The sequence below is a fragment of the Rhizobium sp. LjRoot258 genome (genome assembly GCF_964254185.1).
Classification (GTDB): domain Bacteria; phylum Pseudomonadota; class Alphaproteobacteria; order Rhizobiales; family Rhizobiaceae; genus Rhizobium.
The window spans coordinates 1,370,668-1,601,353 of record NZ_CAXUST020000002.1 but is presented as its reverse complement, the minus strand read 5'-3'; the positions used below and the strand labels follow the sequence as shown (position 1 = coordinate 1,601,353).

At 59.3% G+C, this 230,686-nt stretch carries 198 protein-coding genes, 16 pseudogenes and 1 riboswitch (1 of these 215 cut by a window edge); of the genes and pseudogenes, 93 read left to right on the top strand and 121 right to left on the bottom strand.

The window, feature by feature from the left end:
* Positions 1-1,745, bottom strand: partial view of a peptide antibiotic resistance protein gene (locus tag ACSQ9D_RS28335; protein ID WP_436285117.1) — the 5' portion only. 91 nt of this gene lie to the left of the window's left edge; only the first 1,745 of its 1,836 coding nucleotides appear in the window; it begins with the start codon at positions 1,743-1,745; the stop codon falls past the left edge of the window.
* Positions 1,746-1,748: 3 nt separating this feature from the next.
* Complete coding sequence (locus tag ACSQ9D_RS28330) at positions 1,749-2,192, bottom strand: helix-turn-helix domain-containing protein (RefSeq protein WP_436285116.1); 444 nt, start codon at positions 2,190-2,192, stop codon at positions 1,749-1,751.
* Between the two features lie 462 nt (positions 2,193-2,654).
* Here ACSQ9D_RS28330 and ACSQ9D_RS28325 point away from each other — a divergent pair, with 462 nt between their 5' ends.
* Positions 2,655-2,852 (top strand): hypothetical protein, encoded by a 198-nt coding sequence (locus ACSQ9D_RS28325; protein ID WP_037126369.1) that lies wholly within the window; start codon positions 2,655-2,657, stop codon positions 2,850-2,852.
* A 37-nt stretch (positions 2,853-2,889) separates the two neighbouring features.
* Here the strand turns inward: ACSQ9D_RS28325 and ACSQ9D_RS28320 are convergent, their stop codons facing one another.
* The 4 genes from ACSQ9D_RS28320 to ACSQ9D_RS28305 all read right to left on the bottom strand — a co-directional run bounded on the left by ACSQ9D_RS28320 (position 2,890) and on the right by ACSQ9D_RS28305 (position 6,295).
* Positions 2,890-3,651 (bottom strand): DUF4239 domain-containing protein, encoded by a 762-nt coding sequence (locus ACSQ9D_RS28320; protein WP_436285115.1) that lies wholly within the window; start codon positions 3,649-3,651, stop codon positions 2,890-2,892.
* Positions 3,652-3,898: 247 nt separating this feature from the next.
* Entirely contained in the window at positions 3,899-4,198 is a 300-nt protein-coding gene (locus ACSQ9D_RS28315; RefSeq protein ID WP_436285114.1) for a hypothetical protein, read from the bottom strand.
* Between the two features lie 145 nt (positions 4,199-4,343).
* Positions 4,344-5,531, bottom strand: a complete 1,188-nt coding sequence (gene uxuA / locus ACSQ9D_RS28310) for a mannonate dehydratase (protein ID WP_436285113.1) — start codon at positions 5,529-5,531, stop codon at positions 4,344-4,346.
* Positions 5,532-5,572: 41 nt separating this feature from the next.
* Positions 5,573-6,295, bottom strand: coding sequence for a GntR family transcriptional regulator (locus tag ACSQ9D_RS28305; RefSeq protein ID WP_436285192.1), 723 nt, complete (start codon positions 6,293-6,295; stop codon positions 5,573-5,575).
* 206 nt (positions 6,296-6,501) lie between these two features.
* On the opposite strand from ACSQ9D_RS28305, the gene ACSQ9D_RS28300 reads away from it, so the two are divergent.
* The 4 genes from ACSQ9D_RS28300 to ACSQ9D_RS28285 are packed head-to-tail and all read left to right on the top strand — an operon-like array spanning position 6,502 to position 10,554.
* Entirely contained in the window at positions 6,502-7,677 is a 1,176-nt protein-coding gene (locus tag ACSQ9D_RS28300) for an extracellular solute-binding protein (protein ID WP_436285112.1), read from the top strand.
* A gap of 56 nt (positions 7,678-7,733) precedes the next feature.
* Positions 7,734-8,834, top strand: coding sequence for an ABC transporter ATP-binding protein (locus ACSQ9D_RS28295; protein WP_436285111.1), 1,101 nt, complete (start codon positions 7,734-7,736; stop codon positions 8,832-8,834).
* Entirely contained in the window at positions 8,831-9,709 is an 879-nt protein-coding gene (locus ACSQ9D_RS28290) for an ABC transporter permease (protein ID WP_436285110.1), read from the top strand. The genes ACSQ9D_RS28295 and ACSQ9D_RS28290 overlap by 4 nt, the downstream gene beginning before the upstream one ends.
* A gap of 2 nt (positions 9,710-9,711) precedes the next feature.
* On the top strand, positions 9,712-10,554 hold the full coding sequence (locus ACSQ9D_RS28285) for an ABC transporter permease (RefSeq protein ID WP_072377729.1): 843 nt from the start codon (positions 9,712-9,714) through the stop codon (positions 10,552-10,554).
* A 59-nt stretch (positions 10,555-10,613) separates the two neighbouring features.
* Here the strand turns inward: ACSQ9D_RS28285 and ACSQ9D_RS28280 are convergent, their stop codons facing one another.
* Complete coding sequence (locus ACSQ9D_RS28280; RefSeq protein WP_047518940.1) at positions 10,614-10,868, bottom strand: YMGG-like glycine zipper-containing protein; 255 nt, start codon at positions 10,866-10,868, stop codon at positions 10,614-10,616.
* Positions 10,869-11,129: 261 nt separating this feature from the next.
* On the opposite strand from ACSQ9D_RS28280, the gene pepT reads away from it, so the two are divergent.
* The gene (pepT, locus tag ACSQ9D_RS28275; protein WP_436285109.1) at positions 11,130-12,362 is read left to right on the top strand and encodes a peptidase T; all 1,233 of its coding nucleotides are present in this window, start codon (positions 11,130-11,132) and stop codon (positions 12,360-12,362) included.
* A 110-nt stretch (positions 12,363-12,472) separates the two neighbouring features.
* On the opposite strand, the gene ACSQ9D_RS28270 is transcribed toward pepT, so the two are convergent.
* The 5 genes from ACSQ9D_RS28270 to ACSQ9D_RS28250 all read right to left on the bottom strand — a co-directional run bounded on the left by ACSQ9D_RS28270 (position 12,473) and on the right by ACSQ9D_RS28250 (position 16,995).
* Positions 12,473-12,643, bottom strand: coding sequence for a hypothetical protein (locus tag ACSQ9D_RS28270; protein ID WP_436285108.1), 171 nt, complete (start codon positions 12,641-12,643; stop codon positions 12,473-12,475).
* 38 nt (positions 12,644-12,681) lie between these two features.
* Positions 12,682-13,134, bottom strand: a complete 453-nt coding sequence (locus ACSQ9D_RS28265) for a helix-turn-helix domain-containing protein (protein ID WP_436285191.1) — start codon at positions 13,132-13,134, stop codon at positions 12,682-12,684.
* 239 nt (positions 13,135-13,373) lie between these two features.
* Entirely contained in the window at positions 13,374-13,646 is a 273-nt protein-coding gene (locus ACSQ9D_RS28260; RefSeq protein WP_436285107.1) for a hypothetical protein, read from the bottom strand.
* 115 nt (positions 13,647-13,761) lie between these two features.
* Complete coding sequence (locus tag ACSQ9D_RS28255; protein ID WP_436285106.1) at positions 13,762-14,922, bottom strand: fumarylacetoacetate hydrolase family protein; 1,161 nt, start codon at positions 14,920-14,922, stop codon at positions 13,762-13,764.
* A gap of 237 nt (positions 14,923-15,159) precedes the next feature.
* Positions 15,160-16,995 (bottom strand): IlvD/Edd family dehydratase, encoded by a 1,836-nt coding sequence (locus ACSQ9D_RS28250; protein WP_436285105.1) that lies wholly within the window; start codon positions 16,993-16,995, stop codon positions 15,160-15,162.
* Positions 16,996-17,112: 117 nt separating this feature from the next.
* Here ACSQ9D_RS28250 and ACSQ9D_RS28245 point away from each other — a divergent pair, with 117 nt between their 5' ends.
* On the top strand, positions 17,113-18,021 hold the full coding sequence (locus ACSQ9D_RS28245) for a LysR family transcriptional regulator (RefSeq protein WP_436285104.1): 909 nt from the start codon (positions 17,113-17,115) through the stop codon (positions 18,019-18,021).
* A 21-nt stretch (positions 18,022-18,042) separates the two neighbouring features.
* On the opposite strand, the gene ACSQ9D_RS28240 is transcribed toward ACSQ9D_RS28245, so the two are convergent.
* Positions 18,043-18,951, bottom strand: a complete 909-nt coding sequence (locus ACSQ9D_RS28240) for a helix-turn-helix domain-containing protein (RefSeq protein ID WP_436285103.1) — start codon at positions 18,949-18,951, stop codon at positions 18,043-18,045.
* 86 nt (positions 18,952-19,037) lie between these two features.
* Here ACSQ9D_RS28240 and ACSQ9D_RS28235 point away from each other — a divergent pair, with 86 nt between their 5' ends.
* The 6 genes from ACSQ9D_RS28235 to ACSQ9D_RS28210 all read left to right on the top strand — a co-directional run bounded on the left by ACSQ9D_RS28235 (position 19,038) and on the right by ACSQ9D_RS28210 (position 25,741).
* The gene (locus ACSQ9D_RS28235; RefSeq protein WP_436285102.1) at positions 19,038-20,315 is read left to right on the top strand and encodes an ABC transporter substrate-binding protein; all 1,278 of its coding nucleotides are present in this window, start codon (positions 19,038-19,040) and stop codon (positions 20,313-20,315) included.
* A gap of 75 nt (positions 20,316-20,390) precedes the next feature.
* Positions 20,391-21,251, top strand: a complete 861-nt coding sequence (locus ACSQ9D_RS28230; protein WP_436285101.1) for a carbohydrate ABC transporter permease — start codon at positions 20,391-20,393, stop codon at positions 21,249-21,251.
* A complete protein-coding gene (locus tag ACSQ9D_RS28225) occupies positions 21,248-22,084 on the top strand; it encodes a carbohydrate ABC transporter permease (RefSeq protein ID WP_024315189.1) in 837 nt (278 codons plus the stop codon). Before ACSQ9D_RS28230 ends, ACSQ9D_RS28225 begins: the two co-directional genes overlap by 4 nt.
* A gap of 14 nt (positions 22,085-22,098) precedes the next feature.
* Positions 22,099-23,184, top strand: coding sequence for an ABC transporter ATP-binding protein (locus ACSQ9D_RS28220; RefSeq protein ID WP_436285100.1), 1,086 nt, complete (start codon positions 22,099-22,101; stop codon positions 23,182-23,184).
* A 45-nt stretch (positions 23,185-23,229) separates the two neighbouring features.
* Entirely contained in the window at positions 23,230-25,233 is a 2,004-nt protein-coding gene (locus ACSQ9D_RS28215; RefSeq protein ID WP_436285099.1) for an aldo/keto reductase, read from the top strand.
* A gap of 169 nt (positions 25,234-25,402) precedes the next feature.
* On the top strand, positions 25,403-25,741 hold the full coding sequence (locus ACSQ9D_RS28210) for a DUF2147 domain-containing protein (protein WP_436285098.1): 339 nt from the start codon (positions 25,403-25,405) through the stop codon (positions 25,739-25,741).
* Positions 25,742-25,777: 36 nt separating this feature from the next.
* Here the strand turns inward: ACSQ9D_RS28210 and ACSQ9D_RS28205 are convergent, their stop codons facing one another.
* A complete protein-coding gene (locus tag ACSQ9D_RS28205) occupies positions 25,778-26,236 on the bottom strand; it encodes a hypothetical protein (protein ID WP_436285097.1) in 459 nt (152 codons plus the stop codon).
* 136 nt (positions 26,237-26,372) lie between these two features.
* Here ACSQ9D_RS28205 and ACSQ9D_RS28200 point away from each other — a divergent pair, with 136 nt between their 5' ends.
* Together ACSQ9D_RS28200 and ACSQ9D_RS28195 are read left to right on the top strand one after the other, a co-directional pair.
* Positions 26,373-27,032, top strand: coding sequence for a TetR/AcrR family transcriptional regulator (locus ACSQ9D_RS28200; RefSeq protein WP_436285096.1), 660 nt, complete (start codon positions 26,373-26,375; stop codon positions 27,030-27,032).
* Positions 27,013-27,381, top strand: coding sequence for a DoxX family protein (locus tag ACSQ9D_RS28195; protein ID WP_436285095.1), 369 nt, complete (start codon positions 27,013-27,015; stop codon positions 27,379-27,381). The genes ACSQ9D_RS28200 and ACSQ9D_RS28195 overlap by 20 nt, the downstream gene beginning before the upstream one ends.
* Before the next feature lie 137 nt (positions 27,382-27,518).
* Here the strand turns inward: ACSQ9D_RS28195 and ACSQ9D_RS28190 are convergent.
* The 3 genes and pseudogenes from ACSQ9D_RS28190 to ACSQ9D_RS28180 all read right to left on the bottom strand — a co-directional run bounded on the left by ACSQ9D_RS28190 (position 27,519) and on the right by ACSQ9D_RS28180 (position 29,134).
* Positions 27,519-28,096 (bottom strand): annotated as a pseudogene (locus ACSQ9D_RS28190) (chloramphenicol phosphotransferase).
* 218 nt (positions 28,097-28,314) lie between these two features.
* On the bottom strand, positions 28,315-28,803 hold the full coding sequence (locus ACSQ9D_RS28185; RefSeq protein WP_436285094.1) for an SRPBCC family protein: 489 nt from the start codon (positions 28,801-28,803) through the stop codon (positions 28,315-28,317).
* Positions 28,778-29,134, bottom strand: a complete 357-nt coding sequence (locus tag ACSQ9D_RS28180) for an ArsR/SmtB family transcription factor (protein WP_436285093.1) — start codon at positions 29,132-29,134, stop codon at positions 28,778-28,780. The genes ACSQ9D_RS28185 and ACSQ9D_RS28180 overlap by 26 nt, the downstream gene beginning before the upstream one ends.
* A gap of 112 nt (positions 29,135-29,246) precedes the next feature.
* Between ACSQ9D_RS28180 and ACSQ9D_RS28175 the strand changes: the two are divergent.
* A pseudogene (locus ACSQ9D_RS28175) lies at positions 29,247-29,881 on the top strand (dihydrofolate reductase family protein).
* A gap of 1,133 nt (positions 29,882-31,014) precedes the next feature.
* Here ACSQ9D_RS28175 and ACSQ9D_RS28170 read toward each other — a convergent pair.
* From ACSQ9D_RS28170 to ACSQ9D_RS28155, 4 genes and pseudogenes are all read right to left on the bottom strand, one after another.
* The gene (locus ACSQ9D_RS28170; protein WP_436285092.1) at positions 31,015-31,386 is read right to left on the bottom strand and encodes a response regulator; all 372 of its coding nucleotides are present in this window, start codon (positions 31,384-31,386) and stop codon (positions 31,015-31,017) included.
* A gap of 62 nt (positions 31,387-31,448) precedes the next feature.
* A complete protein-coding gene (locus tag ACSQ9D_RS28165) occupies positions 31,449-31,796 on the bottom strand; it encodes a hypothetical protein (RefSeq protein ID WP_436285091.1) in 348 nt (115 codons plus the stop codon).
* 69 nt (positions 31,797-31,865) lie between these two features.
* Positions 31,866-32,009 (bottom strand): annotated as a pseudogene (locus ACSQ9D_RS28160) (SOS response-associated peptidase); the annotation flags it as partial.
* Between the two features lie 408 nt (positions 32,010-32,417).
* Entirely contained in the window at positions 32,418-32,891 is a 474-nt protein-coding gene (locus ACSQ9D_RS28155) for a hypothetical protein (RefSeq protein WP_436285090.1), read from the bottom strand.
* A gap of 431 nt (positions 32,892-33,322) precedes the next feature.
* On the opposite strand from ACSQ9D_RS28155, the gene ACSQ9D_RS28150 reads away from it, so the two are divergent.
* The gene (locus ACSQ9D_RS28150) at positions 33,323-33,817 is read left to right on the top strand and encodes a histidine kinase (protein WP_436285089.1); all 495 of its coding nucleotides are present in this window, start codon (positions 33,323-33,325) and stop codon (positions 33,815-33,817) included.
* Between the two features lie 138 nt (positions 33,818-33,955).
* Here the strand turns inward: ACSQ9D_RS28150 and ACSQ9D_RS28145 are convergent, their stop codons facing one another.
* Positions 33,956-34,732 (bottom strand): SHOCT domain-containing protein, encoded by a 777-nt coding sequence (locus ACSQ9D_RS28145; protein WP_436285088.1) that lies wholly within the window; start codon positions 34,730-34,732, stop codon positions 33,956-33,958.
* Positions 34,733-35,084: 352 nt separating this feature from the next.
* Here ACSQ9D_RS28145 and ACSQ9D_RS28140 point away from each other — a divergent pair, with 352 nt between their 5' ends.
* The 10 genes and pseudogenes from ACSQ9D_RS28140 to ACSQ9D_RS28095 all read left to right on the top strand — a co-directional run bounded on the left by ACSQ9D_RS28140 (position 35,085) and on the right by ACSQ9D_RS28095 (position 46,339).
* Positions 35,085-35,837 carry a hypothetical protein gene (locus ACSQ9D_RS28140; RefSeq protein ID WP_436285087.1) on the top strand — a complete coding sequence of 251 codons (753 nt, stop codon included), beginning with the start codon at positions 35,085-35,087 and terminating at the stop codon, positions 35,835-35,837.
* Between the two features lie 12 nt (positions 35,838-35,849).
* Positions 35,850-35,918, top strand: a pseudogene (locus ACSQ9D_RS28135) (hypothetical protein); the annotation flags it as partial.
* A complete protein-coding gene (locus ACSQ9D_RS28130) occupies positions 35,916-36,224 on the top strand; it encodes a PAN domain-containing protein (protein WP_436285086.1) in 309 nt (102 codons plus the stop codon). The pseudogene ACSQ9D_RS28135 and the gene ACSQ9D_RS28130, both read left to right, overlap by 3 nt.
* A gap of 678 nt (positions 36,225-36,902) precedes the next feature.
* Entirely contained in the window at positions 36,903-39,059 is a 2,157-nt protein-coding gene (locus tag ACSQ9D_RS28125) for a hypothetical protein (protein ID WP_436285085.1), read from the top strand.
* A gap of 157 nt (positions 39,060-39,216) precedes the next feature.
* Positions 39,217-41,145: a glucosaminidase domain-containing protein gene (locus ACSQ9D_RS28120; protein ID WP_436285084.1), complete on the top strand. Its 1,929-nt coding sequence runs from the start codon at positions 39,217-39,219 to the stop codon at positions 41,143-41,145.
* 444 nt (positions 41,146-41,589) lie between these two features.
* Positions 41,590-42,789 (top strand): IS256 family transposase, encoded by a 1,200-nt coding sequence (locus ACSQ9D_RS28115; protein ID WP_112649826.1) that lies wholly within the window; start codon positions 41,590-41,592, stop codon positions 42,787-42,789.
* 639 nt (positions 42,790-43,428) lie between these two features.
* Complete coding sequence (locus ACSQ9D_RS28110) at positions 43,429-44,439, top strand: Gfo/Idh/MocA family protein (RefSeq protein ID WP_436285083.1); 1,011 nt, start codon at positions 43,429-43,431, stop codon at positions 44,437-44,439.
* A gap of 10 nt (positions 44,440-44,449) precedes the next feature.
* The gene (locus tag ACSQ9D_RS28105; RefSeq protein WP_436285082.1) at positions 44,450-45,547 is read left to right on the top strand and encodes a Gfo/Idh/MocA family protein; all 1,098 of its coding nucleotides are present in this window, start codon (positions 44,450-44,452) and stop codon (positions 45,545-45,547) included.
* Between the two features lie 7 nt (positions 45,548-45,554).
* The gene (locus ACSQ9D_RS28100) at positions 45,555-45,968 is read left to right on the top strand and encodes a VOC family protein (protein WP_436285081.1); all 414 of its coding nucleotides are present in this window, start codon (positions 45,555-45,557) and stop codon (positions 45,966-45,968) included.
* A gap of 116 nt (positions 45,969-46,084) precedes the next feature.
* Positions 46,085-46,339 (top strand): DUF2934 domain-containing protein, encoded by a 255-nt coding sequence (locus tag ACSQ9D_RS28095; protein ID WP_436285080.1) that lies wholly within the window; start codon positions 46,085-46,087, stop codon positions 46,337-46,339.
* A 49-nt stretch (positions 46,340-46,388) separates the two neighbouring features.
* On the opposite strand, the gene ACSQ9D_RS28090 is transcribed toward ACSQ9D_RS28095, so the two are convergent.
* Positions 46,389-47,753, bottom strand: a complete 1,365-nt coding sequence (locus ACSQ9D_RS28090; RefSeq protein WP_436285079.1) for a Xaa-Pro aminopeptidase — start codon at positions 47,751-47,753, stop codon at positions 46,389-46,391.
* Between the two features lie 153 nt (positions 47,754-47,906).
* Between ACSQ9D_RS28090 and ACSQ9D_RS28085 the strand changes: the two genes are divergently transcribed.
* Entirely contained in the window at positions 47,907-48,908 is a 1,002-nt protein-coding gene (locus ACSQ9D_RS28085) for a LacI family DNA-binding transcriptional regulator (protein WP_436285078.1), read from the top strand.
* Between the two features lie 34 nt (positions 48,909-48,942).
* Here the strand turns inward: ACSQ9D_RS28085 and ACSQ9D_RS28080 are convergent, their stop codons facing one another.
* From ACSQ9D_RS28080 to ACSQ9D_RS28060, 5 genes are read right to left on the bottom strand one after another with little or no spacing between them, the layout of a single operon-like run.
* On the bottom strand, positions 48,943-49,734 hold the full coding sequence (locus ACSQ9D_RS28080) for a transporter substrate-binding domain-containing protein (RefSeq protein WP_436285077.1): 792 nt from the start codon (positions 49,732-49,734) through the stop codon (positions 48,943-48,945).
* 20 nt (positions 49,735-49,754) lie between these two features.
* Positions 49,755-50,672: an isoaspartyl peptidase/L-asparaginase gene (locus tag ACSQ9D_RS28075; protein WP_436285076.1), complete on the bottom strand. Its 918-nt coding sequence runs from the start codon at positions 50,670-50,672 to the stop codon at positions 49,755-49,757.
* A gap of 9 nt (positions 50,673-50,681) precedes the next feature.
* On the bottom strand, positions 50,682-51,416 hold the full coding sequence (locus ACSQ9D_RS28070; RefSeq protein WP_436285075.1) for an amino acid ABC transporter ATP-binding protein: 735 nt from the start codon (positions 51,414-51,416) through the stop codon (positions 50,682-50,684).
* A gap of 1 nt (position 51,417) precedes the next feature.
* Positions 51,418-52,089, bottom strand: a complete 672-nt coding sequence (locus ACSQ9D_RS28065) for an amino acid ABC transporter permease (RefSeq protein WP_436285074.1) — start codon at positions 52,087-52,089, stop codon at positions 51,418-51,420.
* Positions 52,089-52,760: an amino acid ABC transporter permease gene (locus ACSQ9D_RS28060; RefSeq protein ID WP_436285073.1), complete on the bottom strand. Its 672-nt coding sequence runs from the start codon at positions 52,758-52,760 to the stop codon at positions 52,089-52,091. The genes ACSQ9D_RS28065 and ACSQ9D_RS28060 overlap by 1 nt, the downstream gene beginning before the upstream one ends.
* Positions 52,761-52,975: 215 nt before the next feature.
* Here ACSQ9D_RS28060 and ACSQ9D_RS28055 point away from each other — a divergent pair, with 215 nt between their 5' ends.
* Positions 52,976-53,515, top strand: coding sequence for a hypothetical protein (locus ACSQ9D_RS28055; protein WP_436285072.1), 540 nt, complete (start codon positions 52,976-52,978; stop codon positions 53,513-53,515).
* A gap of 60 nt (positions 53,516-53,575) precedes the next feature.
* Here ACSQ9D_RS28055 and ACSQ9D_RS28050 read toward each other — a convergent pair whose 3' ends face one another.
* Complete coding sequence (locus tag ACSQ9D_RS28050) at positions 53,576-55,018, bottom strand: FAD/NAD(P)-binding protein (protein WP_436285071.1); 1,443 nt, start codon at positions 55,016-55,018, stop codon at positions 53,576-53,578.
* A gap of 264 nt (positions 55,019-55,282) precedes the next feature.
* Here ACSQ9D_RS28050 and ACSQ9D_RS28045 point away from each other — a divergent pair, with 264 nt between their 5' ends.
* The 3 genes from ACSQ9D_RS28045 to ACSQ9D_RS28035 all read left to right on the top strand — a co-directional run bounded on the left by ACSQ9D_RS28045 (position 55,283) and on the right by ACSQ9D_RS28035 (position 57,931).
* Entirely contained in the window at positions 55,283-56,119 is an 837-nt protein-coding gene (locus tag ACSQ9D_RS28045) for a MetQ/NlpA family ABC transporter substrate-binding protein (protein ID WP_436285070.1), read from the top strand.
* A gap of 92 nt (positions 56,120-56,211) precedes the next feature.
* Positions 56,212-57,297 (top strand): methionine ABC transporter ATP-binding protein, encoded by a 1,086-nt coding sequence (locus ACSQ9D_RS28040; RefSeq protein WP_436285069.1) that lies wholly within the window; start codon positions 56,212-56,214, stop codon positions 57,295-57,297.
* Complete coding sequence (locus tag ACSQ9D_RS28035; protein ID WP_436285068.1) at positions 57,278-57,931, top strand: methionine ABC transporter permease; 654 nt, start codon at positions 57,278-57,280, stop codon at positions 57,929-57,931. The genes ACSQ9D_RS28040 and ACSQ9D_RS28035 overlap by 20 nt, the downstream gene beginning before the upstream one ends.
* Here the strand turns inward: ACSQ9D_RS28035 and ACSQ9D_RS28030 are convergent, their stop codons facing one another.
* From ACSQ9D_RS28030 to ACSQ9D_RS28010, 5 genes are all read right to left on the bottom strand, one after another.
* Positions 57,932-59,287, bottom strand: a complete 1,356-nt coding sequence (locus ACSQ9D_RS28030) for an LLM class flavin-dependent oxidoreductase (RefSeq protein ID WP_436285067.1) — start codon at positions 59,285-59,287, stop codon at positions 57,932-57,934.
* A 66-nt stretch (positions 59,288-59,353) separates the two neighbouring features.
* Positions 59,354-60,208 carry an ABC transporter permease subunit gene (locus ACSQ9D_RS28025; RefSeq protein WP_436285066.1) on the bottom strand — a complete coding sequence of 285 codons (855 nt, stop codon included), beginning with the start codon at positions 60,206-60,208 and terminating at the stop codon, positions 59,354-59,356.
* A complete protein-coding gene (locus ACSQ9D_RS28020; RefSeq protein WP_436285065.1) occupies positions 60,201-60,995 on the bottom strand; it encodes a taurine ABC transporter ATP-binding protein in 795 nt (264 codons plus the stop codon). The genes ACSQ9D_RS28025 and ACSQ9D_RS28020 overlap by 8 nt, the downstream gene beginning before the upstream one ends.
* A gap of 74 nt (positions 60,996-61,069) precedes the next feature.
* On the bottom strand, positions 61,070-62,083 hold the full coding sequence (tauA, locus tag ACSQ9D_RS28015; protein WP_436285064.1) for a taurine ABC transporter substrate-binding protein: 1,014 nt from the start codon (positions 62,081-62,083) through the stop codon (positions 61,070-61,072).
* A 180-nt stretch (positions 62,084-62,263) separates the two neighbouring features.
* A complete protein-coding gene (locus ACSQ9D_RS28010) occupies positions 62,264-62,848 on the bottom strand; it encodes a HutD/Ves family protein (protein ID WP_436285063.1) in 585 nt (194 codons plus the stop codon).
* 45 nt (positions 62,849-62,893) lie between these two features.
* Here ACSQ9D_RS28010 and ACSQ9D_RS28005 point away from each other — a divergent pair.
* Positions 62,894-63,019: pseudogene (locus tag ACSQ9D_RS28005) on the top strand (type II toxin-antitoxin system Phd/YefM family antitoxin); the annotation flags it as partial.
* Positions 63,020-63,342: 323 nt separating this feature from the next.
* On the opposite strand, the gene hutU reads toward ACSQ9D_RS28005, so the two are convergent.
* The 4 genes from hutU to hutI are packed head-to-tail and all read right to left on the bottom strand — an operon-like array spanning position 63,343 to position 68,641.
* Complete coding sequence (gene hutU / locus ACSQ9D_RS28000; RefSeq protein WP_436285062.1) at positions 63,343-65,019, bottom strand: urocanate hydratase; 1,677 nt, start codon at positions 65,017-65,019, stop codon at positions 63,343-63,345.
* Positions 65,020-65,044: 25 nt separating this feature from the next.
* Entirely contained in the window at positions 65,045-65,845 is an 801-nt protein-coding gene (gene hutG / locus ACSQ9D_RS27995) for an N-formylglutamate deformylase (RefSeq protein WP_436285061.1), read from the bottom strand.
* Position 65,846: 1 nt separating this feature from the next.
* Positions 65,847-67,382: a histidine ammonia-lyase gene (hutH, locus tag ACSQ9D_RS27990; RefSeq protein WP_436285060.1), complete on the bottom strand. Its 1,536-nt coding sequence runs from the start codon at positions 67,380-67,382 to the stop codon at positions 65,847-65,849.
* Positions 67,379-68,641, bottom strand: a complete 1,263-nt coding sequence (gene hutI, locus ACSQ9D_RS27985) for an imidazolonepropionase (protein WP_436285059.1) — start codon at positions 68,639-68,641, stop codon at positions 67,379-67,381. Before hutI ends, hutH begins: the two co-directional genes overlap by 4 nt.
* A 121-nt stretch (positions 68,642-68,762) precedes the next feature.
* Here hutI and ACSQ9D_RS27980 point away from each other — a divergent pair, with 121 nt between their 5' ends.
* Both ACSQ9D_RS27980 and hutC read left to right on the top strand, forming a co-directional pair.
* Positions 68,763-70,124, top strand: a complete 1,362-nt coding sequence (locus ACSQ9D_RS27980) for a formimidoylglutamate deiminase (RefSeq protein WP_436285058.1) — start codon at positions 68,763-68,765, stop codon at positions 70,122-70,124.
* A gap of 57 nt (positions 70,125-70,181) precedes the next feature.
* Positions 70,182-70,904 (top strand): histidine utilization repressor, encoded by a 723-nt coding sequence (gene hutC, locus ACSQ9D_RS27975; RefSeq protein WP_436285057.1) that lies wholly within the window; start codon positions 70,182-70,184, stop codon positions 70,902-70,904.
* A gap of 347 nt (positions 70,905-71,251) precedes the next feature.
* Here the strand turns inward: hutC and ACSQ9D_RS27970 are convergent, their stop codons facing one another.
* From ACSQ9D_RS27970 to ACSQ9D_RS27960, 3 genes are all read right to left on the bottom strand, one after another.
* Positions 71,252-71,905, bottom strand: coding sequence for a DUF3313 domain-containing protein (locus tag ACSQ9D_RS27970; protein WP_436285056.1), 654 nt, complete (start codon positions 71,903-71,905; stop codon positions 71,252-71,254).
* Between the two features lie 67 nt (positions 71,906-71,972).
* On the bottom strand, positions 71,973-73,301 hold the full coding sequence (locus tag ACSQ9D_RS27965) for an ATP-binding protein (RefSeq protein WP_436285055.1): 1,329 nt from the start codon (positions 73,299-73,301) through the stop codon (positions 71,973-71,975).
* Entirely contained in the window at positions 73,298-74,041 is a 744-nt protein-coding gene (locus ACSQ9D_RS27960) for a response regulator (RefSeq protein ID WP_436285054.1), read from the bottom strand. The genes ACSQ9D_RS27965 and ACSQ9D_RS27960 overlap by 4 nt, the downstream gene beginning before the upstream one ends.
* A 284-nt stretch (positions 74,042-74,325) precedes the next feature.
* Here ACSQ9D_RS27960 and ACSQ9D_RS27955 point away from each other — a divergent pair, with 284 nt between their 5' ends.
* The 3 genes from ACSQ9D_RS27955 (at position 74,326) to ACSQ9D_RS27945 (ending at position 76,874) form a co-directional block, all read left to right on the top strand.
* Entirely contained in the window at positions 74,326-74,772 is a 447-nt protein-coding gene (locus tag ACSQ9D_RS27955) for a hypothetical protein (RefSeq protein ID WP_436285053.1), read from the top strand.
* A 774-nt stretch (positions 74,773-75,546) separates the two neighbouring features.
* Positions 75,547-75,996 (top strand): RrF2 family transcriptional regulator, encoded by a 450-nt coding sequence (locus tag ACSQ9D_RS27950; protein ID WP_436285052.1) that lies wholly within the window; start codon positions 75,547-75,549, stop codon positions 75,994-75,996.
* Complete coding sequence (locus ACSQ9D_RS27945) at positions 75,993-76,874, top strand: NAD(P)/FAD-dependent oxidoreductase (protein ID WP_436285051.1); 882 nt, start codon at positions 75,993-75,995, stop codon at positions 76,872-76,874. The genes ACSQ9D_RS27950 and ACSQ9D_RS27945 overlap by 4 nt, the downstream gene beginning before the upstream one ends.
* Positions 76,875-76,895: 21 nt before the next feature.
* Here the strand turns inward: ACSQ9D_RS27945 and ACSQ9D_RS27940 are convergent, their stop codons facing one another.
* Positions 76,896-78,311 carry a hypothetical protein gene (locus tag ACSQ9D_RS27940; protein WP_436285050.1) on the bottom strand — a complete coding sequence of 472 codons (1,416 nt, stop codon included), beginning with the start codon at positions 78,309-78,311 and terminating at the stop codon, positions 76,896-76,898.
* A gap of 190 nt (positions 78,312-78,501) precedes the next feature.
* Here ACSQ9D_RS27940 and ACSQ9D_RS27935 point away from each other — a divergent pair, with 190 nt between their 5' ends.
* Entirely contained in the window at positions 78,502-79,248 is a 747-nt protein-coding gene (locus ACSQ9D_RS27935) for a histidine phosphatase family protein (RefSeq protein WP_436285049.1), read from the top strand.
* Between the two features lie 35 nt (positions 79,249-79,283).
* Here ACSQ9D_RS27935 and ACSQ9D_RS27930 read toward each other — a convergent pair whose 3' ends face one another.
* Complete coding sequence (locus ACSQ9D_RS27930) at positions 79,284-79,619, bottom strand: hypothetical protein (protein WP_436285048.1); 336 nt, start codon at positions 79,617-79,619, stop codon at positions 79,284-79,286.
* A 330-nt stretch (positions 79,620-79,949) separates the two neighbouring features.
* Here ACSQ9D_RS27930 and ACSQ9D_RS27925 point away from each other — a divergent pair, with 330 nt between their 5' ends.
* A complete protein-coding gene (locus tag ACSQ9D_RS27925; RefSeq protein ID WP_436285047.1) occupies positions 79,950-80,663 on the top strand; it encodes a DUF899 family protein in 714 nt (237 codons plus the stop codon).
* A 25-nt stretch (positions 80,664-80,688) separates the two neighbouring features.
* Here the strand turns inward: ACSQ9D_RS27925 and ACSQ9D_RS27920 are convergent, their stop codons facing one another.
* On the bottom strand, positions 80,689-81,579 hold the full coding sequence (locus tag ACSQ9D_RS27920; RefSeq protein WP_436285046.1) for an AraC family ligand binding domain-containing protein: 891 nt from the start codon (positions 81,577-81,579) through the stop codon (positions 80,689-80,691).
* 202 nt (positions 81,580-81,781) lie between these two features.
* Between ACSQ9D_RS27920 and ACSQ9D_RS27915 the strand changes: the two genes are divergently transcribed.
* The 12 genes from ACSQ9D_RS27915 to ACSQ9D_RS27860 all read left to right on the top strand — a co-directional run bounded on the left by ACSQ9D_RS27915 (position 81,782) and on the right by ACSQ9D_RS27860 (position 98,040).
* On the top strand, positions 81,782-83,248 hold the full coding sequence (locus tag ACSQ9D_RS27915) for an alpha-glucosidase/alpha-galactosidase (protein ID WP_436285045.1): 1,467 nt from the start codon (positions 81,782-81,784) through the stop codon (positions 83,246-83,248).
* Positions 83,249-83,370: 122 nt separating this feature from the next.
* Positions 83,371-85,458, top strand: coding sequence for an ABC transporter substrate-binding protein (locus tag ACSQ9D_RS27910; RefSeq protein WP_436285044.1), 2,088 nt, complete (start codon positions 83,371-83,373; stop codon positions 85,456-85,458).
* Between the two features lie 112 nt (positions 85,459-85,570).
* Entirely contained in the window at positions 85,571-86,578 is a 1,008-nt protein-coding gene (locus tag ACSQ9D_RS27905; RefSeq protein WP_436285043.1) for an ABC transporter permease, read from the top strand.
* A 1-nt stretch (position 86,579) separates the two neighbouring features.
* The gene (locus ACSQ9D_RS27900) at positions 86,580-87,713 is read left to right on the top strand and encodes an ABC transporter permease (RefSeq protein ID WP_436285042.1); all 1,134 of its coding nucleotides are present in this window, start codon (positions 86,580-86,582) and stop codon (positions 87,711-87,713) included.
* A 10-nt stretch (positions 87,714-87,723) separates the two neighbouring features.
* Complete coding sequence (locus ACSQ9D_RS27895) at positions 87,724-89,391, top strand: ABC transporter ATP-binding protein (RefSeq protein ID WP_436285041.1); 1,668 nt, start codon at positions 87,724-87,726, stop codon at positions 89,389-89,391.
* Between the two features lie 21 nt (positions 89,392-89,412).
* Positions 89,413-90,783: an alpha-glucosidase/alpha-galactosidase gene (locus tag ACSQ9D_RS27890; RefSeq protein WP_436285040.1), complete on the top strand. Its 1,371-nt coding sequence runs from the start codon at positions 89,413-89,415 to the stop codon at positions 90,781-90,783.
* A 183-nt stretch (positions 90,784-90,966) separates the two neighbouring features.
* Positions 90,967-91,893 carry an ArsR/SmtB family transcription factor gene (locus ACSQ9D_RS27885; protein WP_436285039.1) on the top strand — a complete coding sequence of 309 codons (927 nt, stop codon included), beginning with the start codon at positions 90,967-90,969 and terminating at the stop codon, positions 91,891-91,893.
* A 106-nt stretch (positions 91,894-91,999) separates the two neighbouring features.
* The gene (gene arfA / locus ACSQ9D_RS27880) at positions 92,000-93,511 is read left to right on the top strand and encodes an arabinosylfuranosidase ArfA (protein WP_436285038.1); all 1,512 of its coding nucleotides are present in this window, start codon (positions 92,000-92,002) and stop codon (positions 93,509-93,511) included.
* Between the two features lie 242 nt (positions 93,512-93,753).
* A complete protein-coding gene (locus ACSQ9D_RS27875; RefSeq protein WP_436285037.1) occupies positions 93,754-94,854 on the top strand; it encodes an ABC transporter ATP-binding protein in 1,101 nt (366 codons plus the stop codon).
* Positions 94,847-95,782: a carbohydrate ABC transporter permease gene (locus tag ACSQ9D_RS27870; protein ID WP_436285036.1), complete on the top strand. Its 936-nt coding sequence runs from the start codon at positions 94,847-94,849 to the stop codon at positions 95,780-95,782. Before ACSQ9D_RS27875 ends, ACSQ9D_RS27870 begins: the two co-directional genes overlap by 8 nt.
* Positions 95,779-96,630, top strand: coding sequence for a carbohydrate ABC transporter permease (locus ACSQ9D_RS27865; protein ID WP_436285035.1), 852 nt, complete (start codon positions 95,779-95,781; stop codon positions 96,628-96,630). The genes ACSQ9D_RS27870 and ACSQ9D_RS27865 overlap by 4 nt, the downstream gene beginning before the upstream one ends.
* 84 nt (positions 96,631-96,714) lie before the next feature.
* The gene (locus tag ACSQ9D_RS27860; RefSeq protein WP_436285034.1) at positions 96,715-98,040 is read left to right on the top strand and encodes an ABC transporter substrate-binding protein; all 1,326 of its coding nucleotides are present in this window, start codon (positions 96,715-96,717) and stop codon (positions 98,038-98,040) included.
* A gap of 98 nt (positions 98,041-98,138) precedes the next feature.
* On the opposite strand, the gene ACSQ9D_RS27855 is transcribed toward ACSQ9D_RS27860, so the two are convergent.
* The 6 genes from ACSQ9D_RS27855 to ACSQ9D_RS27830 form a co-directional block, all read right to left on the bottom strand.
* Positions 98,139-99,341: an MFS transporter gene (locus tag ACSQ9D_RS27855; RefSeq protein WP_436285033.1), complete on the bottom strand. Its 1,203-nt coding sequence runs from the start codon at positions 99,339-99,341 to the stop codon at positions 98,139-98,141.
* A gap of 91 nt (positions 99,342-99,432) precedes the next feature.
* The gene (locus ACSQ9D_RS27850) at positions 99,433-100,869 is read right to left on the bottom strand and encodes a M81 family metallopeptidase (RefSeq protein ID WP_436285190.1); all 1,437 of its coding nucleotides are present in this window, start codon (positions 100,867-100,869) and stop codon (positions 99,433-99,435) included.
* A gap of 8 nt (positions 100,870-100,877) precedes the next feature.
* Positions 100,878-102,797 (bottom strand): beta-N-acetylhexosaminidase, encoded by a 1,920-nt coding sequence (locus ACSQ9D_RS27845; protein ID WP_436285032.1) that lies wholly within the window; start codon positions 102,795-102,797, stop codon positions 100,878-100,880.
* Positions 102,798-102,822: 25 nt separating this feature from the next.
* Positions 102,823-103,599 (bottom strand): SDR family oxidoreductase, encoded by a 777-nt coding sequence (locus tag ACSQ9D_RS27840; protein WP_436285031.1) that lies wholly within the window; start codon positions 103,597-103,599, stop codon positions 102,823-102,825.
* Between the two features lie 28 nt (positions 103,600-103,627).
* Entirely contained in the window at positions 103,628-104,491 is an 864-nt protein-coding gene (locus tag ACSQ9D_RS27835; protein ID WP_047518902.1) for a MurR/RpiR family transcriptional regulator, read from the bottom strand.
* Positions 104,492-104,511: 20 nt separating this feature from the next.
* Entirely contained in the window at positions 104,512-104,901 is a 390-nt protein-coding gene (locus ACSQ9D_RS27830) for a RidA family protein (RefSeq protein ID WP_436285030.1), read from the bottom strand.
* A gap of 112 nt (positions 104,902-105,013) precedes the next feature.
* On the opposite strand from ACSQ9D_RS27830, the gene ACSQ9D_RS27825 reads away from it, so the two are divergent.
* The 4 genes from ACSQ9D_RS27825 (at position 105,014) to ACSQ9D_RS27810 (ending at position 108,503) form a co-directional block, all read left to right on the top strand.
* Complete coding sequence (locus ACSQ9D_RS27825; protein WP_436285189.1) at positions 105,014-105,499, top strand: hypothetical protein; 486 nt, start codon at positions 105,014-105,016, stop codon at positions 105,497-105,499.
* Between the two features lie 21 nt (positions 105,500-105,520).
* Complete coding sequence (locus tag ACSQ9D_RS27820) at positions 105,521-106,981, top strand: M81 family metallopeptidase (RefSeq protein ID WP_436285029.1); 1,461 nt, start codon at positions 105,521-105,523, stop codon at positions 106,979-106,981.
* Between the two features lie 18 nt (positions 106,982-106,999).
* Positions 107,000-108,100: a D-TA family PLP-dependent enzyme gene (locus ACSQ9D_RS27815; protein ID WP_436285028.1), complete on the top strand. Its 1,101-nt coding sequence runs from the start codon at positions 107,000-107,002 to the stop codon at positions 108,098-108,100.
* Positions 108,101-108,206: 106 nt separating this feature from the next.
* The gene (locus tag ACSQ9D_RS27810) at positions 108,207-108,503 is read left to right on the top strand and encodes a hypothetical protein (protein ID WP_024314626.1); all 297 of its coding nucleotides are present in this window, start codon (positions 108,207-108,209) and stop codon (positions 108,501-108,503) included.
* Between the two features lie 17 nt (positions 108,504-108,520).
* Here ACSQ9D_RS27810 and ACSQ9D_RS27805 read toward each other — a convergent pair whose 3' ends face one another.
* The 8 genes from ACSQ9D_RS27805 to ACSQ9D_RS27770 form a co-directional block, all read right to left on the bottom strand.
* Complete coding sequence (locus tag ACSQ9D_RS27805; protein ID WP_436285027.1) at positions 108,521-109,654, bottom strand: ABC transporter ATP-binding protein; 1,134 nt, start codon at positions 109,652-109,654, stop codon at positions 108,521-108,523.
* Between the two features lie 84 nt (positions 109,655-109,738).
* On the bottom strand, positions 109,739-110,941 hold the full coding sequence (locus tag ACSQ9D_RS27800; RefSeq protein ID WP_436285188.1) for an ABC transporter substrate-binding protein: 1,203 nt from the start codon (positions 110,939-110,941) through the stop codon (positions 109,739-109,741).
* A 61-nt stretch (positions 110,942-111,002) separates the two neighbouring features.
* Positions 111,003-111,863, bottom strand: coding sequence for a carbohydrate ABC transporter permease (locus ACSQ9D_RS27795; protein ID WP_024314628.1), 861 nt, complete (start codon positions 111,861-111,863; stop codon positions 111,003-111,005).
* Positions 111,860-112,744: a carbohydrate ABC transporter permease gene (locus ACSQ9D_RS27790; protein ID WP_037126170.1), complete on the bottom strand. Its 885-nt coding sequence runs from the start codon at positions 112,742-112,744 to the stop codon at positions 111,860-111,862. Before ACSQ9D_RS27790 ends, ACSQ9D_RS27795 begins: the two co-directional genes overlap by 4 nt.
* A 13-nt stretch (positions 112,745-112,757) precedes the next feature.
* Positions 112,758-113,915 carry a Gfo/Idh/MocA family protein gene (locus ACSQ9D_RS27785; RefSeq protein WP_436285026.1) on the bottom strand — a complete coding sequence of 386 codons (1,158 nt, stop codon included), beginning with the start codon at positions 113,913-113,915 and terminating at the stop codon, positions 112,758-112,760.
* A 246-nt stretch (positions 113,916-114,161) separates the two neighbouring features.
* Positions 114,162-116,300, bottom strand: coding sequence for a methylmalonyl-CoA mutase (scpA, locus tag ACSQ9D_RS27780; protein WP_436285025.1), 2,139 nt, complete (start codon positions 116,298-116,300; stop codon positions 114,162-114,164).
* Between the two features lie 215 nt (positions 116,301-116,515).
* Positions 116,516-117,541 carry a hydroxyacid dehydrogenase gene (locus ACSQ9D_RS27775; protein ID WP_436285024.1) on the bottom strand — a complete coding sequence of 342 codons (1,026 nt, stop codon included), beginning with the start codon at positions 117,539-117,541 and terminating at the stop codon, positions 116,516-116,518.
* A gap of 62 nt (positions 117,542-117,603) precedes the next feature.
* Positions 117,604-118,503 (bottom strand): LysR family transcriptional regulator, encoded by a 900-nt coding sequence (locus ACSQ9D_RS27770; protein ID WP_436285023.1) that lies wholly within the window; start codon positions 118,501-118,503, stop codon positions 117,604-117,606.
* 124 nt (positions 118,504-118,627) lie between these two features.
* Between ACSQ9D_RS27770 and ACSQ9D_RS27765 the strand changes: the two genes are divergently transcribed.
* From ACSQ9D_RS27765 to ACSQ9D_RS27750, 4 genes are all read left to right on the top strand, one after another.
* Complete coding sequence (locus ACSQ9D_RS27765; protein WP_436285022.1) at positions 118,628-119,107, top strand: carboxymuconolactone decarboxylase family protein; 480 nt, start codon at positions 118,628-118,630, stop codon at positions 119,105-119,107.
* 60 nt (positions 119,108-119,167) lie between these two features.
* Positions 119,168-119,920, top strand: coding sequence for an SDR family oxidoreductase (locus ACSQ9D_RS27760; protein WP_436285021.1), 753 nt, complete (start codon positions 119,168-119,170; stop codon positions 119,918-119,920).
* Positions 119,921-119,982: 62 nt separating this feature from the next.
* Positions 119,983-120,402: a cupin domain-containing protein gene (locus ACSQ9D_RS27755; RefSeq protein ID WP_436285020.1), complete on the top strand. Its 420-nt coding sequence runs from the start codon at positions 119,983-119,985 to the stop codon at positions 120,400-120,402.
* A 75-nt stretch (positions 120,403-120,477) separates the two neighbouring features.
* Positions 120,478-121,488, top strand: coding sequence for a mechanosensitive ion channel family protein (locus ACSQ9D_RS27750; protein ID WP_436285019.1), 1,011 nt, complete (start codon positions 120,478-120,480; stop codon positions 121,486-121,488).
* Here ACSQ9D_RS27750 and ACSQ9D_RS27745 read toward each other — a convergent pair.
* Positions 121,471-121,959, bottom strand: coding sequence for an RrF2 family transcriptional regulator (locus ACSQ9D_RS27745; protein WP_436285018.1), 489 nt, complete (start codon positions 121,957-121,959; stop codon positions 121,471-121,473). The two genes, ACSQ9D_RS27750 and ACSQ9D_RS27745, sit on opposite strands and share 18 nt — an antisense overlap.
* Positions 121,960-122,161: 202 nt before the next feature.
* Between ACSQ9D_RS27745 and ACSQ9D_RS27740 the strand changes: the two genes are divergently transcribed.
* Positions 122,162-122,314, top strand: coding sequence for a hypothetical protein (locus ACSQ9D_RS27740; RefSeq protein ID WP_436285017.1), 153 nt, complete (start codon positions 122,162-122,164; stop codon positions 122,312-122,314).
* Positions 122,315-122,448: 134 nt separating this feature from the next.
* Here the strand turns inward: ACSQ9D_RS27740 and ACSQ9D_RS27735 are convergent, their stop codons facing one another.
* The 9 genes from ACSQ9D_RS27735 to ACSQ9D_RS27695 all read right to left on the bottom strand — a co-directional run bounded on the left by ACSQ9D_RS27735 (position 122,449) and on the right by ACSQ9D_RS27695 (position 134,200).
* Positions 122,449-124,068, bottom strand: coding sequence for an FGGY-family carbohydrate kinase (locus ACSQ9D_RS27735; RefSeq protein WP_436285016.1), 1,620 nt, complete (start codon positions 124,066-124,068; stop codon positions 122,449-122,451).
* A 2-nt stretch (positions 124,069-124,070) separates the two neighbouring features.
* Complete coding sequence (locus ACSQ9D_RS27730) at positions 124,071-124,799, bottom strand: SDR family oxidoreductase (protein ID WP_436285015.1); 729 nt, start codon at positions 124,797-124,799, stop codon at positions 124,071-124,073.
* 26 nt (positions 124,800-124,825) lie between these two features.
* Entirely contained in the window at positions 124,826-126,085 is a 1,260-nt protein-coding gene (locus ACSQ9D_RS27725; RefSeq protein WP_436285014.1) for a sugar ABC transporter permease, read from the bottom strand.
* Entirely contained in the window at positions 126,082-126,903 is an 822-nt protein-coding gene (locus ACSQ9D_RS27720; protein WP_436285013.1) for an ATP-binding cassette domain-containing protein, read from the bottom strand. Before ACSQ9D_RS27720 ends, ACSQ9D_RS27725 begins: the two co-directional genes overlap by 4 nt.
* A gap of 83 nt (positions 126,904-126,986) precedes the next feature.
* Positions 126,987-128,072 (bottom strand): ABC transporter substrate-binding protein, encoded by a 1,086-nt coding sequence (locus ACSQ9D_RS27715; RefSeq protein ID WP_436285012.1) that lies wholly within the window; start codon positions 128,070-128,072, stop codon positions 126,987-126,989.
* Positions 128,073-128,310: 238 nt separating this feature from the next.
* A complete protein-coding gene (locus tag ACSQ9D_RS27710; RefSeq protein ID WP_037126139.1) occupies positions 128,311-129,207 on the bottom strand; it encodes a helix-turn-helix domain-containing protein in 897 nt (298 codons plus the stop codon).
* Between the two features lie 308 nt (positions 129,208-129,515).
* Positions 129,516-130,748 carry an L-2-hydroxyglutarate oxidase gene (lhgO, locus tag ACSQ9D_RS27705; protein WP_436285011.1) on the bottom strand — a complete coding sequence of 411 codons (1,233 nt, stop codon included), beginning with the start codon at positions 130,746-130,748 and terminating at the stop codon, positions 129,516-129,518.
* Between the two features lie 129 nt (positions 130,749-130,877).
* Complete coding sequence (locus tag ACSQ9D_RS27700) at positions 130,878-131,330, bottom strand: Lrp/AsnC family transcriptional regulator (RefSeq protein ID WP_037126130.1); 453 nt, start codon at positions 131,328-131,330, stop codon at positions 130,878-130,880.
* Positions 131,331-131,365: 35 nt separating this feature from the next.
* The gene (locus tag ACSQ9D_RS27695; protein ID WP_436285010.1) at positions 131,366-134,200 is read right to left on the bottom strand and encodes an FAD-binding and (Fe-S)-binding domain-containing protein; all 2,835 of its coding nucleotides are present in this window, start codon (positions 134,198-134,200) and stop codon (positions 131,366-131,368) included.
* Positions 134,201-134,295: 95 nt separating this feature from the next.
* Between ACSQ9D_RS27695 and ACSQ9D_RS27690 the strand changes: the two genes are divergently transcribed.
* The 3 genes from ACSQ9D_RS27690 to ACSQ9D_RS27680 all read left to right on the top strand — a co-directional run bounded on the left by ACSQ9D_RS27690 (position 134,296) and on the right by ACSQ9D_RS27680 (position 137,734).
* A complete protein-coding gene (locus ACSQ9D_RS27690; protein ID WP_436285009.1) occupies positions 134,296-135,195 on the top strand; it encodes a LysR family transcriptional regulator in 900 nt (299 codons plus the stop codon).
* A 136-nt stretch (positions 135,196-135,331) separates the two neighbouring features.
* On the top strand, positions 135,332-136,450 hold the full coding sequence (gene alr, locus ACSQ9D_RS27685; protein ID WP_436285008.1) for an alanine racemase: 1,119 nt from the start codon (positions 135,332-135,334) through the stop codon (positions 136,448-136,450).
* Positions 136,451-136,480: 30 nt separating this feature from the next.
* On the top strand, positions 136,481-137,734 hold the full coding sequence (locus ACSQ9D_RS27680; protein WP_436285007.1) for a D-amino acid dehydrogenase: 1,254 nt from the start codon (positions 136,481-136,483) through the stop codon (positions 137,732-137,734).
* An 84-nt stretch (positions 137,735-137,818) separates the two neighbouring features.
* Here ACSQ9D_RS27680 and ACSQ9D_RS27675 read toward each other — a convergent pair whose 3' ends face one another.
* The 3 genes from ACSQ9D_RS27675 to ACSQ9D_RS27665 are packed head-to-tail and all read right to left on the bottom strand — an operon-like array spanning position 137,819 to position 140,812.
* Positions 137,819-138,460 carry a ThuA domain-containing protein gene (locus tag ACSQ9D_RS27675; RefSeq protein WP_436285006.1) on the bottom strand — a complete coding sequence of 214 codons (642 nt, stop codon included), beginning with the start codon at positions 138,458-138,460 and terminating at the stop codon, positions 137,819-137,821.
* Positions 138,461-138,477: 17 nt separating this feature from the next.
* Positions 138,478-139,578 carry a Gfo/Idh/MocA family protein gene (locus tag ACSQ9D_RS27670; protein WP_436285005.1) on the bottom strand — a complete coding sequence of 367 codons (1,101 nt, stop codon included), beginning with the start codon at positions 139,576-139,578 and terminating at the stop codon, positions 138,478-138,480.
* 34 nt (positions 139,579-139,612) lie between these two features.
* Entirely contained in the window at positions 139,613-140,812 is a 1,200-nt protein-coding gene (locus ACSQ9D_RS27665; RefSeq protein WP_436285004.1) for an ROK family protein, read from the bottom strand.
* Positions 140,813-141,025: 213 nt separating this feature from the next.
* On the opposite strand from ACSQ9D_RS27665, the gene ACSQ9D_RS27660 reads away from it, so the two are divergent.
* The 3 genes from ACSQ9D_RS27660 (at position 141,026) to ACSQ9D_RS27650 (ending at position 144,185) form a co-directional block, all read left to right on the top strand.
* Positions 141,026-142,336, top strand: a complete 1,311-nt coding sequence (locus ACSQ9D_RS27660) for an ABC transporter substrate-binding protein (protein ID WP_436285003.1) — start codon at positions 141,026-141,028, stop codon at positions 142,334-142,336.
* A gap of 69 nt (positions 142,337-142,405) precedes the next feature.
* Positions 142,406-143,344 (top strand): carbohydrate ABC transporter permease, encoded by a 939-nt coding sequence (locus tag ACSQ9D_RS27655; protein WP_024314655.1) that lies wholly within the window; start codon positions 142,406-142,408, stop codon positions 143,342-143,344.
* Positions 143,337-144,185: a carbohydrate ABC transporter permease gene (locus tag ACSQ9D_RS27650; protein WP_436285002.1), complete on the top strand. Its 849-nt coding sequence runs from the start codon at positions 143,337-143,339 to the stop codon at positions 144,183-144,185. Before ACSQ9D_RS27655 ends, ACSQ9D_RS27650 begins: the two co-directional genes overlap by 8 nt.
* 30 nt (positions 144,186-144,215) lie before the next feature.
* Here the strand turns inward: ACSQ9D_RS27650 and thiD are convergent, their stop codons facing one another.
* From thiD to ACSQ9D_RS27630, 4 genes are all read right to left on the bottom strand, one after another.
* Positions 144,216-145,028, bottom strand: coding sequence for a bifunctional hydroxymethylpyrimidine kinase/phosphomethylpyrimidine kinase (gene thiD, locus ACSQ9D_RS27645; RefSeq protein ID WP_436285001.1), 813 nt, complete (start codon positions 145,026-145,028; stop codon positions 144,216-144,218).
* On the bottom strand, positions 145,025-145,660 hold the full coding sequence (thiE, locus tag ACSQ9D_RS27640) for a thiamine phosphate synthase (protein WP_436285000.1): 636 nt from the start codon (positions 145,658-145,660) through the stop codon (positions 145,025-145,027). Before thiE ends, thiD begins: the two co-directional genes overlap by 4 nt.
* Entirely contained in the window at positions 145,657-146,460 is an 804-nt protein-coding gene (gene thiM, locus ACSQ9D_RS27635; RefSeq protein WP_436284999.1) for a hydroxyethylthiazole kinase, read from the bottom strand. Before thiM ends, thiE begins: the two co-directional genes overlap by 4 nt.
* Positions 146,461-146,509: 49 nt before the next feature.
* Positions 146,510-146,606: riboswitch (TPP riboswitch) on the bottom strand.
* A 95-nt stretch (positions 146,607-146,701) separates the two neighbouring features.
* Positions 146,702-148,102, bottom strand: a complete 1,401-nt coding sequence (locus ACSQ9D_RS27630; protein WP_436284998.1) for an MFS transporter — start codon at positions 148,100-148,102, stop codon at positions 146,702-146,704.
* Positions 148,103-148,222: 120 nt separating this feature from the next.
* Between ACSQ9D_RS27630 and ACSQ9D_RS27625 the strand changes: the two genes are divergently transcribed.
* Positions 148,223-149,182 carry a LysR family transcriptional regulator gene (locus ACSQ9D_RS27625; protein WP_037126097.1) on the top strand — a complete coding sequence of 320 codons (960 nt, stop codon included), beginning with the start codon at positions 148,223-148,225 and terminating at the stop codon, positions 149,180-149,182.
* 3 nt (positions 149,183-149,185) lie between these two features.
* On the opposite strand, the gene ACSQ9D_RS27620 is transcribed toward ACSQ9D_RS27625, so the two are convergent.
* The 7 genes from ACSQ9D_RS27620 to ACSQ9D_RS27590 all read right to left on the bottom strand — a co-directional run bounded on the left by ACSQ9D_RS27620 (position 149,186) and on the right by ACSQ9D_RS27590 (position 155,486).
* Positions 149,186-150,175 (bottom strand): sugar kinase, encoded by a 990-nt coding sequence (locus ACSQ9D_RS27620; protein WP_436284997.1) that lies wholly within the window; start codon positions 150,173-150,175, stop codon positions 149,186-149,188.
* The gene (locus ACSQ9D_RS27615; protein WP_037126093.1) at positions 150,172-150,987 is read right to left on the bottom strand and encodes a carbohydrate ABC transporter permease; all 816 of its coding nucleotides are present in this window, start codon (positions 150,985-150,987) and stop codon (positions 150,172-150,174) included. Before ACSQ9D_RS27615 ends, ACSQ9D_RS27620 begins: the two co-directional genes overlap by 4 nt.
* Positions 150,987-151,928 (bottom strand): carbohydrate ABC transporter permease, encoded by a 942-nt coding sequence (locus tag ACSQ9D_RS27610; protein ID WP_436284996.1) that lies wholly within the window; start codon positions 151,926-151,928, stop codon positions 150,987-150,989. Before ACSQ9D_RS27610 ends, ACSQ9D_RS27615 begins: the two co-directional genes overlap by 1 nt.
* Positions 151,928-153,259: an ABC transporter substrate-binding protein gene (locus ACSQ9D_RS27605; RefSeq protein ID WP_436284995.1), complete on the bottom strand. Its 1,332-nt coding sequence runs from the start codon at positions 153,257-153,259 to the stop codon at positions 151,928-151,930. The genes ACSQ9D_RS27610 and ACSQ9D_RS27605 overlap by 1 nt, the downstream gene beginning before the upstream one ends.
* 52 nt (positions 153,260-153,311) lie before the next feature.
* Positions 153,312-153,989: a GntR family transcriptional regulator gene (locus tag ACSQ9D_RS27600; protein ID WP_436284994.1), complete on the bottom strand. Its 678-nt coding sequence runs from the start codon at positions 153,987-153,989 to the stop codon at positions 153,312-153,314.
* 5 nt (positions 153,990-153,994) lie between these two features.
* Positions 153,995-154,879 carry a dihydrodipicolinate synthase family protein gene (locus tag ACSQ9D_RS27595; protein WP_436285187.1) on the bottom strand — a complete coding sequence of 295 codons (885 nt, stop codon included), beginning with the start codon at positions 154,877-154,879 and terminating at the stop codon, positions 153,995-153,997.
* 136 nt (positions 154,880-155,015) lie between these two features.
* Positions 155,016-155,486 carry an Lrp/AsnC family transcriptional regulator gene (locus ACSQ9D_RS27590; RefSeq protein WP_436284993.1) on the bottom strand — a complete coding sequence of 157 codons (471 nt, stop codon included), beginning with the start codon at positions 155,484-155,486 and terminating at the stop codon, positions 155,016-155,018.
* Positions 155,487-155,606: 120 nt separating this feature from the next.
* Here ACSQ9D_RS27590 and putA point away from each other — a divergent pair, with 120 nt between their 5' ends.
* Both putA and ACSQ9D_RS27580 read left to right on the top strand, forming a co-directional pair.
* Positions 155,607-159,320: a trifunctional transcriptional regulator/proline dehydrogenase/L-glutamate gamma-semialdehyde dehydrogenase gene (putA, locus tag ACSQ9D_RS27585; RefSeq protein WP_436284992.1), complete on the top strand. Its 3,714-nt coding sequence runs from the start codon at positions 155,607-155,609 to the stop codon at positions 159,318-159,320.
* A 424-nt stretch (positions 159,321-159,744) separates the two neighbouring features.
* On the top strand, positions 159,745-160,509 hold the full coding sequence (locus ACSQ9D_RS27580) for an eCIS core domain-containing protein (protein WP_436284991.1): 765 nt from the start codon (positions 159,745-159,747) through the stop codon (positions 160,507-160,509).
* A 341-nt stretch (positions 160,510-160,850) separates the two neighbouring features.
* Here ACSQ9D_RS27580 and ACSQ9D_RS27575 read toward each other — a convergent pair whose 3' ends face one another.
* The 3 genes and pseudogenes from ACSQ9D_RS27575 to ACSQ9D_RS27565 all read right to left on the bottom strand — a co-directional run bounded on the left by ACSQ9D_RS27575 (position 160,851) and on the right by ACSQ9D_RS27565 (position 162,435).
* Positions 160,851-161,690 carry a pirin family protein gene (locus tag ACSQ9D_RS27575; RefSeq protein ID WP_436284990.1) on the bottom strand — a complete coding sequence of 280 codons (840 nt, stop codon included), beginning with the start codon at positions 161,688-161,690 and terminating at the stop codon, positions 160,851-160,853.
* 88 nt (positions 161,691-161,778) lie between these two features.
* Positions 161,779-161,942: pseudogene (locus tag ACSQ9D_RS27570) on the bottom strand (helix-turn-helix domain-containing protein); the annotation flags it as partial.
* Positions 161,943-162,150: 208 nt separating this feature from the next.
* Positions 162,151-162,435 carry a GlsB/YeaQ/YmgE family stress response membrane protein gene (locus ACSQ9D_RS27565; RefSeq protein ID WP_436284989.1) on the bottom strand — a complete coding sequence of 95 codons (285 nt, stop codon included), beginning with the start codon at positions 162,433-162,435 and terminating at the stop codon, positions 162,151-162,153.
* A gap of 408 nt (positions 162,436-162,843) precedes the next feature.
* Between ACSQ9D_RS27565 and ACSQ9D_RS27560 the strand changes: the two are divergent.
* Positions 162,844-163,706 (top strand): annotated as a pseudogene (locus tag ACSQ9D_RS27560) (calcium/proton exchanger); the annotation flags it as partial.
* An 87-nt stretch (positions 163,707-163,793) separates the two neighbouring features.
* Here ACSQ9D_RS27560 and ACSQ9D_RS27555 read toward each other — a convergent pair.
* Positions 163,794-164,096, bottom strand: a complete 303-nt coding sequence (locus ACSQ9D_RS27555) for a DUF1778 domain-containing protein (protein ID WP_436284988.1) — start codon at positions 164,094-164,096, stop codon at positions 163,794-163,796.
* A gap of 613 nt (positions 164,097-164,709) precedes the next feature.
* On the opposite strand from ACSQ9D_RS27555, the gene ACSQ9D_RS27550 reads away from it, so the two are divergent.
* Positions 164,710-166,269 carry a DUF2272 domain-containing protein gene (locus ACSQ9D_RS27550; RefSeq protein ID WP_436284987.1) on the top strand — a complete coding sequence of 520 codons (1,560 nt, stop codon included), beginning with the start codon at positions 164,710-164,712 and terminating at the stop codon, positions 166,267-166,269.
* 335 nt (positions 166,270-166,604) lie between these two features.
* Here ACSQ9D_RS27550 and ACSQ9D_RS27545 read toward each other — a convergent pair whose 3' ends face one another.
* The 10 genes and pseudogenes from ACSQ9D_RS27545 to ACSQ9D_RS27500 all read right to left on the bottom strand — a co-directional run bounded on the left by ACSQ9D_RS27545 (position 166,605) and on the right by ACSQ9D_RS27500 (position 177,757).
* Complete coding sequence (locus ACSQ9D_RS27545) at positions 166,605-168,380, bottom strand: caspase family protein (protein ID WP_436284986.1); 1,776 nt, start codon at positions 168,378-168,380, stop codon at positions 166,605-166,607.
* Between the two features lie 647 nt (positions 168,381-169,027).
* A pseudogene (locus ACSQ9D_RS27540) lies at positions 169,028-169,951 on the bottom strand (ISNCY family transposase); the annotation flags it as partial.
* Positions 169,952-171,855: 1,904 nt separating this feature from the next.
* Positions 171,856-172,899, bottom strand: a complete 1,044-nt coding sequence (locus ACSQ9D_RS27535) for an IS110 family transposase (RefSeq protein WP_436284985.1) — start codon at positions 172,897-172,899, stop codon at positions 171,856-171,858.
* A gap of 131 nt (positions 172,900-173,030) precedes the next feature.
* Positions 173,031-173,642, bottom strand: coding sequence for an ATP-dependent Clp protease proteolytic subunit (locus ACSQ9D_RS27530; RefSeq protein ID WP_436284984.1), 612 nt, complete (start codon positions 173,640-173,642; stop codon positions 173,031-173,033).
* Positions 173,643-173,687: 45 nt separating this feature from the next.
* Entirely contained in the window at positions 173,688-174,047 is a 360-nt protein-coding gene (locus ACSQ9D_RS27525; protein WP_088395721.1) for an SRPBCC family protein, read from the bottom strand.
* Positions 174,044-174,358: an ArsR/SmtB family transcription factor gene (locus ACSQ9D_RS27520; RefSeq protein WP_007628095.1), complete on the bottom strand. Its 315-nt coding sequence runs from the start codon at positions 174,356-174,358 to the stop codon at positions 174,044-174,046. The genes ACSQ9D_RS27525 and ACSQ9D_RS27520 overlap by 4 nt, the downstream gene beginning before the upstream one ends.
* A gap of 382 nt (positions 174,359-174,740) precedes the next feature.
* Complete coding sequence (locus ACSQ9D_RS27515) at positions 174,741-175,850, bottom strand: sulfite oxidase (protein ID WP_436284983.1); 1,110 nt, start codon at positions 175,848-175,850, stop codon at positions 174,741-174,743.
* Positions 175,851-176,194: 344 nt separating this feature from the next.
* Positions 176,195-176,704: a nucleoside kinase gene (locus ACSQ9D_RS27510; RefSeq protein ID WP_436284982.1), complete on the bottom strand. Its 510-nt coding sequence runs from the start codon at positions 176,702-176,704 to the stop codon at positions 176,195-176,197.
* A 209-nt stretch (positions 176,705-176,913) separates the two neighbouring features.
* A complete protein-coding gene (locus ACSQ9D_RS27505; protein ID WP_024319143.1) occupies positions 176,914-177,417 on the bottom strand; it encodes an SRPBCC family protein in 504 nt (167 codons plus the stop codon).
* On the bottom strand, positions 177,401-177,757 hold the full coding sequence (locus ACSQ9D_RS27500; protein WP_436284981.1) for an ArsR/SmtB family transcription factor: 357 nt from the start codon (positions 177,755-177,757) through the stop codon (positions 177,401-177,403). Before ACSQ9D_RS27500 ends, ACSQ9D_RS27505 begins: the two co-directional genes overlap by 17 nt.
* A 258-nt stretch (positions 177,758-178,015) precedes the next feature.
* Between ACSQ9D_RS27500 and ACSQ9D_RS27495 the strand changes: the two are divergent.
* A pseudogene (locus ACSQ9D_RS27495) lies at positions 178,016-178,243 on the top strand (integrase); the annotation flags it as partial.
* Between the two features lie 49 nt (positions 178,244-178,292).
* Here the strand turns inward: ACSQ9D_RS27495 and ACSQ9D_RS27490 are convergent.
* Together ACSQ9D_RS27490 and ACSQ9D_RS27485 are read right to left on the bottom strand one after the other, a co-directional pair.
* Entirely contained in the window at positions 178,293-179,093 is an 801-nt protein-coding gene (locus ACSQ9D_RS27490; RefSeq protein ID WP_436284980.1) for an alpha/beta fold hydrolase, read from the bottom strand.
* Positions 179,094-179,149: 56 nt separating this feature from the next.
* Positions 179,150-179,704: a DUF2087 domain-containing protein gene (locus ACSQ9D_RS27485; protein ID WP_436284979.1), complete on the bottom strand. Its 555-nt coding sequence runs from the start codon at positions 179,702-179,704 to the stop codon at positions 179,150-179,152.
* Positions 179,705-180,250: 546 nt separating this feature from the next.
* Here ACSQ9D_RS27485 and ACSQ9D_RS27480 point away from each other — a divergent pair.
* The 4 genes from ACSQ9D_RS27480 (at position 180,251) to ACSQ9D_RS27465 (ending at position 184,903) form a co-directional block, all read left to right on the top strand.
* Positions 180,251-180,883 carry an IS110 family transposase gene (locus tag ACSQ9D_RS27480; RefSeq protein ID WP_436284978.1) on the top strand — a complete coding sequence of 211 codons (633 nt, stop codon included), beginning with the start codon at positions 180,251-180,253 and terminating at the stop codon, positions 180,881-180,883.
* Entirely contained in the window at positions 180,880-181,170 is a 291-nt protein-coding gene (locus tag ACSQ9D_RS27475; protein ID WP_436284977.1) for a transposase, read from the top strand. Before ACSQ9D_RS27480 ends, ACSQ9D_RS27475 begins: the two co-directional genes overlap by 4 nt.
* A gap of 209 nt (positions 181,171-181,379) precedes the next feature.
* Positions 181,380-183,152 carry an adenylate/guanylate cyclase domain-containing protein gene (locus tag ACSQ9D_RS27470; protein ID WP_436284976.1) on the top strand — a complete coding sequence of 591 codons (1,773 nt, stop codon included), beginning with the start codon at positions 181,380-181,382 and terminating at the stop codon, positions 183,150-183,152.
* A gap of 797 nt (positions 183,153-183,949) precedes the next feature.
* Positions 183,950-184,903, top strand: a complete 954-nt coding sequence (locus ACSQ9D_RS27465) for an NmrA/HSCARG family protein (protein WP_436284975.1) — start codon at positions 183,950-183,952, stop codon at positions 184,901-184,903.
* Between the two features lies 1 nt (position 184,904).
* Here the strand turns inward: ACSQ9D_RS27465 and ACSQ9D_RS27460 are convergent, their stop codons facing one another.
* Both ACSQ9D_RS27460 and ACSQ9D_RS27455 read right to left on the bottom strand, forming a co-directional pair.
* Positions 184,905-185,825: a LysR family transcriptional regulator gene (locus ACSQ9D_RS27460; RefSeq protein ID WP_436284974.1), complete on the bottom strand. Its 921-nt coding sequence runs from the start codon at positions 185,823-185,825 to the stop codon at positions 184,905-184,907.
* A 54-nt stretch (positions 185,826-185,879) separates the two neighbouring features.
* On the bottom strand, positions 185,880-186,119 hold the full coding sequence (locus ACSQ9D_RS27455; RefSeq protein ID WP_436285196.1) for a hypothetical protein: 240 nt from the start codon (positions 186,117-186,119) through the stop codon (positions 185,880-185,882).
* Between ACSQ9D_RS27455 and ACSQ9D_RS27450 the strand changes: the two are divergent.
* Positions 186,021-186,272 (top strand): annotated as a pseudogene (locus ACSQ9D_RS27450) (transposase); the annotation flags it as partial. The gene ACSQ9D_RS27455 and the pseudogene ACSQ9D_RS27450 sit on opposite strands and share 99 nt — an antisense overlap.
* 600 nt (positions 186,273-186,872) lie before the next feature.
* On the opposite strand, the pseudogene ACSQ9D_RS27445 reads toward ACSQ9D_RS27450, so the two are convergent.
* The 6 genes and pseudogenes from ACSQ9D_RS27445 to ACSQ9D_RS27420 all read right to left on the bottom strand — a co-directional run.
* Positions 186,873-187,160: pseudogene (locus ACSQ9D_RS27445) on the bottom strand (AAA family ATPase); the annotation flags it as partial.
* A 242-nt stretch (positions 187,161-187,402) separates the two neighbouring features.
* Positions 187,403-187,510: pseudogene (locus ACSQ9D_RS27440) on the bottom strand (IS6 family transposase); the annotation flags it as partial.
* Between the two features lie 168 nt (positions 187,511-187,678).
* Complete coding sequence (locus ACSQ9D_RS27435; RefSeq protein WP_436284973.1) at positions 187,679-188,644, bottom strand: MBL fold metallo-hydrolase; 966 nt, start codon at positions 188,642-188,644, stop codon at positions 187,679-187,681.
* 229 nt (positions 188,645-188,873) lie between these two features.
* On the bottom strand, positions 188,874-189,917 hold the full coding sequence (locus tag ACSQ9D_RS27430) for a Kelch repeat-containing protein (protein WP_436284972.1): 1,044 nt from the start codon (positions 189,915-189,917) through the stop codon (positions 188,874-188,876).
* A gap of 222 nt (positions 189,918-190,139) precedes the next feature.
* Positions 190,140-190,362, bottom strand: a pseudogene (locus tag ACSQ9D_RS27425) (IS6 family transposase); the annotation flags it as partial.
* 32 nt (positions 190,363-190,394) lie between these two features.
* Complete coding sequence (locus ACSQ9D_RS27420) at positions 190,395-190,799, bottom strand: carboxymuconolactone decarboxylase family protein (protein ID WP_436284971.1); 405 nt, start codon at positions 190,797-190,799, stop codon at positions 190,395-190,397.
* A 670-nt stretch (positions 190,800-191,469) separates the two neighbouring features.
* On the opposite strand from ACSQ9D_RS27420, the gene ACSQ9D_RS27415 reads away from it, so the two are divergent.
* The 3 genes and pseudogenes from ACSQ9D_RS27415 to ACSQ9D_RS27405 all read left to right on the top strand — a co-directional run.
* Positions 191,470-191,763, top strand: coding sequence for a type II toxin-antitoxin system RelE/ParE family toxin (locus ACSQ9D_RS27415; protein WP_436284970.1), 294 nt, complete (start codon positions 191,470-191,472; stop codon positions 191,761-191,763).
* A gap of 425 nt (positions 191,764-192,188) precedes the next feature.
* A complete protein-coding gene (locus ACSQ9D_RS27410) occupies positions 192,189-193,343 on the top strand; it encodes an MFS transporter (protein ID WP_436284969.1) in 1,155 nt (384 codons plus the stop codon).
* 348 nt (positions 193,344-193,691) lie between these two features.
* A pseudogene (locus ACSQ9D_RS27405) lies at positions 193,692-194,084 on the top strand (cupin domain-containing protein); the annotation flags it as partial.
* 365 nt (positions 194,085-194,449) lie between these two features.
* Here ACSQ9D_RS27405 and ACSQ9D_RS27400 read toward each other — a convergent pair.
* From ACSQ9D_RS27400 to ACSQ9D_RS27385, 4 genes are all read right to left on the bottom strand, one after another.
* Positions 194,450-195,772, bottom strand: a complete 1,323-nt coding sequence (locus tag ACSQ9D_RS27400) for a GGDEF domain-containing protein (RefSeq protein ID WP_436284968.1) — start codon at positions 195,770-195,772, stop codon at positions 194,450-194,452.
* A gap of 54 nt (positions 195,773-195,826) precedes the next feature.
* Positions 195,827-196,579 carry a transporter substrate-binding domain-containing protein gene (locus ACSQ9D_RS27395; RefSeq protein ID WP_436284967.1) on the bottom strand — a complete coding sequence of 251 codons (753 nt, stop codon included), beginning with the start codon at positions 196,577-196,579 and terminating at the stop codon, positions 195,827-195,829.
* A 307-nt stretch (positions 196,580-196,886) separates the two neighbouring features.
* Complete coding sequence (locus tag ACSQ9D_RS27390; protein WP_436284966.1) at positions 196,887-197,210, bottom strand: DUF6665 family protein; 324 nt, start codon at positions 197,208-197,210, stop codon at positions 196,887-196,889.
* A gap of 90 nt (positions 197,211-197,300) precedes the next feature.
* Positions 197,301-197,609, bottom strand: coding sequence for an MliC family protein (locus ACSQ9D_RS27385; protein WP_436284965.1), 309 nt, complete (start codon positions 197,607-197,609; stop codon positions 197,301-197,303).
* A gap of 551 nt (positions 197,610-198,160) precedes the next feature.
* Between ACSQ9D_RS27385 and ACSQ9D_RS27380 the strand changes: the two genes are divergently transcribed.
* From ACSQ9D_RS27380 to fhuB, 5 genes are all read left to right on the top strand, one after another.
* Positions 198,161-199,879, top strand: a complete 1,719-nt coding sequence (locus ACSQ9D_RS27380; protein ID WP_436284964.1) for an ABC transporter ATP-binding protein — start codon at positions 198,161-198,163, stop codon at positions 199,877-199,879.
* A gap of 79 nt (positions 199,880-199,958) precedes the next feature.
* Positions 199,959-200,837 carry a helix-turn-helix domain-containing protein gene (locus ACSQ9D_RS27375; RefSeq protein ID WP_436284963.1) on the top strand — a complete coding sequence of 293 codons (879 nt, stop codon included), beginning with the start codon at positions 199,959-199,961 and terminating at the stop codon, positions 200,835-200,837.
* Positions 200,838-201,005: 168 nt separating this feature from the next.
* Positions 201,006-203,192 (top strand): TonB-dependent siderophore receptor, encoded by a 2,187-nt coding sequence (locus tag ACSQ9D_RS27370; RefSeq protein WP_436284962.1) that lies wholly within the window; start codon positions 201,006-201,008, stop codon positions 203,190-203,192.
* 65 nt (positions 203,193-203,257) lie between these two features.
* Entirely contained in the window at positions 203,258-204,136 is an 879-nt protein-coding gene (locus tag ACSQ9D_RS27365; protein ID WP_436284961.1) for an ABC transporter substrate-binding protein, read from the top strand.
* A gap of 37 nt (positions 204,137-204,173) precedes the next feature.
* Positions 204,174-206,126 (top strand): Fe(3+)-hydroxamate ABC transporter permease FhuB, encoded by a 1,953-nt coding sequence (fhuB, locus tag ACSQ9D_RS27360; RefSeq protein WP_436284960.1) that lies wholly within the window; start codon positions 204,174-204,176, stop codon positions 206,124-206,126.
* A gap of 134 nt (positions 206,127-206,260) precedes the next feature.
* On the opposite strand, the pseudogene ACSQ9D_RS27355 reads toward fhuB, so the two are convergent.
* From ACSQ9D_RS27355 to ACSQ9D_RS27335, 5 genes and pseudogenes are all read right to left on the bottom strand, one after another.
* A pseudogene (locus ACSQ9D_RS27355) lies at positions 206,261-206,544 on the bottom strand (DUF1236 domain-containing protein).
* A gap of 73 nt (positions 206,545-206,617) precedes the next feature.
* Positions 206,618-207,928 carry a hemolysin family protein gene (locus ACSQ9D_RS27350; RefSeq protein ID WP_436284959.1) on the bottom strand — a complete coding sequence of 437 codons (1,311 nt, stop codon included), beginning with the start codon at positions 207,926-207,928 and terminating at the stop codon, positions 206,618-206,620.
* Positions 207,929-208,432: 504 nt separating this feature from the next.
* Positions 208,433-210,088, bottom strand: coding sequence for a GMC oxidoreductase (locus tag ACSQ9D_RS27345; protein ID WP_436284958.1), 1,656 nt, complete (start codon positions 210,086-210,088; stop codon positions 208,433-208,435).
* The gene (locus tag ACSQ9D_RS27340) at positions 210,088-210,999 is read right to left on the bottom strand and encodes an aldo/keto reductase (protein WP_436284957.1); all 912 of its coding nucleotides are present in this window, start codon (positions 210,997-210,999) and stop codon (positions 210,088-210,090) included. The genes ACSQ9D_RS27345 and ACSQ9D_RS27340 overlap by 1 nt, the downstream gene beginning before the upstream one ends.
* Before the next feature lie 912 nt (positions 211,000-211,911).
* Complete coding sequence (locus tag ACSQ9D_RS27335; RefSeq protein WP_436284956.1) at positions 211,912-212,499, bottom strand: DedA family protein; 588 nt, start codon at positions 212,497-212,499, stop codon at positions 211,912-211,914.
* Between the two features lie 214 nt (positions 212,500-212,713).
* Here ACSQ9D_RS27335 and ACSQ9D_RS27330 point away from each other — a divergent pair.
* Both ACSQ9D_RS27330 and ACSQ9D_RS27325 read left to right on the top strand, forming a co-directional pair.
* A pseudogene (locus ACSQ9D_RS27330) lies at positions 212,714-213,277 on the top strand (adenylate/guanylate cyclase domain-containing protein); the annotation flags it as partial.
* A 493-nt stretch (positions 213,278-213,770) separates the two neighbouring features.
* Positions 213,771-214,556 (top strand): pyrroline-5-carboxylate reductase, encoded by a 786-nt coding sequence (locus tag ACSQ9D_RS27325; RefSeq protein WP_436284955.1) that lies wholly within the window; start codon positions 213,771-213,773, stop codon positions 214,554-214,556.
* Here ACSQ9D_RS27325 and ACSQ9D_RS27320 read toward each other — a convergent pair.
* Positions 214,553-215,101, bottom strand: coding sequence for a cupin domain-containing protein (locus ACSQ9D_RS27320; protein WP_037123177.1), 549 nt, complete (start codon positions 215,099-215,101; stop codon positions 214,553-214,555). The two genes, ACSQ9D_RS27325 and ACSQ9D_RS27320, sit on opposite strands and share 4 nt — an antisense overlap.
* A 142-nt stretch (positions 215,102-215,243) precedes the next feature.
* On the opposite strand from ACSQ9D_RS27320, the gene ACSQ9D_RS27315 reads away from it, so the two are divergent.
* The 4 genes from ACSQ9D_RS27315 to ACSQ9D_RS27300 all read left to right on the top strand — a co-directional run bounded on the left by ACSQ9D_RS27315 (position 215,244) and on the right by ACSQ9D_RS27300 (position 221,394).
* Positions 215,244-216,578, top strand: coding sequence for an aspartate aminotransferase family protein (locus ACSQ9D_RS27315; protein WP_436284954.1), 1,335 nt, complete (start codon positions 215,244-215,246; stop codon positions 216,576-216,578).
* A gap of 220 nt (positions 216,579-216,798) precedes the next feature.
* Positions 216,799-217,476 carry a dimethylsulfonioproprionate lyase family protein gene (locus ACSQ9D_RS27310; RefSeq protein ID WP_436284953.1) on the top strand — a complete coding sequence of 226 codons (678 nt, stop codon included), beginning with the start codon at positions 216,799-216,801 and terminating at the stop codon, positions 217,474-217,476.
* Positions 217,477-217,597: 121 nt separating this feature from the next.
* Positions 217,598-219,400, top strand: a complete 1,803-nt coding sequence (locus ACSQ9D_RS27305; RefSeq protein WP_436284952.1) for a PAS domain S-box protein — start codon at positions 217,598-217,600, stop codon at positions 219,398-219,400.
* 422 nt (positions 219,401-219,822) lie between these two features.
* Positions 219,823-221,394 (top strand): carboxylesterase/lipase family protein, encoded by a 1,572-nt coding sequence (locus ACSQ9D_RS27300; RefSeq protein WP_436284951.1) that lies wholly within the window; start codon positions 219,823-219,825, stop codon positions 221,392-221,394.
* A 250-nt stretch (positions 221,395-221,644) separates the two neighbouring features.
* On the opposite strand, the gene ACSQ9D_RS27295 is transcribed toward ACSQ9D_RS27300, so the two are convergent.
* From ACSQ9D_RS27295 to ACSQ9D_RS27285, 3 genes are all read right to left on the bottom strand, one after another.
* Entirely contained in the window at positions 221,645-223,324 is a 1,680-nt protein-coding gene (locus ACSQ9D_RS27295; protein ID WP_436284950.1) for a glycoside hydrolase family 3 protein, read from the bottom strand.
* Between the two features lie 273 nt (positions 223,325-223,597).
* Positions 223,598-224,461 carry an extracellular catalytic domain type 1 short-chain-length polyhydroxyalkanoate depolymerase gene (locus ACSQ9D_RS27290; RefSeq protein WP_436284949.1) on the bottom strand — a complete coding sequence of 288 codons (864 nt, stop codon included), beginning with the start codon at positions 224,459-224,461 and terminating at the stop codon, positions 223,598-223,600.
* A 1-nt stretch (position 224,462) separates the two neighbouring features.
* Positions 224,463-224,636: a hypothetical protein gene (locus ACSQ9D_RS27285; RefSeq protein WP_436284948.1), complete on the bottom strand. Its 174-nt coding sequence runs from the start codon at positions 224,634-224,636 to the stop codon at positions 224,463-224,465.
* A gap of 255 nt (positions 224,637-224,891) precedes the next feature.
* Here ACSQ9D_RS27285 and ACSQ9D_RS27280 point away from each other — a divergent pair, with 255 nt between their 5' ends.
* Positions 224,892-225,506, top strand: coding sequence for a hypothetical protein (locus ACSQ9D_RS27280; protein WP_436284947.1), 615 nt, complete (start codon positions 224,892-224,894; stop codon positions 225,504-225,506).
* Between the two features lie 160 nt (positions 225,507-225,666).
* Here ACSQ9D_RS27280 and ACSQ9D_RS27275 read toward each other — a convergent pair whose 3' ends face one another.
* Both ACSQ9D_RS27275 and ACSQ9D_RS27270 read right to left on the bottom strand, forming a co-directional pair.
* On the bottom strand, positions 225,667-229,116 hold the full coding sequence (locus tag ACSQ9D_RS27275; RefSeq protein ID WP_436284946.1) for an AAA family ATPase: 3,450 nt from the start codon (positions 229,114-229,116) through the stop codon (positions 225,667-225,669).
* Complete coding sequence (locus ACSQ9D_RS27270) at positions 229,117-230,358, bottom strand: metallophosphoesterase family protein (protein ID WP_436284945.1); 1,242 nt, start codon at positions 230,356-230,358, stop codon at positions 229,117-229,119.
* Positions 230,359-230,686 lie beyond the last annotated feature (328 nt).

Here is a 230,686-nt window from a genome sequence, read left to right as displayed (position 1 = left end):
AAGACCGGGTTCAGCGTTTCTGCACGCTGCCGATAGAACTGCGCACGCCTGCGATCGCCAATCATTGCACAACTCGCAGCAGCAATGCGGTGGGCCGGAGCCTTGTCCTTCATGGCTTCCACATAGGCGATGGCGTCGTCGTACTGCTCGAGGAAATAGCTTGCGCCGGCGGCACACCAAAGATAGCTGTCCGGCGACAAGGGATTGAGCGAGATAGCCTTCTGGATCTTTGTCAACGCCTCCTTCGGACGGGAGGCATGAACCAGCGTGTCGGCATGGCTGTAGATCACGTCGGCAAAATGCGGGCTTAGTTCCTCCGCGTGGCTGAGCGCTGCGACGCTCTCGTCAACGTCGCCGAGATAGAGCTTTGTCACGCCGAGTTCGCGGTAGCCGCTGGCGAAAGCATCGTCGCGCTCTATTGCCTTCAACGCATTCTGCTCTGCAAGGCCCAACAGTTCCTCATTGCCCTGGGCAGTCACCAGCCACTCGCTGGTATAGGTCCGTGCCAGGCCGGTAAACGCCGGCGAAAAGTCCTGATCGTATTTCAACGCCTCCTTGAACGCGGCTCTTGCCCTGCGAATGTGCGGCAGCGTCAGCTTGCCCATAAGGCTCGCACCAACGAGATAGGCGTGATAGCAATGCGGATTGGCTTCCAGGCTCAGCCGAGCATGCTCGTTCCTGGCAAGTTCATCCGCGACAGAGGATGACAGGTGCTCAGCAATGAGCCGTCGCTGGGTCGGCAGCGTTGCAGCGGTCATGGGGAAGCGGGTCGCCCAGATGATTTCATCGGTGGGAAAATAGACAAGCTGAGCATACAGACCTTCGCCTGAAAGTCTCGTATCAAGGAGATAGGAGATAGAATGACGAGCGATAACGGCGGCTTTGTCGGAGTCGCGGCGAATTTGCTCGGCGGTATGGGGTGCGACGATGGAAATGTTCCTGAGCGCGCATAGCTCGATCGTGACATCCTCGATCAGCGCACCGGCAAGCGAGAGCCCCACGACGCTGCCCTGTGATGTCGGAGGAAGCAAAACCAGTCGCGGCAGGCTTGACGCAGGCCGGAGTTCGGTTTCCCGGCGGGTTGCATCCTGCACCTCCGCCGGTACCACATAGTTCCGCGTTTGCCTGTCGCCTAGCGAAAGCACGTCCGGGTCGGCAACGCCAGGCAGTGCGCGAAGGATCGCCCGAAGCGGCTCGTCGCTCGGGTCCTGGTCCAGCAACTGCAAGGCAGCGCCGGAGACAGTCCGGCAGTCGTCGGCGCCCTGTGCAGACGGCGCCGCCTCCAAGAGCATCTGCCGCAACTTGACCCTGTGGCTGCGCTGCTCCCGCGCGATCCAGTTGTCGATCACCCTGCTTGCTGAGCGAACATTGCCGGCGAAATCACGCTGAAGTAGGCCGCTGCTGGCTTTCAGCCTGTCCATCGGCGGCATTGCCTCATCGAATATCTCAACATCGACGGAAAGGAGGCGCGCCTGCAGTTCGATCGATGCTGAGGTAATCTTAAGCGGCGCGGTCTCACTGTCATCGATCTGGCGAATACGGGAGATGAGCTTACGCAGATTAAGGCCGGCCTGATCGGGCTCGGCATCCGACCATAGGAACGCAGCGACCTCTTGGCGGGTGAGGGCGTGCCCCTTGCATGTGAAGAGATACGCCATCGTCAACAGCGCCTTGGCGGGATAGCCGACGGCATTGCCCGCCTCATCCGTCAGACGCAGTTCGCCAAATGTTTGGAGACGCAGCACCGGCTATCCTCTTGTTTCGTCCGTCCGTTCCCAGCCCTCACGCTCATCCGTGACCGATTGCGTGGAGCCAAGGCTCCTTGCAAGGGCAAGCAGCTTTCGACGAATATTCGGATCTTCGATCGCAATGAAGGCACGCGTCAGCGCCAGACCTTCCTTCGAAGCGATGAAATGCGCAACTTCGTCAGTATCGGCGCTCAACCGCAGGCCCGCTGTCTGCGGCGTCTCTTCATCGAAAAAGAAACCGATAGGCACGCCAAGAACTTCTGCAATGCGCTGCAGCCGGCTCGCACCTATGCGGTTGACACCCTTTTCGTATTTTTGCAGCTGTTGGAACGTAATGCCTAAGGATTCCGATAGGCTAACCTGGCTCAAGCCAAGTAGCTTCCGCCTTAACCTGACACGCTCACCCACATAGGCATCAATAGCGTTTGGAGTTTTGGCCTGCATGGCATCCCCCGTTTCCTCGTGTCACGCTGGCATTATGATGAGATTTACGAAAAATACAACCAAGAGTAAATTTATTCAAGAAGCTAATTGCTTTGGCCGCGACATTTTGCGGTGGCGTTACGATTTTACCCGACGGCGCGGAAATTCAGCCAGGCCCGATGCGTTGAGGCAGGAAATATTGCCGACCTTGGGCAGTATATATTTCGACTGCTCTATTCATGGTAGTGTCACGTCGATTTCACAAGCTGTTCCAGATTTTTGCGACTATAGTCCAGGCACGGTTAAGTTGAAGCTTTGGTGCCGTCTTTGCGGAGGCTATGGGGCGGCTTTTTAGCTGGAATCGCGATAGTGGGGCATCGTTCAGTAACATCACGGATGTGGCGACCTTCACTTTGCTTAACCAATATCAACATTCAACGCACATCAACAACGTGTGTGCCGCATCGACCGGGGGTAAGGGCCATGGAATTACGTCCTATAGTTATCAACCACGCCGACAGGCTTTCGGCCTGCCGTGAGAAGATAGAGGAAGCCGTATACCAGATTATTCAGGGCGAAAAACTGGTCGGCTTCTCGTCGACTGAAATCGCCATGGCGATCGCGGATATTGCCGACGACTACATTCTCGCGGCCTCCAAGAAGCGCGCAGCCACGCATTGATCCACGCTGTGTGCGCGACCGACCGCCTAAGGGGCGATCAACTGCGCCCCATCCGCGACAGGGCGATACGCAGAGGCTCATCCGAAACATAGATCAGGCCTCCGTAAGGGTGGGCCATATCGTTGACGATGAAGACCGCACCTCCGACGGACAGAGCGCAGACGACTATGATCGATATGACCGTGCCGTTATAGGGCGACAAAAGGCCGAACGTGAGAAAGATCACGATCAGCCAGAATGTCAGCACCACTAGGAAGGCGGTCGGTAGACCTTCGTTTCCCGTCTCGAGAACCAGCCAATGCGCCTCTGCGATGGCGCTGCTGACCTCGAGCGCGCGCGTCTTGAGCAGGCGTTGTACATCATCCTTCGGCGCCAGCACCCTCAAGAGCTTCTGGACGGGTTCGCCGCCGAGATCGTCCAGCGTTCTCGTTGCGAGAGCCTCGCCGGCTGCGCCTCCCCAAGCCTGGGCGATGCGAGCCTCGACCACGTTTGCAAGCCGCTCGCGCGCCTGCGCCGTTTCAGTTCCATACTGCCCCAATACGCGGTCAAGGAGGACGAGGCGGGCAGCCGACGTCTTCAGTTCAGTTTCCGCATCGTCGAAGGCCGTCTTGGCGGATGCAACCAGAAAACCAAGTGCAAGCGCCGAAAGAGTGCCGACAACGGCGGTGGCAAGCTTGATGGCTTCCTTGGAGTCTGTGGACAGGTGATGATCAGGCAGACGCCGGCTGATGCGCGTGCCAAGCAGGGCCGCGCATGCCAGCAGCAGTGCGATGATGCATCCGGTTTCGAGAGCTGTCATGATGGAAGTCTCGCCTGTCCCGGCGCCATCGAACTGAAACGATCGGGTTTCGTCAAGCGCACTTGTCGCTATTGGCGTTTACCGCACGGCCTTCACAGGCTGGCTTGATATTCGCCTCACGCGCTTTCAGCCGCGACCGTCCGATAGCGACGCATCTGTCCGTTCGGATAAGAAGGGGTCTAAGGGGGCGTCGAAAAAGATAGGGGAGCCTCTCCTCCAGGAGGTGAGGCTCCGCTTCGCAGCCCGCTTACTGCTGTGTCGTGCCGCCGGTTGAAGGGTTGGCCGGGGCAGGTGTTGCCGGTTCGCTGGAGGGCGCCATTGGGGCTACCGGCGGCTTCATCGGCTGAGATTCAGTCGTCGAAGCGGTCGGGTTCGGATCGGTGCCCGGCCGGTCAAACCATTCTGTGATAGCAAACGCTGCGACAAGGATCACGGCGATCGCGGCAATCCATCCGATCCAGCTGCTTGAGCTGCGGCGCAGCGGTGGCGTGCGCAGGTCATGATCGGTAGTGGGATTGCGGTTCGGATCATTCGGGTCGTAGGTCATGTCGTTTCTCCTCTCTGCAGGGAGAGAAATGAATTGTGCCCAAGTTTGTTCCAAATGCGTGGGCAGTTGCCCTTCCAGAGGTCGACCGCTCCACCCTGTAACCCACGATTTTGAGACCACCAACGGCCACGGCCGCAATCCACTGTTACGTCGGCTTCGCACCCAGGGCATAGAGAATGCCGCGAAGCTCGGCCAGACCGCGCAGTCGACCGATCGCCGGATAGCCCGGCGTCACGGTCTTGTCGAGATCATCGAGCATGCGATGGCCGTGGTCAGAGCGGAACACAATTGTTTCGTCTGCCCGACGCCCGCGGTCTTCGGTGACAAGCTCCTTCAGGACTGCAACCATGTCGACGTCACCCTCCAGATGGGCGCTCTCGTGGAAGCTGCGGCCGTCGCCCTCGCGTTTTGTGGCGCGTAGATGGGCGAAATGGATTCTCGATGCAAAGCGGTGGGCAATTGCCGGCAGGTCGTTGTCGGCACGCACTCCGAGGCTGCCGGTGCAGTAGCACATGCCATTCGCCTTCGAGGGAACGGCATTAAATAGCGCGGCATAGTCTTCGGCGGTCGAAGCGATCCGCGGCAGCCCAAAGAGCGAGCGCGGCGGATCATCCGGGTGCAGCGTCAGCTTGACGCCACGCGCTTCGGCCACAGGCGTCACTGCTTGAAGAAATTCAATAAGATGCTGGCGCAGCTTAGCGGCGTCGATACCTGTATAGGCTGCGAGCTTTTCACGGAACTGCGGGATCGTCAGCGGTTCGGTCGTCGAGCCGGGCAGGGCGGATGTGATGATCCGGGTGATCTCTGCAATCTCGGCTTCGCTCATGGCCTCGAACAGGGCGCGCGCACGCGCCTTGTCCCCAGCGGAGTATTGCTGCTCGGCACCGGCGCGTTGGAGCACGAAGAGATCGAAGACGGCGAATTTCTCATGATCGAAACGCATGGCCGTGGCGCCGGTATCGATAACGTAATCGAGGTCGGTGCGCGTCCAGTCGACGACGGGCATGAAGTTGTAGCAGACAATTGGAATCCCGCAGGCTGCAACAGCTTCAAGACTGGCGATCCAGGCTTCGATGTCTGCCTTGGCCCGACCACCATTGCGCTTGACGGCATCGGGAATCGGGATGCTCTCGACAACGGACCATGTCAGGCCCGAGCGTCCGGGCGGCGTCGTCTCGATCATCGCCTGGCGCTCGCGCACTTCCCCTTCAGTCCAGGCGCGGCCGATCGGCACCTGGTGCAGGGACGAAACGATATTGGTTGCACCGGTCTGCCGCACCTCGTCAAGCGTTACAGGTGCCTCCGGCCCAAACCATCTCCAACCCTGGCGCATTCATTTCCTCCTTGGGATCTTGTCGTTGCCCGCTGACAGGCTCAGCAGAAGTAATCGGGATACCGGGCGCGAAGCTCGTCGACGTCGGGAATGACGGCGCTCAAGTGGTGCATCATGGCCGCGCGCGCCGCTTCCACATCGTGGGCAGCGATTGCGTCACGAATGAGCGCGTGTTCGTGCACGACATTGTCCATGCGGCCAAGAACCGGCAGCGTCAGTCGTCGGGCGCGGTCGATCTGCACCTTGACCGTCTTGAGTATCGTCCAGATGCCGGGATAGCCGGCAATCTCGGCGACGGCCTCGTGGAAGGCCTCGTCCTCCTCGTGAAAGGCGGACGTGTCGCCGAGCGCGGCAAGCGATCTCTGTCGTGAGATGATGGAATTCAGCCGATCGATATCCGCTGCTGTGGCAACTTCGGCGGCGCGTTCGACTGTCGTGCCTTCAAGCGATTTGCGCACGACAACCGCCTCCGGGATCGCAGAGACTGGCACCCGCGATACGACGGTGCCGGACTGCGGGTAGATATCGACAAGCCCGCCCTCTGACAATCGAAGCAGCGCCTCACGCACCGGAGTGCGGGAGACGTTGAACTCTTCTGCAATCCGCTTTTCCTGCAACAGCATTCCCGGTGGCATTCGAAGGGCAAGTATATCCGCGTAGAGCCGATCGAAGATAGCGCCGGCATTCGTCACACGGCGAAGCTTCGTTGGCCTCTCGGCCTCGAAAGGCAAGGCCGTCGGGACGGAAACAACTGCTGCCTGCATAAGGAGCCCTGACATTGACTTGATCGTGCATACTAGTATATCAATTTATTGCGACTGCCAAGGCGCACCGAGGAGGACGGTGTTTTTGGCAACTTTTTCAAGACGTTTCACACATTTGGCGACACGGTCCCGGTCCTGCAACGACCGGCTCGAGGCCGCATTGAGACGCGTTAGCTGCGTCCGACAACAGGAGGAGGAGAAACAGGATGAAAGTCACCCGCAGAACATTCGTCGGCACCGCAGCGGGCGCCGCCGTTGCAACCATACTGCCGCTGAGGGCCTTTGCGCAGGCCAAGAAACCGGCAAGCCCCGTCACCATCACGGTTGCAGATGTCGCCGGCAACCTGGCGCTGACGCAGGGCATGTTCGAGGCCTATGCCTCGGAAAAGGCGGACTGGGTTTCCAGCTTCGCCTTCACGAAGGCACCGGCACCGGAACTGCCTGGCAAGATCAAGGCGCAGCAGGCGGCCGGCAAAGTCGATATCGATCTCGTCCTGACGGGAACGGACGCGCTGTCGGCGGGCCTTGATCAGGGGCTTTGGATCGATCTGAAGGCACACAAGTCGGAGCTTCCCAACCTCGAACAGATCCTGCAGCCGCAAGCCTTCAAGATGCAGGCCCTTGCCAAGGATCAGGGCGTCGTCATCACCTATTATCCCTCAGGCCCACTCATCGAATATATGCCCGACAAGGTACCCACGCCGCCGAAATCGGCGCAGGAGCTGCTTGAATGGGCGAAGGCCAACAAGAACCGCTTCATCTATGCTCGGCCAGCCAATTCTGGCCCCGGGCGCACCTTCCTCATGGGCTTGCCATACCTGCTTGGCGACAGTGACCCTCGCGACCCCGCCAAGGGCTGGGCAAAGACGTGGGACTATCTCGCCGCACTTGGCGAACACATTGAGTATTATCCGACGGGCACCGGCCAGGTGATGAAGGAGCTTGGCGAGGGGACGCGCGACATCGTCGTATCGACGACCGGCTGGGACATCAATCCGCGGGCACTCGGCATTGTTCCAGCCGAGGCGAAGGTACAGAAGCTCGATGGCTTCCATTGGGTCACGGACGCCCATTACGCAGTCGTCCCGAAGGGGGTCTCGGACGAGAAGATCGGCGTGCTGATCGACGTGCTCAACTACATCCTGCAGCCCAAGCAGCAGGCGATCGCCTACGATGCCGGCTATTTCTATCCGGGTCCGGCTGTGAAGGACGTCACCCTTGAGATGGCGCCGCAGGAAAGCCAGGACACGATCAAGGAGTTCGGCCGTCCCGAATATGCCGACTGGATTGCCAACAATCCGCTGGAGGTTCCGCTGGAGCCGAAACAACTGGTCGAAGCCTTCCGCATCTGGGACGAGAAGATCGGCGCCAAGAAGGGCTGATCGAAAAAAGCAGCCGGCCCGGAATCGCGTCTCGGGCCGGCCACCTCATTTTGCAGATGGAGAGTGATTTGACTTCGGTTTCGAATGACGCCGCATCGACGCGTAAGAACGCACGCCTGGAACTCGATGGGATGCGCCGCGTCTTCGGAGCGTTTAACGCCTTGAACGGCATCGATCTTGCGATCGAACCCGGAGAATTCGTGGCGTTGCTTGGTCCGTCCGGCTGCGGCAAGTCGACTGCACTGAATTGCATCGCCGGTTTGCTCGCACTGACCAGTGGCGAAATCCGGCTTGGCGGCACGCGTATCGATCAGCTCGAACCCGAGCGTCGCGGCTTTGGCATGGTCTTCCAAAGCTACGCCCTGTTTCCACATATGAGCGTGCGCAAGAACGTCGGATTCGGCCTTGCCATGCAGGGCATAAAGGGGCCCGAGGCCGACCAGCGCATCCGCAATGCCCTGGCGCTGGTGCGCCTCGAAAGCCAGGCCGATAAGTTGCCTGGTCAGCTGTCCGGTGGCCAGCAGCAGCGCGTGGCGATCGCTCGCGCCATCGTCATTCGTCCGCCAATCGTGCTGATGGACGAGCCGCTCTCTAATCTCGATGCGAAGCTGCGGCTGGAGATGCGCGCCGAAATTCGCGGCATCCACGATCAGATCGGTTCCACCACCATCTATGTGACGCATGATCAGGACGAGGCGCTGTCGCTTGCCGACCGCATCGTCGTCATGAGCCAGGGCCATATAGAACAAATCGGCTCGCCTCAGGATCTCTACCAGCGCCCTGTAAACGTCGACGTTGCCGACTTCATGGGCTTCAGGACGCGTGTTGAAGGCCGTATTACGCGTGTGACGGGCGCAGAGGCTGAAATCGAGGTCGCCGGCGCCCGCCTCGTTGGCACGATGCGTTCGCCGCTCAGCGTCGGCGATGCAGCCATACTGTCGGTGCGTCCGGAAGATCTTGTCGCATCGAACGGCGAGGGGATCGCTGCCACCGTCAGCAGCATGGAGTACCGCGGGCGAGCATTTTTTGGCATGGCGCGGGCAGGGGACGGCTCTGAACTCTATTTCCGGGCGGATGAACCGTTGGCGCGGGGAGCATCGACCAGGCTGCAACCGATTGCCGGACGGGCGCTGGTTTTCAAAGGAACCGGCCGATGAGCGGCCCTTCGCTGCGAACACGGCTTGCTGCCCGCGGTCTCGACGGCACGACGCTTTTGTTGCTGCCGGGGCTGATCTTCATGATCGCGATGTTTATTTACCCGTTCCTTTACGGTGTGGCCGATTCCCTCATGCCGAAAGAGGGCACGTGGTATGCCAACTACGCGAAATTCTTCAGCGATCCGTTCCAATATCAGACGATCGCCGCGACGATGTGGCTGGCACTGCCTGTAACGGTGATCAACCTCGCCTTTGCCGTACCAGTTGCCTTGCGCGTGCGCCTGATGCGCAGGCAGCGGCTGCTAACCACCATTCTCGTGCTGCCGATTACCCTCGGCACGGTCTTCGTGGCAGACGGCCTTTTGACCTTTCTCGGGCCGCGCGGCTGGTTCAATCATACCCTCTTGATGCTCGGCGTCCTCGACGCGCCGGTGAAGCTGACGAATAACTACTGGGGCGTCTTTGCCTCGTTGCTGATCACCGGTTTTCCCTTCGCCTTCCTGCTGACGCTCTCTTACGTTACCGGCATCGATCCGGCGATCGAGCAGGCGGCAGCGACACTTGGCGCGGGTCCACGACAGCGCTTCTTTAGGGTCTTCCTTCCGCTTTTGGTTCCGGGGCTTGCTGTCACCTTCTGCCTGGCCTTCGTGCAGGCCTTTGCGGTGTTTCCCTCCGCCGTTCTTCTAGGCGCGCCTGCCGGCCCGACGCGTGTCATCTCGATTGCAGCCTATCAGGCAGCCTTCGAGCAATATGATCATTCGCTCGGTTCGACGATCGCGCTCATCATGGGCGGCGTGGAGCTGGTTGTCGTGCTTGCCGTTCTGGCCACCCGCTCACTCTTCTACCGCGGCCCAGCCGGCGGCACGAAAGGTTAGTCATGATCCGAGATCAGGGCCCCACCTCAAAGATCTGGCGGTTCGCCATTTGGGCGCTGGCCATCCTCTTTGTCCTCAATCTGCTCGCCGTTATCGCCGCTGTCATGGTCAACTCCTTTGCGACGCGCTGGCTTGGAACATGGCTGCCGGCAGGTTGGACGACACGCTGGTATTTCAGCGCCTGGAAGGAATTCCAGCTTTCCAGCGTTGTCCTTGTCACCTTTGAGATCGTCTTTACTGTCGTCATCATTTCCGGAATCTTGGGCATCACGACCGCCTATGCGCTGGCGCGGCGCGACTTTCCCGGAAAACGCCTGGTCATCTTGCTGTTCTTGTTGCCGCTGCTGATCCCTCCATTGACCTACGGCATACCGCTCGCAACCGTCCTCTACCAGCTTGGGCTCGGCGGTACCTTCTGGGGCGTCGTGCTGATCAACGTCGTCCCGTCTCTGCCCTTCGTTGTTCTGGTGATGATCCCGTTCATCGAGCAGATCGACCCGCGCATCGAAGCGGCCGCACGGGTTTTCGGCGCAGGAACGACGAGCCTTTTCCTGCGCATTTTGTTGCCACTACTTCTACCGGGGATGCTGGCTGCACTGCTTTTGGTGCTGGTGCGCACCATCGCAATGTTCGAGCTGACCTTCCTGATTGCCGGGCCGACCACGCAAACGCTGGTGGTGTCGCTCTACTACGCCGTCTTTGCGTCGGGCGTTCGCGCGGGACAGTCGATCGATGCGATGGCCGTGGTCTACATGGTCACGACATTGTTCTGGCTGGTTCTCGCCTTGCAGTTCGTGAACCCGACACAGATCGTCGCAAGGGCGAAACAGCAAAGCACCCACTAGCTCAAATCTCGAGGGAATAGACCGCCTCTTGTAATGAGGCGGTCAGTTGGCGGGTGCGGCTATCGGCAGCGCGCCTCATAGGTGCGACCATACCGGTCACGATAGACACAGTAGCCGCGGCGTTCGGTCGAGCGTCCAATCAGAGCGCCCGCCACACCGCCTGCCACGGCGCCGATGGCTGCGCCTCCCCAGCTGTTGCTGACGGCACCGCCAATGATGGCGCCCGTGCCCGCACCGATTGCTGTTCCTTTTTCGGTGGCTGTGCACGACGCCAATGCCCCCATAAATGCAGCCACTAGGATAATTTTTCTCATCCGCCACTCCTATGATCATAGTTTTGCACTACGGTGCAGGAACTAGATTCGATGCCATAAGGTTCCATCGACGGACTTAGGTCTGACAGTGCCATCCCTCGGCTGACTCGTATCCCGTCCCCACGTGACGCGCGCGGCGAGACGACGTGCACCTGTCGACACGTGATCTCGTCAGCGACGTCCGTCCGATCGAATGCCTCTATTCACGGCGCATCCTCGAAGGTTATATCGTGCGACGCCAAAACACGAACTGGACCTGCCATGACCGATACCGTCCTCGATCGCTTTCTTCGCTATGTCGTCATTGACACCCAATCGGATCCGGCATCGTCCACACAGCCGTCGACTCTGAAACAGAAGGACCTGGGCCGATTGCTGGTCAACGAGTTGTTGGCAATCGGCCTGTCCGATGCTCATCTTGACGAGCATGGCTACGTCTATGCGACCGTTCCCTCGAATTCAGACAAAGCGGTTCCGGTCATATGCTTCTGCTCGCATATGGACACGGCGCCCGATTTCACGGGGACGAACGTCAAGCCGCAAATTGTGCGCGACTACGGTGGCGGCGACATTCAGCTTACTGGTGACAAGAAGCAGGTCATTCGCGTCAGCGAGAATCCGGCGCTCAACGACCAGATCGGCAACGACATCGTCACGACGGACGGTACGACACTGCTCGGTGCCGACGACAAGGCCGGCATCGCCGAGATCATGACGGTGGCGCAGATCCTCATGGACAATCCCGACATCAAGCACGGAACGATCAAGCTGCTTTTCACGCCGGACGAGGAGATCGGCCGCGGTGTCGACAAGGTCGATCTGACGAAGCTTGGCGCGCAGTTTGCCTATACGATGGACGGTGAAACCGCCGGACACATCGAAGACGAGACCTTCTCGGCAGATGGCGTCGAGATTGCCATCGAAGGCGTTGCCATCCATCCGGGTTTTGCCAAATGCAAGATGGAGAATGCCATCAAGATCGCCGGCGCGATTATTGATCGGCTACCCAAGAATGTCGCACCCGAAACGACCGAAGGGCGAGAGGGCTTCGTCCATCCGACCGGTCTGACCGGCTCGATGGAAAAGGCGGCTATCAACCTCATTGTCCGGGACTTCGAGGAAGCCGGGCTGACTGACAAGGAGAAACGTCTCGAAGCACTGGTGCAGGATGTGATGGCCGACTTTCCCGGTTCTTCCTACACTTTCATCGTCAAGCAGCAGTATCGCAACATGAAGGTTGTTCTCGATCGCCACCCGCAGATCGTCGAAAACGCCATTGAAGCCATCCGCCGAGCCGGCATGTCGCCTGTCCGCGGCAGCATCCGCGGCGGAACGGACGGTTCGCGTCTTTCCTTCATGGGACTGCCATGCCCGAACATCTTCGCCGGCGGCCACGCCTTCCACTCGCCGCGCGAGTGGATCAGCAGGCAGGACATGGACAAGGCCGTCGCCACCCTCGTCGAACTCGCAAAGGTGTGGGAGGAGCGAGCTTAGCGGAGCAGGCCGGTCTCTCCGCGAGTGTACCGCATCCATGATGCTCTCCGCCGATAGCCGCTCTGTCTCGGTGCCTGTTTCATTGATCTCCTGCAGGAGAGCGCCGAGCGTCAGCCATGGTCGTCCCATAGGAACCGCGCCAGCGATGCCCTGGGATATTCAACGTGCGGCTGCGTCAGCAGGTAGCAGACCGCGAGCAAGCCTTTTTCCGGATACGCGACCTTTTCCACGCCCGGCGAAATGAGGCGCAGCGCTGCGAAGGTTTCCAGGCTGAATTTCATCTGATCGGCGAGGCCCAGCGTTTCATAAGGCTGAGCCTTTAGGCGAATGTTTCGCCAGGTTTCGTTTGCTCGCCTGCAACGTCACGCCCTTCCTGCGCCTGCGCCATGGCCTTGACCAAGGCGACAATCTTTTCACGAAGCTGCGTATCGGTGATTTTCAGGAAGGCGCGATTGAGCGCGAGACCTTCCTTCGAATGCAGGAATTCGGCAACGGGGTCGGCCGCAACAGAAGTCTCAAGCCCGGCCAAGCCCAGCGGCTCGGACTCGTCCTGCTGAAAGAAGAAACTCGGAGACGTGCTCAGTACATCGGCGATCCGTTGCAGTCGGCTGGCACCGATCCGGTTCATACCCTTCTCGTATTTCTGCACCTGCTGGAATGTCACACCTATCTGATCCGCCAATCTTTCCTGACTAAGTCCTAGGAGTTGCCTTCGCATCCTCACGCGAGAACCGACAAAGGTATCGATGGCATTCGGCGTCTTTGCATTCATCATAAATGTTCCATGTACCGGATTAGCGTCACGTTCATTCGCTCGACCACACACCCGGTATCGCACCCCTGTGGCGAGTTTGTATTAGCCGCGGGCCAAATTCAATCGGCTAATTGCATAACATTGTATGATAAACGAATGTGACTAGCCACCTGGAGAGCTTGGCGATCCAAGTCGATGTTGCAGGGTGGGTCGTCGATGGGCAGGCGAGCTTCGTCCGTTTCACAGCCAGCGCTGTTTTAGCGGTTGAAGCGAATCGGCCGGATTTCCCTGTGAACGATCTTCAGCGACTTGTCGGGTTGTATCATGTAGGTCTCATCGACCTGTTGGCCCCACTCGTCGATGAAATTGTGCGGGAAGGTCGATCCCGGCGGCGACTTCGTCAGCTTGGTACGCGGTTGGCCGCCATAGGTGATACTCCCGGGGATCGGATCGAGACCTGGCGAGGAAAAGTCCTTCGTGGTGCACCCGACAAGAGCGAGCACGCAAATCAAGGCAAGGGCTTTGTTCATGGCACCCTCAACGTTCCGCTTCATTCGTGAAGCATATATCCGATCGATTGCGCCGGAACAGGGCGACAACCCGTCCAGCGCAAGATTTCCGCAGGCGCGCCGGTCGCCCGAAAGCCTAAAGGAGGTCCCGCTTTGCAAGGCTTGCCATCAGGGCGGTGATACCAAATGTCCAGGCAGAGCACTCGGTTGAAAGCCGCACGGTATTGACGAGCGAGCCGAGGCCCGTCGACGAAATTTCGACGACGTCACCGATTTTGTGGGTGAAGCCCTGGTTCGGCGCATCACGATCCTGCGTCGGCGCAAACAGCGTTCCCAAGAACAACATGAAGCCATCCGGGTACTGATGGTGGGCCCCGTAGGTCTGCTTGACGAGGTCGGAAGGATCGCGGCTGATCTTCGACATCGAACTCTTGCCGTGAAGGACGAATCCGTCGGCTCCGGTGACCTTGAGGTCGAGTTCTGCGCTGCGCACATCATCGAGGCCGTAGCTCTCGTCGAACAGCCGGACGAATGGGCCGATCGAACAGGAGGCGTTGTTATCCTTTGCCTTGCCGAGCAGGAGCGCCGAGCGGCCCTCCACGTCGCGCAGATTGACGTCGTTGCCAAGTGCTGCGCCCTTGATCTCCCCGCCGCTGTTGACGGCAAGCACGATCTCGGGTTCCGGATTGTTCCAAGTCGAGATTGGATGCAGCCCGACATCGGCGCCCCAGCCGACAGAGGCAAGGACCGGTGACTTCGTGAAAACCTCGGCGTCAGGTCCGATGCCGACCTCGAGATATTGAGACCACATTCCTTCGTCGATCAGCGCCTGCTTGACCTTGGCGGCTTCAGCCGAACCTGCTTTCAGATTGTTGAGGCTACCACCGATCAGCGTACTGACGCGCTCGCGGATCGCGGCGGCGCGATCCGGATTTCCAGCGGCCTTCTCCTCGATGACGCGCTCGATCATCGACTGCGCGAAGGTTACGCCGCAGGCCTTGATGGCCTGAAGGTCGGCAGGAGCAAGCAGATGAACCCGCGACGGGTCAGGTGTTCCGATGCCAACGGCAGCGATCTCCTCCAACGTGGTGAGCACAGGACCATCCGCGGCGCGGACGAAGGCGGCGGGATCGGCCTGTTCCAGGAGCGCGCTCAGCGTCGGCGCAGCTTTGGAAGTGATGTCGACCAACTGGCCATCGCGAACAACCACGATGCTCGGGCCTTGAACACCGGGGTTCCAGGCACGACCGACCAACAAGCCGCCGGCGGCGGCAGAATCCAGAAGAGTATAAGACATCGACATGTTCCGTCACACGAGCGATGGACGCGCTCAAGATCAAAACGAACCGGCCGCCCTCCAACCCAGCGGCGCCGAAATCGACCACAATAGATGCCGGTGGGCAAGGTCAAAACCAAGGAATCTCGACCTCGTCTCCAAATCGAGAATGGGCGCGATGCCGACCATGGCATCGCGCCCATTGTACTTCATCGGACTGTGTTCAGCGATGCGATCTGCTGCCCGCGCCCGGAGGATTTAGTGGTTGTCGCGCGGAATGCCCTTGGTCTGGGCGATACGCTGGTACTTGACGGCCGGCTCAAGCACGGCGCCGGTATCCATCTGGCCGACATAGGTACGCTGGATTTCCTGCCAGGGCGTCTGGCTCTCCGGATAAACATAACCGCCGGCTGCCTCGAGCGCCTTGCGCCGTTCGGCAAGCTCCTCGTCGCTGATGAGGATATCGGCCGACCCCTTCTTGAGGTCGATGCGAACCTGGTCGCCGGTCTTCAGCAGAGCAAGCCCACCGCCGGCTGCCGCCTCCGGCGACGCGTTGAGGATGGAGGGCGAGCCAGACGTGCCGGACTGACGACCGTCGCCGATGCAGGGCAGCGAGCTGATGCCCTGCTTCAAGAGATAATCCGGCGCACGCATGTTGACCACCTCGGCGGCACCCGGATAGCCGATCGGCCCGGCACCGCGCATGAAAAGGACCGTCGACGCATCGATCGCCAGCGACGGATCGTCGATGCGGTGATGGTAATCTTCCGGGCCGTCGAAGACGACCGCGCGGCCAACGAAGGCTTCCGGATCGTTCGGATTGGACAGGTAACGTTGCCGGAACTCAGGCGAGATCACGCTCGTCTTCATGATCGCCGACGAGAAGAGATTTCCGCGCAGGACGCGGAAGCCGGCGCGCTCCTTCAGCGGGCGCTCGAACGGACGAATGACCTTGTCGTCCTCGATCGTCGCTGTGGTGTAGTTTTCTCCGACCGTCTTGCCGTTCACGGTCATCGCGCTTGTGTTGATCAGATCGTGCTTGATCAACTCGCCCATGACGGCCGGAACGCCGCCGGCGTGGTAGTAGTCCTCGCCGAGATACTCACCGGCCGGCTGCAGGTTGACGAGAAGCGGGATTTCTTCGCCGTAGGTTTGCCAGTCATCGACCGTCAGTTCGACGCCGACATGGCGGGCAAGTGCGTTGAGATGGATCGGGGCATTGGTTGAGCCACCGATCGCGGAGTTGAGCCGGATGGCGTTGATGAAGGCGTCCCTGGTCAGAATGTCGGAAGGCTTGAGGTCCTCGCGAACCATTTCGACGATCCGCAAGCCGGTCTCATAGGAGATTTCCTGGCGGTCACGGTAGGGGGCCGGAATTGCCGCGCCGCCCGGCAGCTGCATCCCGAGCCCTTCGGCGAGTGAATTCATCGTGGTCGCCGTGCCCATCGTGTTGCAGTAGCCGGTCGAGGGCGCGGAGGAGGCAACGAGCTTGACGAAGCCCTGATAGTCGATTTCGCCGCGCGCCATCATTTCGCGAGCCTTCCAGACGATCGTACCCGAGCCTGTGCGCTCGCCGCGGAACCAGCCGTTCAGCATCGGGCCAACCGACAGTGCGATCGCCGGAATGTTCACGGTTGCCGCGGCCATGAGACAGGCCGGCGTCGTCTTGTCGCAGCCAATCGTTAGGACCACGCCATCCAGCGGATAGCCGTAGAGAACCTCGACGAGGCCGAGATAGGAGAGGTTGCGGTCGAGACCTGCAGTCGGGCGCTTGCCAGTTTCCTGGATCGGATGCACCGGGAATTCGATGGCGATACCGCCCGCGTCACGAATACCTTCGCGAACGCGCTTGGCGAGCTCAATGTGGTGACGATTGCACGGCGACAGGTCGGAGCCAGTCTGTGCGATACCGATGATCGGCCTTCCCGACTGCAGCTCTTCCTGGCTCAGACCGAAGTTCATGTAACGCTCCAGGTAGAGCGCGGTCATGTCAGGGTTTGCGAGATTGTCGAACCAGGCCTTGGAGCGAAGCTGGCGCGATCCGTCCTGCTCTTGAACTGCGTTCTGATTCGGGGAGGGAGTTTTCTCAACCACGATGAATTTCCTTGCTTTGACGCCGCTGTTGTCATGCACTTAGCTGATCGATACAGGAATGTATAATCAGTCTTTCGCATTTTGATATGCAAATATCTTATATCGAGTGAGGCAATCGTGGGATTGGACGGTTTCAGACTGCGGCACTTGAAGATGCTCGTGGCGCTCAGCGAGCACGGAAAGCTCGGCGTCGTTGCCGAAATGTTTGGAATCTCGCAACCGGCCCTGTCGCGAACCCTCAATGAGCTGGAGCAAATGTCTGGGCACCAGCTTTTCGAGCGTCACAACCGTGGCCTTGTCCCGACACCTCAGGGTGAAGTGATCGTTCGCCACGCCAAGATGCTGATCTCTGAAGCCCAACGCGCCGAATACGAAATGGTGGTCGCCGCTGCAGGGCAGGGCGGCAGCGTGGCATTCGGCACGATCATGACGCCCGCGGCCGATTATGTCGCCCCCGCCCTGAAGCGCATCTTCGAGACGCACCCGACGATCGACATCAGCATCGCCGTTGGCAGCAGCGATGTGCTGCTCGAGGATGTGCTGAACAGAAGGCTCGACTTTGCCGTCTGCCGCATTCCAAGTGGCATGAACCCACTCTGGTTCGACTATCTACCGGTCGGTCAGGAGACGCTGCGTGTCATCGTGGCAGTCGATCACCCGCTCTCGGCCAAGCCTGTCGTCACCGAGGACGACCTCAGGCACCAGAGTTGGGTGCTCCAACCGCATGGCTCGTTCCTTCGCCAGGTCATCGATGATTTCATCCGCCGCCATGGCATCGTGCCGGCAAGCGTCGTTTCGACTTCCGATGCGCTTTTGACCATGTTGCTGATGTTGCAGAGCCAGCGGCTCGGCATCTTTGCCGATCCCGTGGCAGCCCTTCTCGAGCGGCATGGTCTCGTCAAGGCGCTGCAGATAGAGGGAGACATCTCCGTCCCAGGTTTCGGCCTCGTCAAACTCAAGGAACGCGAATTGTCTGCCTCCGCCGAGCTTGTCTATAATGTGTTTGCCACGACGCGAAACCCTTGAGGCGGCGCGGCTGCCAATAGCCTAAGGCGCATATTGCGTGACCATGCGGGCATCGCGGCGGAAATCGGAAGGCGACATGCCCGCGATATGGCGGAACGACTTGTTGAAGGCGCTGATCGAGCCGAAACCGCTATCCATCGCGACCTGCAAAACGTTCGCCTCGTCGTTCATCAACATCGCTTGTGCGTGCGACAGGCGCAGCAGATTGACATATTTGCTGAGCGTCATACCGGTCGTCTTCTTGAACAGGTTCATCGCATATTTCGGATGAAGGTCGGCGGCGCGAGCGATATCGACCGAATCGATTTCCTGCAGGAAGTTGACGGCGATGAAGTCACACATGCGGGCGACGCTGCGCGATGACTGCGGATAGAATTGCTCTATATCATCCGCATCCGTCGGCCCGAGCGTCGGCAGCAGCGAATAGGGTTCAAGTGCGATTCGCTCTACGCGCAAAAGCATCTCGTCGAGGGCGTGCTGAGCCTTGGCCGGATCACCGGATTTGGCGTAGCGCACCCAGCGCGGAAAATTCTCCTTGTCGGCCGCATCGGTTGCCGAGGTGAACAGGATCTCGCCCTTCATCAGGCGGCTGGAAATGTTGATCGGCAGGCGCATACGGAAGAAGTAGACCAGTGGCAGGTGTCCCCCGGCATAGATCGCATCCTCAGAGCAATCGTCCATCTGGTGCGGCTGGCCGCCCCAGAACAGGCACATGTCGCCCGCCTTCATCGAGATCTCATGGCCGTTCATGCGGTAGTGCACGCTACCCTGCATGATATAGTTGACCTCGACCTGCACGTGCCAGTGCGGCATCAGCATCACAGGTGGATGATTGTGAAACATCTGCAGGGCCGTCGGCAACCCTTCGATACTGCTCGCTCCCGGCTGGTAGACAGCCCGCCTTCCGATCTTACTTTCCGCCAAGTCCATGTTCCCTTTTTAGGAGACAGCGGCTCCCTTCCAGATAGTCTAGCCGCGTTCGCTAAGGGACGGCAATTGAAAAGGGAGGATTTTCAATGCGCTTCAAACTTATCGGTGCGACCGCAATGGTTGCGCTGCTTGCTTCGGGTTCTGCATTCGCGCAGCAGTCGGGCAATCTCACCATCTGGAGCTGGAACATCGCCGCATCGGCGCTGAAGTCCACGCTCGAAGGGTTCAACAAGCAGTACCCGGATATCAAGGTCACAGTCGAAGACCTCGGTAACCAGCAGGTCTTCGACAAGATGCTGGCGGCCTGCGCTGCCGGCGGCGAAGGACTGCCTGACATCGTCAGCGTCGAGAACTTCGAGGCGGAAATCTTCTGGAGCCGCTTCCCTGACTGCTTCGCCAACCTGAAGGATCTGGGTTATACGGCAGAAATCCAGGCAAAATTCCCGGAATTCAAGCGCACCGAGCTTGAGGTCGGCGATGTCGCCTATGCCATGCCTTGGGATTCCGGCCCGGTCGCCGTTTTCTACCGCCGCGACTTTTATGAAAAGGCAGGCGTTGATCCTTCGACGATCAAGACCTGGGACGACTTCATTGCAGCCGGCAAGAAGATCTCGGCGGCCAATCCCGGTGTCGTCATGGCGCAAGCCGACTTTAACGGTGACAGCGAGTGGTTCCGCATGATTTCCAACGAGCAGGGCTGCGGCTACTTCTCGACGGACGGCCAGACGATCACCATCAATCAGCCGGCCTGCGTTGCGACGCTCGAAAAGGTCAAGCAGATGAAGGACGCCGGCACGCTGACGGCAGCCATCTGGGACGAGAAGATCCAGGCCAATACGGCAGGCAAGGCCGCAAGCCAGATGTATGGCGGCTGGTATGAAGGCACGATTCGGTCCGGCTCGCCCGATCTTGCCGGCAAGTGGGGCGTCTACATGATGCCAAGCCTGACGGCAGATGGGCCGCATGCGGCAAACCTCGGCGGTTCGTCGCTTGCAATCGCCGCCAATTCCGAGAACAAGGAAGCAGCTTGGACCTACATCAACTATGCGCTCGGCACCAATGAGGGCCAGGTGACGATGTTGAAGTCCTTCGGCCTCGTTCCGTCGCTGCTGACTGCAGTCCAGGACCCGTTCGTCAACGAGCCACTGCCCTATTGGCACGACCAGAAGGTCTGGGCCGACATCCTTTCGACCCTGCCGAAGATTGTTCCAAGCCGCGGCACGGCGTTCCAGACGGACGCTGATTCGATCTACAGGGCGGCACAGACGAAGTACTTTGCCGGCGGCTATCCCGACGCCAAGGCCGCGCTCGACGACGCAGCCAACCAGATCGCCACGGCGACAGGTCTTCCCATTGCGAAATGAGTAACGACGCCGGGCGCCTTTGGCGCCCGGCCTCCATCCAAAGGGATGGCTCGTCTCGTCTGTGAGGAGAATAGAATGCCGATCCGGAACCGGAACGCCTACGCTTTTCTTGCGCCCTATCTCTTGGTCTTTGCCACGTTTTGGATATGGCCGATCATCAGTTCGTTTCTGATCTCGTTTCAGAACACCCGCGTCAATCCATGGAAATTCAGTTTCTCGGTGAACTGGGGCCGCCTCGTTGGCGATCCAGCCTTCTACAACGCACTCTACAACACGCTGATCATCCTGGTCATTCAGGTTCCGGTCATGATCACGATCGCCACCGTGATGGCTGTACTTCTGAATTCGCCGCTTCTAAAAGCGCGGCCTCTCTTCCGCTTTGCCTTTTTCGCCCCGGTCGTCGTCGGCGAAGTCGCCTACGCGGCCGTCTTCCGCCTGATGTTCAGCTTCGACTTCGGGATCGTCAACAAGCTGATCACCCTCGTTGGTCTTCCAGCCATCTCGTGGTTCGACAATGCCAATGCTGCTATGGCCCTTGTGATCATCGCGGTGACCTGGCGCTGGGCGGGATATAACGCGATCATCATTCTCGCCGGCCTGCAATCCATTCCTGACGACGTCTACGAGGCGGCAACGCTCGATCGCGTCAGCAAGTCACAGCAGTTCTTCCACATCACCCTGCCGCTTCTAAAGCCGATCATCCTGTTTTGTGTCATCCTGTCGGTCATTGGCACGATGCAGCTCTTCACCGAACCATTCCTCATCACCAATCGCGGCGGGCCGGGAGGTGGAACGGAAACGCTTGGCCTTCTCCTCTATCGCGAGGGCTTCCGCTCGCTCAATTTCGGCTATGCCTCGGCCGTCGCCTACACGATGGCGGCACTCGCCGTCGCAATCTCGCTGCTCAACCTCTGGATCGGAAGGGAGCCCAAATGAGATCGAAATCTCAATCCCTACTGCTGCGGCAGATCGCTCTTCACGCCGTCCTGACGCCGCTGGCCATCATCTGGCTGTTTCCGCTGTGGATGATGCTCGTCTTCTCCACAATGTCGGACTTCGGCATATTCAGCCCCGAAATCGTCCTCTGGCCGTCTACGAATTTCATCGAGAACTTCAAGAACCTGCAGGCCGACACAAATTTCATACGTGCGATGTCGATCTCTATCGGCGTTGCCGTGATCTACACGATCCTGTCGGTGCTTCTAACCTCAATGGCCGGCTGGGCACTTGCGCGCTACCGTTTCGTCGGGCGGTCGGTCGTGATCGGCATCATTCTTGGTACGATTACGCTGCCCTTTGCCGTCGTCGTCATCCCGCAGTTCATCATGGTGGCGCGCGAATTCAAGCTGGCCAATACCTGGATCGCGTTGATCGTGCCGCCGCTTTTCAATTCGCTTGGCGTGCTCTTCATGCGTCAGGCCTTCTCGATGATGCCCGGGGAACTCTTCGATGCCGCGCGCGTCGAGGGCGTCAAGGAATGGCAGATTTTCCTTCGCATTGCCCTGCCTCTCGCAAGACCGACGATGGCGGCACTGGCGATCATCCTCTTCCTGCACTCCTGGAACAACTATCTCTGGCCGCTGCTCATCAACTCCAAGCCGGGGATGATGACGGCACCGGTGGCGCTTGGCACGCTGATCGGGCTCACCAAGGTGTCCTGGGGCGGCATCATGGCCGGTGCCATGATGCTGACGGCGCCGATCCTGGTCGTCTTCGTGTTCCTGCAGCGCCACTTCATCGCCGGCATCGCGGCCGGCGCAGTCAAATAATCGGGGAACGCCTGATGTCCGAACTTTCATTGAAAAATGTCGTCAAGCGCTTTGGCGCGCTGGAAATCATCCATGGCGCAAATCTTGAGGTAAAGGACGGCGAGTTTGTCGTCTTCGTCGGCCCGTCCGGCTGCGGCAAGTCAACGTTGCTGCGCATGATCGCTGGCCTTGAGGATATCTCGGGCGGCGAGATCAACATCGGCGGCAAGGTCGTCAACGATGTTGAACCGGCCGACCGCGGCATTGCCATGGTCTTCCAGTCCTACGCCCTCTACCCGCACATGACGGTCGAGGAAAATCTGAGTTTCGGGCTGCGCATGAACGGAAACCCGAAGCAGGACACCGAAAAGCGTGTCAAGCACGCGGCCAACATCCTGCAGATCAACGAGCTGATGCAGCGGCGACCGAAACAACTATCGGGCGGCCAGCGTCAGCGCGTGGCCATCGGCCGCGCCATCGTGCGCGAACCACAGGTCTTCCTCTTCGACGAGCCACTGTCGAACCTGGATGCGGAATTGCGCGTTCAGATGCGCGTCGAGATCTCGCGGCTCCATAAGCAGCTCGGCACGACGATGATCTATGTCACCCACGATCAGACAGAAGCGATGACGCTGGCCGACAAGATCGTCGTCCTGCGGGCCGGCAACATTGAGCAGGTCGGCGCGCCGCTCGACCTCTATGACGATCCCGCCAACCAGTTCGTCGCCGGCTTCGTCGGCTCGCCAAAGATGAATTTCCTCAAGGCCGAGGTTCTTGAAAAGGACAGTGCACGCACGACGGTTGCGCTTGCAGGCGACAAGAATGTCCGCCTCACCATGCCGGTGAGCGGGCCGATCGTGCCTGGCGCGCAGGTGACGCTCGGCATCCGGCCGGAGCATTTCGTCGACGCCGGGCAGGGTGAGGCTGATCTCACGGTCACGATCGACGTCGCAGAGCATCTTGGCAATACAAGCTACATCTACGCGACAACGGCAGCGGGCGAACAACTCATCATCGAGCGCCCGGAATCGCGCGCCGCCGGCAATCGAGACACGCTGACCGTCGGCCTGAGCGCCAACCGCACCTTTCTGTTCGACAGCGACGGCAATCGGCTGCGCTGACGGCAAACCTCATCCCAAGACTTATGCAATGAAGAGGAACTCCCTATGAGCACAGACCAACCGATTCGTTGGGGCATTATCGGCCCGGGCACGATCGCCCGCACCTTTGCGGACGGCATCGCGCATTCGCGCACCGGAAAACTCGTTGCCATTGCCACCCGCGACCCGGAAAAGCCGGGGCTTGGCGAAAACTTCCCCGGCGCCCGCATCGTCAAAGGGTATGACGCGCTGCTGGCGGATGCAGAGATCGACGCGATCTATATCGCAACGCCTCATACCGGCCACGCCGAATGGGCGATCAAAGCCATCCGTGCCGGCAAGCACGTTCTTGTTGAAAAGCCGATTGCGCTTTCCGCGTTTGACGCTGACGCCATCTATCATGAAGCGAGGAAGGCCGGCGTTTTTGCCGGCGAGGCCTTCATGTATCGCGTTCACCCGCAGACGGCCAAGATCGTCGAACTGGTCAAAAGCGGTGTCATCGGGACGGTGCGCATCATCCGTTCAAGTTTCGGCTTCAATATGGGCACGTTCCGGCCCGAGCATCGCCTCTTCGCCAACGAGACGGCGGGCGGCGGTATCCTCGATGTTGGCGGCTATCCGGTCTCCATGGCGCGGTTGATCGCGGGTGCTGCCGAGGGCACGCCGTTTCTTGATCCGGAAAAGGTCGCTGGCGTCGGTCACCTTGGTCAGTCAGGGGTCGACGAATGGGCCTCTGCCGTTCTGAAGTTCCCGAACAGCATCATTGCCGAGGTGTCCTGCTCGATCATGGCGCAGCAGGACAACACACTGCGTATCATCGGTTCGGAGGGACGTATCGAGGTCAAGGACTTCTGGTTTGCCTCCGGTCACAAGGGTGGCGTCGGCAGGATCGAGATCATCAAGGGCAACGAGCAGCAGACGGTCGAGGTCAAGGAAGACCGCTGGCTCTATTCCTTCGAGGTGGACGCGGCCGGTGACGCGATCCGCGCCGGCGAAAAGGAATTCCGCTCACCCGGTATGAGCTGGGCTGATTCGGTCGGAAACCTGCGCGTTCTCGATCAATGGCGTGCTTCGATTGGTCTGGAGTACGGTGTCGAGAAGGCCGACAAGCGAACCGCGAACCTCGCAGGCGGTACCGTTCGGCGCGGCAACAGCATTCCGCAGCGCCAGATCCCCGGCATTTCCAAACCTGCCTCAGTGGTCACGCTCGGTTTCGAATTCTTCCCGAACTTCGCTGCCGCGTCGCTGACCCTCGACGCATTCTACGAGGCGGGCGGCAATGTCTTCGACACGGCCTTCGTGTATGGCGGCGGCAAGACCGAGAGCGTCTTTGGCGACTGGCACACCAGTCGGAAGGTACCGCGCGAAGAGATCGTGCTGATCGGCAAGGGCGTTCATTCGCCGCTTTGCTACCCCGATGTCATCGCCAAGCAACTCGATCAGTCCCTGAACCGGCTGAAGACCGATTATGTCGACATCTACTTCATGCACCGCGACAACACCGACGTTCCTGTCGGCGAGTTCGTCGATGCCATGGACGCAGAGGTCAGACGCGGTCGAATCCGCGGCATCTTCGGCGGGTCGAACTGGACGCGCGAGCGTATGGAGGAAGCCGCAGCTTACGCCGCCAAGAATGGCAAGACGGCGCCAGCTGCCCTTTCCAATAACTTCTCGCTTGCTGAAATGCTCGATCCGATCTGGGCCGGATGCGTGGCGGCTTCCAACGACGATTGGAAGACGTGGCTGAATGCCAAGCAGATCCCGAACTTCGCCTGGTCGAGCCAGGGACGCGGCTTCTTTACCGACCGTGCCGGACGCGACAAGCACGACGATGAAGAAATCGTCCGCTGCTGGTACTCGGATCGCAATTTTGAGCGCCGGGACCGGGCCATCGAGCTGGCAAACAAGCTCGGTCGCAGCCCCATCCACATCGCGCTTGCATACGTGATCGCCCAGCCGTTCCCGGTCATTCCGCTGATAGGACCGCGCACCATCGCCGAGCTCGAAGACAGCCTCTCGGCGCTCGACATCAGGCTGACGCCGGAACAAGTGAAGTGGCTGGAAGCGTGACGCGATAGCAACCTGGGCCCGGGGCTGCGACGAGCCAGTCCCGGGCGGATGCCTTCACCGGCGGCAGAAAAAAGCAAGGAGAGCTGGAGCGTGGCATTTTCGAGGCGTATAATAAAACGCTTTAGGTCGGACCAGCGGCCTTACCCTGATCGCCAAAGGGGAGCGAACCATGCAACGATTGGCATTGATCACGGCGTCGACGACGCTCGTGGCCTTCAGTGTTTTGGCTCAAGAGCCTGTCGTCGGCACCTGGAAGACACAAGTCGGCACCACCGCGGCAATTGACGAATGCGCGCAAGGCTACTGCATTACGATGAAGACGGGCAACAATGCGGGCAAGCGCATAGGCTCTTTTCAGGGAAGCAACGGCAACTTCACGGGAATCATTGTCGAGCCGGAGAGCAAGAAGACCTTTACAGGTGTGCTAACACTCACGGGCGACACGGTGCATATGCGCGGCTGCACGATGAAGGTGATCTGCGTCTCGCTGATCTGGACACGCTTGTGACAGTCGAGCGGAAATACGCCGGCTGTTTTGAGTGCGCTAGTTGCCGCGCTTTAGCCCTTCGATAACCTGTCGATATTCCTCCGCGATGGAGATTGCCGCTTTTACGACCACCGGATTGACCGATTTGCGATCAATGGCGTCCGAGCAGGCTTCGAACACGCCGCGCAGTTCGCGTTGGATGAAGGAAAGTTCCGGATAGTGCTCTACCAAAACCTGAGGAAGCAATTTTGCTTTTGCCTTCATCGACTTGGAGCAGACGAGGATATCCGGATCTGTCGTAGTAACATCGAGAATGGCTGCTTCGAGCTGTCCGGCGGCACTGACGATATCGATAACCAAGGCCATCATTTTCCCTCCAAACAAAGGAACCTCGTTAAGATACCATGCATTCCTCGTGCCAAACTGGCGAGCGGCCCCGCTGGCGATGCTTGGAATCGTCCCATTTTCTTCGCTAGCCCATTGATTTGACTGCGCCTGCAAGTCGCGTGACCGCATTGCTTCGGCCAAACCGGCGCTTAGGGCCTTCCAGATCACGGCGTGGAACAGGCACAAAAAAGACCGGTCGAAGCCGGGATACGCATCTTGCTCAAATTGGTATGGTATAGTACCGTACCATTCTAATGTTGAGATTTTGGAGCGTCCTGGTTTGAGCGGCGAGCATCGTACGAAAAGAGGCGAGGAACGCGTCCGCGCCCTTAAGGAGGCCGCGACAGATATGTTTCTAGAAGATGGCTTTGACGCTGTTTCAGTTGACGGCCTAATTGCCCGCGTAGGGGGTTCTCGGCGTAACGTTTATGACCATTTCGGCGGCAAAGAAGGTCTCTTCGTCGAAGCAGTTGCGGCGCTTTGCGAAGAACTGTCCCGCCCCCTCCATGAACTCCAGATCCAGGGAAGCGACCCGCAGAGATGCCTGACTGTTTTTGGGCAGAAACTGCTGGAGATTGTTTTGCAGCCTCGCACAATCGCACTGCATCGGCTGATGATTGCCGAAGGCCGTCGTTTTCCGGACTTGGCGCAATCCATTTGGAGAGCAGGTCACACGAATGCGCAGCGCATTCTCGCAAAATGTATCCGAGAAGGCCAGGCGGCAGACCTTTTGCGCAACGATATCGAAGCCGAAGATCTGGCTAGTGATTTCATCAACTTAACGATCACATCGATCCAGTTGAAAGCTCTCGTCGGTCTCGAGCAAGAAATTGGCGTTGCCGAAATTGAAAACGCCACGAGTGCTGCTGTCGCGATGTTTCTGAACGGAGCGTTTAAGACTTACCATGTTTCCAACAAAGCATAAGTTCTCGCGTTTATCTGCACTCCAGTATTTACTGGCGGCATTCTTTGTCATTGGAGGTGTTGGCAACATCGCCGCCCCCGCCAGCATCCTGGCTGACTATCAACGGTGGGGCTATCCATGGTGGTTTCATTACGTCACGGGCGTCTTGGAACTAACGACGAGCATCCTCCTTTTATCACGGTACCGTATAGCGGGCGCACTGCTCGGCAGTGCGGCAATGGCAGCAGCAGTGGGCACGGTGGCCTTTCATGGCGAATACACACATGCCATTCCGCCACTTGCAGTTCTCACGTTATGCGCAGCGGCAGCTGCGTTGTTCGGTCGGAAAACTCAAGTGAACACGATCTGAGTACATGCAGGGTTGAGCCCCCCAAACAGTAAGCTGGACGAGGCTCCGGACAGACCAATAGTTTCACAATCGCCAAAATCCTCGTCATGACCGCTGTCGGGCCCAAAGCGGACCCAAGGTCCTTGCTCCTGCCGGTATCAGACAGGCCCAACGGCGCTACGGCTCACAACATGATCCCGTATTGCTGCGGCACTTTCTAAAGGCGACGTGAAAGTCACATCTAACGTGAGCGCGTGTTGGTGCGGGATGTTGAGAACTAGAGCGTTCTGGCTTCGATGCCTTGAAGTCTCTACGTCGATCGATTTCAAGTGCTCGCGCCGTGCGGGAGAGGAAACGCGGCGTGCCAATTCCTCTTCGCGCAAAGCAATCTAACTGGAACAAAAACCGCGTCACACTGTCTGGCGGCTTCAACGAACTGGCGGTAGGTCCGAGTGCTCCGCTCATCTCCTTCGACACCTGCATGGGTGAAGATGAAGTTTGCCGAGGGCGAACTGTAGGTGGCGATTGCATCCAAGACGGTCTGCCGGACCCTTCCAGTGTACTCCCATACTCCTTTTGGCAGCGGAGCAGTCCAGTCCTCATCGAGGAGGCGTAATATCGGGTTGTTGAACCAGTGATTATCGACAGTCTTTGCGGAAATAAGCGAACCGAGTTCTTTGGCGATTGTCAGCTTCCCGACGCCTGGGAACCCCATGAGCAACACGAAAATACTCATCGTCCCGCAACCTCCTCACATCATCCACCCGTATGACAAATGACAATGCAGACTAAGCGACTTCTCGGATATCGCCCAATGACCGCAACTGGCGCGAAGCCGCCGAGGCGTTCGCCCGGATTTGCCCCGTTGCAGTCATTGCGCCTTCGGTGCAGAGCCCCACAACAGCATCAATAAACGCAGAATGCACGGGCGCGCGGCACTGATTGGCCAAACGCTCAGCCCTCCAGCCAGGCTGCGAGGCCATCCAGCGTCTGCAGCCCGTATTCGACCGCGCCGAAGCCGATGACGATCTGACGCCGCTCGGGGCTGGGGTGGAGCTGGCGCATGGTCAGCACCGTCTTGCCGTCGGACTGCTCATCGAAGGTCACCGTGGTGCGGAAACGGTCGGGGTCGTTGGGATCGGGCGTGCCATAGTCCATCACGATCCGCTCGTTCGGCACGATCTCCAGAAAGCGCATGAGGTTCGGGAAGCGCTGCTCCTGGCCCTCGAACACGCCCACCATGTCGAACCGCCAGACCCCACCCTCGCGGATATCGGCCTCGTGGCTCTCGATTCTAAGGCCGGCCGGACCGTACCATTCGGCTAGCGCCTTTGGGTCCATCCAGGCAGCAAAGACCTTGTCGCGTGGGTGATGCAGCAGCTTCACCAGCACGATCTCTCGATTAAGCGACCAAGTGTCAAACAGGTTTGCCATGTTCTTCATCATCCTCTTCCGTCTTGTCCAAGTAGACTTCCAGCCGATCCAACCGCTCGGTCCAGCGCCGGCGCTCCGCTTCCATCCAGTCCGCCGCCTCGTCGAACCGCGCCTGCACCAGCCGGCACCAGCGGCTGCGCCCGCGCTTCTCGCTGGCGATCAGCCCGCAATCTTCCAGCACCTTGAGATGCTGGGCGAAGGAGGGCAGCGCCATGTCGAAAGGCTCGGCCAGGACACTGACCGGCACCTCGCCCTCAGCCAGCCGCGATACCACCGCGCGGCGGGTCGGGTCGCTGAGAGCGTGAAAGGCGAGGTCGAGGGGGGTCGAATGGTAAGGCATGTGCCTAATTAAACCGACCTAGGGCGTTGGTCAAGGATAATAAGGTACTTGCCTTAGTATCTGGCCGCCTAATATTGGGGCGGCTATACAACTACTCGCAAGGAGGGCTCCAGTGGCAGTTCGTGTCGATCTCAATATCTCGCTCGATAGTTTCGCGACAACGACGGACAAGACGCCCGAAGTCCCGTTCGGCGTGCACTGGTCGCGTCTCGTTGGCGCATATGCTGCAACGCGAACGTTCCGTGCGCGCGTACCAAAAGCGGGGCTGGGACCACCGGCGTCGATGACGATTACGCTAAAGAATACTTCGCTGATGTGGGTGCCGAGATCATGGGCGCTGGCATGTTCGGACTCCACAACTTCCCCGACGATTCGAACTGGCGTGGCTGGTGGGGCGATGAGCCGCCCTTCCAAGTTCCAGTCTTCGTTCTCACCCACAACCCTCGACCATCCATAGAGATGGCTGGTGGCACCACTTTGCATTTCCTCGACACCACTCCCGTTGATGCGCTCCAGCAAGCTGTTAGGGCGGCGATCGGCAAAGATGTACGGATTGGCGGTGGCGCAACGGTCGTTCGCCACTTTCTAAGAAAAGATCTTGTCGATCGTCTTCATGTTGCAATTGCGCCGATTCTACTCGGGCGCGGCATACGCCTGTGGGACGATCTGCGCGGCTTAGAAGCTGGGTACACAGTTAAGGCAGAAACGGCCCCGAGTGGCACCATCCACCTCACCTTCCAACGCTAGTCGCTAGCCTGTGACTTAGGGCGATCATGGACTGTCCACAGGCGGTCCACGATGTCGGCTTCTCGAGTTACGAGCCTGGTGCTGACAGTCTGCTTTCGGGCCCAAACCGGACACGGTGTACGTTTTGCAGAACGCCGCCTGATGTTAGTGCAGTCGAAAGCTATTCCGGTAAACCGACTTGACGCAGGGCTGACGCAAATTGGTCCATGGGACCTGCGCCTCCCGATACCTTGATGAAACGGCCTTGTCGGCATAGATGCGAAATTTCTGAGGCTTGCGAGAGTGGCTTGACCGGACTGCTTCTTGCTGAAGATCGGCAATCGTTGCACAGCATGGCTGGCCTTCATCGGCGCAGTCATGGCGTCGGGAACCGTCTCTACGCGCTCAAGGCAACTGATGACGGCTGGCCGGTGGAATGCCGCAGTCTGGCGCCCATTCTACTAGGTTAAGCTTTCTGATCCCCTCAAACGACAAAAATCATGCTATCGTCGATCGGTTCGACAGAAAGGCATCTTTCATGATCGCTCGGCGAGACTTCACTTACGAGGAATGGAGCAGGCTTTTGCAGCTCTACCGGCACGAGAATGCTCCATTGGGGGACGCAATTGCTAAGAGGTTCAGCGAGCTTGGCGTTACTGAAACGTTCGGCGGAATTGGTCTAAGTGCCGCAGCTAAGCGACTGGTTGAGCACGAGCTTCTGATGGAGCGAAGGAACCGGCTTCAGCGATGACGTCAAGGATCCTTTTCATTACCCCGACTTCCAGACCGTCATGAATGCTCGGACCACAGATATGATAGTGAGCGATGGCACTGTTTATGGCGTCCTCGCCGAAGTGGGTGAGCGAACGCTTGTCACACTCTGGCCAAGAGGCCAACATGAAAGTGAAAGAAGCTGTCGTGACGCTCAGACGATCCGCCATATCAAATGGGACACGGCGGTCCGAGGCATGGCTTTCTAATGATCGACCGTCGGGATTAATGGCAATGCGGCGATGCTGATCAAAAGGGTGGTTTCGCAGACGTCAAAACCAGGGATCTTGACGGGCCTTCGGGCCGAGCCCTTGCGCTTTATTACTGCTCCTCTCTACAGCCTATCAGAAGCGTCTACCGGTGTGAACGGGATAAGACATTCATCAAAGCAGAAGTCTGAAGCACCGGATGGCGTCCTCCAACCGATATGGCTTTTTTAAGAATCGGCAACGCTGGGGCAGTGAGGATTGTCGGAGCGCCACCACGGCAGACGTCATAACGATTGCCAACTTTGGCCAATCACGGTGGATGCGAACAGCTAGCCCAACTCCGTCGATATTCCCGGTCATGTTAATCGAGGTGAATACCAAGCCAATGTCATGCTGGGCTTGCAATATGCGCAAGGCATCATCGCCACTCGAGGCGTCGGCAACGTTGAATCCGGCCGCCGCTATCGCGTCGACTGCGGCAGCTCGCGCCTCTGCATTTTCCTCTACGACGAGTATCGTTGGTAGCGGCAAAGCAAGTTGGGCCATCAAGTGCACCTCTACTGGAGTGGTCACCGCAATGAAGCACGGATGTTGCGGCGCAACAATATCTACCTGCCCAATGCTGCCAAACGGCGAGCAGCGTCGCGCCAAGGATCCAGGGCTGATGGCCAGGCGATGGCATCACCGGCAAGGACTTCGGTTGATGCCATCATGATTAGGGCGCGGGCGCGGATCGTGCCCGCGTGCGTCTGTGGGGCAACCCGCCTCCCGTCGAGTTCGACCGATTCGACCTTAGTGGTAACACTTAGAGTAACGCCAGCTGGAACGCTCGCTGTGACGAGCGCACCGTAGCCTCCCGGCAGCCTCCAATTCTGTCCAGTCGATTCTTCGTCGTAGGCTAGGTAATCCAGGACGGATATGCGCTCGAGTTCATCGCCACTAATGAAGCCGCTCATGGCCTACAGATATGCTGACCTGCCACTGAACTTTCATCCGGCAGCGATTAGAGCCTCGGCATGAGATCATTTGCCGTCAGCTGTGTTCCTGATCACAGGTGCCCACTGGTCCGGATTGACCTGATAAGCTGGCATCAGGTTGACCAGGCTCTCGATGTCCTGAGCCCATTTGGAGACCCCGTCACGATCATCCATGCGGTAGAGATTACACATGCGGTCGTCCCTTAAAGCAAAAGCGTCGAATATCTTGGTCTTACATTCAAGCCACCAATTTGATGCTGGCCCAAACCGAGGACCGGCACGGCAGTCTGAAGTTCTAGAGCGTCAGCCGCGATTGCTCCACGCCTGTCTCAGCTTGGCGCTCCAGCGAAGACACCGTTACGCCCAGGAGGTGGATTCCCTTCCGTGTCGGGAAGATTGGCTCCAGAAGTATTTCTACGATTTCCTTGATTGCCGCTGGCGATGGGGTGACTGATGGACGTCAGAATGCAACCAGAGCGACCGTTTCATCATCGATGGTTGTGATTTGGGGACGAACTCTCGACTAGCCGTCGCCCTATATCAAAGCACGCCGAGGGACCAATACGGGCGAGGTTGAAGAATTCACAAATGGACCGACACCTACTCGTCCTCAGCGAAATCAACTGATGAGATGTCAACGTTCCACTCAAAATCCTTCGGCGAAGGTTTGTCCGGCAAGGTCTCCAAGCCTCTATACTTATTGAGCGCCCAGCATGTCCCGTAAACGCCATGCGGCTCAATGATCTTGTAGCTGCTGAGATAGTCGGAGTAAGCTTCAATGCTGAAGCCTGGGCGTTTCGCGACCAATCGGAAGCGCACTACGTTGACCTGCTGGTCGGAGCCGTTGAACAACCGAACGAAAACTGGCTTGGCAGGGTCGAGGCAGCCTTGGGTGCCGCTGCTCGTTCCAACAACCAAACTCGCAGAGTTGTCGCGGCCGGATTGCTGGAAATAAACATAGACCGCAACGCCAGCGCCGACGAAAACGACCGCAATCAGCGCAATTAACGTGGGGCGGGGAAACAGGAAGAAAAAAACTAAAAAAATCGCGACCGCGACTATCATGAAGATCATCGGCGGGTTCCATCTGTTTCATGAGCTGAAGCAGGCACCGATGACGGGCAAGGCTGGTTCGAGGCCGATCTCATTTAACTTTCTTACTCAATCATTTGTGACAATCGAACCACTTTCAAGTTGCCGCCTCTTTGGTTTCGATTTGAAAGATATCGACCATGCGAGGAGACCTACGTCGCCTTCATACAGAACTTTCAGGCAGGTGTCCCCACCAACGGGCTTCTTTCGAACCTTGCCACGCACTCCCGCTTCTTCCCACGCCTCGATTGCAGCCGCGTCGTGGGGCTCACTTTCGCTGAATCGGTCACCCTTTGGGATGTTTCGCCGCCCACTATCGCGCGCACCGAGACCGCCGCCCGGAATCGTCCTTGATCTTAAGACTTCGCTTTTAGGGTGGAAGACCAGGTCCTATATCAATCGAAGAGCCCCTCATGAAGCGCTTTCTCTCCTTGGCTATCCTTACTCTTTGCATCCCCGTAGCGGCCCACGGGGCGACCCTCAATTTTCCCAGTGAGGGACCGTTCGCCAGCATCACCATCCCCGATAGTTGGCAGCCAGAGGAAACGGAAACTGGGGTCCAAGGCACCTCCTCGGATTCCGCAGTTTACCTCTCCGTCGATGTCGCTGACACAAACTCGATCGAGAAGGTCACCAGCGACGCTATCGATTTTCTTTCTCAGAACGGCGTGACCATCGATCCGAAGACACAGAAAGAAACCCCCGTAGAGGAGGTCAATGGTCTGCAGATGACCACCCTTGATTGGGACGGAAAGGACTCAGACGGACCAGTCAGCGTGGGCCTGGCTTTCCTGGCGACGTCCGGTGAGAAGGCGCTTGTCGTGACCTACTGGGGCACGAAGGGCAAGGAGGATAAGCACGACGCCGACCTTGGCAAGATCCTGGCGTCGATCAAGATGGCAAATTAATATCGCTGGGCGATAATCTGAGGCGGGGGCGCCACCCTGTCGTCGCCTCTTTGACGTCGTAGCTCAAGGTGCAGTCCAGTTTGTATCGAACAGGCATCCATCTCTCCACAGGCAACAATCGTCGAACAAACTGGCCTCCTAGATGCGGGATAGCAGCTCGGCTTTCTTTGTTTGAAATTCTTCGTCGGTCAAAATGCCCTTCGCGTGTAGAACACCCAAACGCTCGATCTTCGAGATGACGTCATCATTGTCGATTCCAGGCATTTGGGAGGGTGACGGCTCGGCGGGCTGAAGCCGGGGCTCTTTGTCTCCGCTATCTCCACGGCTCTCATTGGCGTTCGGAGCTTGGAGCACTTTTCGAAGGGTCGAGAGTGCTACCCGGCCATGCTGCGATGTGAAAGAAACATCATGACTGCCACCCTGCTGCTGAGAGAACCCGGAAATCTGATGATCTGCTGTATCGTAAACTGTAGTGTGGTTGCCGTCGCTGATTGCCAGCCGTCGTGTGGACGGGAAGAACGCATACCGCATGGAGTTCTGTGATCCTGAAGAAGCGGGCATTCCCAAATCTCTAGGATACCAACCGCTTGAAAGCTTGAGCCCGTGGCCCTGCTGTTGGCTCTGCCGCAAGCCTTGCTCGTTATAGGCTTTCTGTCGGGCTTCGTCGGCCAGCTCGGAACACAGATCGGCGACTTTGGCTTTCAGTCCGTGGTTGAACATGTCTCCGACCATGACCATGCCACCGTTGGACCATTGGCCCATGCCGCCAAGTTCCGGCAGGTTGAACTGGGCCTGGTATCCGCTGCCCGCAACGAGGGCGGCATAGAGGTCGCGAACGGTGTTGACGCTGACACCATGCTTCTGCGCAAGGGATGAAATCAGCTCTTCCTGACCAGAATGTTTTGCCGTGCCCATTTCGATCAACCCCTTTGTCAAACTCGATCTGTCAGTGACGTGCTATTTAGATCCCAGCTCGTCGTTTTCATCACTGGGCGACCGTAAAAACGTCTTAACATCGCGCCTCTCGCCTTCGGGTAGGGAAGCTATACGCTCCCGCCTTCTGGCGGGCCAGTCGCGCGACGAGCCAATGTTGTCGTCAATCACAGCAAGGCGGCGACCGCCAAGACCTCGGTACTCATCGGCAAGGTCCTTCTCAGTGAGGGCTGAAACCACAGCTGATCACGCAGTCAACACTACCTTAACTTCCGCTTTGACATTCGGCGGTGGATCGTCGTTTACTCGCGTCTGGGTAGTTGGGGCTGGTATTGTGTTCGCGCGTTGGGCTTTGGCCACTTCTTTTTTTCTCTGTCTTTCGTTCTCAAATGTCTTATCTGCCGATATTCAGATTGCGCCGCTCAAAGACAATGTCTCGATAATCTCGGTTTCCGGGGAATTCACGGACGGCGACGATCTCCGGTTTAAGAACTTGGCGATTTCTGCTGATAGCGCCGTTGTCTTCTTCGATAGCATTGGTGGTCTCGCCCAGGTGGGTATGGAGATCGGCCGGACGATCGCCATAAAGGGGTTTTCGACGGCGGTAGCGAATAACCAAATGTGCGCGTCGTCTTGTGGCCTTGCGTGGCCGGCAGGACGACATCGCTTTCTAACGCCGACCTCCAAGATCGGTTTCCACGCCGCGTTCACCGAGGCTGCTGGTCAGCAGGACGTCAGTAGCGCCGGGAACGCGCTGGTCGGCTCATATCTCCAGCAGCTCAATCTCAATCCCAACATAATCGTCTATGTGACCGACACTTCGCCGACCTCTATGCAATGGCTGACGGCCGCAGACGCAAAAAGCATTGGGTTGGATATTGATCTGCTGGAGGGCGGCGAGCCGAGCAGGGCGTCCGCGCCAATTCCGTTCGGCGGCGAAACGACCGCAAAGCTGGAAGCTCCAACGGAGGTGACAGTTACGCCCAATTTGGCAAAGCGTCCTGACTGGCATCTATACGAGCACACTGATTTGCCCGGCTATGACCTGCCGGGAATGCCGCTGAAGCTGTTCACGGTAGAGGACTGAAAACTCGAATGCGACGAGAACGATCGGTGTCGCGCGTTCACTTTCAACGAGGTCCATCACGTCTGCTTTTTGAAAGGCATGGCGACCGAAGCACTGCAATTCAGTGGGGCTGTCTCGGGCTACAAGGGCTTGGAGACAGACATCGCCCGCGTAGGCCACGACTTCGGACCGACTTTGAACTTCCGAAGCAGCAGAGACGTCGAAGTTCTGGGCAAACCTTTTGCCAAGTTCCCAGGAACCACCCTAGCGGCCTGCCAGGACCAATGCGTCGCCACGGCATCATGCCAAGCGTTCAACTTCTACCGGAACGGTATGTGCGCGATGCTGACCGTTCGTAAGCCGACGAGAGGAAACTTGCTCTCGGTTACTGGCGCTCGTGCGAACTGAGCGTCAAAAACTCCACCTCAACTCCTACACCACGCCCGAGAGCGCAATTCTGCCAACCAAAGTAATCGGCTAGATGCGTGCGAGAGAGGACGGTGGCCACGTCGACCGCACGTTTCCGTAGATGTGTCAAAACCAGCGCTCAATCCACCTTGCGTCGAATCGAAAGGTCGCCTTTCAGTTGCGATCAGACTGGAGAGGTTATGAACCGAATTGTACTTGTTTTCGCTGGGGCGGTAGCTCTGATCGGTTGGTTCATGTGGGCACTGGTCCCTTGGCTTGTTGCAATAGTCGGAAAAGACTGGGAGGCCGAGCGGTTAGGCAATGGGGAGATTCCTTTGGTGCACTGAATGCTTTGCTTTCGGCCTGTGCCTTTGTCGCAGGTCTGATCACCCTTAGGATGCAGTCGAAGGAAATTGCTGTCAGCAGGACGAGATCACAAAATACTCAAGAAATATCCTCATTGCGTGCGAAATACACAAAGCTAATTTACAAAGTCTAAGTTGTGTATTATGACAGTATTAGCCGAGGAAATTTGTGACGCAACTGAGATCAGTCTGTCCGTTTTAGACGGGATATCAAGAGGACTCTCAGTATTCTTCGGTTTGCAGCATCATAGCGCGGTCTTTCTCGAATGCATTCTCTGTACCAAATGACCATGTACCAACGTGGGTATGTCCAATGGACCCTGTCGATCGAACCGAAAGGCATGCTCGTCTAAAAGAGCTGACCGACGTACTGTTTCGGACACGCGGGTTTGTGCCAATATTGTTGATCACGGGTGCCGTGGGGTCGGTGCTAGCCTGGATGGCTCAAGGGCAAGACCTTCTCCGGACGGTGACCGATATCGGCCCTGATCACACTGGTTTCAACGGTCAGGTATTTTGGCTCTGTCTCTCAGTTGTCGTTCTCGCATTTCAAGCGTGGTTTTGGGCACACGTGATTGTTGAGTCCGAGTTTGGTGCCCGCGAGCGGTGGCCATACAAGCTCTATCTTACTTGGGCGCCTCGGCTGTTAGGGCTTGTTCCATTTGGGCTGCTCTTTATCGCCCTATGGCGAGTCAGTTCGGCAACCGCGTGGCTCGCATGGGTCCTTGGGGGACTCGGACTTGCCTTCCTTATTACATTATGGGCCCGTCTTCCCCTAACGCGAGCGATGCAGCGTACGTCAGATCACCTACAACGAACCGGAAACGAGCGCGCAGCTGCCGCAATAGCGGTTCCATTGCGAAATCTGCGGCGGATTATTTTTTGGTTCGGTGTTGTGTACGCCAGTATTACATTGGCACTAATTGCCATTGATCCTGTTACACTGCCTGTTTTTTTCGGCCCCGCAGCCGTGGTGCTAACAGGATGTGCTCTACTCATCCCATTGCTAATTACGCTGCTGCTCATCGGGGGCAGGTTCCACCTGCGCATTGGAATAAGCCTCCTACTGCTGATAGTGGTCTTTAGCTTATGGGTAGATAACCACGAAATTCGGTTATCGAGTTCCAATCCAGAACTGCAGAAACGCGCGATTGCCAGTCGCCCGTCGCTCCAGGAAGCCTACGTTAAGTGGAGAAGCCAGTTTCCCCCGTTGCCGGCAAGACCGATCCCACTGATCCTCATAGCAAGTGAGGGGGGAGCTTCACGCGCCGGTTATTGGACCGCCGCAGTTCTGTCGCAGTTAGAGATGGAAACCCGTGGCGAATTTTCAAAGCATGTTTTTGCCATCAGCTCGATCTCTGGTGGGAGTCTCGGGGTCGCCGGTTTTTTGGCGAGCATCCATGATGAAAAAACGAAATCTGAAATCGCTGCTGGCAAAACAACATTGAGGAAGGCCGTCTCGGATTTTGTCGGCCGAGATTATCTGAGCCCGGCACTTGCGGGAATGCTGTTCCCGGATCTGACCCAGCGGTTTTTACCGCTATCTTTTTTACCTGACAGATCCGCGGCCTTGGAGCGTGGATGGGAAGATGGATGGATAGCACGATGCAGAGCCATTCCGTGCGATGACCAGGACCTACTCAAGAACGATTTTTTATCTCTTTGGCCCATGGAGCCATCCCATGGCTGGCTCCCGGCGTGGTTCATCGGAGGCGCCTTACAAGAAGACGGTCGGCCGATCCTGACAGGTAATATACGGCTTGGTGACGCGGTCGACGCCTGGGATTTCCACTTGGTGGCGGGCCGGGATGTGCGGCTCTCAACCGCAATATTGAACGGCGCCCGTTTTCCTTACATCAGCTCCAGCGGAACACTCTCAAACCCCGCTATGCCTCAGGCCGTTGGCTCGGTGCACATCGTCGATGGCGGCTATTTCGACGCCGCAGGGGTAGAGACAGTTCGAGGGCTAGCGCAGATCATGCTAGCCAAAGGAGGTCCGGCAGCACAAGATGCCATTCAGCCCATTTTTTTGCTGATCTCTAATGACGGTATAAATCCACCATATACCTTCGAGACGGGAGCCCGGATTGTTCACACATCAGTGCCATTAGCTTGCCGTGGACAAGCGGTGAAATCTGGGTGCCCAGGAAACGACGGCGGCCTCACCACAGTCGCGCCGGATCTATTTGGGCCGGTCCAAGGATTGTACCGGAGCCGCAGCGCACACGGAGAGCGACTTAAGACTCTTCTTTATAGATATGCCCCAAGCCAAGCTGAGCAAAAAAGCGAAACGAAGGTCTACACCATAGATCTTTGTTCCATGGAAGTCCCGATGAACTGGGCGCTTTCTCAAAATGCTCGCCGCGTGGTTGACGACCTTCTCTCTATAAGGCCCGCAAGCGAAAAGCGGGGTTGCGAGCAACAAAACAACAAGGATTTCGGGGCGCTTGTTAAACTACTACAGCCTTAGATGCCAATGTCCCTTCGGGCGGCATTTTCGTTGCTGCGGAAAGAGCTTTGGGATGTCGATCATGGTTCTCCCCGTGAACTAGACTTCAGCTGAACCAGAACGACCTTCGGTTTATTTGGAACTTTGCAAAGATCGGTTACAAATCTAGGGGCAAACTATGTCTTCCGATTCTGCACGCCAGAGTGATCTAGGGGTTCTTCACCCTGTCGTACGTGACGCTGTCGAACGAGTGATAGCGCAGCTGCAGGCAGAGCAAATTCCCTTCCAGGTATTCGAAGCCTACCGTTCTCCTCAGCGACAACGGATGTTGTTCGCCCAGGGCCGAACCGCGCCTGGAGATATTGTTACGAAGGCCCGTCCATGGTCTTCGTATCATCAATTCGGTTTGGCGGTGGACTTCGTTCTCCGCATCGACGGGAATTGGAGCTGGTCGTCAAAAGGGAAATTTAGCAAGTTGTGGGAGCGGCTCCATGCAATTGGGCTTGCCAATAGTCTTGAGCCTCTCAGCTGGGAGCTTCCTCACCTTCAATACAATGGCACCACGATAGAGAAGCTCCGCAGGGGAGAATTTCCGCCCCTTGGAGATGAGGCGTGGGCTGACAATCTAGCCGCGACGATTGCTGGCTGGTCGGGAAGCGAGACGGCGCCGCCCCCGCCTCTGGACAGCGTAGGGCGACCGGCGATTAGCCTCGGAGCATTGGAAGAGGAGGCAGAAGCGGACACATTCGGAAGCTTCTCGGCACCGACGGATGACGCGGTCAACGAGCAGCCCGATCTTGGACTTACCGCGGGGGTTATCACGGCCGCTCAAGCATCTGATCGGATTTGGGGCGTCCCGGCTTCGGTCTCGTTGGCGCAGTTTATCCTTGAAAGCGCCGGTGGAAAACGAATGCCTCCAGGATCGAACAACCCCTTCGGGATCAAAGCTAGAAACGACGAACCCTATGTGCTTGCTCGGACAGGCGAAGTTCTAAATGGAAAGAGGGTCACCATAACGGCACGATTCAGAAAGTTCGCCAATTTCGATGAAGCGTTTTCGCAACATGGGCGACTTCTCGGCACATCATCGTACTATAAGAAAGCGATGGCAGTTAAAGAGGACCCTTTGGCCTTTTCAAACGCTCTCACAGGCGTCTACGCCACGGACCCCGATTACGGCAAGAAGCTTATGCGTCTGATTAACCAGCATGATCTGATTGTTTACGACAAAGAAAATGCCAGCTCCGTGCATCCTGAGGAAGCTAGCACCGGTACCCCAGGAGTTACGTCAGTGATCCTTCGGTTTGGAGAAAGGGGCGAAACGGTCCGCGCCCTGCAGCAAATGCTCAAGGCGACCGGCTACAGTGTCGGCGCGGTCGACGGCATATACGGCAGCCTAACACGCGCGGCTGTAGGAGCCTTCCAGGCGGATAACAACCTGCCCATGACTGGGGTGGCGGACGGTACGACTATGGCCCTACTGAACAAGGCGCCAGCTCGACCCCTCGACCGTGATCGCGTGAATGCCACGGAGGCCGATCTGGTAAAAGAGGGGTCCAGAACGGTGATCGAAGCCCGTCGAACCAAGCTTCTTGGATGGATGTCGGGGATTTTCGGAGCGCTCGGAATCGGGAACAGCACTGTTGTAACGGCTAGCGGCGCGTCCCCAACGCCGGTTCCTGGTCTTGACGCTTTTGTTGCGCAGCTGCAGACCTACCTAGCCAATCCAACGGCACCAAACTCGATTACAATACTCGACGAGCTTCGTAAAAGTGCTCCCCTGATTGCTGAAGCGCTTAAGACGGTCAGCGCCGGAAACCTTCCCGATCTGATCACAAAGCTGCAGCCGTTGATAGCTGGACAGGCAACCGCAAGCACCCTCCAACCTCTTCGCACCGTATTCGACTTGCTCGCGAATGGTCTGCAGGGTGCCCCGGGTTTGCAATCGGTTGCACAAGTAATCGCCTCGATCGCGGCAAGCATCATTCCCGGATTCGGTGGGTCCGCAGTCGCTCTTGGAATTGGTCTCCTCGCCCACTACTTTGGCTCGAAGATCTCTCAAGCACGTGTTGAGGAGCACAGAGAGGGAAGCAATCTTAACCGCTGAACCGCTCCGGCGTGATAGACATCACGCAAGTACCTTTGGACATTTCGCATCTCAAATCCACCTGACCGACACGCGTGACCTTCGCGTGTCGCCACTCAGCTTCAGGCGCGGGAAAACTGCCCGCGGGCAGACACGGTCGGTTGTTCAGCGGAACCGGTTCCGCTGAAGGGCGAAAGAAGATGTCTTCTCATCTGTGAGTAGCCGAGCAAAGCGATCAGCACGGAGAAGATTCTCGCGATTCGCGAAAACTGCGACAACAAAAATGGTGTCTAGGAATGACATGCCGTGCGAAGAGGACGGCCCGCTGTAACGAAGGTCGCTTCAGCAGCCTACCCCGACGGAAATGATGACGTCCCAGGGAGTGGTGTAGCTCGATAGCGGTGGTCACCAGTGTTTTCCGGTAGGGTCGGGTTGTTCAAGACCAACCTGATGGAAAGACCACCGATGACCGACGATATGATGAACGTGCGCTCGCTTGTTGAGAAGAGTGCTGACGCCGATTTGTTGCGTGAGATGATCGGCTTTGCGGCCGAGCGGCTGATGGAGCTGGAGGTTGGCAGTGCGACCGGTGCTGGCTACGGCGAGAAGAATGCGATGCGGTTGGCGCAACGCAACGGCTACCGCGACCGGGATTGGGAGACACGCGCCGGAACGGTCGAGCTTCGCATTCCGAAGCTGCGCAAGGGCAGCTATTTCCCAAGCTTCCTCGAACCGCGTCGGATGGCGGAGAAGGCTCTGACCGCGGTCATCCAGGAAGCGTACATTCAGGGCATCTCGACGCGTTCTGTCGACGATCTGGTCAAAGCGATGGGCATGAGCGGCATCTCCAAAAGCCAGGTAAGCCGCCTGTGCGAAGAGATCGACGTCAAGGTGAAGGCGTTCCTCGAAAGACCGATCGAGGGCGATTGGCCTTATCTGTGGATCGATGCCACCTACCTGAAAGTCAGACGCGGTGGCCGCATCGTTTCCGTTGCCGTCATCATCGCCGTTGGCGTCAACACCGATGGCCGGCGCGAGGTTCTGGGCATGGAAGTTGGCACATCCGAAGCCGAGCCAATCTGGACGGAGTTCCTGCGCAGGCTTACGCGCCGAGGTTTGCGCGGCGTGAAGCTCGTCGTCTCCGACGCCCATGAGGGACTCAAGGCTGCCGTTACCAAGGTTCTCAGCGCCACCTGGCAACGATGCCGGGTTCACTTCATGAGGAACGTGCTGGCGCATGCCGGAAAGAGCGGCAGGCGTGTCGTCTCCGCCTTCATCGCCACGGCATTCGCCCAGGATACGGCGGAATCTGCCAGCACGCAGTGGCGCAATGTTGCCGACCAGATAAGACCAAAAGTGCCGAAGCTCGCCGCCATTATGGATGATGCCGAAGAGGATGTGCTCGCCTACATGACTTTCCCGAAAGAGCACCGGGCAAAGCTGCACTCGACCAATCCAATCGAGCGCCTCAATGGCGAGATCAAGCGCCGCACCGAGGTCGTCGGCATCTTTCCCAACGACGAAGCCATTGTCCGTCTCGTCGGCGCATTACTGCTCGAACAGAACGATGAGTGGGCCGTTCAGCGGGCCAGGTATATGACACTTGAGACTATGGCGTCGATGAGCGATGATCCGCAAATCAGCCTGCCTGCAGTCGCACGCTGATATCCCCTCCGGCCCTTGCCGGAAAGCACGGCCATCAGGCGCGAGCTACACCACCCATCGGGACACCATCGACGGAAATCGGCAAAGATTCGCGTTAACACTTTGTCAATCGTTGCCGCCGAACCCTGGATCCGGGCTGATACGTCAGTCTGTTCCTCACAACAACCCTTCGGGAAGATTCTGAGGTGCGGCGCTACGCTCATACTCCGCAGAGGTCTGCCCTGGGCGACGCCCCTCTGATGGGATTCAGTTTGCGTACTGCTCCCACCCAATGGGGCAGGGGCAGCTCCGGCGTCCTCGAAAATCCAGGGTATTCTTCTAGGGGATTACACCGGCGATCGTTGCAGCCCAAAAGCGTCGGGAAGACCCTAAGCGCCCTTTTTGACCGTGATACCGTGCAGAGGGAAGATTCTAGCGCTTATCGCCAGGTACTGCTTTCTGAACCGACGGGCGCAAATAAATAACTGTTTAGATACACGTGTTTACTATGTGATATCAATGACGTAGGTAACTTTTCTGGGTATCGTTCGGTCCATCCAAGCTTGACAGCTTTAAGGTTTCGCTGTCTGTTCGACATGAGAAAATCCCCCAAAGACTCATACGCGGGGCGCAAGAAACTTCCGAGGAGGCATTGCTGTTATGTTGAGATTTGCGGTCGTCGGGATCGATCATGGACATACGTTCGATCACGTGAAGGGCCTGCTTGCCGCGGGTGCAGAATTCGTCGGCTATTGCCCGCAGACATCCGTGCCGGCGCTGTTGGAAGCTTTCCAGAGAACCTATCCGGAAGCCCCACAGATCGACCGCGAGACGATTTTCGCCGATCCGTCGATCGACGTCATCTGCATCGCTGCGATCCCTCGTGACCGCGCAGGCCTGGCCATCCGAGCCATGAAGGCCGGCAAGGACGTGATGACCGACAAACCCGGTGTGACGACGTTTGCTCAGCTCGAAGAGGTGAAGCGCGCCGTCGCCGAGACCGGCCGCATCTTTTCGATCTGCTTTTCCGAGCGTCATTGCGTGCGATCCGCCGTCAAGGCTGGCAAGCTCGTCAACGAGGGGGCGATCGGCACGGTCATCCAGACGCTCGGCATCGGACCACACAGGCTGCAACTGCCGACGCGGCCGGACTGGTTCTTCGATCCGGAAAAATTCGGCGGCATCATCGTCGACATCGCTTCGCACCAGGTTGACCAGTTTCTCTTCTATACGGGTTCGACGAGCGGCGAAGTCGTGGCAAGCTCGGTCGGCAATTTCGGGATGCCGGACAGGCCTGCCTTCCAGGACTTCGGCGAAGTCCTGCTGCGTTCAGACAAGGCCTCGGGCTACGTGCGCGTCGACTGGTTCACGCCGGAAGCGCTACCGACCTGGGGCGACGGCCGCCTGACGATTCTCGGTACCGACGGCTATATCGAATTGCGCAAGTATATCGACATCGCCGGACGCCCGGGCAAGGACCATCTATTCCTCGTCAACGGCAAGGAGATGAGCCACATCGATTGCAGCGGCGAGAGGCTCGACTATTTCGATGCCTTTGCTGCCGACGTGCGCGACCGCAGCGAGACGGCGATGTCCCAGGCTCATGTCTACGAGGTCTGCCGCCTTTCGCTCGAAGCGCAATCAAGGGCTGCGCGCCTGGGTCATCGCTGAGGAAGCCACCATGTCCAAGAAGTTTCGTGTCGGCGTCATCGGAGCGGGGATCGCCTCGCGCCACCTGACTGGCTTTTCCTGGAACAAGGAAATGTTTGACGTTGCTGTTCTCTGCTCTTTGGACGAGGACCGCGGCAGGGCGCTTTGCGAAGAGTTCGGTATTCCTGAATACACGCAGAATGCCGAGACGATGATTGCTCGCTCAGATCTTGATATCATCGACATCTGCACGCCGCCAAGTTCGCACTTCGAACTGTGCCGCAAAGCGATCGAGGCCGGAAAGCATGTCATCTGCGAAAAGCCGCTGTTCGGCTCGATCGCCGAAGTGGACGAGATGGCCCGTATCGTCGCGCGCGCCGAGGGCCCCAGGCTCATGCCGATCTTCCAGTATCGCTATGGTTCCGGACTCCAGAAACTGAAGATGCTGATAGATCTCGGCCTAACCGGCACCCCGTTCCTGACCACGATCGAGACCCATTGGTGGCGCGGCCCGGATTACTATGCCGTCCCGTGGCGGGGAAAATGGGCGACCGAGTTCGGTGGCGGCCTGCTTGGCCACGCGATCCACGCGCACGACATGCTGAACTATATCCATGGCGCATGTGCCGAGATCTTCTCCTACGGGGCGACGCTGGTAAATCAGATCCAGGTCGAGGATACGGCGGCATTGTCAGTGAAGATGAAGAACAGTTCGCTGGCGACGCTGTCGATGACGCTCGGCTCCCGCAAGGAGATCTCTCGTCTGCGGTTCTGCTTCGCCGATCTCGTCGTCGAGAGTATTGTCGAGCCCTATACGATGGGGCGCGACCCCTGGACCTTCGTTGCTGGCACGGAAGAGCATCAGAAACGCGTGGATGACGCGCTTGCTGGCTATGTCGTCAAGGAAGACGGCTATACCAGACAGTTCGAACTCTTCCACCATGCGCTGACGACCGGCGGCGAGCCGCCGGTGACGTTGGAAGATGCCCGCAACTCGCTTGAGCTTGTCACCGCCGCCTATCATTCGCAGCGCACCGGCGTGCCGACGAAACTGCCGATCCTCTCGGATCATCCGCTCTATCATTCCTGGTTGCCGGAAGAAGAGCGACGTCAGGCCGCTGGAGGCTGAGGCGGAAATGGTGAGAAGCTTCGAGCATGTCGGCATGGTGACCGGCGACATGGACCGGTCGCTTGCCTTCTATTGCGACCTTCTCGGTCTGCGCCTTCATCTGCGCAAGACGATGACCAATGGCACAGAAGTGGCTTTCCTCGATGCCGGCGGCGGCATGCTGGAGATCTTCGCTCCGCCCGCAGGCGCGGCGCGTGCTCCAGACCTGCCGCCGGCTACATCAGGCGTGCTGCATGTTACCTTCCTTGTCGAGAGCGTCGACGAAAGCTTTGCAAAGTTGGAAGCGGCAGGCGTCGCGATCAAGGAGAGGCCGCGCCCTGCGGTCAATTCGGAAATGCTTGACAGGGTCGCATTCCTTCGCGACCCCGACGGTATCATTGTCGAGATCGCCGAGCGCCGCCACGCGTTGAAGCGGTCCTGATCTGCCGAAAATATATCGGCCAGCAGATCAAAATTTCCGCGCTGCGGTAACCACTCGGTAATGCCCATTTGTCAGCCTGAAGGAGACGATACATTCCTTCACGGCTGGGGGTTGGCATGTCACGCAGCAAGGACGACTGGATCAATCAGCGCGCCTATGCGCTCTGGGAAGCCGAAGGGCGGCCGGACGGTCGCAGCGGCGACCATTGGCAGCAAGCGGCACGCGAATATCAGCAACTCGAGCTTACCCGCGCCTCCGTTGACGGCAGCGACCTAATCGAGCGCCTCCGGGCGATGGGCAAACTGATGCGTTCGATAGACGTTGAGGACGGCAACGATGTTGCCGCAGACGGACGAAAAGCGTCTGCATGAGAGACGATCCGGCGCCTGATGGTCGCTGCTCAGGCGCCGACGACGCAGATCATTCCCGGACGAGAACCTTGTCTGACTGCAACCAGAATGGTGGCAGATAGAGCGGTGTGGAAGAGAGCGGCAGGATGTTGTCGGAGATGACCACTCCGAGCTTGTCCTTCATGAAACTACGCCGCGCGGCAATGCGCACATACATATCAGGATAGCGTTGGCGTATCTCCTCGCGCAGCCTGGCATCCGCAAAGGCTACCATGTCTTCGCAGTTGAGAGCCCAACCGGCTGGCATCGGCACCGGAATGACATCGACCTGGAACGGCATGCCGGATCGCAAGCGCTCGATCGAGCCGGGCCGTACTGGCGAATGCAGCCATTCCTCATGGCTGCCAAGGTGGCCGGGATTAAGCGCTGAGTTGAGACCCGCGGATTTGAGCTTCTCGGTGACGGCGGAGTACAGATCGCCGCCGGTCACGCCAATATCGGCCGTCTCATACCAGGTGATCAAGGCTTCGAAATAGGCCTTTGCGGGCGTCAGGAATGCCGCGTCATGATCGGTGAGGAGGCCGGCGCGGGAAGACAGCGCTCCCCAATAGCCGAGTGCCGTCGTTACGCCGTCGCCCTTCTTCAGGCGGCGCGCGGTCGGGCTTCGCAGGCCGATGATGGTCTCGCCCACGCTGACGGAGGCAAACATCGTGTGGACGTTTACCGGGTCCCCTTCATAGCCGAGGCGACCCACAGCCTCGAATTCCGTATCTCCCACCCGAACACCGGCAACGATCCTGAAGAGTGCCTCCGAGCAGCGCACGGCGGCCCATTCGAAGGCCGCGAGTTGATCGACATCGACGATCGCGCGATGGCCGGTTTGCGGATGCATGAGCACGGGCGTCGCGTCGATCAGTTCCGCTGACTGACCAATTGACCGGCGAAGCGCGTTGACGATGAAATGCGGAACGAAGAAGCTCTGGGCGGACTCCTCGTCCTCGTCTACCGAGAGATATTTCCAGCCCACCAGGCCGATAGAATCCCCAGCCTTTATTCCCGCATCGCGCAGCCGATCGCTTAGCCGCGGGTTTTGGCTGCGGTCCTGTCCCATGAGGCTGAAAGTTTGCGCGCGCAGCACCTCGATGCCGCCAAGACCGGCAATCGCCGTATAGCTCTCGGATTCGTTTCCGGTGATGATCACGCGACGGCTGCCCGGACCAAGAAGCAGGAGGGCCTCCTCGAAACGCGGCTCGAAGCCGGAGAGATGCATGATGTTTCCGAAGTGCTCGCGATCGGCATAGACAACCAGCCAGTCGGTGCCGGCAGCTTTCAAGGCCGCGTCCGCTCGCGCGGCGTAAGTCGCCGACGGAATTTGTGGGTGCGTCCCGAGCGAGCCGAAATCCGGCAATGCAACAGGCGCAAGAGCGATGGACATGCGGTTCCTCCAACCAAAACGAAAGTCAAACAAAGATGAAAAGCACAAAAACCGTGTATGGCAGTCGGCCAGCGGCCAGGAAACGAAAGATTAGCATAGCCGAAAGACACGACACTGCGCTATCACGCTTTCGAAGGTGGAAAGCTCACGATCATGAATCACGACGATAGCCGCGGTGCTCCTCCCACGATTGCCGATGTGGCGCGCTTGGCCGGTGTCTCGCGGGCCGTGGCAAGCCGGGCGCTTTCCAACGAACCACGCCCGGTGTCGTCCGAGAAGCGAGAGCGCGTGATCGCCGCCGCCACCAGCCTCGGCTACAAGCCGAACCTCTTGGCCCAGAGCCTGACCACCAAGACGGTCAATCTCGTTGCCGTCGTGGTCAACCACATCCACGATCTCTCCGACCTCGATCTTTTTGACCGGCTCATCGATCAAGTCCAGATGATCGGCAAGCAGGTCATCCTGATCCGCATCGGCTCGGTCGCACGCGTGGAAGAGTTCCTGCGCAATGGCGTTGCCTACCATGTGGATGCCGCGCTGGTGTTTTCCGATTTTGCCGACGCACCGACCGTCCGTCACATGTTCCGCTCGGATCATGTGATCATGCTGAACGGCCTTCACGACGAGTTCTCGCCCGTGATCATCCCGGACGAGCGTGCCGGCATCGCCGAAGCCGTCGCCGATGCCGCGTCGAAGACCGTGCGGACCGCCGGGCTCGTCACCGGGCGCGCGTCGTCCCCGGTCGAGCAGGCACGGATCCGCTCGTTTCAAGAGGCCTTTTCGCGTTACGGGATCAATCTGCTTAAAACGGTCCAGGGTGATTATTCCTATGAAAGCGGGCATGCCGCCGCCAAGGCGTTAGCCGACGCCGATTGTCCCGACGCCGTCTTTTGCACATCCGATGCGATGGCGATGGGCATTCTTGACGTGTGCCGTTCCGATTTTCCCGGCGGTCGGCCGTCGCGATTCCGGCTCTATGGCTTCGACAATCTGTCGCTGACCGATTTTGACGCCTATCCGATATCGTCGATCGGCTACGATAAGTCGCTCTATGTCCGACATATCGTCGAATCCGTTGCCAGTCCCGGCAATTTCAGACCGGGTCAGCCGCCTGTCACTGTGCCGACACGTTTCGTTCCACGCCTGACCGCCTAATGAAACAGGCCGCCCGAAGGCAGCCCGCAATCAGTTACCACTGAGGGTTCAGGGCAGGGGGATTGGAGCCGGCACCCCACCACTTCTTGTAATTTGCGGCATAGGCACCAGACTGGATGTAGTCGGAAACGAACATGTCGAGCCAGCGCACGAATTCCGGGTCGCCCTTGGCAACGGCAATGCCGATCGGATCGTTGGAATAGAGGCCCGGCAGGGTGACAAGCGACGGGTTTTTGGTTGCGAGATAGTCGAGCAGTGACGAATCTTCGATTGCCGCGTCGACGCGCTTCTGCTGCAACTGCAGCACACCATCGGGCGCAAACTGATCGACGTAGACGAGTTGCGCATCGGGAACTGCGATCTTCAGGAAGCTCTCACCCGTCGTGCCGCGACCGACGACGACCTTCTTGCCGGCGAGATCCTTCAGGTCCTTGATGCCTGCATCCTTTTGGACGATGACGCGCAGGCCGGCGCGATTGTAGGGAATGGTGAAGTTCACCGTCTTGGCACGCTCCAGCGTTGCCGAGGTGTTGGCGACGGCGACGTCGATCTGGCCCGAAACCAGCATCGAGATCCGGGCGTCACCCGACACGTCAACGAATTCGACCGGCACACCGAGCTTCTGGGCAAGCATCGTCGCGACGTCGACGTCGTAGCCGACTGGATTGTTTTGTGCGTCACGGAAGCCAATCGGCTCGCCGCCGAGCGACACGCCGATGCGAACGGTGCCCCGCGAGCGGATATCGTCGATCATCCCGGCAAAGGACGGAAATGCGGAGCCAGCCGCAATGGCCAGGGCGGCAAGGGTAGTCAGAATGCTCTTCATGGTTTCATTCCCTCTTTTGATTATGCCAGTTTCGCTGCCCGCAGTTCCGGTTCGGGCATCGAGTCCTCCCAGAGCCAGTAGCGAATCTCGCCCTCGCATCTGAAATTCACGACCTCATGGTTTCCTTTGGCGTCGACCGCATGGATAACGACGCCAGCCAGGAACCCAGAGGAGAGTTCATTGAGCTCATCAACGGCGAGCTTGACCGCGTCGCAGAGCGAATAGCCGAGCTTCATCGCCAGCACGACGGTACGCGCTGTCGAGCAGCGCATCGTCATCTCGCCGGTATGTGTGCAGGCGGCCGCGCCGTAGCGGCTGTCGGCGTAGAAGCCGGCGCCCGGGATCGGGCTGTCGCCAAGGCGACCTGGATATTTCCACGCCCAGCCTGACGTCGATGTCGCCGCATGGGTGCCGCGCCTGGGATCGGCTGACAGGAAGACGGTGGTATCGCGTACGCGCTCCGGATCGGTGATGGCGCGGCTGAGCGGTGCAAGCGGAATGTCAGGGAATTTCGCCAGGTCCTCCGGCGACAGCTCCTTTTCCAGCCGTTCCCACCAGACCCGCCTACTATCTTCGAACAGCACGTCGTCTTCTGCGAAACCGATTTCAGTGGCAAAACGCCGAGCGCCGTCGCCGGTCAGCATAACGTGTGGAAGCCGCTTCATGACTTCGTGGGCAAGGCGTGCAACTGGCAGTGTGTTCGGAACGGCACCAACGGTACCGACCTCACGGGTGTTGCCGTCCATGACGGCGGCATCAAGCTCCATATTGCCAAGCATGTTCGGCCAGCCGCCATAACCGACGCTGCGCACCTTGACTTCGCTCTCCACCCTGCTGATCCCGGCGACCATCGCGTCAAGGCTGATTGCACCATCGCGCAGCATCTCCACGGATGTCGGAAAGCCCGGCCAGGCTTCTTTATTGGCCAATAGCAGCATCTGGGACCTCTATTCTTTGCGCATCTTGGAAAGGAACTGGGCAACGCGTGGCCGCGCCATGCCGCCTTCGGCGGCGAAGAATTCTTTGGTCGGCAGATCGACCAGCAACCTGCCCTTGTCGAGAAAGACGATGCGATCGGAAATCTGCCTGGCAAACTCGACCTCGTGCGTGACGAACAACATCGTCGTGCCGTCCTGCGCGAGCTTGGCAAGGATCGCTAGCACCTCGGCTGTCATCTCCGGGTCAAGCGCGCTGGTCACTTCATCCAGCAGCAGATAGCGCGGCTGCATGGCAAGCGCCCGGCAGATGCCGACGCGCTGGCGCTGACCACCCGAGAGTTGCGCCGGATAGGCGTCGGCCCTGGTACCGAGACCAACGGATTCGATGAGGGCACGCGCCGTCGCTTCGGCCTCGGCGCGTGGTTTCTTCAACACCTCGATCGGTGCGAGCGTGATGTTGCCGAGCACGGTCATGTGTGGATAGAGGTTGAAGAGCTGGAAGACCGTGCCGGAGCGCTTGCGAGCCTCAGCGAGCTCGCGAGGCTTGCCGACATCGAACTCGTCGACCATGATCCGGCCACCGTTCAGCTTCTCCAGGCCGTTGATGCACCGGATCAGCGTCGATTTGCCGGAGCCGGAGGAGCCGAGGATCGAGACGACCTCACCGGGCGCGATCGCCAGATCGACGCCGTCAAGCACGGTGGTGGGGCCGAAGGCCTTTTTTACGTTTTCAACTTTGATCATGTCAGAGCCCTCTCCAGGCGCTGTGGGCGCGAAGGCGATTTTCGAAGCGCGACCCCAGCAAGGCGACCAGCTTGGCGGCGGCGTAATAGAGCAGACCAACGGCCGTCCACACGATGAACGGCTTCAGTGTGCGCATGTTGAGGATGTTGCCGATCTTGGTGAGGTCGACGACGCCGATGACCGAGATCAGCGACGTCACCTGCAACTGGTTGACGAGCAGCGCGATCAGCGGGCCGATCGCAAATGCGGCCGCCTGCGGGGCGACCACATGGCGAAGCACCTGCCAGCGGCTGAGGCCGAAGACGCGTGCCGCCTCGAGTTGATCGCGGCCGATCGACTCGATCGCTGAAACCGCAATGACATAGACGAAGGCGCCTGTGTTGGCCGAAAGGGTGATCGTCGCGGCCGTGACCGGCGTCACGCGGATGTGGAAGAGACCGGGCAGCCCGAAGAACACCAGAAACAGCTGCACCAGCACTGGCGAATTCTTCAGGAGTTCGGAGACGAAAGTGATGACCTCGCTGAGGAGCGGTAGGCGATAGAAACGGACGATTGCCCAGCAGATTCCGACCATCAGTCCGATCAGCGCTGTCACGAGGAAGAGCGCGATATTGACGCCGAGACCCTGCGCCAGAAGGAAGAGGTCGAAGGCCGTGAAATCGGCAAAGCGCATCAGGCGACAACCTCCATCATGTCACGGTTGAGGCGACGGTGGAGCAAGGCAATGGCGAGCGAGACCAGATAGGTTAAGGCAGCATAGACAACGAGCAGCACGACATAGACTTCGAAGGGCCGATATGTCTGCGAGACCACGATCTGTGCCGAACCGGTCAGCTCGTTGAGCGTGATGGTGGAGAGGATCGACGAGGTGAGGATCAAGTTGATGAGAACCGAGCCGAGCGGGCGCACCGAGGTCCTGAGTGCGATCGGCAGGATGATGTGGGTGAACACCACACGCCGTGAAAGGCCGCTGACCTCGGCTGCTTCGATGATGCCCTGGTCGATTGCAAGGATGCCTGCGCGGATCACATCCGAGGCGTAGGCGCCACCGGCGATCGACAACGCGATCACGCCCGTCGTGAAGGCATCGATATAGAGACCGATCTCTGGAAGGCCATAATAGAAGAAGAACAGCTGCACGATGAATGGCACGTTCCGGAAGATATCGACGTAGAGGAATGCAATCCGCCGCAGGAGTGCGGACGAGGATGTTCGCGCGATTGCCACGAAAGCGCCCATGATGACGCTGCCGGCGAGCGCAAGGGCGCATGTCTCCGCCGTCAAAAGGGCGCCCTGCGCGAGAAAGCCGAGATGAGGCAAGAGAATCGACAGGTCGAGCCGCACGATCTCTCCATGACCAAGAGTGAAACCGGTTTCATCGTGTCTCGGTGACGCCTTGTTGTCAAGAACGCAGCTGGGATTTCCTGATATATCTGGCCCGCATCGGGCCGATGGGTTAGCAAGCTGGTGCGAGAATTCTTGAGACGGCTGCGAGCTGGAACCGGCCAAGCCTCTCTCGCAGACGCCAGTTAGCCTTGCCCACATCAAATGAGCACATCATGAGCCATATTCCGCAGATCGATTACGCCACTGCTTCAAAAGAGATTCGCGCCGCACATGACGAGGAGGTGAGGGTCCGCGGACGCATGACGAACATGAAACGGACGTTATTGCATTCACCCGCAGCTCATCGCATCTACGCCGAATGGTTCACGCTGCGCGCCGAACTCTCGGCAGTCGCGGATCGGCCGATCTGGATCTTCTCGCATGCCATTTCGAAAGCAGCAAAATCGAAGATCGCCATCACCTTCTTTCGCCGGGCGCTGATCAATGCCGGGTTCAACCCGGATGCGGTGCTGCTCTCCGAAGAAGAGGCGCTGCTCGATGCCTTCGGCAAGGCAATCGTTGCCGATTCCAATGCTATACCCGCCGAGATTTGGACGAAGCTGAAGGAACGCTACGATCGCAAGACGCTGGTCGATCTCGTCGCCTTTGCCGGCATCATGCTCGCGACAGCCGTCTTCAACAATGTCGTCGAGGTCGACTTTGATCCCGAGCTCGAAGCCTTCGCCGAAAATGCCGGTGTCTCGGATGCCTGAGGTCACTCACGGCTCCAGCGTCCGCAGGCCCTCGCCCCCGTCGCGAAATAGGTGATGTGATTAGGCGCGGCGGCTCATCGCCGCCACCCCTGCAGCTAGCTCACCTGCCACGAAGACTGCATGTTCGGTGATCTGTGGCAGCCCCATGAGCTCTCCAAAGGTCCCACGCGCCAGCGGACCAGAAATCAGCAATGTCGGATCGGGGCGGCCATCGGCTGCGATCGCCTCTGCGCGCAAGGAACAAGCGATGCCGAGACCGGTCGGGTCAAGTTGCAAATGTGAGTGATCGCGCAGACCGGCGAGCCATGTCTGGCTTTCGAGAATGCCACCATGCGCGGGACCCGTTGTGACGACGACTGCATCATAGCTTTTCCTAAGCGGCAAGGCATGTCGCCGTTGCAGCTCGACGTGGATGGCCTCGCCCTCGCGCTCCACCCGACCGACGGAGGCCGCCAGCACTTCCATCCTGCCTTCCGCGATCGCCTGCTCCAACACGTCTTCTACCTGCGGCGCGATGCGGAACCGATGAACGTCCCAGTAGGGCCTGATGTGGCGCACGATCCGGCAGCGTTCGGCAATCGGCAGGTTCTGCCAGATCGCGTGGCCGTGGCCGCGCACCTGATCAATAACGGCATGCCACGTCAATCCCGCCGTCTTGGCTTGCGCAATAGTCTGCCGGACGCTCCGCAGCAGTGCCGTCGCACTATGGGCCGGGGCCGCCTCGAACTCCCCGAACGGGTCCTGCGGGAAAGGCGCATGTCCCTTCGATCTCAGCCCGCGGCGCGAAATCGACATGATCGGCGCGCGATGGCCAGTGCGCGCCAGCGAGGCGACGATGTCGGCTGCGGTTAGTCCATTGCCGACAATCAGCAGCCGGTCGTCGGGACGGACGACGTCGAGCGCCCCGGCAACGGTGGAATCGGCCACAAACCGGGGATGTCCTTCAAGAGTTCGCAGAGCCCCGGGCGCCGATGGTGCGGGATGACTGGTGGCGATCACCAGGAAATCGGCAAATATCTGTCCGCCCTGGCTGTCGAAGATCTCCCAGAGCGCGCCATCCCGGCACACAGCCGTAACGACCGCGCGACGATGGCGCACAATGCCGCTTTGCACGAGAGGCGTGAGCGCCGAGGCGATATAGGTGCCGAAAACATGGCGTCGGGGAAAGAGGCTGCCATCAGGCCGATGTGCTTCCGGATCGTCCGCAACGGCATCATGGCGCCCAATCCATTCCAGAAAATCCTCCGGCTGATCCGGAAGTAGGCTCATGCGGGCGGCGGGAACATTGATGCGATGCGCCGGATCAGTGGTGTCATAGGCAAGCCCTCTGCCGAGCTCGCGCCTTGGCTCAAAGACGACGATTGCTGGCGGTCGGTCCGTGATGGAACGCGCCAGGTGGTATGCGACACCCGCTCCAGAAACGCCCCCACCGATAATCGCCACCAGGGGTCGCCGCTTCCGGCCATCGGTGTCATGTCGTGATTTCGCGCCGTCCTGCTTCACCTGCGGTCCAGATCACCTTGCTTGCGAGCGCAGGTTTGGTCTTCGCGCTCAGATGGTTTAGTTTAGGGTCAGGCAAGCACGCCGGCAACGACAATATTCTACAAAATCAGTAGAATTTTTATCCCGCTATTGCGTCCAGGCGCCGAACAGTATTTCCGTGCTGCAGTGCAATAGAGATCGGCTTGCTTGGTTTACCATCGGCAGTTTTGAAATTATCTGACCGTTCGAGGCCAGCCTCATCAATTCAAGACGGGAAACACCACAATGAACAAGAAGACGTCCGCCACATCAAGCCTGACGCGTCGTGCAAGCCTTGCCGCTATCGTCGCCTCGGCAGTTGCCCTGGTTGTATTCACAGCCCCTGTTGCCTCCTTCGCGGACGACAAGTCGATCAAGGTTGGCATCATGAGTGGCGAGGATGAAGACGTCTGGCGCGTCGTGACCGCGGAAGCCGCCAAGAAGGGCCTGACGATCGAGACAGTCGTCTTCAACGATTACACACAACCGAACGAGGCGCTTGAACGCGGCGAAATCGACGCCAACGCCTTCCAGCACAAGCCCTATCTCGACAATCAGGTCGAGCAGCACGGCTATCATATCGTGCCGGTCGGATATACCGCCGTCTGGCCGATCGGCCTTTATTCCAAGAAGCACAAGGCAGTCTCGGAAATCGCCGAGGGGGCCACCATCGGGGTTCCGAATGACCCCTCGAATGAGGGCCGCGCACTCCGCGTTCTGCAGAACGAAGGCATCATCAAGCTCAAGGACGGCACGGGTATTCTCGCCACCGTGACCGACATCTCGGACAATCCGAAGAATGTCGAGATCAAGGAACTGGACGCCGGCGTCGTCGGACGCGCTATCGAGGATCTGGACGCGGCCGTCGTCAACACCGACTGGGCCCTGAAAAGTGGACTGTCGGCCGCCGACCGCATTGCGCAGGAGCCGATCGCCGACAATCCCTATCGCAACTTCATCGCCGTCAAGCAGGGGAGCGAGAATGAGGCCTGGGTCAAGACGCTCGTCTCCTCCTACCAGAACGACGCTGTTAAGGCCGAGTTCGACAAGGTGTATAAGGGAACCGGCCTCAGCGCTTATTGATCGACATTCGCGCCACGCATTGGGCGCGTTGAACAAGGCGGTCCGGGCGTTCCTTGCCCGGGCCGCCTTGGACGTTTCCGAAGGGAAAGAACATGAATTCAATCGTATCGGCCTCGGCCATCGAGGCTCCGCCGCAGGCCACTGCAGAAGAGGTGGTGCGCCTCGTCGACGTGCATCGGCATTTCGGTGCCACCGCGGCTCTCGACGGCATATCGCTCACCGTCCACAAAGGCGAGATCCTTGGCATTATCGGGCGCAGCGGCGCCGGCAAATCCACGCTGATCCGCTGCCTGAACGGCCTGGAGCGTCCCGATCGCGGCGAGATCGAAATCGAGGGCCGCAGCATTGTCGGTCTCGACGAAAAGGAGCTGCAGCCGCTTCGCCGCCGCGTTGGCATGATCTTTCAGCACTTCAACCTACTGGCGTCGAAGACGGTCGAAGAAAATGTCGCACTGCCGCTGAAGATAGCGGGCGTCGCCAAGGCCGAACGCCTGAAGCGCGCGCATGAATTGTTGGAGCTTGTCGGCCTAGCTGGCAAGGCGAAAGCCTATCCATCGTCTCTGTCCGGTGGCCAGAAGCAACGGGTTGGCATTGCTAGAGCGCTCGCGGCGCGCCCGGCATTGCTGCTCTCGGATGAAGCGACATCAGCGCTCGATCCCGAAACGACCCGTTCGATCCTGACCCTTCTGAAGGACATCAATCGCAAGCTTGGCCTCACCATCGTGCTCATCACGCACGAGATGGAAGTCGTGCGCAATATTGCCGATCGCGTCGCCGTCATCGATGCCGGTCGTATTGTCGAGGAAGGACAGGTCTGGTCGGTGTTTGCCGATCCGCAGGCGCAGATCACCCAGAGCCTGCTTTCCGGAAGCCGCCCGCAATTGCCCGAGCACATCGCCGTCCGGCTGTCTCCCACCTCCGGCCAGGAGGTGATCCTCAGCATCGACATGGCGGGACCGGCCGCACAGGGGGCGGTTTTTGCCGACCTATCCACGGCTCTGCCGCAATCCTTCAGACTTGTCCACGGCGGTATCGACCATATTCAGAACCAGCCGGTGGCGCGGTTCTTCATTGCCGTCCCCATGCGCGATGCCGCCCTGAAGGACAAGGTTCTGCAGTTTCTGAAGGCTCGCTCGGCGCGGGTGGAGGTTCTCGGCTATGACACCGATCATGTTTAACCTGTTGCTTCGTTCCTTGTGGGAGACGATCCTGATGACGGGCGCCTCAGGCCTGATCTCGCTGGTCTTCGGCCTGCCGCTCGGTCTCGCGCTGGTGCTCACCAACAAGGGCGGTATCGCCGAGAATGGCTTGGTGAACGGCATCCTCGGTGCAATCATCAACGGCTTCCGCTCCGTACCCTTCATCATCTTGCTGGTCGCTCTAATCCCGCTGACGCGCCTCATCGTCGGCACCGCGCTTGGGACGTGGGCCGCCATCGTGCCGCTCGCCATTGCCGCAACGCCGTATTATGCGCGCATCGCCGAAGTGTCGCTGCGAGAAGTGGACCGCGGCCTGATCGATGCCGTGCGCGCCATGGGCGGCAACCGCTGGACAATCATTCGCGAAGTGCTCGTTCCCGAAGCGCTGCCCGGCATCGTCGCCGGATTCACGGTGACGCTGGTGACGCTGATCGGCGCTTCTGCGATGGCCGGCGCGATCGGCGCAGGCGGTCTCGGCGACCTTGCCATCCGCTATGGTTACCAGCGTTTCGAGACGACCGTCATGGTGGCGGTCGTTGCCGTGCTGATCGTCCTGGTTTGTGGCATCCAGTGGCTCGGCGACCGGCTGGTCGCCAGGCTTGACCACAAGTAATCAATAACGAAACGCGGCGGCAGGGTGCGAGGATGGCAGCCTGCCGCTGCCGCCGAACAGCTTTTGCCTGAGCGGTCCCTCAGCATAGTCCGCCTTAAACAGACCGCGCTCCTGCAGCACCGGCACGACGAGGTCGACAAAGTCGCGCAGGCTTTCGGGTGCCACCGTGCGCGCCAGATTGAAGCCGTCCACACCACCATCCAAAACCCATGCCGCCAGGCGATCCGCCACCTGCTCGGCCGAGCCGACAATCGGCTTCATGCGGCTGCCAAGCACCATCTGGTCGATGACCTGGCGGAGCGTGATCGGCTCACGAGCCTCCCTTGTAATTGCGGCGAGCGCAGACTGATTGGCATTTGTGGATTTCTGCTCGATCGGATCATCGAGGCCATATCTGGAGAGGTCGATGCCCGTTGAGGCAGAGTAGTGCGCCAGGGACGCCTCGACGCTTGCATGCCTGCGATAGTCCTCGAGCTTGTCGTTCGCCTCCTTTTGCGTGCGCCCAACGACCACCGTGACGAGACCGAGAACACGCAAGGCATCCGCACCCCGCCCAACCAACTCGGCTTTGCGTCGAAGCGCCTCCACGGTCGGTCGTGCCGCCTGCGGGGTCGGCGCTGCGATGAAGATGCATTCGGCGTGGCGGGCCGCAAAATCCTGTCCACGCCCAGAGGCCCCTGCCTGGAAGAGCAGCGGCGTGCGCTGCGGCGAGGGCTGTGCAAGGTGGATTGCCTCCATCTTGTAGTATCGACCCTCATGCCTGACGGCGCGCACTTTCGACGCGTCGGCGAAGACGGCCCGAGACTTGTCGCGAAGCACAGCCTCGTCGTCCCAGCTCCCCTCCCAAAGCTTGTAGAGGATTTCGAGGTATTCCTCGGCCGCATCGTAACGCGCATCGTGCTCGGGCAATGCTTCAAAGCCCATCGCACGCGCGGCACTGTCAAGATAACCGGTAACGATGTTCCAGCCGATCCGGCCCTTGGTCAGGTGATCGAGCGTCGACATCCGTCGCGCCAAGAGAAAGGGCGGCTCGTAAGTCGTGTTCACTGTGACCCCGAAGCCGAGATGCTTGGTGACATAGGCCATTGCCGAGATCGGCATCAACGGATCGTTGACCGGAATCTGCGCGCCCGCCTCGATGACTGGCGCCGGACTGCCCTTGTAGACATCATAGACACCAACGATATCGGCCAGGAATATCCCGTCCAGCTTGCCGCGCTCGGCGGTACGGGCAAGGTCAACCCAGTAGTCGAGGTCCGTGTAATGAAGGGACGTATCGCGCGGATGCGTCCACATTCCGTGGTTGATATGGCCGACGCAGTTCATGTCGAATGCGTAGATCTGCATCTGCTTCATGCCATCGTCCCCTATGCCGGCGGGCTCCAGCGCGTCGTGAGCCCGTGAAGGCACTTGTGCGCCCGTTTAGCTCTTACCTTTCCACGGAACGAGGGTGGCTTCCAAGAGCCGAACGGCAGCGCCAAAGGCAAATGCACAGGCGGCGATAATGCCGATGCCGACGAAGACCACGTCCGTTGCCAGAAACTGGGAGGCGGACATGATCATATAACCGATGCCGCGATTGGAAGCGATCAGCTCGGCAGCGACAAGCGTGCCCCAGCCGATACCAAGCGCGATGCGGATACCCGTTAGGATTTCGGGCAAGGCCGATGGCAAAACGATACTCAAAAGAAGTTGCCAGGGTCGTCCACCAAGCGATCGCGCCGCATTGACACGCTCGATCGGCAGTGAGCGTACGCCGGCCTGGGCCGAAAGGCAGATCGGCGCGAACATGGCAAGGACGAGAAGCGTTACTTTCGAGGTTTCGCCGATACCGAGCCAGATGATCATCAACGGCAGATAGGCGAGCGGTGGCAGCGGCCAATAAAATTCGATCGGTGTATCGAGTATCCCCTTTGCCCAGCGGTTGAGCCCCATGAGCAAGCCGAGCGGGATGCCAACCACTATGGCGATCGCTGCGGCCGTCGCGATCCTGAACAGACTTGCCGAGACGTGTTCGCCAAGCGAGGCCCCAGCATAGCCATCGCGATAGACGGCGCCGATCTGTGCGATAACCTCCTGGGGTGTCGGCAGGAACAGGCGTGGAACCACTCCCAACTTGGCAACCAGCCACCACGTGGCAATCAACGCGACGGCCGTCGCGAGACTGATGACAAGCGTATTGCTTTGCCCGACGCCATAACCCTGCAGGCGAACGGTCTTCGCCTGGTCGGCTTCGGTCTTGACGACAATGTCTCTCGTTTCGATGACGTTACTCATTCCGCGCACTCCTGAACACGTCGTAACCATGCAGTATGGTCCGGATTTCCTCACGCAAACTGCCGAACTCCGGCGCCGTCTTGATTGATCGCGCATCGCCGGTCCGGGCGAACTCACGGACGAAATCGAGGTCGAAGCGCGCAACGATGCGGCCGGGACGCGGCGACATCACCACGACCTGCGTGCCGAGGAAGAGGGCCTCCTCTATCGAGTGGGTAATGAAGAAGATGCGTTTGCCCGTCTCCTTCCAGATCGATACGAGCAATTCCTGCATCTGCTCGCGGGTCAAGCTGTCCAGGGCCCCGAACGGCTCGTCCATCAAAAGCACGTCGGGCTCGGCTGCGAGTGCCCGGGCAATGCCGACCCGCTGGCGCATACCGCCCGACAATTCGTAGGGAAAGGCCCTCGCAAAGTCTTTGAGACCGACGAGAGAGAGAAGCTCCTCGGCGCGGGCGCGCCGCGCCACTTTTGGAGTTCCGGCAAACTGCAATCCAAGCGCGACATTGTCGACAATCGTCTTCCAAGGCAGCAGCGTGTCCTTTTGGAATACGACACCGCGATCGGCGCCGGGACCGCTAACCGCTCGGCCGTCCAGTGTGATCGTGCCTGCCGACAGCGGCAGGAAACCCGCAATCGCGTTGAGCAACGTCGACTTGCCGCAACCCGAGGCACCGAGTGCCACGACGAAGCCGCTGTCGGGAATATCGAGGGAAACGCGATCGAGGGCCTGCACCGTTTGGCCGTCCCGCGTCCTGAAATAGACGCTTGCGTGATCGACTTTGAGCATGTGTCGTCTCTTCGTATTGTGACGCTGGCGCGGTATCGCGCCAGCGTCCCAGGATGGGAGGATTATCTGCTATTTCAGTTACTTGCGTTGACAAGCGCATCCGGCGTTACAAAAGCCGCGTAGCTCGGCAGCACTTCGGTCACTTTGCCCTGGTCCTTAAGGAAGGCGGCCGTATCCTTGAGAATCTTAGCTGCGCCGGACGTTTCGCCACCGCCGAGCCAGGCGTCGGAAGCCTGAACCTCAGGCGTCAGCAGGGTGAGGTTCTTAAGCGCGGCAGCCTGCTGCTCGGACGTTCCGCCGAGTGCCTTGGCAAGGAGCGTGGCATTGTCGCTGTCGGGGCCCCAAGCCTTCTTATCTGCTGCGAAGGAGGCATAGTACTTGTTGATGACGCCGGCAAAGCTCTTCAGGAACGCCGGGTTTTCGTCGGCAAACTTCGATGCGGCGACCCAGGCGGAGAAGGTCGGAGCGCCTTTGTCCGCCACATCCTTGGAGGTGACGAGTACCTTGCCATTCTTCTTGAGCTCGGTCAGCGCCGGATCCCAGACAAAGCCGCCATCGATGTCACCGCGATTGTAACTGGCAACGATCTCTGGCTGCGGAATTGCAAAGACCTGAACGTCCTTTTCCGTCAGCCCCAGCGACTTGATCAGCGCCAGAAGCTGGTAGTGGTCGGTGGAAACGGGTGCAGCAGCAAGCTTCTTGCCCTTGAGGTCAGAGAGAGCCGCGATGCCGGAGCCGTTGCGAACGACGAGCGCCTCGTCGATGCCGGAGATCGAAGAGAGGTAGAAGGCCTTGACCTCCAATCCGCGCGAAGTCGCCGCTGCAAAGGGACTCGAGCCGACATAGCCGACCTGCACGTCGCCCGAAGCGATGGCCGCGAAGATCTCGGCCCCGGAGTTGAACTTGCGGAAATCGATGTCATAGCCGGTTGCCTTGGCAAATTCGCCATTAGCGATCGCTACCGACGACGGCAGTGCATCGGTCTGATAGGCAACAACCACCTTCTTGTCGGCTGCCTGGGCAACAAAAGGTGCCAGCAGGCTGGCGGAACTGAGAGTAATGGCCGCCAATAGTGTCCTGATATTCATGTTTTGCCCCCTTGCGACTGAGCTTTGGCTGCAGCGCTTGAATGTGTTTCGACAGGAAAACACTAGGGCGGACATTCGTCCTCAGATAGGTAAAACCATCTATTTTATAGACTATAGTGATAATATTGTTTTGGACCTGATTTCCAGCACGCTCTGGCGGCAGATCGCCGACCGCGAGGTTCAGGTGCTTTCGATGGTAATGAGATAGCAGAGCGCCCGGCCGCTCAAAACAACATCCGCACCTTCGCCACCCACCAGCAAAAATGCATCGCCCGGCCCAAGATCGGCGCGATTGCCACCGCATTCGAGAATGACGTCGCCGCGATGGCACAAGGCAACCCACGTCGTTGCATGCACCGTTAGCGTTGACGTCGCATCGACATCGATCCGCTCGACCCTATGCCGCAGGCTGGCGCGACGGCTCATGACATTCAGGTCCGTAATGGTTCCATCGGCAAGCGTTGCCGAAACCGAGACATCCGCGGGGAAGGCGAGGGGATCGCTGTCTTGCGTCAGCAGCACCGGCGCGCCGCCATCGATTGAAAGCGACATACCGTTGCCTTCCAGGATCGAAAGCGTGCGGTCGATACCGGGAAAGATCGAGAACGGGCCATCCGTCGCCACCGTTGCCATGCTGATGCGCCAGTCGAAATCAGACAGTGCCGCACCCTCGGGCGAGACGGCAATTTCGACAGTCTCGCCGGCACCGTTTTTCCATGGCATGCGACGGTAGGTACTGGCTTTGAGGACGGTGGCACGGGTCATTTTGGTTCCATCTAAGTTTAGTGGACTAAGTCCATCGAGGCAGCCATGCAGACCGTAAACATTCATGAAGCGAAGACGCATCTGTCGCGGCTCATCGAACAGGCTGCGAAGGGTGAGGCTTTCATCATAGCCAAGGCTGGAAAGTCCCTGGTGAAAGTCGTTCCCCTTAAGGACACCGATGCCTTTTTCAGTCCCGCCAGCGTCTGGGAAACCGCCATCAGGCATGCGCAGGCACGCCCAGATTTTCGCGCCGATCCCTCGATACTGAGAGAACATCTCTCCTTCAAAAGGGCTACATCGAGATGCCCGTCAACGAAAGCATACACTTGCTATCGCAGCACTCCCGCCCATTCACAAACATCCCTTCGACCGGATCCTGATCGCCCAGTCAAAGATCGAATGCATTCCTCTGGTTACGGTCGATAAGGCTGTGCTGCAGTATCGGGGGCTGAAGTATCCGGGCCTCATAGGATTTTGAGGCCCGGTCCAAGGGATCAATTCCCGAGGATCGCCGGAAGGCGCAGGCCCTGTTCCTTGGCGCAATCGATGGCGATCTCGTAGCCGGCATCGGCATGCCGCATGACGCCGGTCGCCGGATCGTTCCAGAGAACCCGCTCCAGCCTCCTTGCTGCGTCGTCCGTGCCATCAGCGCAAACCACCATGCCGGAGTGCTGGGAGAAGCCCATGCCAACGCCGCCGCCGTGATGGAGCGACACCCAGGTCGCGCCCGACGCAGTGTTGAGGAGCGCGTTCAGGAGCGGCCAGTCGGAGACGGCATCTGAACCATCCTTCATCGCTTCGGTTTCGCGGTTCGGCGAGGCGACCGAGCCCGAGTCGAGATGGTCACGGCCGATGACGACCGGGGCCTTCAGCTCGCCGTTCTTCACCATCTCGTTGAAGGCAAGCCCGAGGCGATGACGATCCCCGAGACCAACCCAGCAAATGCGCGCCGGCAGGCCCTGGAAGGCGATGCGCTCGCGCGCCATGTCCAGCCAGTTGTGCAGGTGCTTGTTGTCAGGCAGCAGTTCCTTCACCTTGGCGTCGGTTTTGTAGATATCCTCCGGATCGCCCGAAAGTGCTGCCCAGCGGAAGGGACCGATGCCGCGGCAGAAGAGCGGACGAATATAGGCCGGCACGAAGCCCGGGAAAGCGAAGGCGTTTTCAAGGCCTTCATCCTTGGCCACCTGGCGGATGTTGTTGCCGTAGTCGAAGGTCGGGATGCCCATGTCCTGGAAGGCGATCATGGCCTCGACATGCTCGCGCATCGAGGCGCGGGCGGCCTTCTCGACCGCCTTCGGATCGGAAACGCGCTTGTCCTTCCACTCGCCCATCGTCCAGCCCTTCGGCAGGTAGCCGTTGACCGGGTCGTGCGCGGAGGTCTGGTCGGTGACCATGTCGGGGCGGATGCCGCGGCGGACCATCTCGGGTAGGATCTCGGCGGTGTTGCCGAGCAGGCCGACCGACTTCGCCTCGCCGTTCTTGGTCCAGCGGGCGATCATCTCGATTGCCTCGTCCAGTGTCTCGGCCTTTTCGTCAACATAGCGGGTGCGCAGACGGAAATCGATCGAGTCCGGGTTGCACTCGACGGCAAGGCACGACGCGCCGGCCATGACGGCGGCCAGCGGCTGGGCGCCGCCCATGCCGCCGAGACCGCCGGTCAGCACCCACTTGCCCTTGAGGTTGCCGCCGTAGTGCTGGCGGCCGGCCTCGACGAAAGTCTCGTAGGTGCCCTGGACGATGCCCTGCGTGCCTATATAGATCCACGAGCCAGCCGTCATCTGGCCGTACATGGCAAGGCCCTTCTGATCCAGCTCGTTGAAGTGATCCCACGTCGCCCAGTGCGGCACGAGGTTCGAGTTGGCGATCAGGACGCGCGGCGCATCCTTGTGCGTGCGGAACACGCCGACCGGCTTGCCGGACTGCACGAGCAGCGTCTCATCCTCATTCAGCGTCTTGAGCGTCGCGGCAATGCGGTCGAAGTCGTCCCAGGTACGGGCTGCACGACCGATGCCGCCATAGACCACGAGCTCGTTCGGGTTCTCGGCGACATCCGGGTCGAGGTTGTTCATCAGCATACGCAACGGCGCTTCGGTCATCCAGCTCTTGGCATTGAGCTCGCTGCCGCGCGGCGCGCGGATCTCGCGAATGTTGTGGCGTGGGTCTGCGGTCATGCGGGTTCCCCCTGTCGAGTGATCGTTATCGTTTCAGGCCCGGCGCGATCTGCTCGATGCGCACCAGAATGTCTTTGAGATGGACGCGAAGGCGCTCTGCCTTGGCGGTGTCGTAGGCAAAAGGCGGTGCCTCGGCTTGAAGATGCGTTGATTGCGCAAGCTCCATCTGGATGGCATGCACACCCGTTTCCGGACGGCCATAGTGGCGCGTCGTCCAGCCGCCCTTGAAGCGACCGTTGAGCACACTGTCGTAGCCCTCGGCCGCTTCCACGACGGTGAGTGTCGCCTCCCCGATAGCGCCGTCGCAGGTCTTGCCCATGTCCGTGCCGATATTGAAGTCCGGCAACTTGCCTTCGAAGAGGAAAGGAATGTGGGAGCGGATCGAGTGGCAGTCGTAGAGGATCGCCACGCCGTGGATTGCTCTCACACGCTCGATCTCGGCCGCAAGGGCTGCGTGATAAGGCGCGTGAAAGTCCCGCAGCCGCGCGACGATGTCGGCTTCACTAGGCGCCTGCCCGTCCTTCCAGATCGCCTTTCCGTCGAAATCCGTTTCCGGAATAAGACCGGTGGTATTCTGGCCGGGATAGAGGCTGACGCCTGCTGGATCGCGGTTCGCATCGATGACGTAGCGGTGGAACGTCGCGCGCACCGTCGTTGGATCGGACAGCAGGCCGTCATAGAGGTGATGGATATGCCAGTCGGTATCGGCAAGAATCTTGCCGTTGTCGTTCAGGCGCTCCCAGATGTCGGTGGGAACCTCGGTGCCGGTGTGCGGGAAGCCGAGGATAATGGGCGATGTGCCCTGCTTGACGTCGAAAACAGCCATGTCAGCCCTCCAGAACCGGCAAGATGCCGCGTGAGACGGATGCATTCAGCGCGCCCGTGGCAACGAGGTCGCCTGCCGCCTTGAGGTCGTTTGCCATGTAGCGGTCGAGCTCCAGCGTCGGCACCGCATCGCGAATGATGCCAATCGCCTTTTGCAGCTCGGGGCTTGTTGTGAGCGGTGCGCGGAATTCCACACCCTGGGCCGCCGTCAGTGCTTCGATGCCGATAATGCTGAAGAGATTGTCGGTCATCTGCAGCAGCCGCCGGGCGCCGTGGCAGGCCATGGAGACGTGATCTTCCTGGTTGGCCGATGTCGGTGTCGAATCGACGGAAGCCGGATGTGACATCTGCTTGTTTTCCGACATCAGCGCCGCGGACGTGACCTCCGCGATCATCAGGCCGGAGTTGAGACCGGGCTTCTTTGCCAGGAAGGCCGGCAGTCCGTAGGAGAGTGCGGGATCGACCAGCAGGGCAATGCGCCGCTGGGCGATCGCACCGATTTCGCAGACGGCAAGAGCGATCTGGTCGGCTGCGAAGGCAACCGGCTCGGCATGGAAGTTTCCACCCGAGACAACGGAGTTGTCCGACAGCACCAGCGGGTTGTCGGTAACGGCGTTCGCCTCGATCTCCAGCGTGCGCGCGACCGAACGCAGGAGGTCCAGGCAGGCGCCATCGACCTGCGGCTGACAACGAATGCAATAGGGATCCTGGACGCGCTCGTCGCCTTCGATATGGCTCTGGCGGATAATCGAGCTTTCGAGCAGCGCGCGAAGCGCCGCTGCCGTATCGATCTGGCCCCTGTGGCCACGCAGTGTGTGAATATCGGGATGGAAGGGTGCGGACGAGCCCATCGCCGCATCCGTCGACATGGCGCCGGTGATCAGTGCCGCCTGTGCGGCCCGGTGTGCCCGGAAGAGGCCGGCGAGTGCCAGCGCCGTCGAGGTTTGCGTGCCGTTGATGAGCGCCAGGCCTTCCTTGGCAGCGAGCACGATCGGCTTCAAACCGGCTTTCGCAAGGGCTGTCGCGCCCGACAGGCGCTCGCCAGCGAAGAAGGCTTCGGCTTCGCCCATCATAACGGCTGCCATATGGGCAAGTGGCGCGAGGTCGCCGGAGGCTCCGACGGAGCCCTTTTCCGGGATAACCGGGATCACGCCTTTTTCCAGCATGCCTTCGATCAGCCGCACCAGCTCCAGCCGCACGCCCGACGCACCGCGGCCGAGCGAGACCAGCTTCAAGGCCATGATCAGGCGAACAATATTTTCGGCAAGCGGCGCGCCGACGCCGCAGCAGTGCGAAAGGATCAGATTGCGCTGCAGGGTTGCTACGTCGGCCGCGTCGATCTTGATCGAGGCGAGTTTTCCGAAGCCGGTATTGATGCCGTAGACGGGCGCATTGCCAGCCGCGATCTCGGCGATGCGGGCAGCGGCCTTGGCGATGCCGGCATCGAAGGATGGATCGAGCTTCGCCGGCGTGCCGGTCCAGTAGATCGTCTCCAGATCCTTGAGCGAAACGGAGCCGGGATGAAGGGTAATGGTCAACGGTCGATCCTTTCGCCCTTGAAGACATGTGCATGAAGCGGGTTGAAGCCGATGCGGTAGACGAGTTCGGCCAGGCTCTCGACGTCCCAGATCGCGAAATCGGCGGATTTGCCGTTCTCAAGTGTCCCGGTCTCGTCCAGCAGACCAAGGGCGCGCGCACCTTCACGCGTCGCACCGGCAATGCATTCCTCGACGGTCAGGCTGAAGAGCGTTGCCGACATGTTCATCGTCAGGAGCAGCGAGGTCAGCGGCGAGGTGCCGGGATTGCAGTCGGTCGCAATGGCGATCCACGTGCCGGCGTCGCGCAGTGCCTGGACGGGCGGTTTCTGCTTTTCATTGATGGCGTAGAAGGCGCCCGGCAACAAAACGGCAACCGTACCGGCCGCGGCCATGGCAGCGGCACCCTCCGCATCCAGATATTCGAGATGATCGGCAGAGAGCGCATCGTAGGAGGCGGCAAGTTTCGCGCCGCCGAGATTGGACAGCTGCTCGGCATGCAGCTTGACTGGCAAGCCGAGGGCTTCGGCCTTGTCGAAGACCCGGGCGATCTCGGCGGTCGAAAAGGCAATTCCCTCACAGAACCCATCGACGGCATCGACCAGGCCCTCGGCATGGGCGTATTCGAGCCCCGGAATGACGACGTCAGTGATGTAGTCACCGTTGCGGCCCTTGTATTCGACCGGCGTTGCATGGGCGCCGAGATAGGAGGTGACGACGCGAACCGGGCGGACGCGCTCGAGCTGGCGGGCAGCGCGCAGCATCTTCAATTCGCCGCCGACATTCAGGCCGTAGCCCGACTTGACCTCGATCGTCGTCATGCCTTCGCTGATAAGGCTATCCAGGCGGGGAAGGGCTGCTTCGACAAGGCCTTCAACCGGAAGCGCATTTGTCGCCTTGACGGAGGAGACGATGCCGCCACCGGCACGCGCAATCTCTTCATAGGTCGCGCCTTCGAGGCGCATTTCGAATTCACGGGCGCGATTGCCGCCGTAGACGATGTGGGTGTGGCAATCGACGAGACCCGGTGTAACCCAGCGACCTTCGAGATCCGTGATCTCTGCGCGCTCGATTGCGGACACCGGCAGCTCGGCCTCCGGGCCAACGAAGCGTATGCGGCCACCCTCGGTGACGATTGCGCCTTTGTCGACGATGCCGAGACCTTGCTTCTGCGGATCGAGTGTTGCGAGCCGCGCATTCCGCCAGAGATGCGGACGGACGTCGCCAGGTGCCTCTTCGCTTGAAAATTTGTTCCCATTCATCAGCTTTGCGCCTTTCCTTATACGGAAACATGTATATACATAATAAACGGGTGACAAGTGGAATTTTGTGCGTCTCCATGGAAAAGAAAGATGCGTGGCTTCAAACAGGAGAAAAAGCGTTATGGCTCAGACGGCAGCGATCAGACTTCATGGGAGTGCGGCGCTTCTGCCACAGGGGTGGCAACAGGATGTGCGCCTGACGATCGCGGACGGTCTTATCACAAACGTCGAAACGGGCGTCGCCGCCGAGCCGGCAGACGAGCACCATGATACGCTCGTCCCCGCGATGAGTAACCTGCACAGCCACGCTTTCCAGCGCGCCATGGCTGGCCTTGCGGAAGTGAGGGGCCCGGCAAACGACAGTTTCTGGAGCTGGCGCACCGTCATGTACAAGTTCGCATTGTCGATGACACCGGAGCATGTCGAGGCTGTCGCCGCCCAGCTCTACATGGAGATGCTGGAGGCGGGCTTTTCCCGGGTCGGCGAGTTTCACTATCTGCACCATGACAGGGACGGCACGCCCTATGCCAATATTGCTGAACTGGCCGAGCGTATCGGCGCAGCAGCGAACACCAGCGGCATCGGCTTGACGCTGCTTCCGGTATTCTATGCCCATTCCGGATTCGGCGGTGCGGCGCCGATCGAGGGCCAGCGCCGCTTCATCAACACACTGGACAACTTTACCAGCCTGATGGACGGCTGCCGCAGGGTGACAGGCGCGCTTCGAGGCGCCGAGCTCGGCCTTGCCCCGCACAGCCTGCGCGCTGTAACACCTGAGGAACTGGCCAACGTCGTGCCGCTGGCCGGTGACGGGCCGGTCCATATCCACGTCGCCGAGCAGGTGAAAGAAGTCGAGGATTGCATCGCCTGGTCGCGCGCTCGCCCTGTCGAATGGTTACTTGCCAATGCGCCCGTTGATGGCCGCTGGTGCTTGATCCACGCGACGCATATGACGGACGAGGAAACGCGCGGCATGGCGCGCAGCGGGGCAATCGCCGGCCTTTGCCCGATCACCGAAGCAAACCTCGGCGACGGCACCTTCCAGGCGCCGCTCTTCATCGAAGAAGGCGGCCGTTTCGGCGTCGGCTCAGATTCCAACGTGCAAATCTCGCTTCCAGGCGAACTGCGCCAGCTCGAATACTCCGAGCGTCTGGCGCTGAGGGCCCGCAATGTCGTCGCCGCATCAGGCGGTTCGACCGCGCGCAGCCTTTTTGATCATGCGATCACCGGTGGCGGCGCTGCGCTGAAGGCGCCGGCCGGCATCGCGGTCGGCCATCACGCCGATCTCATCTCGCTCGACACGACAGCCGTACCCTACCTTTCGGGCGACCAGATGCTCGATCACTGGCTGTTTGCCGGTGGCGTTGCCGTCGACAGTGTATGGGCGCTCGGCCGCAAGCAAGTGGAAGGCGGCCGCCACGTGGCGCGCGATGCGATCAACCGCCGGTTCCTGAAGGCGATGGGCGAGCTTCTGACGGCATAGGGCTTTCCAGGCCGCGACATTCACATTAGAGCGGGAGGAACTAACCGGAGCGTGACGATGAACCAAAGCAAGGACACAACCTTGCACCAGCGGATCGTGAGCGACATCGAAGGCCGCATCGTCTCGGGCGAGTGGCCGCCGGGTCATCGCATCCCGTTCGAAGTGGACCTCACCAAGAAATACGACTGTTCGCGCATGACCGTGAACAAGGCGCTGACCCAGCTCGCCAGGGCGGGCCTCATCGAGCGCCGCAAGAAGTCCGGCAGCTTCGTCACGCAGCCGCAGGCGCAATCGGCCGTTCTTGAGATCCACGACATCAGGGCTGAGGTACAGTCACTGAACCTTGCCTATTCCTTCGCCGTATCGAGGCGCGAGCAACGCAAGGCGAAGCCCGACGACATCAGACGGCTCGACGTCGCGCCAGGATCTTCACTTGTCGATGTGGCCTGCATCCATCACGCAGGCGGACGACCGTTCTGCCTGGAGGAACGGCTGATCAGCCTGTCCACCGTACCCGAGGCGGCCGACGCCAATTTTTCTGAAACGGCGCCAGGTGCCTGGCTGATCAATCAGATCCCCTGGAGCAGCGCCGAGCACCGCATCCACGCGGTCTCGGCCGGTTCCGACGAGGCTGCTGCCCTCGACATCCCGCGCAACACCGCCTGCCTGGTCGTCGAGCGCCGCACCTGGAGCAATGTCGGGCCAGTCACGCATGTGCGCTTCACCTATCCCGGCGACCGGCACGCGCTGGTGGCGCGCTTCACCCCCGCGTCGCAATAGCGGTCCTTGGCCTATCCGGCGGCCAAACGCACAAATCCGGTTCGCTCCCACAGCCTGCCGCCGATCTGGGTGACACGATCTAGCTGGCGAACTCCACCACGAAACCTTGACGAAAGACGTCTGGTTTTGGGAAAGAGAGGGCGCGAGGTCCGTGTGCGGGGAGGCCTGAAAGAACGCGCGTCATCGACATTCTCGGAGGCTACTTTGCAGATATCTCGATGCTCAAGGATGACTTTCGGTCGCTAGCAGGCGGCGTCGGTCGAGAAGGTGGAGGCGTCGACTTTAACCGGGCTGTCGGTTCTTAAGCTTCGGCCGGTCCACACCCACCAGGCGCGTCCATAAAACCGCTACCGAAGCCGTTCAAGGAGATCGTTCGCGCCCTTGTCGATGGCCACGTAGGAGGCCCTCATGGGCCCGAAATTCGCGCCGATGTTTAGGGCGTTGGGATACTGCTTTTCGACATAGGCGAGCAGGAGCTGGTTCGAAACGCTGTCGTATACCTCGACGGCGTAGCTAGCCGACCCTGTCATCGACCCTTCCTTGCCGCGAGCCAATTGGATGGTGTTGTAGACGCTGCCGGCCACGTCGATGTGCGAGAAGGGGCCGAGGACAGGGTCGGTCGTCTTTCCACCGGTGAGCGTCGCTCGTACGCGCAGCGTCGCGAGGCCGGGCGTCGAGACGATAGCATAGCGCTGCTGGAGCACCTGCGCGAACTTGCCCCGCATGTAGGATGCGAGCTTCAACCGGTCGTCTTCCGCCATCTTGCCAAACTGGCCGTCCTTGCCGCGATAGACCGTGACCGGTTCCACGATGACCTTGCTGTACTGTCTCCAGTCGGTCTGGGTGCGGTAGCTGTAAGGGCTGCGTCCCGTCTTGTCGCTTGTGTCGGGACGGAGCTGTGCGGCCGACGCCAGCCCTTCATATGCGACGGGTTCGGACGTGGCGCAGCCGGCCGCGGTTGAGACAAGAGTTAGGACCAGGATGGTCTTCGGAAATTTCATTTGGAGCTCCGTGATGAGGTTTTCGGAGCTCCTTCTAGGTTGGGGAAATGTTGCGTTGTGTTTGGACTTACGAAAACATTGCGACGTTCCGGGGAGCGCGCGGCAGCCACATTGTCACGACCAGTCCATGGGGCTGCCTGTCGGAAAGCTGGAAGACGCCGCCGTGCCCCTTGGTCACTATGCCATGTGCAATCGGCAGGCCCAGACCGAAACCGCCGCCGCCTTTCGAGGTCGAGCGGGATTTGTCGGCGCGAAAGAACGGTTCCATCACCTGCTCCTTCAGCTTGTCGCTCAATCCCGGACCATCGTCCGAAACGGTGATCTGGACGGCGTCCTCCTGCTCGGCGAGGGCTATCTCGATCTTTCGGGCATGCCTTGACGCATTGTCGACGACGTTCGACACGGCACGGGCGATCGCCCTCGGCTTGCATTCGCAGGTCAGTCGCCGCGGCCCCACGAAGCTGACATCGACGCCGGTGTCACTAAAATCGTCCGCCACGGTCTGCAGCAGGCTTGAGAGCTCCACCTTGCGCGTCGTCTCGATGGTGCTGTTGAGGAACGCCAGGCTCTCGTCCACCATGGCGGCGAGGACCTCGAGGTCGTTGAGCATCTGCTGCCGGAGCTCCGGCTGCTCGCAGCGCTCGGCACGCATCCGCAAGCGCGTAAGCGGCGTCCTCAGATCGTGGCTGATGGACGTGAGCATCCGCGTCCGTGCGGCCACCAGCTCCCGGATGCGGTCGCGCATGACATTCAGGGACGTTGCGAGCGATCTTAGCTCCGAGGCTCCCTGCGCCTGGAACGGCTCGTCGAGCGCGTCGTCAGTGGTGAGCAGCTCGGCCGCGGCGGCGAAGCGCACGATGGGCCGCCCGATGAGCCAGGCGCTGAGCGAGGCGAGGATTGCCGTTGGAATAAGGATGAGGGCGAGCGTCTTGACCATCGCCGGGAATATCCACTTCGATGGACTGAACACCGGCATGGCAAACACCAGGCTCTCCGTGCCGGCGCGCACGTGAAGCTGTTTCTGGTCTCCGGAATGAATGACCGCGCCCGGATCGTGGAAGATGTTGTTGTCGAGCAGGTCACGAACCTGGACTGCAAGCTCCATCGGGGTCGGCGTTGCGGCGTTCGCGGAAGTGGCCGGCTCGGCAAGCACGTCGACGCCCGACGACCGCGCCCTCGCGATGACGAACGCCTGCTGGTCTGGGGTGGCAGCATTCTGATAGTCGGTGACGACTTCCTGGATGTGACCCGCGACGAGCCCGATCTGCAGTCCTTTCTCGAAGCGGCCGTTCAGGAACGGCTCAGCGAACGTGCCTAGGATCGTCACGGTGACCGCCAGCACGGCGGTAAGGACGGCGATCTGCGTCCTGATGGAGGCTTGCCTAAGCGACTTCACGATACCTGCTCCACCTTGGAGGCGAAGAGGTAGCCTCCGAGCCTGACCGTCTTGATGAGCGAGGGTTCCCGGAGGTTCGGTTCGATCTTTTGGCGCAGTCGACTGATGTGGGCGTCGACGCTGCGTTCCACGGGACCGGCCGACCCGGCATGCGTCATCGACAGGAGCTGCTCTCGAGTAAGGATCCTGTTCGGGTTGTTGCAGAAGGCGAGGAGAAGATCGAACTCCGCCGTCGTCATGGAGACTTCGGCTCCGTCCGGATCGGTGACCTGCCTGCTTCGCGGGTCGATCGTCCAGTCCGAGAACGTCAGCCTGGAATACGAGGGCCGGTCCTGCCGATCTTGCGTTCCATAGGATGCCCTACGCAAGATGGCCTTCACGCGCGCCATGAGCTCCCGCGGATTAAACGGCTTGGTCACGTAGTCGTCCGCCCCGAGCTCCAGGCCGATGATGCGGTCGATGTCCTCCGTGAGCGCCGTGAGCATCAGGATAGGCGTGGTGCCAGCGGCCCGAAGACGCCTGCAGATGCTGAACCCGTCTTCGCCCGGAAGCATCGCGTCAAGGATGACGAGGTTGAAACGCCCGTCCGGGAAGAGGCGGTCCAATTCGCCTCCACTGCCGACCGACAGGGCTTCGAGGCCGTTGTCTCTCATGAGATCGACCAGCATCGACGCGATTTCGGCGTCGTCCTCTACGACGAGGACCCGGCTGGTCTGATCGTTAATGTCCTGCCTTGGCATGTCCGCTGCGTCGTTCTCCTGGCCACCTTCACGATGGGGCCGTATCTCTCAAGCGATCACTAGGTCCCGAAACCTGCTGGAAGGCAACAATCTTCTTCGCATCGTCCAGGACGTGCTCGTGGAGGCTCCATAGCAAAAGCTTTCGTGCAGGAATGTTGGATAATATTGCGAAATGTTGTGGCCATCTTCGGGTCCGCGGCTGCAACAAAATTCAACATATCAGAACACTGCCAAACCCGGCGGGATGATAGCGGTGCTCCATGCCCAATGGAGACCCGCAGGAAATGCCTTCGAAACCTATCAAGACGATCGTGTTCCTACCGCGCGAGGCCGCTGCCTTCGTGGCAGAAAAGCTTGCGGAGAACGGCTTCCAGCCGACGCCGGCCTCCTCCGTCGCCGAGTTACATGAGGCGCTCTGCTCGACGGAGTACGCGCTTGCGGTCGCAACGAGACCCGACATCGATCTAATCCGCCACATCCAGCCGATGCCGGTCGTCAACATCGAGGTCTTCTTTGACTTCGAGCCGAACGCGATGGCAGCGGGCCGGTCGTCGTGCTTTGACTCTGCAGCGTTCCTCAGGAGGGTGCGTGCGCTCACCGCCGAGGAGCCGGGGGTCATCCGTCCGGCCGCAGGTTGCACCTCGCGCTGGGGCGGGAGCTTCCTAAGGCTGCTTGAGCGCCTGGTCGTCGGCGACGATGCGACAGGGCGGGACCATGCCGCCCAAGGTTGATTGCGCGAAGCGTCCGCCAGCCGACGCCCGGCGTCGGTGGATGCTCTTCGGTCTCGGGCTCCTCCTTTCCTGCCTCGCCGTGAAGCTGGTCGTTGACGCGTTTCTCCTGTCGGCGGTGCCGCACCTTGTGGCGGCACCCTCCTAGCGCAGCGCAGTTCGTTAGAGGCAGCTCCGCGGTGAGAACCGATTTGCCGGGCGATGTTTTCGGCAAACTCGGCACGTCCAAGCTTGCCGTCGTTGCGGACGATTATGGGGAAGTCGGAAATGTTCAAAAAAACCCGAGGGACGTCGAAAACTAGCCCATTCAATCGGGGCGCCAACGGTGAGTTGACATCCTGGGCAGATGTCAACCGCCTGCCGCCAACCGACGCCTGAGTGACTGTGGATTCGATTGCAGCCAGTGTTCCTGACGCAGCCCCGAGCTCCCACGCTAAAAGACGGGCCATTCTTTTGATCGTCGGGCCACGCTCCTTCTGCATAAAAGCAAAGATGAGTCGAGAAACGGGAATTTGAATGCCGAGGCGGGACCGGCCGTTTGGTACATGCCAGTCGTCGTGATCAACGCCACAAAAAACCTACGCCGCTCAAAAAGTGATCGCCTTTGCTCTCGCTAACGCACCAGTGACTACCCTCAGGCCCGACGGCTGAAAAGGCTAGGCGCAGAGCTATCGCGAAAAAAAATGCAAGACCTCCGCCGACAGGCGCAAACCTATGCGGGCTTACCATCTAGCCTTCCGCTTGCCTCGCCCTCACATTCGTAATAATTGAAGTTACATGAAGCGCGATAGCCGACTCTCCTCAGTCCTTCACGCACTGCTCCACATGGCAGAGCATGGTGGCACCATGACGTCAGAAGCCCTCGCGCTCTGCATGAACACCAATCCCGTTGTCGTGCGACGGACGATGGCGCTCTTGCGCGAGGCCGGGATCGTGGCTTCGGCACGGGGACATTCCGGCGGCTGGAGCATCACGAAAGACCTGGGCGCCGTCACCCTTTTCCAGTTGCATGAGGTGTTGGGGGAACCCGCGATCTTCGCCATTGGCAATCGAAACGAAATGCCGGAGTGCCTCGTCGAGCAGTCGGTCAACGCTGCGCTAGACCAGGCCTTCGCCGAGGCTGAAGCGCTCCTGCTGGAACGTTTCGCCAGCGTCACCATTGCCGACCTCGCCACTGACTTCGCCCGTCGGCACGCGCAGGTTCGCGCTGAAAGGAATGCGCCATGAAATATGACGTCATCATCGTCGGCGGCAGCTATGCCGGGATGGCTGCCGCGCTCCAGCTCATCCGTGCCCGCCGCTCCGTCCTCGTGATCGACGCCGGCCTGAGGCGCAACCGGTTTGCCAGCCACTCGCACGGCTTTCTTGGGCAGGATGGTGCAGACCCGGCCGAAATCGCGGCGACGGCGAGGGCTCAATTGCACGCCTATCCGACACTGACGTGGATCGACGAAACGGCGGAGGTGGCGGCCGGCGTCAAGGGCGCATTCGTCGTCACCACCGCGGACGGTCGCCGACATGAAGGACGGCGACTTTTGTTTGCCGTCGGCGTGACAGACACACTGCCTGAAATCGAAGGAATGACCGAACGCTGGGGCAAGAGCATCTTTCATTGCCCTTACTGCCATGGCTACGAATTGAGCCGGGGCACGATCGGGGTGATTGCAACCGGACCGATGTCGATTCACCAGGCGCAACTGATCCCGGAATGGGGTGCCGTCACCTTCCTCACCAATGCTGCAGTGGCACTCGATGCCGATAGCCACGCTGATCTAACCGCCCGAGGGGTGACGACGGAGGCGACGCCGATCACGCGCATCGAGGGGCACGCCGACGTCGTTCTCGTCGACGGGCGCACGCTGTCCTTCGCCGGCCTTTTCACTGCTTCGCGCAACGCCCCCGCCACACCGATCGCGGGCCTTCTGGGCTGCGAGCTGGAAGAGACGCCGTTCGGCAGCCAGATCCGCACCGACGCCGCCAAGGAAACGACAGCACCCGGTGCCTTTGCCTGCGGCGACGCTGCACGCGTGCCGCATTCGGTTTCGCTGGCTGTCGCCGATGGAGCGTGGGCAGGCGCACAGCTGCATCGATCACTGGTCTTTTAGCAGCGGTTGCCCCGCTGCGGGCTAATTCACCACCTCTATGATCCTGGCGCCGGCAAACCGCTTCTTCTCGATACTGGTATACTCAATCCTGACCAGCTTTCCCGCGAGCGGCTTTAGAGGCACGTTCTTGCCGTCGGGCCCAATAGCATCCGCCAGAATCAGGTGGTGGCCGCGCAGAACAACGTCGCTCGCATCAACGATCTTGATTCTGTTGCGGTCGTCGCCTTCCAAGCGCCCGATCACACAGCCGGCCACGGAGGGGCCACAGCTCAAAGGTTTGTCCCCCTTCTCGACCTTCTTCGCCACCTTGGTCTGATTTGTAGTGACCATCGATTTGGCCCGCAGGTCTGCCGTTGCCTTCGGTCCGTCGCATGGCCCGGTCGGGTGGAGCGTCTTTCCGATCGAATTGGTGCTGACCACCTTGTTGTCCTGAGAAGTGTTTTCGCAGATTTTGCCCTGAGGCGCCCTTTGTGCCCGGATCAGCCCGACGCCCACGTTGCGGAAAGTATTGCCATAGACGTCATTGTCGATGCCGTCAGTCTCCTCATCGCCGCCGAGACGCACGCCTGCACCGACCACGTCATAGACCAGGTTGTAACGGAAGACGTTGCCGTTGCCGCGCGAGTCAAAGCCGCCCGAGTTGGGGTCTTTCTGTCCCGTACAACTGTTCTTCTCGACGACGTTGCCGCTTGAGCCTTCCTTGATGTCGACGCATTCGTTGCCGTCGGTCGTGATGACGTTGTCGTGGATACGGTTCCGATCGGAGCGGTCGATCGCGCTGTCTGGCGCGCCGCGCCCGCCCAACTGCTCCGGCGCGGTCCCTATATAGATACCCTCGCCATTCTTGCCGCCGTCATTAAAGGAGAAGTCGAAGCGGCCGCACGAACTTATTCTGGAATAAGCGATTTCATTCTGCCTCGCCTGATAGCGCAGGCGTACACACTCGCCACCCGCGTTGCGGATATCCATCCCCAGCACGCGAAGGCCGGTCAACGCCTTTCCCGGCGTATTTCCGATCACGTAGAGCAGTTTGTCCCGATAGCTCTTTTTGGTATTCGCGCTCTCGAAATGACCGTCGATGGTGAAATTCCGTAGCTCGATATAGCTGTGGTTGACTTCGATGATCCTTGGTTGACCACCGCCTTTGACGACAGATGCCAGCGATCCCTCGATCGTGATCGGATTTCCCAGTTCGCCATCGCGGACCGATCGGAAATCCTGCATGTAGGTTCCAGGCGCCAGCGCGATCGTGTCGCCCGGCTGTGCCATACGGAGTGCCTGCTGGATTGTGAGCCCTTCATCTCGACCCTCGTTTTTCGGCGCAACGTTTATCGTTGCGCTGAAGGCGAGGCTGACACTGCCGAGGAACCCGGCAAACGCCAGCATGGTCGCCATTAGACGACGAGAAACGCATGCCTTCCAGATCTCGCAGGTCATGGGAATGCCCCTGGTGGTGGACGCGAGGCGCAATAAAAGCATGACCTAATATTTGGTTCAATTGCTCGATTTGTCTTTGCCGGTTCCCTGCTTTGCAAAACGCTCATGAACTTCCGGCATCCGGTACGTTGCAGCCAGCCCGCTCTCACTCCATGATGGTCCCATCTGTTACCGGAAAACGCGGCGGCCAATGCGTATCTTTCTCGTCCGACATGGCGAATCACTGGGCAATATCAATGAACAAGCATACCGGCAGTTCGGCGACCACAACGTTCCGTTGACCCAGTGGGGATATCGACAGGCGCTGGCGGCCGCACAAGCAATCGCCACTTATCTCACCGAATTGCCGCGCCCAGAGATCCAGCAACTTGATATCTGGTACTCGCCCTATCTGCGGACGCGGCAAAGCAAGGACGCATTGTTAAAGGTCCTGCCTCCTTACATGGTGGCGAGTGTTCGGGAAGACTATTTGTTGCGCGAGCAGGATTTCGGCCTCTTTACCGAAATCTACGATCACGCCGAGCGCAAGCAGAAATTTCCCGATGAGTTCGAGAAATGGGCAAGACTGCGCAACAACAGCGGAAAATTCTATGCAAGGCCGCCAGATGGCGAGAGCAGGGCGGATGTGGCTCAGCGGCTTCGTTTGTTCCTTCAATCCGTGACGCATGACGAGCGCGATGGCAACAACGACCTGGTCATCGTCGGTCACGGCGTCACCAACAGAGCGTTCGAAATGAACTTTCTCCACCACCCAGTCGATTGGTTCGAGCGCTCCAACAATCCGGGAAATTCGGACGTGACATTGATCGAAGGAACGCGCCTCCAAGGCTATAGATCAATCCTCCTCCACAAGGCTAGCGATCGCAGGGCCGGGGAGGATGAGTTGCGCGATGCCCATGGGTCTGAACTGACACTCACACCGAAGGCCGAGACATAGCCAAACGCGCGTAAGCGGCACTTGCGAAAAATCGGCTATTGCTGGACCGGCGCCAGACCGCACTCCATGACCTCCGGCTCATCCTTGATGCTCGCCTTGATGCGAAGCTCCCAGTTCGGCCCCAGTTGGAAACCATGTGCCCGCAACATGTCGACGACCTTGGGACAGTCGGCCGGACTGTCATACTGTCCTGCCAGAGAAACCTCGATGATCGTCTGGCCGGCATCGACGGAGCAATTGCCGTTCAAGCCAGTATTCTCGAGAAATGAACATACAGCCTGTGCGCGCTCAAAGCCCTTGCCATCGTCAGAAGCGACGGGTGAGCCGGCCGCGACGACGGCTGCCTCGATCAGGGATATGAAGGATCTCATTGCTTCCTCCATGGAGGGAAGCTCGAAACACCGGTTGCTACGATGCCTTAAAGCCTCCCTCGTCCTTCCAGGAGATGAAGGATGAAGGGGACATAGGTCTGAAATCGGGTCAGGAAAGAGGGATAAAAGTCTGAGGTGAACGATTATCCAAGTGCTTGCAACGGGCGATAGCGATGCAAGAAACTATGCGCCCGCAAGGTGCCGCAGTCATATTTTTTTGGCGATCCTGTCGAATTTCCCGGTCCTCAAACGTTCCTTGTCTGGACGGTGGACATCTTCACGCATACCGCCGCAAGTCCGATCGGCAACGCTTCAGAGGAGGATCCTGCGATGGACGCAAATAACCTTGTTTCTGCAAGGGAACTGGCCAGAAGAAACGGCCTCAGTTTTCCGAACGAAAGTCCCCAGTACCGGCAGGCACGCGATGATCTGCTCGCCGAGGAAATCGAATTGCGCCGGCATATCGAGCGTGTTGCAGAGCAGCGCCGGGCATTGCCGCTTGGTGGGCAGGTGACGAAGGACTACCGCTTTCAGGGACCGGACGGCGAGATGACGTTGAAAGACCTGTTTGCTGACAAGCCGACACTGGTGATCTACAATTACATGTACGGGCCACAGCGTGAGCGACCGTGCCCGATGTGCACCTCGATGCTGTCGGCACTTGACGGTGAAATCCCTGATATTCGCCAACAGGTCGCCTTCGCCGTCGTTGCGCGCTCGCCGATCGAGCGGCTATTGGCTTTCAAGAAGGAACGCGGCTGGCATCATTTGCCGCTCTACAGCGACATGACCGACGAGTTTAGCCGCGACTACCATGCCATTGGCCCTGATGGCAGTGATGATGCCGCCTACAACGTCTTTGCGATCCGGGATGGTCGTATCCATCACTTCTGGAACCCGGAAATGGGCCCCGCGACCGCCGATCCCGGCCAGGATCCACGCGGCGCACCGGACTTCATGCCGCTCTGGACCGTGCTCGACACGACCCCTGAAGGGCGACCGCCGACCTGGTACCCGAGCCTCACCTACAACACCACGCGGTAGGGCAGGGCCGACGTGGACGCGAGCGTCAGCGTTGCCTGCCGACGCTCGCATACATGCCCGTGGTGCGGAATTCGGTCGGATTCGTGCCGTAGACCCGCCGGAACACCTTCGAGAAATAGTTGGCGTCGGTAAAGCCGGAGCGGATCGCTACCTCCTTGACCGGCATGTTGTCCGTCTTGGTCAGAAGCTTCACGGCGCGTTTCAGCCGCTTTTCCAACACGAACTCTGCCGGCGGCAGCCCTTCGTTGGCGGCAAACATCCGCGAAAAATGCGCTCGGCTGAGACCGGCGATCTTCGCCAGGTCCTCCACCGGCAGTGGGCGCTCAAGATTGCTCATAATGTAATCGATCACATGCTGCATCGTCCGGTACTCCTCGCTGAAAACCGGATGAGACCCGAAGACGTCGTCATAAAGCGCCATCGCCGCTTCGTAGGCGATTGCGGAGGCAAGTCCCGGCGTCTCCGCGCCGGTGATCAGTCGCAGGCTGCAATCGGCCAAATGCTCGATCGTCCTTGGTTGCAGCCTCAGGACCGGACCGGTCACGGCGAGAATCGAGCGGTGGATGCGCAGTGCTTCCTCGCCATTCATCGAGATCCAGAAGAATTCCCAGCGCTCGCCATCCTCAAGCCAGTAGCGGTGATTGTGCGGCACCAGAACGAGCAGCGTCTCGCCCTCCTTCACTCGAAGCTGGCGATTCTCGTATCGCAAATTCCCTGCACCGCTGATCGTATGCTGCAGGACGGTAAAGGGCGTTTGCCCGCGCTTGCGGCCGTCCCAGTTATATGACGCATTCTCGCGGATCTCGTAGCCAGTGCTGGTCGGCATGGTGTGTAGGCTCTGGCGGCCGCGCGGCAGCGAGACCGTCCGCATGACAGGACCATTGTCAATCAAATTCTGCAGCACAATATTACCCATGAAAGCATAATCCTTCTCTGGCGGCGTCGCCGAATTTGCGCATAATCCGCCCTCAAGAGAGAGAACACCGCCAGCATAGAGGAGCGGCGGGGAGGAGAATAAGCCGAGTTTTTGGCCTTTTTTGACGTTTTGCGCAAGCCCGCGTACTATTCTTCTTCTCATCGTTCAGCGCCGGCAATTTGATCGCATCGAGGCAAGGATCATGAGTTTCAAAATCGCTATCATCGGCGCGGGCAGCGTCGGCTTCACGAAAAAACTGTTCACCGACATCCTCTGCGTTCCGGAGTTCAGGGATGTGGAATTCGCTCTTACGGACATGAGCGAACACAATCTTCAGATGATCAAGCAGATCCTCGACACGATCGTCTCCTCCAACAAGCTGCCGACCAAGGTGACGGCGACAACCAACCGTCGCGAAGCGTTGACGGGTGCGCGCTACATCATCAGCTGCGTGCGCGTTGGCGGTCTGGAGGCCTATGCGGACGACATCCGCATCCCGCTCAAGTATGGTATCGACCAGTGCGTCGGCGATACGATCTGCGCCGGCGGGATTCTCTACGGCCAGCGCAACATTCCCGTCATCCTCGACTTCTGCAAGGACATCCGCGAGGTTGCCGAGCCGGGTGCCAAGTTCCTGAACTATGCCAACCCGATGGCGATGAACACCTGGGCCGCGATTGAATATGGCAAGGTCGACACGGTCGGTCTTTGCCACGGCGTCCAGCATGGGGCCGAACAGATCGCCGAAGTGCTTGGCGCAAAATCGCCCTCCGAACTCGACTATATCTGCTCGGGCATCAACCACCAGACCTGGTTCGTCGATCTGCGCTTGAACGGCCGCAAGATCGGCAAGGACGAGCTCGTCGCAGCCTTCGAGGCGCATCCGGTCTTCTCGCAGCAGGAAAAGCTGCGCATCGACGTGCTGAAGCGCTTCGGGGTCTACTCGACGGAAAGCAACGGCCACTTGTCGGAATACCTGCCCTGGTATCGCAAGCGGCCCGATGAGATTACCAAGTGGATCGACATGTCCGACTGGATCCATGGCGAAACAGGCGGTTACCTGAGGCACTCCACCGAGACCCGCAACTGGTTCGAGACCGAGTTCCCGCAATTCCTGGAATCGGCATCCAAGCCGATCGACCCGGCCAAGCGTTCGAACGAGCATGCGAGCCATATCCTCGAGGCCCTGGAAACGGGGCGTGTCTACCGCGGCCACTTCAACCTCAAGAACAATGGGGTGATCACCAACCTGCCGTCGGATGCGATCATCGAGTCGCCCGGCTTCGTCGATCGCTTCGGCATCAACATGGTCTCCGGCATCACCATTCCGGAAGCCTGCGCTGCCACCTGCATTGCGTCGATCAACGTGCAGCGCATGTCGGTACATGCCGCCATCAGCGGTGATATCGACCTCCTGAAGCTTGCCGTGCTGCATGACCCGCTGGTCGGTGCTGTCGCAACACCGGAAGAGGTCTGGCAGATGGTCGACGAGATGGTCGTCGCCCAGGCGCGCTGGTTGCCGCAATACGCTGATGCCGTTCCCGCCGCCAAGGAGCGGCTTGCGAAATCGACCGTCAAGACCCGCGAGTGGGCCGGTGCAGCTCGCCGCGACGTCCGCTCGATTGACGAGTTGCGTGCCGAAAAGGCGGCGCTCAAGCAGGCCGTCTGAGTTTCCCGGACGACGGGTGGCGATGGGGCTCCGGGAGGGACCCCATCGCCGCAAGCCCGTCGCCGGTCGTTTGAGGAGAACCGGGGCAGCCACAAGCGCCTCGAAACAAAAAGGGAGAGACGATGAGAAATTACCGCAACCTTGGCATCCTTGCCGGACTGGCGCTGAGCGTCTCGGTCTCGGCTTTGAGCGCCTATGCTTCCGAGCCGACGGCACCGCCCGTTCCGCCGCAGTTTCCGGCGGAAGGCAAGATCAAATACGTCGCGAGAGATTCGATCGAAGAGTTCAAGGCGCTGCCTGAATATCACGAGCCAGACTGGGTGACGAAGAACTTTGTCGCTGCCGGCAAGCTGCCGCCCGTCAAGGATCGCCTGCCCAAGGAACCTCTTGTCTTCAAGACGGAAAATATGGTGGATGGTCCCGGCGTCTACGGCGACACTCTTCGGCACGTCATCGGCGGCCGGCCGGAAGGCTGGAACTATGGTGCTGGCCAGACACAGGGCTGGGGCGGCATCGATATCGGCCTTTCCGAATGCCTGACGCGCACCGCACCGCTCTTCCAGGTTCAGGCAAAGGACACCGAACCGCTTCCGAACCTCGCCAAGAGCTGGGATTGGTCGCAGGATGGCCACAAGCTGACCATGCACCTGATCGAAGGCGCGAAATGGTCGGATGGCGTGCCCTTCAACGCTGACGACATTATGTTCTACTGGGACGATGAGGTCATCGACCCGAATGTCTCGCCGCTCGGCGGCGGCGCATCGCCGGAAGCCTTCGGTGAGGGAACGACGCTGACGAAGATCGACGATTACACCGTCGAATGGACCTTCAAGGAAGCCTTCCCGAAGCAATATCTCTATACGATGTCCTATCCGAGCTTCTGCCCCGGTCCGGCGCATATCCTGAAGCCGCAGCATCCGAAGTACTCGAAAAACACCTACGACCAGTTCAAGAATGCCTTCCCTCCGGAATTCATGAACATGCCGGTCATGGGTGCCTGGGTGCCCGTGGAATATCGTCCCGACGACATCATCGTGTTGCGCCGCAACCCCTATTACTGGAAGGTCGACGAGAAGGGCAATCAGCTCCCTTATCTCAACGAGCTGCACTACAAGCTGTCGACCTGGGCAGACCGGGACGTGCAGGCAGTTGCCGGCTCCGGGGACTTTTCCAACCTGGAGCAGCCCGAAAACTTCGTGGCGTCGCTGAAGCGCGCTGCCGAAAAGACGGCACCGGCGCGTCTGGCCTTCGGACCGCGCCTGATCGGCTACAATATGCGCATGAACCTGTCTGCCAACGGCTGGGGCGATCCCGATGCCCGCGGTCAGGCCGTCCGTGAACTGAACCGCAATGAAGACTTCCGCAAGGCGATCACCATGGGTCTTGACCGCAAGGCGGTCGGTGACTCGCTCGTCAAGGGTCCGTTCACGGCGATTTATCCCGGTGGCCTCTCGTCGGGCACAAGCTTCTACGATCGCAAGTCCGTCGTCTACTATCCTTTCGACCTCAAGGGTGCCAAGGAACTGCTTGCCAAGGTTGGCTTGAAGGACACGGATGGTGACGGCTTCGTCAATTTCCCCGCCGGCACCGAAGGCGGCAAGAACGTTGAGATCGTCCTTCTCGTCAACAACCAGTATACGACCGACAAGAGCCTTGCCGAAGGCGTCATCGGACAAATGGAAAAGCTTGGCTTGAAGGTCATCCTCAATGCTTTGGACGGTACAAAGCGTGACGATGCCCATTACAGCGGCCGCTTCGACTGGCTGATCCAGCGCAGCTCGCCGGAGCTTGCATCAGTGGTGCAAAATACCGAGCAGCTTGCGCCCGTGGGCCCACGTACGAGCTGGCAGCATCGCGCTGGCAAGGATGGCAAGGTTGACCTGATGCCCTACGAAGAAAAGCTCGTGGACATCGTCACGAAGTTCCAGACCAGCAAGGACAACAACGAGCGTGTCGATCTTATGAAGCAGTACCAGAAGGTAGCGACCGAGAATGTCGATACGGTCGGGCTCACGGAATATCCAGGCGCACTGATCATCAACAAGCGCTTCTCGAACGTGCCGGAAGGGACCCCGATCTTCATGTTCAACTGGGCCGAGGACTCCGTCATCCGCGAACGTCTGTGGGTGGCTGCCGACAAGCAGGGCAAGTACGAGCTGTTCCCCGAGCAGCTGCCCGGCAAGCCCGGTGACAAGGGCCCGGTCAACTAAGATTTCCCTCCCAACCGAGGACTCCGGTCGCGCGTGAAGCGCGGCCGGGCAACGTCAACAAGCCGGCCGCACCGACAGGCGCGACTGGCGGCAAGGAGAAGCGAACCGTCCGATGTTACGATTCCTGCTCGTGCGCATAGCCTCTGCGATCCCCGTCCTCATCATTTTGAGCATCGTGACCTTCGCGATCATCCAGGCACCGCCCGGTGACTATGCCGACTACATCCGTTCGCAGTTGATCAATCAGAGTGGGGCCTCTTTTGCCCAGGCCGAGGAACAGGCTCAAGCCTATCGCGTCGAGCACGGCCTTGATCGGCCGATGGTCGTCCAGTATTTCAACTGGATCAAGGGTATCGTGACCCAAGGCGACTTCGGCTACAGCATGTTCTATAACAAGCCGGTTGCCGATGTCGTAGGCGAACGCCTGCCGCGCACTCTGGCGCTTGCCCTGGTTTGCCACATCTTCGCATCCGTGCTTGGCATCGGTTTTGGTATCTGGGCGGCAACCCGGCAATATTCCTGGATCGACAGCCTGCTCTCGGGCGTCTCCTTCCTCGGCATGACGGTGCCGCGCTTCCTGATGGCGCTGATCATCGTCTACCTGCTCGTGTTCCAATTCAACGTCTCGGAGATCGGCAGCTTCTTCTCGCCGCAGTATGGCGGAGCGCCGTGGTCCTGGGCAAAATTCGTCGATCTCGTCAGCCATGTGTGGCCAGTCGTCGCCATCGCCACCTTCGGCGGGCTCGCCTACAACATGCGCGTCATGCGCGGCAATCTGCTCGATACGCTGAATGCGCAATATGTTGAGACGGCCCGCGCCAAAGGTCTGTCCGGCGCCGCGGTCGTCATGCGTCATGCGGTGCCGAACGCACTTCATCCACTCGTCATGTACCAGGGCGTCGTTCTACCCTACATGCTGACCGGGGAGATCGAGACCGCGATCATCTTCTCGCTTCCAACCGTCGGACCGGCGATCGTCGGCTCCATGGCGATCGGCGACGTCTACGTGACGGCCACCTTCATGATGGTGCTCTCTGCCACACTGATCGTCGGCAACATCATCGCCGACATGCTGCTTGCCATGCTGGACCCACGCGTCCGCCAGTACGGAGGAGCCTGATATGCTCGCCTTCGATTCCGCTCCCCCGCCGCCGCATGAAGAAGCCGTCAACAATGCGCCGCACGGCAATGAGAGCTACCTGGCGCTCGTCTGGCGGCGGTTAAGACGCTCCTGGACGGGAGTGATGGGCCTCGTCCTCGTTGGCTTGTTGCTCGTCATGGCGATCTTTGCCGATTTCTTTGCGCCCATGGACCCGAAGGCCACCGATGTTGGCTTTGCGCCGCCGCAGGTCATGAGCTTCCATGACAGGGACGGCAATCTCACCTATCCGCCGCGTGTCTATGCGCTCGGTGAATCCGAAGAGCTCGATCCCGTCACCTTCCAGCCAATCGTCGGCCCTGACTACGACAATCCGCGCCTCCTCGGCTTTTTCGTGAAGGGTGCGGAATACAGGCTCTTTGGTCTCATCCCGGCGAGCCGGCACTTCTTCGGTTCAGTGGACGGCCAGCCGGTGCACTTTCTCGGAACCGACAAGTTCGGCCGTGACGTCCTCTCACGCGCCATCATCGGTTCGCGGATTTCACTGACGATCGCACTCACCGTCGTCTTCATCGTGACGATGATCGGCACGACGGTCGGCATGGTATCAGGGTATTTCGGCGGCACCTTCGACACCTGGGTTCAGCGCTTCGTCGAAGTGGTGCTCGCCTTCCCGCAGTTGCCTCTTTATCTCGCCCTGACCTCATTGATCCCGGTGACGGCGCCGACCAATGTCTTCCTCGGCTTCGTGATCATCGTCATGTCGGCGCTCGGCTGGGCACAGATGTCGCGCGAAGTGCGCGGCAAGACGCTGGCGCTCGCCCGCATCGATTATGTGCGCGCCGCCATGGCGGTTGGCGCCACCGACCGGCGTATCATCTTCCAGCACATCTTCCCGAACGTGATGAGCCACGTCATCGTCGCTGTCACGCTGCATATCCCGAGCGTCGTGCTGCTCGAGTCCTTCCTCGGCTTCCTTGGTTTTGCCGTGAAGCCGCCGCTGATCTCCTGGGGCCTGATGCTGCAGGACACCGCGAATTACTCGGTGATCGGCACCTATCCCTGGATCCTGGCGCCCGTCGGTTTCGTGCTGATCACCGTCTTTGCCTTCAATGCGCTGGGCGATGGTCTGCGCGACGCAGTCGATCCTTACTGAGGTGAAGAACATGGCTCTTGCACTCGTCAACTCCTTCGCCCCGCCCGTCCGCCTCGATCACGAGGGCCGCACTGAAAGCCCGATCATCGACGCCCGCAACATCGCCGTCAATTTCAAGGTCGAGCATGGCACGGTCGAGGCCGTGAAGGATATCTCCTTTCAGCTTTATCGTGGCGAAACGATTGCGATCGTCGGTGAATCCGGTTCGGGTAAATCCGTGACGGCCCGCACCGTCATGGGGCTGTTATCCAAGCGGGCGGTGGTCGCGCCGAAATCGACGGTCGAATATGACGGCGCCAATATCCTTCAGTTCTCCGAGCGCCAACGCCGCAAGCTACGCGGTGACCGTATCTCGATGATCTTTCAGGAACCAATGAGCTCGTTGAACCCGATCTACACGATCGGCAGCCAGATCGTCGAGGCAATCCGTGTTCATCGCAGGATGAGCAAGAAGCAGGCGGAAACCCGCGCCTTGGAACTGCTGAAGCACGTTCAGATCCCGGATCCGGAAGCACGGCTCAAGCAATATCCGCATCAGCTTTCCGGCGGTCAGCGTCAGCGCGTGATGATCGCCATGGCGCTTGCAAACGACCCGGACGTGCTGATCGCCGACGAACCGACCACGGCGCTCGATGTTACTGTGCAGGCACAGATCCTCAACCTCATCCGCAACCTGCAGCAAGAGCTGCGCATGGCGGTGATCCTGATCACCCACGACCTGACGGTGGTGCGGCAGTTCTCCGACTATGTCTACGTCATGCAGCATGGCGAGATGCGCGAGCACAACACCACAGAAAAGCTCTTTGCCAATCCGCAGCATGCCTACACCAAGCATCTCCTCGGCTCCGAGCCGCGCGGCCAGGCCAATCCGCTGCCGGAAGGATCGGATGTCATCCTGGAGGCCAGGGACGTGCGCGTCTCCTTCATGATGCGCCACGGCAGCTTCTTCAAACCACAGTTGAAGGAACTCGTTGCCGTCGATAGCCTGAACCTCACGCTTCGTCGCCATGAGACGCTGGGTCTGGTCGGTGAATCCGGTTCCGGCAAGACCACGTTCGGCCAGGCACTGCTCAGGCTGAACGATCCTGATGGCGGCGAGATCTTCTTCGACAAGCTGCCGATCCATGGCAAATCGCGTTCGGAAATGCGGCCGCTACGCTCGCGGATGCAGGTGGTATTCCAGGATCCGTTCTCCTCGCTCAATCCGCGCATGACGATCGGGCAAATCATCGAAGAAGGGCTTGTCGTCAACAAGCTCGGTGCAACCAAGGCCGAACGGCTCGATCGCGTCCGCGAGGCGCTGATGGCGGCGGGCATGCCCGGCAATATCCTATCTCGCTTTCCGCACGAATTTTCCGGCGGCCAGCGTCAGCGAATCGCCATCGCTCGCGCCATCGCGCTCGAGCCGGAATTCATCCTGCTCGACGAGCCGACCTCGGCGCTCGATCTGTCGGTCCAAGCGCAGATCATCGAACTGCTGCGCAGGCTGCAAGACGAACGGGGTCTCAGCTACCTCTTCATTTCGCACGATCTCAAGGTCGTGCGTGCCCTCTGCCACCGGGTGATTGTCATGCAGCATGGCAAGATCATGGAAGAGGGACCCGTCAACGAAGTTCTCACCAATCCCAAGACCGCCTACACGGAACGGCTCGTCAAAGCCGCTTTCGAGGTCGCCTGATTGCACATGCCGGAGGTTATAATGGCAAGAAATCCCAAGATCACATTCATCGGCGCTGGCTCCACAGTCTTCATGAAGAACATCATCGGCGACGTGCTGCAGCGCCCGGCGCTGTCGGGTGCGACGATCGCGCTGATGGACATCAATCCGCAGCGGCTGGAAGAAAGCGCCATCGTCGTCAACAAGCTGATCTCGACGCTTGGGGCAAAGGCGAAGGCCGAGACTTATTCGGACCAGCGCAAGGCGCTTGCCGGTGCCGACTTCGTGGTCGTCGCCTTCCAGATCGGCGGCTACGAACCCTGCACCGTTACCGATTTCGAGATCCCGAAGAAGTATGGCCTGCGCCAGACGATCGCCGACACGCTAGGCGTCGGCGGCATCATGCGCGGCCTTCGCACAGTGCCGCATCTGTGGAAGATCTGCGAGGACATGCTTGCCGTCTGCCCTGAGGCGATCATGCTGCAATATGTCAACCCGATGGCGATCAACACATGGGCGATTGCGCAGAAGTATCCTGATATCAAGCAGGTCGGCCTTTGCCACTCGGTGCAGGGCACGGCGATGGAACTGGCGCACGACCTCGACATTCCCTACGAGGATATCCGTTACCGTTCGGCCGGCATCAACCACATGGCCTTCTACCTGAAGTTCGAGCATCGCCAGCCGGATGGTTCCTACAAGGATCTTTATCCAGATCTGGTGCGCGCCTATCGCGAGGGCCGCGCGCCGAAACCCGGTTGGAACCCGCGCTGCCCGAACAAGGTGCGCTACGAGATGTTGACGCGGCTTGGCTATTTCGTCACGGAGAGCTCGGAGCATTTTGCCGAGTACACGCCGTACTTCATCAAGGAAGGGCGCGAGGATCTGATCGAGAAGTTTGGCATTCCGCTCGATGAATATCCAAAGCGCTGCATCGAACAGATCGAGCGCTGGAAAGGGCAAGCGGAAGCCTATCGTTCGGCCGACAAGATCGAGGTCAAGCAGTCGAAGGAATATGCCTCCTCGATCATCAACTCGGTCTGGACCGGCGAGCCCTCGGTGATCTATGGCAACGTCCGCAACAATGGCTGTATCACCTCGCTGCCCCACAACTGCGCCGCCGAAGTACCGTGCCTGGTCGACGCGTCGGGCATCCAGCCAACCTTTATCGGCGACCTGCCGCCGCAGCTGACGGCGCTGATGCGCACCAACATCAACGTCCAGGAACTGACGGTTCAGGCGCTGATGACCGAGAACCGCGAGCATATATACCACGCTGCAATGATGGACCCGCACACAGCAGCCGAACTCGACCTCGACCAGATCTGGTCCATGGTCGACGATCTGCTCGCCGCCCACGGCGACTGGTTGCCGGCATGGGCACGCACCGGCAAAAAGGTTCAGGCCGCCTGACCATCTCTCTCCCGGTCACGGCCCCAAGAGGTCCCGCGGCATCGCCGCGGGACTTTTGCCGTCGGGGCATCCCCAGCGCTCTACGACCATCAGAGGCTCTTGGTTCGCCGCGCAATTGATTAAATCAACATCTCTGATATAGAACGAGATTGTGCATTCTTAATCTTTGCCGATCGGAGCCCCATGAGCCGCAATTTTCTTGTCGTCGACCCCGAAGAAGGCATGCCCATTCTCAAAGGTCTCGCCTCCCCGGCCCGGGTCGCGGTGCTGAAGCTTTTGCACGAGAAGGGGGCGCTCAACGTCAACGAAATCGCTGATATCCTTGATCTGCCACAGTCCAGCGTCTCGACCAACGTGCAGATGCTGGAAGAGGCGGGGCTGATCCACACGGAAACCCAAAAGGCGCGTAAGGGCAATCAAAAGGTCTGCCGTAGCGTTTACGATGAAATCCTCGTCGTCTTCAAGAATGAAATCAAGGAGACCGAACCGGACGCGATCGAGGTGTCGATGCCGCTCGGACTCTATACGAGCTTCGAGGTGACGGCGCCTTGCGGGCTCTGTTCAGCCGATGGCATCATTGGGCTGCTCGATGTTCCCAATACCTTCCTTGATCCGGACCGCATGAAGGCCGGTCTCATCTGGTTCACGCGGGGCTATGTCGAGTATCAGTTTCCCAACAATGCGCGACTGACGAATACCAGCATTCGCGAGATCGAATTCGTCATGGAGTTGAGCTCCGAAGTTCCTGGCACAAGTGCCGACTGGCCCTCCGACATCACGCTTTCGGTCAATGGTGCGGAGATCGGAACTTGGACATCTCCTGGCGATTTTGGCGACAAACGCGGCGTCTTCACCCCCGATTGGTGGAAACTGAAGGGCTCACAATACGGGAAGCTGAAGAACTTTCGCATCAATGACGACGGCGCGTTCGTTGACGGCTTGCGCATCTCCGGCACGACGCTGAACGCTCTCAGGCTATCCGAACACCACTCGATCCGGCTACGCATAGGTGTCCACGACGACGCCAAACATCCGGGCGGCATCAACATCTTTGGCCGTGGCTTTGGCAACTACGATCAGGACATCCTGATGCGTCTCAAGACGCGGTGAGTCTATCCGATTTTGTGAATTTTACGCTTGACCACGCAGCCGGCTTCCGCTTTATTCATCTTAAATTGTGATACACATCACAAATAACGATACAGTGGAGGATAGCATGAAGGCGGCGGTCACAGCGCACAGCAAATACACGATCTCGGACATCGATCCGCGCCTCTACGGTTCGTTCATCGAGCACCTCGGCCGCGCCGTGTACACCGGCATCTATGAGCCCGACCACGCGACCGCCGACGAGGACGGCATGCGCAAGGACGTCATCGAGCTCGTCAGGGAGCTGAACGTCCCGATCGTACGCTATCCCGGCGGCAACTTCGTGTCTGCCTACAATTGGGAAGACGGCATTGGCCCGAAGGAGAGCCGCCCGACGCGCCTCGATCTTGCCTGGCACACCTCCGAAAGCAACCAGGTCGGCATCCATGAATTCGCAGGTTGGTGCACGTCGGCCAACACCGAGATGATGCTTGCCGTCAACCTCGGCTCGCGTGGCCTCGATGAGGCGCGCAACTTCCTCGAATATGTCAATCATTCCGGCGGTAGCGAATGGAGCGACAAGCGCATCGCCAACGGCCGCACCGAGCCCTGGGATGTCAAGCTGTGGTGCCTCGGCAACGAGATGGACGGACCCTGGCAAATCGGCCACAAGACGGCCGACGAATATGGCCGGCTGGCGCATGAAACCGCCAAGGCCATGCGTGCCTTCGACAGCTCGCTCGAACTCGTCGTCTGCGGCTCGTCCAATGCTCACATGCCGACCTACCCGGAATGGGAAGCGACCGTCCTCGATCATACGTACAACGAGGTCGATTACATCTCGCTCCACATGTATTTCGAAAACCGCGCCAAGAATACGGCCAACTATCTCGCCCGCAGCATCGAGCTCGACAACTACATCGGGACCGTCGCGGGCGTGATCGACTACATCAAGGCGAAGAAGCGCTCCTCCAAGAACGTCTACATCTCCTTCGATGAGTGGAATGTCTGGTATCACTCCAAGGAACGCGACAAGGCGACGCTCGCCGGCGCGAACGGCTGGCCGCATGCGCCGGCACTGCTGGAAGACGACTACAATTTCGAGGACGTGCTGCAGGTCGGCTGCATCCTCAATACCTTCATCAATCGTGCCGATGTCGTGAAGATCGCCTGCCTGGCACAGCTCATCAACGTGATTGCGCCGATCATGACGGTTCCGGGTGGCCCGGCATGGCGCCAGACGATTTTCTATCCCTACTATTTTGCCTCCGTCTACGGACGCGGCACAGCGCTGAAGCTGATGGTCGACAGCCCGACCTACAAGGTCGACGACCTCGGTGACGTTCCCTACCTTGACGTCTCAGCCGTGCATGATGCCGACAAGAGGACGGTCACCTTCTTCATCGTCAACCGCCATGGCGCCGAAACACTCGATCTCGACGTGAGCCTGCTCGAATTCGGCGCCTTGCGGGTTATCGACGATCAGGTCGTCTCTCATAGCGATCTCACCATCACCAACACCGCCGGCACGCCGGATAATGTCGTGCCGAAGGCGGTTACGGGGACGAGTGTCGTGGATGGCAAGCTCAGCGCGAGGATCGCGCCGCTCTCCTACCGGATGATCCGGCTGCAGGCGTGATTCAAATCGGCATCACTGATACATATCAAAAGATATGTTGACAATCCAATTGTATGATTTAACGTCAGCGCACCGGTTTTGACGTGCCACTGGGAGGAAGAGATGGAAGCGAACGCTTCTGTTTTGGCACTATCACTGACTGAGAGCAGTCCGTTTCTCAAAGCGGGCGCATTCTTAGCAGAAACATGCCAGCCACGTTTCCATATCGGTTTTTCGGGTTCTGACTGCACAGGAGCAGTCGGATGACCGCCAATATCGAAATTCAGAATGTGAGCAAGCGGTACGGCTCGATGACCGTCCTTGATGGCTTGTCGCTGTCGATCAAGGCGAACGAGTTCATGGTCTTCCTCGGTCCTTCCGGCTGCGGAAAATCGACGCTCCTGCGCATGATCGCAGGGCTGGAAAGCGTCGACGAGGGCACAATCTCGATCAATGGCGAGCGCATCGATACCCTGCCGCCTGGGCAGCGCGACATTGCCATGGTCTTCCAGTCCTACGCGCTCTATCCGCACATGACGGTGGCCGACAACATGGCCTTCGGACTGCGTAACATCAACGTGTCTAGCGATATGATCGCGGCACGCATCGCTGAAGCGGCCCGCATGCTGGAGATCAGCCACTTGCTCGAGCGCAAGCCGGGCCAGCTGTCCGGCGGTCAGCGCCAGCGCGTTGCCATCGGCCGCGCCATCGTCAAGGAACCGAAAGCGTTTCTCTTCGACGAGCCGCTGTCGAACCTCGATGCGGCGTTGCGCGTTCGTACCCGCGTCGAGCTCGCGCAGCTGCGCAATCGCGTCAGATCGACAATGATTTTCGTGACGCATGATCAGATCGAGGCGATGACGCTCGCCGATCGCATTGTCGTCATGAACAATCGCAAGATCGAGCAGATCGGCACGCCGATGGAGATCTATTCGCGTCCGGCAAGCCGTTTCGTCGCCACCTTCGTCGGATCCCCGACGATGAACTTCCTGTCCGCAGGCCTGTCGGAAGAGAACGGCTTCATTCGCGCCAAGCTGGCTGATGGTACCGAACTGCAGACAACAATCCGTGCAAATGGGGTGAAGGCGGGCGAACATACCCTCGGCATCCGCGCCGAGGCCGTCAAGCTTGCAAACGGCGTTGCCGCGACGACGACAGGCAAGGTGGATGTGCTCGAACGCCTTGGCGACCGCACGCTTCTCTATACCCGTCTCAAGGATGGCAGCGTCATCGTTGCCGAGGATATCGGCAACAGCCGCGTCGCGATCGGCGACGAGGTGGCACTGACGCTTGACGGGACGCGCACGCATCTCTTCGACGATGCCGGTCACGCCTGGCACAACGAGGAGGCCGGTCATGGCTGAGGCGGCACTTTCCTCCGCCCGGCCTGCCGCCGGCATCGCCGCCCGGCAGACGGTGCAGAACATCAATGCGCCGCTCTGGCGCAACGCGCTCTTCGTCGCCCCCTACCTCTTCTTTTTCGTGACCCTGCTTGTCGTGCCGCTATTCTGGGGCATCTGGCTCAGCCTCCACAAGGCGGACGCCTTCGGCATCGGCCGCTTCGTCGGGATTGATAACTATGCCAGGCTCTTTAGGGACAAGATCTTCATCCAGGCCGTCGGCAATACATTCTACTTCGTGCTTTTGACGGTCCCGACGCTCGCCATCATCGGCCTGCTTCTGGCGCTTGCCCTGAACCGCAAGACGAAGGCGGCAGCCGCGCTGCGCGCCGTCTATTTCTCGTCTTCCGTCCTGTCAGTAACCATCGTTACGCTGATATGGCGCATCGTCTTCATCGGCAATTTCGGCCTGCTTGCCACCATCTATGGCTGGTTCGGGCTGCCGGCCCCCGCCTTCCTCTCCAATCCGAACCTTGCGATGATCGGCATCGCGGTTGCGACCGTCTGGTGGTGCATCGGCCTGCCTATGATGCTGTTCCTGTCGGCACTGCAGCAGGTGCCGGCCGAAATCTATGAGGCAGCTGCCCTCGACAATGCCAGCCGCTGGCGCACGCTGTGGTACATCACCCTGCCATCGATCCGGCGCACCTTCGTCCTCGTCCTCATCATTCAGGTCGTGCTGCAATTCCAACTGTTCGGCCAGGCGAAGCTGATGACGCTCGGCGGCCCGAACAACGTATCGAAGCCGATCGTGCTCTACATCTATGAAGCCGCCTTTACCAAGTGGGACCTCGGCCTCGGTGCCGCCGCCTCCGAAGTCCTCTTCATACTGATCCTGATTGCTGCGATGGCGCAGTACTTCATTTCGCGCAGCAAGGGAGAGGAAGGATGAGTGCTGTTTCCGCTGGCAGCATGGTCGGTCGCTCGACCGGCGATCGCGTGATCCTCATCCTGGCAGTCGTCTGCGCGGCGATCATGATGGCGCCGGTGCTCTGGGTGATTGCGCTCTCGCTCAAGGACAACAAGGAGCTGATGGCGGACATGAATTCCGTCTTCCATGCGCCTTACACGATCAACAACTACATCAACATCCTGGCGACCTCGTCGGTATTCCGCTGGATCTTGAACAGTGTCATCGTCGCCGGCGGCTTGACGATCTTCACGCTGGTCCTGTCGTCGCTTGCCGGCTACGGCTTCGCACGTCTGAACTTTCCGTTCCGCAACACGCTCTTCATCATCGTGTTGCTCGGCCTTGCGATCCCCGAGCAGGCGGTGCTCATCGCTCGCCACCAGATCTTCAGCTGGCTGAAGTTCCACAACACCTATCACGGGCTGATCCTCCCAGGATTGTCGGCACCCTTCGGCGTGTTCTTAATGACGCAGTACTTCCGCGCCATCCCCAAGGAACTCGACGAGGCGGCCCTCTTGGACAATGCCAGCCGCTTCAAGATCTTCTGGAAGGTGCTCCTGCCACTGACGGTTCCCGCCCAGGCAACGCTCGGCATCTTCACGTTCCTCGGCGCCTGGAACGATTACTTCTGGCCGCTGATCTCCGGCACCAAGAAGGAAATGTATACGCTGACGATCGGGATCGCCTCATCGCAGACCAACTTTGCACAGTCGGAAGGTCTCGGCTTCCTGATGTCGCAGGCGGTCTTTGCCGGCGCCCCGGTCCTCATTCTCTACCTGTTCTTCCAGAAATACATCGTGACGGCAGTGTCCGGCGCCGCCGTGCGCTGACGCTGACCTTGCGATGACGTCGCAACCGGCTCCCGGGGAGGGGGCTTAGCCAAGGGTCGAAGACCCAATGAGGAGGAGATGGAAATGACGCATACCTTGAGAAAATACATGCTGGCGGCGGCCTCGGTGATTGCCCTTGCCGGCGCAAGCCCCGTCTATGCTGCCACCGAACTGACCGTGCAGCGCTTCTTCGGCGCCTGCGACGCAGATTTCGGCACCAATACTGACGTCGGCAAGGCCGTCGGCGAATGCGGCATCATCACTTCGCTCATCAACAAGTTCAACGCGGACAATCCGGATGTGCATGTGACGGTGACGACCGTCGAATGGCCGGGCTACGATCAGCTGACGGCGCAGTTTGCCGCCGGCGATCCGCCTGACATTGTCACCATCCACCAGTCGGTGCTCGCCGATTATCAGTCCAAGGGCCTGCTGATGCCGCTCGACGACGTGCTGAAGTCTGTCGGTGTCGCGTCCACCGACTTTACCGACGCCAGCTTGAACGGTGTCACCAAGGACGGCAAGATCTACGGCCTGCCGATCGACAACTGGACCATGCTGTACCACATCAACATGGACCTCTTCAAAAAGGCCGATCTCGTCAATGCCGATGGCACGCCAAAGCTGCCGACCAGCGTCGATGAGCTCTTGGCGCAGGCTAAGCAGTTTAAGGAAAAGACCGGCAAGCCTTACTTCGTCCAGAACTTGGCGAATGAAGTCGCGCTCTATACCCGCAATCTCTATACCTATCTGTTCCAGCAGGATTCGAACTTCTTTGCCGATCCGAAGCAGGTCAAGATCAATACACCCGAGGCAAAGAAGGTCCTCGAGATGTACAAGGCGATCTACGACAACGGCTACACGACCAAGGACCTGGACTATGCAGCCGGCATCAACGCCTTTCTCGCAGGCGAGGGCGGCGTTCACCTGAACGGCACCTGGGTCATCGGCGACTACACGGCATCGTCCGAAAAGTCCGGTACCGCGCTCAACGCCGGCGGCTATGCCGTCTATCCCTATCCGCAGCTCTTCCCGGGCAAGAAGGCCCAATACGCCGACGGCCACAGCTGGGCCGTCTCGCAAAAGGACCGATCCGAGGATGAGACAGCTGCCATCGGGAAGTTCTTGAAGTTTTTCCATGACAACGATTTCGACTGGTCGCGCACCGGCCATTTGCCTGCGGTCAAGGCGGTGTTGGCATCTGATCAGTTCAAGGCCCTGCCGCATCGCGACACGATTTCGGCGATCGCCACGCTCGGCACCCCGCTGCCGTCCACCGTCCAGCGCCAGTTCGCGATCCAGGACATTATCGGCCAGGAAATGAGCGCGGCGATCACCGGTCAGAAGGAGATCGATGCAGCCCTTGCCGACATGGAACAGCGCATCAACGAGCTGCTCGCCAACATCTGAGGCTCATACTCTCTCCCGAGCCTGAGAGCAGATGCCCGCCGCCGGTCTCGCGGCGGGCATTTTCCGTTACGTGGGTGGCGGTGAGAATATTGACCGTCTCAGCGCCGTCGTTTGGCTCCATCGAAGAAGAGCAGCAGGAAAAGTCCTGAGAGGCCCGCCACAGCACCGATGATTGCCGTTCCGGAATAGCCGCTGACGCCGGTGCCGATCGCAAACAGAAGCGCGCTCAGCCCCGCGCTCAGGAAAATGTTGACGGAGATCAGCGCACTGCCAAGACCCGGCCGCTCGGCAATCAGATCCTGCAGATAGGTGATCGGGATGCTGATGAGGGCCGCGGCGCCGATTCCACTGATGAGGGTCAACGCATAGACATGCCACGGCGCGGCGGCAAAGCCGAGCAGCACGAGGTACACAACGTAGATGATCGTGCCGATCGCCAGGGCCGTGACGTGGTTCATGATCCGTTGGACACGCCCCCAGACGACGATAAAGACCACTTCGAGGAAGGCGACGATGCCGACCAGGATCCCGACATCGCCGACCGTGCCGTGCGCGGATCCAGTAACGATCAGCGGCAGGATGGCGCCGTTCACGTGAAGAGTACTGCTGATCAGCGACACCGCAATCACGCGGATGAAGACGCGCGGCGAGATGACTTCTGCAAGCGCGGCGAGATAGGAAAGATGGCGCGTTGCCGCCTTGTCGGTGCCGCTTTGGCGCGGCAGGAATGCCGCGATCAGGCCAAGACACATTATGCAGGCGAGGGTGGCGAAGAGATAGGCCGGCAGCATGCTTGTCGAGCGCGCCAGCAGGACACCGACAAACCCGGGCACCAGCACCCAGGAAAGCGAGATCATCGCCCTTACGCCTGAGTTGACCGTGGCAACGTCACCGCGCGGCATGCCGTTGGTGGTCGCGCGCACATTGGCGAAGAGCAAGGAATTCAGCGCGTTATAGACCGGCAGCAGCAACAGCGCACTGAAGATGAACGTTGCCTGCGCGGGAAAGAGATAGACCGCGCCGTAGCCGAAGATACCGAAAACGGCGACCGTCAGCATCAGCGGGCGATACTCGCCAAGTCGGTCGGCAAGATTGCCAAGCAGGATGCTGACAGTGACGTTGACGGCTGCAGCTGCGAAAATCAATGCCGAGTACAGGCTGTTGCTCAAACCGAGTTCGCGAATGCCGATGACGGATTGATATGGCGAGGTCGCCGCCCCCGCAAAGCCAAAGGCGAAGATCGCAAGCATGCTGACCCGGATTGTCGGGTTGCGGAATACATCGGGCAGGAAACGGGTCATGATTGGGATCAGGGTGACAAACACCCGGTGGTGCGGATGAAGGGCGCCTTAGCAGGTTCGGCGCAACGCCGAAACCTGCCGGGACAAAAAATCAGTCTTGCCAGCGCGCAGAAAGGCGCGCCCGCGGTGCGCAGTCAAAGTCGCGATCGAACGGGAAGGCCGGTCGGGCGCGTCTGCTGCTCACCAGGCCTTCGATGTCCTGGTTGACGACACCCTGCGTCAGGGCCATCAGGTTCGGATTGGCAATTGGCGCCAGCTCCGGAGAAAGATAGCCGGACTTCACCACCAGCATGCGCACCGATTTCGGATCGAGCCCGAGGCGCGTGAAATCGGTGACATTGTGATAGGGGCGCCGTCGCGCTGCGAGCACGACCGTAATGCCTCCGGTCCTCACCACAGCCTGACGCTCGGCCACAGCGCCAGGGTCATCGAGGAAGACCACTTCGGCTTCAATGTGGACAGGCAAGCTCGACGGGTCAAGCGTTGCGCCGATGTCCAGCCCGATCCTTGCTCCTTTGCCCGCCCCAAAACATGCCTCGACGGCCGGCCGGTCGGTAATGCCGGCAAGCAGCGCTCCGTCAAATCTACGGGCCAGCAATGCCTTGAGGACGTCAGCCCGATCCCCGACGCCGCCGCCGGTCGGATTGTCAGCAGAATCGGCAAGGACCACGGGCGCCGTCGACGCGTCCTCGGCAATGTCGAGCATGGCGTCAAGCACGCCGGTAACCGGACCAAAGGCGAAGTCATGGCGCGCATTCCAGTAAGAAAGCGCGATCTCTTCTGCAGCTTTCGCGGCCGCCCGCTTGTCGGTCGCTGTGACAACCGCGCAGGCAGTCGCCCGAGGCTCGTCCGCCCACACATAGCCGATCATCAGATTGGCATCGAGGATGCCGTCACGCTGATCGACGTCGGGCAGCGTCCTGTAGAGGCTCTTTGCAGGCTCGTCCTCGGTTGATGTTCGCTCCCCCGGCCAGAGAACGGGCACTGGCGCCCAGGCTACACCCGGCCGCTTGCCTGTCCTCAAGGCGTCGACCAGCATCGACCAGGCACGCACCATCGTTTCCCGAACATCGATATGCGGAGCGGTGCGATAGGCCGCGAATATGTCGAGTTGGTCGACGATCTTCTGGCTGACATTGCCGTGCAGATCATAGCTTGCTGCGATCATGCAGTCCGGACCAACGACCAAGCGGGCGGCCGCAATCCAGTCTCCCTCGGCGTCGTCCATTCCCTCGACGTTGATGGCGCCATGCATGGCAAGGTAGAGACCGTCGATTGGCAAGGCACCTTGCAGTCGATCGACGAACTCCGCCTTGAATGCCTCGTAGGCGACCCGTGACACCGGGCCACCGGGCACTGCGCGGGCGTGCAGAAGCGGAAGATGCTTTATCTCTTGCGCATTGAGAAAGCTGAAATAGTCCGAGGCAAGAAGGTCCTCCCCGCGAAGGACGCGGAAATCCTCGATTGTCATTAGCACCGGCGAATAGGTGCTGCATTCCGTGTGAATTCCGCCGACCGCGATCCGCATCGCCGACCTCACAGCTTCGGGCTCAGGGGCACGATCGCGGCGAAGCGATGCCAGTCCTTCATCGCCCGCGGCGTCCATGCGGCTTCCGCAATTGCCGGAAGGCGGGGGAAAACCAGCCGGTTGAAATAGCCGCGCGACAGGAAGTGCTCCGACCAGATGCAGGCCTGGACACCCTTCATCTTGTCCTTCAGCTCCTCCGGAAAGTCGCCCTCCGCCTCATAGGCATAGGTGTGGGCCGGCGGCACGGTTCCGGCCCAGCTTGCGCCCGGCTCCTGAAACGCTTCCGCTTGGACCATATCGAGATAATAGGCCTGGCCGGGGGTCATGACGACCTCGTAGCCTTGCCTGGCAAGATCGATGCCAACCTGCGGGTTCTCCCACGCCATGAGCAGCGTGTCCCTGGCGGCAACACCGCCGCCATGCGCCACCTCGTTCCAGCCTGCGAGCTTGCGGCCGCGCGCCGTCAGCATCTCCTTGACGCGCTTCAGGAAATAGGACTGCAACGCGAACGTGCCCGAAATCCCCTCCTTCTCCATCAGCGTCTTTGCAAGCGGAGACGCAAGCCACGAGCCGTTCGCCACCTCATCGCCACCGATGTGGAGGTAGGAAGAGGGGAATAGCTCGACCATCTCGTCGAATACTTTCTCGAGGAATTCGTAGGTCAGTGGCACCGCCGGATTGAGGGCGTTGTTCGGATATCCTTGCACCGAATGGTAGCTCTCCGGCGCCTCCTGGCCGTCTGTTAGATTAGGCAGCGCCGTCAAGGTTGCCGTGCTGTGGCCTGGAATGTCGATCTCGGGGATGATCTCGACACTCAATTTGGCCGCGTGAGCGACGATGTCACGCACATCGTCCTGAGAATAAAAGCCGCCAACCGGTTCGGCACTATTGCCGAGCTGCGGCAGGAGTGGCTCATCGGGCCCGCGCAGGACGCCTGTCGCCGTCAATTCCGGATAGGCCTTGATCTCAAGGCGCCATGCCTCGTCGTCGGTCAGGTGCCAATGGAAGATGTTGAGCTTCAACCAGGCAAGGATGTCGATCAGCCGCTTGATATCAGCTGTCGGATAGAACTGCCGCGAAACGTCGAGATGGCAGCCCCGCCAGCCATATCGGGGCCTGTCTGAAATCGTGCCGGAAACAGGGAAGCGAAACGTCTGCGGCTGACTGCGGGTGCCGGCCAGCAGCTGCGCAAGCGACGTCAGTCCATATTGACGCCCGGCCGCATCAGCAAAGGACAATGTGATGTGCGAGGGAAAGAAGGCGAGCTTGTAGCCTTCCGGGGCGATCGTCGCGTCAACCAAGAACTGCAGGGCCCGGCCCTGCGGCGAGGCGACGAGATTGAAGGGCGTGTGATCACTTTCGAAGAGGCGCCGGCAGAGCGAAAGGACAGTCGAGACGGCACGCAGGTCGTCTGCCGATGATCCTTCCGCCGGATAGAGAACAACCGGAAAGTTATCGCCTGGTTTGGCATCGATCTCTGCCGGCCAGGGTTGCAGCGAGAATGGAAGTTCGAGCCTGCCTTCCGGCAGAAGCACCGGCGGCGGTTCGTTGACACGGCCTTCGAGAAGCAGATCGGAAACAGCAATCGTCACGTGCTTCCCATCCGCCAACGTCACATAAGCTGACTTTGCACCATCCGTGCAGTGGCGAGCGGGCCTGTGAAGGCCGCTGACTGTGAAGGTCCAGCTTTTGCCGGGTTCGAGGGAAAAGCCTATTGGCGGAGCAAACTCATGGAAATTGGCATTGCGGCGCAGAAACGTTGCGTTCTCGCAGGCCGTCGGGTCGATGACGCGCGTCAGCGACGTATAGACCAGCGTAAAACTGGAAAGCACGACGTCGGAAAGATTGAAAAGGGAAAAGGTAAAGCGGCCGTTCGGGCCGCCAAGAGGATGCCACGAGCTCTCCAGGCGATAAGGCGCCACAGTCATATCTGTTCCTCTCTTAGTGTGTCTTTCAATAGTGCTCGGACTGCGAAAAGGTGCGGGCAAGTTCCGCCTGACCGGCGGTCAAACCACAATCCACCGGCAGGCAGACGCCGGTGATGGCCGCGGCCTGCGGTCCGGCCAGAAATGCGACCGCATTTGCAACATCCGCGGGGTCGACGACGCGCTGCAGCGGATACCAGCGGCGAGCTTCCTCGAAGACGTTCGGGTTGGCGGCAGCGCGCGCCTCCCATGCCTGCGTGCGCACCGTGCCTGGCGCAACAGCATTCGAACGAATACCGAACTTGCCATATTCCACCGCGACCAGTTTGGTGAGATGAAGCAGTCCCGCTTTCGCAGCGCTATAGGCCGGATGGCCGAAGACGTTCATGCCGTTGACGGATGCGATGTTGACGACAGAACCTTTCGACGCCGCAAGCAGATCCTCGACGGCACGGAAGCACAGGAAGGCAGCCTCGAGATTGAGGGCGTTGTCCATGCGCCAGATTTCCGGCGTCGTATCGTGCAGGCTGACGGCGCGCGCTGCGCCGGCATTGTTGACCAGCGTCTTCACGGAACCGAGCGAGGCGGCCCGCTTGGCCATCTCGGCGACGCTTGTTTCGCTGGTCACATCGCAGCCGTGCGCAACAAAACGATCCGCCGAGCCGAGCGCGCGTGCGGCCTTCTCGGCGGCGGCAACGTCGATGTCGACCAAAAGGATGACGTCGTGATCCTGTGCGAGCCGCTCAGCAATGGTGCGCCCTATATCGCCCGCAGCACCGGTCACGATCGCTACCGTCTGTGTCATTCAGCATCCCCTTTTGTCATGGAATTCTCTAGTCCCCGAGCAATTGCCGGTCATCGCCATCGCGGTGGGCGACGAGCTGTTGTTTGATGCGGCGCAGGGCCACTGCCGCCTTTGGCTGGATCGCGTAGGCAACGAGGCTGGCGAGAATATCGATGGCCGCCAGATAGGCGATGCGCGTCGAGGTCGGCCGGAAGATGTTGGTTCCTTCCTGCAGATCGATCGGCACGACGATCTCTGCAACTTGCGCGACCGGGCTATTGCTCTGGGTGAGCGCGATCGTCGTCACGCTGGACTCGCGCGCAAGGGTGAAGGCGCGCACGAGCTCGGCGTTGCGCCCGGTAAAGGAGGACCCAATCAGCACGTCGGTCGGCTTGGCGGCGGCGGCCATCATCAACTGCATGCCGTGATCGGAACTTGCCGTCACATGCAGGCCGAAGCGAAACAGTCGGTTCTGCAATTCGTTGGCAATCATTGACGAATTGCCGCCGGAGCCGAAGGCATAAATCATGTCGGCGCGCGAAAGCCGCTCGGCCGCAAGCTCGATTGCCGCAAGGTCAAGGGAGCGATGAAGCAGGAAAAGTGCGTTCTGCGCCTTGGTGATGATATCCTGCGCGACATCCCCCGGATTGGTGCTTTTCGGCTCCGGTTTCAGGTAGCGCATCCCGACATAGGCTGTCCTGGCGAGCTGCACCTTGAAATCGGAAAAGCTCTCGCAACCAAGCCGGCGGCAGAAGCGCGTGACCGTCGGCGGTGATACATCTGCCTTTTCGGCAAGCTCGATGATCGAGGCGTTGACCGCAAACTCGAAGTCGTTGAGAAGGATGTCGGCGATACGGTTTTCCGAGGGCGAAAGCCGGGCCTTCTCTTCCTGCAGTGTCGAGAAAATATCCATCCCAGCCCCCGTCGTTTGCGCTATCGATCCTTAGGTTTAAACGCGACGCAGTCGATCTCAACCTTGCAGTCGACCATCATCGACGATTGCACGCAGGCGCGCGCCGGCGGGTGTTCGCCGAAATACTGCTGATAGATGCTATTGAATGTCCAGAAATCGCGCGGATCATCGAGCCACACACCGCAGCGAACCACGTGCTCGACGCCGTAGCCGGCCTCTTTGAGAATAGCCAGCACGTTCTCGATCGTCTTATGCGTCTGCGCGACAATATTTCCATCGATGATTTCGCCATTTTCCATGGCGACCTGACCCGAGACATAAAGCCAGCCGTCGGCTTCGACGGCGCGCGCAAACGGCAGGGGCTTGCCGCCGGCACCCTTTTGAACCGTGCCATAACGCTTGATGGACATCGATCAATCCTTGCAAATTATTTTCGTATTAAGTTGACAAGTGACCATGGAAAGCGGAATTTGACCAGTGAAAAACACCATTCATGAAAAGAATTTCAATCCGGGGGAGATAATGCGCAATCCTTTCAAGAACCCGTTTCCCGCCTCCGACGTTGCCCGGCATTCGATCTGGGAGATGCTGGTTCCCCGCGACATCGATGCATTCCTCGCCGCCGACTGGTCGATGGTCAAGCATGATTTCGTCGAAGACGGCTTCATTGGCATAGACGGGCGCAAGCAGTTGAGCCCCGACAACTGGCGTCTGGCATTTCCGACGCTATCGGCCTATCGCGACGAGTGGCTGCGCCAGGCAAAGGACTTTGCAATGCAATCTTTCGCTGAAGACGCCCGCACCGCGATCTTCACGACTACCACGCTTGAAGACATCGAGGTTGAGGGCGACATGGCGCTCGTGCGCAAGAAGTTCGATGGCGGACTCACCAAAGCCGATGGGACGCGTGATGTCATGCAGTGGCAAACGCTTTATTATTGTCGCCTGCATGAGGGCCGCTGGAAGATATGCGGCTTTACCGGCTACCTGCCGAACCCGATGGGCTGATCAACGACAAAGGCCGAACCCTTGCGCATTTTCACGGCGGCGCTCGCAACCGAGACCAATACCTTTTCTCCTATCTGCGTCGACCGGCGCGCGTTTGAGGCATCTCTTTATGCACCTCCTGGCCAGCACCCGGAAACCCCGACGCTCTGCTCGGCACCCATCACGGTTGGACGCCGCGTCTGCGCCGAGAAGGGATGGGATCTGATCGAAGGAACGGCCGCCTGGGCGGATCCAGCCGGACTGGTGAGCCGCTCGACCTATGAAGGGCTGCGCGACGAGGTGCTGACCCAGCTCAAGGCTGCGATGCCTGTCGACGGTGTTGTCCTCGGTCTGCACGGCGCCATGGTCGCAGCCGGCTACGAGGATACGGAGGGCGACATACTCGTGCGCGTGCGCGAGATCGTTGGGCCGGACGTCCTCGTCTGTGCCGAGCTCGATCCGCATAGCCATCTTACCGCGAAGCGGCTAGGGGCAGCAGACTTCTTCGTCTACTTCAAGGAGTTCCCGCACACGGACTTCGTCGATCGCGCCGAGGATCTCTGGCGGATTGCCGTAGAGACACTGGAAGGTCGATTGGCGCCTGTCATGTCTGTCTTTGACTGCCGCATGATCGACGTCTATCCCACCTCGCGCGATCCGATGCGCTCTTTCGTCGACAAGATCATGCGCCTGGAAAAGGAAGATGCTGATATCCTGTCGATCTCGGTGATCCATGGGTTCATGGCGGGCGACGTACCGGAAATGGGCACCAAGATGCTTGTTGTCACCAACGACAAGCTGGAGAAGGGCAATACCTTGGCGCGCGAACTCGGCCTTGAGCTGTTTTCCAAGCGCGGCACCTTCATCATGCCACAGATCGACGAGCTTGAGGCCGTTGCGCAGGCAATGGCAGCAAAGTCATGGCCCGTCGTCATCGCCGACGTCTGGGACAATCCTGGCGGCGGTACCGCGGGGGATGCCACCGTTGTCTTGCAGGAACTCCTCGCCCAGGGCGCCACAGGTGTCGCGATCGGTACGATCTGGGATCCGATGGCCGTACAGATCTGCATGGCGGCGGGCGAGGGGGCCGAGATCCCACTGCGCTTCGGCGCCAAGTCCGCGCCCGGCACCGGCAATCCGGTGGATGGCATCATCAAGATCGTCAAGCTCGTCACCAATGCAGAGATGCGTTTTGGCGAAAGCCTTGCGCCATTCGGGGACGCAGCGCATATCGTGCTTGACGGCATCGATATCATCCTGAATTCGACACGCGCGCAGAGTTTCGATCCAAGCCTGTTCTCCGTGATGGGCATCGATCCGCTGTCGAAGAAGGTCCTGGTCATCAAATCGACCAATCATTTCTTCGCATCGTTCTCCAAAATCGCCGCGGAGATCATTTACTGCTCGGCCGGAACGCCTTATCCCAACAATCCGGTCAAGACACCCTATCGTCGGGCGCCGAAGAACATCTGGCCGATGGTCGCCAATCCCCACGGCCGCTAACGCGGAGCAGCTTCACACATGCAGGAAAATCCGTTCGCCGTCGTCGCCAAACCGGGCGACAGGGTCGCTGATCTTGCGACGCCGCGGCCTATCATCGACGAGGATCGCCTGGCGGCGAACATTGCCCGCACTCAGGCCTACATGGATAGGCACAGCCTGAACTTTCGACCGCATATCAAGACGCATAAGATCCCAGCGCTTGCCGCCGAGCAGATCGCGGCGGGTGCGAAAGGCATCAACTGCCAGAAGATCAGCGAGGCGGAGGTTTTTGCTGCCGCCGGCTTCGACGATATCCTGATCACCTTCAACATTGTCGGCCCGCAAAAGCTCGAGCGCCTTGGCGCGCTCAACGACCGGATCCCTGATCTCAAAGTCGTTGCCGACAGCACGGTGACCATCGATGGCCTGTCCTCCTCCTTCGCATCCCGCAAACCGCTGACGGTTCTGGTTGAATGCGACACCGGCGGCGGGCGCTGCGGCGTCCAGACGCCCGAAGACGCAAAGATCCTGGCAAAGCGCATAAGCGGCGCGCCGGGCCTTTCGTTCGGTGGTCTCCTCAACTACCCGAAGCCCGGCTCGGCCGAAGCGGTGCAAGCCTTCCTCAGCAAAGCACTATTGCTCCTAGAGACTGATGGGATCGCTTGCCCGATCGTCAGCAACGGCGGCACGCCAAGCCTCTTTGAGGCGCATCTCGTCGGCGCCGCGACCGAGCACCGCGCAGGTACGTATATCTATAATGATCGCTCCATGGTCCGCGCTGGCCACTGCAGCGAAGCCGACTGCGCGATGCATGTGCTGGCAACAGTCGTGTCCCGCCCGACGGCGGATCGCGCCGTCATCGACGCCGGATCAAAGGCCCTGACCTCCGATCTGCTCGGCTTTGCCGACTTCGGAACGGTGGTCGGTTACCCCGAGGCGGCGATCACCGGATTGTCTGAGGAGCACGGCGTCATTGACCTGTCGAAATGCGGCGATCGGCGTCCTTTGATCGGAGAGAAGATCCGGATCATTCCCAACCACACATGCGTTGTTTCCAATCTGTTTGACACGATGGTTTTTCATCGTGATGGCGTGGTAACGCGCGTCGAGGATGTAGCCGCACGTGGACTAGTGTGGTAGGAGCCCGTCGCCCTTGGCACCTTCCTTTGATGTACGCCTCTTGACCTTACGCGATTGAAAAGCATCTTCTTTTGCGCGGGCGTTGGGCGCGCGGGAGGTTAAGGCGATGCGAGTCTCTGTTGCAATGGGAATAGCAGCAAGCCTGTTGGCGATCTCGGCGGCTGAACCGCCGGCGCAATGGCAGACCTATCATGGCGTACGGATGGATTCCGATCCCGTGCTTCTAGCGCGGTTTGACAGGGCCTATCGCTATTGCGAGCCCGAGGCCGTCCACCGCGGCTCACCCTATCCGGCAAATCCTTGGCACGTCACGGCGCTCAGAAGCTGCATGTACCGGTTGGGGATCGTCGACCGGGGCGCCTATTCCTACCCAGCCAACAGGCTCTTCTATCCTCTGTATTGAGGCGGCGACGCCGCTGATCAAGCGGCTGTGGGATTGAGCAGGTTGATGTCGATGTCGGTCAGCGCGACATGGCGTTCAAACGATATACCCGTCGCATCGAACAAATGGCAGTCGGCGACGTTGATCCCGGCCACAATCGGCTGATCTGGGCGTACGCCGGCGCTGCCCGGCAGCGTTGCACAGAAATTCTCGCCTTCGCCGTCGAGCGATGCGTATGCCACGGTCTGTGCGCCAAGTCGCTCGATGACCGTTGGCGCAATGGTAAGCGCGATGTCGCCGGCACCGATCTGGATGTGCTCAGGACGCACGCCGAGCGTCAGTGCCTTGCCAACAGCGCCCTGACGGGGGGTGACCGGGATCACCGCCTTTTGCCCCTCATAGGCGACTTCGACACCGGCATCGCTGACAGAGGTGCAGGTGACGGGCAGGAAGTTCATCTTCGGATTGCCGATGAAGCTTGCGACGAAAATATTGGCGGGCTTGTGATAAAGCTCCAGCGGAGCGCCGGTCTGCGCGATCTCGCCGGCGTTCAGCACAACGATCCGGTCGGCCATGGTCATCGCCTCGATCTGGTCGTGGGTGACATAGATCATCGTCGCCTTCAGCTGCCGATGCAGCTTGGCAAGCTCGATACGCATGTCGGCGCGCAACGCCGCGTCGAGGTTGGACAGCGGTTCGTCGAACAGGAAGATCTTCGGCTCGCGCACAATCGCACGACCGATTGCCACACGCTGGCGTTGACCTCCCGAGAGCATTCCAGGTCGTTGTTGCAGACGCTGATCGAGGTGAAGGATGCGCGCGACATGCTCGACCTTGGCCTTTAGTTTCGCCTCTTCCATCTTTTCCACGCGCAGCGGGAAAGCGATGTTTTCGAAGACGCTCATGTGCGGGTAGAGCGCGTAGGACTGGAACACCATGGCGATACCGCGTTTGACCGGGGGCAGGTCATTGACCCTGAGGCGGTCGATGACGATGTCGCCCGCCGTCGTGGCATCGAGGCCGGCAATCATCCGCAGCAACGTTGACTTGCCGCAGCCGGACGGCCCGACGAAGACCACGAACTCGCCGTTTTTCACTTCGAGCTGGATGCCCTTGAGAACCTCGAAGTCGCCGTAGAACTTCTGAACATTGTTGAGAAGAAGCTGTCCCAAAACCTGTCTCCGGTCGCCGCGCCTACGGCATGCATACTGTAAGTGGGGGATCGCGGTTGTTGCGCCCGCGATCCCGACAAAGGCTTACTTGAACGCTTCGATCTCGCTAGCAGCCTTCTTGATGGCATCGGCCGGCTGGGCCTTGCCCGTCACGACCGATTGGACCATCTCGATCATCGAATTCTGGAAGCCCTTGTAGTCGGTAAAGAGAGGCTCAGGGCCGCCAAAAGCGATTCCATCGATGAACGGCTTCCACGACGGATCAGCCTTGACGAACTCGTCAACCTTCGCAGACGGACGCAGCGGCGTGAGGCCTGCACCGCCCTGAAGCTCGTATTCGCCCTGCGGGCCTGGTGAGGTGATGAACTTGGCGAATTCGATCGCCTTGTCTTCCACACCCGTGCCCTTGAAGACGGCCAGGCTGTCGGTGATGAGCAGCGTACCTTCACCCTTGGCCGAAGGGCCGAGCGGCAACGGTGCAACGCCCCAGTTGATCTTGGTATCCTTGAGGCGGGCAGCGGCACCCGAGCCTGCCTGGATCATGCCGACCTTGCCGTCGAGGAAGATGGCGCGGATTTCGTTCTGCTCGTAGGCGGTTGCGCCTTCGACGGAATAGGGCGTGATGTCCTTGTAGGCTTGGAGCGCTGCCAGCACTTCCGGGCTGTCGATAACGATCTTGTCGCCGTCGATGACCTTGCCGTTATTGGTGTAAACCCAATGCATAAACTGGTGCATCGTGTTGTCGAAAGTCTTGGCCGGGAGACCGTATCCAGCGATGCCGGTCTTTTCCTTGATCTGCTTGGCGTCGGCGATTTCTTCAGCCCAGGTCTTCGGCGGTGTTTCCGGGTCGAGGCCGGCCTGCTTGAAGATATCCTTGTTCCAGTAGAGAGCCTTGGTCGAGAAGGCGACCGGCACGCCCCACTGGGTGTTTTGGAAGGTGACGGTATCAACGATGTTCGGATAGTAGCTCTTCTTCTCCTCGTCGGTCATCGGCACCGGCACGATAAGGTCGTTCTGGGCAAATTCCTTGAGCGTGCGCGAGCCGACATAGGCCATGCCGACAGGCGTGCCCGCGGCGGCAAGCGTCGTGGCTTTGTCCTGGCACTGCTCCCAGCCGACGACCTCAGGCGTGACCTTCCAGCCTGGGTTCTTGCCTTCCCACTCCTTGATGTACTTCTCATGGATGGGGTCGATCTTGTCGCCGCAATAGATCCAGCTGATCTCCTGGTCAGCGGCATGCGCGGTCATGGCGCCGAGCGCGGTGGAGCCGAGCAGGGCAAGGGCCATCAGCCCGGTCTTGAATTGAATCGTCACTTTGTTAGCTCCCGTTTTTTCTCTGGTGGTTGACTTACTGTTTCACCGCGCCCGCGGTTAGCCCGCTGACGAGATACCGTTGAAGGAAGAAAATCACGATCATGGCCGGCGCAATGCCGACGAAGCTGGCGGCCATCAGCTCATTCCAGACCACCTCCTGGCGGCCGAAATAGGCAAACAGCCCGACTGGCAAAGGCGCAAATTCGGTTTTGGAATTGAAGGTGAGCGCGAAGATGAACTGCTGGGCATAGGAGCCGATGAAGGTGGTGATTGCAACCACCATGATCCCGGGCATCGCGATCGGCAAGATGACGCGGCGAAGCGTGTAGAATTGGCTGGCGCCGTCGACGAAGGCCGCCTCATCCAACTCCCTGGGAATGCGCATCATGTAGGTTCTGAGCAGCCAGATCGCGGACGGAATGAGGAAGGCGACACCCGGAACCATGATTGCAAAATAGGTATTGAGCAGGCCGAGGGAGCGCATCAACCGGAAGAGCGGAATGAGCAGCACCGCTCCGGAAAACATGTTGACCGCCAGGAACGCAGCGAGCAACAGCCCAGCGCCTCTGAATTCAAACCGTGCGAACGCATAGGAGGCAGGGATGACGAGAACCAGAACGACAGCGGTCACGACCGTCGAGATGAAGAAGGAATTGAAGATGTAGCGGGCAAAGCCCGGCACGCTGATCCACATCGTCCGGTACGCCTCGAAGGAACCGTTCTCGGGAATGAAACGATAAGGCGAGGAGAAAAGCTGGCTGAGCGGTTTCAGCGAGACAAGGAAGCCCTCAACGAAGGGAGCGAGCACGAAGGTGAGGAACACCAGGATGCCGGCATAGATGCCGATGATCTCATACCATTTGTACCGATTGATCAGCAGATGGGGTTGTTTCATCGCTTGTCTCCGGAAGCAAGGCGGCTGGTCAATCGGAAGTAGCAAACACAGAAGATCGACAGGAAGATGCAGATCAGCACGGCGCGTGCAGCCCCTTCACCGTATTTGTTCGAACCAATCGCCGTGCGGTACGTGTCGATGATCATCGTCGTCGTTTCGCCGCTCGGACCGCCGCGCGTCAGGATCCAGATGATATCGAAGGAGTTGAAGGTGGCGATGAGTGACAGCATCGACATGGTAATCAGCGAAGGGACGATCAACGGCAGGGTAATGCGCCGGAAGCGGTAGAAACGGCCGGCTCCGTCCGTCCAGGCGGCCTCGTAAAGATCCTGCGGAATCGCCTGCATGGCCGCTAGCATATAGAGCGTGACCAGTGGGACGCCGATCCAGACGTCAGTGATAATCGTCGCCCAGAACGCCGTGGAACCCTGTGCGAGGAACGCAACCGGAGCGTCCACCAGACCAAAGCGCTGTAGCATGCCGGAAATCATCCCGAACTGGCCGTTATACATCCAGCCCCACATGAAGATGCCGATTGCCATGGGGACAATCCAGGGCGGCATAGTCAGTACGCGAAAGAGCGCCCTGCCTGGTACCGCGGAATTCAGCATCGTCGCGCCAAAGACGCCAATGATCATCTTGATGGAGACGGAAAAGAACGTCCAGATGAATGTCCGCAGGATGACTTCGGCGAAGGTCGCATTGAAGATCTTGCTGTAGTTGACCCAGCCGACCCAATTCGTCGTCTTTTTCAGCGACGCATCGGTGAAGGACAGGATAAATGTATCGACCAGGGGATAGGCGACGATCGCCGCCACGTAGAGCACGGCCGGAAGGAGAAGGATCCAGGCGAAGATGACTGCGTTGCGTTGGACGCCCATCTTGCCGCCCTCCTCAAGCCGCTCTTGCGTGCAGGGCGTCGTCGAACCTGTCCCACACCGGGCGCAGATCGACCACCGCCTTCTGCATGCGCGCCTCGTCCATGGACAGGGCGAGAATACCGGCTTCGAGGGCGTTAAGTGTAGAGACGGGAAGCTCGGTGCCGGTGCGCACGCTGTCGAGCAGGTCGGCGGCCATCTGTTCGTCGGCACCGTAATGCTGCGACAGCTCGGTCGCCGCGTACTTGTTCTGGATGACCTTCTTGCCTGTCAGTTGCTCATGGACGTCGAGATAGCCGCGGACGAAATCGCCCTCGGCCATGCCTCGCGATCCCATGATGGCAAAGCGGCGAAACTGGTCGGGAACATTGAGGTTGGTATGGAAGTTCATGCCGACGCCATTGGCGTATTCGACGATCGCCACCTGATAGTCGATAATGTCGGCGTCGCTATCGAACACCTTGTCGGAGCCCATCCAGCCGCTCGGCTTGCGATGGAACAGCTCCAGGTCGTTGATGCCTTCGCGAGCGGGATCGTTGGCCGGCGTGAAACTCTTGCGACCGCCGAAACTTGCAACGCGCTCAGGCCGGGCACCGACGACGCCGTTGTAGAGATCGAGGTCATGGCAGCACTTTTCCAGCATGAAGCTGCCGGAATAGCGCTCGTAGCGGCGCCAGTCGCGCATGAAGAAAGCGCCGTGATAAGGCTCGATGTGCTCCGCGGCTTCGATCGAGACGATCTGGCCGAGCTTGCCTGCAGCCTGAATGGCGCGCAGGTCCTTGTAGAGTGGGGAGTAACGAAGCACGAGGCCGACCATCAGGCGCTCGTGACCGAACTTTGCCATCAGCCGTGCCAGTTCGATGCTCTCGGCGATCGTCGTGACGATCGGCTTTTCGCAGAAGACCTTCAGGCCACTTTCGAGGCCAAGTCTGATATGATCGAGATGCATGTGGTTCGGGGAACCGATCATCAAAAGATCGAGCTTTTCGTTGGCGATCAGCTCTTTGGGGGAAGCATAGGCCGTGCCGGCGGAAATGTCTTTTTCAGCAAGCCCCGGAAGGCCTGCCGGATCGGGGTCGACGTAACCCACGATCTCGAAGCTTTCATCCACGGACTTGAAGACGTAGCCAAGATAGCCGAGCCGGAAACCTAGCCCGATAATTCCCACTTTCATGCTGTTCTCGTTCCCATTACGTAATTTATTTTCGTCAAGTTGAGACAAAAATTCGAACTCGTCAACACGAATCCCGCGAAAAGTTGGAACTATGAAATTAATTTTCATAGCCGCTCGATTTCGAGGCTCCTGAGTTTTCAGGCGAGAATATGGAACGTTTTGGCTGCACATGAGCAGCAGCCGCCGGTCTCCGTTTACACAGAACCGAACAGCGACGCCGCGAACCGTTGTCACACCGCACGAAATCTAGCGGTTTCGCCGCTTGCCCTCGAGCAGGTCGAGAACCGAATTTGCCGCATCCAGAACATTCGTGCCAGGCCCGAATACGGCGGCGATCCCGTGGTCCATCAGGAACTGGTAATCCTGCCGCGGAATGACGCCACCGACCACCACGATGACATCGCCAGCACCTTGCGCCTTGAGCTCGTCGACCAGTTGCGGCGCCAGCGTCTTGTGGCCGGCAGCCAGCGACGACATGCCAACCACGTGTACCTTATTGGCGACGGCGAGCTCGGCTGCTTCCTTCGGCGTCTGAAAGAGCGGCCCGGCCAACACGTCGAAGCCGATGTCACCAAACGCGGAGGCGATCACTTTCGCGCCGCGGTCGTGGCCGTCCTGACCCAGCTTGGCAACCATGATCTTCGGCGTATGGCCGAGAATCCTGCCGATATCGCTCATGCGGTCTTTCAGCACTGCCAGCTCCGGTTCGTCACGATAGGCTTGACCATAGACGTCCTTGATGACTTCGGGCTCGGCCGCGTGATCACCGAAGGCACGACGCATGGCATCCGAAATCTCGCCAATGGTCGTACGCGCGCGCGCCGCTTCGATCGCCGCCGCAAGCAGGTTCCCCTTGCCGCTATCTGCAACCTCCGCAAGCAAGTCGAGGGCAGCTTGTACGGCGGTGGCGTCGCGGCGACGTTTCGTCTCTTCGATACGCTTGATCTGGGCAGTGCGCACGGCGGCATTGTCGATCGCCAAGGTCTCGATCTCTTCCTCTGTCTCGAGCCGGTACTTGTTGACGCCGACAATGACCTCGTCACCCTTGTCGACCGCCGCCTGGCGTCGCGTCGCCGCTTCCTCGATGAGCCGCTTGGGCAAACCCTCGTTGACGGCCTTCGTCATGCCGCCGAGCGCCTCGACCTCCTCGATCAAGGCCCAGGCCTTATCGGCGAGTTCGTTTGTCAGGCTTTCGACATAATAGGAGCCGGCAAGTGGGTCGACGACCTTCGTCACGCCCGTCTCGTGCTGCAAGATAAGCTGCGTGTTGCGAGCAATGCGCGCCGAAAACTCCGTCGGCAGCGCGATCGCCTCGTCGAAGGAGTTGGTATGGAGCGACTGCGTGCCGCCCAGCACTGCCGACATCGCCTCGAAGGCGGTGCGAATGATATTATTGTAGGGATCTTGCTCCTGCAGCGACACGCCCGAGGTCTGACAATGGGTGCGCAGCATCAGCGACGAGGGCTTTGCCGGCTTGAACTCTTCCATGATCCGCGTCCAGAGGAGCCGCGCGGCGCGCAGTTTTGCTGCCTCCATGAAGAAGTTCATGCCGATGGCAAAGAAGAAGGAGAGGCGGCCGGCAAAATCGTCGACGTTCAATCCCTTGGCAAGCGCAGCACGAACATATTCGCGCCCGTCGGCGAGCGTGAAGGCCAGCTCCTGCACCAGTGTCGCGCCGGCTTCCTGCATGTGATAGCCGGAGATCGAGATCGAGTTGAACTTCGGCATCTCTCTTGCGGTGTATTCGATGATATCGGCAACGATCCGCATCGAAGGTTCGGGTGGATAGATATAGGTGTTGCGGACCATGAACTCCTTGAGAATGTCGTTCTGGATGGTCCCGGAAAGCTCAGCCCGCGGCACGCCCTGTTCCTCGCCGGCGACGATGAAGCTCGCCAGTATCGGGATAACCGCGCCGTTCATCGTCATGGAGACAGAGATCTTCTCCAACGGGATGCCATCGAACAGGATCTTCATGTCTTCGACGCTGTCGATCGCAACGCCTGCCTTACCGACGTCGCCGACGACGCGCGGATGATCGCTGTCATAGCCGCGGTGGGTTGCAAGGTCGAAGGCAACCGAAACGCCCTGCTGCCCGGCGCCGAGCGCCTTTCGGTAGAAGGCATTGGAGGCCTCCGCAGTGGAGAAGCCGGCGTATTGCCGTATTGTCCAAGGGCGGCCTGCATACATCGTCGCGCGCGGGCCCCGCGTAAAGGGTGCAAAGCCAGGAAGCGATCCGAGGTGTTGAGCACCCGCTATGTCGCCATCGGTATAGAGCGGCTTGACGTCGATCCCTTCGGGCGTGCTCCAGACGAGCGTCTCCGGCGAGGCCTTCAGCTCTTTCTCCGCAAGAGCCTGCCAGTCGCCAAGCGTTTTCTTCGTCATTTTATCCTCCGGCATTCTTCTTTTGCCGCAGGCTAGCACTTTAACCGGCTGCGGCGCGATAGAGCCTTAAGATATTTTATCCGAGGTTTCTTCGCCTCGATCGCGTCACCGGGATCGCTCCGAGAGTACAGCGACCGTCGTGGCGCTTACTCAGGAACGCGAGTTCATCGACACCTCATCGATCCGGTCTTAACCGCAGGCGAACACCGGGCGGTTCAGGAAACGCTGACCGGCTTGGAACGCAACCGACTTGCCGTCGCCGGATCCGCCCTTCGACAAAGCTGCGGCGGCAGGCCTTTCATTATGAGCTCCGCATCAGCGACAGCCATCGAGCCAAGCGCGTAGAAGGCATCTCGCGTACCGCCGGTGCGATGTGCAGATAGCAACAACCCCTCCACCTTGCGCACGGGATCGTCGGGAGCGACCGGCTCATCTGGAAAGACGTCCGTCGCGGCGCGGATATGGCCAGATCTCACTGCCTCGAGCATGGCAGGAAAATCGACGACGGCCGCACGGCTCATCAGCAGGAAGGCGGAGCCCGGTTGCATCATTGCGAATTCACGCCGGCCGATGAACCCTTCGTTCTCGCTGGTTACGCTGGCAAAGACGAAGACGACGCGGCTTTCGCAAAGCACTTCATCCATTGATGCCGGCATGCAGTCGAGCCGCTCGACAATCTCGGCCGGCAACCAAGGATCAAAGACGCGCACGGTATTGCGAAACGGCCGGATAAGATCACGCAAGTGGCGCCCCAGATCTCCAAAACCGATCAGGCCGACCGGTGCGCCGGAAAAACGAAATGTCTCGTCGTTTCCGGCAAGGCCATACTCTTCGACGCCCGCTCGCAACTGCCTATCCGCCCTGGTGATGCCACGGGCAAGATCAATCGCCATGCCAAGCGCGGCTTCGGCCACAGGCGACGCAAAGGCCGATGCCGGCGTGATCACCCAGATACCACGCTCGACACAGGCCTGGTAATCGATATTCGGCAGGAAGTTCGACTCGACATTGATGATGGCCTTTAGCCTTGGGGCGCGATCCAGGCGCTCCTTCGGCATGTCGGTCTGGCCGAAAATCAGCACCGTGTCCGGCAACAGGGCTTCGACCTGTTCTGCCGGCATCTGGCGATCTTCGCAGACGACGAGTTCTCCCAGCTGTCCCAGACGGCGGCGAACATCCGGCGTCATGATGAGATCGAGCGTCCGCGGCAGCGGATCGACAAGGATAATGTTGCGGCTCATGGCTCCTCCCAAGTTGCCCGCAGAATGAAAATGCGCGCAGATTTTAGCAAGCGCTTTGTGCTCTAGGATGCCATCAATGGGTCCTCCCTGACCACCTGTGCCAGGAAATCGAGGACCGTGCGGACGCGCAACGGCAGGCTTTTGCGCGACGGATAGACGACATTGATTGGCAGGCGCGCGGGCGGAAATTCTGGCATCACCTTCATCAGCCTGCCAGCCTCGATGTCTGGGCTGGCAAGGAGATGCGAAAGCACGGCAAGACCGCCCCCCGTCAACACTGCGCGATGTACCGCCACGGCATTGTTGGCCACCAGACGCGGTGCGATGCGCACGGAAATCTCGTCCGACCCATCGGAAAACGACCACGACCGTCCATCTCCGGCGCGGCTGTAGCAGATGCATTCATGGCCACCAATGTCATCGGGCGCTTTGGGCATGCTGTGTCGTTCCAGGTAGCAGGGCGCCGCGACGAGAAAGGCGGTCGTCCAGCCGATCCGCCGGCACATTAAGGTACTGTCTGACACCGCGCCAAGCCGCACTTCGAGATCGATGCCATCGCCGATCAAATCGGACGGCTCCTCGCGGAAAATCAGTTCGACCGACAGGCCGGGATGGCGTTCGAGCAGTCCCGGGAGGCGCTCGCTGACATAAAGACCAAGAGGCGCGGGCAGGGTGAGCCGCACTCGGCCGGACGCCATGGCCGTCTCGACGCAGGAGGCTTCGTTGAGAGCGTCCACTGCCTCGACCACCCGCAGCGCCATCGCGATCATTTGTTCACCTTCGACGGTCAGGGCAAGCGCACTTGTGGTACGATGCAGCAGGCGCGTGTTGAGATGTCCTTCCAGTGCGGAAACCTGCCGGGAGACTGCTGGCTGTGTGAGATCGAGATCGATTGCCGCTGCAGAAAACGAGCCTGTCTCTGCAACGCGCAGGAAGGCTCTCAGCGCAGATACGATGTCCATCTTTCCCCCATACGTTTCGACATAAGCCTTATGTCACAGTTTAGGTCGGAAGAGCTTTACTGTCCAGCCATTACGGATATTTTGTGTCCATAAGGATACCGAATATCCTTAATAGGAGAAAGACATGACACAGCGCCTCAACTACGCACAGCAATCACCCGAGTTCTTCAAGAAGCTCTCAGACCTCAGCATGGGCCTGAAGGACAGCGTCATCGAACAGAAGATTCGTGACCTCGTGAACATCCGCGCTTCACAGATTAACGGCTGCGGCTTCTGCCTCGACATGCATGTCAAGGAAGCCAAGATCCATGGCGAGAGCGAGCTGCGCCTCTATCACGTGGCGATCTGGCGTGAATCCAACCTCTTTGTCCCGCGCGAGCGCGCTGCACTTGCCTGGACCGAAGCAGTCACGAACCTTCCCGAAGGCGGCATCCCCGACGAACTCTACGAGCGGGTCCGCGGCCAGCTCTCAGAGAAGGACGTTTCCGACCTGACCTTCTCGATCATGGTGATCAATGCCTGGAACCGCGCCAGCATCGCGTTCAAGGCAGTCCCCGGTTCCGCAGACAAGGCCTACGGCCTCGACAAGGCCGGCCTCAACTAAGCTTACGACCTCAGAGCCATCAACACAGCGGCCGATGGCCGCCCTGAAGGGAGAAGTCCGATGAAAATCGTCATCATTGGCGGGACCGGCCTTATTGGGTCCAAGACAGTCGAACGCCTGCGCAAGCAAGGTCATGAGGTGATTGCCGCCTCTCCGAATACCGGCGTCAACACGATCACCGGTGAAGGGCTGGCCGAAGCGCTCGTCGGCGCCGAGGTCGTTGTCGACCTCGCCAACTCGCCCTCTTTCGAGGACAAGGCGGTGCTAGAATTCTTCGAAACCTCGGGCCGCAATCTGTTCGCGGCAGAGAAGTCCGCCGGCGTCAAACACCATATCGCGCTTTCGGTGGTCGGGACCGAACGGCTGCAGGAGAGCGGCTACTTCCGCGGCAAGCTAGCCCAGGAAAAGCTGATCAAGGCCTCGAGCGTTCCTTACACGATCGTTCATTCGACGCAGTTCATGGAGTTCTTGAGCGGCATCGCGCAATCCGGCACGGTCGGCGATACAGTTCACCTGTCACCGGCCTATGTACAGCCGATCGCCTCCGATGACGTCGCCGATGCCATGGCCGACGTTACGCTCGCTCCACCGGCCAATGGCACGATCGAGATCGCCGGCCCGGAGCGCTTCCGGCTCAACGAACTCGTTGCTCGCTACCTGAAGGCCACGGGTGATGCCCGCAAGGTCGAGCCGGATCCCGAGGCACGTTACTTCGGCGCCCGACTGGTCGATGGTTCGCTGGTTTCGGACAACAACCCACGCCTGGGACAGATCACCTTCGAGCAATGGTTCGCAACCTCCGCGCGGAAATAACAGAGCGTCGCTGCGCCATAATTCTTAAGGCGCAGCGGCCGACCTATGAAAGGAATCTCGATATGATGAAGTCGATCTTTGTCGCAGCTGCCCTCGCGGCGCTATCATTCAACGCAGCCTTCGCCGGTGACGCCGGCGGCAAGGCTTCCAAGGTCACGCTCGTCTATGAGCACGAGCTGCCGAACGTTCCGGGCAAGAGCATCAAGGGTGTCCTGGTCGAATATGGTGCAGGTGGCTTTTCCGAGGGCCACACCCATCCGAATTCCGCCTTCATCTATGCAACGGTGCTGGAAGGCTCCATCCGCAGCCAGGTCAATGACGGGCCGGTGAAAACCTATCATGCCGGAGAGAGCTTTTCGGAGATGCCCGGCGACCGTCATGGCGTCAGCGCAAACGGCAGCAAGACAAAGCCTGCAAAGCTGCTTGCGGTCTTCGTGGTTGACAGCAAGGAAAAGGAACTGACCTATCCCTTGAAGAAGTAAGTCAGGGCGGGCCGGGTGTTGATCGCGCACACGGCCCCTCCGCACAGGGCCGCAACCTCGCGATCGGAGCCTGCCATGTTCAACGAACAACTCTCGTTGCCGCTTGTTCTGATCAATCTTCTGGGCGTTGCCGGTATTATCGTATGGCATCTCCAGGGTCGTGACCGCCCGACCGCCAGGCTGGTCGTTCAGATCCTGTTTTTCGCATGCATGACCGCTGTCCTCGCCCTTGCCGGCATCCTGCCGCATCGCGTCGAGGAGACACATCTGACAGGCACCACGGCATTTCTGTCCACCACTGCCCGGGTCTTATGGTGGACACACCTTGCATGGACCCTGATCGGCTTCGTGCGCATCTATATCGTCTTGGAGCGACGGCCGCGAGAAGCCCGGCTGCTGCAGGATCTGATCGTTGCCGTTGTCTATCTCGGAGTGGCCCTGTCCATCCTCGGCTTCGTCTTCAAAGCGCCCATCGGAACCCTGGTCGCGACCTCCGGCGTGGTCGCCATCATCTTCGGCCTTGCGCTGCAGAATACGCTCGGCGATGTCTTCTCAGGCATCGCGCTGACATTGGGGCGGCCCTTTGTCATTGGTGACTGGATCGTGCTTGGCGATGGGACCGAGGGACGTGTCATCGAGAACGACTGGCGCTCCACATTTCTGCTCACCGGCGCTCATAACGTTGTTGTTCTGCCCAATAGCGCCCTGGCGAAAGTGGGGCTGACGAACCTCAGCCGTCCCGACGAGACGCATCAGATCACGCTGCTCGTCCGCATCGCGGCAAGCCACAGGCCGGAACTCGTCGAGGAGGCAATGCGAACCGCCCTGCAAGGCTGCACGCGGATCGTGCAGGACCCGCCGCCGATCGTCGCCCTCAAGGGGATCGACGCTGTCGCAATAGAGACCGAACTGCAGTTTCGCGTGACCAGTCCGGCAGATAGAACGCCGGCGAGGAACGAAGTGATCGATCTTGTCCATCGTCACTGCCGGGAAAGTGGCCTATCCCTTGCAATGCCGCCCCAGAGCTACCTCTATGCAATGCCCGGCGCGGGCGAGGTCAAGCTACGCTCATCCGGCTCGTTCTAGGACCCATTCGAAGCTGCTCTTCCAAAGATCGGCGGGAATATCCTTGGACAGGGTCTCTATCAGATCGGACAATCTGACGCTGCGCAGCTTCTGCCGCCACGCTTCGTCGGCTTCCCACATGATGACTGCTACGGCGCAAGGACCGCTTTCGCAATAGCCAAGCGGCCGACAGGGATTGTTGGCTCTGATATTGTTGCAGATAAAGGTTTGCGCCTTACCCTCAACGGCCTCGACGATGTCAAGAAAGGTCAGCTCGGCCGGTGCTTTTGCCAATCGGTAGCCGCCCGATGGACCGAGCGTCGTATGAACGAGACCCGCTTGGGAAAGGCTCTGCAGCGCCTTCGAAAGATATTCCTTCGGAAGCCCGTGGAACTCCGCCAATGCCTTGGTTGACAGGTAACGGCCTTCAGGCAGACCGGCAAGTATGGCGCAACAATGTAGCGCCCATTCGACTTGGCTTTTCAGGATCATCAATTCAGTCCGGGTTCGACGCCCGACAGCATCTATTAAGGATAGAAAGTATCCCTATTTCGCGACAATGTAAACAGACTGACCATTGCGACAGTCAACGGGCAGCCCGATCGCTTGTATTCACGAACGGCAGCTGAAGCGCAGTATGGATTGGACCCCAACCGTGTCCTCATTCCAGCCGAGTGCGATCAGGACCCGGCGAATGGCGCCTTCGTGCCGCGTCCAGTCAATCTTGCCTGCAGCCCTTGGCCACAGGCGGGTCGGCTTTGTCATAGGCGAGCTCTGGATGGATGCGGCGATCGATCGACTCACGGGCTACAAGCAGGCGCTCGCCACCGTCGACGTCGGCCTTTGACGAGGTGCGCAATGGCGACTGGCTGGCGCTCGGGGGTTACGAAGCGGGTCTCGAACTGCTCCCACATCGCAACCGCGCAGGGGTCGATACCCTTCTATCCGCAACATCGGACCGGAACGTGGAGCAGAGCCTTGTCAGATCATGTCCCGAAGCGATCGGCCGGTTTCCTGAAGCAGCTTGAAGGCCGCATACCGACGACCATGTCTTTCGCGCACCGCACCCGCGACAGGCCGATAGACCTTTGCAATGCGCGACATCACACCCATTGCGCTGGAAATGTCGGCGTGACAGCCACCGGCAACGGCCCCGAGCATTGCAGCACCAAGCAGCACCGGCTCCGGGCTGGTTACGCTGGCGACCTGCCTTGCCGTGGCATCGGCGATCATCTGCAGGACGAGGGGGCTGCTTGCCGCCCCGCCGCTGGCCACGATCAGGTCGATGTCGATCGCTTTGCCAGCCAACGCGTCGAGCAACTGCCGCAGACCGTAGCCGAGACCGGCAAGCCCCGCCACATAGAGCGAAACAAGCGACTCCTCGTTTTCGTCAAGCGTCAGTCCGGCGATCAGTGCGCGTGCATCCGGATCGGCAAACGGCGCGCGATTGCCGAGGAACTCCGGCACCACGACGATACCGTTGGCGAGATCGGCGGCGGTGTCGCCGGCACAAGCAGCTGCCCGCTCCAGATAGCCGACGAGCGACAGTCCCTCTGCCTTTGCGCGGGCCTCGATTTCGCCGGAGGCCGGATGCATACGCACCAGATGGTCGATTGCGGCACCTGCCGCCGACTGCCCACCTTCGTTCAGCCACAGGCCCGGGACCATCGCTGAGAAATAGGGACCCCAGACGCCGTCGACAAAAGTTGGTTGCTGTGTCGTCGCCATCGAGCAGGCCGAGGTTCCGAAAATATAGGCCAGGCGGCGGGAAATGTCGGCGCCACCCGACGTTCCAGCTTCAACCGCGCCAAGTGTTCCGATGCCGCCCGCGTGCGCATCGATGAGGGCAGCACCAACAGGCGTGCCGACCAACAGGCCGAGATCGGCGGCCGCTTGGGCGGAAAGGCCGGTGCCAAGCGCCGTTCCCGGAGCGACAATATCCTTACCGATCCGCGTGAAACCATCAACAGTGAGGTCTTCAAGGCCGATGGCCCGAAAATAGTCGACGTCCCAGCGCCCCTCATGGGCGAGATAGGTCCACTTGCACGTCACCGTGCAGACTGATCGCGCCTGGCTTCCCGTAGCGCGCCATGTCAAATAGTCGGAAAGGTCGAAGAAGTGGGCCGCTGCCCGGTATTGCTGGGGCAGGTGCCTCTTCAGCCACAGGAGCTTCGGCGTTTCCATCTCGGGCGAGATGCGGCCACCGACATAACGCAGCACGTCGTGCCCGCCGCCGTTGATCTCGTCGGCTTCGGCGACGGCCCGGTGATCCATCCAGACGATGATGTTCCTGTTGGCATCGCCTGAACGGCTGACGCTGGTCGGGCGCCAGTCCGCGCCGAGAGCAACGAGCGAACAGGTGGCGTCGAAGCCGATGCCGGCGATGGAGGCCGGATCGATCGCCGCATCCTCAACCGCCTTGCGAACAGTGCTGGAGACTGCCCGCCAGATATCCTCGCTCGACTGCTCGACAACGCCGCCAGCCTCGTGCCAGATGGCAATGGGTTGTTTTGCCGATGCGAGCAGATCACCGCTCTCGTTAAAAACCCCCGTGCGGGCGCTGCCGGTGCCGACATCGATTCCGAGAAAGTGACGTGCCATGTCTAAAGATCCGTGCTGTGCGGCAAAATGACGAGGTCTCGGATTGTAACATTGCGCGGCCGCGAGAGCATGAACATGACGGCATCGGCCACTTCGCTTGCCTCCATCAGCCCGCCTGCTGCGATGGTTTCTTCGAGCTTCGCCTTCGGCCAATCGCTGATCAGGGCCGTGACTACGGGTCCCGGCGCGACGGCACCGACGCGAATGCCATGCTTCATCACTTGTCGCCGAACCGTGTGAACGAAAGCCTGCACCGCAAATTTGGAGGCAGTGTATATCGGCTCCCAAACGACGGGAACCAGACCTGCAATGGAACTGGTCATGATGATGTCGCCGGTCTGCCGTTCAACCATGTGCGGCAACACGGCCTGGACAGAGCGGAAGGCAGCATTGACGTTGAGGTTCAGCATGCGGTCCCAGGCATCGGGATCTCCCTCCACGACGTCTCCGCCGATGTAGGCACCGGCATTGGCGTGGAAGATGTCGAGCTTGCCGAATTTTTCCAGAATCTGCGGCATCATCGTCGCAACGCTTTCCGGGTTGGTCAGATCGACAACCAGGGGAAATGCCTGCGGTCCGAGTTCGGAGCAAATCCGTTTCAATGACCCCTCAGCCCGATCGATGAAGGCGACGCTGACACCCTCACTGAGCAGCGCCCTTGCGCATTCAAGGCCGATCCCTGAGGCCGCGCCGGTGATTGCAGCGACCTTTCCAGAAAGTTCCTGTCTCATAGCATTCCTTACCTTTTGTCTGGGTTTTACGCGCGTCCGTGGGACACCCTCGAACGGCGTGCGAGCGAGTCGACAATGACGGCAATGGCAAGAACGGCGCCGGTTATCATGTAGCGAAGCGACGATGACAGATCGAGCAAGGTCAGGCCGTTGGCAATTGACTGGATGACAATGATGCCGAGCAAGGCCGAATAGGCGCTGCCGCGACCGCCAAAGAGGCTCGTACCGCCGATGACGGCAGCCGCGATGGCATTGAGGTTGACATCGCCGGTGCCGGCCTGCTGGCTTGCCGACGCAAGACGTGCCGCCGACAACACGCCGCCAAGTGCAGCCAGCATCGAGCAAAGCATGAAGGCGCTCGCATAAATCATGCGAACATTGATGCCGGCGCGGCGTGCGGCCTCGCGATTGCCGCCGACCGCCGTCATCGAGCGGCCCCACTTGGTGCGGGTCAGCGCGTAGCTCATGGCCACGGCCAGGCCGACAAACAGACCGAACATCCACGGAATGCCGCGGTCCTGGTTGAGATAAAACACGATCAGCTCGAGCACCAAGGTGATGACGACAGCGCGGAAAATCAGACCGCCAAGCGACCGCGAGGACAAGCTTGCCGCGCGGCGGCGAACGACGGTGCGATAACCGCTCACGAACAGCACGAACCCTGGAATGGCGGCGAGAACATAAGAAACGGGATCGGGCATGACCAGGAGCTGTCCGAAGTTCACGACCGCAGAGCCATAGGGCAGGTTGATCGAACCGGTCGCGCCAAGAAGGTAGAGTTGCATGCCGAGAACGGCGAGTAGACCGGCAAGCGTCGAAACGAAGCTCGGCATTCCCAGTCGATTGAACAGCAATGCATAGAGCGCACCGATGACACCACCCGCTGCAAGGGCGGCGACGATCGCCAGGGCGACCGGCCAGCCTTCGTTGACCCACAGCATTCCGACGAGAGCCGAGGCGAAGCCGCTGATCGAGCCAACAGAAAGGTCGATTTCGCCGACCATCAGGATACAGACGATGCCAAGCGAGATAACACCGACCGTCGAGGCATCGAAGAGCAGGTTGACGAGGTTGTTGGCCGAAAGGAAGACCGGATTGAGCGACGCAAACACCGTCCAGATGAGAACCAGGCCGACGACGACCGGCAACGACCCGAGATCGCCCGATCGCACGCGATCGGCAAAGGCCCGGATGGCGCCGCTGACGCCGGTTTCATGCTTGACGCGAACGTCGCTTCGATCGAGCAGGGGTGCGGATGGGGCGTTCTGATTGGAGTTGGTGCTCATAGGTTTCCGCCCTCTGTGATATCGCGCGACGCCTGGCGTCGGCTTGCCCTGCGGGAGACGGAATTGTCCGCGGCTCCGGTGATGGCGCTGACGAGTTCCTGGTTGGTTGCGTCGGGATAGAATATCCCGTTGTTGCGGCCGAGCCGCAGGACCACGATGCGGTCTGCCACGGCCCGCACGTCCTCCATATTGTGGCTGATCATGATAACGCCGAGGCCGCGGTCACGGACCCGTTCGATGAGGTTCAAGACCTCCGCCGTCTGCGCCACGCCGAGTGCGGCCGTCGGCTCGTCGAGCATGATGAGCTTCGGCTCCAACAGCAGCGATCTGGCGATCGCCACCGTCTGACGCTGACCGCCGGAAAGCGACGCGATCGGAATGCGAACGCTGGGAATGCGCGCTGAGAGCTCATTCAGGAGCGTCCATGAGCGCACCTCCATCGACACTTCGTCGAGCTTCAGAGGACTGGTCTCCCGGCCAAGGAAGATGTTGGCCACCACATCAAGATTTTCGCAAAGCGCGAGATCCTGGAAAACCGTCGCAATGCCGAGATCGAGTGCCGTACTTGGGTCAGCGAGCGTCACTGGTTTGCCCGCGAAGGTGATCGTGCCCGATGTCGGCTGGTGCACGCCGGCAAGAATTTTGACGAGTGTCGACTTTCCCGCGCCATTGTCGCCGACCAGCGCCACGACTTCGCCCGCATGCACATCGAGATCGATATCCGTCAGGGCTGATACGGCACCGAAATTCTTGGAAACGCCACGCAGGCTGAGAACGAGCTCGCCGATCGGAGGCGTATCGTGTTGAGTGTCCGTCATCGAGGCAAGCCTTTCCGTATGACTTCATGCGATCTGCAATGGCCCCCCGACGACACGCGCCGGAGGGCCCCGGGGAGGAGCGCTTAGCTGCCGATACCGAGTTTCTTGCAACCGTCCGCGTAGCGGTCGCCGCAAAGCTGCTCAGGCGTCTGGATCGGCTTACCGTTGACCGTCTTGTCGATGATTTCGGCCTTCAGGTTCTCCGCAGTCACGAGCGCCGGCGTAAAGAGCTGCGTCGGAGTGTCGAACAGCTTCGTATCCGCCTTCGGCGTTTCACCGGAAAGCAGCTGCAGTGCGACGTTGGCGGCAGCGGCAGCAACGATCTCGCTCGGCTTGGAGATCGTGTTGTACTGATCGCCGGCGATAATCAGCTGCAAGCCGGCAATCGTTGCGTCATTGCCTGTCACCGGCGGGACCGGATCAATGCCGGCAGCCTTGAAGGCGGCGACGGCTGCACCGCCGGTACCGTCATTGGCCGCCACGACGCCAATGATCTTCTTGCCGAAGCGGGTGATCTGCCCACTTGCCCATTGCTGTGCCTTCGGCGGCGCCCATTCCGGCGTGTCGTATTCGGCCAGCACCTGATATCCGCCTTCAGCGATGCCTGCATGGATGCCCTTCTTGATCAGGCCGGCAGCCGCATCGGTCGGCGAGCCGTTGATCTCCAGCAGACCGCCATCTTCTGGTTTGACATTGTTCTTCTTCAAATGTTCGACAAGCGATGCGGCAATCATCTTGCCGATCTCTTCATTGTTGAAAGAGACGTAATAGTCAGCGGCCGCAGACGGGATCGGGCGGTCATAGGCGATGACCTTGACGCCCTGGCTCTGGGCCATCTTCACCAGCGAGGCAGCGGCGGTGGAATCGACCGGGTCGAGGACGATCGCCTTGGCACCCTGCGAGATCGCGGAGTTAAACTGCTGCTGCTGGCGGGATGCGTCGCCATTGGCATTCTGGTATATCACCTTGCAGCCGGCGCAGAGTTTTGCCATTTCAGCCTGGAAGCCAGGGTAATCATGCTCTTCATAACGCGTCGAGCTCTGGTCGGGCATCAGGAAGGCGACCGTTGCGTCGGTGACTTTGGCCGATTGTGCAAAAACGGACGTTCCGTTAAGAAGGCCGACAGCCAGTAGGGCAGCGCCTGCGAGTTTCATTGAGAATTGCGTCATTTCGGTTTCTCCCTTGAAGAGATCGATTGTTGCGGTTACCGTCTCAGGCGTGTGGCTGGCCTGAGTTAACGTGCACAAAGCCACGCGCCGAAACTCACGGTCAAAGACCACCGTCGGCCGCACTGCTAAGGCGCATCTGTTCCAAATTTGACGACATGCGATCCCTCACGGAGGCCCGCCACGGTCTCCGGTTCGCACTTGCCACCAATGTCTCCTGTCTCCTCCCTGTCCTCCCTGGTTAGGCGGCCTCCACCGCTTTTTCGTTTTGTGCCCTCAAGGCTCGGAACCTGGAGGGCGGCATGCCTTTTTGTGCGAGAAAGTGTCTGTTGAAATTCGAAAGGTTGTTAAACCCGGATGCGTAGCAGATATCGATCACAGGCATGTCCTCGCTGCTCATCAGCAACTGGCAGGCAAGATTGATGCGTAAGCGGTTGACATACTGAATCACCGAGAAGCCGGTATGTTTGCGAAACGATCGGGAGAACGCACTTGGCGTTTGACCGGCAATCGCCGAAAGATCGGTCTCGGAAAATGGCTCCGTCAGTCGCTCGCGGATAAATGCCAACGCCTTGTTAGTGCCGATCGACATATATCCGGAGGGATCGGGCTGATAATCGGATGTGGTCAGAGCCACGTGATCGTTTGCACCGGTCAAAAGTTCGACGAGCTGCATGAAAAGCGCGATGCGACGCGCACCGGTGGCGTCCAGCATCTCCTGCATGATCGGCTTTGCGAGCGCGGCTGCCTCGAGCGAAAAGAGGACGCCTCGACGACTATCGGCCAGCACCGAGCGGAAACCCTTGAGCTCCGGAAGGATGGCAAGCAGCCCATCGATGAACGCCTCGGAGAATTGCAAAACCAGGCAGCGTTGCTCGATGCGCCTGTTGTCGACGACCTCGCTGACCCAGTTGTGCGGAAGGTTCGGGCCGGTCATGACAAAATTTCCCGGCTGAAAATCGCCGATGAAGTCGCCGACAAAATAGCAGCCGGAGGTTTCGGTGATGAGGTGGATCTCGTACTCGGGATGAAAGTGCCACCGCACCGTATGATAGGGATATCCGTGCGACCACATTTTGAAGGACTCGCCGGATCGTATCTGGACGACTTCCAGATCGGGCTCTGATACATCCCGCATACGACTACCCCTCCCAGGATACACTCTGTTGCTCGGCCATCCGCGGAGGAACTCTCCCGGTTCCATCCCACGACCATGAAAGAAGTTTAGCCGGATGTGACAGGCCGCTCCACCACATTTGCCCCCGCCGGCCGATACTTTTTTGTCATCGGATTGATGATTGCCTAGATGCCCAGCAGCGCATTTGCGGGTAGGTCCTGTGTCAACGGCACAGTTCGCCGAGGGAGTGAAAATGGACTGAAATGGGCGCTACGATCGTCGCGATGATCCACCGCACATTTCACCGGGACAACAATCGAACCGACGACCTAAGCCCCGGCCCCCTGCAGGGCGGGAGAAACATTTCTCGCCCTCGCGCCCTCAAGCAGTCGATCGACGATCATGCGTCCGATCGGGATGGCGGAGGTTGCCGCCGGTGAGGGGGCATTGCAGACATGCAGCATTCGTTCGGTCTGCTTGAACAGAAAGTCATGAACCAGGCTTCCGTCGGCCATCACCGCCTGCGCTCGAATGCCGGCTTGCGGGTGTTGCAGATCATCGATCGTCAGCGCAGGGCAGTATTTCCGGCATTCCTTGAGATAGCGTGCGCGCGACGCGGAATTGGCGAACTCTGAAATTGCCGAACGCCAGTTCCTCCGAGCCATCTTCCAAAAGCCAGAAAACGTCACCATGCTGCCGACGTCCGCGATTGCAAAACTGCCTTTGGCATAGCCTTCGCGCGCAAAACCAAGCACTGCATTGGGACCCACAGTCATGCCGCCGTCAATCGTTCGCGTCAGGTGAATTCCCAGAAACGGCAAGTCGGGATCGGGGATCGGATAGATGAGGCGCTGCGTGACCTTCGCCTTCGATGCCGGCAAAGCGTAGTATTCCCCACGGAACGGAACGATCCGATGATTGATCTTCAAGCCGGCCATCAATGCGATTCGGTCCGACTGGAGACCGGCGCAGGCAACCAGTTTGCTGGCGTCGACGCAACCGGACGGGCTTTCGATGCGCACGCTCTTTTCCTGTTCGTGAATGGCTTTGACCACAACTCCGCGCCTGATCTCGCCGCCCCGCGCTTCGATCGTTTGTGCCATGACGCGGCATACCACCGCGTAGTCGACAATCCCGGTGGAGTGGACCAGAAGAGCGCCGAGACCGGCGATACCAGGCTCGGCGGCTCTCAATTGCGCGGTCGTCAGCCGCGTATAGTCGATGCCGTTCTGCCGTGCCCTTCCCTCGAGCGCATCCATGCGCTCAGTCTCCGCATCGTTGGTGGCGACCAACAACTTCCCGCAGGTTTCGAATGGGATGCGATTTTCAGTACAGAAGCGCTTTGTCGCCGCCGCACCCTCGCGGCAGAGCTTTGCCTTCAGGGAGTCGGGAGCATAATAGATTCCGGCGTGGATGACGCCGCTATTGCGACCCGTCTGGTGTCTGGCAAGCTCTGGCTCTTTCTCCAAGACAACGATTCTGGCGCCAGGTGTCCTTTCCTGCAACGCCATGGCGACCGCCAAGCCGACGATACCCCCTCCAATGATGCAATGGTCATACATGCCGCTATCCGGTTGTGATTGATCCCCACTGTCAAGGTTAGCATTCGCGCGGCTCGCCGTCTTGCGATCCTTATGGCGTAATTCGCTCCAGTGCCGTCGTGAAACGCCTTCGCTGAGTACGCCGCGCATCTATTTCTGGCGCACGGACAAAACGTTGCGGATGGAAAAGCTGGAATTGATCCGCAGCACACCCGGCAGGACTGAAAGTATCTCCTTGTGAATCCTTTCGAAAGCACTGGCGCTTTCGACGTCAACGCGAAGCAGATAATCCGAACCACCCGTCATCAGAAAGCACTCGCGAATCTCCGGGTATTTGCGAACGGCGGTCTCAAAGCGGTTCAGGTATTCCTCCGTCTGGCGTTCGAGAGTGATCTGGATGATCACCGCAATTGCGTCCTCGCCGAGCATGTCAACGAGTGCTGTGTAACCCCTGATGATGCCTGCCCGTTCCATGAGTGCGATGCGGCGCAGACAGGCGGAGGCGGACAGACCAACTTCCTTGCCGAGATCGACATTGGAGATCCGGGAGTTCAGGCGCAATTGCCGGATGATTTTCCTGTCGATCGCATCGATCTCATACATTATCGCCTCATCTATTCGCGCAGTCGGCTGCCGTGTCATCCGACATCGATTGCGTCGGCCACCCATCGCATAGGATGCTCACCCCGAATAGAAGAGAATCGCTTCGTCTGGCAACGGCAAGAAAAACCTGAGACCATAGCCTGCTTCTCACCCCGCAGCTGCCCCGTCCAGGAAAGGTCAAAAATGTGCTTGCTGAGATCCTGGTGACGCTGCTGATGGCCGAACAAGCCAGCCATGCCGCAGCAGCCGGTTGCGGCAATTTCAACCGGTGCGCCGAGAGCAGCAAACACCTTTTTCCACGCCGTTGCTCCGGCGCCGGCGCTTTCACTGCAATGAAGGAACAGTTTGCGCGGCAATCGCTCCCTGTTCAATCTTGGCAAACCGCGTCCGCGGGCAATTTCCTCGCTCAAAAATTCCTGGACGAGAAGGATATTCTGGCCCGCCAGGCCGGCGTTCGCATAGTCCTGGCGGATCATCATGACGAAAGCAGGATCGACCCCCACCATCGGTCTCCCGGATGCCGCGACTTTGTCGATCGCCGATCGAAGCTTCCGGGCCTGCCTGATAAAACGAGGTCGGTCGCCGAGCACGTGGGCCGCTTTTCCGCCCGGACGCATGGCGACGAAAACGGGGCGATAGCCAAAGCCGCGAAGGCCGTCTGCGAGCGCCAACGCGGCCTGCGTATCGAAAAGGGCTGTAAATGGATCCCGCCACACGAAGACCGTATCCTCATGCCATCGCCGCTGCGCGATCACCTCGACGGAAAACGCCTTATAGCCGCCTTTGCCCACATCGTGAAAGGCGATGAACGGAAGGTCACGCAGACCCGAAGCTTTCTCCATCAGCGGGTTGAATACCCTCGCAAGGAGAGCCACCAGTTTTCTATACCGGATCAAAACTGGGGAATATTCCTCCAGCAGCAGTGCCGCCTTGTCTGCCAGTGATCGCCGGCGCGTCCGGTGGAGCTGGTCGAGGAAATGCGATTTCATCTCCGGTATGTCGACCTGCACCGGACAACTCGTGGCGCAGGCCTTGCAGCCAAGGCATCCGTCGAGCGAGGCCAGAACATCGCTCTCCAACTCTTCGGTCGCATCGCCTTGGCGTTTTGCCTGGTGCCAATGCCTCAACGCGTCGGCGCGGCCTTTCGGTGAATGGCGAAGGTCGCGGGTGGCCTTGAATGACGGACACATGACATTGCTGCGCGGATAACTCAGACACTGAGCATTGCCGTTACACCTGAAGGCAAGTCCGAGCGGGTCATTCTCATCGGTGTTGACGCTACGAAACGGGGTTGTCGCAATGCCCATGAGAGATCCCGGATCGCCGACGAGCTTTCCCGGATTGAAACGGTGCGCTGGATCGAATGCCCGCTTGACGCGACGAAACGCGTCGTAGGCGGCCTCACCGACGAACTCCGCAAGGTAAGCGCCGCGCACGCCCTTGCCGTGCTCCCCCCAGAAGATCCCGCCGTGCCTGCGCGTCAAGTCGAAGACGCTGTCCGAAATCTCTTTCATGATGGTCCGGTCCTCGTCGGAATCGATATCGAGGGCAGGGCGGATGTGAAGACAGCCGACATCGACATGCCCATACATGCCGTAGCTCAAGCCGTTGTTGCTCAACAACCCCGTGAAATCCTTCACAAAGGCGGCAAGGTTTTCGACAGGCACCACGCAGTCTTCGACAAAGGCAATTGGCCGGCGAGTGCCACTGACCTTGCCGAGCAAGCCAACGCTTGCCGCTCGCACCTGCCAGAGCGCTGCCATTTCGATATCGTCGACGGCCACGTGGCTTGCGATTGCGCCAGCAAGCGTCAGCGCGCTCTCGCGCAGAGCTTCAACGTGCCGTGCGAGATCTGCCTCGTCGTCCCCGACGAATTCGACGAAATTGTAGGCGATCGGTTGGCCGTCACGAGCGCGTAGCCCGACGGGCAGCGCTTGCAGAATTCCGGCCCTTTCGGCCAGGCCCTGCACCCATTCGTCCATCACTTCGATCGCCAGCGGATCATGCGCAAGCAGCGCACTGCCGGCATCGAGTGCCGCGGCGAACGTCTCGAAGCCGATGACAACCAGTCGCTTGAATTTCGGTTTGCGCATCAGATGCAGTCGTACGCGCGTAACGAGGCCCAGCGTCCCCTCCGCGCCGATCGGCAAGCGCCACCATTCGAGATCGCCTTCAGGTGGCTTCGCCCGTTCGAGATCATAGCCTGTAAACCGCCGCGAAAGCGCCGGCACCTGGCCGAGCAACGCATCGCGACCCGACGCACAAGCCGCTTCGATCTCTAAGAGCATTGCGTTGGCCCAGTCGGGTGTCGGCGCGCCGCTATCCAGTGTCCGGCCGCCATCGACAACGATTTCCATCCCAAGGACGTTGTCGCTGGTCTTGCCGTAGCGCCTCGATCCCTTGCCGGATGCATCGGTACTTACCATGCCGCCGATCGTGCAGCGGCTCGCAGTCGAGGTGGTCGGCGCGAAGAACAGGCCAGATGCGGCCAGTTGCGCGTTCAACTCGTCGAGAACGATGCCAGGCTCTACCTCTGCCCACTGCTCCTTCTCGTTCACCTGCAGGAGGCGGTTCATGTATTTCTGAAAATCGACGATGATGCCGGCGTTCAGGCTCTGACCGTTGGTGCCGGTGCCGCCACCGCGTGCGGTGACGGGAACGCCACGCAGATCATCGGCCTCGAGGACGTGCATCAACCGCCGAACATCCTCGGCATCGCGCGGCGCAACGACGATATCCGGCATCACGGTGTAAATACTGTTGTCCGTGGACATCGCCGCCAGAAGTGCGGCGTCTTTTGCGATGTCGCCACGAAATCCCGCGTCAGCGAGCAAGGCAGGGAGCCTTTGCAGCACAACATGATAGGACATTTTCTTTACGCTCTGGTGCAACATCGCCGTCCATCCGGAGAAATCGAGGAACCGGCATTGAACCACAAAGGCACGTTTCGTATAATTAGAAAGATATGAAGGTATTTTCGGAAAATACGAACATAGGCCTACGCCATCTTCGCGCCGCGCTGACGGTCATGGAGGAGGGATCCTTCAGCAGGGCAGCGCAGCGGCTTGGCGTCGTGCCTTCCGCCCTGACCGAAACGATCCGCTCGCTCGAACTGGAATGTGGAACGGCGATCTTCGACCGGAGGATGCGTCCTGTAAGGGCGACAGAAGCGGGCGAGGCGTTCCTCGAGGGCGCGCGAGATCTTCTCGATCGTTTCGAACTTTCGCTGACGAACCTGCGACAGGTGGGCGGCCTCAAACGTGGTCGGGTAGCGATTGGCGCAGCGCCATCGGCTGTCCTGAGCCCGATATCGGACGCGATCATGAAGTTCCGTGCAGACCATCCGGGAATTGATATCATAGTCCATGATGACGTGGCCGAGCGGTTGGCCGGCATGGTGGTGAACAGAACGCTTGATTTCGCGCTGGCTGGGCCGGGTTTTGAATCGGCCGAATTGGACGGAAGGAAGATCAGCGAAGACCCGTTTGGCCTCGTCTGCCATAGAGATCATCAACTCGCACGGTCGTCGCGTCCGATTGTTTTGGCCGATATCAATCCGGAGGATGTGATCGCACTCGACGGACAGGCCGGCATTGCAAGAATGCTCGCCGATTGCCCCGAGTTGCCGCCGAGGCTGACAATGGGCCGCATCCAAACTTTCAGCACCATTGCGCAGTTGACCTTGATCAGTCGCAACGCCGGCGTGGCGCTGCTGCCGCAGCAGGCTGCGAACGTTATCCAAAGTGATGACATTGTTTTTCGCGCGATCGCCGATTTTCGGCTCATCCGCTCGCTCTATCTGCTGACACGCAACCGCTCGAACCTACCCCCAGCAGCGGAGCGCTTCGTCAGCTACCTCTTCTAGTGGATTTTGCACGAAACATTGAATGAGTTGACGAAAGCTGCGGAAACCTGATCTCAATTGCTCGTATTAGCGAAGGATTGAGCGAAAACGTCGTTCAACCACCGCTATCCTTGCAGCAGGTAAATCGGGGCCAATCATGAACAGCAGCACCGACAACGTTATGCTCGCAACCGACCGATGCGGCGTCCTTGCAATCGACCTTGGCGCCCTTGGTGAGAACTACCGCCGATTGGCCAAGAATGTTGCTCCAGCAGCGCTTGCCGCCGTTGTGAAGGCCGACGCTTATGGCCTTGGCGCCGTTCAGGTCAGCCAGAGACTGTACCAGGAGGGATGCCGGAGATTCTTTGTGGCGCATTTCATCGAGGCCGTGCAGCTGCGTTCGTCGCTCCCGCAAAACGCTGCCATCTATGTGCTGAACGGCCTACAGCCTGGCAATGAGGAACGGGCGGCCGCCCTTGGCGTTGTACCCCTGTTGAACTCCATCGGTCAGATCGAGGCATGGTCGCAGACAGCCTGCAGGGTGGGCCGGACGCTTGAGGCTGCGCTCCAGGTCGACAGCGGGATGTCGAGGCTTGGCCTTTCCCCGGACGAAGTGTGTGAGCTGCTCGCCAACCCTGGCCTGATTTTGAACATCGAGGTCACGACGCTCGTCAGCCATCTCGCCTGCGCCGACGAACCGGCAAACCCGGCAAATGCAAGGCAGTTGGCGGCCCTCCGGGCGATATCGACCGCCTTTCCGGGCCTACCCGTCTCATTGGCCAATTCCGGCGGCATCTTTCTGGGGGGCGAGTTCCATGGCTCGCTGGCACGTCCGGGCATTGCCCTTTATGGTGGCGCGCCGGTCGCAGACCGCGACAATCCCATGCTGCCGGTTGTCCGGCTTGAGGTCCCCGTCATTCAGACGCGCACCGTGTCTCCGGGCACCCAGATCGGCTATGGCGGAACGTTCACAGCGAAAACAGCCACACGCCTCGCAACAATTGCAGCGGGTTACGCCGACGGATTGCCACGCAGCTTGAGCGGGCGAGGCGCCGTCTACTTCGAAGGGCAGCGCCTGCCGATCGCCGGGCGCGTGTCGATGGACAGCATAACGGTCGATATCAGCGCTTTGCCGGAAGGCGCACTCGATCTCGGCACGCCGGTGGAAGTGGTTGGTAAACACCAAACCTTGGAGATGATGGCTGCAGACGCCGATACCATCTCATACGAAATCCTCACCCGTTTGGGCCACCGATACCAACGACGCTACATCTGATCTGATTTCTTTCTTTTTCTGGGGTTCATAATGAAGATTACTGTGCTTGGCGCCGGCGTCATCGGCGTCACCACGGCCTACTATCTGGCGAAATCGGGACACGAGGTCACGGTGCTGGAGCGCCAGAGCGGACCTGCGCTGGAGACGAGCTATGCCAATGCCGGTGAGATCTCGCCCGGCTATGCATCGCCCTGGGCGGCGCCCGGTATTCCTCAGAAGGCCGTAAAATGGCTCTTCATGAAACACGCGCCGCTGATCATTCGCCCGACATTCGACCCGGCCACCTGGGCCTGGGTGACGGCGATGCTGCGCAACTGCACCTCCGCTCGCTACGCGATCAACAAGAGCCGCATGGTTCGCCTTGCCGAATACAGCCGCGATTGCCTGATCGAGCTGCGCGCCGATACCAGCATCCCCTATGATGAGCGGACGCAAGGAACCCTGCAGCTCTTTCGCACGCAAAAACAGCTCGGTTCGATCACAAAGGACATCGAGGTCCTCGCAAAGGACGGCGTGCCGTTCCAGGTGCTCGATCCGGCACAATGTGTCGCGGCCGAGCCTGGGCTGGCGCCGGTCAAGCACAAGATCGTCGGCGGATTGCGCCTGCCCAACGACGAGACCGGCGACTGTTTCAAGTTCACCAACGAGCTCGCCAAGCGTGCTGAGGCATTGGGCGTGCGGTTTATCTATGGAGCCGACGTCCACAAGCTGCGCATCGAGAACAACAGGATCAGCGCGGTCGAAACCGCGCAGGGCACGTTTGGCGCCGATATCGTGGTGGCGGCCTTCGGCAGCTTCACGTCAGCCCTTCTGAAGCCGCTCGGGCTGAAGATCCCAATATACCCGGTGAAAGGATATTCGATCACTGTTCCGATCGTCGACGAGAGCCGGGCGCCCGTCTCGACGATCATGGACGAGACCTTCAAGATTGCCATCACCCGTCTCGGCGACCGGATCCGCGTCGGCGGCATGGCTGAAATCGCGCGCTTCAACAAGGACTTGCCGATGACCCGTAAGTCAACACTTGTACATTCGGTCGAGGATCTGTTCGGTGGAGCAGGCGACCAGAGCAAAGCACAGTTCTGGTGCGGACTGCGGCCGATGACGCCCGATGGAACGCCGATCATCGGCAAGACCGCCTACGACAACCTGTATTTGAACGCAGGGCACGGCACGCTTGGCTGGACGATGGCCTGCGGCTCCGGCCGTCTACTGACAGATCTCATCAACAGGGTGAAACCGCAGATATCGACCGAGGGCTTCGATCTCAGCCGCTACGGCTGACGAGGGCCGCAGAATTCGTACGCTATCCTGATTAAATACCGGCGCCCGCGAAATGCAGCGCCGGCATTTTCGCAATCCGGCGCTTCAGCGCGCTGCCCAGTTCGCTCCACGCCGGAAGATGGTCTTCATCTCAGGCACCGAAAATTCCTTGGCCTGATGGCCAAGCGAAGAATAGAAGACACGCCCTTTGCCGTATTTGCGCTTCCAGGCGACGGGCATCACCACGCCGTCGATCCAGTAGGCGTGGTCGCCGGTAAACCGGGTCGTCGCCAGCACCTCGTTCGAAGGATCGACGTGCATGTAGTATTGTTCGGAGGTGTAGGGGAAGTCGATGATGCCTTCCATGACGGGATCATCCGGCCGGGTGATGTTGACCGTATAGTCGATGATGTTGCCGGGATGCGCGACCCACTGGCCGCCGATGATGAATTGGTATTCGACGCATTCACGGAAGCTGTCGCCGGCGCCACCATGGTAGCCGGCAATTCCGACACCACCCTCGACCGCGGCTGCAAGGTTCTTGATCTCTTCCTTTTCGATCTTCGACATCGTCACGATCGGCACGACGAGGCTTAGATCGTGGACGGACGGATCTGCAAAGGCCTCGGTGGTGTGCTCGACGTAGACCTTGAAGTCATCCTCCTCCAGCATGTCCTTGATGATTGAGGCGCATTCCTGCGGCTCATGGCCGCTCCATCCACCCCAGACGATCAGTGCTTCACGCATACTCTTCCTCCTGATGATTACTTGCCCAAGCGCCCGTCGACGAGCGACTGCGGAAGCGGCATCGGCCGCTCGGTTTGAGTAGTGATAGCGACCGTACGCCCACTGTCAGAGGCCGTATGGAAGGCTTCCATGACCTCGAGGACATGCAGGGCAAGATCGCCGTTGGCACGATGCGGGCGGTTGGATCGAATGGCATGGGCCAGATCAGCGACACCGATCGAGCGATAGTTGCCGTCGCCATAAGGTGCCGTGAGAGCCTGCTTTTCGAATGCCCCGCCCTTTCTCAGCAGTTCCACTTCACCGCCGAAGTGGTTGGGATCGGGGACGATCAGCGTGCCTTCGGTGCCGTAGATCTCGAGCGGCACGTGCTTGTGGCCAGCAACATCAAAACTCATGCCGATCTGAACGACGGCACCGTTGGCAAACGCCATGAGACCCGCGACGTGGGTCGCTACATGCACCGGAATGCGCTCGCCATTTCTCGGCTCGCTGGTGATGACACGCTCCTTGCGGGGGCTGACGGCAAAACCGGCCACCTGCGCGACGGGTCCGAAAAGATTGACAAGGTCGGTGATGTAGTAAGGTCCCATGTCGAGCATCGGTCCGCCGCCGACCTCGTAGTAGAAGGCCGGATTTGGATGCCAGCGTTCGTGCCCTGGGCACATGAAGGTCGCCGTGCCGCCGACCGGTTGGCCGATCACGCCCTGATCGATGAGGGTACGCGCCGTCTGATGGCCCCCGCCAAGAAAGGTGTCAGGGGCGGCACCGATACGCAGGCCCTTGGCTTTCGCGGCTTCGGCGAGCTTCTTGCCCTCCGCGAAGCTGATGCCGAGCGGCTTTTCCGAATAGGCATGTTTGCCGGCCTCTAGCGCCTGCAGACCAACCGCGACATGCGCCTTCGGCACAGTCAGATTGACAATGATCTCGACCTTGGGGTCGGCAAGGAGTTCGTCGATCCGCTTTGCGGGCACGTTGAATTCGCCGGCCTTGGCTTCCGCCAGCGCGTGATTGAGGTCGGCCACGCCGCGAACGTCAAGGATGGGGAAGGACGCCATCGCTTTCAGATAGGCGCCGGATATATTGCCGCATCCGATGATGCCAATACCGACTCGTTCCATGATTTCCTCCCGTTGGATGTCGTGATTTTGCTATTCAGAGCGCTGGTCCGGTGGTGTTCCAGGGCGACTCGTAGAGTTCGTAAAGCGCCACCGCAGCTGCTCCTTGCGCCCAGAAGTCGTCCGTCGAATCGTCGAAGACGAGTTCGGCAACGCCCTTCAGAGACGGTGGAATGGCGAGCGCATAAGCGTTGCGCAGGCTGTCGAGAAAGGGTTCGCCAAGAGCAAGGCTCGAACCGACGAGAATGACACGCGGCGGCGCAAACAAGGTGACGATATTGGCGATCGCCACGCCGACGGCTTCGCCGGCGCGGATCGCCGCGCCAATCAGCGTGTTATCCTCAGCCTTGATGAGCGCCTGGGCATGCGTCATGCCGCGTCCAAGCCGAATGGCCTCGGCAAAGCGGCCGCTGGCGGGCTGCTCACCAAGGATTTCGCTTTCGCCGGCCTGGCTCGACAGCCGCACGATGCCGCGCGGTCCCATGCCAAGCACCAGGTCGCCGAGATTGTGGCTGAGGCCACCGGCGCCGCGGAAAAGCTGATTGTCGTGGAGCACCCCGAGCCCAAGCGTCTGCTCAAGCGAAATCAATACCATGTCCTCCAGATCGCGGGCTTTGCCAAACCAGTGGTGGGCAAGCGTGATCGCATGCGCGTCGCTTTCCACGATCGTCGGGGTATTCAGCCGAGCCGTCATTTCGCTGGCGAAATCGACATTCGTGTCGCGAAAGATCGGGCTGCTACGGATATGGCCGGTGCGGTGCTCGATCACGCCGGGAAGGCCAAGGCACACGGTGTCGACCTCCTCGAGAGAAAGGCCGGCATCGACGACGCAGCGCCGTACCCCGTCCTCGACGAGGTCGGCGATGACGCCGATCGGCTGGCGATCGATGCGGATTGGCAGCGTCAGTTTCGACAGCACGTCGCCGCGAAAGTCGGTCACCACGAAAACGAGGCGGTTGGCCGCGATTTTGGCACCGACAACGCGCGCCGCGTCCGGGTTGAGCTCGAGCATGACACGCGGGCGCCCACGGGCCGCCTCATTGCGAATGTCGCCCTCGTGACGCGGCAGGATTAGCCCGTCATCAAGCAGCGAGGCGGTGATGGCGGAGACGGTCGTGGTCGACAACTGCGTGCGTTCGCTGATCTCGACACGCGCTATCGGTCCGTGACGGCGGATCGTATCCAGCACGTTCAAGCGGTTGATCGCGCGCATCAATTCCGGATCTGCGGTCTTCATGGGGTCTTGCCGGCTCTTCGATGTTGCGCGGTGCGCGGGGCTTATATTTTCAACGGTATGCGAATTAAATAGCGCGGCAGCAGCCCCGTCTGTCAAGGCAAATCTGCCAATTTCAACGCAGGGAGTTGACATTCGCCAAAACCTCCCGATGATTTATTCCGCATAAGGGAAAAATTGAAGAGGACGATTTTTGCCCTTCTTGGAGGAGACATCATGTTTGATCATATGAGGGCCAAGGCCCTATTTCGCAGCCGTTTCATTGCCCGCTCGGCGGCCACGGGACTGGCACTTCTGATCGCTGCGGGAAGTGCTGCAGCCGATACGACCGTCAAGTGGCTGCATCTTGAAATCGACCCGAACTATCTGGCGGTCTGGAAGAAGATCGCAGCCAAGTACGAGGCCGAGCATCCCGGCGTAAAGATCGAAATGCAGTTCCTGGAAAACGAGGCCTTCAAGGCGAAGCTTCCAACGCTGCTGCAATCGAGTGATGCGCCAGACCTGTTTTTCAGCTGGGGCGGTGGGGTGCTGAAGCAGCAACTTGCCACCGGCACGCTGATGGACCTGACCGAGGCTATGAATGCCAAGGACGGCGCCTGGCTGAAGAGCTACAATCCCGCGTCCGTCAACGGCTTGACCTTCGATGGCAAGATCGGTGCCGTCCCCTACAAGATGGGTACGGTTTCCTTCTTCTATAACAAGCAGATGTTTGCAAAGGCAGGTGTCGACGCGGCATCCATCAAGTCCTGGGACGACTATCTTGCCGCGGTCAAGAAGCTCAAGGATGCCGGCATCGTGCCGATCGCCGGCGGCGGCGGCGAAAAATGGCCGATCCACTTCTACTGGAGCTATCTCGTCATGCGCGACGGCGGTCAGAAGGTCTTCGACGCCGCCAAGAACGGGCAGGGCGAGGGCTTCAACGATCCGGCCATCATCAAGGCCGGCGAGCAGCTCGCGGAGCTCGGCAAACTGCAACCCTTCCAGCCCGGATATCTCGGCGCGACATGGCCGCAGGCGCTTGGCGTTTTCGGTGACGGCAAGGCGGCGATGATCCTCGGCTTCGAGAACACCGCCGCCAACCAGCGCACCAACTCCGGCGACGGCAAGGGCCTCGACCCTGACAATATTGGTCGCTTCGCCTTCCCGGCCGTCTCGGGCGGTGCCGGTGCCGTCACCGACACGCTCGGCGGGCTGAACGGTTGGGCGGTGACGAAGAAGGCTCCGCCTGAAACGCTTGATTTCCTCGCCTACCTGACGAACGCCGAAAACGAGCGCGACATGGCCAAGGCCGGCATGCTTATTCCCGTCGCCGTCGGGGCTGAGGATGGGGTCACCAATCCACTGATGCATCAGGCTGCTGAACAGCTGGCGCACTCGACGTGGCACCAGAACTTCTTTGATCAGGATCTCGGTCCGTCCGTCGGCCGCGTGGTCAACGATGTCTCCGTTGCCATCGTGTCGGGACAGATGAGCCCGTCCGATGGGGCTCAGCAGATCCAGGAAGCCTTTGAGCAGGATCAGCTCTGAACAACACGACTGCGGCGCGCAGCATCACTCGCGCCGCTCTTCCATGTGACGTAAGAGGGACCGGCCTTTATGACCACTATCAGCGTAACGGGCGCCATCCGACCGCGCTCGGCTGTCAGATCGTCGGTGCGCAGCAAAGATCCGAGCCTGGCCCGGCGCCTGCCGGTCCTGCTTCTGTTTCTGCCGCCAGCGCTGCTGCTGTTTACGATCTTCGTCATCCTGCCCATGGGGGAGGCGGCATGGTACAGTCTCTACAAGTGGGACGGTTACGGATTGCCGACGCAGTTCGTGGGAATGAGGAATTTCGAGGTACTGTTCAAGAACAGCGCCTTCCTGACGGCGTTGAAGAACAATGCGCTGATCATCGTCATTTCGATCCTGATCCAGATTCCGCTCGCCATCTGGCTGGCGATGATGCTGGCGCACCGGATCGCTGGAGTGGTCATCTTCCGCTTGATCTTCTTCCTGCCCTACGTCTTGGCGGAGGTCGCCGCCGGCCTCATCTGGCGCTTCGTCTACGATGGCGACTATGGCCTGTTTGCCTCGGCCGCCCACCTCATCGGCGTCGAGACACCCTATGTGCTGGCAGACAAGGACCTGGCGATCTATGCAGTGCTGGCAGTTGTCGTGTGGAAGTATTTTGGGTTCCACATGATGCTCTTCATTGCGGGGTTGCAGTCGCTCGACAAAAGCGTGCTGGAAGCCGCAGAAATCGACGGCGCCAGCGGCTGGCAGCGGTTCCGTTACATTACGCTGCCGCTTCTCGGCTCGACCGTTCGCCTGTCCGTCTTCTTTGCTGTCGTCGGCTCACTGCAGCTCTTCGACCTCATCATGCCGCTGACGGGCGGCGGGCCCTTCAACGCGACGCAGACCATGGTCACCTTCCTTTTCAACTTTGGCGTCACGCGCATGCAGGTCGGCCTCGGCAGTGCCGTGGGCGTCGTCCTGTTCGTCATCTGCGTGACGCTTGCCTTCGGCTACAAACGGATATTCATGCGCAATGACTGAGATGGCCTCATCCGCCCGGATCGCGACCGGCACGAAGATCTATCTGTATGTCTCCCTGACGATCATCGCAGCGATCGTACTGGTCCCGCTGCTGACGACGGCACTTGGCGGTTTCAAGGATCTCGGCGACCTACGCACCAACCCCTTCGGGCTACCGGTCGCATGGCATCCGGAAAACTATACCGACATTTTCTTTGGGGACCGCTACTGGCGGCAGATGATGAATTCGCTGATCATCGCCACGCTAACGGTCTGTTTGACGGTTTCGGTCTCGGCCATGGCCGCCTTTACCTTCGCGCATGTGAAGTTCTTCGGCGCGGGTTTCCTGCTCAACTACTTCTTGATCGGCCTGATGTTTCCGGCTGCGACCGCCATCCTGCCCCTGTTCATCCGGATCCGTGACCTCGGCCTGTTGAATTCTTACTGGGGCGTTGTCCTGCCGCAGGTCTCCTTCGGCCTGGGCATGAGCATACTTCTGTTCCGGAACTATTTTCGCAACCTTCCGGAAGAATTGTTCCAGGCGGCAATCGTCGACGGCTGTGGCTACATCCGCTTCTTCTGGCATATCTCGCTGCCGCTCTCGCGGCCGATCATCGCAACTGTCAGCATCATCTCCTTCGTCGGCAGCTGGAACAGCTACATCCTGCCGCTGATCATGCTGAATTCGGAGACGATGTACCCATGGCCGCTTGGCATCATGGTCTATCGCGGTGAGTTCGGCACCGCCTGGCAGCTGGTGCTCGCCTTCATCACGCTGACAATCATGCCGACGATCATCGTCTTCTTCCTGGCACAAAAGCACATCATCGCAGGCCTGACTGCTGGTGCTGTCAAAAACTGATCGGCTCTGTCGGCAGGCGGGTCGTTCATGCTATGCCGACCCCGCCGACCACAGTGCGTGAAAGTGGTGCACGGGTCCGTGGCCAGACCCGACGCTCAGCTCGTCGGCATGGGCGACGGCATCAGCAAGGTAGACCTTGGCACGCGTGACCGCCTCGTGAACTGATGCTCCTTTCGCCAGTTCGGCGGCAAGCGCGCTGGAAAGGGTGCAGCCGGTGCCATGCGTGTTTGCGGTCGCAACGCGTTTTGCCTCAAACCATGCCAGCCCGGAGGCTGTCGACAGCACATCCGGGCTTTCGTCGCCGGCCAGATGTCCGCCCTTGACGAGGACAGCCTTGGGACCGAGCTGGCGAAGACTGTCTGCCTGCTCGGCCATGTCGCTGCGTGTGGCCGCGGCAGAGACATGAAGCAGTGCAGCCGCTTCCGGCAGGTTTGGCGTCAGCAAGGTTGCAAGTGGCGACAGACGCTTGGACAGAACGTCGACAGCGGAGGGGTCGAGTAGGGCAGCTCCACCCTTGGCGACCATGACGGGGTCCAGAACGATCGGGATACCCTGGTAGGGCACAAGCGCATCGGCGACGGCGTCGGCGATCTCGGCCGTGGCAATCATGCCGATCTTGATGGCGTCGACCCGCACGTCGGCAAGAACCGCCGCAATCTGATCCGCAACGAAGGCAGCAGGGACCAGATGGACGCCGCAAACGCCTTGCGTGTTCTGGGCGGTCAGCGCCGTCATCACTGCCATGCCATAGACGCCGCGCGCGGAAAATGCCTTGAGATCGGCCTGGATACCGGCCCCGCCGGAGGGATCGGAGCCTGCAATGGACATCACGTTTCGGATCATGTTCTTGCCATTTGGATGTTCTTGGCGATCTCTCGTGCCGCCAGCTGTGGATCGGGCGTCCCGCAAATCGCCGAGACAACCGCAAGCCCATCGGCCCCGGCGGCAAGGACGTCACCGACGTGGGCGGATTTCAGGCCACCGATGGCGACGACCGGTACGGGACAAACCTTGATCAGGCGCGAAAGCCCTTCAAAGCCGAGCGCGGGTTTGTGGTCAGGCTTCGTCGCTGTCGCAAAAACCGGCCCCAACCCAGCATAGTCGACAGCTGCGGGGTCGATTGCTGCCGCCAGCGCCGCCGTTTCAGCCGAGAGGCCGAGGATCATGTTCGGGCCAATCAATTGCCGCGCCGTGATCGCATCGATGTCGTCCTGGCCAATATGCAGCCCGTCGGCGCCAATAGCGATAGCCGCCTCCACGTCGTCATTGACGATCAGCAGAGCGCCGGTGCCGGACAATGCCACCTTGAGTGCCCGCCCAGTCTCGATCATCCGTGCCGTATCCGCATGCTTGTCGCGCAGTTGCACCATGGTCGCTCCCCCGGCGACCGCCGCGCGGGCGGTCTCCACCATGCCGAAGGCGGCGCAAAGGCCCGGATCGAGGACGAGGTAGAGAGAAAGATCGAGGTTTCTCATGCCGCGCGCACCCTGGCATGGCGATCGAGCGTAGCAGCGTCAAGCGCGGCAAGTGCATCGAGGAAACGCCAGGAGAACGAGCCCGGGCCGTCCGCGTTGCTGGCTGCCATTTCGCCGGCGACAGAAAAGGTAGCAAGGGCTGCAACCGCTGTCGCGAATGGCGCGCCGGGCCGAATGGCCGCAAATGCGCCAATAAGGCAGGTCAGCGAGCAGCCAAGCGCCGTGACCCGCGGCATCAAAGCCGAGCCACCCTCGATACGAGCCGCCCGGTCGCCATCGGTGACGAAATCGACAGCGCCGGTTACCGCGATCGTCGCTCCGTGTGTCCTGGCTAGTAGCCGGGCAGCGTCCTCAGCCTGGTCGACTTCATCGCGGCTATCCACGCCTTGACCACGGCTCGCCCCGCCGGCAAGCGCGATGATTTCGGAGGCATTGCCGCGAATGACGGTGGGGCCGAGTTCCAGCAGCCGGTCCACCGCCGCACGACGAAAACCGGTTGCGTAGTGGGCAACCGGATCGAGAACAAAGGGCTTGCCGGCCTGGCCGGCCGCGCTGGCGGCTGCCTGCATGCCGCGCAGCCAAGCTGACGAGAGTGTGCCGATGTTGATCGTCAGGGCGCCGGCGAGCGCGGCAAATTCACCAGCCTCTTCTTCCGCATGCACCATGGCCGGGGAAGCGCCAGCTGCCAGAAGAACATTGGCTGCGATGTTCATGGCAACGAAATTGGTGATGCAGTGGACGAGCGGTGGCTGCGCTCGCAATTCGCCCAGCAGCGTTCCCGGCGAGGTCTGATCTTGCATGATGTGCCTTTCGACCGGGGAGAAAGGCGCAGGGACAGCCGCGGGAAGCCGACAGTCCCGAGCGACTCCCTCCGCCGGCATTATCCGGTTCAGGTTCAAAGGGTGCTTCTCAGCCCACCATACGGAGGGCGCCCCTGTCTCTCATCGCCTTCTTGTCGCAGAGAAGCAGGCGACTGTCACCCATAAAATGGACATCGCCGGACGTGGCCGGCGACGTCGCGCGCGAAAAGCGGCGTCCCGGCTATTCCGCCGCCTGATAGATGTTCCGGTCAACGACAGAGGCTCTCGGACCGAGTGCGGCCGCAAGCGTGACGAGGACCGCAAGGACCGCGACAAACGTGATGCCGGCGAAATACGGATCCCAGCCGAAACCGGAAGCCGCACCAAATATGGCCGAGGCTGCCGCAAGCACGATGCCGCCACCGATCTGGAAGGAAGCAAACAACAGCCCCGATGCGAGCCCGGACTGATCCTCGCCAACGTCGGAGAGTGCCGCAACCTGCACTGAGGGATAGGTCATGGCGTAGCCGACACCAAGCGGGAGCTGTGACAGGACGACCAGCCAGACCGGGTTGATGTGGCCAACGCTCAGGATCCAGAAGATGTAGCTGAGGGCCTGCAGCGCCACCCCAAGCGTCATCAGCCCGGTCGTGCCACGATTTTGCGCGATCGTCGCAAAGCGTGGCGCCAGGAACATGACGCAGACGCCGCCGAAGGCAAAAGAGAACCCGGTCGCGAAGGCCGACCAGCCAACGACTGTCTGATAATAGAGCGTCGCGATGAACTGGAAGCCGACATAGACGCCCTGGAACAGCGCAGCAATGGCATTGGCGTGGGAGAGCTTTGCCCGCCGGAATATCGCAAGCGGCACCATCGGATCAGCATGACGGGATTCGACGATCAGGAAGAGGCCGATCAAAGCGGCCGCCGCCACGAGCGCACCCCAGGTCGGCACTGCCTGCCAGCCATCGGCCGCAGCATTGGTGATGCCAAAGACGAAGAGCAAAAGTCCCGGCGTGATTGTTATCGCGCCAGCCCAGTCGAACTTGGCACGCGGCCCGCTGCGCTGCTGGTCTGCCGGCAGCACGAAAGGAGCAATCGCCAGCGCGATAATGGCGACCGGCGCACCCATGACAAGAGTTGCCCGCCAGCTGAAGACCGTCGCGGCACCGCCCAGCACCATGCCAAGGACAAAGCCGGTCGCGCCAGTCGAGGCAAAGATCCCGAGCGCTTTCGCCCGCGCCGATCCTTCGCCGAACACCGACAGAAGCAGGGCAAGGGCAGCGGGTGCCGTAAACGCAGCGGCGATGCCCTTTATCAGGCGTGCGGCGATCAGCGTCGGGCCGCTATCGACAAAGCCGCCGGCGATGCTGGCGGCAGCGAAAATGGCGAGCGACCAGAGGAAGACGCGACGGTGGCCGAAAACGTCCGCGACGCGCCCGCCCAGCAACAGGAAACCGCCGTAGCCAAGCACATAGGCGCTGACGGCCCACTGAAGGGACGTGGCCTTCATGCCGAGCTCGGCCTGTATCGCCGGAAGCGCGACGCCAATCGTGGACACATCCATTGCATCAAGAAAGTTGGCAGCACAGAGCAACAGTAATGCCAGGCCGGCTCCGCCTTGAGATCTCGAAATGGTCATGAGTGATCGTTCCTTTCTGCCGACGCCCCGGGAGGAAGCTTTGAGCGTCAGGGAACGAGAAAATGTACACCTCCCGAACCTATTGCAAATTGATAGTAACCATGTCAGGTATTACTGATAATGATGAATGACACGATCCTCAGAAAGATAGACCTCAACCTGCTGCTGGCTTTCTCGGTGCTGATGCAGGAGCGCAATGTCTCTCGTGCTGCCGAGCGGCTTCTGCTCGGCCAGCCAGGCTTGTCGGCGGCCCTAAAGCGGCTGCGCGAGACGCTTGACGACGAGCTGTTCGTACGGGTCGGGCGAGGTCTGCAGCCGACCCCACGCGCGCTTGCAATCGCGCCGGCGATCGAGGATGCGCTATCGGGCATCGAGCGCGCCATCCGGCCGCCGGCCGCCTTCGATCCAAAGATCTGGCAGGGCGAGTTCAGGATCGGCATGTGCGACAATCTGGAATCGGCGTTCTTCGGGCCGCTGGTGGCGCGTCTGCGCGCACTGTCCCCGGGTGCGCGTCTGATCGGGGTCGCCGCCGACAAGCGCGATGCTGCCCGCATGCTTGACGACGGTGCTTATGATTTCAGCGTCGCGGTCCACGAGGAACCGGCGTCCTGGCATGTCCGGGCGCCGCTCTTCAGCCAGTGTTCGGTCTGCGTCTATGACCCAGCCCAGCTGAAGCGCAAAGCGCCGCTGACGCTGGAAGACTTCGTCAATGCCGCACATGTCACCGTGTCCTTTGAGGGCAACAGTGCGACAAATGTCGACACAGTCCTTGCCAAGGCCGGTCTGCGCCGCCAGGTCGTGGCCACCGTACCGCGCTTTTCAGCACTGCCACCGGCGCTGAGGGCGATGCCGGCAATCGCGACCATTCCGGAATCGATCGCTCGCTGCATCGCGCAGTTGCACGGGCTGGAGATCTCGGCGCCGCCGATCGAACTGCCCGCCGATCCTGTTACGATGCTCTACCGCCGCGTCGACAGGGCGGACGGCCGCTCGGTATGGTTCCGCAAGCTTTTCGTTGACGTCGTCGAAGCCGCGCTCAAGGCGTCCGGCTGCTCCATGACGATCTCGAAGGCCGCTTGACCTTCAAAGGGCCTGCGCCGGATCGTTTCGCGCGTTGATATCGACGGCCTTGGCTGGCCAACTCATCAAAGCTTCATCAAGTTCTGCTCGAGCCGGCGCGCCGATGCGGCCTCCAAATGTCTGGCATTTGATTGCCGCCGCCATCGACGAGGCGCGCATCACGTCCTCGATCGCCATGCCCTCGGAAAGCGTCAGTGCGAAGGTTCCGTGGAAGATGTCGCCTGCCGCCAGCGTATCCGTGGCCGTGATGCACGGTGCTTCGAGATGGCGAATGCAACCGCTGTCGTCGTCGAACCAGTAGGAGCCTCTTTCTCCGAATGTCACGCTAACGAAGGCATGGCTGAAACGCTCCTTCAGCCGGCGAACCATCGATGGCGGCTGCGCCGTTCCTGCCAGACGTTCAGCAGCCGGCTGCGAAAAAACAATATGGCTTGCCGCTGGTGCCAACATCTCGATCACCCCCTCAGGCGCCACGTCACCGTCAAGGATGGCCGGTAGCTTCGCTTCCCGGGCAGCGAGCAGTGTCTGCAGTGCAAGCGATGGCCAGCGCACATCGACCAAAACCGCATCGAATGGGGCGATATCGTCCGCTGTGACCGATTGGACGAGCTGATGCAGACGCGGGTCGTAGAAGGGGATGATCAGGCGCTCGCCGGCATCGTCGATCAGGATCGTCGATACGGCCGAGCGGGCGCCCGCCACGCGCCGCATGCCGCGGGTGTCTATGCCGCTTTCTGCCAGGTCGCCGATGATGCGCTCGCCGGTTTGGTCGTCTCCGACCGCACTCCAGAGGCTGGCGTCCCCACCAAGCTTTGCGACCGCGAAAGCAGCACTCGTGGCCATACCTTCGGCGATCTGCAGCATGTCGTATGGTAGAACTTTGCCTTGCCCGCTGGGCATGGTGCGGACCCTGAAGAGGGTATCGAGAACAGCGGCTCCAACGCACAGAATGTGTCGCTTCGCACGCTCATCGATTGCGGTCGTCAGTGTCACTTCACGGCACCCGCCGTCAGCCCGGCCACAATCTGCCTTTGTGCAAAGACGGTCAGGATCAAAACCGGCAGGGTAACGATCAAGGCGGCCGCCGCAAGCGGCCCCCAGCTGACCTGCTCGAACGACAGCATGTTGTAGACCGCGACCGGCAGGGTGCGGGTCTCACGGCTTGCAAGGACGATGCCGAAGACAAAATTGTTCCAGGAGAAGATGACCGATAGGATGAAGGCCACCACGATTCCCGGACGTGCGATCGGCAGCGCCACAAGGCGGAAAACCTGCCAGGGCGTTGCCCCGTCGATGCTTGCGGCCTCTTCCAATTCCATCGGTGTGGTTTCGAAATATCCGATCATGATCCAGACGACGATCGGAACGGTAACGACGAGATGGATGATAATCTGCGGCCAAAGCGTGCCGAGTAGGTTCAGCCATTGGAACAGCAGGAAGAGCGGGATCAAGAAGGAAAGGCCGGGCGTCATTCGGGCGATCATGATGACGACAGCCGACTTTTCGGCCTTCAGACGCGCAATGCCGTAACCGGCCGGCACCCCGATGATGAGCGCCAAGAGCGTCGCCGCACCCGTGACAAGAACCGAATTCCAAAGGTAAAGGAAGAAGTTATTCTCCGCAAACACCTTTGCGTAGTTCGACCAGGCAAAACGCTCGGGAATGAAGATCGGCGGATAGGCGCCATTGTCGATCTCGTACTTCAGGGACAGAGAGATCATCCACAGGAAGAACAGGACCACCGGCGATATCATCACCAGCGCCACGAACAGAAGTCCGATGCGATCAAGTGCCTTGCGCTTCATCAGCGTGCCTCCCCATCGGACCAGTTGGCGCGCTGCTTGACCATCAAAAGGACGAAGGAGAGCGCCACGATGAGCACGAAGAAGATAACGGCCATGGCCGAGCCATATCCGATGTCGTAGTAGGAAAACGCCGTGTTGTAGAGATAGATATTGATCGTCTCCGAGGCGGTCCCCGGTCCGCCCTGCGTCATCGCATAGATGATGTCAAAGCTTTTGACCGCGTCGATGCTGCGAATGATGACGGCAATCATCAGGAACGGCGCGATCATCGGCAAAGTCAGGTAACGAAACTTCTGCCAGACATTGGCACCATCGATTTCTGCGCTCTCGTAGGGCTCGCGCGGCACTGCCGCCAGGCCACCAAGCACGATCAGCATGACGAGCGGTGTCCACTGCCATGTTTCCACCAGCACCAGCGAGGGAATGACGCTCGTCTGATTGTAGATCCACTCCTGTGGGCCGATCCCGATAAAGGAAAGAAGATAATTCAAAACACCGAGCTGGGGATGGAACATCATCGTCCAGACAAGTGCAATGGCGACGGGGGTCGCCATCATCGGCATGACGAATATGCCGCGCAGAATGCCGCGGAGCGGGAACTGGGCATCGAAGATGAGGGCGGCGAGCGTCCCCAGGAGCAGGGGAGCAACGACGGACAATGTCGTATAGAGCACCGTATGCCACAAGGAATCCCAAAAGCGCAGGTCAACGGCAAGGCGCAGGTAGTTATCCAACCCGGCGAAGACCTGTGCCTGGCCGAGTGTCCAACTGTTGATGCTCATCCACAGGGTAAAGACCCATGGAAAAACAATAACGGCCGCCACGACGATCAGGGCGGGAATGACGAAAGGCCAGTAGTTGGGAGCAAACCGGCCCGGTTTGCTCCTCTGCTTTGCCGTGGCCTTGACCGCTGTTGCGGTTTCCATGCTCACCGAAGACATTATCCCTCGCTTCGTGCCAGCACCGGCTCGAACTGAGTTGTAGCCGTCTTCAGCTCAGCAGCAGGATCGGCGCCGCCGATCATGTTGGTAAGGCCGACACCATAGATGTCGCGGAACTCCGTGACCGGAATAATGATTGGCAGGGCAAGTTGCGACACTTTCGCCGAACCCGCGACAGCGTCCAGCCACGCAGGCGGCATCTTCACGCCTTCGCGTACTTTCTGGTCCTCAAGGACCGATTGGCGGAACGGAACACCGGCGCCGGCCTGAAGCAGGCGCGCACCCATGTCATGGGAAATCGCCCACTGGCAGAAGAGATATGCGGCTTCCTTCTTCTGGCTTGCTGCCACGACGCCGAGACCGTCTCCTGTGGTTGCGGCTGCCTGCGCCTTCGGTCCCTTCGGCATGACGCCGTATCCGACCTGGCCGACGACGCGCGACTTTTCCGGGTTCTCGATCGGCGGTGCAAACCCCACGCCATCAAGCCACATGCCGATCTTGCCCTGCAGGAAGGCCGATTGGGATTCGGCCCAATTGAAGCCGGAGACGCCGGGAGGAGCCGACTTGGTCATCAGGCGCTGGTAGAGCTTGGCCGCTTCAACGGCCTCCTCGGAATTGGTGCGCAGCTTGCCGTCCGGCCCAAGCGGGCTCGATCCGTAGCCGAGCAGCAGCGTCGTCCAAACCGGGGTATTGGCATTCTTGAGACCACGGGCGACGAAGCCATAGGTGTTGGTCGACGGATCGGTGAGCGCCTCGGCAGCACTGGCCATTTCCTCGAACGACGTCGGATAGGAAAGCCCTTTCTTCTCGAAAAGCGCCTTGTTCCAGTAAACGATCCAATAGTCGACCGAAAAGGGCAGGGAGCGCAGGACACCGTCAGAATCCTTGGCGAAGGTCATGCCCGCTTCGGCAAAATCGCTCTCGACCAGCGACCGATCGGTGAGTGAAGGATCCTTGAGGAAGCCACCAATGTCGGCGAGCCAGCCACCCTTTTCGAACTGTCGCTTCTGGACGTGATAGCTCATATGCACGACGTCGAAACTCGGCTTGCCAGAGCTCAACTCGATCGTTGTCTTCTGACGCTGCTGCTGCTCGGGCGTCGCTTCGGCGTTGACCTTGATGCCGGTCAGTTCTTCGAACTCCGGCAGGTATTTGATGAGCGTCTCGCTGCGCGGGCTCTTGACCAGGTTGACTTCCAGCGTCGTGCCGGAAAAGCGCTTCCAGTCGACGGCTGCCGATGCCGTGCGCATGCCGATGAAGCTGCTCGCACCGAGAACTGCGGTACCGGCAAGAAAGCCGCGCCGGGTGGGGCTTAAGAATGATGTTGGCATGTAACTCCTCCTCTTGTTGCCGCCGATCTCCTCATCGCCGGTTGTTATGAAATTAGATCCTCAGGGCGCGATCCCTGGCGTGGTTGATGTGAGCGGCGAGGCTGTTGACTGCATCCTCTGCCGATCGCCTTTCGATCGCTTCCAAAACCTTCAAGTGCTCTTCCATGACGGGGCCGACACGCCCATCGATGCGGAAGCGCTCCTGGCTGATCAGACGCATCTTGATCGAATTGACGCGATAGGCGTTGGAAATGATCGTATTTCCAAGCGCGTCGATAAAGGCGTCATGCATGCCCCAGTCGACGGCTTGCGCGCGCACTTCCAGCTCATGTGAGGCGTCGCCAGTGGCGATGGCATCGGCAATGTCGCGATGCTGCTTGATAAGCCCGCTGATCGTCTCATCGGACGCGGAGCGCGTGAAGAGCGCCACGGCTTCCTTCTCGAGGAAGAGCCGAAGCTGGAACGCCTCGCGAATGAGGTTGAGGTCGATATGGGCAATTTGCAGCCCGCGCTGCGGCACCGTCTTGATCAGTCCCTCGGCCTCAAGCCGCGGGATCAGCTCGCGGATCGCAGCGAGCGTCAATCCAGTCAGCTCGACAAGTCGGCGTTGGGAGACGAACTGACCCGGACGCACGTCGCGCGCCAGCAGGTGGCGCGTGAAGCTCTCATACGCCTTTTCCCGCAGCGTCGGCTGCTCGTCGATTCCCTCCATTGCCTCCCCCTGGTACATGGTGACTATGCTGCCTTGGAGCGGAAAAGTGAATCGAAGGCAAGGATAAGCCGCTCCTGTCCCTCGCGGGATATTGAAACGAGCGGTGGACGAACCGCAAGCCACATCTCTTCGCCGCTGAGACGCGCCACCATGACCTTAACGGCGGCCGTGACCGGAAACTTCAGAAGTTCGGCGACAAAATCCTCGACACGGGCATCATCTATGCCTTCTTCCGCCATAAGCTTGACCTCGCCAGGCAGGAAGTTCGCCATACCGGAGATTGCGCCCTGTCCGCCGAGGCGCACTCCTTTCGCGAGGTGGCGCTCATCGCCGATCAGAATGATGAGATCGCCATGGACCTTCAGGAGCGTTTCGGTGAACGGCCAGTCGCCGGACGAATCCTTCACGCCAGTAACGACGGCTGGAAAAGCTGTCCGCAACCGCGCGATCAGCGACACCGTCAGCGACACCATGGTTACCGACGGGATATTGTAGACGATGATGTCGCGTGCCCTGTCACCCAGGATCGCAAAGACGGCGGAGAACCATTTGAAGACGCCGTCATCGCTGACATTCTTGAAGTAGGAGGGCGGGGCGAGCAGAATGTTGCGCACACCTCGCGAAAGCGCTTGCCCGGCTTGAGCGGCCGCATCCTCGGCGGCATCGACCAGCACAGCCATCACAACCTTCTGAGGCGCGATACCTGCATCCAGAAATGCATTGAGGACACGCACGCGCTCCTGCGTGCCGATCGAAGCTCCTTCGCCAGTGGTGCCGAAAAGTGTGACACTTGAGCATCCAGCCGCAAGGCTTTGTTTTGCCTGCGAAATCATCGCAGCGATAGCGATCTCGCCGTTCGCATCAAACGGCGTGGCAAGCGCAACGGAAAGCCCGAATTTCGCAGTCAACATCAATCCTCCTATCCGACGTGTTAGGCATAACGCACTAACATGTTAGTTGTAAAGAGGTAATATGGCAGCGATGAAACCCGCCGGACCACAGGAAACGAGACGTTTGAAGCGGGCACGGAAGGAGTAGGCTTCCTCAGACGCCGTTTTCCTTAACGGCCTCCATAGCCACAAAAGTCGACGTACTGGCGACGAAAGGAAGGCTCGATATCTTCTCGCCGAGTACGAGACGGTAATTGGTGATGTCTGACGTGCGAATCTTCAAGAGATAGTCGAAGGCACCGGCGATCATGTGGCACTCCTCGACCTCCTGCAGCTTCCGCGCGGCGATATTGAAGGCCGTCAACGCGTGCTCACGCGTGTCGGAGAGCTTTACTTCAGTGAATGCGACGTGATTCTTCCCGAGTTTCTTCACATCGACGATCGCGCGAAAGCCAAGAATATAGCCATCTTCGATCAATCTCTTTAATCTGACCTGGCAGGGCGTGTTTGACAAACCGACCTTTTTGGCGAGGTCGGTAATGGACACGCGGCCATCGGCGACAAGGGCCTCGATGATCTTGTGATCGAATTGGTCGATTTCCCTGCCATTTGCGATAGTATTCACGATTTTGCCTCTATTTTTCGCACAAATTAGGCAAATATAGTTGCATGGCGCCAATTTCAAGTGAAATCGCCTTTATGGGATCTGCTATGTTCGGCCACTATCCTTCTCTGGAGCAACGACATGACGATCACCAACTATCCGGTGGCGAACGAAACCGTTAACGCGCAGTCTCGCGGCGCCGCAAATCCCTTCGAGGGTTTCGCGCCGGAAGTCCGACCGCAAAGCGATCTGCGCCGTGCCATTACAGCGGCTTACCGTACGCCGGAGACCGTTTGTGTCCCGCGCCTCGTTGACGCCGCAACGATCCCCGAAAAGCTCAGGCAGGGCGCCGCCGCAACCGCTCGCAAGCTCATTGAGGCGCTCCGCGCCAAGCACAAGGGCACTGGCGTCGAAGGTCTCGTCCACGAATACTCGCTTTCGAGCCAGGAGGGCGTTGCACTGATGTGTCTCGCCGAAGCGCTGTTGCGCATTCCCGATACCGCGACGCGCGATGCCCTGATCCGCGACAAGATCGCCGAAGGCGATTGGAAGTCGCATCTGGGCGGTGGTCGTTCGCTCTTCGTGAATGCCGCGACCTGGGGGCTCGTCGTCACCGGCAAACTCACCTCCACGGTCAACGATCGTAACCTTTCAGCCGCACTCACCCGCCTGATCGCACGCTGCGGCGAGCCTGTCATCCGGCGCGGCGTCGACATGGCGATGCGCATGATGGGCGAGCAGTTCGTCACCGGCGAGACGATCGACGAGGCGCTGCAACGGGCCAAGCCGCTGGAGCAGCGCGGTTTCCGCTATTCCTACGATATGCTCGGCGAGGCCGCCACCACTGGCGCGGATGCCGAACGCTACTGCAAAGACTATGAAGCGGCGATCCATGCTATCGGCAAGGCCTCTGACCGACGCGGCATCTACGAAGGTCCCGGCATTTCGATCAAGCTTTCGGCCCTGCATCCACGCTATTCAAGAGCCCAGAGCGGGCGCGTGATGGGCGAGTTGTTGCCGAAGGTCAAGGCGCTTGCGCTGATTGCCAAGACCTACGACATCGGCTTCAACATCGATGCCGAGGAGGCAGATCGGCTGGAGCTGTCTCTCGATATTCTTGAGACGCTGTGCCTCGATGAAGAGCTTACCGGCTGGAACGGAATGGGCTTCGTTGTCCAGGCCTATGGCAAGCGCTGTCCCTTCGTGCTCGACTACATCATCGATCTTGCCCGCCGCGCGGGTCGCCGCATCATGGTTCGCCTCGTCAAGGGCGCCTATTGGGACGCCGAAATCAAGCGCGCGCAACTCGATGGCCTTGACGACTTCCCCGTCTTTACCCGCAAGATCTACACCGACGTCTCCTACATCGCCTGCGCCAAGAAGCTGCTTGCTGCAACCGATGCAGTCTTCCCGCAGTTTGCGACCCACAATGCGCAGACGCTCGCCACCATCTACCACATGGCTGGCTCCGATTACTATGTCGGCAAGTATGAGTTCCAGTGCCTGCATGGCATGGGTGAGCCGCTGTACGACGAGGTTGTCGGCCGGCAGAACCTCAATCGTCCGTGCCGCATCTACGCGCCCGTGGGCACCCATGAAACCCTGCTTGCCTACCTCGTGCGCCGTCTTCTTGAAAACGGCGCCAACTCGTCGTTTGTAAACCGGATCGCCGACCCCAATGTCTCGATCGACGAACTCGTCGCCGATCCCGTTGACATCGTCGCCAGGATGCAGGTGCCCGGTCAAAAGCACGATAAGATCGCGCTTCCCTCCGACCTGTACGGTCAGCGCCGCAACTCCGCCGGCTTTGATATCTCCAATGAGACTTCCTTGCAGGCGTTGACAGAGGCGCTGAAGATGAGTGCCACGATCTCGTGGACAGCCGCGCCAAGCGGTCCGATCGAGGTGGATCCAGCGGCCCGCGACGTCGTCAACCCCGCCGACAAGCGCGACGTTGTCGGCACTGTACGCGAGGCAAGCGCGCAAGAGGCGGCCGCAGCAGCGGTGGTCGCGCTGAAGGCCGCGCCGTCCTGGGCATTGGTCTCGCCAGCGGAAAGAGCGACACTGCTTGATCGCGCTGCTGACATCATGCAGGCGAGAATGGAAACCTTGCTGGGCCTCATCATGCGCGAAGCCGGCAAATCGCTGCTGAACGCCGTCGCCGAAGTGCGCGAGGCGATCGACTTCCTGCGCTACTACGCTGAGCAAACCCGCCGCACGCTTGGCCCGTCGCATGCGCCGCTTGGACCGGTGGTGTGCATCAGCCCCTGGAACTTCCCCCTGGCAATCTTTACGGGGCAGGTCGCCGCAGCTCTTGTCGCCGGCAACCCGGTTCTCGCCAAGCCTGCGGAGGAGACCCCCCTGATCGCCGCCGAAGCAGTCCGTATCCTGCACGAGGCCGGTATTCCTTCCGATGTCGTGCAGCTGGTGCCGGGAGACGGAAGGGTAGGGGCAGCTTTAGTCGCAGCACCGCAAGCTGCTGCGGTGATGTTCACCGGCTCCACTGAGGTCGCAAGGATCATCCAGGCGGAGCTTGCGAAGCGCCTATCGAAGGACGGCAAGCCAATCCCGCTGATCGCCGAAACGGGCGGCCAGAACGCCATGATTGTCGATTCCTCGGCGCTCGCCGAACAGGTCGTCGGCGACGTGATCGCTTCGGCCTTCGACAGCGCCGGACAGCGCTGCTCGGCGCTGCGCATTCTGTGCCTGCAGGAAGACGTCGCGGATCGCACGCTGACGATGTTGAAGGGCGCATTGCGCGAGCTTTCGATCGCCAACACCAATCGGCTGGCCTCGGATATCGGCCCGGTGATCACCGCTGAAGCCAAGGATATCATTGAAGCGCACGTAGACGCCATGAGCCGTTCCGGCTGTGCCGTCGAGCGCGTCGCCTTACCGGATGCGACCCAAAACGGAACCTTCGTTGCGCCAACGATCATCGAGATCAAAAAGATCTCGGAACTAAAGCGCGAGGTGTTCGGGCCTGTTCTGCACGTCATCCGGTGGCGTCGTCAGGACCTCGGCCGCCTGATCGACGAGATCAATGCGACGGGCTACGGCCTGACTTTCGGCCTCCACACGCGCCTCGACGAAACGATCGCCAATGTGACGTCCCAGGTGAAGGCCGGCAACCTTTATGTGAATCGGAACGTCATCGGTGCTGTCGTCGGCGTCCAGCCCTTCGGCGGCCGCGGCTTGTCGGGCACCGGCCCCAAGGCGGGCGGTCCTCTCTATCTCGGAAGGCTGGTCACCACGCCGCCTATTCCACCCCAGCACAGCTCCGTTTATAGCGACCCCGCACTTTCAGACTTTGCGAAGTGGCTGGATCAGCAGGGCCTTTCCGAGGATGCGGAAATGGCGCGCCATCTCGGCAGCCAGTCGGCCCTGGGGCTCGAAACCGAACTCGCCGGCCCGGTCGGCGAGCGCAATCTCTATGCGCTTCATCCCCGCGGTGTGATCTTGTGCGCTCCGGTCTCGCAAACCGGTCTCGTTCGCCAGGTCTCGGCCGTGCTCGCCACCGGCAACAGCGCAATCATCCACGCCGACGAGAGCCTTCGCTCGACACTGAACCGTGTTCCCGTCAGTGTCGCCCGGCGGATTTCCTGGAAGGAGACCTCCACCGATGCTGAAGCAATGGCCGGCGCCCTAATCGAAGGCGATGCCGACCGTGTCTCGGCCATGCTGGCAGAAGTCGCCGCGATGCCGGGTGCGCTGCTGCTCACCCAGTCAGCCTCGACGGAGCAGCTTGAGCGCGACCCGGATGCGTATTGCCTCAACTGGCTTCTGGAGGAGGTGTCCACCTCCATCAACACCGCCGCAGCCGGCGGCAATGCCAGCCTGATGTCGATAGGGTAGGCAGGTCGGCTACAACTTCATCCTCCGAGCCAGGCGCGACCATTCGGGCCCGGCTCTCCTGTATCCGCTGAGGTCGACACAAAAGGACCGGCGCAATCAACTTTCCAAGGGCATCGATTCGGATCATAGACCGGCTCGCCGCAATACAGATTTTAAGGTCCTCGGTGCGGGCAGCATGCGTGATCACCTAGAGGCCCTTGGTGACCAGCCGACCATCGCCGACGGCCGGCTTCATTGCTGCCGGTCACGGCTTCCTTGCATCGGCGACTTCATGCAGCAACGCCTTCATGTCTCGCGTCGGAAGACTTGATCGCTTTGCGCCTCCAATTTGCGGCCGCAGTTAAATATTACGCAAGAACAGCGGCCTCACCATCGTTTTAGATATTATGTATATATGGTGGTAGGCTAAACTGAGGGACTGGCTATGCAAGTTGCCCGATCCACCGTCGCGACAGTTTCCCAAAGCACCCTTTCAACTATCTTCCGTCTCGCCCTGATCTTGCTCGGGACGTTGATACCGGCTTCGCTCGCCCACCCCTGCGTCGCCATTTCCGATGTGGCCTTCACCGCAAAGCATGGCGGTCCGGAATCTGGTGATATTCTGGAGAAGACAGGCAACAGCCATCAAGACTCATCGAATGCTGTCGCGAGTGCCCTTCAGAGCGTCTTTACTGCGCTCAATGAGATTCAAGCCAGTGTCGTGACTGGGCCGGTGCTGGAAAGAGCTCTTATTAAGAGCCGCAATGACGCGATCAGCGGATCAATGCCAATTCCTCCGTATATTCGAGAGCAATTGACCGGCTACGCGACCGAAGACTCGATGAACCGTGTCCGGTACAAGATCGGCAACGACGACTCTCTAAACCTTGCTCATCTGCTAGAGAAGGGAGGCTTTGCGGACGCCGTCACCCTGATCGACGTGGTGGTATTTCGCGAACCCAGCGCGGCCGCGAACGTCTCCGCGTGGGCGCATGAACTGACACATGTCGACCAGTTTCGAGACTGGGGCGTACACAATTTTGCCGTTCAATATGCGCGGAATTGGCGGCGCGTCGAAAGTCCGGCCTACGCCAAAGGCGACGGCTTTTGCAATTGGCGACAATCCCAAAAGGTCGGACGTATACGACAGGCCGCACCGCAGCGCCGCGCCGCCCCAATCGAATGCAGCTCACGCTTCAACGACGAGTGAGTCCGAACGAGTGCGGTTTCTGCGTCGTGCATATTGGTGAGAGGAGGAGGTGAAGCCGCTGTTACACCAAAGGCACGGCGGACCTCGTCCTACCCATCACGCAGGTGGCCGAGATACGAGCGGGCGTGGACAACAACGAAGTCGATTTCGCGTCGGTATGCCGCTGCATGCAGCCGTATCCCATGGCTCTCTGAGCACTTGGTGGCGACGAATCCGACAAGATGCGTGGTTGATAAGGGGGAACGGTCGATTCCGACAATATCGTGATTGCCGGCTAGATGTGAGCGCCGACAATGCGCGGCCAACTCGCCCGAGCTACCACAAAACAGTATCCGCATAAATTACTTCCAGAACACTCCCTGTCGAAAACCCCAATTTGCGAGCCATAGGCGCTGTAGCCTCTTCCATCCCTTAACCGCCCGAATGACGATAGGAGGCGGGATTTTTCGGTGATCTCCAACTGTTCCTCTCCGAACCACAGGGGCATGCGGATCTAGCAGGAACGCGACAACCACACTGGAGCTCTTTGCCCTCATCGTAAGGGGGGTACCAGACAAAAGCAGTCCTTGTTCGCGCTCGTCAAACTTCTGCCCGTCGGCAACGACTGAACCCCTGAACACGTGGAAATAGAGGTCGCGTCCAGGCATGTGCGGGAATTCCACAACCGCGTCAGCCTCCAGCCGGATATCAAAGAAATCGACCGCATTGCGCACGTAGAAGGGGGCCTTGCTACCCTCCGGTCCTACGAGATGCCGCCACAAGTTCGGCTCCGCCGGTGGGATAGGTCCGTGCTGAATCTTGGGTTCGAGATCCATCGCAGAGGGCCGCACAAGAACTTGCAGCATGCGCAAGGGCGGATCGGACTGTAGCGTCTCTTCAGAGTGCCAAAAGCTGCGTCCGGCATTCATCACCATAAGGCTGTTTCTGTCGGTAATCAGTCGGCCCGTGATTTTGTCTTCGTGGCGCATCACACCAGCCGGCACCCAGGAGATGATTTCATCGTTTCGGTGCTCGTGCATCGCAATGACCCGACCCGGATGGAGGATGGATTCGACGACCATAGCGAGAGGACCGTGACCGTGATCAGTCGGCTTGTGTTGCAGCCATCCAGGCATGTTGATGTGGACGATGAAGCCTCCCATGTCGCGGACGACAGATGTGCGTTCACCTTTGATCAGCACAGAGTCCTCCTCATTTTGAGCGTCAGCGCCTTACCTCGCAAACCCGGCACCAAGAATACCATTCCCAATCCGGGTCAGGCAGCTTTCCCGGTAGATCGCAGATCCTCAAACACCTGTGTCTGAGCGCACGGAAAATCGCCGAACCATGCCGTCCGAGTTTCCCGGCAATGACATCACGCTGATGCCTGCCATCCGCCAGCGGGTGATCTTGCGACGTTCATCCATATCGATCTGCGAGCAGGTGCGCTTCATAGCTGTCCGGAGGGGAGGTCTTGGACGCGCTCGACGAGTGCGGGGAAAAGCCGACGCCTAAGACAATCAAGGTGAGGAATAGATGATCCTGAAATTTCTATTGAAGACTTCATTCGCACCATGAGGATTTGCCGCTAAGTTATTAAATCCGCAAGCATCGAGATCATCGAATGTGCGTTCTGGCCACTTGCGCGGGTTTTGAGCGTCGTCACCAATCGTCCGGCGGACGCGACGTGCGCGTGCGGACGTTAACGATCCGGACGGGGATCAGAAGAATGCACGCGCCGAAAAATCCGAGAACGAGAAATTCGAGCCACCCCCCGTAATGGAAGCCCGCGGCTTCCGCAAGCGCATTGAGAACAACCGCTCCTGTTACACCGACAGCGACATATCCGAACCGGGCGTGGGCATGCATAAATTTGTTTGCCATCCAACCCGCCGCGCCGCCCACGATGATGGCAGTTCCCCAGTCAACCGGCCCCTCGTTGATCATGTTCGTCTCCGCCCGTTTGAACCGGCTCACGATATGTCGTCGTCAGACGACGATGGCGTTAAAGCCAGGTGAGAAGGTCCTGTGCTCCGACTTTTGCAAAAGAACGGACGTCACTCCTACTTCGCCAGGAAGACCTATGAGGTCATCGATCACCGAGAATGTGCCGTAAGCGTCCTTGCAGATCGGATACCGAGAGCCTTGATTGTCCTTCACCAAAGCCGCGCTCCACATGCCAATTCTATAACAAGTGCCGGGAGCATTGAAGTAGCCTACGCGTGAGACAATGCGAGGATACAGTAAGATACGCACGCTGCGCGTGGCCGGCTGCTATTATAGCCACTACGGGGCTATTGCATCGGCCGAATCCCACCATCGGTTCGAGTGGCACTTTGCCTCATAGGGGGTCGGATGCCCGCCCATGACGGAAGGAATTCGAAAGCAGTCTCTGCAGCCGGGATTGGAACGGCAGCCATGGCGGAGCTTCGCCAGACGCCTCTGCTTGCACTTCTCATATTCGTTCCACTCATCCTTACGGCCGAGCGCCTCTTGCCTGATGCACACACACTGTTGTTCGTGCTTTCGGTTGTTGCGATCGTCCCTCTGGCTGCACTACTGAGCCGCGCCACCGAAGCGGTCGCGGCCGAAACCGGAGACGCTATCGGCGGCTTGCTCAATGCAACACTCGGAAATTTCACGGAGCTCGCGATCTCGCTTGCAGCCCTGCAAGCCGGCCAATACCTGCTCGTGAAGGCGATTGCAGGGGCCATCGTGACCAACAGCCTCCTCATGCTCGGTGGTTCCTTCCTTCTTGGGGTCTTCGCCATCACGTGCAGGAATTCAATCGGGTCAATGCCCGGTTTCAACCCTGCCTGCTATTCCTGGTGACTGTGGCTGTTCTCGTGCCTTCGGTGATCAGCGATGTCGATCAGGTGTCACTCGGTGCTGTCTCTCAAGAACTGAGCCTCGGTCTGGCAATACTCCTCATCGCCGTCTATGCGATGGGAATGCTCTTTTTCCTAAAGACGCATCGGGAACTGTCTGCCAGCGTCGGTAATGCCGAGGAAGCCCACGGCCCCTGGCCGCTTTCGGTGAGCATCGTCATACTCGTCGTTGTGACAGTTTTCGTCGCGCTATTCAGCGAGATTTTTGTCGGGTCGGTCCAGGTCGCGGCCGCTCGTCTCGGCATGACGCCGGCTTTCGTGGGGTTTATCGTCGTCGCACTTGTTGGCGGAGCGGCGGAGAACGCCGCTTGCCTGATTGCCCGGCGCGCGGCGACGCAGCCAGTTATCCAACTCGGGGACGCCGGAGTTGAATCCGGCGAGATCGTGATGATCGGCAGCGGGCCGGGGAGGTGAGTGTCACGCCTCATCCCACGGCGCTTTGGTCGTCATGGTGCGCTTCAGGTGTTCATTGGGTTGCGCCTGCGCCGGCGCGTCGAGTCGGGCCAGAAACTCCGCGTAGATGTCAGGGCTGACGGTAAGAATGGTACGGTCGAGCAGCACCTCCTCGGCTCGGCGCTCGGACGCTTCCAGCATGGAATCCGTGCGTGTCTTGCCAAGCAGTTCGGCCGCGCGGTCGATCAGGTTGCGAGCCGCCGGCTTGATGCGAATGTTCAGCGGGACGCTGGTCTCGGGTTTTTTGCGAGTGTGCGACGTTGGCATGGCGAACTCCTAATCTGCCCGCAAAATAATGTAACGACATCATCTTTACAGGTATGTACGTGTGATGCCCGCGTTGACCAGCACGTCAAGAGGCGGCACTTCGCATCTCAAACTGGCCCAACTATCGCATTACTAATGTAGAACGTAACTAAGACGCAGGAAACCGGGCGCCGGTTCATTGATTTCATTATATCGTTTTAACCGTCGCACGCCGCCAATCCATCTCACCGATCCAATGATGAAGGCGCTCCCTAGGCCTCGTCGCACCTGGACTATCTACACAGGCTTTTCGTCAAAGCCGCAAATGGTGGCGACTTTGGTAGCCAGGGACAAGGCGGAAGCGGCGCTTCTTCACCCAGTAATAGCAGGGGGCACGTCGCTATATATTCAGAATTACTGGCAATAACTGTATAGCTTCAATTGCAATTTAGTACATTGCAATATAATAATACGCACCTATGTCGTGCCTCGATTTCCTTAGAGATGAGAGCACGTAAGACAAGCAACTTCCAAGATGTTTCTTGGAAAATAACCTTGAAATTCAAACGATGTTTGAGGACGTGCCGATTATTCGGCGCGACGACTTCTGTTGTATTCGGAGGGAGAATTCAGCATGGGGTACAGAGAGGATTTTAGTAACGACACAGGCTGGTCGGCGGTCGATGTTAGTACACGGCTTGAGAATAACCGCCACTCGTCCTTCCTTTCATTCCTTCGGGAGAAGGGAGTGGACACGATCATCCGTTACTACGCCAGCAGACCACGGCCAAAAACAACTACAAAGGAAGAGGCCATCTTTCTCAGCGGCGAGGGGTTCAGCATTCTTCCCGTTTTCCAAGACAGTAGCAGAAGCATCACGAACTTTTCCACGACGATAGGTAAGAGGAATGCTGCAAGCGCAGCTGACTTCGCCGGGAAGATCGGACAGCCGGCGAAGGGCAAGAAGAGTGCGATTTTCTTTGCCGTCGACGCCGACTACAACGCTTCGGAAATAGATGGCCCGATCGTCGACTATTTTGAGGCTGTAAACCGTGAGATCGGTGATGACTTCGCGATTGGCGCGTACGGTAGCGGCGCGGTTTTGTCTAAGCTCCTGCACGAACGCCTTATTCGGTTGCCATGGATCTCGATGTCACGAGCCTTTCTCGGAACAGAGCAGTTTTTCTACTCGCGGAAGTGGGCGATGCGGCAAGTCCCGCCAGACCGATCTCATCCGGCGTCAGGCGTGGGATATGACCGGAACGTCGTCGCAGTTTCCGCCAAGGAGTTGGGCGCGTTTCAAGTCGACGCCAGCGGGAATGGTTTCTTGGTATGGGATGAGAACCTCGACGCGACGTTGGGACAAGGCCACAGGGTTGTCGAATTCAGGGAACCCAGTGCAGCGGAGCGGTTCGTGGCAACCGATGGGCTTCGACTTCGAAATGCCCCGAACGGAGTGATCATACGGGATCTCACAATCGGTGAACGTGTAGAGGTAACTGGCGACGCTGGAAACGCGTGGCTATACGTCCGGGCAGGCAGCACGGACGGCGTGGCATTTGGCAAATATCTCAGGGAACCCGCCCGTCCCGCAGTCGAAGCTCTCCTACAGGCAACATTCGCAGAGTGGCTTCGCTTCGAGAAGGGTGAGGCAAACGAGAAAGCCGATCCTTACTATCGCTATGTGCGCGATATGTGGGCGGCCATCGGCGAGCCCTACGATGGGCGCAGTAAGTATTCCAATGGTGAAGACGTTCCTTGGTCGGCGGCATTCATCTCATGGGTCGTTCGACAGGCCGGGCAGGGATACGAAAACTTCAAGTTTGCCGCGCGCCACTCGGAGTTCGTGAACAATGCCATCAAGGCCCGGGTTACCAATCGCGAGGATAAGCCGTTCTGGGGCTATCGGACAGCTGAAAAAAGGCCGGAACTCGGCGACATAATTCAACGCAACAGAGGCGGAAACAACTTCAGCTACTCTTACGCTGAGAACCACGAGCAATATAACAGCCACTCCGACATCGTTGTAGAAGTTACGCCTGACGTCGTAAGGGTGATTGGCGGCAATGTCGGCGACACTGTTTCATACGCTGGTGATGTCCAGGAATACCATCTGGATGCTGGCGGATATCTGTTGCCAAATCAGAAAGTGATTGCCCTTCTCAAGAACCGGGTGGGATTGCTAGGGGGATGACACTCTTAGAGTGGTGTGAGCACGTCGGACCAGTTCTCAGCGGCGCGTCGGGAAAGCACCTTTACCAGCTCTCTGACGCGCTCAGCTTCTCAGGCCAGAAACCGCACTATCGTTGATCGGGCGAGAGGTCTGCACAGGTTTGGCTTTGACCGGAAACATTCAGCCAGCATGCAAAGGAAAGCTTGTTCGCCGTTTCGGAGCCGACGTCGGCACGCGCCACCTCTTCCGTATTATACGTCGTACCAGAGCTGATCATTATAAAACAGCACGAAACGGCATCTCAATTCCCACAGGTTCGTTGAATCCGAAAACTGTCTGATCTCGCTGTCTGTCGGTTAAGAGGCCTTCCAGGGAACTTCATATTGAAGCACCTCAGTCGGGCCGAGGATTTGCGGTCGCTGATTGTATTGAAGCTCTTCAAGCTGAGCGCCTGTTTTCGCTACCAGTTGCTCAAAACTTATCGTCTTTTCATGACGGAGGATGTTGGCGAGGCTATACGTGAATGCGCCGTAGCTGGTCGCTCCATGACGGTATTCATAAGACAATTGATCCTCCCCACAAGCTTCGATGATGACCGGAAGGTAAGGGCCCTTTGCGAGCACCGGGTCCTGCTTCTTGAGCGCGGTGTACTGCTTTGACGTAGTGCCACGCAGCATCGATGCGCGACCAATCCGCTGCGTGGAGCCGTCCTTTCCGAAATAGCCTTGAGCGAGACTGCTTTTCGATGTGAAGTCTTTGTTGATGCGCTCGAACTCGCGACTGACCCACATCTCCGTCTTGCAATCCCATTTCAGTTCGCGGTGCCGGATGTCATCGGGCGGAGTTATTCCGCGGGGTCTCGCGCCACCGTCGCGATGTATCCCGCCTGAGTGGCAGCAGTCGAAGATCATTACCAACCGGCAATCATAGGGCAGTTGGCTGTAAAGATCGTAGATCTGATCGTCAGCGACATACTTTTCCATCGACCAATCGAAATCCCAAGGGACGAGAGTTTCGACATAGTGGTCCGGCTCAAAGTTGTTGCCATATTCCGGCACCCGCGCGCCGTGGCCACTGTAATAGAATATCAGTTCGTCACCTGGCTCAGGGTCGTCGACGAGCCACTTGAGCCGCGAAATGATGCCTTCGGCAGTCGCCCTTTTGTCGAGGCAAGTACGAATAGCTTCTGGTGGGACACCACAATCTTGGAGTACGGCGCTCATCGTGAATACGTCGTTGATGCACCCCTCAAGCCGGTTCGCAGCATCAGGATAATCGTTGATGCCTACTAACAAAGCCTTCTGTTTCCTTCGCGGCTTCCCGGCCCGGGCGCGGCCTTGGGCCACTATCGCAGGTGCAAATGTGCGCGCATTCGTCGCCTCCGCCGCTATCGAGCGCCACACATTAGCGATCGTCGCAGGATTGGTGATGTAGCCCACTGCAGAATGGTCGGCCATGCCTGGGTCGTCGAAAGGCGTTTCCGTTTGGCTGAAATTCCTCGCGTCCGGAAGCCGAATAGGCGCGGTGAAGACGTCATCGTGAACGTTATAGAGATGGTACCAGAATCTCAGGTCGAGCGGCTGAATGCGTCCGTTCGTGAGGTTCCTGATAACGAATGGGTTAGCGATCTGAGATCCAAACGTCACATATCGTATCCGCGCCAGCGCTTGGGCGACCTCGTCCGACTTTGCGTCAGGGTGGGTGAACGCGTTGTAGGTTATTAACGAACCCAAGCTGTGTGCCAAGACGACATCCGGCTTTTGCTTTACAATGGCATCTAGGACGCGGTCGCGGGTCGCTTTCTTGAATTTCTCATCCTGGACCCATTCCACAACATAGCCCGCTGTCCATTTGATGCGGTCGGATATATCGGATACAAATCCGCGGTCACGTCGTCCGATTTCGGAGACGCCGCTTTTAGCCAGTTTCCAAATCGCAGCGACGCTTTCTGCGAAGGTAATTTCGGTATCGGCAAAAATGTCGTCATAAGTTAGGAACTCGGGGACATACGACAGGCCGGGCAGGCGAGGGAAAGCCGTCTCCAATGCTTTCGTCCACAGCGCCTCCCAGCCAGACGTACGCTGATCGCCGAGGCCATGAACGCATAGGATTTTCAGAACCTTGTCAGCCATTGCCCCCTCCAAGCTTATGTGAATAGTGCAAAATTCTGTACTTATCGACGATCCCGCAGCTTCGCGACGTCGATATCAGTAATTGCAAAATAAAAATCTCGAAGAGGTTCGGATCGTATTTTAGATCTACTCCGAACATGAATATTAATACGTCGATTTTGCGAGAAGTCGAGTGCAGATGTTAAATTTGCAATCTTATCGTGTTTGGGGACCGTCAGCCACGGTGTGAGCGGAGTCGATTGATGCGCTGGGGCGGCAACGTCCCGGGATGTGTGGTTGAAGCGGGTGTCAATAGGGTCTAGGTCCAGCCCTGGCCTGCGAATTACGGTTTTAAACCAACGAGCCCAAGGACTTTGGTGATCACGTCCAGTATTGAGGCTGCCGTAACCATGCCGTTCGCCAGGGTGTTTCGAGCCTGGGCAACAGCACACTTCAACTTTGCGGCTACAACCAAATGTTGAAGTAATCAATTTAGAAACGCGACATTATCCTATTCAGGATTACTGATTTTGCAAGATTCTATATTTGCAGATACGCAGACGCGAGCCGCCGGCCGGCTGGAGCTGGTCGGGGTTGCGCAACCTGGTCGGCGGCGGATGGCTCAAGCGCAAGAATAGACTTTAGCTTTCTCAACCGGATCGCTTACATCACTCGGCAACGCGCTGGCTCGCCAACACCTGCCGCCGTCGGGCGATAACGGCAGGATCCTTCGTAAAATCCGTTTTCCGTCCTGGCTTGGTGCCGCGCTTCTGATAGCCGTTGCTCTGGCTGCCATCGCGGATGCCGAACATATGATCCGTCTGCCCAGTCCGACGCGGGCCGCTTTTGCTGCGTTGCTGTTGGCGCCCGGCCTGCAGCTCAGCGACGATCGACAGCATGTCATCCAGCCGTTTGTTCTCGACCACCTCGGAGCGATGCACGGACCGTAACGTGTCGAAGGTTCTGTAGGGCAGGGAGGCTTCCCCGTCTGTGATCTCGAGGCGCCCGTCGGGATAGTCGCAAACGACCACCTTCTTGCCCGCCAGCGCCGTTGCGCGCTCTGTCGGATCCAGAATGAACATCACCTTGTCATAGCGCAGCGTCAAGGAATTCGACACCTTAGGAACCTCCTTGCGGCACATGGCCCCATCGAGGTTCTCGTGATCGGTCAGCGGCCGATGCATGTCCTTCGAATTGCGTGGTGGCTTGCCGAAACGAAAGTTGAAATCCGCCATGAACTCCGGCGCATAGGCATTGGCCGCCTCGATCGTATCGATACCGCGCAGCCGCAATTCCTTCACCAGCCGATCCTGCAGCGTCTGATTGGCGCGCTCCACACGGCCTTTCGCCTGCGGGGTGTTGGCGCAGATAATGTCGATGTTCAGCTCATAAAGCGCCCGGCCGAATTGCGTCAGACCGCTCGTGCGGTCCTTCATCGAGGCATGCGTGCTGCGAAAAACACCGTGTTTGTCACTGTAAAACGCAATCGGCTTGCCCCATTGCTGTAAATAGGCATTCGTCGCGTGCAGGTAGTCAAAGGTGTTCTCAGAGGCGGCAAAGCGCAAATGCAACAGCTTGCCCGTCGCATAATCTTGCTTCCCAACGCTGACGTTCGACCAGCATCCCAAGAGGCGACGACTGTCGCATCTCTAACTGGCCCAACTGTCGCATTACTAAATAGCCGCTACACCACCTTGTGGCATAATCAACATTATGGAACATCCGAGCGGTTTCATTGCTCTGTTGCTTTTTGCATTTAAACCGCCGTTCACTCTGTCGCGTCCAACGAAATAATATACGGGCGAACGATTGATTGGATTCATCCAGCCTAAAGTTCACCCAGTCCTTCGTAAATCCCACTTTCCCGCTGTGGCTCCATTCACACGTTCAGCCTCAATGGCGCCGACCTTCAGACGCGGCTTGCTTGTAGACTTCAGTCCGTACGAACTCATGGTGCTCGCCGTGGCCAAACTCGGCGGATTGATCAACCGGTGGAATATCAACCAAACTTCGTCGAAGCCTGGCCCTGTCCGCTTGAGGAAATCTGCAAAGCACTATTCAATATCTTTCAGAGACGCGTATTTGGGCGACCCTCATTGAAAGAGTTCGATGTGCTTGGTCCTAGTTCGATCAATGACACTTTGCGGCGTGCCGCGGCGGACGCAGCAAGCCCGGCAAAGCCGAGAACGAGAAACAGGATAGACGCGCCAACAGCGGTGGTGCTCGCAATCACGACGGTGCCTATCCTTGCGGCCTCAGATAAAATCAATCGTGTCCCCGTTTTTTCGCATCGAGCCAAATGCGGTCATGGACTGAAGACCGGCAGTTCATGGCACCAACCTGACGTCCAATCTTACACTGCCAACAGTACGGCTGAATCTGGCTAGCAGATCATGCATGATACCGAGATCACGACCTTCGAAAAGGTAAAGGCTTGATTGATCGCGTACCTCGGCTTTGGGTCGCCCGCCGCTGAACGAACACTCAAACTGACCGCAAGTCACATACAATTCCGCAGCATCATTGCTACAGCGAGGAATTGTAAATTCAAGCCGTATATCACCATCGTCGATTAAGACGCAGGTTTCCTCGGGTACGCACGTGGTTTCTCCTCCTTTAGGCTCTTTCCCCTTCAGCACAATTCCGTAGGTCACTTTGTAATCAGCGTGACGCTCTTGGGATTTTGCCTCATTCGCCCCGAACGCGAGCACTGCTATGATGATCACGACGCGCCAAATTCTCACAATATCACCCAGCTAAAAGAAATTGGTTGCAATAGAAGCCCATGGAGTGATCGATCGCAAACGATGTAGCTCACCACGTGGTGTCCGCTTAGCGCCCGAGAGTCGACATTTACCGATGTCCGCAAGGCGCTAATTGCGGACTTCGTCACGCTCATGACAGACGACCGACAGGGGGCCGGTTCCCGCTGGTCTGCTTCTGGTGCCGCATCTTCGAAAGCGGACGCAATGTTCCAATCCATCGTCACCCATTGACGTGGGCATTTTTCACCACAATAGGCCCAAAGCCGACATCGAAGTTCGCATTGTGTAACGGCCGCTTTGCGCCCTCATCTTGGTCGTTCACACCACCCGCTCTGGCATCTGGAAGCAGTCAGACCGCTTCTCGGGCGCTCACGTCCGGAAAGCGCCAGACGCGGCCATTATGGCTGCCGCCCCCTATTCTGTGACATCGCAGAAGTTGAGAAAACAAGTGTCGCTTTAATCGGGATTTCTCTAATCGGCCCTCACGGGTCAAGCCCTTCAAACTTGTTTTCTCCGCCGGTTGGATATCGCTCGCGGACCCTTGCTTCTCTCCGAGATCGGCACGTCGGCCCTCTCATGTTAGGGTCAGGAGGATGGGGCAGCACAATCTTTTGCTCGCCTTTTCGAAGGCAATCCCGATTTCGTGCTTGCCCCACCCGTCGTCCCGCGAGGGACATCTTTCGCCAGCGGCGAAACTGTTACCTACCGTACCTATTTCCGTGCATCCGCGTTTATGCTGCGGTCGGCATATCCTTCCGCGAGAACTGGAAGTCGCTGCCATTCACCCACATTCTGTGCAGCACCACGGCCAGGCGGCGCGCCAGCGCCACGATGGCTTTCCTTACGCCCCGAAGTTTCGCGATCTTCATCGCCCAGGCCTTCAACCACGACCATTTCTGTGAGCGAAACAGCATTGCCTGTGCAGCTTCGTAGAGCAGCGTCCGCATCATGTCGTCTCCGCAGCATGATATCTTTCCCTGTCGTCTTATCTCACCCGACTGATATTGCGACGGCGTCAGGCCCAACGCGGCGCCGACAGCCTTCGATTTGGCGAAGCGAGCCGGAACATCGATGCAGGCGACGAAGGCGAGAGCGACGATCGGCCCGACGCCGGGCACGGTCATGAAACGCCGGACGAGGTCGTTGTCGCGGGCAAGGGCAAGAACCTGCCGATGCAAAGCCGCCAATTGTTCTCGCAGAACCCTGCGCACGATCAGCATCGGCTCGACGGAGGCAGCAATATCCGGCATCCGCTCGACCAGCTCTCGCACACGAGGCTCGAAGCTGTTCCCTCGTGCGATCCCAACCTTCAGGCCAAAGTTGCGCAGCGTCCCGCGCAGATCGTTTTCGATGTCGATGGCTTTCGCCTGCAAAATCTTGCGGTGAGTCAGCAGCATTCGGATCTTTTGGCTGCGGACGGTTTTCACATGCACCGGACGATACAAGCCGACCCGCATCATGGCGGCGATGCCACGCGCATCGTTGCGGTCGGTCTTGTTCACCGGAGACTGCGCCCTGATCATGGCGCGCATCTGCCGAGTTTCGACGCAGATCGCCGGTAGGCCGGCCTCGGTCAGCCCGTTCCAGAGCCAGGTGCCAAGCGGACCGGCCTCCAATCCCACCCGCTTGAGCGGATAAGCGGGATCGCAGAGCACCGCAAGCAAGTCCTCAGGCTCGCTGGCAACCTTGGCCTCGCGAACGACCTTGCCGGCTCCATCTATGATGCAAACGCTTGTTTCCTTGACCGAGACGTCCAATCCAGCAAAATATTCCATGCTGCGCTTCTCCATCTGATGCTTGGGGCTATGTTACGTAGACCCCGTTTTACCATCAGCCTGAAGCGCAGCACCCAAAGACCTGAGAGCGGGGCACGGCCGGCCGATTACCCCATCTTTTGCGGCAAGGCTTATAGGCTGCTCGTGTCTTCCCGAACCTTCAGAACACGGTCGATAAGACCCCATTCAAGCGCTTCCTCCGCCGTCATGAAGCGGTCGCGATCCATCCCGCGCTCAAAGTCTTCGTAGGAACGTCCGCAATGCTCCGCGTAGAGCCGCGTCATGCGTTGCTTGGTCTTTAAAATTTCCTCGGCATGAATCAGCATGTCGGAAGCCTGCCCTTGAAAGCCGCCGGAGGGCTGGTGAATGAGGATACTGGCATTGGGCAATGCGGCTCTTTCGCCGGGTTCGCCTGCCATCAGCAGGAACGATCCCATTGAACGGGCCGTCCCCATGCAAAGTGTATGAACCGGCGCACGGATGAAGCGCATGGTGTCGTACATGGCTAGGCCGCTGGTCACGACGCCGCCCGGCGAATTGATATAGAGGTTGATGGGCTTTTTGGGGTTTTCCGCTTCCAGAAACAGCAGTTGCGCGCAGACGAGCGCCGAAACGGTATCGTTCACCTCGCCATTGAGGAAGATAATCCGCTCGCGCAGAAGCCGGGAATAAATATCAAAGGATCGCTCCCCCCGGCTGGACTGTTCTATGACCATAGGGACGAGTTGCATCGCTTCGCGCATCGGCGACCTCCAGACTTTCAAAATTTAAGGGGGAGACTCGCCGTGTCAGGCGGCGAGCATGAGGGGCGGGCTGTTGCTGTTCGCCGGCGCTCTTGCCATTCCATCGAATCTTGCGTCCGTCAGTTCGTGGACGATCCGAAGGCAAGTGCCGCCAGTGGCATTCGGGGTGATCGTGAACGTCACGGTGCTTTCAAGGAAAGGCGGGTTATCGTCACGCAGCTTGTAGCGAACTTCCTGGCCGGGGGTGACGGTGATCGCATCGGGATCAGCCAATGCTTCCTTCGGCAACCACCTTTCCCGAAGTTCGGGAATGGTGACAGCACGCCAGACCTTTTGCGGCGGATCGCCCAAGTCAAACTCCAACTCGACGCCGCTATCCTGCTCCTTGGTCTTGCCTTCGTTCATTGATCCATGTCCTTCAGCAAGACTTTGAGTGCTGCGATACGCTCCGGCCAATAGGCGCGGTATTTTGCGAGCCACTGGGCGATGAGAGCCAACCCATCGGGATCGACTTCGTAATTCACGAAACGCCCCTGTCGTTCTTCCCTCACGAGCTTTGCACTGCGCAGAACTGCGAGGTGTTGCGACATCGCCGGCTGGCTAATCTCCATGCCCTCGCGCAAGGCACTAGCGTTCATGCTCCCTGCCGCCAGCTTCTCAAAGATCGCACGGCGGGTCGGGTCTGCCAAAGCTCGGAAGAAGTCATTCTCGATCATGCGAACACATAAGCATGGACTTATGCGATTCGCAAGCTATTTCGAGGCAGCTTTCTGTTGCTGCGGAAATCCTAAGTTCAACGACTGACCTCTCAGCATCAAAAAATGAGAGGAATTCCTGTCGCAAAACCCGTGTGTAAGCGACCGAGTTTTGCAATCGTCTGATGTCTGCATCGGGCCGCGAAGTAGACGTCGGACACCACTTTGTGCATGGCCGCATTCGTTTTTCACGCGCAGACGGCCCCAAGTTGGAAATAATTTCCGCTTTGCGCCCCATAATGGTCATCGAGCCACCCGTCGCTGTTGCTGCAAAGCGGACATGACGCAGTGACAACGCGGGTCGCAGTTGCGCCAAAAGCCGCCATTCCGCCCCATGCGGTGATTAGATCACGAATTCCTCCTCGTACGTCTGTGGCTCGGGAACGACCGTAACCTCCACCGGAACGATCCAATTGGCCGCGTAGCTCTCGCAGTCGCAACGCTGGAGGTCGGGCTGCACGCACCCCGCCCCATCGATCGCGCGACATCGCAGTATATATCGCCCCACTTCTTCAGGGGTCCACATGTACTCCCACAAGCGCCATGCAAAGGGACGTTCTGTTTCGAGGAGCCTTCCCTCGCGCCAGCCCCTGCCATCTCCGGTGCAGACCTGCACCTGCCGGATAGCAGCCTCTCCGCTCCAGGCGGCTCCGAAAATCCGGTACGGTTGGCCGGCGATGAGATGTGCCCCCTGTACGGGACGCGCGATCTGCGCTTTGACCTCCATCTCGGCAAGGGGGACCAGCCTGGGTTCCCCGAGGCTGCGCTCCCAACGGAAATAGTCGCGCGCCTGCCAGTAGCCAAGGAACGGTTGCTCCACAACCGTGATATGCGTGATCCACTTGACCCAAGCCATGCCGAACCAGCCACCCACGACCGCGCGTAGCGGGTAGCCGTGATCGCGCGTCAACGGCTCCTCGTTCATCGAATAGGCAAGGATCGTGCTGTCAGCGATGGCCTTCTCAAGCGGTAAACTGCGCGCAAAAGCGATGGGGCCGGGAGAAGCCGTTTTCTTGTTCGTGTCGACGACGCCGCTGTCGGCGCCTGCGAGCAGAACCTCACGTGCGGTTCGCTTAACGCCCGCCATTTCCAAAATCTCGCGCAGGAGAACACCTGTCCACGCGGCATTGCCGACGGCTCCGTTCTGCCACTGCAACCCCTCCTTCGGCGGCACATAGTAGACGCGCCCGTTCCCTGCACACTCGACGACGGCGGTGAAAGTCGTGCTCCGCATCGCCTTGATGCTGTCGAGGTCAAGTTCGATCGGCCGCTCCACCGCCCCGCCAACGCGCAATCTCCAGTCTCGCGCATCGAGGTCCGGCGACGGGAAATGGTTTCGGACGAAGAACAGCTCGGTTGGGATCAGCCAATCGGAGAGCGACGCAAACGGAAACTCGATGTTCTGTGGGGATTTCTGTCGAACTATTAGACTGGGTTGCTGTGGTGTCGGCATCGTCCTCGTCTCCCCTTTCAAGAGCACAACGTCGGCTCTCGGTCGCGCGAATTCCGGTACGATCACACCGCCCCTCGCAGTGCGTCTGTCGCATTCCGCCTTCGGGCCGCATTCTAGCACATACCGCACGTTCCTCGGATCGACCTCGAACGGCAGCAAAGGGGCCGACGGCGGTCTTGACCGCTTTGCGCCCTCATGTCGGTCGTTAAGACACCCGGTTTGTCGTTCTGAGAGCTGCCGGTCACTACGAAAGCGATAATGCCGCCAGTGAGCTGTTCAGGCGGCTAGCGTCTTTCCCGCAATAATCGAGTGCTCCCCATCCCATTCACAATACTTTCAAGGCTTCAGGTGAGTTGAGCGAGGATATCGTCGACGACACTTGGGACGGTACCCGCCGTGTCGATATTGATGCCGACGGGAAGATATTCCCGGGTATGATGGTAGCGGAGTACCAGCGCCCGCTCGGCCGGCTCGAAGCCCGGCTCATTCGGCCGCCCATCTAATCGTCGGTTCAACGTCTCTACGTCGATGTCGAGTACGAAAACCTTGTCGAATAGGTCCAGGAATTTGTGGAAATTGCGCGAGCCGCCACAGAAGAAGGTGGCAGGATGTGTGGTGTCGGCAGCAATAGCGTGGACCTTGTCGACAGGCCAGATCCAGTGCGCGTATCCCCAAACGATGCGGTCCGCGCCTTTGGGCGGTCCTGCGAGTGCCTGGCCTGTCTCGGGGTCGCCGACATAGGCCAAGACCCGGTCACCATGGACGACGTGGTAGCCCCGCCGCTCCAGTTCGGTAGCGACCGATGTTTTTCCAGTGCCGGAACCGCCTTCGATCAGATAGTTTTTGATTCCCATAGGCGCCGTTTATCATGGCCTTCAATCTGGTGAGAAGACACTCTACCTGGGAACGCCCCGCCAACGAGCTGACCTGATCAAGGTATTTCGGCACTTTTCGAATTAGCGGCGAATGTCTGGCGGATACGCGCCCACGCTCCGGCCAGAAAGGCCGGTGGGGTCACTTCCCAAGAGCAGACGTTCCCTCGAGGCGAGTTTCCCGACCCGCGCTACTCGCCTATGCTCGAAAGCAATTCGTCGAGCTGATCCAACTGCTCCGGCAATGCGGCCGCCGAGCCCTGTAGTGCTTCCTCAAGCGCCTCCTTGGACGGATAGACTTCGTGGAAATTCACTAGTGTCCTCCCGCCTTGGTCCTCGAAGGTCACGGTCGTGATCGCGCCCTCTTCGCCCTCGTCGTTGGTCCAGACGATGCGCTCGTTCGGCACCACCTCGAGATACTTGCCATAGAAGGCCATGGTGTCCGAACCGGTGGCGGCGAATTCCAGCCGATATTTGCCGCCGGTACGGACGTCCATATCGCACGATACGAGCGAAACGCCGGACACCGATTTTGGCACCCACCAGCGCTGGAACAGCTCAGGCTGGCTCCACGCCCTGTAAACCGTGCTCAGCGGCGCATTGAATGTCCGCGTTACGACGAGTTCGCGATCCCCTCTGCGCTCGACTGACGTGCGGTTCTGCGCACCACCTGCACTGTTAACTTGCTGAGTCATGGCTTCCCTCCTGTTTCATTTCGCTGATGATTTCGTCCAATGCTTCGAAGCGAGCCTCGAAGAGCTTGCGATGCGCCTCGATCCACTCGGCCTCCGCCTTGAGGCCGCGTTTCCCAAGCTTGCATGTTCTCACCCGTCCGACCTTCTGCGTGACGACGAGCCCCGCACGCTCGAGAACCTGGACGTGCTTCTTCATGCCGGTCAGCGTCATCTGGAACTTATCCGCGAGACTGGTGATCGACGCATCCCCTCGCCCAAGCTGATCGATGATCCCGCGGCGGGTCGCATCGGACAGCGCCGCAAACGAGAGATCGAGGGGAGGAGTTACATACTGAACCATCTAGTTCAGTATGTAACCCGCTCGCGCAGAAAGCGCAAGCGTCCCGAACTTTCCTGCCGTAGACTGGTCATTCGAGGTCATGCACCGCGGCGGGCAGCAAAATCGTCTGCTGCGGGTCAAGCGGACCTTCGAGCCGCTAATGAACGAATGTCAGCATTCAGCGCCTGCTCCCCGAAAGCAGTCCGCCGGCTACGGCCCCGTCGCTCCTTGCGTTCGCACGTTTTTCCGACGGCCAATGGTGGCCGAAGGAGAACTCAAATGGGTACCGCGCAATACGATCCTGCTGCACTCGGTCGACCGGCATGGAACGTCGGCCGGAAGGTCGGCGTAAAGAAGCCCCTGAAGCAGCACCAGATTTGGGCAATTCGTTTCTTCCTCGATATGGAGGGGCGCATGCGAGACCGGGCGCTGTTCGATCTCGCAATCGACAGTAAGCTACGAGGCTGCGATCTGGTTAAGATCAAGATCGGAACCCTCGTCACCGGCCCTTCTTTTGGCGCAGGGAACAGATGAAAGGGCTCGTCGAGGATAAGCGTTATGGTCGGCTATCCAGAAATGACGAGAGGATTGCCTTGACGTCGGCCGGCCGTTCGACCGGGGCCATGTGCGTTTCTCCTTCGAGAACTGCTATTTTCACACGGGGATACAGGACTGACGGGCGGGAAAAGAACTGGTCCCGACTTCCGAGGACCACCAATACATCCGGTCCCTCAGCTTCAGGCTGATGATCCCCAGCCCGGTACGCCAGCATGGCGTCCAGATAGCGGCAGACGGTCGCGGGCGATGAAAGCCGACCTGTGATTTTCCGAGCATTGAGGCGGATACGCAGTTTCAGCAGAAAGTTGAACCAAGGGCGTCGAAAGACAGACGAGAACTCTTGCAGCAACCGTGCAGATTGACCCGAGCGTGCAAGTTCGGCTTGCCGACGCAACCGATGTCTTCCTTCTGGTGAGAAGTCATATCCCCCGGCAACGAGGGCTAGTCTCGAAACCCGATGCTGGAACCGTGAGGCGACGTTCGCGGCGACGACGGCTCCGTATGAAACGCCAACCAGTTGGCACCGCCCGCCAAACTCGTTGTCGATGATTTCCGCGATATCGTCCGCGATGGAAGAGACGGAAACATCGCCTGGCTTGGGATCGTAACCGAGAAGGACGAAGCTTCTTCCATCGGGTAGAATCCGCCCCAGACGGCTTGCGTCCCTGCGGAGACGCGACGTCTCGGGACGCATCATGAATCCCTGGCCACCGTTGATGATGAGGATCGCGTCGATCCCTCCTCCAACTCGGGCGAAGGGAAGGCGGTCTAGGAATTTTCCTGTTTTGATTTTATACATGCTGCTCACAGCCGGGAGCGTCCGGCCGCTCCTGAAATGAATTCGATGTGTTCGGGTTAGCGCGCGGCGAGCCGGCGGATAGCCGGTTCGAGGTTCACGGGAACTGGTTGCTCGACGCGTCGGTAGACCCGCCCGTCACGCGTTCGGGTCATCAAACCGAGATCAATCAGCTCGCGTCGGAGAAGTGCGTGGTCTCCGAAAAGGTGCTTTCGATGAAGTAGGTCGTTGACGTCACGCTCGGACAGATCCATCGACGCGGGGATCTGCGACCAGAGAATCCAGAGAGCCAGTATCTGGTCGGAGCGTTTTGATGGCCAGCGAAGCAAGATTCGGTCTACATCGAAGCAACGGACAACCCGATCGACGAGTCTCTCTTCAACGTTCTCTGAAAAAGGAGGTGGCGCCTTTTCCTCGCCTACGTCGCTGACATTTGATGAAGGATCCATCGCAGCACGTAATGCCTGGAAGTTTCCATGCCCTGCAGCTTTCGCGACGATGTTGAGCATCTCAAGATGAGTAGGCACCCCCTGTTGCGCGGCCAACAGCGCTCGGAGGGATTTCGCAAATGTAGATGTATCGCTCACCTGGAGCGGTATAAGAATTCTGGACATGACCTATCCTTCGGTCGCGCCGTTCCAAACGGATCATCGGTGATCGCCCTTCCGACATGGCACGGGATGGGTGTCCATATCTCGATATGAGCAGGTTTAGCTTGTTCCGAGGAACGGCGATGCCTGGGTGAACTGCGGACCCTGTCGGCCAGATATCACCATGGACTGAAGGATTCAAGCGCGTAGGTACAGGCAGGGTCGGATCGATGGGCGTAGCGACGTCAACATCTCCGTTAAGGCTGATGCCGTCCCCAAAGCTGCTGTTCACCAGTCTCGGCATGTTCGACGGCTGCACGCCCTCCATCCGGTCGTTCAGGCGGACAGTGAGATTTCCCAGAAGCTGCCGTTCGGCTTATGCGGGCTGAATGTCCAGCTTTGAGGTGGAAAGGCCGAAAGGCGGCTTTCGGAGAGCAACTTTCGAAAGCGGACCATCAACTGGACGGAGGCTGTGGTAAACTCTGGCCCGAAGCATGCGTAATCGGGCGGTCCCACAAGGGGCAAGCTCCCAGTACAATCCCGGCGTAGCCGAGACGAAGGGAGACAACGATGTTTTATGCTGCTTTGGACGTGTCGCTGCGCTCAGTGGCGATCTGCATTATTGACGAGGCCGGAAAGGTCAGACTTGAGCGGTCGGTGCCATCGGACGTACCTGACCTTGTTCGCTGCCTGAACGAGTTCGGCCAACCGATTCACCAGGCCGGGCTTGAGGCTGGCACGCTCACTCAGCATTTAACCTACGGTTTGACGGAGGCTGGTTTCGATGTCGTGTGCATGGAGGCTCGGCAAGTCAATGCCGCTCTTTCGGCCATGCGGAATAAGACCGACAAGAACGACGCCCGTGGCATCGCACAACTGCTTCGATCGGGTTGGTACAGCAGGGTGCATGTGAAGAGTGTCGAAAGCCATTACATTCGTGCACTTCTCGCCAGCCGTAAGGTGATGCAAAGGAAATGCCTCGATCTTGAAAACGAGATTCGTGGACTTCTCAAGGTCTTCGGCGTCAAGCTGCCGATGCGTCTGCGGGGTGGTGCATTCGAGGAAGCCGTCCGTGACACGATCGAAAACGACCGGGCACTAAGCCATGCGAGGCCAGGCAGATGCTCCCGGAAACCTTTCCTGAGCTCGATCGACGTGTCCGAAAGGCGGCTCATCAAGACGCCATCACCACGCGCTTCATGAGTGTTCCAGGTGTTGGATATGTGACGGCGTTGAGCTTCAAGGCTGCGGTCGATGACCCCGCCCGCTTCAAAAGCTCGCGTACTGTCGGGGCTCACTTCGGATTGACCCCGCGACGCTTCCAGTCCGGCGAGAAGGACAATCCCGGCCGTATCTCTCACGCCGGCGACGCCGACGTGCGAGCACGGCGGCGAGCCATCGTCGCTGTTGCCCGCAAAATTGCCGTCGTGCTCCATCGCATGTGGGTCGATGGTACCCAGTTCCGGTTCGGATCGGAGGCTGCAGTATGATTTAACACAGCCCTCGAAACCGATCCCGGCAGGGTCATCCCATGCGGACGACGGGATGGATAAAGCCGTTTGTGTCCGCTGCGCTTCGAGCGCGTCCCAAAGCTGTAGGTCGCAGACGTGCCAGAGAACTTGATCTCAGCCGAGATCGCTGCGGGCAGAAGTTCCCCTGTCTCTGTCTTCCTGCTATCGTGGAGATGAGGAACTGCTCTATGAGCGAGAACCGCAAGCTGGCCGCAATTCTGGCCGCGGACGTAGTCGGATACAGCCGGCTCGCCAGCGAGGACGAAGATCGCACCCTCGCAAGGTTGCGGGCACTGCGCAGCGACCTGATCGACCCAACCATCGCCGTGCACAACGGCCGTGTCATCAAGCGCACCGGAGACGGAGCGCTGGTCGAATTCCGCAGCGTTGTCGATGCCGTGCGCTGCGCCATCGAGGTGCAGAACGGCATGGTCGAGCGCAATGCCGGCGTTCAGCACGATCGGCGCATCGAGTTCCGGATCGGCATCCATCTGGGGGACGTAGTAGAGGAAAGCGATGGCGACCTGATGGGCGACGGCGTCAACATCGCCTCGCGTCTCGAGGGTATCGCGGCCCCCGGCGCCATTTGCCTGTCCGAGGACGCCTATCGCCAGGTCAGGGCGAGGCTCGATCTCTCCGTCAGCGATCTCGGCAACACGCAGCTCAAGAACATCGCCGAGCCGATCCGGATCTATTCGCTCCAGGTCGGCACCGCCGCGGAGGTAAAGCCACTAGTGACCGCAGGCGCCGTTGCTCGTGCGCCGGCCGCATTGCCGTCGGACCTCTCGATTGCCGTGCTGCCCTTCGCCAACATGAGCGGCGATGCCGAGCAGGAGTACTTCGCCGACGGCATCTGCGAAGATATCATCACTGCTCTGTCGAAGCTGTCGCAGCTCTTTGTCATCGCTCGAAACTCGTCGTTTACCTTCAAGGGCCGGAACGTGAACGTGCAGGAAGTGGGCCATAGCCTCAACGTGCGCTACGTGCTGGAAGGAAGCGTCCGCAAATCAGGCAACAAGGTGAGGATCACCGCGCAGCTCATCGATGCCACCACCGGCGGGCATCAGTGGGCGGAGCGTTTCGATCGCGACCTGACTGATATCTTCGCGGTGCAGGATGACGTCACGCAGCAGATCGTCGGTGCTCTGGAACTCAAGCTGACGGCCGGGGACCAGCAGCGGCTCGCGACCGAGCAGACTCAAAATCTGGAAGCCTATGACTGCTTCCTGCGGGGCCGTGAACACATGTGGCGGCTGACGAGAGAGCAGAACATTCAGGGCCGGCAATTGCTGCAACGCGCCATCGATCTGGACCCGAAATTCGCCCCGGCCCACGCGTTCCTCGCCGTCGCGCACGGGCTGGCCTACGTCAACCAGTGGAGCCAATCGCCGTCGAAATCGCTGGAACAGGCGACCGGGTCTGCGACGCAGGCGGTGGCGCTCGACGATCGATATCCGTACGCACATTGGGCGCTGGGCGTCGTCAACTTGTACCTGCGACGGCTTGACGTGGCCATCCGCGAGGCTGAACGCGTGATCGCGCTTGCACCCAATCTTGCCGAGGGCCACGAGAGCCTCGGCAACGCGCTCCACTATGCGGGCAGGCCCGACGAGGCCCTCGTCTGTTTCGAGCGGGCAATGGCCCTGAATCCATATTATCCGGATATCTTTCTGCACTTCCACGCGCAGGCGATGTTCCAGTTGGGCAGGTACGAGGAGGCCGTTGTCATCCTGAAGCGACGGCTTGTCCGCAATCCAGCCACCGACATCTCACGTGTGTTGCTGGCGGCGAGCTATGGTCACCTGGGCCGCTTCGTGGAAGCGCGTGGGGAGTGGGAGGAAGTGTTCCGGATCAATCCCGATTATTCCCTGGAGCACAGGCGCAAAGTGCTGCCCTACAAGAACCCTGCCGATTTCGAGCGCATTGTGGACGGACTGCGCAAAGCTGGCCTCACCGAGTGATCGCATTCCATCGCCGGCAGTCGTCCACAGCTTCCGTGCGGCTCCACAAAAGCACGCCGCGTGGTCTCTGGTTCGCCTCAGATTGTGCGAGACTTGCTCATGGCGCATGCGTGCGGGCAGCCGCCACCGGGCAAAGCATAGTTCCTGGACGCATAGCGATCATTGATCCGGCTCCACGCGAACGTCCGGAGATTGCGCAACTGCAACCTCCCACGTGGTTGCCGGGAATGTCTGCTTTCAGGCGGCGGCAGAGCTCGCCTCACGGACCGGTCAGGGCTGATCCCGGACTTCCGCACCGACGCCTCGGATGTCTGCTTTTCGTGTTGGCAGTCTTAGTAGCGGACGGTCCGCAAACGGCCCTATGCGGTCATTCGTCTGGGCGTCAATAAGGTTTTAACGTTCTGATCCAGCCATCCTGGAACACCCGTCGCCGCTGCATACGTTTTGCTTTTGCAACGGAAACGGCTTTTCTCTGATTTTCCGGGATAGAGCAGCATTGTCTCACGATGTGCGCCGCAGGCCGGCACAACTTATCCATAAAATGGCATTATGTTATGCATTGCATATATCTGGAGCAACAAAGTTTGGTTGGATAGAGTGCCCGTCATTGGGATGGGCTATCGGGCGGTTTCGCCGTGACTGGTGCGTCCTAAAAGCCAAGGGCCGTTGGTGCTGCATGAGGTTCGCATCCACATCGAAGCAGGGAGCAATCTGCCCGTGCCCCACAGACTCTCGCGCGGCAGGATGCTTGGCTGCGCAGTCGACCGTCAGTGACAGAGAAAAGGATTTAAACAACCATGTCTACAATTGAAAAGCCACTTGTCGTGATTGTCGGTGCAACCAGCAAACAGGGGCGAAGCGTAGCCGCGACACTCCTCCAGAGCCAACGTTTCCGCGTACGCGCGCTTACCCGGAAAAAGGATTCGCTAGAGGCTCGAAGCCTGGAGAAGCTCGGCGCTGAAATCGTAAGGGTCCCGCTCGAACTCGGCCTTCAAAAGGACCTCGTTGCTGCGTTCAAAGGCGCGGATGGCGCATTCCTAATGACGCCGCCCATCGCTCCGCCGGCGACAATTGAGGCTCCTCTCGGCAGGCAACTGGCGGATGCCGCAGTTGAGGCTGGCGTCGGGCATATTGTTTTTAGCACCCTTGAGGGTGTCGACAAGATCACCGGCGGGACCAAGTATGCTCCGCATTTTACCGACAAAGCGCGTGTAGCAGACTACATTAGTAGCCTGCCGATCTCCCATTCCTTCATAATGCTGGCGTTCTTCTATACGAATCTTCTCGAGTACTATGTGCCGCGCATGGAGGGCGACACCCTGTTGCTGCCGGTCTATCTTCCCGAAAATTTCCGAGCACCTTTTGTCGATCCGCTGACGGCGACCGGGCCGGTGGTTCTTGAAATTTTCTCAAACCCCGAGCTTTACAATGGAAAAACGCTCCCGATCGTTGGCGATATCATCTCACCGCGCGAAATGGTCGAAACATTTCAGCGCGTGACGGGCCTCAAGGCCGAATATCGAAACGCTTTCACTAGGGGTGGACTGCTGCAATATTTTCCAGAGTTCGCCGCCAACGAACTGCTTATACTAGAAATTCTAGGGATGGTTGAGTATGCGGTCGAATATGGCTATTTCGGCAAAGAGCACGATCTCGAGTGGAGCCGCCGCCTGGACCCCGATGCGCTCAATTGGGAGCAGTACCTGCGTTCCACGGGGTGGCGAGGCGATAAGAGATCTTTCGGGCTCTAAATCACGCCCTCCGGATTCCAGGCAATTTGGAAATTTCGGCGGCGAGAAAATCGACGAGAAGCCGAACGCGGGCAATGGCTGCACGCTCTGGAACGATAAGCAAGCTCAAAGGGACCGGGGCAAGGCCATAGTCCCCAAGAAGGACTTCGAGCTGACCATTGTCTAGAAGATCGTGGACCAACCAAAGGTGTGCAGGGCCAATGCCGCGTCCGGCGGCAAAGGCTTCGCGCGCAGCGAGTCCGTGATCGACGCGCAACTTCCCACTGACTGGTACCATTAGACTAGTCCCATCGTGAGAGGAAAGAATGATTTGATCGCTCCCCGCCACATTGGACATCACCACGCTTTCGTAGCGTGACAGATCGGCCGGACGCTCTGGTCGTCCGTAGACAGACAAATAACTTGGAGCGCCCACCAGCAAGCGATGGCTGTCTCCGAGAGCATGAAGTTTCATCGAGCTATCGGCTAGAGGCCCAAGACGCAATGCCACGTCAAGGCCTTCGCGAACCAGGTCGATACGCTCGTCGGTGAGATTGAGGTCGACTCTGATGTCTGGGTGCTTGTCCTGGAATTCGAAAATGAGGCGGGTGATGTGCATCACGCCGAGCGCCGCTGTACAGGAAAGCCGAACGGCACCTGCGGGAGCTTGGCGTGCATCTCGCGCTTCTTCAGCGGCCTGTTCGACCAGGCGCAGAATTTGAAGGCAATTCGTGTAATAGCGGCTGCCTTCGTCCGTAAGGGTCACGCGACGCGTCGTCCGGCTGAGAAGTGGTACGCCAACAGCTTCCTCAAGCTCATTGAGATGCCGCGTCACCGTCGATTGGCCGACGCTGAGTTCTCGCGCGACCATCGACAGATTGCCGCGTTCGGCAACGCGGACAAATGTGCGCATCCTGTCGAGAGACAGTCCCGCGTTATCCATTTTTCAGCACAGCGGCATTCATTATGTCTATATAGAGAATAATTTGGTCTGTGCCTAGTTTGAGCCTGTGTCGCACAGTTCGGCGACAAGATCCGGCGACCGCTTCTGGGCGGATTGTGTTGAAAAACTCGCCATTGCCGGTGCTTGAGAGGCGTGATTCAATCCTCTGAGTGATTTGCAGGGGATCAGGCGCGAATGATGGGATGTCAGGCGGCTCCGGCGCAGCTCTTCGACGACTTCTGCCTTGATGATCACGTCCCAACAGACCATCTGCTGCGCGGGATCGACCGCCATCTCGACCTCGACAGCATCCGGCTACAGTTGAAGCCGTTCTACAGCAGCACAGGTCGTCCTTCGGTTGACCCTGAGCTGATGATGCGGATGCTGATCATCGGCTATTGTATGGGTATCCGCTCGGAACGGCGGCTTTGCGATGAGGTCCACCTCACCCCACAACGAGGATCGTTGCAATGTCCGCTGCCCGTGAAGATCAGATCCTTCAACCCCTCCGGACCCGACGTACATTTCGTCTAGGACTGCCTTCTCGGCAGCTTTGCCACCTAGAAGCATCGCAATCTCGTCCCTGTAGGCCCGAAGCGTCCGATTGCGCACGACTGGTCTGCGCCACTCCACGTGGCCGATGATGCTGTCATCCCGATGCCCAGCCTGACGCGCGACGACGATAGCCTCGACATCTCCGATACTGAGCGCGAGCCCAACGAGCGCGTGTCCAGCCTCGTGCACGCACACTGGCCATCGCTCCTTCTGGGTGAGTGCGGCGACGGGTGGTACGATCGACATGAAGTCTGAACCGCGCACTGGCCTCCTGGCTTTTCTAGCGATCCGGCGCGCGTCACGGGCGAGCTGCCGCAGTGCTGCTCCGGAATAGCCCCTGGTTGCAAGCGCGACCGTTCGTAGATCGTCCTCCGTCAGCGCCACGCCAACATGCGCTGACAGGATTTGCTCGCGCGCTTCCCGGTCCGGCATTTCTACTGCAATGTGGCGATCTAGGCGACCCGGCCTGCGGAGAGCTTCATCGATATCTTCTGGCCTATTCGTAGCGGCGATCACGACGACACCGTCACGCCCTCCAGCACCATCCAGGAGTTCGAGAAGTGCATTGATGACTTGAAGGCCATAAGCCGCGTCGTCTCCTCGAAGGTTCTCCCGCGAACCGAAAGCATCGAATTCGTCGATGAAGAGAATTGCTGGTGCGGCGGCGATCGCTTGACGGAAGGTCTTCCGCATCGCGCGCAACATATCGCCGAGATGACCGTGAGACTGCCACTGTGCGCTTGATGCCGAAAAGAAAATGGCGCCACAGGATCTGGCCACCGCGCTCGCGAACAGGGTCTTGTCGCAACCCGGGGGACCGCTCAGAAGCAACCCCGCATCGACATCAAGCCACTCGATGTCTCTAAGCCCGGCCGTCGTGCCGGGCTTTTTTATGTCTCTGGGCGAGGTTTTACCGTGGACGGGAGGGAGATGCTTGGACAGGGATGGAAAACGCCAATGGAATCAATGGTTACTTATGCCGCTGGGAGATTATTTGGCTGGACGCGACACACTCGATAACGACGCGGCTCGCTGAGCCAGAACTCGACCGTACAACCGTTGCAGTCGGCATGCCAATTGCCGGTGACGACGTGCTTGCGCCGGTTGAACCGCTCCGCCAGCAGGGGCGAGCGAAAGCATCCGACCGGGCGAACTGCCGATAGGCTGCGTGTCCGCAATCGTTCCCAATATTGTCAAGTTGGTTGGTATTGATGTGGACCTGATCCTCCATCGGCGCCGGCCCCACTTCCGTCGGCGCGCGATGACGCCGGCGGCAAAGGTGGACGGTGGATCGGCCGCTAGATCAATGGCACGAACGAGTACGTTTTCTTCCCGTCCGACCGAACGTGACCGAGGCCGGGAAATGGAAGGTGCGCCCCTCCGATCATGTGCCTGTTCTTCGAAACGTCGTCCATCACCCGGAAGTGCTCCCGTTCGGCCTCGGCCTTGTCGGCATCGTAGCCGATGGTGACTGTCGGGTCGGCGAACTGCACCGCGGCTACATGCACGATGTCGCCCCACAGAAGCAGCTTCTCGCCCTTGCTCTCCACCTCGTACATCGTGTGTCCGGGCGTGTGGCCGTACGCCGGGCGGGATGTGATTCCCGGCACGATTTCGTTTGCGCCTTCGAAGGTCTTCAGCCTTCCCCCTTTCTGGTAGGGAGACAGGGAGGCCACGCTCGCCTCGAAGAAGCGCTTCGCATCGGCGGGCGCGGCGCGCATGCTTTCGTCGCTCAACCAGTAGTCGGTATCGCGTTTGTCGGCCCGGATGTTGGCATTCGGGAACGCAAGCTCGTTTCCGGACATCAGACCGCCGATATGATCCGTATGCATATGGGTGAGAAGCACCTCGTCGATCTGCTCCAGGCGATATCCCGCGGCACGGATATTTTCTGCCAGCCTGCCGAAGCGAGGGCCCAGAAGCGACCCTGCGCCGGCGTCGATCAGCACCAGTTTCGATCCCGTATTCACGAGGAAGCAGTTGTGCGACGTGTCCACCTCCTCCGCAAGAAAGTTGCTTTTCAGCGTCTTCGCTATCTGAGACTTGTCGCCTTGCAACAGTTTCATGGCGGCGAGTGGAGCCTTCCCGTCGGAAAGGACCGTCACCTCGAAGTCGCCGACCTTCAGGGGGTAGAAGCCCGGTGCATCTCCTCCCGCCATCGGTGCGTCGGCAAACGACGAACCCGGCAGCGCGCATCCAAAGCAGATGCACGCTCCAATGAGAAGAGTGCGGCGGCTCAGACTGATTGGCTTGTTGTCAGGCATTGTGGTGTCCCTTTGCTTCGATCACGGATTGGAGCGGGACGTCCGGGCGTGCTGAAACTTGGCAACACCCATCTGCTTCGTCCTGCGGCGGCATCGCGCGCACCCTGCTGTGCGGCGTGTCGTGGTCTTGCGGTCCGATACCCTCGGGAGGCGCGCTGGATGTGTAGGCCTGCTATCGCGCCGGAGGGGTCGAGACCGCCTCCGGCACGATAGCAAAAGAGCGCAACGATCACTTCGGGACCGTGTAGACCTCGTGAGTATCCATCTGCGCGTTGATGCCCGGCATCCCGTCGGACTGGAACGATCCGCCCGCTACGTGGAACTCGTTGCCGATGAATCCTGCAACGAATCCATGGCGGGCGATCTGCATGTGAGGAAGGGTCTGCCAAGTGTCGGTTGCCGGATCATACGCCTCCAGAGCCCAGAACGTTCTCTTGCCTTCAGGATCCTGGTATTCGCCGCCTGTCACGTAGATCTTGCCATTATAGGCGGCACCCGCGACGCCGCCACGCCGGGTGGGCGACCTGGACCTGAAAGTCCAGGTGTCCGCTTTCGGATCGTACGCCTCGACGAGATCGGTGACGTCGCTCTTGGTTACGAAGGGAAGTCCGACCCGCCCGTCGATCGCATAGATTTCGCCGTTGACGGCAGCCGCCAGGAAGTGATTGCGCTCCGCCTGCATCGGCGCACATTCGCGCCACGTGTTCGTTGCAGGGTCGTATTCCTCGACCGTCGTACCGACGATGTTCGGAACGTTCGCCCACAGCGGTTCCTTCATTTCCCTGCCATGTTCGTGGACATGAGCGCCACCGATGACGTAGATCTTGCCATCCAGAGCGACTGCCTGGGCGGAGCCGCGAGCGGTCGGCATTGGCGCAAGCTTTGTCCAGGTGTCGGTAGCAGGATCATACGAGAAGGTGTCGGCGATCGGTTGCCACTGCCTCGCGCCAGGCGTACCGACGAAACCTCCAAAGACGTAGATCTTCCCGTCCAACGCGACCGTAGCCGTATGGTGCGCAGGCTCCGGCATGCCCTTCACACGCGACCAACTGTCGGATTTTTCGTCGTAGACGATGACGGAGCCAACCGGTGCGGTCTGAGGCACGTCGATGCCGCCGATTATGTACCACTTGTCTCCGAGGACGGCCCCGGAGTTCTCGCTCTGCGGGTCAGGCATCGGCTTGGCCATGCGCCATGTCCCGTCCTCGGCATGGGCGGACGAAAAACTGATCGACGCCGCGACCAGCGCGGCAGAAATCCATGCTCCTCTCATGTTCACTCCTTTGGGCGGACCTAAAGCGTCGGTCCTCGATATACATGAGGTAGCGAAACCGGCCGCGAAGGAGAATGACGAGGTCCCGAATGGCCTATTCAGGCAAACCTAAGAATGGCGCGACACCCTTTCCGTGCACCCATGCACCGATTCCGTAGGAGGCATGTCATGGGCACTGTAAAGTTATCGGCCTCGGATTAAAGTGCGGCACGCGGTCTGTGATCAAGCGACCAACAGATGTGCGATCGCGCTCCACGTCTGCATCGCGGGCCCCTCGCAGCTCGCGATAATGGGCAGAAGGAATGTCGTGGCGCGGAACATGAAATAGGTCGGCGATCGGGTCGTGGATGGAAACGAAGCGTTGAAGCTGTCGTGATGACTTGCTTTCAACATCTCCGCAGCCGTCGATCCTGCGGTTGGCAGCCATTGGTTGCGCAGCATTGTCGCCTGCTCGTCTCGACGCGATTGAACGCGGCATCAGACCAGAAATTTAGGGTCGACGGGAATCTGCATCGCGGTCACCAAATGGTTGGTTTGTCCTGCCAAGCCTATGACCGCGAGCAACTCGGCATGCTGTGCCTTTGTCATCCCGCGAGCCTTAGCAGCAGCCGTATGCGAGTGGACGCAATATGAGCAACCGTTAGCCGTTGAGACTGCAATGTAAATCATTTCCCGGACCAACGGGTCTAGGACACCATCTGCTGCCATCACCGCCTTGAGACCCTCCCAGGTACGTTTGAGGAGCGGAGGATCGTTGGCGAGCCCCCGCCAGAAGTTGTTTATGAAGTCCGACTTCCTGATCGCACGGATATCATCAAAAACCTCTTTGACGGCCGGTATCGCGTCGGCCTCTTCATCAGTGAGCAACTTCAGGGTCGCCATTTCTTCCTCCTCGCAGTGGACGGCGGCATACGATTTCTCTGAGTTGGGATCGGACGCCGATAGTATTTCGACAATTCGCGCCTAGCGGCAAGCCAGATTCCTGCCCGAGTCGAGCATAGCCTTTTGTGTCAGCCGGGCGAATGGCACAACGTGCAGCATGGCCGGATGACATCGGCACACCTTATACAGGTTCTTGAGGGCGTTGATATGGAACGTATTCCGATCGAACGAGACCATTCACAATTCGCCGACATAGGAGCGTATCGTACCAAAACGAGAGATTCCGGCCTGTTAACGACACGCCGAATGGGCTAGGATCCCTCCACTCCAAATCTGTTGGAGGCCACTCTTTAGGCCCCGGAAACGGGGCTTCTTTATGAACGGCAGCTCTTCGGCGCGCATGGTGCCGGCATCCCGCTGTCTGAAATACGTACGGTAACGTTACCTTAATCTCATTTACCTTAATCATGATTACCTTAAGGGCCGAGAGCGCTTGCCAGACACCTTGAGGAGGTCATAACGCGACGACTAGGCCGGGATCGTTGTGTCGGGGAATAGCGGCGGCGACGACGATCCGAAACTCGGCCAACATGCATGCATCGATGGGCATGAATTCTCCATGCGAGTCTTGTCCCCGCATGTCCTCTCCTGGTAGCTTCGATGAACATCCTTGAAGTCCCATCTAAAATCGAAGAGCCCCAGAGCCGCACTACAATTTTCAGATGATCTGAAGCGATTGAGGCAAGCTCTTAGTCGCTTCCCCGAAATGGGACGGATCACGGAAGAGATCCCGGTTCCCCGGCGTACTTCGCTTCGTGATGGGCCATACCTTGTGGACTACGAAATCCAACAGGGCGCAGTGGTCATCTTCGCTATCCGGCATGGTGGTGAACGATCTCCCGGCGTGGAAGTTGACGATGATTTGGACTTCGAAAATCCAGACGGCGATCCCCGCTTCTCCTGACTGATCATAAGGACCATCCCGTTCGCTCGATACCCGTCCAGGGTTCAGGGCGTCCGGCAGGAGAATCTGGTCGCTGAAACAGGTACGCGCCAATGTGATTTAAAGCTTGTCGTTTGTTACCTGTTGCCAGGCGACGCTGACTCGCGTATATCGTGTACAGCTGGTGCAACCCGCGGATGGCCTCCCAGCTCCGCGCAGCAGCTGTTCCCTCTGGAGGTGAAAACCTTCATGCCTATGGGCCTCGGCTTCCGATGGCCCATTTTTCTAGCCTGCCTGAAGGCACGCTGCGGTGTAACCGCCCAGCGGCGAAGCTCGAACGACCGGTGCAACATCTTCGAGCTTATTTCCAGAGGATTGCTGACCCTCAGGTTATTGTTCTAGAAACCTGCCATCTAACTAAACCGACGTGTCCCCGGAGCCCCAGAATGCATATCGAACCGCAACACCGGATATACGTCTGCTTTTTTCTCTTCGCGGTTTCCATGGGAGCCATGCTTTCGCGCCTTCCCGATTTGCAGGACGCTCTTCTGGTTGACAAATCCGAGCTTGGCCTGACTCTGATCGGAGCAGCAATCGGCGCATTGATCTCTCTTACTTTATCATCGCCGCTCGTGGCGCGCCTCGGAGCACGCGCCACTGCTTTCATCACTGTACTCGGAACGTCCGCGCTGCTGGCGCTCGTCCCCTGGATGAACGCAGCACCCTTGGTGTTTGGCCTTCTGATATGCGAAGGGCTGCTGGCGGGGGCGCTGGAGATCAATCTCAACGTTGAGATCGACCGTATCGAGGCCCAACTTGGCAGGGGTGTGATGAACCGGGCCCATGGATTCTGGAGTCTAGGTTTCTTCGTGACCGCGCTCGTCTCTTCGGCAGTTCGGCAAGCCGGTGTATCTATGCAGGTACACCTCGCGCTCACGTTCGCCCTTGTCCTGATCATCGGAACCATAACAATCGCGGGCATGAAGAACGCGCCAGCCCGGGTCGCTCGTGAACCCGTAAAGGCGGAGCATATTGCTTTACCCACACTCGGCTTGCTACCTCTCTGCGTGATCGGTATTGCAGCGTTCCTCGTCGAAGGCGCGGGCATTGATTGGTCTGCGATCTATATGCGTGACGTCTTTCACGTAGAACCGTTCGTCGGCGGGCTGGGGCTAACGCTGTTCACATTCTTTATGGCGTTGACAAGATTGTTCGCCGATCCTTTCGTTGACCGCTTTGGATCGCGCATAGTGGCTCTTGTCCTTCTCGTTCTTTCAGCGGCGGGGCTATTTTCGGTTTGGATGGCGCCACATCCTTGCGTCGCACTCTTGGGATTTGCTCTCATGGGGGGCGGCTGCAGCGCGGTCTACCCCCTAGCGGTCTCGGCAGCTGCCCAGCGAACTGACAGAGCGGCGCATGTCAACGTGGCGGCTCTTGGACAGATGTCGTTCGTTGTGTTTTTCCTTGCCCCACCCATGCTTGGCGTCGTCGCGGAGCACGCCGGAATTCGCGTATCATATTTGATATGCATCCCTGTCATCGTCACGGCGCTCTTCTGTTGCAACGCTCTTGCTCCACGCCTCAGGTTTTCTGCGGCTTGAAGGGTTCATGGGCCACGCATACGGAGAATCCGATGAAATGATCGCCACTATTTACCAACTTCCCATCATCGGGCGTGCGGCGGATACAACAAGCCCCCACCCGGCTTCCACGATCTCAATGACAATCCAGCTAGGGCACCAATCCTCCTGTCTTGAACCGCTCGTAGGCCCGATGACAGCTATTCGATTGACCGCTCTAAGGTCCCAGATCCGACTGACAAGGTACTAGGTAGTGCGCACAGGTGGCGTCACGCCGCAATCGTCCGTCGCGGCTACATGATAGACGGCGCTAGGAGTTGAGATGGCGGCCCTTCAACCCGGTAAGCTACGTTCTGGGATCGATCGGGCTTGCTTCCCGCCGGAGCAGAGGCGGCGGTTCTGTTCGGCGTTCCGAGCAAGGAAGGCTTATTTGCCCTCAGCTCAAAGTGCCGTCAGGCTACGCGGTCCCGCCGCATACGCATCCCGTGCATGAAGTGGTCACAGTCGTAGCAGGGATTATCAATCTTGGAATGGGCGAAACCGCTGATCGGAGTTCCGCCAAGGCACTGCCTGCAAGCCGTTTTTTTGCGTTGCCGCCCGGCATGGCGCTTTTCGCCTACTTCGACGAGCCGACAGTCATCCAAATTACGACGACTGGCCCATGGGCATCAAGTATGGCCGGCTGACGATCCGAAGAAAGTCGGAATAGCCAACCGTCGCATTGAAGACGAACTGCCTCGCTCTGGCGGGGCTTCCGTTTGACCGTACGCTAGCAGAGGGGAACGTCCGCTGAAGGCCGTCGACACGAAGGCGATCCCGGTCATTTTTTCACTGAAAGGTAGTGCAAACTACGCCTATTTGGTGAAGTGTCAGCAATGATCGGTTGTGGTTTTATGAGCTGGACAGATGCGGCATCACAGTATTGCGTCAGAGCCCGCCAGCATCTGGGCGGGCTCATTTTTCCTCAAATCTGTGGGTAAGTTACTGCGCTTGCAGCGGCTTCGGCCTCTGAAAGCGTTGCTGCTGCTCCGATGGTCCGCTCCGGGGGTAACGCCACAGACAATGCTGCCTGAGATGTGGCAGATGATGGCGTCTCCGCGACAAGAGGCCTTTTCACTGCGCAACGATTACAGAATTCGCTGAACACGCCCTTCCCTGCTCCCCTTCGATAGCGACGAATCGACCTCGGCGCGATTGCGCCCGGATCGCTTAGCTTCGTACAACGCGCGATCGGCTTTCTCGAGGAGATCGCCGGGATCGTCCGAAGTCGAGGTGGTGAAGGAGACCCCGATGCTGCCAGTAAAGCGCAAATAGGTTCCATCCACGCTTTGGGTTTCAAGCTGCTCTATTTTCCTGCAGAGGAACCGAGCATATTCAAGCGCGTGATCGGACGAAGGAGCATCGTACACGACCACGAATTCCTCACCTCCGAACCTGGCAGCCAACGCATTCGAAAGATCCGGTATGTTATCAAGGAGGCTAGCGAGCGATTTGAGACAGCGATCGCCGGTCGGATGTCCGAAGCGATCGTTGACCGATTTAAAGTGATCGATGTCAATGAGCAGAATGGCTGTGCCCGACTCCGGCGACGACCTCTGAATCGCCGCGGCCAGAAACTTCTCGAAGGTTCTGCGATTGGCCAGACCCGTCAGAGGGTCTTTCTCGGCAAGCGCCTGCAGTACCACATTTGTGCGGCGCAGTTCACTGGCCGCATTCCCATAAGAGATGATTGCGTCTCCAATCAACGCCAACTCTTTTAGCAGCGGCCTGTTCGTTTCGACAAGGAGAGGTTCGTCTTTCTCGATCCGTTTAAGGTTGCCGATTGCCGCAACGATTGGAACTGCCAAGTGCCGGCGGGCTAGTACGAGCAAAAGAGGTACGAAGAGGGCGGGAATAATGAGAACGATGATCACGAGATTCCGCACTGCGACCGCGCTCTTTTGAATGCCTCCGGCGATTTCGTCGGCCACGAGAGCGGAGTTGCCACTGACCTCTTTGCCCATCATTTCAATGATGCGCATCGCCTCCTCATAGGCGACTAGATCCGCTGTCGATTTGCCGGATCCTGGAGTGCTCTGAACACCGTTTCGCTGATCTACTTCGTCCCGGTTTTTCTGGTGCGCAGCTGCGATCGTCTTCGCGAGGCCGGCCACCTTGAGAGAGCCACCAGTCAGGGTGGCTGACCCATCAAAACCGAAACCCTGAGCGAGAGCCTGGATTTGCAGCTGAAGCTGTCGTTCCAAACGGCGGTCGTTGGCGAGAAAAATCGCTCGAACGAGGGATGACATCCTTTCGATCTTAACGGCGTTCCGGGTCTGCGACAAAATAAGCGGGATCTGTCGCTCGCGCGTTACAATCGCCTCATTTTCGATACGAGTCAGTAAGAGGCCCGCGCCTGCCGCAGCGATCGCCGAGTAAATGACTACCACAAACAGGAGAATGCGCCCCACAGATCGGAGAGGCATGTCGCGAGACCTCGATAATCGGGTATCCAATTGGCAGCCCTAATAGATGCTGAAGGGAAAATAGTGGTCGTTGATCTTGTCGTAGGTCCCATCAAGTTTGATTTGCTTGAGCGCATCGTTTACGCGAGCGATAAGCACACTGTTTCCTTTTCTCGCGGTGATGTGCGCTGAGCTTTGCAGAAATTCGCTGGAAATGGGATCTCCGACGTAGCCATACGCGGAACCTGTGGGCGTCTCCATGAAACTCAAAAGTTCAATAGCATCGCCGATCAACAAATCGGCCTTCTTTTCTTCGAGCAGTTTTTGAGCGGACGGCTGATCTTTGGCCAAGACAGGAACGCTCTGTTTGTATGCTTGCTTTGCGTAGTCAGCCTGGATTGTTCCCTCGGCAGCGGCGATGCGCGCGCCAGCCAGAGCTTCTGGAGAACTGTCGGTGAACTTTTCTGCGTCCCCGATCAAAACCGAATGCGAGCGGTAGTATGGCGCTGAGAATTCAACGCGGGCGGCACGCTCCTTCGTGTATGCCATGCTTGCCACGATCAGATCATATTCGTCGGATTCCAGTCCGTCGATTATCTTGGACCATTCGACGGTCTGGTACGTGCAGTCAGCGTTAAGCTGCTTGCAGAGCGCCTTTGCGATATCGACATCGAAACCCTTGAGGGTACCGTTCTCATCGACAAAATTGAAAGGGGGATAGGCCCCTTCGGTAGCGATCCGGAGGTGCTCGGTAGAATGGGCGACAGAGGCGCCGAACAGAAGACCTAGGGCGAGGACCAGATTTCGCATCATGACGTTTCTCCTTCAACGCAACTATGATGCGAAATGACTAAGGAAATCCTGAAATGACCGCTCGGAGTCGAGGAAATTTGCGACCTGCCAATTGCGGTTGCAGCAAATTCAATGATCTACAGTACCTCCAGGCGGCACTTCCGCTTACAGGTGGCTGTCGAGGGCGCGGGCGGACCACAAGGAGACCGAGCGCAGACGATTCGAACGTGTTCCGGATGAGCGCAGCCAGTATTGGCTCCTCGCGACTTCGAGACTTTCGACAAGCGGCTGCTTTGGCCATCGTCTTGGCTGCGGGATCGTTTCGCCGTCACTTGCGTGTCGCGCCGAGCCTTGCGAGAACCTCACCTGGGATCTGGTACAGCTTGATGACATCCTTATCATTGTGGAGCCCGCAGATCTCGCGCTGGATAAACAATGCCCAGACGGCGTCGGAAGCGTCATCGAGGAGGGTTTGCCGGTCAGTCTTGTGATTGTTTTCCGGCGACCACGATGCAAGCCTGGCCAACGCGGCTTCCATCTTGCGGCCTTGGCGACCCAAAGCGTCCGCTCGCGCGGAGGCAAGCTCGTATTCCAAGGGACTTAATCCGCCGCTCGACTGCCCTGAGAGTGATCGTGGTGGCCTGAGACTCACGATGCCTCCTTTCCTGGATATTCGTTCAAATGACGATGCTCGGTAAATTTGCGTTGTGGACGGACTTCCTCCCATCCCTGCCCAACACGCTCAATTGGTATGACATGCTTCGCTCTTCCCGCCGCGCGTCAGGGTAGCTTCCCTGCCCTTGATCCAGAATTCCGTGGCGTTGTCGGCATAGCGGCCGCCATCGGCTGAGGCGACCTGCGGCAGTCTGATTTCACCCGATGCGCCCGAGAAGGCGAGCACGACACTGCCGGGCGAAGCGTCGGGCGACGAAAAGGTTGCATGGAGACGCGTGCCGGTTGAGCACTCGTATTGCGCCTCCATCGGGAATGCCTTGGCCGCCGAGACCGCAACAGCAGCAAGCGCGAACATAATCGTCTTCGCAGTCATCATGCCTCCCTCGCCCGACTGAGACACTCAATCAGCACGCCCCTGCGTCGAGGTCACGGGTCGCCGCCATGGTCACCATGCCAGTCTAACGCTGCGACGCTCGTGAAGAAAGGTATCGCGTCCTCGGCGTTCGCCCAAGGCAGAGTCCGGCCTTAGGGAGAGGACCCACTCTTGAATTGCGCGCTCATCGCGCCCGCCGCCGGCGAGGTCACGGAAGTACCGCGCTATTCTCTTCAACATCGACCCTCTGCCCTATCAAGCGAAGCTCGACATCCTGCAGGCGCGCAGCTCGAGCTCAATAGGGAAATGTCTCGCCGAGACGACGAAGCTGCAGACCACCGGGGCAACGGCGGAACCTACGACGTGGAGCAACGTCAGGCCGAGGTCGCAGATTTGACTGCCGAGATCGCGGCCCAGGGCCACTTCGTGTTGCTTTTGCTCGCGCAACGCTCTATCCAGCCCGCTCCAGCATATGGAGAAACAGAGTCATGTTTCGCCGGTGGCCGTTCTGGCCGACTAGGTTTGTCCGGTCCCAGTTCATTTTGTGTGTTTGAATGCTGCGTCGCTTCTTCTCCTACTATCGGCCGTATCGGGGGCTTTTCGTCCTCGACTTTTCCTGCGCCATCCTTTCGGGGTTGCTCGAACTCGGCTTTCCCATGGCCGTCAAGCTGTTCATCGACCGGCTTTTGCTCAGCCAGGAGTGGTTGTTGATCCTGCTCGCGTCAGGCGCCTTGCTTGCGATTTATGTCATCAATACCGGCCTGATGGCAGTCGTCACCTATTGGGGACATATGCTCGGCATCAATATCGAGACAGACATGCGCCGCGCGGCGTTCACTCATCTGCAGAAGCTGTCATTCAGCTATTTCGACAACCAGAAGACCGGGCACATCGTCGGACGGTTGACAAAAGATCTCGAAGAAATTGGAGAAGTCGCCCACCATGGCCCGGAGGATCTGTTCATCGCACTGATGACCTTTGCCGGCGCCTTGTTACTGATGGTCTCAGTCAACTGGCAACTGGCGCTGATAACGGCGATCGTTGTGCCGCTGACGGCCTGGTTGACAAGCCATTTCGGCAGCCGCATGACCCAGAATTTCCGCCGCCTCTTCGAACGGGTCGGCGACTTCAACACGCGTATCGAGGAAAATGTCGGCGGCATCCGCGTGGTACAGGCTTTCGCGAACGAGAATTACGAGCGCACGCTCTTTGAAAAGGACAATCAAAGCTACCGCCGGGTCAAGCTTGACGCCTACAAGCTCATGGCCGCAAGCACTTCGCTGAGCTATATGAGCATGCGGCTAACGCAGATGGTGGTGATGATCGCCGGAGCCTATTTCGTGCTCTCCGGTAATCTGACGACCGGCGGCTTTATCGGCTTCTTGCTGCTGGTTGGCGTCTTTTTCCGTCCCGTTGAAAAGATCAACTCGGTCATTGAAACCTACCCCAAGGGCATTGCCGGCTTTCGCCGCTTCACAGAGCTGATCGATACCGGGCCAGATATCGCCGACGCGCCTGATGCCATCACGGTCGATCATCTCAAGGGGGATATCGCCTATGAAGACGTCTCCTTCGGATATAGTCCGACGGCGGCAGTGTTCGGGCATGTCAATCTAGCAATCCGCGCCGGTGAAACGATCGCCTTCGTCGGCCCTTCGGGCGCCGGCAAGACGACGGTCTGTTCGCTTCTGCCGCGCTTCTACGAGGTCGGCAGTGGCCGCATCACGATTGACGGCGTGGATATACGAGACATGACCACGGTGTCACTGCGCCAGCAGATCGGCATCGTGCAGCAGGACGTTTTCCTGTTCGGCGGTACGATCCGCGAGAACATCGCCTACGGTCGGCTTTGCGCCAGCGAAGCCGAGATCGCTGAGGCGGCCCGCAGGGCGCGGCTGGAAGAGATGCTTGCGGGCCTGCCCGCCGGTCTCGATACGGTCATCGGCGAGCGCGGCGTCAAGCTTTCCGGCGGCCAGAAGCAGCGCGTTGCCATCGCTCGCATGTTCTTGAAGAACCCTCCGATCCTGATCCTCGACGAGGCGACCTCGGCGCTCGACACAGAGACGGAACGCGCGATACAGCGTTCGCTTGCGGAGCTTTCAAAAGGCCGTACCACTTTGATCATCGCCCACCGCCTGGCCACCATCCAGGGCGCCGATCGGATCGTCGTAGTCGATGGCAACGGTATCGTTGAGGAGGGAACGCATCAGGACTTGATGGGCAAGCGCGGCGTCTACAACCGCCTCCACGATGCGCAAATGCGGAGCCACTGAAAAACCGGAAACGCGGCGATTGATGCAATGCGATAAACTTGATAATTACACACATGTTTTATAGTTGCAGGACATTGCCATGACATTTCAGCCGCGCATGCAGAACGCGATCGAGGGTTTCTCGGTCGTTGGCGGGCTCAGGCGTCGAAACTTTAATGGCATCACAGCTGACCTGTGGGATGTCGAATGTGGCGCCTATGCCGGCGGACACTACGTGGCGCGCGATCCGCGCCTCTTCATCCTTCTCGACCATCTCGGGTGCGGTCGTCCGTGGGTCAAGCGTTCGGCGACGGCCGCCGGAGCGCCACAGGACCGTCAAGCGAGTCCAATTTCCTACATCCCCGCCGAAATGGAACTGTGGGTGGACATCAGAGAGGTGCACTCGATGCGCCATCTCGATATCCATTTCGATGCCGATATTGTCAGCCAGCGGCTGATGGAAGAAATCGATCCGCAAAAACTGAGAGAGCCGCAACTGCTGTTCTGCGACCAGCGGGCCATGGCGCTTGCCGAGTTGATCGCGACGGAGATCGCCAGCCCCTCCCCGCTGCATGATCTCTATGGCGATGGTCTGGCGCTCGCGCTCGTCATCGACGTCCTGAAGATGGTCAAGACGCCACCGCGCAAGCGCGGCGAGCTCGCATCCTGGCAGTTGCGCCGCGCCACCGAGTTCATCCAGGAGCACAGCGGGCGCAACATCCGCCTGCAAGAACTGGCCGAACTGACGGGGCTGTCCCAGTCGCATTTTAGCCACTCGTTCAAGGCCTCCACCGGCGCAACGCCACACGATTGGCAAATGAACGCCAGGCTGGAGCATGCCAAACAGCTGCTGCGCGACAGCGATCAGGGTCTCACTGCCATCGCGGTGGAGACTGGATTTTCCGACCAGGCGCACTTCACCCGCGTCTTCCGCAAATATGTCGGCACAACACCGGCGCGCTGGAAACGGTCGAAGTGAGAGTGATGCATTTTTGCAAAGATTTGCTCACGAATTTTGAAATTGCCCAAAATCGTTCAATCGCCGCGGATCAGACCAAGCCCGACCATTAAATTTGAGTTAATCGCTCACGTTATTCGAGCTGGCGCATGGCAGGCGGCCGGCGGGCGTATGAGCGGGGTAGTAGGAATGCACAAAGTAGAAGGTTTCCAACGTGCGCGGCGGGCTCTGAGCGCAAGCGCAGCACTGTTTGGTGTTTGCGCCGCCTGGACGGCCCAGGCACAAACGGCCGACACGGCACTTGCGCCGATCGTCGTCCAGGCCAAGGACGCCGATAACGAGGCGATCGGCCCCGTGAACGGTTACGTCGCCAAGGAAACGACGACGGGATCCAAGACCGACACGCCGCTCAATGAGATCCCGCAGGCCGTCTCCGTTGTCGGAAAGCAGGAAATGGACGACCGTGGCGTCGTCAACAAGGTCGATGAAGCCTTGCGCTATACGCCTGGCGTGACCGCCGCTCCCTTCGGTGTCGATGCTGATACGGATTGGATCTACATTAGGGGCTTCGACGCTACACAGACTGGCGTTTATCTCGACGGTCTGCAGCTCTTCACCTATGGGTTTGGGGGTTTCCAGATCGATCCGTTCATGCTTGAGCGTGTGGAGGTCTTGAAAGGCCCGGCATCGGTTCTCTACGGCGGCGGCAACGCCGGCGGTATCGTGAACTATGTTCGCAAGCGACCGACGGACGAGCCCTACTTTTACACCGACGTCGGCATCAACAGCGACGGCAATGCATTCACCGGGTTCGATATTTCCGACAAGCTGGGAAAGAGCGACACGGTAACCTATCGCCTCACCGGCAAGATCGCGGGTGGCGACAATTACTCAGACTTCTCCCACGACCTGCGCGGTTTCATCATGCCGCAGGTCACCGTCTCCCCCGATGACGGCACCACGCTTACAGCCTGGGCATACGCAGGAGCGCTTAACCAGGTTCATGTCGGTAACGGATTTTTCCCGTATGTCGGTACTGTGGTCGATGCCCCATTTGGCAAGATCGATCGCGACTTCTTCCCTGGAGAGCCGGACATCGATACCGGGCGGTACGACCAGCAAATGGGAGGCTATGAGTTCGAGCACGAGTTCGATAGCGGCATCAAGTTCACATCGAATGCCCGCTACGGCGACCTCCAGAAATACGAGGTTGGCCCCTATGCCTATGGCTATGTCAATACCACGGACCCACTCGATCCAGGCTACTTTCAACTGAATCGGCTCGGCTTCGAAGGGCACTCCGAGGTTAACACCGTTGCCATCGACAACCGTCTGGAAGGCGACTTCCTGACCGGCGCCCTAGACCACGAGGTCATGGTCGGCCTCGACTACAAATACTATCAGCTCGACAACGTGCAGGCATCCACGCCCGCTACATCGATTGACCCGGTCAATCCGGTCTATGGCGCTCCCCAGCCGATCAATCGAATTTACAGCAATCAGCTGATCACTCAGCAACAGCTCGGCATCTACGCTCAGGATCAGATACGTTTCGCTGATGGCTGGCTCGTAACGCTGAACGGGCGATACGATTTCGTCAATACCGACACCGACAACCGACCGACGGCCTACAGCTCAACCTATAGCAGCTACAGCTATGATACGTCGGCGGCCAGCGGTCGCATCGCCATCGCCTATGAATTCGACAACGGCCTTACGCCATACGCCAGCATTGGTACCTTCTTCAATCCGACCGTCGCTCCGAGCGCAACGCCGAACACTGCCCCGGAGGAAGGCGAGCAATACGAAGTTGGCCTGAAGTACGACCCCACCTTCATCGATGGCACGTTTACAGCGTCGCTCTTCCACCTCAATCGTCGCAATGTTGTCGTAACGGACCCGGCGACTTTCCTTGCCAATCAGATCGGTGAAATCGTGTCGCGTGGCATAGAGCTGGAGGCCAAGATCAACCTCAATGACAACTGGAAGCTCCTTGGCTCCTTCTCCTACACCGATCTTGAGGTGAAGGAGGATATTGTTGCTGCCTATGTTGGAAAGAAGCCCTATCTCGTGCCCGATACGACCGCCGCACTGTGGCTGGACTATACCGTAACGCAGGGCGCATTGGAGGGAGTCAGCGTTGGAGGCGGCGTGCGCTACCAGGGCGAAAGCTGGGCAGACCGTCTAAACACTTTGAAGGTTCCTGACGCAGCCGTGTTCGACGCCGCAATCCGCTACAAGAAGGAGGGCTGGGAAGGCTCCATCAACGTCACCAATCTCTTCGACAAAGACTATGTCAAAGGCTGCGGCGGCGAATTCACATGCGGTTACGGGGACGCGCGGACCGTCTTGTTCAAGCTGAGCAAGACTTGGTAAGCCGCCAATTTTGTGTGTCTTTTCTGGAAGGCCTTCTTGGCCTTCTTTGCCGACGGGAGATGAATTTGAGCACATCACCGCTCACCCGCAGAACTTTTCTGGCTACAGCGGCCACGCTTGTCGCGGGTGCGGCGCAAGGTCGGTCGCCAGAGCCGCGGGTTGCCACGCTCGACTGGGCGCTCTTGGAAACACTGCTAGCGATCGGTGCTAATGTGGTCGCGGCGACGGAATTGCGCCAATTCAGGCAGGTCGCCGTGACGCCCGCAGTGCCCGAGACTGTCGCCGATCTCGGGCTGCGTGGAACGCCGAACCTCGAGGTTCTGCGCTTCGCCCGGCCCGACCTCATCTTCAACTCCAGCTTCTACGCCTGGGCCGATCCGATTATGAGCCGCATCGCAGCGGTCGAAAGCCACGCGATCTACATGCCCGGCAAGAGTCCCTACGGGCTGGCCGAGCAGGCAACATTGGCGATTGGAGAGCGTCTGGAGCGGGCGCAGGCGCGGCTGCTGGTCGAAAATCTCTCTGCGAAACTGGATCGCTACAAGGCTCTGTTTGCCGCCGGCGACGGACGTCCTGTCTTGCCGATCAATCTCGGCGATGCCCGCCACTACCGTGTATTTGGCTCTGACAGCATGTTCGGCGAGGTATTGCAGCGCGTCGGGCTCACCAACGCCCGGAAGGGAGCGACCAGCTATTCCGCCACGGCGCCTGTCGGCATCGAAACTCTGGCGTCCATGCCGGACGCCTGGATCATCCTCATCCCGCCGCATCCGCAAGACGTGTTCGATACCCTGACCGGGAGTGCATTCTGGAAGGCGCTTCCCGCCGTGCAAGAGAACCGCGTCCTGACGACCGGGTCGATCAACCCTTATGGCGCGCTTCCGGCAGCAAGTCGCTTCGCCGATTTCCTCGCCGATGGATTCTCACGTGCCCGAAACGGCTAGTCTGTCCATGCCGCGTGCGCACTCACGCAGCCCAATCATGCCAGCTTGCGCGCTTGCCGTCGCATGCGTCACGTCTTTCGTCCTGCTATTGCTGTTGCGTCCCCAGGTGGCCGGCGATCCCGCCCAGGCCAAGGCACTCGACGCGATCCTGCTCTGGAACAGCCTTGCGCCAAGAGCGGCTATCGCTCTTGTGTCGGGGGCGGCACTGGGCCTCGCCGGGGCGCTCCTGCAGCGCATCCTGCGCAACCCGATCGCCGATGCCTCGACGCTCGGTATCGCTTCCGGCGCCCAACTGGCGCTGACGCTTGGCTTGAGTTTTTCGCCTGTCCTTACCGGTGTCTCGCGTGAGTTCGTCGCCTTTGCCGGTGGACTGGGAGCCGTGGCCCTCGTGCTTGCCTTGAGCTGGCGCCGGGGACTTGATCCAGTCACCGTGACGATCTGCGGCATGATCGTCAGCATGGTTGCAGCTTCGCTCAGCATTACGCTGGTGCTGGCACGCGGGGAATATGCCATGTCGATCCACATCTGGGGCGCCGGCGCCCTCAATCAGCAGGATTGGGGTGGTGTAACGTCGCTTGCACCTCAGCTCGCTGCCGGTATTTTTGTCGCGCTGCTTCTGCTCAGGCCGCTCAACGTGCTGGCTTTGGACGATGCCAGCGCTAAAAGTCTCGGCGTCTCGCTTCATACCGTGCGTTTCGCGATCCTAATGCTTGCCGTCTGGCTTTCGGCCTCGGTCACGGCGACGGTTGGCATCATCGGCTTCCTCGGACTTGCCTCACCGACAGTCGCGCGGCTTTGCGGCGCGCGCACCACCCGTCGGATCATGACGACGGCGCCTCTGACCGGGGCAGCGATTCTGCTTCTGACAGATTGCCTGACGCAACTGCTTGGCCCCGGCTTTTCCGACCTTGCGCCTACAGGAGCAGCCACCGCGCTCATCGGTGGCCCGCTCCTCTTGTTCCTGCTGCCACGCATCCATGGCCCCTCGGCTATCACCGCAAAATCGCCTGGAGCTCTGCGACGCGTATCGCGACCAGCGCTGGCACTCCTGCTTTTCGGCGCTCTCGTCTTGACTATGCTCGCGGCTGTCCTTGCTGTCGGGCCGACCGATGGCGGCTGGAAAATTGCCGTTGGCTCGCTGCTTTCAGATCTTCTGCCGTTCAGGCTGCCGCGGGTTGCCGTTGCAGCCGCAGCAGGTGCGATGCTGGGTGCTGCCGGCTTCATTATCCAACGCGTGACCGGCAATCCGCTGGCAAGCCCTGAAGTGCTCGGCGTCTCCTCTGGAGCCGGGGCTGGACTGACAGTGACGCTATTCATCTTCGCCTTCCCTTCACCGCCGATCATGGTCGCCGGCATGGCCCTCGGAGCACTCGCCTCATTTCTGGCCATGGTCGTCATTGCCCGGCGAGCTGGGATGTCGCCTGAGGCGCTCCTGCTTGCAGGCATCGCCATCAGCGCCTTCTGCCTCGCAATCATCGGCATGGTGCTCGCGCAGGGCGACATGCGCAGTTACATCCTGCTGACCTGGCTATCCGGTTCGACAAACCGCGCCGGCGCTTTGGAGGCCTGGACTGCAATTATTTCGCTTTCTATTCTGACAGCGCCGCTCTTCCTGATGACGCGCTGGCTGACCATCTTGCCACTTGGCGCCGGGCTGGCACGCAGTGTCGGAATTAGCGTTACCCCAACACGTTTGCTGCTTGCAGCACTTGCGTCGCTCATGACGGCAATCTCCTCTTTCCTCATTGGGCCACTTAGCCTCACAGGATTGATCGCGCCCCACTTGTCCAGGCTGATCGGTTTTCACCGGACCCGCGATCATTTGCTGGCGGCCATGCTGCTCGGCGCTGGCCTGCTTGTCCTAGCCGACTGGCTATCACGGATCATCATTTACCCCTATCAGGTTCCGGTCGGGCTGTTCGCCGCCCTGATCGGAGGACCATATCTTCTGTGGTTTCTCAGCCGAAAGGAAACGCGCGCGTCTCCGTAGCACCGGTGGCCAGAGGCGCGCATGCGATTGTCAGCACGTGCATACGGTCGCATCGACCCTCCTCCGGTTCCGTAACGTCAGGTCGATGCGCCCGAATGCAAGCACAATCTCAGTTGTTAGAGCAAACCGATTGATTAATTGATGACTTCGATCACGCGGTGCGTATGCGGATCAACGATCACACGCTCTTGTTCACCACCGTGTAACCGTATGCATCATTGCTGGGGATCGTGCGGATTTCGACTGAGGACGGCAGCTCAGTTCCTACAACGATATCACCATCATAAACAACGGATGGGACCTGCTGTTCAGTGATGTAGGTTCTCACCTCGCCAGGCCCGGTCACAACCCTGGGCTGGGCCATAGCCATACCGGTTAGCATGAGCGCTGCCGTTGCAGCTGTTAGGAGAGCTGTCATATGTCTGAAAGGATGAGCTCCCTTTCCACGTGAAGGTTCCCCGGCAAACAGGACGGGCAGCTCCCCTCCAACCTCACTGCAGTGTTCGGCTTACCCCATCGTCAGGCGGCACGTCGGCGGTCAAAAGAAGCTTGTCGATTCTGCGCCCATCAAGATCGACGACCTCGAATCGCCAACCGTTCATCGTAAAACTCTCGCCAACCTCCGGCAGGTGCTTCATTTCCTCCAGCACGAGGCCCGCCACCGTCTGGTAGTCCCTGTCGTCATCAACCTGGAACCCCATGAAATCCGCAAACTCGTCAATCGGGGTCCAGCCGGACACGAGATAGCTACCGTCGTGGCGGCGCACGATCGCCTTCTCTCCGAGCGAGTCTTCCTGGACGGCACCCATGATCGCCTCCAGGATGTCGCCGGAGGTGATCACACCTTCGAAGTGGCCGTATTCGTCATAGACCAGCACCATGTGGCAGGATGAACGACGAATGGCCTGAATGACGTCTAGGGCACCCGACAAGTCAGATACGATCGGAACCTCGTGGGCAAGGGTGGCAATGTCGACATGGCCGGACGACGCAAGCGCATCGTAGAAGTCCTTGGTCAAAAGCACGCCGATGATCTCGTCGGAGCTGTTCTTGCGCACCGGCAACCGCGCCTGCGCGGTCAGACGGAGCTGGTCCCGGATCTCTGCAAAGCCATCCTCCACATCGATCACCTCTACATCGCGGCGCGGCGTCATCAAGGCTCTGGCATTTCGATCTGCCAGGCGCATGACCCCAGAGATCATCGCCGACTCTTCCGTCTCGATCACGCCCGCGCTGTGCGCTTCGGCGAGCACAGTCTTGATTTCTTCATCGGTGACGACGTCGCCGGACTTGCCCGACTGCCCGAGAAGTCGAAGGATGGTGCGACCGGACGTGTCAAGCAGCCAGACGAGCGGCGCGGCCAGGCGGGACAAAAACATCATCGCCGGGGCGACCCTGCTGGCAACGGCTTCCGGTGCGCGAAGGGCGATCTGCTTCGGCACCAGCTCGCCGACAATCAACGACAAGTATGTGATCGCAACGACGACCGAGCCGACCCCAAGCGCATCGGCGGCTGCCTGTGACAAGCCGTGTGTGCCTAGCCAGCCGGCCAGTCGCGCCCCAAGCGTCGCGCCCGAGAATGCGCCGGACAAGACGCCAACGAGGGTAATGCCAATCTGGACGGTGGATAGAAAACGTCCGGGGTCTTCACCCAGCCGGATGGCCATGGCGGCCCCGCGGCTTCCCTGATCGGCGAGTACTTTGAGACGAGCCGGCCGCGAGGATACGACCGCGAGCTCGGACATGGCAAGGACGCCGTTCAAGATCGTGAGAATGGCAACGATTGAAATTTCGAGAAGCAAAAATGGGGACCCTATTTCAAAACTATCAGAAACATAGGCATTCTCCCACAGAACGCCAGCTTCTAGTTGGTCTCAATAATTGTTTCTTTGGCTTCTTCAAAATCACCAGATCGCTTGAGATCGGATCGCCTCGATATGGGCGCGACGAGGCGAACCAGTGGATTTGGTTCGTCCCGCTTGAGAACGCACTAGGCGTTAGCTGGTTCCCCCTTCGCGGGCGGGCGTCAGTGATAGAGTGATAGTAATTAAGTTGCTGGTTGATGTCGCTGAACAACTGCTTGACTTGTCGATAGAGAATTCAAGAGCGCCGAACCGGCAGCACCCTGGGGAACTCCACCGCGACGGGACTTAAATACCCCCTCGCAAATATTCTCAGTTTCCGTGACAAAAGCGCTCTAATGGCCAGGCAATGTGGACTCTTAGGGTTCCCATCCGATCGTGGATATGAATCAAGGCTGCTTTTTTGGCAGCAGCTATCATTGGCCTAGCACCGGTTCGGCCGTTCTAAAATGCCTTGACGTGTGCGGCCAAACGGAGAGCAAGTGTCACAATCGTCAAAGTGGGGTTTGCATGGCTGCTCGTCGGGAACACGGAAGAGCCTGCGACAAACAGGTTCTGAGTGCCATGGACCCGACAGTTTTTGTCGACGACCCCGTTTCTCGGATCCGCTGACATACGCGTTGTTCCAGCATGGTGCGCCGCTGAATCGAACGAGCGCAACTTGTCCAGCACGTCGCCCGCAAGAGTCTTTTCATTGTAGATCAGCTCGCCAGTTCCTGACTCGCGGAACTGCTTTTTGATTAGGGCATGCGTGGTGACCACGGTCCGCACGTCAAGATCACTGAATGCTATTCTCACTTCCACGCGGGGAACGCCCAACGCGTCACGTTCGGTGTGCAGCACAATACGACTGTCAGCGTTAGGTGCATGCTCGGTTTGATAACATAGGCCGAAGCGATTGTTCAGATCGGTTTTTCGCGGTAGCAAAATCGGAAGGCGTCTTTTGGAAAAGTACCGCTGCCTCCCCGCTTCGGCTATCTGGGGAAGAAGTTCAGGTAAATTTCGCGCGACACGAGACATATGCCGGAACAGGAGTTTTCTGTTGTCTTTAAAAGATGCTGTGCTCCGCTGCCGAGCGAGATCAATGCCGAATTTCGCCAGAAATATCGCGGAGGAAAGAGCCGGTGTCTGGTAGGCACTATCGGCAAACGGCGTCAGGAACGTCGCAATTGCGTTTCCAATTTCCTCTCGCCGCTGTGCCTCAGGGGTGACCCAAAGGCGGCGCCTGACGTAAGTTTCTCTGTGCTTCTCGAACTCAAAAACGAAGCTTTTTCCACAGTCTTTCAGTTCGGCCCAAGCATGCATGCCGGTCAGATGCGACATGTAGTAACGCCCGACGTTGTCAAAATCGTTTCCGATGCCCGCCGGTGCGACATCGTTGGATGCCAGCAGGATCCTCGCATTCTCGATCCCTCCACAGGCAAGTACTATATTCCGGGCTCGAACAGTGAAACGATGACCAGCTATCGCCGTGACCTCTGCGCTTTCAACCCGTCTGGTCGCAGGATCAAGTTTGAGGCCGGTCACGGTGCTGTTGAGCATTACGGTCACATTGCCACTTCTTTCCAGTGAAGGGCCGTAGCGTCGAGCAAAATTGGTTGGTGGGCCCCAACGCTCCAACATGTAGGAGACAATATCTGCCCCGTCGAATCCCCGGATCATTTCCTTTTGACGTTCCGGAAACGCCGAAGATACGTCAAAGACGGCATCTCCAGCTTCACACAGAGCAGTCGCGCGTGCGAGATGCGCGTTTATGTCCTGCCATTCAAGCGGCCAACCACTAAACGGAATCCAGCTGCGACGCACCAAGTCGATCGCGTCCATCGGAATGCACCGGCCACCCCAGGCTGTCGATGTTCCCCCGAACTGACGACGGCGGTTGTTCTCGAGCGGCTCGTGAGAGCCATGCGGCCAGACATAACCACGCAACAAGTCACGTGCCTGAGGGGTTTCCCGCGCGCCCCCGCTATCCAGAAGGATGACTTTGTGAGGCGTCCCGACCATTTCTGTGGCGACCGTAACCCCTGCTGGCCCGCTGCCTATGATCAGCAGGTCGCAATCGACTACACTGCCATGTGGTGGGACGGCGGCGACTGCCATCAATCGTCCAGCTCATCGTATGGAAGGCGCTTGGCGGAATAAATGCACGCGATATTCTCCTTTAAATGGTCGCGGCTCGTCGTGCCGGTCAGCACAGAGCTTACGTACGGCTGTCGGATGGCATAGCCCAGCAGGGCATGCCGGACGGTAATGCCATACCGTCGTGCAAACGCATCCATGACAGCTTCCTGGCCGCGCGAGAAAACCTTATTCACAACAATTCCCTTACCGGCGGCTTCTATCGAAGCAAACATCGATCTAGGTCGCAAGGGATGCAGGTCAGTTTGGACGACCCTAAGTGTTTGATTGCTGCAGGCAATCTTTAATGCGTCGTCCTGGTCGGCCGATATTCCGAAATAGCGCACTTTTCCGGATCTCTGGATAATCGACAGCGCCTCGAACAGTCCTTCTGACTCTTCGAAGCCGGATGCTACGTCGTGCAGGTACATAATATCCACGTAGTCAGTGCGCAGTCGCCGCAAGCTGTTGTCGATCGCAGTCGCCAGATAGGCGGGCGAAAAGTCCTGCTTGATAATATTGGCGGTCAGTGCGTTGTTGCGTACCGTGGCAGCTAGCCGCCGGGCGTGTTTGAACGGACGCAGTGCTCGCTTCAAAAGCGGCATTGCCTTGATAAAGAGGCCGCTTCTTTCACTAAAGCGGTACCCAATTTTGGTTGCAAGAATGAAGCGATCTCGTGCCCCTTTAATCGCTTCTCCGATGATAGCTTCGCTGTCGCCTTGTCCGTAGATGTCAGCCGTATCGATGAAATTGATTCCCTGATCGGCTGCCGCAGCAATGAGGGCGAGTGCCTGGCGCCGAGGTAGCCCTGACGATACGGAAGTTAATCGGGAGGTCCCCAATCCGAGAACTGAGGGACGGAGGTCCGTATTGCCTATAGCTCGATAGTCCATGCTTCTTCCTTCCGTATTCCGAACGGGACTTTCGGTGAATAGGCGGTTTCCACACGCTTATGACGAGCAGGCTGCGTTCGGGACTTAAAGCCGGGATGTTTGCATGGCGTTTGACCTTGGTGTGCCAAGCGCGAGCGGCTTGTCCCGGACGCTTTTCCCGCTTCGAGTAACGAGCTGCCGCTTCCAACTACGGCGCACCAAAAACTATAAAAAAGAATCAGAAAGTCAGAGAGGAGAAAGCCTCCAGCCTTTCCCCTCAGCCAGGCGACCAAACACGGGATGATGCAGAAAATCAGGAAAAGCCGGAAAGGCGATATGATAACCGGTCCGATTGGCCAGAGCCATGGAATGAACAGGCTGACCAAGAACAAAACCGCGAATATAGATAAGCCTGACTGTACACGGATGGCTCGTGCATCTTGATCGCGTGTCTTTCTGTTTGAGATCGAGGCCTGGGTCTCGTCGCATTTTGAGACCACGCCTCGCGTGGAAGGAGTAGCCCAGGCCTTCGAGGTCATGCCACCAGTTCTCCATCTGGCTCGAGGCCCTTGCGGGATTAGGTTAGACCAGAGCGTGAGTATCAACGCTAAATTTAGGCGTTGTCGATTAAGTAAAAATTGCTCATAGGCCTACTTTCGGATGAAGCTCTGCCGTTAGACGGGGATATGCTGCACGAGCCGACGGCTATCAAAGTGAGACATCGCGCCTCTCTACCTGCCTTTACGCAAGCGACACCGTGTTAGGCTTCCGCTTTTCCCATTCGTACTGAAATTTTGCACATCCATTAGAACGAAATAGTTAAACACTTGCATCTATTGACCCGATCCGATCGATTCACGACCATCGGTCAGTCACCTAGAAAGTGCACGTTCGCCTGTGTCCACGACAGTCGCATGGGTGTTGGCCATGCCATCATGCTGCTCGCCTGCCCAGGCGAGCGCTTCGCCTCGCCATTTCTCGCCTGAAGGCATAGGCACTGACCGGAACAAGGATGGCGACAAAGGCCAGCGCGATCAGCAAATGCAGGTGAAGCTGCAGCCGCCCGAGCAATGCTTCAACCGCACCTCCGGCCACGAATCCAATCGCAGTTATCAGGATGCCCCAAATCAGCGCGGCAATCGCATTGAGTATGACAAACCTGCGCGTCGAGACGCTCGAGATGCCGATCGCAACGGGGCTGATCGTTCGGATGCCGTAGATGAAGCGAAAGGCTAGAATGAAGCCGGTCGGATGCGCTTCGAGCAATCGCGTCACCCGCGCAATCGGTTCCGATCCGAGCAGTTTCTGAACATAGGACCACTTCGTGGCATATCGACCCGATAGAAAAAAGAACTGGTCTGCAGCAAACGATCCGAGACATGCAGCCAACGCGACCTGCCAGTATGGAATGAGCTGCCGATGGGCGAAGATCCCACCCAGAAATGCTGCCGTTTCGCCTTCAACAGCAGCGCCAAGAAAAACGGCCAGGACGCCGTATTCACCGATCAGCTTTTCGAGCAATGGCTAGCCTCCGCGCGGGCGACGAGCAGACAATCTGCCTTGAATTGGGTCTCGCAGCAACGCCTGCAAGAGAGGAGACCTACCATAGCGTGCGACACCGTGGCTCCCCTACCAATGCCATAGGGCGTCAACACAACGATCGCCTCGCAACGCGTTAAGAATGTGTTAGCCCTACGGGCACTGCAGCTTGGGCTAGCCGCTTAGGGGAAGCGCGATGCAGGATAACGATCCGAATGGCGCCAGAAAACCACCGGTCAGGAGCGGCTGGAGGAAAGCCCAGGCCGGTGCGATCGAGCGCCGGATCGTTACCGCACTTTGCTACGATCTGGTCGATTCAACCGAACTCTTCCATCGCATGGACCTGGAAGATTACCGCGAACTGATATCGGCGTTTCAGGCAGCCGCGAACAAATCGATCGTAGAGCATTCAGGCGTGCTTCGGGTGGAGGCCGGTGACGGCGGTCTCGCCCTGTTTCCGATCGATCTCGGAGCGCGGGATGCCGCTTCCCTCGCTATTCGTGCCGGCCTGCAAATCATTGAGACCTGCAGGCACGTCGGCGAGGCCGCCGGTCGTGCTGATCTGCAGGTGCGCGTCGGCATCGCCATCTCCGTTGCGCTCGTTCAGGGATTTCAAGAACAAAGCTGGAGCCATGAGCCGGTTGTCGGCGTGGCGCTTGCTGTGGCCACGCGTCTTGAGACGGTCGCTGCTCCCAACACCGTCTTCGTGTCAGACGAAACCTGCAGGCTGGCGGGGCGCTCGCACGCGTTTTCGTTCGAGGGCATCTGGAAGCTGAAGGGATTCGAGGGACCGCAAAGGGCATGGCGCGCGCTTGGCCACAAAAATGAAGTGGACAGATTCTATGCATTTGGGAGACTCGGCAGCCCCTTTGTGGGTCGCACAGCCGAGCTGGAGGCACTTTCGAAAGCGTGGAAAAGCGTGCCAAGAGCCATTGCACACGATGATTGCGGCTACTCGCCGGCGCTTGGCTACCTCGTCTGGCAGTTGGACAAAAGACAGAGTGTAGTTACACTCGATATTAGGACGGACGACCTTAAGACGCTCGTACTCGATGAAAACATGCCCGGAAGCACATCGCCGCAGGCCTATTCGCACTCCATGTCGTTGGCACCCATGCGCGCGGCAAGTGGCCACTTCGGTTTGCGGGATCGGTTGTCCGAACAGCCCGTCTGCCTTGCAACCTCGCTCGCGGAACGCTATCCCGCTGTGCGGGCAATGTCGGGCTTGACGGTGCAGCAAGGGGAGCGGTGGCGTGCAGACAGAGAAAATCGGCTTCATCGGAACCGGGACCATCAGCGACGCCATGGTCAGAGGCCTACTGACCAAGCCTGCCGCCGTCGCGCAGGTGACGATTTCGCCTCGCAACGCCGAAATCGCAAAGCGATTGGCTGCCGACTTTGCCGAAGTCTCGATTGCCACTGACAATCAGGCCGTCATCAACGCGAGCGACATGGTTGTCCTGGCGGTGCGCCCGCAGATCGCGCAGGACGTCCTGGGCGAACTGACATTCCGCAAAGGGCAGTCCGTCCTCAGCGTTATCGCGGCAACCGACCGCGAGACGCTTCTCGATTGGATCGGAGCAGATGTTCATCTCGTGCAGGCCATTCCGTTGCCCTTCGTCGCCGATCGCGAAGGGGTGACCGCCGTCTTCCCGCCGGACCCTCACGTTGCGACGCTCTTTTCCGTTCTTGGCGCGGCAGTCGAATGCGAGACCAAAGAGGAATACGACCTTTTGGCCGCAGCCAGCGCGCTGATGTCCACCGTCCTCGGGATCATGGACGTCTCCGCGGCGTGGCTGGAGCAGCGCGGCCTCGCCAAAGGCAAGGGCCGTGCCTATATCGCGCCGCTATTTTCCAGCCTTTCGAAGACGGCGGTGCGCTCCGACACCGTTCCACTCGAAGAACTCAGCGGCGAGTTCGCGACAAAGGGCGGCCTGAACGAACAGGTGCTGTCCGACTTTCAGAAAAAAGGAGGGCGTGATGCCCTGGTCCTGGCGCTTGATCGCGTTCTGGCGAGGATACAGGGCGCTGGCACCTAGAAGGTCGGCGGCGTACAGGCACTGATGACCTCGCACGCGACCGGCCCGACGCATCGAAACCGATGCGGTCTGCGGCTTTCGAAGTAATAGGCGTCGCCCGGCCCAAGGATCCGGCGCTCGTCATCGACCGTCACTTCGAGCCGCCCGGAAAGGACGATGCCTCCCTCTTCTCCCTCATGAACGAGCGGAACCTTGCCAGTGTCGGAGCCCGGCTGATAACACTCCTTCAGGATCTGCAGGCTGCGGCCAAACAGGCTTTCACCAACCTGCCGATAGGAGATCGCCCCCTTCCCGATCTCGACGAGCTCCTCGGCCGCATAGAATGCCTTTCGCGGCCGTTCCGGTTCGAAGGCGAAGAATTCCGCCAGGCCGATCGGAATGCCGTCAAGGATCCGCTTCAACGCGCCGACGGAAGGGTTGGAAGAATTCGATTCAATCAAAGAGATCGTCGAATTCGTGACGCCGGCGCGTTTGGCGAGCTCGCGCTGCGAGAGATTATGCATCATCCTCAAATGACGGAGACGATTGCCGATATCGACGGACATAGGACGTGTTTCACCTGTTGCAAATATCGAACATATTCAGCTCACGCGCATAAATTTCAAGTGCTTATGCACGCGCAGAAAAGGACTTGTCCCTCGCTGTAAATCACTGAACATTCGTCAAAACTCAACGGAGAATATAGTGATGGACCAGATGAGCACGTCGAACCGGCCTTCCCTCGATAATTTCTGGATGCCGTTTACGGCCAACCGACAGTTCAAGGCCGCTCCCCGGCTGCTCGCCTCAGCCGAAGGCATGTACTACACCGATATCGACGGCAACATGGTGCTGGACGGCACAGCTGGCCTCTGGTGCGTTAATGCCGGCCACGGCCGCAAACGCGTCGCAGACGCTGTCGCACGCCAGCTGCAAACGATGGACTTTGCTCCGACGTTTCAGATGGGCCATCCTCTCGCATTCGACTTTGCCGAGAAACTGGCAAAGATCGCGCCCGGCGGGCCGGCCGCAAAACTTGATCGTGTGTTCTTCACCGGCTCGGGGTCGGAATCGGTCGATACGGCGTTGAAGATCGCGATCGCCTATCAGCGCGCGATCGGCCAGGGCACGCGCACACGCATCATCGGTCGCGAGAAGGGCTATCACGGCGTCGGCTTCGGCGGCATCTCAGTCGGCGGGCTCGTCAACAACCGTCGTGTGTTCCCGCAGATTCCGGCCGACCACATGCGCCACACGCTCGATATCGAGAGAAACGGCTTCTCCAAGGGGCTTCCGCTCCATGGTATCGAGCTTGCGGACGATCTGGAACGTCTGGTTGCGCTGCACGGCGCGGAGACAATTGCCGCCGTCATTGTCGAGCCGATGTCTGGATCGGCAGGCGTCATTCTGCCGCCGAAGGGATATCTGGAGCGTCTACGCGCCATTGCGGATAAATACGGCATTCTGCTGATCTTCGACGAAGTCATTACCGGCTTTGGCCGTCTGGGAACGCCCTTCGCCACCGACTATTTCGGCGTCGTACCCGACCTCGTCACCACGGCGAAGGGTCTGACGAACGGTGCCATTCCGATGGGCGCCGTCTTCGCTAGCCGAACGGTGTATGACGCATTGATGGTCGGCCCTGAAAACCAGATCGAGCTTTTCCACGGTTACACCTATTCCGGCCACCCCGTTGCCAGTGCGGCAGGTATTGCCACTCTGGAAATCTACGAGGAAGAAGGTCTGCTCACCCGCGCCGCCTCCATCGCCGACACCTGGCAGGACGCCCTTCACTCCCTGAAGGGACTGCCCCATGTCACCGACATCCGCAACCTCGGTCTCGTCGGCGCTGTCGAGCTTGCGCCCCGGGATGGTGCGCCTGGGACCCGTGCCTATGACGTCTTCGTAGACTGCTTCCAGAAGGGTCTTTTGATCCGTGTCACGGGCGACATCGTCGCGCTCTCGCCGCCCCTGATTATTGAGACGGACGAAATCGAGAAGATCGTTTCCATTTTGGGGGACGCCTTGAAACGCGTCTTGTAAACTCCGTCCGGGCTTGCCGCCCGTTTGGCGGCCAACCGCCAAACGGGCGACGTCCAACCGACGGCCCTGAGGTTGGCGACGACAACTGGATCACGAATGCTCGCGCAGGCATGGCCCTCCAGCGTGTCAGCTATTCTCGGAAAAACGCGCTTCGAACAGTTTGCTTTTTGATCCCACCGGGATAAGGATCGCCCAGTGTGACCAAGGAGCTTCCGTATCGATGTCGAAACCCCGGTTGAGAAGGGAAGCAGATCTCCTTCTGCATCGTGGGACCAGGACTGCCAGCGGCGAATATTCCGTCAGCCGCGCACGCAGACCTGTCGCCGTGCAACGCCTGATCGGTGCGTTGGGAAACATCATGCTGTCGGACGCCGCGCCATTCATGGAAAAATTCGTTGCGGGCAAGGTGTTCCACCTGCTGCAGGAGCCGGGCGCCATCGCAACCAAGCCGGCCACTCCCGTGCCCTTGGCTCCGCAGTTGCAGTTTGCGCTTCGCAATCTGGCCTCCAAGGGCGAGCCCTTCGCCGAAGTCGCGGCAGCCATCAACGATGTCGCCAAGAGCCTGGAATGGGTTGCCAGCAAGACCGGCCCTTTTGCCAGCATCAACATTGAGCACACACACGCACATGCGGTCGTGGCCGGCATATCGGGCGTGGAGGAGCGAGGCGATGTGGCTCTTGGCCTGACGATCATGGCGCCTTACAGCCGCTTCCCAGACCATATACAGTATCGCTCTCGCGTTTTTCTGGCGCTTTCCGACTGCGAATTCTCCTGTGACGACAAGGGATGGCAGCGCGGTTCCGTTGGCTCGATTTTCTTCAACGAAGCGGGACACAACGTCGCGATGCGGTGCACGGCGCGACCCCTTCTGGCCGCCTGGTGCCACGTCGAGCGGTAACTGCGCGCCCCGCCAATTTGTCTCTTGACGTTTGTGCGCCAAACCTTTGAGTTACAAGGGGCATCCCAGAGAGGATAAAAACCCCTTGCGCAGCGGCGATACATATCCTGGATCAGGCGAGATGGCCGGTCGCATTTATGGCCACGACTGGGAAGCGAGCGGCCTCGGCCCCCCGTCCTCGTGGCCGCTCTGCTTGAAATCAGCCGTCGACATCATGCTGCCATCCAAAGCCCAGATCGTCATGTTCTGGGGCCAGGATTTCATCGCTCTTTACAACGACGCCTATGCGCCGACAATCGGGAGCAAACATCCTCAGGCCCTCGGCCGCCCGGCCCGCGAGCATTGGAGCGAATTGTGGAGCGATCTGGAACCGCTCCTGCGGCGTGTCCTTGACCACGGAGAAACCGTGGTCGCCAAGGATCGTCCATTCTATATCGAGCGTCACGGTTATCCCGAGACTGTTCACTTCGACCTTTCCTACTCACCCGTCCGGGACGAGAAGGGCAAGGTCGGCGGCGTCTTCTGCATCGTCAGCGAGACCACCGAACGCGTTAAGTTCGAAACCGCATTGCGAGAAAGCGAGGAACGATTTCGGGCAATATTCTCGCAGACGGCAGCGGGTATCGGCCAGTCGGATCTCGCCGGGCGTCTCCTCATGGTCAACAGCCGTTTCTGCGAAATCGTCGGCTACACGGAAGCCGAGCTTCAGAAGATGCGAGTGCAGGACATCACGTTTCCCAGGGATCTGGACGACTATGTCCGATCGTTCAGGACAATGTTGAAAACCGGCCAGAGCTTTGACATCGAGAAGCGCTACGTTCGCAAGGACGGTAGCCTCGTTTGGGTGGCGAATTCCGTCTCGCCTCTTCGTGACAAGAACGGAGCGATACGCCAAGCTGTCGCCGTTATCGTCGATATCACGGAACGCAAGCGCGCTCAGGAAGTGGAGCGTCGCCTTGCCGCGATCATTGCCTCGTCCGACGACGCCATTCTCGGCACCGACCTGAACATGAGGATCACGAGCTGGAACATCGGAGCCGAGAAGCTCTATGGCTATTCGGCCGACGAAGCGATCGGCCACTCAGTCGTGCTTCTGGTTCCCGATGACAGGATTGAAGAAGAACCTGCAATCATCAGGCAGGTCAGCGCCGGTCTGAAGGTTGATCCTTATGAGACCAAGCGCCGCCGCAAGGATGGCGGGCTTGTCGACGTCCTACTCAGCGTTTCACCTATTTTTGACGCTTATGGCAGGATTGTCGGGGCTTCAAAAATAGCGCACGACATCAGCGCGCGAAAGGAGGCCGAGCGGCTGCAGACGGTTCTCGTCGGCGAACTGAACCATCGTGTGAAGAACGTGCTCGCGACCGTGATGGCAATCGCACGGCAGACACTCGGGCGAGAGGAAGCAAACCGAGCCGGAGTGGACGCTTTCGAGGCAAGGCTCGCCTCGATGTCGAAGGCCCATGACCTCCTGACGCACGGCAATTGGGAGCAGGCAGAGCTGGAAGCTGTCGTCAAACAGTCACTGTCTCCCTATCAACAGGACAGGTTCTCGATCTCTGGGCCGAGCATTCACTTGGCGCCGCGGGCCGTCCTGTCGATTTCGCTGGCGCTGCACGAACTGGCAACGAATGCCGCCAAGTATGGAGCCCTGTCCGTACCGGAAGGCCGCGTTTCCATTGAATGGTCGCTTGAAGGCGACAACCCTACCAAGCTGAGACTGCGTTGGCAGGAAACGGGTGGGCCGAGCGTTACGCAGCCTTCGCGCAAGGGCTTCGGTTCACGCCTGATCGAAAGCCTGCTGGCGGCCGAGTTGAAGGGTAACGTAAAGATCACCTACGACAAGGCCGGCGTGATCTGCGAGGTCGACGCCGCTCTCGGCGGTGGATGGGATCATGATCATTCGGTCGAACCACCGCAGTAACACCGAACGCCGCCCGCCTCACAAGGCCGTCTTTCCGTCGACTTCACGACGAGGCCGTGGCCTTGTCCAACGGATACCCTTGTTGAAATTGGCCGAGCGTATTGGCAGCGCCGCGCAATATCTGACGGCGCTCCGAGTGCCGTCGTGCTTCCATTTTTGTGTTCCCTGATTGCGTCGGCATCGAATGCGTTAGCGGTCGAAATCTTCCATGCAAAAACGCGCCTCGACCCGTTGGGGCCGGCTTGGCGGATCAAGCGCAAAACGACACGTCGTCCGCCGCGCAACTGCCAACAAGCGTAGCTGTAGGTCGAAATGCGCCGTCAACATCGGACATTGCTCGACGTCGGACGAACCCTTTTCGTTGCCGCTGTACGGGAGTATTTTACTCCCGGACTGTCTGAACCTAGCGGTTGGAGGGGGCAGTGTTTGTGGACCGCAGTCGCAAGTTTCTGCTCTTTTTGGCGGCCACAACCTGGATGACTTTTGCATCACGATTACCTGCGGCAGACGACACCGTTGGAATCGACAGCGGCATGCTGAGGGGCGAAAGGTCAGGCACGGTCGTCAGCTTCAAAGGCATACCTTACGCGGCACCACCTCTTGGCGATCTGAGATGGCGCAACCCCAGACCCGTGAATGAATGGAGTGGCGTCAAGGATGCGCGAAACTTCGGTCCATCGTGCATGCAGACCGACGACTTGCCGAAGTCCGAGGACTGTTTAACTCTCAATGTCTGGACACCGGCCAAGCGTTTCAAGACACCCCTCCCGGTGATGGTTTGGATTTACGGCGGCGCTCTTGTCCATGGGAACACCCCTCAATATCCGGGTGGCCAGCTAGCCGCCCAGAGAGTTGTGTTCGTTAGTATGAACTACCGCATGGGACGGCTTGGTTACTTTGCTCATCCTGCGCTCATAAAGGAGTCCCGTGACGAACCCGTCGGCAACTATGGTTACATGGACCAGCTTGCAGCCCTGAAATGGGTCCAGCAAAACATCAAAGCCTTCGGCGGCGATCCGAACAAGGTGACGATATTCGGAGAGTCAGCAGGCGGCGGCTCGGTGATGGCACACATGATATCGCCTTTGTCACGGGGGCTCTTCCGGGGAGTTATTCTACAGTCACCGGGCGTCCCTACCGCGCGTGCGCGAAGCACGCCTTTGTCATCGTTGGAAGAAGCAGAGAAAACCGCGCTAGATTATGCAGCTTCTCTTGGAATTGAAGGTAGCGGTGCCGCCGCTCTCGCGGCGCTTCGGGCGGTGCCTGCCGAAACGCTAACGGAGGGTGCATCGGCACCAGAGGTGCTGGCGGGAATGTCGACAGGCAAGCCCGTCATCGGCGTCTCAGGCTCGATCATTGACGGACGTTTTTTGCTCGAAACTCCGGAAGCCGCTTTCGCGGCAGGCCGCCAAGCTTCAGTGGCAGTCATTGTCGGAGCGAACAATCGTGATCTCGGTATCGGTCAGGCAGCGACGAAAGACGATCTCTTCCAGCTGTTCGGGAAGTATGCAGCCCAAGCCCGCACCCTCTACGATCCCACCGGCCAAGAGCCTCTTGATGAGCTGAAGCAGCAGGTCTTCGCCGATAAAACGCTTGTCGAACCATCTCGCCACCTAGCTGACGAGATGGTCCGCGCAGGTCAGCCGACGTGGTGGTATCGTTTCTCGTATGTTGCCGAGGCACTTCGCCACGATCCGAAATGGAAAGGCACTCTGCACGGCTTCGAAATTCTGTATACGCTCGACATTCCAGCCGCACTGGTGAAGGACAAGGTTACGCCCGGCGACTGGGCCATGGCCGCTTTGGCGAGTGCTTACTGGGTCGAATTTGCAACGAAAGCTGACCCCAATGGAGGCTCGCGGCCAAAATGGCCTCTCCACGACCCAGCCGCCGACAAAGTCTTCGACTTCAGCAATAACGGCGCGACGGTAGGAGCCGATCCGCTGAAGCCCAGGCTCGACCTCTGGCAAAGGTATTGGGAGGAACAGAAATGACGGAGCGATGCCTGTTGCTTGGTGTGTTGCCCCCCGAGCCACAAGCCTTGAACTCGCCCCCTCGTAAACCGATCGTCAGGCGGAAGCGAAATCCGCCCCAACTCCACCTGAGCATCGCGCTTGGGATTGATCCTGGGGATGCTGCGAGGAGTGCCCGCCATCGGGATTCTCGACCGCCTATCCTGTCGGACAGTTAAGCCGTCCCTCCGCAATTCCTTTTGCCGATCATGTCCTTACGCGACAGAAAGCGTCAATAGCGTGTATCCTCAAGGCCACAGAACGGATCTACCGGGTTCGTGCCGAGGAAGGGCTTGCGACCGAGCATGCAATCAACGACGGCTTCCTGGACGCTGTCCATGGTGGAGTATGCGTTGATATAGGCCGGTACGCGCGGTGCATCGTAAAGGTGATAGGGATGCCCAAACGAGATCATCACTGAGGGAATATTCGTCCAGGGCCGGTACATGGCCTTGAAGAGCCCTCCACCGCCCATCCGGTGCCAGTCAACGAATATCCGGCCCCGCACAAGCAGCGACTCGTCGCCTAGCGCGTACATCACGAGGTCGAAATTCTCCGGGGTCGGCACGATGTCCGCCCGGTCGATCGTGACCTCGAAACCTTCCTTCGCCAATAGGTCCGGCAGCACGAATTTCAGAGGCTGCGGGATGAGCGGATGAATGATGCCTCCATCGACCAGCAGGATGCGCTTCGTCTTCGCGGGGTCGAGCGGAAAGATGCTGTTGACATCCTTCACAAGCGTAGGCGAGCGGCCGATGTATTCCTTGGACGCGGCGACGCTTTTTGGATGCGCAAGCAGGTGGCGCGCTTCCGCCGCATCGGGGAGCACGTCTGACGGCTGAAAAAGCTTGAGATGCGCCTTGAGCGCCAGCACACGAAGAACCGCTTCCTCAAGTCGCTCCGGGGCAATTCGTCCGCCTTCGACGGCAGCCTTGACCGCAGCCATATCCTCCTTTGGCGCATCGCTGAAGAGGATCATGTCGCAGCCATTCGCGATGATATCAGGCATGGTATCGAGGTGGTGGCCCCACGCCGATAACCCGCCCATGGGTGTCGCGTCAGAGATGATGATGCCATTGAAGCCGAGTTCGTCTCGGAGAAGGTCAACGTTCAGCCACCGGGAGACCGAGGCCGGTCGGAAGGCTTCGAGCCCGGCATCTGGCATCTTCGACCGGATATAGGCAGGAAGCGAAATATGCGCACTCATGACTGCCAGCACACCTTCGCTGATCAGCTTTTTGTAGAGCCGACCGAAGGTTTCCTTCCACTCCTCCAGGGAAAGCGGATTGGTCGTCGTAACGAGGTGTTGATCGCGGTCGTCGTATCCCTCGCCCGGCCAGTGCTTCGCGGTGGCGGCAACTCCATTCCGCTGGAGACCGCGAACATGGGCGACCGCGTGCCGTTCGATCCTATCGACATCGGAGCCATATGAGCGCGTACCGACAATTGGCGATCGGAAGGCGGCATTTATGTCGATGACCGGCGTGAACGACCAACGAACACCCATCGCGCGGCCCTCGCGTGCCAGGATCTCCGAACTTCTTTCGGTTGCCTCGATGTCATCAACGGCTGCAAGGCCAAGTTGGCCCAGCACCGGAGTGCCAAAAGGGAAGGAATGACGGCTGCCTTCGAGGTCGGCGCTGATAATGGGTGGCACTTTGCTATTGGCGACGAGGTTCGAAATGACGCGCCGCTCGAAGTCGAGGTCAGGCGTGAAAAATCGCGTAATGCCACCCGGTCTCAACGCGCCAACGCGTTTGAACTCCTCCTCATCCGCCCCGATCATGATCAAAGTGAAGAGTTGGCCAACCTTGTCGTCGAGATTGAGCGAGGCATAGACGTCGCGGACCCAGGCGATCGCAGCGTCATCGAGATTGAACGGCGCTTTGCGAAGTTGCTCATAGATCGTCATAAGTCCCTCCTTCACCAACGCTCTGCCTGCATACTCACATGTGCATATGCGCGCTACCCCATCACAGGCTAGCGACGTTGAACTCCGTCCCAGGGAGAAGACCACCGCTGCGATCCGGCATCCCCTGGCGCGCAGACGTTATCGCAGATACGACCAGGAACCAAATACCGCAGCGCATGTTTCGAAACCGTATCTCTTTCTAGTTGCGACCTCTTCCGATATTGCCTCCGCCGTGTCGGCAAAACGCCCGACCCGGCAATTACGCGCGGGTTTCTATAGCTTTAGTCCCCACGAACGCATGAGCTCCACCGGACCGGAAAGTTCGGACTGCAACACGTAAGCATCAGCCACCCTCTCCTTTTGACTCGAGAACCGCCTTGGCAGCCCATGGCCAAGGCCACGAACCGAATAGAACGACAGTTGCAGTCGATCTCCGCTCTTCCATTCCTTGAGCGTGCCCCACGACATCTGTCTTATTCGCCCGGCGGGTTCCTCCAAGCCCGTTACCTCGAGCCATTGCGAGATCGAGGCCATCGCGTTGACCGGGTTGACGACGCCGTCGGCAGTTCCGTGCCATATCGAAATCGACGGCCAACCTCTTGCAGCAGGCGAGACACCGCGCACCAGATCGCCCCATTCACGAGGCTCTCGCCGTGAGACGCCGGACCTCATGCTGCGGATAGCCGACATTGCGTCCCTTGCCGCGCCGAACGGCATCCCGGCAAAGATGGCAGCGCCAGCAAAGAGATCCGGATAGGTGGCGACAAGCGCTGAAGTCATCGCGCCGCCGGCAGAAAGGCCCGCAATATAGATCCGGGATCGATCAATTCGATGCCGAGCACATGCGTGTTCGATCATCTGGCGAATGGACATGAGTTCGCCCCGATCTCGCGCAATCGCGCTGGGCCGAAACCAGTTGAAGCACCGCTGCGAATTGTTCGCTTCTCTTTGTTCCGGATACAGGAGAACAAAACCACGCTGCGTCGCAAGTTTGGAAAAGCCACTTCCGGTGTCGAAGCTTTCCGGCGTCTGTCTGCATCCATGCAGCACGACGACCAACGGCGGCTTCGCGGGCAGTTTGCTCGGCACGAAGGCCTTCATTGCCAGCCGCCCAGGATTGCTACCGAAGCCAATCACTTCACTGAGTGCAGGCTTGGTAGCGGCCGGCCTTTTTGTTTTCCTGGATACTGTGCGGGCTGGTGTGCGTAGCGCCTTTGCAACCAGTTTGCGATACGCCTTCTGCGATTTCAGCAGTCTTGAAAATGATCGTGGCAATTTGAATGTCATCGGTAACGTCCTTGATCGACGTCATCGATGCTCTCCCGCGGCAAGGACGCCGCCACCGATAGACAGGTTACGCTATTGGATCTGCGGCAAACGCGGAAGACTAAAACGGACAACCCTCCCATGCGCGCAGCCGGGTCGTCCTCCGCGCTCAGGTGGGCCTTTGGTCTTGCCAATGCTCCTAAATCGATCATCTGGACCATGGCGGAGGAACAGATTTCGTTCGACGAGGTTTTCAACGCAGATGGCGTGTCGCCGATCCTTAGTCCGCGGAGCAAAAAACATGACCAGCATTCATAACGAAGCATCAGACAGTGTCGCCAGCAAATCTCTCAGCACCTTAAGCGCGTTCTTCGATGACCGCAGCAAGGCCGAGAGTGCGATCAGGAGATTGGAAGACATCGGCTTGCCCAACGAGCGCATTCGTTTCATGCCCGGATACGAAACTGAAGGCGATATCGCCCGATCCGATCATAGCGGCTTCTGGGCCGGCCTCGCCGACTGGTTTTTCCCGGACGAAGATCGCGCCGCTTATGCCGAAGGACTGCGCCGAGGTGGCTTCCTCGTATCGGTTCAGGTCGAGGATCGGAGCTATGAAAGCGCCCACGACATCCTTGATGACGAAGGCAGCATCGACATGGACGAGCGTGCAGACCTGTGGCGTAGTGAAGGCTGGGATGGCGGTCGAGGAGACGCTACCGTCTCGGAAGATGCCCTCGCCCCTGCTCCCCACACCGATCGCCAAACAACCGACCTTGCCGAGAGTGCCGCTCGCAACCGCCGCGACCTGCAGAGGTCAACCCCTCGTGTTCGCTCCTACCGCAATCAATCGCCGATTGACGACGTCGACACACCTGCCCCGTCCGGGGACGAGGTTGCTCCTGCGCCATCGCCCTGACGAAGAAGCGTTCACCCAGCTTCCGTCGTCTTCTCTCTGGCCCCGCGGTTTCGCGGGGCACAGAACAATCTGAAGCTGCCGTGTTCAAGTGCTTTGTGCCTCAGTGCAGATGGCTAGCGCTAGAACGCTTCGCATCGATGGCACGCCACGACGCCCGCCCTCACATGGCGATGAGATCAAGACCCTCGCCCAATTCCCGCCGTGCAATTTCGACTACGCTGCGCTGGTGCGTGAACAATATTGTCTGGAATGTTTTGGAGGTAGACGCCAACGCCTTCAATCCAGCCGCGGTGCGGTCATCGTCGAAGGTCTGGAAAATATCATCAGCGATCAGCGGGATTGGCTCGTTCCTCAGGCAATAATCCTCAAGAAAAGCCAGGCGAAGCGCAAGATAGAGCTGATCACCGGTACCCTCGCTCAATCCACCTTTCACCGGCACCCGCTCTCCCGTCGGACGCTCCGCCATGAGATGAAGCACATCGTTTTCGCCATACTCCTGAACCAGCCGGCTGAATCCTCCGCCGGTGAGCATCGAAAACGCGAGGCTTGCCCTATTCATGACAGGGTCGGTTTGCGTTTCACGAAAGGCCTCTATCGAACTTCCCAGCACGCGAGCCGCAAGCTTTAGCACGACCCATTGGCGAGCAAGTTCCTTCGCCTCTTCTTCGGCCGAAAGGCGCTCGAACACGGCGTGCTCAGCGGTCTTTCCCGTTTCCAGCTCACGGCGCTGCCGCACGTTTTCGGCCAACCGCGCGGACAGCTCACCGTACTCCTCGAAGTGGTTGGCATCGGCCTTTTCCAGACGTTCGATTTCCAATCCTGCTTTTGCGCGGTCGAAATCTGTCAACGACGCTCGAACCGCGTCTTCAGATTGCCCCTCCGCGTTTTCGGCGAAGCGCCTGCGGCTTGAAGAAAGCCTTTCTAGAGCTTCATTGCGTCGCTTTAGACGGAGGCGCAACTCGATGGGATTTTCGGCGTCAGGCAGCCCTGAGGAAATGGCTTGAAGGTTTTCCTTCGCGTCTTGCAGGGCGGCGAAACACCGTTCGTAACGTGCGTTCGCCTGCGTGAGCTGTTCTTCTGTCGCACGTCGATGTCGATAGGAAGCCTCCGCGTCCTGCGCGCGCTCCTGCAATATGTCGGCGGCCGCATCGACAGAAAGGCCCGCGAGGTCCGGAGCGGTACTCCTTACGAGCTTAGCCGCGGTTGCCTCGAATGCAGCGATGTCTCGCTTCATCCCGTCGACCCGCCGTTGGCGGTTGTTCCGCTGCGCAACGATTTCCGGAACCTCGCGCCAGACTTCCAAAGCGGCTTCAATCATTTCAATCGTCGCGTTAAAAGGTACCTTTAACAAGGCGGCTGCATCAGAGAGTGTGCTCTGCCATTTCTCGATCGAAAGCCTAGCTCTCCGCTTTTGCTCATCCAGGTCATTGATCTTGTCAATCGCCGCGGAGCGTCTGATCTCTGAAGTGCGTCCTTGCTGCCAAAGCTCCGCCAGCTTGCTGAGGTGCCGATCCAGCGCACGGCCCAAGGCAACGGCGGGGAGATTTCCTGCCCCTTCGAAACCAGCCTCATCGCTAATAGATACCAGCGCGGGCAAAATCCGCTGCTCCGCCAGTCGAAGCTTCGTGACGTCGTCTTGCAACTCCAACAGTGTGTGGCGTTGCCTTTCCAGCTCCGCGATGGAGCGACGCCACTCAATCATCTGCCCAGTCGTTGAGGGTGAGACAGGCACACCGAGAAATAGCTGCGCGAGTTTGGATTGGGTTTGACGATGTGCCTCTTGTGCGACGGCCTCCACCTGAACCGCATCATCCACGAGATGAGTCTTCTCAGCCAGCTGCGCCTTAAGCTGACTATGGCGAGCAACGCGCTCTGCTCCTGCAAACGCTAGATCGGCGAGCCTGTCACTCTCGTTCATTGCAGCTTGCACTGCAAAGCCCGCGGCCGCAGTTGGAGCGTCCCGGTATTTGTCCCAGAGAATTTGCCTTGAACTTCGCGAATTGAGGATGTCGCTCCTCGTAACCAAGTTCTCCGCTCCCTCCAGCCCGTCTATTTCGCGGATGATGTTTTGCCGCTCGCCCCGGACCGAACTCAAACGTGATGTGGCATCGCGGACGCCTGTCGCAGCTTCATCCTCCAGCTTCCGCAACTCCGTCAACGCATTCAGGTCAGGCAATGGGGCGGCCAATACCGCGTCGAGGTCGTCGACGCTGGGAACGAGCCGCGCCGTCGCCTCCGAAAGGTCCGCCGTCGTGCGGGCGAGCTTCACGGTCAGCAAATCGATCTTGTCGATCTCCGCCAAGGTGGGCTGAATTGCCACCAGGCGTTCAGTGAAGAATTTCGGGTCGATCGAGGAGCCGGGGCGCTGGTTTCTCTCCAACTCATTCAGATATTGGGTTTCTTCACTGAGCTGTTTCTCCAAGGCGGTGAGCGATCGGCTCAGTTCTCGACCTTCCATCGTGAGCGCTCTCAGTAGCGCGAGATCTGCGTCTGTGGGCTGCTGGTCAGCCAACGACTTATCGTTTGTGTCGATACCCAACCGCTTGCCCAATTGGCCAAGTCTAGCCTCGAATTCCTGAGCTTCAGAGATGATGCGCGGCAAATCTTCCCTCGCCTTGAGGTAGATACCCTTATCCGCGTAAAGTTGTCGGATATGCGCGGCAGCTTCACGGATTTCGTCATTCACCGTGCATACCGCCAGCGCATCCACCAACCGTGACACTTCCTCCTGTACGGACGTAACGGTTTGCTCAGCCTCCTGATGAGATGCGAGAGCAGCGTTCAGCTTCGGTTCCGCACTGGCTGGCACATGCTCCAGATCAGAAAAGCCTTCCAAGGCATTGACGTCGAGATCGATTTCTCGCAGCAGCGGCTCGAGCGAACGTCGCAGTGTCAGTGCGTGCAGGTCCAGTTTGACTTGTGTCCGTTGCGCATGAACTTCGGCGAGTTCCCTTTCCAGGTGGGTCGCCTCTTCTATCAGCTTTTTCCAGTCGCCCGCGCGAAGCTCATGCAACTTCTCAAGTTTGCGAGCATCATCATGCCTGTCCAGCGCCTGGTAGAACAGTCGCTCCTTGGACCGTCGCTGAGCGAAGATATTTTCGGCTTCAGCATCGAGAGACACTCTCAGACTGCTCAATCCCGTCAGCCCGGAAGCAGCCGAGAACAGTAAGCTTCCGATCTCCCCGTCATGCTCGAGCATTTCCACACCACCGGCTCGGAGGCGATCCGAGTCCAAGCCGAATGCTCTTTCGAACACGGTTCTGTCCACGGGGCCAAGAAATGGCTGCAGTGCATCCTCTGGGAGCGAGCGCTCATCATCGGAGTTGTCGAGAAGCGTATTCTTTCGACCGCGTCGGCGACGGAAGGCGAGCTCGCTCCCGTTGCGAGACGAGAGCAAAGCCCCGACACGAAGGGTCGTCGCGTCATGAAGATGGTCGTCCCTTGCAACATGCGGGAAGCCGAAGAGCAAATCCGACATCGAGCGGAGCGCAGAGGACTTTCCCGCCTCGTTCGGTCCATAAATCAGATGCAGCGTCGCGTTCCGCCGAAAAGGAAGAACCTTGTTGGTCAGGGATCCATATCGGATGATGTCGAGCGTATCGAACCGCATTCACAGACCCATCTCAGTGCGGGCGAACAGCAATTGCTTCGCCTCCTCGAGCAGTGCCTCGGCACTCATTTCCAACGGGGATTCATCTGCAGCGGCTCCGCCTGGCAGCTTTATTGCGATCGAGGATATCAGGGCCTGCGCCTCGAGCAGGAGTTCCTTCCGGTCGTCTGAGAGCCTGACGAGCTCTCTGAGATCCAGTCCAGCATGTGCATCGCCGCTCGGTTTTTCTTGGAGCCCTGTCGAAAGCCGGACTTCCAGTTTCTCAAGCCAGATGTTTTCGTGCGCCCGATGTAGCGAGGCCTGGATCTCATCCCGCCACTGATGCCGATTGACGACAAAATTGCTCTGTAGCTCAGAGTGACCACTCAATCGGACGCGAACTGCAAGCGGCCTTCCCTCGCCTTCGTCCGCGCAGGTTCTACCAGCTCGCTCCACGATCTGCAGGATATCGATCATGCTGTGATGCGGTTCGAGCATTGCCTTCACCTCGCAGAAGCGCGCACCATCAACGATGATCCGCTCGTACTCCACGTGACTGTCTCCGACAGTCACGAGCACCGCGCCTTTCGCACCGACCTCTCGAACGCTGCGCCCCTGAAGATTTCCGGCAAAGATGACCAGCGGATCGGCAGAAACTTCCTCGAATTGATGAACGTGCCCGAGCGCCCAATAATCGTATCCACGTGACCGGAGATCGTCGACAGAACAGGGAGCATACGGGGCATGCGGTTCTCGTCCCGAAAGAGAGGTGTGGAGAACGCCTATATTGAACCACCCTTGTTCCCGCCGCCGGTATCCGATCGCGAGGTTCTCGGTAGCTGATCGCTCGGCGAAGCCTTGTCCATGCAACGCGACCTTGAGGCGATCGATGCGGAATGTCCCTGGACGATTTGTCGGAAACTCAAAAACGTTGTCGGGAAGTGTGATCGTTTTGGTGACGACGCTCACCGCATCATGGTTTCCGCGCAGAAGATAAACGGGAATTCCCGCTCGTTGGAGCCGTGCCATTTCTCGGTTGAAGAACAAGCCTATTTTGTTGTCCTTCCAGTCGCCGTCGTAAATGTCGCCCGCGATGACAATGAAGTCGACGGCCAGGTCAATCGCCTTGCTGACGAGCGTAGAAAGAGCGTTCCTAGTCGCCTCAATGAATTGGGCAGCAACATCGGCATCCTTCGACGCCAAACCCAGCATGGGGCTCCCGAGATGTAGATCGGCAGCATGGATAAAACGAAATGAGGACATGGTCACACTCTTCAGTTTTTAGAGACCTTGCTGAGTCTCCAGCAACAGAGTGTAGCAACGAATGTGCGGCCCGCGTCACGCGTCCAGCCGTTCTCCACTGCCAATTGTTCGTGGACCGCGGTCGGTAAGGCGGGCCGCGCCGTTCGTAGTCAGATGGAAGGAAGCGGCAAAGACGGCGGACGCACTGGAAAACCACATGTCGACGCGCCGCGCATTACGTTAGAGCCATGCCACCGCGCATAGCGACCGCTGCTTTAATAATTCGCCTCCAGGTAGAGCGGAGGCGACTGCTGTAATTTCGAGCGACGTCTCGCTAAGTCGCGACTGT

Coding starts and splice junctions, on each gene's coding strand:
- ACSQ9D_RS28330 (WP_436285116.1), bottom strand. CDS start 2,192: ATGCAGGCCAAAACTCCAAACGCTATTGATGCCTATGTGGGTGAGCGT.
- ACSQ9D_RS28325 (WP_037126369.1), top strand. CDS start 2,655: ATGGAATTACGTCCTATAGTTATCAACCACGCCGACAGGCTTTCGGCC.
- ACSQ9D_RS28320 (WP_436285115.1), bottom strand. CDS start 3,651: ATGACAGCTCTCGAAACCGGATGCATCATCGCACTGCTGCTGGCATGC.
- ACSQ9D_RS28315 (WP_436285114.1), bottom strand. CDS start 4,198: ATGACCTACGACCCGAATGATCCGAACCGCAATCCCACTACCGATCAT.
- uxuA (WP_436285113.1), bottom strand. CDS start 5,531: ATGCGCCAGGGTTGGAGATGGTTTGGGCCGGAGGCACCTGTAACGCTT.
- ACSQ9D_RS28305 (WP_436285192.1), bottom strand. CDS start 6,295: ATGCAGGCAGCAGTTGTTTCCGTCCCGACGGCCTTGCCTTTCGAGGCC.
- ACSQ9D_RS28300 (WP_436285112.1), top strand. CDS start 6,502: ATGAAAGTCACCCGCAGAACATTCGTCGGCACCGCAGCGGGCGCCGCC.
- ACSQ9D_RS28295 (WP_436285111.1), top strand. CDS start 7,734: ATGGAGAGTGATTTGACTTCGGTTTCGAATGACGCCGCATCGACGCGT.
- ACSQ9D_RS28290 (WP_436285110.1), top strand. CDS start 8,831: ATGAGCGGCCCTTCGCTGCGAACACGGCTTGCTGCCCGCGGTCTCGAC.
- ACSQ9D_RS28285 (WP_072377729.1), top strand. CDS start 9,712: ATGATCCGAGATCAGGGCCCCACCTCAAAGATCTGGCGGTTCGCCATT.
- ACSQ9D_RS28280 (WP_047518940.1), bottom strand. CDS start 10,868: ATGAGAAAAATTATCCTAGTGGCTGCATTTATGGGGGCATTGGCGTCG.
- pepT (WP_436285109.1), top strand. CDS start 11,130: ATGACCGATACCGTCCTCGATCGCTTTCTTCGCTATGTCGTCATTGAC.
- ACSQ9D_RS28270 (WP_436285108.1), bottom strand. CDS start 12,643: ATGAAATTCAGCCTGGAAACCTTCGCAGCGCTGCGCCTCATTTCGCCG.
- ACSQ9D_RS28265 (WP_436285191.1), bottom strand. CDS start 13,134: ATGAATGCAAAGACGCCGAATGCCATCGATACCTTTGTCGGTTCTCGC.
- ACSQ9D_RS28260 (WP_436285107.1), bottom strand. CDS start 13,646: ATGAACAAAGCCCTTGCCTTGATTTGCGTGCTCGCTCTTGTCGGGTGC.
- ACSQ9D_RS28255 (WP_436285106.1), bottom strand. CDS start 14,922: ATGTCTTATACTCTTCTGGATTCTGCCGCCGCCGGCGGCTTGTTGGTC.
- ACSQ9D_RS28240 (WP_436285103.1), bottom strand. CDS start 18,951: ATGGACTTGGCGGAAAGTAAGATCGGAAGGCGGGCTGTCTACCAGCCG.
- ACSQ9D_RS28235 (WP_436285102.1), top strand. CDS start 19,038: ATGCGCTTCAAACTTATCGGTGCGACCGCAATGGTTGCGCTGCTTGCT.
- ACSQ9D_RS28230 (WP_436285101.1), top strand. CDS start 20,391: ATGCCGATCCGGAACCGGAACGCCTACGCTTTTCTTGCGCCCTATCTC.
- ACSQ9D_RS28225 (WP_024315189.1), top strand. CDS start 21,248: ATGAGATCGAAATCTCAATCCCTACTGCTGCGGCAGATCGCTCTTCAC.
- ACSQ9D_RS28220 (WP_436285100.1), top strand. CDS start 22,099: ATGTCCGAACTTTCATTGAAAAATGTCGTCAAGCGCTTTGGCGCGCTG.
- ACSQ9D_RS28215 (WP_436285099.1), top strand. CDS start 23,230: ATGAGCACAGACCAACCGATTCGTTGGGGCATTATCGGCCCGGGCACG.
- ACSQ9D_RS28210 (WP_436285098.1), top strand. CDS start 25,403: ATGCAACGATTGGCATTGATCACGGCGTCGACGACGCTCGTGGCCTTC.
- ACSQ9D_RS28205 (WP_436285097.1), bottom strand. CDS start 26,236: ATGCGGTCACGCGACTTGCAGGCGCAGTCAAATCAATGGGCTAGCGAA.
- ACSQ9D_RS28195 (WP_436285095.1), top strand. CDS start 27,013: ATGTTTCCAACAAAGCATAAGTTCTCGCGTTTATCTGCACTCCAGTAT.
- ACSQ9D_RS28185 (WP_436285094.1), bottom strand. CDS start 28,803: ATGAAGAACATGGCAAACCTGTTTGACACTTGGTCGCTTAATCGAGAG.
- ACSQ9D_RS28180 (WP_436285093.1), bottom strand. CDS start 29,134: ATGCCTTACCATTCGACCCCCCTCGACCTCGCCTTTCACGCTCTCAGC.
- ACSQ9D_RS28170 (WP_436285092.1), bottom strand. CDS start 31,386: ATGGCCCAACTTGCTTTGCCGCTACCAACGATACTCGTCGTAGAGGAA.
- ACSQ9D_RS28165 (WP_436285091.1), bottom strand. CDS start 31,796: ATGAGCGGCTTCATTAGTGGCGATGAACTCGAGCGCATATCCGTCCTG.
- ACSQ9D_RS28155 (WP_436285090.1), bottom strand. CDS start 32,891: ATGATCTTCATGATAGTCGCGGTCGCGATTTTTTTAGTTTTTTTCTTC.
- ACSQ9D_RS28150 (WP_436285089.1), top strand. CDS start 33,323: ATGAAGCGCTTTCTCTCCTTGGCTATCCTTACTCTTTGCATCCCCGTA.
- ACSQ9D_RS28145 (WP_436285088.1), bottom strand. CDS start 34,732: ATGGGCACGGCAAAACATTCTGGTCAGGAAGAGCTGATTTCATCCCTT.
- ACSQ9D_RS28130 (WP_436285086.1), top strand. CDS start 35,916: ATGGCGACCGAAGCACTGCAATTCAGTGGGGCTGTCTCGGGCTACAAG.
- ACSQ9D_RS28125 (WP_436285085.1), top strand. CDS start 36,903: ATGGACCCTGTCGATCGAACCGAAAGGCATGCTCGTCTAAAAGAGCTG.
- ACSQ9D_RS28120 (WP_436285084.1), top strand. CDS start 39,217: ATGTCTTCCGATTCTGCACGCCAGAGTGATCTAGGGGTTCTTCACCCT.
- ACSQ9D_RS28115 (WP_112649826.1), top strand. CDS start 41,590: ATGACCGACGATATGATGAACGTGCGCTCGCTTGTTGAGAAGAGTGCT.
- ACSQ9D_RS28110 (WP_436285083.1), top strand. CDS start 43,429: ATGTTGAGATTTGCGGTCGTCGGGATCGATCATGGACATACGTTCGAT.
- ACSQ9D_RS28105 (WP_436285082.1), top strand. CDS start 44,450: ATGTCCAAGAAGTTTCGTGTCGGCGTCATCGGAGCGGGGATCGCCTCG.
- ACSQ9D_RS28100 (WP_436285081.1), top strand. CDS start 45,555: ATGGTGAGAAGCTTCGAGCATGTCGGCATGGTGACCGGCGACATGGAC.
- ACSQ9D_RS28095 (WP_436285080.1), top strand. CDS start 46,085: ATGTCACGCAGCAAGGACGACTGGATCAATCAGCGCGCCTATGCGCTC.
- ACSQ9D_RS28090 (WP_436285079.1), bottom strand. CDS start 47,753: ATGTCCATCGCTCTTGCGCCTGTTGCATTGCCGGATTTCGGCTCGCTC.
- ACSQ9D_RS28085 (WP_436285078.1), top strand. CDS start 47,907: ATGAATCACGACGATAGCCGCGGTGCTCCTCCCACGATTGCCGATGTG.
- ACSQ9D_RS28080 (WP_436285077.1), bottom strand. CDS start 49,734: ATGAAGAGCATTCTGACTACCCTTGCCGCCCTGGCCATTGCGGCTGGC.
- ACSQ9D_RS28075 (WP_436285076.1), bottom strand. CDS start 50,672: ATGCTGCTATTGGCCAATAAAGAAGCCTGGCCGGGCTTTCCGACATCC.
- ACSQ9D_RS28070 (WP_436285075.1), bottom strand. CDS start 51,416: ATGATCAAAGTTGAAAACGTAAAAAAGGCCTTCGGCCCCACCACCGTG.
- ACSQ9D_RS28065 (WP_436285074.1), bottom strand. CDS start 52,089: ATGCGCTTTGCCGATTTCACGGCCTTCGACCTCTTCCTTCTGGCGCAG.
- ACSQ9D_RS28055 (WP_436285072.1), top strand. CDS start 52,976: ATGAGCCATATTCCGCAGATCGATTACGCCACTGCTTCAAAAGAGATT.
- ACSQ9D_RS28045 (WP_436285070.1), top strand. CDS start 55,283: ATGAACAAGAAGACGTCCGCCACATCAAGCCTGACGCGTCGTGCAAGC.
- ACSQ9D_RS28040 (WP_436285069.1), top strand. CDS start 56,212: ATGAATTCAATCGTATCGGCCTCGGCCATCGAGGCTCCGCCGCAGGCC.
- ACSQ9D_RS28035 (WP_436285068.1), top strand. CDS start 57,278: ATGACACCGATCATGTTTAACCTGTTGCTTCGTTCCTTGTGGGAGACG.
- ACSQ9D_RS28030 (WP_436285067.1), bottom strand. CDS start 59,287: ATGAAGCAGATGCAGATCTACGCATTCGACATGAACTGCGTCGGCCAT.
- ACSQ9D_RS28025 (WP_436285066.1), bottom strand. CDS start 60,208: ATGAGTAACGTCATCGAAACGAGAGACATTGTCGTCAAGACCGAAGCC.
- ACSQ9D_RS28020 (WP_436285065.1), bottom strand. CDS start 60,995: ATGCTCAAAGTCGATCACGCAAGCGTCTATTTCAGGACGCGGGACGGC.
- tauA (WP_436285064.1), bottom strand. CDS start 62,083: ATGAATATCAGGACACTATTGGCGGCCATTACTCTCAGTTCCGCCAGC.
- ACSQ9D_RS28010 (WP_436285063.1), bottom strand. CDS start 62,848: ATGACCCGTGCCACCGTCCTCAAAGCCAGTACCTACCGTCGCATGCCA.
- hutU (WP_436285062.1), bottom strand. CDS start 65,019: ATGACCGCAGACCCACGCCACAACATTCGCGAGATCCGCGCGCCGCGC.
- hutG (WP_436285061.1), bottom strand. CDS start 65,845: ATGGCTGTTTTCGACGTCAAGCAGGGCACATCGCCCATTATCCTCGGC.
- hutI (WP_436285059.1), bottom strand. CDS start 68,641: ATGAATGGGAACAAATTTTCAAGCGAAGAGGCACCTGGCGACGTCCGT.
- ACSQ9D_RS27980 (WP_436285058.1), top strand. CDS start 68,763: ATGGCTCAGACGGCAGCGATCAGACTTCATGGGAGTGCGGCGCTTCTG.
- hutC (WP_436285057.1), top strand. CDS start 70,182: ATGAACCAAAGCAAGGACACAACCTTGCACCAGCGGATCGTGAGCGAC.
- ACSQ9D_RS27970 (WP_436285056.1), bottom strand. CDS start 71,905: ATGAAATTTCCGAAGACCATCCTGGTCCTAACTCTTGTCTCAACCGCG.
- ACSQ9D_RS27960 (WP_436285054.1), bottom strand. CDS start 74,041: ATGCCAAGGCAGGACATTAACGATCAGACCAGCCGGGTCCTCGTCGTA.
- ACSQ9D_RS27955 (WP_436285053.1), top strand. CDS start 74,326: ATGCCTTCGAAACCTATCAAGACGATCGTGTTCCTACCGCGCGAGGCC.
- ACSQ9D_RS27950 (WP_436285052.1), top strand. CDS start 75,547: ATGAAGCGCGATAGCCGACTCTCCTCAGTCCTTCACGCACTGCTCCAC.
- ACSQ9D_RS27945 (WP_436285051.1), top strand. CDS start 75,993: ATGAAATATGACGTCATCATCGTCGGCGGCAGCTATGCCGGGATGGCT.
- ACSQ9D_RS27940 (WP_436285050.1), bottom strand. CDS start 78,311: ATGACCTGCGAGATCTGGAAGGCATGCGTTTCTCGTCGTCTAATGGCG.
- ACSQ9D_RS27935 (WP_436285049.1), top strand. CDS start 78,502: ATGCGTATCTTTCTCGTCCGACATGGCGAATCACTGGGCAATATCAAT.
- ACSQ9D_RS27930 (WP_436285048.1), bottom strand. CDS start 79,619: ATGAGATCCTTCATATCCCTGATCGAGGCAGCCGTCGTCGCGGCCGGC.
- ACSQ9D_RS27925 (WP_436285047.1), top strand. CDS start 79,950: ATGGACGCAAATAACCTTGTTTCTGCAAGGGAACTGGCCAGAAGAAAC.
- ACSQ9D_RS27920 (WP_436285046.1), bottom strand. CDS start 81,579: ATGGGTAATATTGTGCTGCAGAATTTGATTGACAATGGTCCTGTCATG.
- ACSQ9D_RS27915 (WP_436285045.1), top strand. CDS start 81,782: ATGAGTTTCAAAATCGCTATCATCGGCGCGGGCAGCGTCGGCTTCACG.
- ACSQ9D_RS27910 (WP_436285044.1), top strand. CDS start 83,371: ATGAGAAATTACCGCAACCTTGGCATCCTTGCCGGACTGGCGCTGAGC.
- ACSQ9D_RS27905 (WP_436285043.1), top strand. CDS start 85,571: ATGTTACGATTCCTGCTCGTGCGCATAGCCTCTGCGATCCCCGTCCTC.
- ACSQ9D_RS27900 (WP_436285042.1), top strand. CDS start 86,580: ATGCTCGCCTTCGATTCCGCTCCCCCGCCGCCGCATGAAGAAGCCGTC.
- ACSQ9D_RS27895 (WP_436285041.1), top strand. CDS start 87,724: ATGGCTCTTGCACTCGTCAACTCCTTCGCCCCGCCCGTCCGCCTCGAT.
- ACSQ9D_RS27890 (WP_436285040.1), top strand. CDS start 89,413: ATGGCAAGAAATCCCAAGATCACATTCATCGGCGCTGGCTCCACAGTC.
- ACSQ9D_RS27885 (WP_436285039.1), top strand. CDS start 90,967: ATGAGCCGCAATTTTCTTGTCGTCGACCCCGAAGAAGGCATGCCCATT.
- arfA (WP_436285038.1), top strand. CDS start 92,000: ATGAAGGCGGCGGTCACAGCGCACAGCAAATACACGATCTCGGACATC.
- ACSQ9D_RS27875 (WP_436285037.1), top strand. CDS start 93,754: ATGACCGCCAATATCGAAATTCAGAATGTGAGCAAGCGGTACGGCTCG.
- ACSQ9D_RS27870 (WP_436285036.1), top strand. CDS start 94,847: ATGGCTGAGGCGGCACTTTCCTCCGCCCGGCCTGCCGCCGGCATCGCC.
- ACSQ9D_RS27865 (WP_436285035.1), top strand. CDS start 95,779: ATGAGTGCTGTTTCCGCTGGCAGCATGGTCGGTCGCTCGACCGGCGAT.
- ACSQ9D_RS27860 (WP_436285034.1), top strand. CDS start 96,715: ATGACGCATACCTTGAGAAAATACATGCTGGCGGCGGCCTCGGTGATT.
- ACSQ9D_RS27855 (WP_436285033.1), bottom strand. CDS start 99,341: ATGACCCGTTTCCTGCCCGATGTATTCCGCAACCCGACAATCCGGGTC.
- ACSQ9D_RS27850 (WP_436285190.1), bottom strand. CDS start 100,869: ATGCGGATCGCGGTCGGCGGAATTCACACGGAATGCAGCACCTATTCG.
- ACSQ9D_RS27845 (WP_436285032.1), bottom strand. CDS start 102,797: ATGACTGTGGCGCCTTATCGCCTGGAGAGCTCGTGGCATCCTCTTGGC.
- ACSQ9D_RS27840 (WP_436285031.1), bottom strand. CDS start 103,599: ATGACACAGACGGTAGCGATCGTGACCGGTGCTGCGGGCGATATAGGG.
- ACSQ9D_RS27835 (WP_047518902.1), bottom strand. CDS start 104,491: ATGGATATTTTCTCGACACTGCAGGAAGAGAAGGCCCGGCTTTCGCCC.
- ACSQ9D_RS27830 (WP_436285030.1), bottom strand. CDS start 104,901: ATGTCCATCAAGCGTTATGGCACGGTTCAAAAGGGTGCCGGCGGCAAG.
- ACSQ9D_RS27825 (WP_436285189.1), top strand. CDS start 105,014: ATGCGCAATCCTTTCAAGAACCCGTTTCCCGCCTCCGACGTTGCCCGG.
- ACSQ9D_RS27815 (WP_436285028.1), top strand. CDS start 107,000: ATGCAGGAAAATCCGTTCGCCGTCGTCGCCAAACCGGGCGACAGGGTC.
- ACSQ9D_RS27810 (WP_024314626.1), top strand. CDS start 108,207: ATGCGAGTCTCTGTTGCAATGGGAATAGCAGCAAGCCTGTTGGCGATC.
- ACSQ9D_RS27800 (WP_436285188.1), bottom strand. CDS start 110,941: ATGGCCCTTGCCCTGCTCGGCTCCACCGCGCTCGGCGCCATGACCGCG.
- ACSQ9D_RS27795 (WP_024314628.1), bottom strand. CDS start 111,863: ATGAAACAACCCCATCTGCTGATCAATCGGTACAAATGGTATGAGATC.
- ACSQ9D_RS27790 (WP_037126170.1), bottom strand. CDS start 112,744: ATGGGCGTCCAACGCAACGCAGTCATCTTCGCCTGGATCCTTCTCCTT.
- ACSQ9D_RS27785 (WP_436285026.1), bottom strand. CDS start 113,915: ATGAAAGTGGGAATTATCGGGCTAGGTTTCCGGCTCGGCTATCTTGGC.
- scpA (WP_436285025.1), bottom strand. CDS start 116,300: ATGACGAAGAAAACGCTTGGCGACTGGCAGGCTCTTGCGGAGAAAGAG.
- ACSQ9D_RS27775 (WP_436285024.1), bottom strand. CDS start 117,541: ATGAGCCGCAACATTATCCTTGTCGATCCGCTGCCGCGGACGCTCGAT.
- ACSQ9D_RS27770 (WP_436285023.1), bottom strand. CDS start 118,503: ATGGACATCGTATCTGCGCTGAGAGCCTTCCTGCGCGTTGCAGAGACA.
- ACSQ9D_RS27765 (WP_436285022.1), top strand. CDS start 118,628: ATGACACAGCGCCTCAACTACGCACAGCAATCACCCGAGTTCTTCAAG.
- ACSQ9D_RS27760 (WP_436285021.1), top strand. CDS start 119,168: ATGAAAATCGTCATCATTGGCGGGACCGGCCTTATTGGGTCCAAGACA.
- ACSQ9D_RS27755 (WP_436285020.1), top strand. CDS start 119,983: ATGATGAAGTCGATCTTTGTCGCAGCTGCCCTCGCGGCGCTATCATTC.
- ACSQ9D_RS27750 (WP_436285019.1), top strand. CDS start 120,478: ATGTTCAACGAACAACTCTCGTTGCCGCTTGTTCTGATCAATCTTCTG.
- ACSQ9D_RS27745 (WP_436285018.1), bottom strand. CDS start 121,959: ATGATCCTGAAAAGCCAAGTCGAATGGGCGCTACATTGTTGCGCCATA.
- ACSQ9D_RS27740 (WP_436285017.1), top strand. CDS start 122,162: ATGGCGCCTTCGTGCCGCGTCCAGTCAATCTTGCCTGCAGCCCTTGGC.
- ACSQ9D_RS27735 (WP_436285016.1), bottom strand. CDS start 124,068: ATGGCACGTCACTTTCTCGGAATCGATGTCGGCACCGGCAGCGCCCGC.
- ACSQ9D_RS27730 (WP_436285015.1), bottom strand. CDS start 124,799: ATGAGACAGGAACTTTCTGGAAAGGTCGCTGCAATCACCGGCGCGGCC.
- ACSQ9D_RS27725 (WP_436285014.1), bottom strand. CDS start 126,085: ATGAGCACCAACTCCAATCAGAACGCCCCATCCGCACCCCTGCTCGAT.
- ACSQ9D_RS27720 (WP_436285013.1), bottom strand. CDS start 126,903: ATGACGGACACTCAACACGATACGCCTCCGATCGGCGAGCTCGTTCTC.
- ACSQ9D_RS27715 (WP_436285012.1), bottom strand. CDS start 128,072: ATGACGCAATTCTCAATGAAACTCGCAGGCGCTGCCCTACTGGCTGTC.
- ACSQ9D_RS27710 (WP_037126139.1), bottom strand. CDS start 129,207: ATGCGGGATGTATCAGAGCCCGATCTGGAAGTCGTCCAGATACGATCC.
- lhgO (WP_436285011.1), bottom strand. CDS start 130,748: ATGTATGACCATTGCATCATTGGAGGGGGTATCGTCGGCTTGGCGGTC.
- ACSQ9D_RS27700 (WP_037126130.1), bottom strand. CDS start 131,330: ATGTATGAGATCGATGCGATCGACAGGAAAATCATCCGGCAATTGCGC.
- ACSQ9D_RS27695 (WP_436285010.1), bottom strand. CDS start 134,200: ATGTCCTATCATGTTGTGCTGCAAAGGCTCCCTGCCTTGCTCGCTGAC.
- ACSQ9D_RS27690 (WP_436285009.1), top strand. CDS start 134,296: ATGAAGGTATTTTCGGAAAATACGAACATAGGCCTACGCCATCTTCGC.
- alr (WP_436285008.1), top strand. CDS start 135,332: ATGAACAGCAGCACCGACAACGTTATGCTCGCAACCGACCGATGCGGC.
- ACSQ9D_RS27680 (WP_436285007.1), top strand. CDS start 136,481: ATGAAGATTACTGTGCTTGGCGCCGGCGTCATCGGCGTCACCACGGCC.
- ACSQ9D_RS27675 (WP_436285006.1), bottom strand. CDS start 138,460: ATGCGTGAAGCACTGATCGTCTGGGGTGGATGGAGCGGCCATGAGCCG.
- ACSQ9D_RS27670 (WP_436285005.1), bottom strand. CDS start 139,578: ATGGAACGAGTCGGTATTGGCATCATCGGATGCGGCAATATATCCGGC.
- ACSQ9D_RS27665 (WP_436285004.1), bottom strand. CDS start 140,812: ATGAAGACCGCAGATCCGGAATTGATGCGCGCGATCAACCGCTTGAAC.
- ACSQ9D_RS27660 (WP_436285003.1), top strand. CDS start 141,026: ATGTTTGATCATATGAGGGCCAAGGCCCTATTTCGCAGCCGTTTCATT.
- ACSQ9D_RS27655 (WP_024314655.1), top strand. CDS start 142,406: ATGACCACTATCAGCGTAACGGGCGCCATCCGACCGCGCTCGGCTGTC.
- ACSQ9D_RS27650 (WP_436285002.1), top strand. CDS start 143,337: ATGACTGAGATGGCCTCATCCGCCCGGATCGCGACCGGCACGAAGATC.
- thiD (WP_436285001.1), bottom strand. CDS start 145,028: ATGATCCGAAACGTGATGTCCATTGCAGGCTCCGATCCCTCCGGCGGG.
- thiE (WP_436285000.1), bottom strand. CDS start 145,660: ATGAGAAACCTCGATCTTTCTCTCTACCTCGTCCTCGATCCGGGCCTT.
- thiM (WP_436284999.1), bottom strand. CDS start 146,460: ATGCAAGATCAGACCTCGCCGGGAACGCTGCTGGGCGAATTGCGAGCG.
- ACSQ9D_RS27630 (WP_436284998.1), bottom strand. CDS start 148,102: ATGACCATTTCGAGATCTCAAGGCGGAGCCGGCCTGGCATTACTGTTG.
- ACSQ9D_RS27625 (WP_037126097.1), top strand. CDS start 148,223: ATGATGAATGACACGATCCTCAGAAAGATAGACCTCAACCTGCTGCTG.
- ACSQ9D_RS27615 (WP_037126093.1), bottom strand. CDS start 150,987: ATGAAGCGCAAGGCACTTGATCGCATCGGACTTCTGTTCGTGGCGCTG.
- ACSQ9D_RS27610 (WP_436284996.1), bottom strand. CDS start 151,928: ATGTCTTCGGTGAGCATGGAAACCGCAACAGCGGTCAAGGCCACGGCA.
- ACSQ9D_RS27605 (WP_436284995.1), bottom strand. CDS start 153,259: ATGCCAACATCATTCTTAAGCCCCACCCGGCGCGGCTTTCTTGCCGGT.
- ACSQ9D_RS27600 (WP_436284994.1), bottom strand. CDS start 153,989: ATGTACCAGGGGGAGGCAATGGAGGGAATCGACGAGCAGCCGACGCTG.
- putA (WP_436284992.1), top strand. CDS start 155,607: ATGACGATCACCAACTATCCGGTGGCGAACGAAACCGTTAACGCGCAG.
- ACSQ9D_RS27580 (WP_436284991.1), top strand. CDS start 159,745: ATGCAAGTTGCCCGATCCACCGTCGCGACAGTTTCCCAAAGCACCCTT.
- ACSQ9D_RS27565 (WP_436284989.1), bottom strand. CDS start 162,435: ATGATCAACGAGGGGCCGGTTGACTGGGGAACTGCCATCATCGTGGGC.
- ACSQ9D_RS27555 (WP_436284988.1), bottom strand. CDS start 164,096: ATGCCAACGTCGCACACTCGCAAAAAACCCGAGACCAGCGTCCCGCTG.
- ACSQ9D_RS27550 (WP_436284987.1), top strand. CDS start 164,710: ATGGGGTACAGAGAGGATTTTAGTAACGACACAGGCTGGTCGGCGGTC.
- ACSQ9D_RS27545 (WP_436284986.1), bottom strand. CDS start 168,380: ATGGCTGACAAGGTTCTGAAAATCCTATGCGTTCATGGCCTCGGCGAT.
- ACSQ9D_RS27535 (WP_436284985.1), bottom strand. CDS start 172,899: ATGGAATATTTTGCTGGATTGGACGTCTCGGTCAAGGAAACAAGCGTT.
- ACSQ9D_RS27530 (WP_436284984.1), bottom strand. CDS start 173,642: ATGCGCGAAGCGATGCAACTCGTCCCTATGGTCATAGAACAGTCCAGC.
- ACSQ9D_RS27525 (WP_088395721.1), bottom strand. CDS start 174,047: ATGAACGAAGGCAAGACCAAGGAGCAGGATAGCGGCGTCGAGTTGGAG.
- ACSQ9D_RS27520 (WP_007628095.1), bottom strand. CDS start 174,358: ATGATCGAGAATGACTTCTTCCGAGCTTTGGCAGACCCGACCCGCCGT.
- ACSQ9D_RS27515 (WP_436284983.1), bottom strand. CDS start 175,850: ATGCCGACACCACAGCAACCCAGTCTAATAGTTCGACAGAAATCCCCA.
- ACSQ9D_RS27510 (WP_436284982.1), bottom strand. CDS start 176,704: ATGGGAATCAAAAACTATCTGATCGAAGGCGGTTCCGGCACTGGAAAA.
- ACSQ9D_RS27505 (WP_024319143.1), bottom strand. CDS start 177,417: ATGACTCAGCAAGTTAACAGTGCAGGTGGTGCGCAGAACCGCACGTCA.
- ACSQ9D_RS27500 (WP_436284981.1), bottom strand. CDS start 177,757: ATGGTTCAGTATGTAACTCCTCCCCTCGATCTCTCGTTTGCGGCGCTG.
- ACSQ9D_RS27490 (WP_436284980.1), bottom strand. CDS start 179,093: ATGTATAAAATCAAAACAGGAAAATTCCTAGACCGCCTTCCCTTCGCC.
- ACSQ9D_RS27485 (WP_436284979.1), bottom strand. CDS start 179,704: ATGTCCAGAATTCTTATACCGCTCCAGGTGAGCGATACATCTACATTT.
- ACSQ9D_RS27480 (WP_436284978.1), top strand. CDS start 180,251: ATGTTTTATGCTGCTTTGGACGTGTCGCTGCGCTCAGTGGCGATCTGC.
- ACSQ9D_RS27475 (WP_436284977.1), top strand. CDS start 180,880: ATGAGTGTTCCAGGTGTTGGATATGTGACGGCGTTGAGCTTCAAGGCT.
- ACSQ9D_RS27470 (WP_436284976.1), top strand. CDS start 181,380: ATGAGCGAGAACCGCAAGCTGGCCGCAATTCTGGCCGCGGACGTAGTC.
- ACSQ9D_RS27465 (WP_436284975.1), top strand. CDS start 183,950: ATGTCTACAATTGAAAAGCCACTTGTCGTGATTGTCGGTGCAACCAGC.
- ACSQ9D_RS27460 (WP_436284974.1), bottom strand. CDS start 185,825: ATGGATAACGCGGGACTGTCTCTCGACAGGATGCGCACATTTGTCCGC.
- ACSQ9D_RS27455 (WP_436285196.1), bottom strand. CDS start 186,119: ATGGCGGTCGATCCCGCGCAGCAGATGGTCTGTTGGGACGTGATCATC.
- ACSQ9D_RS27435 (WP_436284973.1), bottom strand. CDS start 188,644: ATGCCTGACAACAAGCCAATCAGTCTGAGCCGCCGCACTCTTCTCATT.
- ACSQ9D_RS27430 (WP_436284972.1), bottom strand. CDS start 189,917: ATGAGAGGAGCATGGATTTCTGCCGCGCTGGTCGCGGCGTCGATCAGT.
- ACSQ9D_RS27420 (WP_436284971.1), bottom strand. CDS start 190,799: ATGGCGACCCTGAAGTTGCTCACTGATGAAGAGGCCGACGCGATACCG.
- ACSQ9D_RS27410 (WP_436284969.1), top strand. CDS start 192,189: ATGCATATCGAACCGCAACACCGGATATACGTCTGCTTTTTTCTCTTC.
- ACSQ9D_RS27395 (WP_436284967.1), bottom strand. CDS start 196,579: ATGATGCGAAATCTGGTCCTCGCCCTAGGTCTTCTGTTCGGCGCCTCT.
- ACSQ9D_RS27385 (WP_436284965.1), bottom strand. CDS start 197,609: ATGATGACTGCGAAGACGATTATGTTCGCGCTTGCTGCTGTTGCGGTC.
- ACSQ9D_RS27380 (WP_436284964.1), top strand. CDS start 198,161: ATGCTGCGTCGCTTCTTCTCCTACTATCGGCCGTATCGGGGGCTTTTC.
- ACSQ9D_RS27375 (WP_436284963.1), top strand. CDS start 199,959: ATGACATTTCAGCCGCGCATGCAGAACGCGATCGAGGGTTTCTCGGTC.
- ACSQ9D_RS27370 (WP_436284962.1), top strand. CDS start 201,006: ATGCACAAAGTAGAAGGTTTCCAACGTGCGCGGCGGGCTCTGAGCGCA.
- fhuB (WP_436284960.1), top strand. CDS start 204,174: ATGCCAGCTTGCGCGCTTGCCGTCGCATGCGTCACGTCTTTCGTCCTG.
- ACSQ9D_RS27345 (WP_436284958.1), bottom strand. CDS start 210,088: ATGGCAGTCGCCGCCGTCCCACCACATGGCAGTGTAGTCGATTGCGAC.
- ACSQ9D_RS27340 (WP_436284957.1), bottom strand. CDS start 210,999: ATGGACTATCGAGCTATAGGCAATACGGACCTCCGTCCCTCAGTTCTC.
- ACSQ9D_RS27320 (WP_037123177.1), bottom strand. CDS start 215,101: ATGTCCGTCGATATCGGCAATCGTCTCCGTCATTTGAGGATGATGCAT.
- ACSQ9D_RS27315 (WP_436284954.1), top strand. CDS start 215,244: ATGGACCAGATGAGCACGTCGAACCGGCCTTCCCTCGATAATTTCTGG.
- ACSQ9D_RS27310 (WP_436284953.1), top strand. CDS start 216,799: ATGTCGAAACCCCGGTTGAGAAGGGAAGCAGATCTCCTTCTGCATCGT.
- ACSQ9D_RS27305 (WP_436284952.1), top strand. CDS start 217,598: ATGGCCGGTCGCATTTATGGCCACGACTGGGAAGCGAGCGGCCTCGGC.
- ACSQ9D_RS27295 (WP_436284950.1), bottom strand. CDS start 223,324: ATGACGATCTATGAGCAACTTCGCAAAGCGCCGTTCAATCTCGATGAC.
- ACSQ9D_RS27285 (WP_436284948.1), bottom strand. CDS start 224,636: ATGACGTCGATCAAGGACGTTACCGATGACATTCAAATTGCCACGATC.
- ACSQ9D_RS27280 (WP_436284947.1), top strand. CDS start 224,892: ATGACCAGCATTCATAACGAAGCATCAGACAGTGTCGCCAGCAAATCT.
- ACSQ9D_RS27275 (WP_436284946.1), bottom strand. CDS start 229,116: ATGCGGTTCGATACGCTCGACATCATCCGATATGGATCCCTGACCAAC.
- ACSQ9D_RS27270 (WP_436284945.1), bottom strand. CDS start 230,358: ATGTCCTCATTTCGTTTTATCCATGCTGCCGATCTACATCTCGGGAGC.